The organism is Flavobacterium gilvum (assembly GCF_001761465.1).
GTDB classification, from domain to species: domain Bacteria; phylum Bacteroidota; class Bacteroidia; order Flavobacteriales; family Flavobacteriaceae; genus Flavobacterium; species Flavobacterium gilvum.
This window is the reverse complement of the sequence record NZ_CP017479.1, coordinates 460212-690897: the sequence shown is the minus strand read 5'-3', so window position 1 is coordinate 690897 and position 230686 is coordinate 460212. Positions and strand designations below refer to the sequence as shown.

The 230686-nt window shown below is 35.1% G+C and carries 192 protein-coding genes, 8 tRNA genes and 3 rRNA genes (2 of these 203 only partly in view); 120 read left to right on the top strand and 83 right to left on the bottom strand.

Features of this window, described 5'->3' with window-relative positions:
- Positions 1–92, bottom strand: the start of a protein-coding gene (locus EM308_RS02990; protein ID WP_007137004.1) for an acyl carrier protein. The gene continues 145 nt to the left of window position 1, outside the view; 92 of the gene's 237 nt are visible here — the first part of the coding sequence; it begins with the start codon at positions 90–92; its stop codon lies off the left edge, out of view.
- Between the two features lie 177 nt (positions 93–269).
- Here EM308_RS02990 and purN point away from each other — a divergent pair, with 177 nt between their 5' ends.
- From purN to EM308_RS02970, 4 genes are all read left to right on the top strand, one after another.
- Positions 270–845: a phosphoribosylglycinamide formyltransferase gene (purN, locus tag EM308_RS02985; protein ID WP_035638348.1), complete on the top strand. Its 576-nt coding sequence runs from the start codon at positions 270–272 to the stop codon at positions 843–845.
- Positions 846–861: 16 nt separating this feature from the next.
- On the top strand, positions 862–1341 hold the full coding sequence (gene rnhA / locus EM308_RS02980) for a ribonuclease HI (RefSeq protein ID WP_035638350.1): 480 nt from the start codon (positions 862–864) through the stop codon (positions 1339–1341).
- Positions 1342–1416: 75 nt separating this feature from the next.
- Positions 1417–2340, top strand: coding sequence for a PfkB family carbohydrate kinase (locus tag EM308_RS02975; protein ID WP_035638351.1), 924 nt, complete (start codon positions 1417–1419; stop codon positions 2338–2340).
- 142 nt (positions 2341–2482) lie between these two features.
- Complete coding sequence (locus EM308_RS02970) at positions 2483–4381, top strand: amidophosphoribosyltransferase (RefSeq protein WP_035638353.1); 1899 nt, start codon at positions 2483–2485, stop codon at positions 4379–4381.
- An 856-nt stretch (positions 4382–5237) separates the two neighbouring features.
- On the opposite strand, the gene EM308_RS02965 is transcribed toward EM308_RS02970, so the two are convergent.
- The gene (locus tag EM308_RS02965) at positions 5238–5843 is read right to left on the bottom strand and encodes a superoxide dismutase (protein WP_035638355.1); all 606 of its coding nucleotides are present in this window, start codon (positions 5841–5843) and stop codon (positions 5238–5240) included.
- Between the two features lie 282 nt (positions 5844–6125).
- On the opposite strand from EM308_RS02965, the gene EM308_RS02960 reads away from it, so the two are divergent.
- The 5 genes from EM308_RS02960 to EM308_RS02945 all read left to right on the top strand — a co-directional run bounded on the left by EM308_RS02960 (position 6126) and on the right by EM308_RS02945 (position 14955).
- Complete coding sequence (locus EM308_RS02960) at positions 6126–8267, top strand: UvrD-helicase domain-containing protein (protein ID WP_394332822.1); 2142 nt, start codon at positions 6126–6128, stop codon at positions 8265–8267.
- Entirely contained in the window at positions 8210–9298 is a 1089-nt protein-coding gene (locus EM308_RS18375) for a 3'-5' exonuclease (protein WP_394332821.1), read from the top strand. The genes EM308_RS02960 and EM308_RS18375 overlap by 58 nt, the downstream gene beginning before the upstream one ends.
- A 67-nt stretch (positions 9299–9365) precedes the next feature.
- Positions 9366–10559, top strand: coding sequence for a glycine C-acetyltransferase (kbl, locus tag EM308_RS02955; RefSeq protein ID WP_035638364.1), 1194 nt, complete (start codon positions 9366–9368; stop codon positions 10557–10559).
- Positions 10560–10670: 111 nt separating this feature from the next.
- On the top strand, positions 10671–12125 hold the full coding sequence (locus EM308_RS02950; protein WP_035638367.1) for an OmpA family protein: 1455 nt from the start codon (positions 10671–10673) through the stop codon (positions 12123–12125).
- Between the two features lie 64 nt (positions 12126–12189).
- The gene (locus EM308_RS02945) at positions 12190–14955 is read left to right on the top strand and encodes a PD-(D/E)XK nuclease family protein (protein ID WP_035638369.1); all 2766 of its coding nucleotides are present in this window, start codon (positions 12190–12192) and stop codon (positions 14953–14955) included.
- A gap of 8 nt (positions 14956–14963) precedes the next feature.
- On the opposite strand, the gene EM308_RS02940 is transcribed toward EM308_RS02945, so the two are convergent.
- Positions 14964–15746: an alpha/beta fold hydrolase gene (locus tag EM308_RS02940; protein WP_035638372.1), complete on the bottom strand. Its 783-nt coding sequence runs from the start codon at positions 15744–15746 to the stop codon at positions 14964–14966.
- Between the two features lie 90 nt (positions 15747–15836).
- Between EM308_RS02940 and EM308_RS17855 the strand changes: the two genes are divergently transcribed.
- Positions 15837–17105 (top strand): AbiH family protein, encoded by a 1269-nt coding sequence (locus EM308_RS17855; RefSeq protein ID WP_081907317.1) that lies wholly within the window; start codon positions 15837–15839, stop codon positions 17103–17105.
- Between the two features lie 22 nt (positions 17106–17127).
- Here the strand turns inward: EM308_RS17855 and EM308_RS02930 are convergent, their stop codons facing one another.
- From EM308_RS02930 to EM308_RS02920, 3 genes are all read right to left on the bottom strand, one after another.
- Positions 17128–17931, bottom strand: a complete 804-nt coding sequence (locus tag EM308_RS02930) for a TIGR00266 family protein (protein WP_035638375.1) — start codon at positions 17929–17931, stop codon at positions 17128–17130.
- 285 nt (positions 17932–18216) lie between these two features.
- Positions 18217–19509 carry an aminopeptidase P family protein gene (locus EM308_RS02925; RefSeq protein ID WP_035638376.1) on the bottom strand — a complete coding sequence of 431 codons (1293 nt, stop codon included), beginning with the start codon at positions 19507–19509 and terminating at the stop codon, positions 18217–18219.
- A gap of 441 nt (positions 19510–19950) precedes the next feature.
- Entirely contained in the window at positions 19951–21312 is a 1362-nt protein-coding gene (locus tag EM308_RS02920) for a hydroxymethylglutaryl-CoA synthase family protein (protein ID WP_035638378.1), read from the bottom strand.
- A 427-nt stretch (positions 21313–21739) separates the two neighbouring features.
- Here EM308_RS02920 and EM308_RS02915 point away from each other — a divergent pair, with 427 nt between their 5' ends.
- From EM308_RS02915 to EM308_RS02895, 5 genes are all read left to right on the top strand, one after another.
- Positions 21740–22408 carry a succinate dehydrogenase cytochrome b subunit gene (locus tag EM308_RS02915; RefSeq protein WP_035639864.1) on the top strand — a complete coding sequence of 223 codons (669 nt, stop codon included), beginning with the start codon at positions 21740–21742 and terminating at the stop codon, positions 22406–22408.
- A 95-nt stretch (positions 22409–22503) separates the two neighbouring features.
- Positions 22504–24513, top strand: a complete 2010-nt coding sequence (locus EM308_RS02910) for a fumarate reductase/succinate dehydrogenase flavoprotein subunit (RefSeq protein ID WP_035639861.1) — start codon at positions 22504–22506, stop codon at positions 24511–24513.
- 6 nt (positions 24514–24519) lie between these two features.
- Positions 24520–25104: a hypothetical protein gene (locus EM308_RS02905; RefSeq protein WP_035639859.1), complete on the top strand. Its 585-nt coding sequence runs from the start codon at positions 24520–24522 to the stop codon at positions 25102–25104.
- Between the two features lie 5 nt (positions 25105–25109).
- Entirely contained in the window at positions 25110–25871 is a 762-nt protein-coding gene (locus EM308_RS02900) for a succinate dehydrogenase/fumarate reductase iron-sulfur subunit (RefSeq protein WP_035639856.1), read from the top strand.
- 132 nt (positions 25872–26003) lie between these two features.
- A complete protein-coding gene (locus EM308_RS02895; RefSeq protein ID WP_035639853.1) occupies positions 26004–26771 on the top strand; it encodes an amidohydrolase in 768 nt (255 codons plus the stop codon).
- On the opposite strand, the gene EM308_RS02890 is transcribed toward EM308_RS02895, so the two are convergent.
- Positions 26760–28460: an Ig-like domain-containing protein gene (locus tag EM308_RS02890; RefSeq protein WP_035639850.1), complete on the bottom strand. Its 1701-nt coding sequence runs from the start codon at positions 28458–28460 to the stop codon at positions 26760–26762. The genes EM308_RS02895 and EM308_RS02890 overlap by 12 nt on opposite strands.
- Before the next feature lie 438 nt (positions 28461–28898).
- On the opposite strand from EM308_RS02890, the gene EM308_RS02885 reads away from it, so the two are divergent.
- Positions 28899–29351, top strand: coding sequence for a 6-pyruvoyl trahydropterin synthase family protein (locus EM308_RS02885; protein ID WP_035639847.1), 453 nt, complete (start codon positions 28899–28901; stop codon positions 29349–29351).
- Positions 29352–29365: 14 nt separating this feature from the next.
- Positions 29366–30118, top strand: a complete 753-nt coding sequence (locus EM308_RS02880; protein WP_035639840.1) for a UDP-2,3-diacylglucosamine diphosphatase — start codon at positions 29366–29368, stop codon at positions 30116–30118.
- Here EM308_RS02880 and EM308_RS02875 read toward each other — a convergent pair whose 3' ends face one another.
- The 10 genes from EM308_RS02875 to EM308_RS02830 all read right to left on the bottom strand — a co-directional run bounded on the left by EM308_RS02875 (position 30119) and on the right by EM308_RS02830 (position 39893).
- Positions 30119–30802, bottom strand: a complete 684-nt coding sequence (locus EM308_RS02875; protein ID WP_035639838.1) for a LytR/AlgR family response regulator transcription factor — start codon at positions 30800–30802, stop codon at positions 30119–30121.
- A complete protein-coding gene (locus EM308_RS02870) occupies positions 30799–32085 on the bottom strand; it encodes a sensor histidine kinase (protein ID WP_197056149.1) in 1287 nt (428 codons plus the stop codon). Before EM308_RS02870 ends, EM308_RS02875 begins: the two co-directional genes overlap by 4 nt.
- Positions 32086–32283: 198 nt before the next feature.
- Positions 32284–32985 carry a hypothetical protein gene (locus EM308_RS02865; RefSeq protein WP_035639834.1) on the bottom strand — a complete coding sequence of 234 codons (702 nt, stop codon included), beginning with the start codon at positions 32983–32985 and terminating at the stop codon, positions 32284–32286.
- 16 nt (positions 32986–33001) lie between these two features.
- Positions 33002–34093, bottom strand: coding sequence for a hypothetical protein (locus EM308_RS02860; RefSeq protein ID WP_035639832.1), 1092 nt, complete (start codon positions 34091–34093; stop codon positions 33002–33004).
- A gap of 252 nt (positions 34094–34345) precedes the next feature.
- Positions 34346–34792: a DUF2062 domain-containing protein gene (locus tag EM308_RS02855; protein ID WP_035639828.1), complete on the bottom strand. Its 447-nt coding sequence runs from the start codon at positions 34790–34792 to the stop codon at positions 34346–34348.
- A gap of 17 nt (positions 34793–34809) precedes the next feature.
- On the bottom strand, positions 34810–36078 hold the full coding sequence (locus EM308_RS02850; protein ID WP_035639827.1) for an MFS transporter: 1269 nt from the start codon (positions 36076–36078) through the stop codon (positions 34810–34812).
- A gap of 7 nt (positions 36079–36085) precedes the next feature.
- Complete coding sequence (gene recJ, locus EM308_RS02845; protein WP_035639824.1) at positions 36086–37774, bottom strand: single-stranded-DNA-specific exonuclease RecJ; 1689 nt, start codon at positions 37772–37774, stop codon at positions 36086–36088.
- A 47-nt stretch (positions 37775–37821) separates the two neighbouring features.
- A complete protein-coding gene (locus EM308_RS02840; RefSeq protein ID WP_035639823.1) occupies positions 37822–38166 on the bottom strand; it encodes a HopJ type III effector protein in 345 nt (114 codons plus the stop codon).
- A gap of 10 nt (positions 38167–38176) precedes the next feature.
- Positions 38177–38890, bottom strand: a complete 714-nt coding sequence (rsmI, locus tag EM308_RS02835) for a 16S rRNA (cytidine(1402)-2'-O)-methyltransferase (protein WP_035639821.1) — start codon at positions 38888–38890, stop codon at positions 38177–38179.
- A 40-nt stretch (positions 38891–38930) separates the two neighbouring features.
- The gene (locus EM308_RS02830) at positions 38931–39893 is read right to left on the bottom strand and encodes a hypothetical protein (RefSeq protein WP_035639817.1); all 963 of its coding nucleotides are present in this window, start codon (positions 39891–39893) and stop codon (positions 38931–38933) included.
- A 228-nt stretch (positions 39894–40121) separates the two neighbouring features.
- On the opposite strand from EM308_RS02830, the gene EM308_RS02825 reads away from it, so the two are divergent.
- Positions 40122–40715, top strand: a complete 594-nt coding sequence (locus EM308_RS02825) for a thymidine kinase (RefSeq protein WP_035639816.1) — start codon at positions 40122–40124, stop codon at positions 40713–40715.
- A 48-nt stretch (positions 40716–40763) separates the two neighbouring features.
- Here the strand turns inward: EM308_RS02825 and EM308_RS02820 are convergent, their stop codons facing one another.
- Entirely contained in the window at positions 40764–42260 is a 1497-nt protein-coding gene (locus tag EM308_RS02820) for a S41 family peptidase (RefSeq protein ID WP_051877874.1), read from the bottom strand.
- 53 nt (positions 42261–42313) lie between these two features.
- Here EM308_RS02820 and EM308_RS02815 point away from each other — a divergent pair, with 53 nt between their 5' ends.
- From EM308_RS02815 to EM308_RS02780, 8 genes are all read left to right on the top strand, one after another.
- A complete protein-coding gene (locus EM308_RS02815; protein ID WP_035639815.1) occupies positions 42314–42694 on the top strand; it encodes a hypothetical protein in 381 nt (126 codons plus the stop codon).
- A 310-nt stretch (positions 42695–43004) separates the two neighbouring features.
- On the top strand, positions 43005–43247 hold the full coding sequence (locus tag EM308_RS02810; protein ID WP_035639812.1) for a hypothetical protein: 243 nt from the start codon (positions 43005–43007) through the stop codon (positions 43245–43247).
- Positions 43238–43555, top strand: a complete 318-nt coding sequence (locus EM308_RS02805) for a type II toxin-antitoxin system RelE/ParE family toxin (protein WP_035639804.1) — start codon at positions 43238–43240, stop codon at positions 43553–43555. Before EM308_RS02810 ends, EM308_RS02805 begins: the two co-directional genes overlap by 10 nt.
- 49 nt (positions 43556–43604) lie before the next feature.
- Complete coding sequence (locus EM308_RS02800; protein ID WP_035639800.1) at positions 43605–46079, top strand: bifunctional UDP-N-acetylmuramoyl-tripeptide:D-alanyl-D-alanine ligase/alanine racemase; 2475 nt, start codon at positions 43605–43607, stop codon at positions 46077–46079.
- A gap of 96 nt (positions 46080–46175) precedes the next feature.
- Entirely contained in the window at positions 46176–46604 is a 429-nt protein-coding gene (gene mscL, locus EM308_RS02795; RefSeq protein ID WP_035639798.1) for a large-conductance mechanosensitive channel protein MscL, read from the top strand.
- Positions 46605–47178: 574 nt separating this feature from the next.
- Positions 47179–48168 (top strand): aspartate-semialdehyde dehydrogenase, encoded by a 990-nt coding sequence (locus tag EM308_RS02790; protein ID WP_035639797.1) that lies wholly within the window; start codon positions 47179–47181, stop codon positions 48166–48168.
- Positions 48169–48259: 91 nt separating this feature from the next.
- Positions 48260–48610, top strand: a complete 351-nt coding sequence (locus EM308_RS02785; protein ID WP_035639794.1) for a hypothetical protein — start codon at positions 48260–48262, stop codon at positions 48608–48610.
- Between the two features lie 63 nt (positions 48611–48673).
- Complete coding sequence (locus EM308_RS02780; protein ID WP_035639791.1) at positions 48674–50881, top strand: TonB-dependent receptor; 2208 nt, start codon at positions 48674–48676, stop codon at positions 50879–50881.
- A gap of 77 nt (positions 50882–50958) precedes the next feature.
- Here the strand turns inward: EM308_RS02780 and mtgA are convergent, their stop codons facing one another.
- Together mtgA and EM308_RS02770 are read right to left on the bottom strand one after the other, a co-directional pair.
- Positions 50959–51702, bottom strand: a complete 744-nt coding sequence (gene mtgA, locus EM308_RS02775; protein ID WP_035639789.1) for a monofunctional biosynthetic peptidoglycan transglycosylase — start codon at positions 51700–51702, stop codon at positions 50959–50961.
- Positions 51687–52817: an NAD(P)/FAD-dependent oxidoreductase gene (locus tag EM308_RS02770; protein ID WP_035639786.1), complete on the bottom strand. Its 1131-nt coding sequence runs from the start codon at positions 52815–52817 to the stop codon at positions 51687–51689. The genes mtgA and EM308_RS02770 overlap by 16 nt, the downstream gene beginning before the upstream one ends.
- Positions 52818–53053: 236 nt before the next feature.
- On the opposite strand from EM308_RS02770, the gene EM308_RS02765 reads away from it, so the two are divergent.
- From EM308_RS02765 to EM308_RS02755, 3 genes are all read left to right on the top strand, one after another.
- The gene (locus EM308_RS02765; protein WP_035639784.1) at positions 53054–53467 is read left to right on the top strand and encodes a hypothetical protein; all 414 of its coding nucleotides are present in this window, start codon (positions 53054–53056) and stop codon (positions 53465–53467) included.
- A gap of 136 nt (positions 53468–53603) precedes the next feature.
- Complete coding sequence (locus EM308_RS02760; RefSeq protein WP_035639782.1) at positions 53604–55505, top strand: S9 family peptidase; 1902 nt, start codon at positions 53604–53606, stop codon at positions 55503–55505.
- An 87-nt stretch (positions 55506–55592) separates the two neighbouring features.
- Positions 55593–56789 carry a C1 family peptidase gene (locus EM308_RS02755; RefSeq protein WP_035639780.1) on the top strand — a complete coding sequence of 399 codons (1197 nt, stop codon included), beginning with the start codon at positions 55593–55595 and terminating at the stop codon, positions 56787–56789.
- 556 nt (positions 56790–57345) lie between these two features.
- Here EM308_RS02755 and accC read toward each other — a convergent pair.
- The 6 genes from accC to pdxA all read right to left on the bottom strand — a co-directional run bounded on the left by accC (position 57346) and on the right by pdxA (position 62394).
- Complete coding sequence (gene accC / locus EM308_RS02750; protein ID WP_035639778.1) at positions 57346–58692, bottom strand: acetyl-CoA carboxylase biotin carboxylase subunit; 1347 nt, start codon at positions 58690–58692, stop codon at positions 57346–57348.
- Positions 58693–58833: 141 nt separating this feature from the next.
- Complete coding sequence (accB, locus tag EM308_RS02745) at positions 58834–59319, bottom strand: acetyl-CoA carboxylase biotin carboxyl carrier protein (RefSeq protein WP_035639776.1); 486 nt, start codon at positions 59317–59319, stop codon at positions 58834–58836.
- 22 nt (positions 59320–59341) lie between these two features.
- Positions 59342–60340: a beta-ketoacyl-ACP synthase III gene (locus tag EM308_RS02740; protein WP_035639772.1), complete on the bottom strand. Its 999-nt coding sequence runs from the start codon at positions 60338–60340 to the stop codon at positions 59342–59344.
- A gap of 173 nt (positions 60341–60513) precedes the next feature.
- A complete protein-coding gene (rpmF, locus tag EM308_RS02735) occupies positions 60514–60711 on the bottom strand; it encodes a 50S ribosomal protein L32 (protein WP_035639771.1) in 198 nt (65 codons plus the stop codon).
- A 9-nt stretch (positions 60712–60720) separates the two neighbouring features.
- Entirely contained in the window at positions 60721–61260 is a 540-nt protein-coding gene (locus EM308_RS02730; protein ID WP_035639770.1) for a YceD family protein, read from the bottom strand.
- A gap of 84 nt (positions 61261–61344) precedes the next feature.
- Positions 61345–62394, bottom strand: a complete 1050-nt coding sequence (gene pdxA / locus EM308_RS02725) for a 4-hydroxythreonine-4-phosphate dehydrogenase PdxA (protein ID WP_035639767.1) — start codon at positions 62392–62394, stop codon at positions 61345–61347.
- Between the two features lie 57 nt (positions 62395–62451).
- On the opposite strand from pdxA, the gene EM308_RS02720 reads away from it, so the two are divergent.
- Positions 62452–63039, top strand: a complete 588-nt coding sequence (locus EM308_RS02720) for a riboflavin synthase (RefSeq protein ID WP_035639764.1) — start codon at positions 62452–62454, stop codon at positions 63037–63039.
- Between the two features lie 408 nt (positions 63040–63447).
- Here the strand turns inward: EM308_RS02720 and EM308_RS02710 are convergent.
- Positions 63448–63532: transfer RNA gene (locus EM308_RS02710), tRNA-Leu, on the bottom strand.
- Between the two features lie 156 nt (positions 63533–63688).
- On the opposite strand from EM308_RS02710, the gene EM308_RS02705 reads away from it, so the two are divergent.
- From EM308_RS02705 to EM308_RS02665, 9 genes are all read left to right on the top strand, one after another.
- Entirely contained in the window at positions 63689–65077 is a 1389-nt protein-coding gene (locus EM308_RS02705) for a dipeptidase (RefSeq protein ID WP_035639760.1), read from the top strand.
- Between the two features lie 128 nt (positions 65078–65205).
- The gene (locus tag EM308_RS02700) at positions 65206–65631 is read left to right on the top strand and encodes a WG repeat-containing protein (protein ID WP_035639758.1); all 426 of its coding nucleotides are present in this window, start codon (positions 65206–65208) and stop codon (positions 65629–65631) included.
- A gap of 72 nt (positions 65632–65703) precedes the next feature.
- The gene (locus tag EM308_RS02695) at positions 65704–66123 is read left to right on the top strand and encodes a WG repeat-containing protein (RefSeq protein ID WP_035639756.1); all 420 of its coding nucleotides are present in this window, start codon (positions 65704–65706) and stop codon (positions 66121–66123) included.
- A gap of 50 nt (positions 66124–66173) precedes the next feature.
- Positions 66174–66698 (top strand): RNA polymerase sigma factor, encoded by a 525-nt coding sequence (locus tag EM308_RS02690; RefSeq protein ID WP_035639754.1) that lies wholly within the window; start codon positions 66174–66176, stop codon positions 66696–66698.
- Positions 66699–66841: 143 nt separating this feature from the next.
- Positions 66842–67837 carry an energy transducer TonB gene (locus EM308_RS02685; RefSeq protein ID WP_197056148.1) on the top strand — a complete coding sequence of 332 codons (996 nt, stop codon included), beginning with the start codon at positions 66842–66844 and terminating at the stop codon, positions 67835–67837.
- A 203-nt stretch (positions 67838–68040) separates the two neighbouring features.
- The gene (locus EM308_RS02680) at positions 68041–68481 is read left to right on the top strand and encodes a hypothetical protein (protein ID WP_035639752.1); all 441 of its coding nucleotides are present in this window, start codon (positions 68041–68043) and stop codon (positions 68479–68481) included.
- Between the two features lie 22 nt (positions 68482–68503).
- Entirely contained in the window at positions 68504–68875 is a 372-nt protein-coding gene (locus EM308_RS02675; protein WP_035639749.1) for a BlaI/MecI/CopY family transcriptional regulator, read from the top strand.
- Entirely contained in the window at positions 68872–70599 is a 1728-nt protein-coding gene (locus EM308_RS18210) for a M56 family metallopeptidase (RefSeq protein ID WP_231560038.1), read from the top strand. The genes EM308_RS02675 and EM308_RS18210 overlap by 4 nt, the downstream gene beginning before the upstream one ends.
- Before the next feature lie 21 nt (positions 70600–70620).
- Positions 70621–71055: an energy transducer TonB gene (locus EM308_RS02665; protein WP_051877871.1), complete on the top strand. Its 435-nt coding sequence runs from the start codon at positions 70621–70623 to the stop codon at positions 71053–71055.
- Between the two features lie 70 nt (positions 71056–71125).
- On the opposite strand, the gene EM308_RS02660 is transcribed toward EM308_RS02665, so the two are convergent.
- Positions 71126–72496: a saccharopine dehydrogenase family protein gene (locus tag EM308_RS02660; protein ID WP_035639746.1), complete on the bottom strand. Its 1371-nt coding sequence runs from the start codon at positions 72494–72496 to the stop codon at positions 71126–71128.
- Between the two features lie 313 nt (positions 72497–72809).
- On the opposite strand from EM308_RS02660, the gene EM308_RS02655 reads away from it, so the two are divergent.
- The 4 genes from EM308_RS02655 to EM308_RS02640 all read left to right on the top strand — a co-directional run bounded on the left by EM308_RS02655 (position 72810) and on the right by EM308_RS02640 (position 76536).
- Positions 72810–73205, top strand: coding sequence for a DUF423 domain-containing protein (locus EM308_RS02655; protein ID WP_035639153.1), 396 nt, complete (start codon positions 72810–72812; stop codon positions 73203–73205).
- Positions 73206–73277: 72 nt separating this feature from the next.
- On the top strand, positions 73278–74879 hold the full coding sequence (pckA, locus tag EM308_RS02650; protein ID WP_035639060.1) for a phosphoenolpyruvate carboxykinase (ATP): 1602 nt from the start codon (positions 73278–73280) through the stop codon (positions 74877–74879).
- 152 nt (positions 74880–75031) lie between these two features.
- Complete coding sequence (locus tag EM308_RS02645; protein ID WP_035639063.1) at positions 75032–76132, top strand: DUF4407 domain-containing protein; 1101 nt, start codon at positions 75032–75034, stop codon at positions 76130–76132.
- 164 nt (positions 76133–76296) lie between these two features.
- Complete coding sequence (locus tag EM308_RS02640; protein WP_035639065.1) at positions 76297–76536, top strand: GlsB/YeaQ/YmgE family stress response membrane protein; 240 nt, start codon at positions 76297–76299, stop codon at positions 76534–76536.
- Between the two features lie 384 nt (positions 76537–76920).
- Here the strand turns inward: EM308_RS02640 and EM308_RS02635 are convergent, their stop codons facing one another.
- The 6 genes from EM308_RS02635 to EM308_RS02610 form a co-directional block, all read right to left on the bottom strand.
- On the bottom strand, positions 76921–77634 hold the full coding sequence (locus EM308_RS02635) for a PH domain-containing protein (RefSeq protein ID WP_035639155.1): 714 nt from the start codon (positions 77632–77634) through the stop codon (positions 76921–76923).
- Positions 77635–77743: 109 nt separating this feature from the next.
- Complete coding sequence (locus EM308_RS02630; RefSeq protein WP_035639068.1) at positions 77744–78112, bottom strand: MmcQ/YjbR family DNA-binding protein; 369 nt, start codon at positions 78110–78112, stop codon at positions 77744–77746.
- Positions 78112–78519 carry a GNAT family N-acetyltransferase gene (locus EM308_RS02625; RefSeq protein WP_035639071.1) on the bottom strand — a complete coding sequence of 136 codons (408 nt, stop codon included), beginning with the start codon at positions 78517–78519 and terminating at the stop codon, positions 78112–78114. Before EM308_RS02625 ends, EM308_RS02630 begins: the two co-directional genes overlap by 1 nt.
- A gap of 145 nt (positions 78520–78664) precedes the next feature.
- Positions 78665–79801 (bottom strand): radical SAM family heme chaperone HemW, encoded by a 1137-nt coding sequence (gene hemW, locus EM308_RS02620; protein ID WP_035639072.1) that lies wholly within the window; start codon positions 79799–79801, stop codon positions 78665–78667.
- Between the two features lie 104 nt (positions 79802–79905).
- On the bottom strand, positions 79906–80460 hold the full coding sequence (ruvC, locus tag EM308_RS02615; RefSeq protein ID WP_035639074.1) for a crossover junction endodeoxyribonuclease RuvC: 555 nt from the start codon (positions 80458–80460) through the stop codon (positions 79906–79908).
- Between the two features lie 19 nt (positions 80461–80479).
- A complete protein-coding gene (locus tag EM308_RS02610; RefSeq protein WP_035639077.1) occupies positions 80480–80899 on the bottom strand; it encodes a DUF1003 domain-containing protein in 420 nt (139 codons plus the stop codon).
- Between the two features lie 182 nt (positions 80900–81081).
- On the opposite strand from EM308_RS02610, the gene EM308_RS02605 reads away from it, so the two are divergent.
- Together EM308_RS02605 and EM308_RS02600 are read left to right on the top strand one after the other, a co-directional pair.
- On the top strand, positions 81082–82026 hold the full coding sequence (locus EM308_RS02605; RefSeq protein WP_035639079.1) for a lysylphosphatidylglycerol synthase domain-containing protein: 945 nt from the start codon (positions 81082–81084) through the stop codon (positions 82024–82026).
- A complete protein-coding gene (locus tag EM308_RS02600; protein ID WP_035639082.1) occupies positions 82023–83120 on the top strand; it encodes a glycosyltransferase family 2 protein in 1098 nt (365 codons plus the stop codon). Before EM308_RS02605 ends, EM308_RS02600 begins: the two co-directional genes overlap by 4 nt.
- Positions 83121–83284: 164 nt before the next feature.
- Here EM308_RS02600 and EM308_RS02595 read toward each other — a convergent pair whose 3' ends face one another.
- Positions 83285–83761 carry a hypothetical protein gene (locus tag EM308_RS02595; RefSeq protein ID WP_035639158.1) on the bottom strand — a complete coding sequence of 159 codons (477 nt, stop codon included), beginning with the start codon at positions 83759–83761 and terminating at the stop codon, positions 83285–83287.
- A 111-nt stretch (positions 83762–83872) separates the two neighbouring features.
- Between EM308_RS02595 and EM308_RS02590 the strand changes: the two genes are divergently transcribed.
- Positions 83873–84373 (top strand): DUF456 domain-containing protein, encoded by a 501-nt coding sequence (locus EM308_RS02590; protein ID WP_035639085.1) that lies wholly within the window; start codon positions 83873–83875, stop codon positions 84371–84373.
- Between the two features lie 236 nt (positions 84374–84609).
- Here the strand turns inward: EM308_RS02590 and EM308_RS02585 are convergent, their stop codons facing one another.
- The 4 genes from EM308_RS02585 to mce all read right to left on the bottom strand — a co-directional run bounded on the left by EM308_RS02585 (position 84610) and on the right by mce (position 85815).
- The gene (locus EM308_RS02585; RefSeq protein ID WP_197056143.1) at positions 84610–84879 is read right to left on the bottom strand and encodes a GIY-YIG nuclease family protein; all 270 of its coding nucleotides are present in this window, start codon (positions 84877–84879) and stop codon (positions 84610–84612) included.
- Positions 84880–84921: 42 nt separating this feature from the next.
- A tRNA-Asp gene (locus tag EM308_RS02580) sits at positions 84922–84995 on the bottom strand.
- A 218-nt stretch (positions 84996–85213) separates the two neighbouring features.
- Positions 85214–85287, bottom strand: a tRNA-Ile gene (locus tag EM308_RS02575).
- Between the two features lie 126 nt (positions 85288–85413).
- On the bottom strand, positions 85414–85815 hold the full coding sequence (gene mce / locus EM308_RS02570; protein ID WP_035639088.1) for a methylmalonyl-CoA epimerase: 402 nt from the start codon (positions 85813–85815) through the stop codon (positions 85414–85416).
- Positions 85816–86051: 236 nt separating this feature from the next.
- On the opposite strand from mce, the gene rbfA reads away from it, so the two are divergent.
- Together rbfA and EM308_RS02560 are read left to right on the top strand one after the other, a co-directional pair.
- Positions 86052–86444 carry a 30S ribosome-binding factor RbfA gene (rbfA, locus tag EM308_RS02565; RefSeq protein ID WP_035639091.1) on the top strand — a complete coding sequence of 131 codons (393 nt, stop codon included), beginning with the start codon at positions 86052–86054 and terminating at the stop codon, positions 86442–86444.
- Between the two features lie 3 nt (positions 86445–86447).
- Complete coding sequence (locus EM308_RS02560; protein WP_035639093.1) at positions 86448–87647, top strand: ABC transporter permease; 1200 nt, start codon at positions 86448–86450, stop codon at positions 87645–87647.
- A 219-nt stretch (positions 87648–87866) separates the two neighbouring features.
- Here EM308_RS02560 and dusB read toward each other — a convergent pair whose 3' ends face one another.
- Entirely contained in the window at positions 87867–88859 is a 993-nt protein-coding gene (dusB, locus tag EM308_RS02555) for a tRNA dihydrouridine synthase DusB (protein ID WP_035639095.1), read from the bottom strand.
- 299 nt (positions 88860–89158) lie between these two features.
- Between dusB and lepA the strand changes: the two genes are divergently transcribed.
- The gene (gene lepA / locus EM308_RS02550; protein WP_035639098.1) at positions 89159–90955 is read left to right on the top strand and encodes a translation elongation factor 4; all 1797 of its coding nucleotides are present in this window, start codon (positions 89159–89161) and stop codon (positions 90953–90955) included.
- A gap of 151 nt (positions 90956–91106) precedes the next feature.
- On the opposite strand, the gene EM308_RS02545 is transcribed toward lepA, so the two are convergent.
- Positions 91107–92039 (bottom strand): 1-phosphofructokinase family hexose kinase, encoded by a 933-nt coding sequence (locus EM308_RS02545; protein ID WP_035639163.1) that lies wholly within the window; start codon positions 92037–92039, stop codon positions 91107–91109.
- Between the two features lie 222 nt (positions 92040–92261).
- Between EM308_RS02545 and thiL the strand changes: the two genes are divergently transcribed.
- On the top strand, positions 92262–93308 hold the full coding sequence (gene thiL / locus EM308_RS02540) for a thiamine-phosphate kinase (protein WP_035639101.1): 1047 nt from the start codon (positions 92262–92264) through the stop codon (positions 93306–93308).
- A 51-nt stretch (positions 93309–93359) separates the two neighbouring features.
- On the opposite strand, the gene EM308_RS02535 is transcribed toward thiL, so the two are convergent.
- The 5 genes from EM308_RS02535 to EM308_RS02515 all read right to left on the bottom strand — a co-directional run bounded on the left by EM308_RS02535 (position 93360) and on the right by EM308_RS02515 (position 99421).
- Positions 93360–94055 (bottom strand): response regulator, encoded by a 696-nt coding sequence (locus tag EM308_RS02535; RefSeq protein ID WP_035639104.1) that lies wholly within the window; start codon positions 94053–94055, stop codon positions 93360–93362.
- Positions 94055–96103, bottom strand: coding sequence for a tetratricopeptide repeat-containing sensor histidine kinase (locus EM308_RS02530; protein WP_035639166.1), 2049 nt, complete (start codon positions 96101–96103; stop codon positions 94055–94057). Before EM308_RS02530 ends, EM308_RS02535 begins: the two co-directional genes overlap by 1 nt.
- A 101-nt stretch (positions 96104–96204) precedes the next feature.
- Entirely contained in the window at positions 96205–96483 is a 279-nt protein-coding gene (locus EM308_RS02525; protein ID WP_051877853.1) for a hypothetical protein, read from the bottom strand.
- Positions 96484–96658: 175 nt separating this feature from the next.
- The gene (locus EM308_RS02520; protein WP_035639106.1) at positions 96659–97471 is read right to left on the bottom strand and encodes a LytR/AlgR family response regulator transcription factor; all 813 of its coding nucleotides are present in this window, start codon (positions 97469–97471) and stop codon (positions 96659–96661) included.
- 408 nt (positions 97472–97879) lie between these two features.
- Positions 97880–99421: a glycine--tRNA ligase gene (locus EM308_RS02515; protein WP_035639108.1), complete on the bottom strand. Its 1542-nt coding sequence runs from the start codon at positions 99419–99421 to the stop codon at positions 97880–97882.
- Positions 99422–99517: 96 nt separating this feature from the next.
- Between EM308_RS02515 and EM308_RS02510 the strand changes: the two genes are divergently transcribed.
- The gene (locus EM308_RS02510; RefSeq protein WP_035639110.1) at positions 99518–100201 is read left to right on the top strand and encodes a ComF family protein; all 684 of its coding nucleotides are present in this window, start codon (positions 99518–99520) and stop codon (positions 100199–100201) included.
- Positions 100202–100372: 171 nt separating this feature from the next.
- On the opposite strand, the gene EM308_RS02505 is transcribed toward EM308_RS02510, so the two are convergent.
- The 4 genes from EM308_RS02505 to EM308_RS02495 are packed head-to-tail and all read right to left on the bottom strand — an operon-like array spanning position 100373 to position 104549.
- On the bottom strand, positions 100373–102634 hold the full coding sequence (locus tag EM308_RS02505) for a hypothetical protein (protein WP_035639112.1): 2262 nt from the start codon (positions 102632–102634) through the stop codon (positions 100373–100375).
- Positions 102594–103598: a hypothetical protein gene (locus tag EM308_RS02500; protein ID WP_035639115.1), complete on the bottom strand. Its 1005-nt coding sequence runs from the start codon at positions 103596–103598 to the stop codon at positions 102594–102596. The genes EM308_RS02505 and EM308_RS02500 overlap by 41 nt, the downstream gene beginning before the upstream one ends.
- A gap of 19 nt (positions 103599–103617) precedes the next feature.
- On the bottom strand, positions 103618–103788 hold the full coding sequence (locus EM308_RS18150; RefSeq protein WP_197056144.1) for a hypothetical protein: 171 nt from the start codon (positions 103786–103788) through the stop codon (positions 103618–103620).
- A 2-nt stretch (positions 103789–103790) separates the two neighbouring features.
- Positions 103791–104549 (bottom strand): enoyl-CoA hydratase/isomerase family protein, encoded by a 759-nt coding sequence (locus EM308_RS02495; protein ID WP_035639118.1) that lies wholly within the window; start codon positions 104547–104549, stop codon positions 103791–103793.
- A gap of 127 nt (positions 104550–104676) precedes the next feature.
- Between EM308_RS02495 and EM308_RS02490 the strand changes: the two genes are divergently transcribed.
- The 8 genes from EM308_RS02490 to EM308_RS02455 all read left to right on the top strand — a co-directional run bounded on the left by EM308_RS02490 (position 104677) and on the right by EM308_RS02455 (position 114493).
- Positions 104677–104750, top strand: a tRNA-Ala gene (locus tag EM308_RS02490).
- Between the two features lie 217 nt (positions 104751–104967).
- On the top strand, positions 104968–107097 hold the full coding sequence (locus EM308_RS02485) for a prolyl oligopeptidase family serine peptidase (RefSeq protein ID WP_035639121.1): 2130 nt from the start codon (positions 104968–104970) through the stop codon (positions 107095–107097).
- A 1008-nt stretch (positions 107098–108105) separates the two neighbouring features.
- Positions 108106–108879, top strand: coding sequence for a threonine/serine exporter family protein (locus EM308_RS02480; RefSeq protein ID WP_035639124.1), 774 nt, complete (start codon positions 108106–108108; stop codon positions 108877–108879).
- A gap of 1 nt (position 108880) precedes the next feature.
- A complete protein-coding gene (locus EM308_RS02475) occupies positions 108881–109375 on the top strand; it encodes a threonine/serine exporter family protein (protein WP_035639126.1) in 495 nt (164 codons plus the stop codon).
- 134 nt (positions 109376–109509) lie between these two features.
- Positions 109510–109896 (top strand): (deoxy)nucleoside triphosphate pyrophosphohydrolase, encoded by a 387-nt coding sequence (locus tag EM308_RS02470; protein ID WP_035639128.1) that lies wholly within the window; start codon positions 109510–109512, stop codon positions 109894–109896.
- Positions 109893–113033 carry a DEAD/DEAH box helicase gene (locus EM308_RS02465; protein ID WP_035639131.1) on the top strand — a complete coding sequence of 1047 codons (3141 nt, stop codon included), beginning with the start codon at positions 109893–109895 and terminating at the stop codon, positions 113031–113033. Before EM308_RS02470 ends, EM308_RS02465 begins: the two co-directional genes overlap by 4 nt.
- 123 nt (positions 113034–113156) lie before the next feature.
- A complete protein-coding gene (locus tag EM308_RS02460) occupies positions 113157–113984 on the top strand; it encodes a BRO-N domain-containing protein (protein WP_035639134.1) in 828 nt (275 codons plus the stop codon).
- Between the two features lie 194 nt (positions 113985–114178).
- Positions 114179–114493: an HPF/RaiA family ribosome-associated protein gene (locus EM308_RS02455; protein WP_035639137.1), complete on the top strand. Its 315-nt coding sequence runs from the start codon at positions 114179–114181 to the stop codon at positions 114491–114493.
- A 252-nt stretch (positions 114494–114745) separates the two neighbouring features.
- Here the strand turns inward: EM308_RS02455 and EM308_RS02450 are convergent, their stop codons facing one another.
- On the bottom strand, positions 114746–115282 hold the full coding sequence (locus EM308_RS02450; RefSeq protein ID WP_035639140.1) for a porin family protein: 537 nt from the start codon (positions 115280–115282) through the stop codon (positions 114746–114748).
- A 303-nt stretch (positions 115283–115585) separates the two neighbouring features.
- Here EM308_RS02450 and EM308_RS02445 point away from each other — a divergent pair, with 303 nt between their 5' ends.
- The 8 genes from EM308_RS02445 to EM308_RS02410 all read left to right on the top strand — a co-directional run bounded on the left by EM308_RS02445 (position 115586) and on the right by EM308_RS02410 (position 122761).
- Positions 115586–118057: an AsmA family protein gene (locus EM308_RS02445; protein WP_035639142.1), complete on the top strand. Its 2472-nt coding sequence runs from the start codon at positions 115586–115588 to the stop codon at positions 118055–118057.
- Positions 118058–118332: 275 nt separating this feature from the next.
- A complete protein-coding gene (gene trmB, locus EM308_RS02440; RefSeq protein WP_035639144.1) occupies positions 118333–119007 on the top strand; it encodes a tRNA (guanosine(46)-N7)-methyltransferase TrmB in 675 nt (224 codons plus the stop codon).
- A 57-nt stretch (positions 119008–119064) separates the two neighbouring features.
- Positions 119065–119700: a LysE family transporter gene (locus tag EM308_RS02435; protein WP_035639147.1), complete on the top strand. Its 636-nt coding sequence runs from the start codon at positions 119065–119067 to the stop codon at positions 119698–119700.
- 3 nt (positions 119701–119703) lie between these two features.
- Positions 119704–120036: an MGMT family protein gene (locus EM308_RS02430; RefSeq protein WP_035639149.1), complete on the top strand. Its 333-nt coding sequence runs from the start codon at positions 119704–119706 to the stop codon at positions 120034–120036.
- A gap of 173 nt (positions 120037–120209) precedes the next feature.
- Complete coding sequence (locus tag EM308_RS02425) at positions 120210–121337, top strand: Mrp/NBP35 family ATP-binding protein (protein WP_035639151.1); 1128 nt, start codon at positions 120210–120212, stop codon at positions 121335–121337.
- Positions 121338–121414: 77 nt separating this feature from the next.
- Positions 121415–121654 carry a NifU family protein gene (locus EM308_RS02420; protein WP_070261772.1) on the top strand — a complete coding sequence of 80 codons (240 nt, stop codon included), beginning with the start codon at positions 121415–121417 and terminating at the stop codon, positions 121652–121654.
- A 264-nt stretch (positions 121655–121918) separates the two neighbouring features.
- A complete protein-coding gene (locus EM308_RS02415) occupies positions 121919–122392 on the top strand; it encodes a hypothetical protein (RefSeq protein ID WP_035641493.1) in 474 nt (157 codons plus the stop codon).
- A gap of 51 nt (positions 122393–122443) precedes the next feature.
- On the top strand, positions 122444–122761 hold the full coding sequence (locus tag EM308_RS02410) for a 2Fe-2S iron-sulfur cluster-binding family protein (RefSeq protein ID WP_035641490.1): 318 nt from the start codon (positions 122444–122446) through the stop codon (positions 122759–122761).
- Between the two features lie 135 nt (positions 122762–122896).
- Here the strand turns inward: EM308_RS02410 and EM308_RS02405 are convergent, their stop codons facing one another.
- From EM308_RS02405 to EM308_RS02380, 6 genes are all read right to left on the bottom strand, one after another.
- Positions 122897–124075, bottom strand: coding sequence for an acyl-CoA dehydrogenase family protein (locus tag EM308_RS02405; protein ID WP_035638409.1), 1179 nt, complete (start codon positions 124073–124075; stop codon positions 122897–122899).
- 76 nt (positions 124076–124151) lie between these two features.
- Positions 124152–125555, bottom strand: a complete 1404-nt coding sequence (locus tag EM308_RS02400) for a carbohydrate porin (protein ID WP_035638412.1) — start codon at positions 125553–125555, stop codon at positions 124152–124154.
- A 167-nt stretch (positions 125556–125722) separates the two neighbouring features.
- Positions 125723–126430, bottom strand: coding sequence for a tRNA1(Val) (adenine(37)-N6)-methyltransferase (locus EM308_RS02395; RefSeq protein WP_035638416.1), 708 nt, complete (start codon positions 126428–126430; stop codon positions 125723–125725).
- Between the two features lie 223 nt (positions 126431–126653).
- Positions 126654–127028: a four helix bundle protein gene (locus EM308_RS02390; RefSeq protein WP_035638418.1), complete on the bottom strand. Its 375-nt coding sequence runs from the start codon at positions 127026–127028 to the stop codon at positions 126654–126656.
- A gap of 211 nt (positions 127029–127239) precedes the next feature.
- Entirely contained in the window at positions 127240–127764 is a 525-nt protein-coding gene (rimM, locus tag EM308_RS02385) for a ribosome maturation factor RimM (RefSeq protein WP_035638420.1), read from the bottom strand.
- A 14-nt stretch (positions 127765–127778) separates the two neighbouring features.
- On the bottom strand, positions 127779–128330 hold the full coding sequence (locus EM308_RS02380; protein ID WP_035638422.1) for a 30S ribosomal protein S16: 552 nt from the start codon (positions 128328–128330) through the stop codon (positions 127779–127781).
- Positions 128331–128722: 392 nt separating this feature from the next.
- On the opposite strand from EM308_RS02380, the gene EM308_RS02375 reads away from it, so the two are divergent.
- From EM308_RS02375 to EM308_RS02350, 7 genes are all read left to right on the top strand, one after another.
- A complete protein-coding gene (locus tag EM308_RS02375) occupies positions 128723–129073 on the top strand; it encodes an RNA recognition motif domain-containing protein (protein ID WP_035638424.1) in 351 nt (116 codons plus the stop codon).
- 411 nt (positions 129074–129484) lie between these two features.
- Positions 129485–129646: a hypothetical protein gene (locus EM308_RS17990; protein ID WP_156101366.1), complete on the top strand. Its 162-nt coding sequence runs from the start codon at positions 129485–129487 to the stop codon at positions 129644–129646.
- A complete protein-coding gene (locus tag EM308_RS02370; protein ID WP_035638426.1) occupies positions 129646–129900 on the top strand; it encodes a hypothetical protein in 255 nt (84 codons plus the stop codon). Before EM308_RS17990 ends, EM308_RS02370 begins: the two co-directional genes overlap by 1 nt.
- A 135-nt stretch (positions 129901–130035) precedes the next feature.
- Complete coding sequence (locus EM308_RS02365) at positions 130036–130533, top strand: hypothetical protein (protein ID WP_035638427.1); 498 nt, start codon at positions 130036–130038, stop codon at positions 130531–130533.
- A gap of 123 nt (positions 130534–130656) precedes the next feature.
- On the top strand, positions 130657–130866 hold the full coding sequence (locus EM308_RS02360; protein WP_035638430.1) for a hypothetical protein: 210 nt from the start codon (positions 130657–130659) through the stop codon (positions 130864–130866).
- Between the two features lie 138 nt (positions 130867–131004).
- Positions 131005–131568, top strand: coding sequence for a hypothetical protein (locus EM308_RS02355; protein ID WP_035638432.1), 564 nt, complete (start codon positions 131005–131007; stop codon positions 131566–131568).
- A gap of 265 nt (positions 131569–131833) precedes the next feature.
- On the top strand, positions 131834–132448 hold the full coding sequence (locus EM308_RS02350; RefSeq protein WP_035641478.1) for a recombinase family protein: 615 nt from the start codon (positions 131834–131836) through the stop codon (positions 132446–132448).
- 119 nt (positions 132449–132567) lie between these two features.
- Here the strand turns inward: EM308_RS02350 and EM308_RS02345 are convergent, their stop codons facing one another.
- From EM308_RS02345 to leuC, 6 genes are all read right to left on the bottom strand, one after another.
- Entirely contained in the window at positions 132568–133914 is a 1347-nt protein-coding gene (locus tag EM308_RS02345; protein WP_035633023.1) for a tyrosine-type recombinase/integrase, read from the bottom strand.
- A gap of 265 nt (positions 133915–134179) precedes the next feature.
- On the bottom strand, positions 134180–135235 hold the full coding sequence (gene leuB / locus EM308_RS02340) for a 3-isopropylmalate dehydrogenase (RefSeq protein WP_035633020.1): 1056 nt from the start codon (positions 135233–135235) through the stop codon (positions 134180–134182).
- A gap of 122 nt (positions 135236–135357) precedes the next feature.
- Entirely contained in the window at positions 135358–136878 is a 1521-nt protein-coding gene (locus tag EM308_RS02335) for an alpha-isopropylmalate synthase regulatory domain-containing protein (protein WP_035633017.1), read from the bottom strand.
- Between the two features lie 80 nt (positions 136879–136958).
- Entirely contained in the window at positions 136959–137663 is a 705-nt protein-coding gene (locus EM308_RS02330; RefSeq protein WP_035633014.1) for a class I SAM-dependent methyltransferase, read from the bottom strand.
- A 326-nt stretch (positions 137664–137989) separates the two neighbouring features.
- The gene (leuD, locus tag EM308_RS02325; protein WP_035633011.1) at positions 137990–138586 is read right to left on the bottom strand and encodes a 3-isopropylmalate dehydratase small subunit; all 597 of its coding nucleotides are present in this window, start codon (positions 138584–138586) and stop codon (positions 137990–137992) included.
- Between the two features lie 176 nt (positions 138587–138762).
- Positions 138763–140157, bottom strand: a complete 1395-nt coding sequence (leuC, locus tag EM308_RS02320) for a 3-isopropylmalate dehydratase large subunit (protein ID WP_035633008.1) — start codon at positions 140155–140157, stop codon at positions 138763–138765.
- A gap of 1066 nt (positions 140158–141223) precedes the next feature.
- Between leuC and dnaE the strand changes: the two genes are divergently transcribed.
- From dnaE to rrf, 10 genes are all read left to right on the top strand, one after another.
- Positions 141224–145750 (top strand): DNA polymerase III subunit alpha, encoded by a 4527-nt coding sequence (dnaE, locus tag EM308_RS02310; RefSeq protein WP_035633003.1) that lies wholly within the window; start codon positions 141224–141226, stop codon positions 145748–145750.
- A 179-nt stretch (positions 145751–145929) separates the two neighbouring features.
- Positions 145930–146880 (top strand): outer membrane beta-barrel protein, encoded by a 951-nt coding sequence (locus tag EM308_RS02305; protein WP_035633001.1) that lies wholly within the window; start codon positions 145930–145932, stop codon positions 146878–146880.
- A gap of 300 nt (positions 146881–147180) precedes the next feature.
- Positions 147181–147498, top strand: coding sequence for a thioredoxin (trxA, locus tag EM308_RS02300; RefSeq protein ID WP_025572826.1), 318 nt, complete (start codon positions 147181–147183; stop codon positions 147496–147498).
- Between the two features lie 169 nt (positions 147499–147667).
- Positions 147668–148594, top strand: coding sequence for a DUF58 domain-containing protein (locus EM308_RS02295; RefSeq protein ID WP_035632997.1), 927 nt, complete (start codon positions 147668–147670; stop codon positions 148592–148594).
- Between the two features lie 86 nt (positions 148595–148680).
- Positions 148681–148754: transfer RNA gene (locus EM308_RS02290), tRNA-Asp, on the top strand.
- Positions 148755–149976: 1222 nt separating this feature from the next.
- A 16S ribosomal RNA gene (locus tag EM308_RS02285) occupies positions 149977–151490 on the top strand.
- A 130-nt stretch (positions 151491–151620) separates the two neighbouring features.
- A tRNA-Ile gene (locus tag EM308_RS02280) sits at positions 151621–151694 on the top strand.
- Positions 151695–151832: 138 nt separating this feature from the next.
- Positions 151833–151906: transfer RNA gene (locus EM308_RS02275), tRNA-Ala, on the top strand.
- 205 nt (positions 151907–152111) lie between these two features.
- Positions 152112–154996, top strand: a 23S ribosomal RNA gene (locus EM308_RS02270).
- A gap of 196 nt (positions 154997–155192) precedes the next feature.
- Positions 155193–155302 (top strand): 5S ribosomal RNA (gene rrf / locus EM308_RS02265).
- The 16S, 23S and 5S rRNA genes sit together here with 2 tRNA genes alongside, the layout of an rRNA operon.
- Positions 155303–155760: 458 nt before the next feature.
- Here rrf and EM308_RS02260 read toward each other — a convergent pair.
- The 4 genes from EM308_RS02260 to EM308_RS02245 all read right to left on the bottom strand — a co-directional run bounded on the left by EM308_RS02260 (position 155761) and on the right by EM308_RS02245 (position 164472).
- Positions 155761–158649 carry an alpha-amylase family glycosyl hydrolase gene (locus EM308_RS02260; RefSeq protein ID WP_035639569.1) on the bottom strand — a complete coding sequence of 963 codons (2889 nt, stop codon included), beginning with the start codon at positions 158647–158649 and terminating at the stop codon, positions 155761–155763.
- 72 nt (positions 158650–158721) lie between these two features.
- Positions 158722–159828: a SusE domain-containing protein gene (locus EM308_RS02255; protein WP_035639567.1), complete on the bottom strand. Its 1107-nt coding sequence runs from the start codon at positions 159826–159828 to the stop codon at positions 158722–158724.
- Positions 159829–159853: 25 nt separating this feature from the next.
- Complete coding sequence (locus EM308_RS02250) at positions 159854–161461, bottom strand: RagB/SusD family nutrient uptake outer membrane protein (protein ID WP_035639566.1); 1608 nt, start codon at positions 161459–161461, stop codon at positions 159854–159856.
- A gap of 35 nt (positions 161462–161496) precedes the next feature.
- On the bottom strand, positions 161497–164472 hold the full coding sequence (locus EM308_RS02245) for a SusC/RagA family TonB-linked outer membrane protein (RefSeq protein WP_035639565.1): 2976 nt from the start codon (positions 164470–164472) through the stop codon (positions 161497–161499).
- 246 nt (positions 164473–164718) lie between these two features.
- On the opposite strand from EM308_RS02245, the gene EM308_RS02240 reads away from it, so the two are divergent.
- The 10 genes from EM308_RS02240 to EM308_RS02195 all read left to right on the top strand — a co-directional run bounded on the left by EM308_RS02240 (position 164719) and on the right by EM308_RS02195 (position 180389).
- The gene (locus tag EM308_RS02240; RefSeq protein WP_035639577.1) at positions 164719–165741 is read left to right on the top strand and encodes a LacI family DNA-binding transcriptional regulator; all 1023 of its coding nucleotides are present in this window, start codon (positions 164719–164721) and stop codon (positions 165739–165741) included.
- 702 nt (positions 165742–166443) lie between these two features.
- Positions 166444–167769, top strand: coding sequence for an MFS transporter (locus tag EM308_RS02235; RefSeq protein WP_197056147.1), 1326 nt, complete (start codon positions 166444–166446; stop codon positions 167767–167769).
- Positions 167770–167797: 28 nt separating this feature from the next.
- Entirely contained in the window at positions 167798–168457 is a 660-nt protein-coding gene (gene pgmB, locus EM308_RS02230; protein WP_035639559.1) for a beta-phosphoglucomutase, read from the top strand.
- Positions 168458–168560: 103 nt separating this feature from the next.
- Positions 168561–170855, top strand: coding sequence for a glycoside hydrolase family 65 protein (locus EM308_RS02225; RefSeq protein WP_035639556.1), 2295 nt, complete (start codon positions 168561–168563; stop codon positions 170853–170855).
- A 269-nt stretch (positions 170856–171124) separates the two neighbouring features.
- Positions 171125–172963, top strand: a complete 1839-nt coding sequence (locus EM308_RS02220; RefSeq protein ID WP_035639553.1) for a glycoside hydrolase family 13 protein — start codon at positions 171125–171127, stop codon at positions 172961–172963.
- Between the two features lie 243 nt (positions 172964–173206).
- A complete protein-coding gene (locus EM308_RS02215; RefSeq protein WP_035639550.1) occupies positions 173207–175594 on the top strand; it encodes a glycoside hydrolase family 31 protein in 2388 nt (795 codons plus the stop codon).
- A gap of 1 nt (position 175595) precedes the next feature.
- The gene (locus EM308_RS02210; RefSeq protein ID WP_035639547.1) at positions 175596–177275 is read left to right on the top strand and encodes an alpha-amylase family glycosyl hydrolase; all 1680 of its coding nucleotides are present in this window, start codon (positions 175596–175598) and stop codon (positions 177273–177275) included.
- 164 nt (positions 177276–177439) lie between these two features.
- Complete coding sequence (locus EM308_RS02205) at positions 177440–178126, top strand: glycerophosphodiester phosphodiesterase (protein ID WP_035639545.1); 687 nt, start codon at positions 177440–177442, stop codon at positions 178124–178126.
- Positions 178127–178347: 221 nt separating this feature from the next.
- Positions 178348–179568, top strand: coding sequence for a BaiN/RdsA family NAD(P)/FAD-dependent oxidoreductase (locus EM308_RS02200; RefSeq protein WP_035639540.1), 1221 nt, complete (start codon positions 178348–178350; stop codon positions 179566–179568).
- Between the two features lie 77 nt (positions 179569–179645).
- Positions 179646–180389: a carboxypeptidase-like regulatory domain-containing protein gene (locus EM308_RS02195; protein WP_035639538.1), complete on the top strand. Its 744-nt coding sequence runs from the start codon at positions 179646–179648 to the stop codon at positions 180387–180389.
- Positions 180390–180436: 47 nt separating this feature from the next.
- On the opposite strand, the gene EM308_RS02190 is transcribed toward EM308_RS02195, so the two are convergent.
- On the bottom strand, positions 180437–180913 hold the full coding sequence (locus tag EM308_RS02190; RefSeq protein WP_035639536.1) for a TspO/MBR family protein: 477 nt from the start codon (positions 180911–180913) through the stop codon (positions 180437–180439).
- Between the two features lie 109 nt (positions 180914–181022).
- Here EM308_RS02190 and EM308_RS02185 point away from each other — a divergent pair, with 109 nt between their 5' ends.
- The 8 genes from EM308_RS02185 (at position 181023) to EM308_RS02150 (ending at position 187996) form a co-directional block, all read left to right on the top strand.
- A complete protein-coding gene (locus EM308_RS02185; RefSeq protein WP_035639533.1) occupies positions 181023–182099 on the top strand; it encodes a diphosphomevalonate/mevalonate 3,5-bisphosphate decarboxylase family protein in 1077 nt (358 codons plus the stop codon).
- Positions 182100–182146: 47 nt separating this feature from the next.
- On the top strand, positions 182147–182341 hold the full coding sequence (locus EM308_RS02180; protein ID WP_035639530.1) for a hypothetical protein: 195 nt from the start codon (positions 182147–182149) through the stop codon (positions 182339–182341).
- 36 nt (positions 182342–182377) lie between these two features.
- Entirely contained in the window at positions 182378–182599 is a 222-nt protein-coding gene (locus tag EM308_RS02175) for a hypothetical protein (protein ID WP_035639529.1), read from the top strand.
- 2 nt (positions 182600–182601) lie between these two features.
- A complete protein-coding gene (locus tag EM308_RS02170) occupies positions 182602–182901 on the top strand; it encodes a type II toxin-antitoxin system RelE/ParE family toxin (protein WP_035639528.1) in 300 nt (99 codons plus the stop codon).
- Between the two features lie 8 nt (positions 182902–182909).
- A complete protein-coding gene (locus EM308_RS02165) occupies positions 182910–183848 on the top strand; it encodes a mevalonate kinase family protein (RefSeq protein ID WP_035639525.1) in 939 nt (312 codons plus the stop codon).
- Positions 183849–183909: 61 nt separating this feature from the next.
- Positions 183910–184866 carry a geranylgeranylglycerol-phosphate geranylgeranyltransferase gene (locus tag EM308_RS02160; protein ID WP_035639523.1) on the top strand — a complete coding sequence of 319 codons (957 nt, stop codon included), beginning with the start codon at positions 183910–183912 and terminating at the stop codon, positions 184864–184866.
- A 201-nt stretch (positions 184867–185067) separates the two neighbouring features.
- Positions 185068–185976 (top strand): pseudouridine synthase, encoded by a 909-nt coding sequence (locus tag EM308_RS02155; RefSeq protein ID WP_035639521.1) that lies wholly within the window; start codon positions 185068–185070, stop codon positions 185974–185976.
- Between the two features lie 256 nt (positions 185977–186232).
- Positions 186233–187996: a DUF885 domain-containing protein gene (locus tag EM308_RS02150; protein ID WP_035639520.1), complete on the top strand. Its 1764-nt coding sequence runs from the start codon at positions 186233–186235 to the stop codon at positions 187994–187996.
- Positions 187997–188043: 47 nt separating this feature from the next.
- Here EM308_RS02150 and EM308_RS02145 read toward each other — a convergent pair whose 3' ends face one another.
- From EM308_RS02145 to EM308_RS02130, 4 genes are all read right to left on the bottom strand, one after another.
- A complete protein-coding gene (locus tag EM308_RS02145) occupies positions 188044–188652 on the bottom strand; it encodes a DUF937 domain-containing protein (RefSeq protein ID WP_051877867.1) in 609 nt (202 codons plus the stop codon).
- A gap of 221 nt (positions 188653–188873) precedes the next feature.
- Complete coding sequence (locus EM308_RS02140) at positions 188874–189305, bottom strand: response regulator (protein WP_035639572.1); 432 nt, start codon at positions 189303–189305, stop codon at positions 188874–188876.
- A gap of 37 nt (positions 189306–189342) precedes the next feature.
- Positions 189343–191760, bottom strand: a complete 2418-nt coding sequence (locus EM308_RS02135) for an MASE1 domain-containing protein (protein WP_035639516.1) — start codon at positions 191758–191760, stop codon at positions 189343–189345.
- Between the two features lie 347 nt (positions 191761–192107).
- Positions 192108–192180: transfer RNA gene (locus tag EM308_RS02130), tRNA-Phe, on the bottom strand.
- A 144-nt stretch (positions 192181–192324) separates the two neighbouring features.
- On the opposite strand from EM308_RS02130, the gene EM308_RS02125 reads away from it, so the two are divergent.
- The 6 genes from EM308_RS02125 (at position 192325) to EM308_RS02095 (ending at position 199301) form a co-directional block, all read left to right on the top strand.
- Positions 192325–193056, top strand: coding sequence for a type III pantothenate kinase (locus EM308_RS02125; protein ID WP_035639514.1), 732 nt, complete (start codon positions 192325–192327; stop codon positions 193054–193056).
- The gene (locus tag EM308_RS02120) at positions 193053–194315 is read left to right on the top strand and encodes a hypothetical protein (protein WP_035639512.1); all 1263 of its coding nucleotides are present in this window, start codon (positions 193053–193055) and stop codon (positions 194313–194315) included. The genes EM308_RS02125 and EM308_RS02120 overlap by 4 nt, the downstream gene beginning before the upstream one ends.
- Positions 194316–194395: 80 nt before the next feature.
- On the top strand, positions 194396–194914 hold the full coding sequence (lptC, locus tag EM308_RS02115; protein ID WP_231560036.1) for an LPS export ABC transporter periplasmic protein LptC: 519 nt from the start codon (positions 194396–194398) through the stop codon (positions 194912–194914).
- 212 nt (positions 194915–195126) lie between these two features.
- Positions 195127–196386, top strand: coding sequence for a hemolysin family protein (locus EM308_RS02105; protein ID WP_035639502.1), 1260 nt, complete (start codon positions 195127–195129; stop codon positions 196384–196386).
- Between the two features lie 110 nt (positions 196387–196496).
- On the top strand, positions 196497–198596 hold the full coding sequence (locus EM308_RS02100; RefSeq protein ID WP_035639499.1) for a peptidylprolyl isomerase: 2100 nt from the start codon (positions 196497–196499) through the stop codon (positions 198594–198596).
- A 255-nt stretch (positions 198597–198851) separates the two neighbouring features.
- Positions 198852–199301 carry a hypothetical protein gene (locus EM308_RS02095; RefSeq protein WP_035636439.1) on the top strand — a complete coding sequence of 150 codons (450 nt, stop codon included), beginning with the start codon at positions 198852–198854 and terminating at the stop codon, positions 199299–199301.
- Between the two features lie 43 nt (positions 199302–199344).
- Here the strand turns inward: EM308_RS02095 and EM308_RS02090 are convergent, their stop codons facing one another.
- Both EM308_RS02090 and EM308_RS02085 read right to left on the bottom strand, forming a co-directional pair.
- The gene (locus EM308_RS02090; RefSeq protein ID WP_035636442.1) at positions 199345–200256 is read right to left on the bottom strand and encodes a GYDIA family GHMP kinase; all 912 of its coding nucleotides are present in this window, start codon (positions 200254–200256) and stop codon (positions 199345–199347) included.
- Between the two features lie 197 nt (positions 200257–200453).
- Positions 200454–201779 (bottom strand): hydroxymethylglutaryl-CoA reductase, degradative, encoded by a 1326-nt coding sequence (locus tag EM308_RS02085; protein WP_035636445.1) that lies wholly within the window; start codon positions 201777–201779, stop codon positions 200454–200456.
- Positions 201780–202414: 635 nt separating this feature from the next.
- On the opposite strand from EM308_RS02085, the gene EM308_RS02080 reads away from it, so the two are divergent.
- From EM308_RS02080 to EM308_RS02060, 5 genes are all read left to right on the top strand, one after another.
- On the top strand, positions 202415–204592 hold the full coding sequence (locus tag EM308_RS02080) for a S9 family peptidase (RefSeq protein WP_035636508.1): 2178 nt from the start codon (positions 202415–202417) through the stop codon (positions 204590–204592).
- 28 nt (positions 204593–204620) lie between these two features.
- Positions 204621–206156: a peptide MFS transporter gene (locus EM308_RS02075; RefSeq protein ID WP_035636448.1), complete on the top strand. Its 1536-nt coding sequence runs from the start codon at positions 204621–204623 to the stop codon at positions 206154–206156.
- Positions 206157–206216: 60 nt separating this feature from the next.
- A complete protein-coding gene (locus EM308_RS02070; protein ID WP_035636451.1) occupies positions 206217–207869 on the top strand; it encodes a peptide MFS transporter in 1653 nt (550 codons plus the stop codon).
- 16 nt (positions 207870–207885) lie between these two features.
- Entirely contained in the window at positions 207886–209397 is a 1512-nt protein-coding gene (locus EM308_RS02065; RefSeq protein ID WP_035636454.1) for a peptide MFS transporter, read from the top strand.
- 107 nt (positions 209398–209504) lie between these two features.
- Positions 209505–210014 (top strand): thioredoxin family protein, encoded by a 510-nt coding sequence (locus tag EM308_RS02060; RefSeq protein WP_035636457.1) that lies wholly within the window; start codon positions 209505–209507, stop codon positions 210012–210014.
- Positions 210015–210082: 68 nt separating this feature from the next.
- Here EM308_RS02060 and EM308_RS02055 read toward each other — a convergent pair whose 3' ends face one another.
- Complete coding sequence (locus tag EM308_RS02055; protein ID WP_035636460.1) at positions 210083–212125, bottom strand: ComEC/Rec2 family competence protein; 2043 nt, start codon at positions 212123–212125, stop codon at positions 210083–210085.
- A 325-nt stretch (positions 212126–212450) separates the two neighbouring features.
- Between EM308_RS02055 and EM308_RS02045 the strand changes: the two genes are divergently transcribed.
- A complete protein-coding gene (locus tag EM308_RS02045) occupies positions 212451–213026 on the top strand; it encodes a GNAT family N-acetyltransferase (RefSeq protein WP_197056125.1) in 576 nt (191 codons plus the stop codon).
- A 454-nt stretch (positions 213027–213480) separates the two neighbouring features.
- Here the strand turns inward: EM308_RS02045 and lpxB are convergent, their stop codons facing one another.
- The 3 genes from lpxB to surE all read right to left on the bottom strand — a co-directional run bounded on the left by lpxB (position 213481) and on the right by surE (position 215788).
- Complete coding sequence (lpxB, locus tag EM308_RS02040; RefSeq protein ID WP_035636465.1) at positions 213481–214593, bottom strand: lipid-A-disaccharide synthase; 1113 nt, start codon at positions 214591–214593, stop codon at positions 213481–213483.
- A 126-nt stretch (positions 214594–214719) separates the two neighbouring features.
- Positions 214720–214995 carry a hypothetical protein gene (locus EM308_RS02035; protein WP_035636467.1) on the bottom strand — a complete coding sequence of 92 codons (276 nt, stop codon included), beginning with the start codon at positions 214993–214995 and terminating at the stop codon, positions 214720–214722.
- 13 nt (positions 214996–215008) lie between these two features.
- Positions 215009–215788 carry a 5'/3'-nucleotidase SurE gene (surE, locus tag EM308_RS02030; RefSeq protein WP_035636469.1) on the bottom strand — a complete coding sequence of 260 codons (780 nt, stop codon included), beginning with the start codon at positions 215786–215788 and terminating at the stop codon, positions 215009–215011.
- A gap of 212 nt (positions 215789–216000) precedes the next feature.
- Between surE and EM308_RS02025 the strand changes: the two genes are divergently transcribed.
- The 4 genes from EM308_RS02025 to EM308_RS02010 all read left to right on the top strand — a co-directional run bounded on the left by EM308_RS02025 (position 216001) and on the right by EM308_RS02010 (position 220885).
- Complete coding sequence (locus tag EM308_RS02025) at positions 216001–218247, top strand: carboxy terminal-processing peptidase (RefSeq protein WP_035636470.1); 2247 nt, start codon at positions 216001–216003, stop codon at positions 218245–218247.
- A 246-nt stretch (positions 218248–218493) separates the two neighbouring features.
- Positions 218494–219108 carry a deoxynucleoside kinase gene (locus tag EM308_RS02020; RefSeq protein ID WP_035636473.1) on the top strand — a complete coding sequence of 205 codons (615 nt, stop codon included), beginning with the start codon at positions 218494–218496 and terminating at the stop codon, positions 219106–219108.
- A gap of 169 nt (positions 219109–219277) precedes the next feature.
- On the top strand, positions 219278–219658 hold the full coding sequence (locus tag EM308_RS02015; protein WP_035636475.1) for a hypothetical protein: 381 nt from the start codon (positions 219278–219280) through the stop codon (positions 219656–219658).
- Between the two features lie 375 nt (positions 219659–220033).
- The gene (locus EM308_RS02010; RefSeq protein ID WP_035636477.1) at positions 220034–220885 is read left to right on the top strand and encodes a DUF4382 domain-containing protein; all 852 of its coding nucleotides are present in this window, start codon (positions 220034–220036) and stop codon (positions 220883–220885) included.
- A 100-nt stretch (positions 220886–220985) separates the two neighbouring features.
- Here EM308_RS02010 and EM308_RS02005 read toward each other — a convergent pair whose 3' ends face one another.
- The 5 genes from EM308_RS02005 to EM308_RS01985 form a co-directional block, all read right to left on the bottom strand.
- Complete coding sequence (locus EM308_RS02005; protein ID WP_035636479.1) at positions 220986–223565, bottom strand: sodium-translocating pyrophosphatase; 2580 nt, start codon at positions 223563–223565, stop codon at positions 220986–220988.
- Between the two features lie 114 nt (positions 223566–223679).
- Positions 223680–224207: an inorganic diphosphatase gene (locus EM308_RS02000; protein WP_035636481.1), complete on the bottom strand. Its 528-nt coding sequence runs from the start codon at positions 224205–224207 to the stop codon at positions 223680–223682.
- Between the two features lie 205 nt (positions 224208–224412).
- Positions 224413–225012: a DNA-3-methyladenine glycosylase family protein gene (locus tag EM308_RS01995; protein WP_035636485.1), complete on the bottom strand. Its 600-nt coding sequence runs from the start codon at positions 225010–225012 to the stop codon at positions 224413–224415.
- Positions 225013–225133: 121 nt separating this feature from the next.
- Complete coding sequence (locus EM308_RS01990; RefSeq protein ID WP_035636488.1) at positions 225134–227635, bottom strand: DUF5686 and carboxypeptidase-like regulatory domain-containing protein; 2502 nt, start codon at positions 227633–227635, stop codon at positions 225134–225136.
- A 62-nt stretch (positions 227636–227697) separates the two neighbouring features.
- The gene (locus EM308_RS01985) at positions 227698–228696 is read right to left on the bottom strand and encodes a pyruvate dehydrogenase complex E1 component subunit beta (RefSeq protein WP_262488058.1); all 999 of its coding nucleotides are present in this window, start codon (positions 228694–228696) and stop codon (positions 227698–227700) included.
- A 426-nt stretch (positions 228697–229122) separates the two neighbouring features.
- Between EM308_RS01985 and EM308_RS01980 the strand changes: the two genes are divergently transcribed.
- Positions 229123–229869: an electron transfer flavoprotein subunit beta/FixA family protein gene (locus tag EM308_RS01980; RefSeq protein WP_035636494.1), complete on the top strand. Its 747-nt coding sequence runs from the start codon at positions 229123–229125 to the stop codon at positions 229867–229869.
- A gap of 122 nt (positions 229870–229991) precedes the next feature.
- On the top strand, positions 229992–230686 hold the 5' portion of the coding sequence (locus tag EM308_RS01975; RefSeq protein ID WP_035636496.1) for an electron transfer flavoprotein subunit alpha/FixB family protein. 286 nt of this gene lie beyond the right edge of the window; only the first 695 of its 981 coding nucleotides appear in the window; its start codon is at positions 229992–229994; its stop codon lies off the right edge, out of view.

Genomic DNA, 230686 nt, shown 5'->3' with positions numbered 1-230686 from the left:
TTAGTGAAGCTTGCTTCTGTTACAACTTCGTTTTCGTCAACACCTAATTTGTCTACGATAATCGCTTTTACTCTTGATGCAATGTCTGACATAATCTTTTAATTTTAGAATTTAATTTGTTGGCAAAAATAAAACAACTTTATTTTAAAACAACAATTTAGTGAATAAATGTGTGTACTAATTTATAAAATTTATTTCAACAAAGATTTCTGAAACTTATTTAATTTCGTTTTTTATTCTTTTTTTTGCATTAAAATAAAAAGAGAATTATGAAAAGAATACTGATATTTGCTTCGGGATCGGGGACTAACGCTAAAAATATTATCGAATATTTTGGGACAAATACAACCGGAACCGTAGTGGCGGTTTTTTCAAATAATTCGAAAGCAGGTGTTCTTGAAAAAGCTCAAAAATTGAATGTTCCGACCGAAATTTTTTCAAAAGAAGAATTAAATTCAGGAAAATTATTACAAAAAGTTAGTAAGTTTCAACCTGATTTAATCGTATTAGCAGGATTTTTGTTAAAATGTCCGCAAGATTTGATAGAAAGTTATCCAAATCGTATAATAAATATTCATCCTGCTTTGTTGCCAAAATTTGGCGGAAAAGGAATGTATGGAATGCATGTTCACAATGCCGTAGTTGAAAATAAGGAAAAAGAAACCGGAATAACAATTCATTATGTTAATGAAAACTATGATGAAGGTGCAGTCATTTTTCAAAAAAGTGTTGTTGTTTTATCGACCGATACTCCCGAAGTTGTGGCTGAAAAAATCCATGAATTGGAACAACGTTATTTTCCTTCAGTAATCGAAAATCTTTTGACATCAACGTCGAATCTCTAACTTCTAATTTCATATTTTGAATTACGACGTACATATATATACAGATGGTGCGGCCAAAGGGAATCCGGGAAATGGAGGATATGGAGTCGTTATGGAGTGGGTTGGCAAGCCATATAAAAAAGAATTTTATGAAGGTTTTCGGCATACAACAAATAATCGAATGGAGTTGTTGGCAGTTATTGTTGGTTTGGAAAAGCTTAAAAAAGAGAATACAACTGTTCTGGTTGTTTCAGATTCCAAATATGTTGTGGATGCTGTTGAAAAAAAATGGGTTTTTGGTTGGGAAAAAAAAGGATTTGCCGGAAAAAAAAATCCCGATTTGTGGAAACGTTTTTTGCTTATTTATAGAAAGCATCGAGTTGGTTTTAAATGGATAAAAGGTCATAATAACCATCCTCAAAATGAAAGATGCGATGCGTTAGCAGTTATGGCTTCTATGCAAAAACAGCTTTCAGTTGACGAATTCTACGAAAAAGAAGAGGGAAAACTTTTGTAAAAATATTGCCAATTCAACCCATTGCAATATTGCAACTTATAGACTATCTTTGCGCCCTAATTCGAAACGCACATAATGAATAAATTATTGATTGTTGGAACAGTAGCTTTCGACGCAATTGAAACTCCTTTTGGGAAAACTGATAAAATTTTAGGAGGAGCGGCAACTTATATAGGGATATCGGCTTCTTTTTTCAATTTGCAATCGGCTATAGTTTCTGTGGTTGGTGATGATTTTCCTGAAGAATATTTGAAATTACTGACGGATAGAAATATTGATATTTCGGGTATTGAAATCGTAAAAGGAGGTAAAACTTTTTTCTGGAGCGGATTGTATCACAACGATTTGAATTCAAGAGATACTTTGGTTACCGAACTTAATGTTTTGGCCGATTTTCAGCCAAAGGTTCCTCAGGATTATAAGAATGCAGAAGTTGTGATGTTGGGTAATTTGCATCCATTGGTACAAAGCAGTGTTTTGGATCAAATGGAAACCAAACCAAAATTAGTGGTTCTTGATACCATGAATTTTTGGATGGATTGTGCTTTGCCAGAATTATTGGCAATTATCAAAAGAGTAGATGTTATCACGATAAATGACGAAGAAGCGCGTCAGCTTTCAGGAGAATATTCTTTGGTAAAGGCAGCAGCAAAAATTCACCAAATGGGGCCAAAGTATGTTGTAATCAAAAAAGGGGAACACGGTGCTTTATTGTTCCATGGTGAGGAAGTTTTCTTTGCGCCGGCGTTACCGCTAGAGGAAGTTTTTGATCCAACAGGAGCTGGAGATACTTTTGCCGGTGGTTTTTCGGGATTTATTGCTCAAAGTGAGAATGTTTCTTTTGATAATATGAAAAATGCAATAATCCATGGTTCTAATTTGGCTTCTTTCTGTGTTGAGAAATTTGGAACCGAGCGAATGATTAAATTAGATAAAAAAGAAGTGGTCGAGAGATTGAAACAGTTTAAATCTCTGACTCAGTTTGAAATAGAAATATAATATTTTTAAGCCTCTTTATGAGGCTTTTTTTAATTAGGACAGTCAATATTTATAAGAAAGAGTACGAATTTGCATCGTATTTAAAAGCGATAGACGATTAAAACATTCATAATAAACCAATAACTACAAATCAATACAAACAATGAGCGACGCTTTAAAACACGAATGTGGAATAGCTTTAGTTAGACTTTTAAAACCCCTTGAATACTATAAAGAAAAGTACGGAACAGCTTTTTACGGTATTCAAAAAATGTACCTGATGATGGAGAAACAGCACAATCGAGGTCAGGATGGTGCGGGTTTTGCAAGTATAAAGATGGATGTGGAACCCGGTGAGAGATACATCAGTAGAGTACGTTCCAATCATTCGCAGCCCATTCAGGATGTTTTTAAACAGATAAATGAAAGAATAAACGAAGTGATGGTTGACCATCCGGAGTATGCTGATGATGTTGCCCAATTGAAATCCAATATTCCGTATGTTGGAGAATTATTTTTAGGTCACGTTCGTTATGGGACTTTTGGGAAAAATAGTATCGAAAGCGTACATCCTTTTTTGCGTCAAAGTAACTGGATGCACCGTAACCTTATTTTGGCAGGGAATTTTAATATGACGAATGTTAAAGAACTTTTTCAAAATTTGGTTGAGTTAGGACAACACCCAAAAGAGATGGCTGATACCGTTACCGTAATGGAAAAAATTGGTCACTTCCTTGATAAAGAAGTAATGCAATTATATCAGGATTGTAAAGCTGAGGGGTATTCCAAAAGAGAAGCTTCGCCGGTAATTGCAGAGCGTTTGGATATTGCAAAAATATTGGCGCGTTCTGCCAAAAATCTCGATGGAGGATATGCTATGGCTGGTCTTTTAGGACATGGAGATGCTTTTGTTTTTAGAGATCCAGCCGGAATTCGTCCTGCCTATTTCTATCAGGATGACGAAATGGTAGTTGTGGCTTCGGAGCGACCAGTTATTCAAACGGTATTTAATGTGCCTTTTGAAAGCGTTCAGGAAATTGATCCAGGAAATGCCTTGATTATCAAGAAAAACGGAAAAGTTACCATGAACCAAATTTTGGAACCAACTGTAAAAAAAGCATGTTCTTTTGAACGTATTTATTTTTCACGAGGTAGTGATGCCGAAATTTATCAGGAAAGAAAGAATTTAGGAAAACTTATTTTGCCATCAGTATTGAAATCTATCGATAGTGATACAGACAATACTGTTTTTTCATACATTCCAAATACGGCAGAGACTTCTTTTTACGGATTGGTAGAGGCGGCTCAGGATTTCTTAAACCAAAGAAAGAAAAATTATATCCTTGAAAATAAAGATACTTTAGACGAAGAATCTTTGGAGAAATTACTTTCTGTAAAAATCAGAACCGAAAAAGTAGCCATTAAAGATGCTAAGCTTAGAACATTTATTACCGAAGATAGCAGTAGAGATGACTTGGTGGCACACGTTTATGATGTGACTTATGGTGTAATAAAACCTACAGATAATCTTGTAATTATTGATGATAGTATTGTAAGGGGAACAACTCTTAAAATGAGTATTATCAAAATGATGGATCGTTTGAATCCAAAAAGAATAGTAATTGTTTCCTCTGCGCCACAGATACGTTTTCCTGATTGTTACGGAATTGACATGGCAAAACTCGAAGGACTTGTTGCCTTTAGAGCGGCATTGGAATTGTTGAGAGAAAGAAACTTATATCATATTGTTGATGAAGTTTATACCAAATGTAAAGCCCAGGAAAATTTCATCGATAGCGAAGTGGTAAATTATGTTACTGCTATTTATGAGCCTTTTACAGATCAGGAGATTTCGGATAAAATTGCCGAAATGTTAAGTTCATCTGAAATTAAAGCAGAAGTAAAAATTATTTTCCAGTCTGTTGAAGATTTACATATCGCTTGTCCTAAAAATTTAGGAGATTGGTATTTCACAGGAAATTACCCAACTCATGGAGGAAATAGAGTGGTTAACAGAGCATTTATGAACTTCTATGAAGGAAAAGATGCAAGAGCATATTAACAAAATTACCGTTTAACGGTTTTGTGCGTGTTTTGTCGACTTTATTATAAAAACACGGCAGTTCAATGTATATTTGCTCTACCATAATTTTAGTAGGTTAAGTTTATGGTAGATTTGGGGCAAAAAGGGTGAAAGTAACATTTCACCTTTTTTATTGGAATAAATCGAGATAATTTGCTTATAATAAGGAAATTAACTGTTAAACGAGTATTTACGACATTCATCGAAAATAATAGTATACTACTTAATTTCAAAGTACATTTGACTACCATAATTTTTAGTAGGTTAAATTTATGGTAGATTTGGGGCAAAAAGGGTGAAAGTAACATTTCACCTTTTTTATTGGAATAAATTGGGGTTAATTATCTTATAATCAAAAAATTAACTGTTAAACGAATATTTACGACATTCATCGAAAATAATGGCATACTACTTTATTTCAAAGTACATTTGACTACCATAATTTTTAGTAGGTTAAATTTATGGTAGATTTGGGGCAAAAAGGGTGAAAGTAACATTTCACCTTTTTTATTGGAATAAACTGAGGTTAATTTGTCTATAACCAGGAAATTAACTGTTAAACGAATATTTGAGACATTCATCGAAAATAATGGCATACTACTTTATTTCAAAGTACATTTGAGTACCATAATTTTTAGTAGGTTAAATTTATGGTAGATTTGGGGCAAAAAGGGTGAAAGTAACATTTCACCTTTTTTATTGGCTTAAAGTCAAAAAAAGATGATAGAAAATAGAGCATAGAAAAAAGAGAAAAAGATTGAAGTTGGTTTATAAAAAAATAGACGAACAAACATAAGTTCATCCGTCTATTCTCTATATTCTTTATTCTGTTTTCTTACTTCACTAGCGCAAAACGTCTTGCAACTTCTGCCCAGTTAATCACATTAAAGAAAGCCTCAATATAATCAGGTCTTCTGTTTTGATAGTTCAAGTAGTAAGCGTGTTCCCAAACATCCATTCCAAGAATTGGAGTTCCTCCGCAACCAACTCCTGGCATCAAAGGGTTGTCTTGATTTGGAGTTCCACAAACATCAAGCTTTCCGTCTTTTACACATAACCAAGCCCATCCAGAACCAAATTGTGTAGCACCAGCTTTAGCAAATCTTGCTTTAAATTCATCAAAAGAACCAAATGCACTTTCAATAGCAGCTAGCAATTCGCCAGTTGGAAGTCCACCTGCATTTGGAGCCATAACAGTCCAAAACAAGTTGTGATTGTAAAAACCACCACCATTGTTACGAACAGCAGCGTTATTTTTATCAAGGTTTGTCAAGATATCTTCAATTGATTTACCTTCCAAATCAGTTCCGGTAATAGCCGCATTCAAATTTGTAGTATATGCATTGTGATGCTTTGAATGGTGAATTTCCATTGTACGAGCGTCAATATGAGGTTCTAATGCGTCATACGCATAAGGTAATTGTGGTAATTCAAAAGCCATAATTGTAGTTGTTAAATGATTTATAAATATTTTATTCAAAATTAAACATTTAACTTTGGAATAGAAAATTCTATTTTGTTATAATTTTATCAAATAAAGTTATAGAACAATACAGATTATGTAAATCCTGATGATTAGGAGCTATTTCCCGCTATCCGCTATATCTTTATGTTTTTAAAGAAAAAACATAAAGGATGTCGCTTCTATCGGGGCTAGGGCATTTGAGCTTTGAAGAAGTTTTAGTGCATTATCAATAATCATTAATCAACAATCCAAATCCAAATGGAAAGACCGTCTTTTGCCATATATGATGCCTCTGCAGGTTCCGGAAAAACCTACGCGCTTGTAAAAGAATACCTCAAAATAATTCTGACGGCTAGCAAGAACGACGCTTACCGCAATATATTGGCCATTACATTTACCAACAAAGCGGTGCACGAAATGAAAAGCCGAATTGTAGGCAGCTTATCAGAATTTACCAAAGACGAGCCAAACGCAAAAGCTTCAGATTTGATGCAAGATTTGGCTGTAGATACTGGGCTTTCCATAATTCAGATTAAAACAAAATCCCAGCAAATCATCAAGCATATTATTCATAATTATGCGGCTTTTGACATATCGACTATTGATAAATTTACACATAAAGTAATTCGTGCTTTTGCACACGATTTGGGATTGCCCATGACTTTTGAAGTGACTTTGGACACCGAAAACCTATTAACCGAGGCGGTTGATGCCATCATTGCGCAAGCCGGAGAAGATGAAACCTTGACCAAATTGCTCATCGATTTTACGATGGAAAAAACCGATGATGATAAATCTTGGGATATCTCGCGGGAGATTTTGGAAACGGGAAAATTAGTCCTCAATGAAAACAACCGAAATGAAATTACTCATTTTCAAGATAAATCCATAAGTGATTTTATAGTCGTAAAGGAAAAATTAGATCAGGTTTGCAAAGATTTAGAAAAAGAAAATTCAAATCTCGCCAATGAATCGTTGTCATTAATTGACAAAAATGGCATTGATTTAAAATCATTCTCAAGAGGAACTTTTCCCAACCATCTTCAAAGCATTGTGGATGGAAAATTTAATTCCAAGAATAAAATGTTTCGGGAGTTTGAGGACATAGCCATCAATAAAACAGCAAAAGACCGAGCGGTAATAGAAAATATTATTCCAGTTTTACTGCAGACTCTTTCGGGAATTTACAAGAATTTTGAAAAACGAAATTTTTATAAAGCGTTCCTTAAAAATATCACTCCGTTATCATTATTAAATACGGTAAGCAATGAATTGGCCAAAATTCAAAGCGAGCAAAATGTTCTTTCGATTTCCGAATTCAATGCGATTATTCACAACGAAATACAAAATCAACCCGCTCCTTTTATATATGAACGATTGGGTGAGCGGTATCGTCACTTTTTTATAGACGAATTTCAGGACACTTCCGAAATGCAATGGCAAAACCTGATTCCGCTTATTGATAATGCGCTCGCGGGGCAGGATGATTCGGGTCAAAAAGGAACTTTGATGATTGTTGGCGATCCAAAACAGTCTATTTACCGTTGGCGTGGCGGAAAAGCGGAGCAGTTTATTGAGTTGAGTAAAGACCAAAATCCATTCAGTAATCCTGAGAAAAAATTAGAACATTTAGATAAAAATTATAGAAGTTATTCGGAGGTAATTGAGTTCAATAATGATTTTTTTCAATTATTGTCTAATGAATTCAGTAATCCCGATTATAAAGATTTATACGAAAATCATAGCCATCAAAAGATAAATGATAAAGTAGGCGGTTATGTAAATATTTCTTTTTTGTCCGAAATTGAAAATCCAGAAGAGGACGAAGAGGTTTTGGATAAAGCAGATTTGTATGTTTTGGCAACATTAAATACAATTCAAAAAGTTCTAAAAGAAGGGTTTGAATACAAAGACATTGTGATTCTAACCAGAAAAAGAAGTCAGGGAATTGCAGTTGCCAATTATATGACAGAGCAAGGGATCCCGCTTTTGTCCTCAGAAACATTGATGATTCAGAATGCGACTGAAGTTCGATTGATTATCAATATATTAAAGTATTTGAAGAACAGTTCGGATTTAGAGTCAAAAGCCAACTTTTTGCAATATTTGGCACAAAAAAAGCAAAATGAATTACCCGTTCACGATTTCATTGCCAAAGGGATGGAGTTGAAAGAGGAAAGGGCTTTCGAAAAATGGCTTGAAAACTGTAACGTTGAACTTTCTTTTCAAAATATTAGAAAAAAATCACTGTACGAGGCGGTCGAAATTATTGTTTCAAAATTCCTCCCCCCAACTACCTCCCAAGGAGACGGGGGGAGGGGAATGCTTACGTTCAATATTTTTTGGATATTGTTTTGGAACGGGATGTTCGCAATCAAGCAGGAATTTCAGATTTTTTGAATTATTGGGATAAAAATTCGGAGAAATTTAGTATTCCTTCGCCCGAAGGGACAAATGCGGTTCGAATCATGACAATTCATAAATCAAAAGGGTTGGAATTTCCAGTTGTAATCATGCCTTTTGCCGAAGAAGATTATAACAGAAAACCAAAAGATAAGTTGTGGCTCAATGCGGAAGAAAAAGATTTGGATATGCCAAAGGTACTTGTAGATAATAGTAGTGCTATCGAAGAATTTGGAGAAGAAGCTTCGGCGGTTTATAATTTAAAAAAGCAGGAAGAATTGTTGGATAATATAAATGTGTTATACGTTGCATTAACAAGAGCCGAAGAGCAATTGTATGTTATTTCACAAAATATAAAACCAAAAAAAGATGGAGAATATCCAAGCAATATGGCTTCGTTTTTTATAAAATATTTACACCACAAAGGTCTTTATGATGAAAATAAATTAGAACATGAATTTGGGAGTTCAGTAAAATTGTCTAAAAAGGAGAAACATATCGATACTTCCAAAAATATTCCCGTGGTTTCAGAAATGTTGAATCCCAAAAGTATAAAAATTGCCCAAAAGGAAGCCTTGATGTGGGGAACGCATCAATTGGAAGCAATCGAATTTGGTAATGTGATACACGAAATACTTTCATTTGTGGCAACAAAAAATGATGTGGAATTGGCAATAAATAAAGCCATCGAAAACGGATTGATTACCATACTTCAAAAAGATATCGTTTATAATTCCATTAATGAAATAGTAAATCATCCGAATTTAGCAGATTATTTTGTCGAAGGAAATGAAGTTTTAAATGAAAAAACAATTATTCAAAAAGAGGGAAGTACCGTTAAACCAGACAGAATAGTTATCAATAAAGCAAAAGAAGTTTTTTTATTGGATTATAAAACAGGGCTTCCGAATCAAAAGTATAATTATCAATTGGAAAATTATACAGAGGCGATTGAGAAAATGGGTTTCAAAGTAGTAAAAAAAGCACTTGTGTACATAGGAACCGAAATCGGTGTGGTACATTTGTAAAAAAAAATAAAAATTATCAAATAGAGGTTTTATTCCCTGTTTGGTTTAAGATTAAAACAGTAATAAGATGTACGGTAAAATACAACAACACTTGCAGTCAGAGCTTCATTCTATTGAAGAAAGCGGAATTTTTAAAAAAGAAAGAATTATAACTTCTTCTCAAGGGGCAGAAATTACTGTTTCTACAGGAGAAACAGTTTTGAATTTTTGTGCCAATAATTATTTGGGACTGTCTTCTCACCCAGAAGTGATTCAGGCTGCGAAAGATGCCATGGATACCCATGGTTTTGGAATGTCATCGGTGCGATTTATTTGTGGGACACAGGATATTCATAAAACACTAGAGAAAAAGATAGCAGACTTTTATGGAACCGAAGACACTATATTATATGCGGCTGCTTTTGATGCTAATGGAGGTGTGTTCGAACCATTATTTGGAGAAAATGACGCAATTATTTCGGATAGTCTAAATCATGCTTCTATTATAGATGGAGTTCGTTTGTGTAAAGCGGCTCGTTATCGTTATGAGAATAGCAATATGGAAGATCTGGAGAAACAGTTGATTAAGGCCAATGAAAATGGTGCAAGATTCAAAATAATTGTTACCGATGGTGTTTTTTCAATGGATGGAATTGTGGCGCCATTAGACAAAATATGTGATTTGGCAGACAAATATGATGCTTTGGTCATGGTAGATGAATGTCATGCAGCAGGATTTATCGGAGCTACAGGAAAGGGAACTCTTGAGGCAAAAGGTGTCGTGGGTCGAGTAGATATCATAACAGGAACATTGGGGAAAGCTTTGGGTGGTGCTATGGGAGGCTATACAACCGCCAAAAAAGAAATAATAGAATTACTTCGTCAGCGTTCCAGACCTTATTTGTTTTCAAATTCACTGGCGCCAGCAATTGTTGGAGCATCAATTAAAGTATTTGAATTGCTGGAAAAAGATACTATTTTAAGAGATAAATTAGAATGGAATACCAATTATTTTAAGGGAGGAATGAAAAATGCTGGCTTTGATATAGTAGATGGTGATTCGGCTATCGTTCCAGTAATGTTATATGATGCAAAATTAGCACAGACGATGGCTAATGAATTACTAAAAGAAGGAGTTTATGTTATTGGCTTCTTTTTTCCAGTGGTACCAAGGGATAAAGCTAGGATCAGAGTGCAGTTATCTGCTGCTCATACTAAAGAGCATTTGGATAAAGCAATTGAAGCGTTTGTGGCTGTAGGTAAAAGACTTGCTGTAATATAATTGTTAAAATTTATATCCATGAGACGTTTTATTTAACATTTTATTTTGTTGTTACAGAAAATCGTCCTACTTTTGTTTTAAATTAACTAATTGTAATTAAAAATAACAAGTATGAAACATCTTAACAAACTTTTAGTTGCTGTAACGATGGTGATGGGGTTAAGTTCTCAAGCACAAGACAGTAACAATAAATGGGCGATCAGTTTTGGAGTAAACGCGATTGACTACAGATCTAGTGCTGGTCCAGATTTCGTGGATCATTTTAGCCAACCTTTTAAAGTGAGTGACAACTGGAATATTCTTCCATCTGTTTCTTATATAGGTGTAAATAGATACGTTGGAAGTGGATTTATCGTTGGACTTACAGGGTCTATCAATCAAATTGATAAATTTGTAATTCCTGTTAAAGGGCAAACTCCAGACAAACCAGACTATGCAGCTGTTAATCCTGGAGATTTAATGTACTACGGAATCGATCTTACCGCTAGTTACAGCTTTATGGAATTAATCAAGTCTAAAACTTGGGAGCCTTTGTTAACTGCTGGTGGAGGGTATACTTTCCTAGGAGACGAGAGCTACGGAACTGTTAACCTAGGTGGTGGATTAAACATCTGGTTTACTGAAAACGTAGGTCTTAATTTAGGTACTGCTTACAAAAAATCATTCGGAGACAGAACATATGCTGACGGAAAAACTCCAGATGCACCTTCTTATACTCAATGGACAGCAGGTTTAACTTTCAAGTTTGGAGCTAAAGATACTGACGGAGACGGAGTATATGACAAAGACGATGCTTGTCCAGAAGTTGCTGGTTTAAAACAATTCAACGGATGTCCTGATTCTGATTCTGATGGAATCGAAGATTCAAAAGATAAATGTCCTAATGTTGCTGGAACAGCAGAATACCAAGGTTGTCCTGATACAGACGGTGACGGTGTAGCTGATCCAGATGATGCTTGCCCAGACGTTAAAGGTTTGAAACAATTCAAAGGTTGTCCTGATACTGACGGTGACGGTGTTACTGATGCATCAGACAAATGTCCTAACGAAGCTGGTCCTGCTTCAAACGGTGGTTGTCCAATTAAAGATGCTGATAAAGATGGTGTGCCAGATTTAGATGACGCTTGTCCAACTGTACCTGGTCCAGCAAGCAACAAAGGATGTCCTGAAGTAACTGAGCAAGTTATTCAAGATCTTAAAGTACAAGCTAGAGCTGTTTACTTCGTAACTGGTAAAGCTGTTCTTGAGACTGCAGATAAAGGAGCTACAGATGGTAGATTAGAAGCAATTAAAGAAATTCTTAAAAACTACCCTAACGCTAAATTTGCAATCGAAGGTCACACTGATAACACAGGTAGCGCTAAATTGAACCAAAAACTTTCTGAAGCTAGAGCTAAAGTGGTTATGGATAAATTGATCGAAAAAGGTGTTAATCCAGCTAACTTAACTTCTGCAGGTTATGGTTCATCTAAACCAGTAGCTACTAACAAAACTAAAGAAGGTAGAGCTCTTAACAGAAGAACTGAAATTAGACACATAGGTTCTGTTTACGAAGGTAAATTGTAATCGAATTATCTAAATAATTTTAAAAAGCCATTCTTAATTGAATGGCTTTTTTTATATTTATAAAATGACGAATACACCTTTTTTAGACAAAATTGCAACTGTTTTAAAGACAGAATACTTTAATAAAATCGCTGATACTATTGTTGTTTTGCCCAACAAGAGGGCAAAAATATTTCTTATAGAAGCATTAAAAAAACAAACTGATGAAAATATGTTTTCGCCAGAAATCATCAGTATTGAAGATTTTGTTCAAAACATAGCAGGGATAAGAACTGTTGATCCAATTGAATTGTTGTTTGAGTTTTATGAAGTGTATCTGTCAATTACAGAAAAAAAGCAACAACAGTCTTTTGAGATTTTTGCCAATTGGGCAAAAACCTTGTTACAGGATTTTAATGAAATTGATCGTTATTTATTAGATTCAAATCATGTTTTGTCTTATTTGAAGGATATTGAAGATATTAAAAAGTGGGGTGTTGAGGTAGAAAACAAAACTCAGTTACTGGAAAACTATATTGATTTTTGGAAGTTATTACCCAAATATTACCAGTCACTTTATGATCATCTATTAAAGAAAGGAATCGGTTATCAGGGACTTATTTATAGAGAGGCTGTTAAAAATATAGATAGTTTTTCAAAATCGGTTTTGAGAAAACAATATGTTTTTGCTGGGTTTAATGCTTTGAATGCTTCTGAGGAAAAAATAATTCAACATCTCATTGCATCAGATCAGGCTAAAATATATTGGGATGCTGATCAGGTGTTTCTTAATGACCCATATCATGACGCCGGATTGTTTATACGTCGTTTTAAAGAAAGTTGGAAACATTATAAATTGCACCCTTTTGAATGGATTGTGAATGATTTTTCTCAAACCAAAAACATTCAGGTCATTGGTACTCCTAAGACTATTGGTCAGGCCAAAATCGCAGGAAGTATTATTGAAACAATAAACTTGGAAAATCCAACAGCCGCATTGGACAAAGTGGCAATTGTTTTGGGAGAAGAAAATTTATTGATTCCGCTATTGTATTCGTTGCCGAATTCTGTAGGGGCTTTGAATATCACAATGGGATATTCCAGTAAAAACAATCCAGCTCAAATTTTGATTGCCAAATTGTTTAAGATGCATACCAATGCATTGTCCAGAAGTAATAACAGTTATGTTTTTTATTATAAAGATGTATTGGACATTCTCACTCATCCGTTGATTGAACCTTATGCAAATACGGGTGCTTTGGTCGGAATTATTAATAAAAACAATTACACTTTTATCAGTCATGCTAAATTATTGGAGCTGAATGAAAATGCCAGTGATTTATTTTTACTGTTATTCAAAAGATGGGAAGATGGTTCGATTGCAGTTTTAGAAACAATCTCTAATTTGTTGCTAGAGGTTAAGAATAATTTAAGCAATGAAAATGAAGAAGAAAAAATAGCCAAAACTTTTGTTTATGCCATTTTCAAAGTAATTAACAAGTTGATTAATTATTATTTGTATCATACAGCAATTGATTCAATTGACACTCTATATGTGATTTACAAACAGGTTATTGACTTGGCAGAAGTTTCTTTTGAGGGGGAACCCTTGAGCGGACTCCAAATTATGGGTGTGCTTGAAAGCAGGGTTTTGGATTTTGAAACCGTGATTATCACTTCCATGAACGAAGGAAAATTTCCTGCGGGCAAATCTCAAAATTCTTTCATTCCCTATGATGTGAAACGTGAATTGGGATTGCCAACTTTCAAAGAGAAAGACGCCATTTATACCTATCATTTTTATCATTTGTTGCAGCGCGCCAAAAATATTTATTTGCTTTATAATACAGAAAGCGAAGGTTTGGATGCTGGTGAAAAAAGTAGGTTTATAACCCAATTGGAAGTAGAAAAACAGCCGAATCACACTTTGACTCATGAAATTTACAATTCCGTTTTGCCCGAAACTGCCTATCAACCTATGAAAATTCCAAAATCGGAGATGGTAATGTTACGCTTGAAAGAAATTGCGGAAAAAGGATTTTCACCTTCAGCATTGACGAGTTATATACGAAATCCGATTCAGTTTTATTTTCAAAAGATTTTAAGAATTAGTGAAGTCGAAGAAGTAGAAGAAAATATTGCATTGAATACTTTGGGAACAATTATCCATGAAACTTTGCGGGTTTTGTATGAGCCTTTTGTTGGTAAATTCATTTCAGAAACAGATATTCAAAATTGTATCAACAAAATTGATTCCGAAGTTTTAGTTCAATTCAAATTGGTTTACAAAGAAGGGGAAATAAAAAAAGGTCGTAATTTATTGGCTTTTGAAGTGGCAAAACGTAATGTTTCCAATTTTCTGAAAGTAGAATTGGAAAGCATTAAAAATGGAGATGCTATAAAAATTTTGGAACTTGAAAAGACTTTTGAAAGAAAGCTTGAACATTCTAGTTTGCCATTTCCGGTTTTAATTAAAGGAAATGTAGACAGAATTGAGGAACGAAACGGAATTATCAGAATTATAGATTACAAAACGGGTAAAGTTGAAAAAGCCAATGTTACTCTTAAATCTTGGAAGGGATTGACGGAGGATATAAAGAATGACAAAATCATTCAGGTTTTGGCGTATGCCTATATGTATGAGAAAGAAGCAAACGGGAAACCTATCGAGGCTGGAATTATTTCTTTCAAAAATTTAAGATCTGGATTTTTACCTTTTAATTTTAAAGAAGAAAAAGAAAGCATTGCAATTATTGATAGTGAAATTCAATCTAATTATTTGGAACAAATCGTTTTGTTATTGAATGTAATATTGGATGAAACAAAAGATTTTGAGGAGAAAATAATCTAAGATATTTATTAAATTCTTTTAAAGAAATCTGATAAAACTTTAAGTAATTCCTCTTTGTTTTCTATAGAACTCATATGCCCATCTGGGAAAGTGACTAACTCAACATTGGTGTTTTTTATTTGCTCGAGATTTTCCTCGTAATTAAGAACAGGATCTTTTTTTCCAACAATCAATAATTTTGGGAAGGTTGTTGTGTGCAATAGAAATTCCCGGTCTTTTCTAATTTTCATTCCTTCGAGTGAGGCAACGATACCTTGCAAGGGTGTTTTCAAAGCTTGAATTTTTACCGCTTCGATTTCATTGATTAGGATTTCACGGTTTTCTTCGCTGAACAAATTGGCAATTGACAGTCGGATGAAAGTTTCGTAATCTTTCTTGACTGCTTTGATGGCGCGGTCTCTGTTTTTCTTTCTTTCGGGACTGTCTTCTTTGGAAGTGGAGTTGAGTAATACCAATCCTTTCATTTTTTCCGGATACAATTCGGCGAAAGCCAAAGAAACATAACCGCCCATTGAGTGTCCAACCAAAATCGCTTTTCGAATTCGTAATTTGGACAAAACTTCGTGAACCACATCTGCGTTTTCTTCCATGGTTTGGATATATCCCAAACTTTCGGTTTCGCCATGCCCCAATAAATCGATGGTTATGATTCGGTTCTTTTTACTTAATTCAGAAACATAAAAATCCCACATCGTTTTGTTTTCCAAAAAACCGTGAAGCAGGACTACGGCTGTACCTTTTCCAGTATCAGAATACGAAATTTGGGTGTTTTTGTAGAGAAGTGTTTCCAAAATAGTGCGGATTATGTTGATAGTTTACAAATGCAAAATTAAATTTTTAAATTCCTAAATACTACATTTGAGGAAAGCATTTTATAAAATATGAATAGACTTGTAATTATTGGAAACGGTTTTGATTTGGCTCATGGATTGCCTACATCATATAAACATTTTATTGATGATTATTGGGAAAGTGTAACAGACGAAAGTCACGATGATGAGTTTATTTCGTTTGAAAATATTCATTTTAAATTTAAATTGGATGGGGTTAAAAATTTAGAGGGATTAGCAAATTTTATTATGCAGTATGATGAAGAAATAAAATTTTCTGAAGCTGAAATTTATCGTGAATATGGTAATAATTCTCTGAATGGAAGATATCCTAGAAGGCATATTCTTAATTATAAGAATAGTTTTTTTAGATTAATCAATCAAAAAGCAATTCAAAATTGGGTAGATATTGAAAATGAATATTATAGGCAATTGAAAAGGATTGTTGATTTGAAACCTACAAGTGTTTTGCTAGATAAAGACGAATTTGAAATTTCAAGAAAAGAAAAAATGATCAAACTTAATATTGAGTTTGATCAAGTTAAAGATAGATTAGAAAAATATCTTAAAGAGAAAATAAATTTTGATGGAAAAGGATTAAAGCCAATTTCTGATTTGTTTAAACTTGATAGAAGAACACATGACTATTATTTAGAATTTCCAAGTCAAGATCGTGAAACATTAGAAAAGTTTCAAAAGAAATATGATATGGATTTGGAAAAAGGGAAAAGCATAACTACTTATTTCTTGAATTTTAATTATACAAAAACAATTGATAGATATTTAAATTATGCAAAAGCGGACAGACAAGATCGTTTTTTTGGAATAGTTGAGAATATTCAAATTCACGGAAGATTGAACGATAATAATAATAAAATTAATTTTGGTTTTGGAGATGAAATGGATGATGATTACAAGATAATTGAAAATTTAGATGATAATGAATATTTAAGAAATTTTAAGTCATTTCAGTATTCACAAAATTCAAATTATAAATATCTTTTAGATTTTATAGATAGTGAAAAATTTCAAGTTTATATTATGGGACATTCTTGTGGTTTGTCAGATAGAACTTTGTTGAATACTATTTTTGAACATAATAACTGTCGTTCTATAAAAGTATTTTATCACGAAACAAAAGATGAGAATGGTAAAGTAATTAGAGATAATTATACTGAAATCATTCAGAATATTTCTCGACATTTTAATAAAAAAGCTTTGATGAGAGAAAAAATCGTTAATAAAACTCTTTGTAAAGAATTACCACAAATACAGATTCCATTAAAACAAAAAACGGCTCCCATTCCTGAAAGCCGTTAGTATTATTTATTTCTAAAAAAAATTAAAAACGATTATCACCGTCTAAAAGATTTCCAATTCCGCCAAGCAAGCTTCCTTCGTCACGGCTGTTTCCTCCTGATTTTGGTGCCGATGCAATGATTCTGTCCGCCAATCTAGAGAAAGGCAATGACTGAATGTAAACTGTTCCGGGGCCGCGTAAGGTTGCGTAAAATAATCCTTCGCCTCCAAAAAGAGAGTTTTTAATTCCGCCAATAAATTCAATATCATAATCGACATCTTTGGTAAAACCAATTATGCAACCAGTATCGACTTTCAGTACTTCGCCGTGCGCCAATTCTTTTTTGGCCATAGTTCCTCCCGAATGCACAAAAGCCATTCCGTCGCCTTCAATTTTTTGCATAATAAAACCTTCTCCGCCAAAGAGACCGCGACCCAATTTTTGGGAAAATTCAATACCAACAGAAACACCTTTGGCAGCGCATAAAAATGAACTTTTTTGGCAGATAAATTTACCTTGAAATTGCGTTAAATCAATTGGGAGAATCTTTCCCGGATAGGGAGAAGCAAACGAAACTTTACTTTTGGTATTTCCTTGGTTCAGGAATGCGGTCATAAAAAGACTTTCGCCGGTAAGAACTCTTTTTCCTGCATTCAAAAGTTTGCCAAACAAACCCGAACCCGATTGTTGTGAACCGTCACCAAAAATGGTTTCCATCTGGATGTTATTTTCCATCATCATAAAACTGCCCGCTTCTGCAATCACAATTTCCTGTGGGTCAAGTTCTATTTCGACATACTGCATTTCTTCGCCAAAAATCTGATAATCTATTTCGTGTGCTTGCATGATTTCTAGTGTTTTAAGTTTTTAAATAAGTCGGGTGATGATTTGGAATGTTACAGCCAAGGATTATTTTTTATTTTAAAGGGAATAAAAAAAACGGCTCACATTACCGCAAACCCAATTTCGTTAAGTTAAACGGGAAATAAAAAAGAGCACGCAGATTTCGCAGATTCGGCAGATTTTTACTCTTTTTTTTCTGCGAAAATCTGCGAAATCTGCGTGAAATAATTGACTTAACAACATTACCGCAAGCCGTCTATTATCTTTTATCTATACTCTTTTTCTAAATTAAGAATTCATTAAACTCTCAATTTCATCCACTTCAATCGGAATGTTTCGCATTAAGTTGAAAGGTTCTCCTTTTTCCTGAACAACAACATTGTCTTCAAGACGAATTCCGAAACCTTCGGCAGGGATATAAATTCCAGGCTCAACGGTGAAAACCATATTGGCTTTCATTGGTTCGTGCAATAATCCGTAATCGTGTGTGTCCAAGCCCATGTGATGCGAAGTTCCGTGCATAAAATATTTTTTGTAGGCAGGCCATTCCGGGTTTTCGTTCTGAACATCAGCTTTGTCAATTAGTCCCAAACCAAGCAATTCCGAAGTCATAATTTTACCCACTTCCACATGGTATTGTTTCCATAGCGTTCCTGGCGTAAGCATTTTGGTAGCCTCATTTTTGACTCTCAAAACAGCGTTGTAAACCGCTTTTTGTCTGTCAGAAAAGCGTCCGGAAACAGGAATTGTTCTCGTTAAATCACTGGAATAATTGGCATATTCGGCAGCAACGTCCAATAAAATCAAATCGCCTGCTTTGCATTGTTGGTTGTTTTCAATATAATGCAACACATTCGCATTATTCCCCGAAGCAATAATTGGAGTGTAGGCAAAACCTTTGGATCGGTTACGAATGAATTCGTGAATCAATTCGGCTTCGATTTCGTATTCGGTTACGTTTGGTTTTACAAATGACAGTAATCTTCGGAAACCTTTTTCGGTTATATTACAGGCATTTTGAATTAAATCTATTTCTTCAGATTCTTTGACTGAACGCAAACGCTGTAATATTGGGTTGCTTTTGGCAACTTGATGCGCAGGATATTTAGCTTTCCACCATTTTACAAAACGAGCTTCACGGGTTTCGGTTTCAACGGCAGCGCGATAATGCTCGTTGGTATTGATGTACATAGTGTCTGCATACGTCATCATTTCGTTTAAGACTTTCTCAAAATCCTGTAACCAATATACGGTTCTGATTCCAGAAACTTCAAAAGCACGCTCTTTAGTCAATTTTTCACCTTCCCAAATAGCAATATGTTCGCTGGTTTCTTTCAGGAACAACATTTCTCTTTGGTTCTCGTAAGGAGCATCGGGAAAAAGCAATAATATACTTTCTTCCTGATCAACACCCGATAAATAGAAAATATCTCGATGTTGCGCAAATGGCAAAGTACTGTCGGCAGAAACGGGGTAAATATCATTAGAATTAAATACGGCTACACTATTAGGCTTCATTTGAGCCATGAATTTTGCTCTGTTTTTTATGAAAAGAGTACGGTCAATTTGATGATATTTCATATATGTAAAATTTATTTGTCAGCGGTCATATATGTTATTGCCATTTTTTATTGGATTTCATGTTTTGAAATTGTGGCAATTTCATTTTAATGCTATTTTGAATGTTGAATCCTCAAAAATAGTAACTTTCAAAATGAAATTGGTATTTGTATAGTTTTTTTTAAGAACCGAAGTAGTATTATTTTTTTTGGAGCAGAAAGATTTGGAATTTTCCGAGACATTGTTCCCGCTTTTCGTTGCAATCTTTTTATCTCGTCCCAAAAGACGAGATAAAAAGGATTTTCACTTCAATCGGGGCTAAGGAAGAACATTTTTGCTTTTTAGGAAACATCCAAAAAAAACCATTAAGGAATGAAGTTTCATTAAGCTTAATGAATCTTAATTTCTTAATGGTTTAATGAATAAAGCGCAAAAAACTTTTTGTGCTTTTGGACATATACTTTAATCAATCCATTTATAATATCGTGCACCGATTAAAGTTGGGATTTTAGTTTCAATTCGGTCTAGAATCCATTCGTTTTTAGGATCTTGTATGCTTTGTTTCTGTTCTTTTTTGTGTAGTTTTTCATAAGTTTCAAAATCGATTTCAAAACTTTTTTCCAGTGTTTCAAAAAGAGAAACATTGCTTATCGAAGATTTCCAATCCGGCTGGATGGTTCCTTCAAAAACCTTGGATTTCGATCCACTTCCATAAGCTAGAAAACCGAATTTTTCGTTTGTAATTTCTTTTTTGGAATCATAAAAATGAGCCAAAGTAGACAGCAATCCCATAAAAATGGAGCCGGTATACAAATTACCGATTAAAGAAGAAGCTAATTCAGCAGGCTGTAATTTTTCGGAAACAAATGTTTTGTAATCGTCAGATTTACTGATTTCTTTCAGTTTGTTTTGGTATTCTGCAGCGTTTTCATCGCCAGAAATAATTGGAGTTGCTGCATCCAGAGCATAAATTTCAGACAACATTCTTCGACCCTGGAAAGCATAAGGCAAATGCATTACAATGCTTTTCCAATTGTTGTAAAGGGTTTCTGTTGTATTTTTTTGTTTTTTGAATGAAAAATAAGCCTCACGGGTTCTATCCATATAACATTGATTCGAATATTGACCGTCAAAAACCGGTTGGTCTTTGTGGATTTCAATTTCGGTCTCCAAATTATCAAACCAAGATTCGTTATTTGCGTTTCCGGTGATTTCCTGTTTCGAAATGGTTCTGAACGGTTTAAAGAAATCAAAAACACCTTTTGTACTTACGCCCCATTGATTTTCAAAACTGATTATTTTTGGATTTGATGTAACCAACATAGCGACTGCTCCAGCGCCTTGAGTGTATTCTCCAGTTGAATTCAAATCGTATTTTGCAAAATCGGTGGCGACAACAATTGCTTTTTTTGTTGGGTTAAGTTGAACAAAATCCAAACAGTTTTGAAGAGCGTCAACTGCTCCGATACAAGCAAAAGTGAAATCCACGACATCACATTCAGACAAAACATTCTCGCCAAATTTTTGTTCCATTAAAGAAATAAGGTAGGAACTTATGGGTTTCGAGCTATCGATACCACTTTCGGTTCCTACATATATACGGGCAATTTCACCTAAGTTAATATCGTTGTCTTGGATTAATTTTGTCAAGGCATTGGCACCAAAAACAACAGTATCTTGGTGTGCGTCAGGCAAAGTCATTTTTAATAAACCCAGTCCCTTTTCAAGTTTTTCGGGTTCTATGTTTCTAGCTACAGCCAATGTTTTTATAGGTAAATGTAATTTAGCAACATCAAATGCAATAGCGTCAATTCCAGTTTTCATGAATAAAATTTAAAGTAGCAAAGTTAAAATTGCTTTGGTGTAAATACAATTTTTTGTGAACTATATAATAGTTCTCTTTCAATTTTTAGGGATTAATCTATAAAATTGCTTCTGGGTTAATAAATTGTTAGTTTTTTTTGCCTTTGCCAATTAAATATAAAGCAGTCTGTAGTTTTAATGCTTATTTTATTTAAACTTCCAAGTTTGATTTTCTAAATTTTTGGAATAAAACTTTTTATTATCGCAATCGATTTCAGAATGTTATAAAAAAAACAAAACTACGTATTTTTGTAAGTATTCAATAAGTATCTTTTACGTACTTTAAAATGATTATAAATAGCGCAGTAAAATTCGATATTTGGTTGTTATTCTTTCTTAATTACTATAAATTTGTTCGACTTTTTAAAAATAAATTATTTATATTATTATGGCAAAATCTGCAATATTGAAGTCTTCTATAGCCAAAAAAGTGGCTATGGCACTTTCAGGACTTTTTTTGATTATGTTTCTAGCGCTGCATTTCTTTATTAATTTCGTTTCGGTTTTTAGTAAAGATTCGTTCAATGCTATGTCACATTTTATGGGTTATAACCCTTTAATTCAATTTGTTATGCAGCCTATTTTGGTTGCGGGTGTGGTTTTTCACTTTGTTATGGGATTCGTTCTAGAATTAAAAAACAAAAAAGCGAGACCGGTTGCTTACGTAAAATATGACGGAGCGGCAAATGCTTCATGGGCATCCAGAAACATGATTATTTCCGGATTAGTAGTGTTGGCATTCTTAGGTCTTCATTTTTATGATTTTTGGGTTCATGAAATGGTTTACAAATATGTAGAGTCAAATATAATTGACGAAACAAGATATTATCCTGAATTGGTAGCTAAGTTTGAAAGCCCAGTGCGTACAGGATTGTACAGCGTTGCCTTTATATTATTAGGATTACACCTTTGGCATGGATTTACTTCTTCTTTGCAATCTGTAGGATTTGACAATAAAATTGGGAAGTCATTGCACAAAATCTGTTATGCATTTGCAATAGTAGTTCCTGTTGGATTTATTTTCATTGCGTTATTTCATCATTTTATTAATAATTAATATCAATCTATAATGGAATGAGCATTAACATTGGTTGAATAAAACCAATGACGATGCGAATGACATTTGACCGATAAAAAAATATATATTGACATATGAAACTAGATTCTAAAATACCAGAAGGTCACATTTCACAAAAATGGACTGATTATAAAGACCACTTAAGGCTTGTTGCTCCAAACAACAGACCTAAAATAGATATTATCGTAGTAGGAACAGGATTGGCTGGTGCTTCGGCTGCGGCTTCTTTTGCAGAAATGGGTTATAATGTAAAAGCATTTTGTTACCAAGATTCTCCTCGTCGTGCACACTCAATTGCTGCACAAGGGGGTATCAACGCTGCAAAAAATTATCAAAATGACGGGGATAGTACTTTCCGTTTGTTTTATGATACTATCAAAGGAGGAGATTATAGAGCGCGAGAAGCAAACGTTCACCGTTTAGCAGAAGTTTCCGGAAACATCATTGACCAATGTGTGGCTCAAGGTGTTCCTTTTGCCCGTGATTATGGCGGAATGTTGGACAACCGTTCTTTTGGAGGAACACAAGTACAACGTACTTTTTACGCTGCTGGACAAACAGGACAACAATTATTATTAGGAGCTTATTCAGCTTTATCAAGACAAATTGGTTTGGGTCGTGTAGATATGTACAACCGTCACGAAATGTTGGAATTGGTAAAAGTTAACGGTAAAGCTCGTGGAATCATTGCTCGTAATTTGATTACAGGAGAATTAGAAAGACATTCAGCTCACGCTGTAATTATTGCAACTGGAGGATACGGAAATGTTTATTTCCTTTCTACAAATGCAATGGGATCGAATGTGACTGCTGGTTGGAAAATCCACAAACAAGGGGCTTTGTTCGCAAATCCTTGTTACGTACAAATTCACCCAACTTGTATTCCGGTTCACGGAACGAATCAGTCTAAATTGACATTGATGTCTGAGTCGTTAAGAAACTCTGGACGTATTTGGGTTCCAAAGAAAAAAGAAGATGCTGAAGCAATTCGTGCAGGTAAATTGAAACCAACACAAATTGCTGAAGAAGATAGAGATTACTACTTAGAAAGAAAATATCCTGCATTTGGTAACTTAGTTCCTCGTGATGTGGCTTCAAGAGCTGGAAAAGAAGTTTGTGACGAAGGTCGCGGAATTGAGGCTAATGATACCAATGAAGGAGTTTATTTGGATTTTGCTACAGAGGTTCAATCCAAAGGAAGACAAACAGCTTATGCCAAAGGAAATCATAATCCTTCTCAAGAAGAAATTCTTACATTAGGAAAAAAATGGTTGGAAGAAAAATATGGTAACTTGTTTACTATGTACCAAAAAATCACGGATGAGAATCCTTATGAAACTCCGATGAAAATTTATCCTGCAGTTCACTACACAATGGGTGGAGTTTGGGTTGATTATAACTTACAATCTACTATTCCAGGTTGTTTCGTTGCAGGAGAAGCAAACTTCTCTGATCACGGAGCGAACCGTTTGGGAGCTTCGGCTTTGATGCAAGGTTTGGCCGATGGTTATTTCGTATTGCCTTATACTGTTTCTGATTATTTGGCTGATGATATTCGTACCGGAAAAATCTCTACTGATTTACCTGAATTCGTTGCGGCAGAGAAAAATGTTAAAGATACTATCGATAAATTCTTGTCTAATAATGGATCAAAAACGGTGGATCATTTCCACAAACGTTTAGGTCATATTATGTGGAATAAAGTTGGAATGGGTCGTAATGAGAAAGGATTAACAGAAGCTATCGAAGAAATTGCAGCTTTAAAAGAAGAATTTTTCAAAGATGTTTACGTTCCAGGAAGTTCAGATGAATTGAATCCTGAATTGGAAAAAGCACTTCGTGTTGCCGATTTCATCGAATTAGGACAATTAATGGCTATGGATGCTTTGCAGCGTAAAGAATCTTGTGGTGGTCATTTCCGTGAAGAATATCAAGACGCAGAAGGTGAAACCTTACGTGATGACGAAAACTTCAAATTTGTAGGTGCTTGGGAATACAAAGGATACAACATCAAAGACGAAGTACTTCACAAAGAAGAATTGAAATACGAGTTTATTAAAATAGCGGCTAGAAATTATAAATAAGATAGTATGAAAAAATCAATAGTATTTCTTCTATTATTATTTACTGTTAATCTATTTGCTCAGAATAATTTGAAGTCAGGTGTTCAGCCTTTTCAGAAACCAAATGAAGGCAAATGTCTGGTTTATATTGTAAAATCGGGAGCTGGAGCACTTGTCAATTTTAGAGCGTATTTAGACAATAAATTTTTAGGTGTTCTTACGAGTGACAGTTATGTGTTGACAGAATGCGAACCTGGAGACCATTTGTTTTGGGCAGTTTCTGAAAACAGAGATTATGTAGAGGCGAATTTATTGCCAAACAAAGTTTATGTTTTAAATGCCGAAGGTCAAATGGGAGCTTTTGTTGCTGGAGTTTCATTGAATCAATTAGATCCAAAGGAAAAGAGTCATAAAAATTTATTTGCAAGAAAAATACAAAATAGTAGTGCAACTGTATATGATCCTGCTAATCCTGACGCAGATAACAAAGCAGAAAACATTAGTAAGGGATTAGCTAAATATGAAGATTTGAAAAAAGAAAAATCTTCTAAAATTATTCAATTAAAAAGCGATCTTTGTTTTGAAGATGCTGAAAAATTTCAAAAAAACTAGAAGTAATGAGCGCAGCAAAAAATATCAATATAACCCTTCAAATTTGGCGTCAAAAGAATTCCAAAGAGAAAGGGAAAATGGAAACATACAAATTAAATGATGTTTCTACGGCAAGTTCGTTTTTGGAAATGTTAGACCAATTGAACGAACAATTAGTAAACGAAAGAAAAGAACCAGTTGCTTTTGACCACGATTGTCGCGAAGGAATTTGCGGAATGTGTTCTTTGTACATCAACGGACGTGCACACGGACCAGATACAGGAATCACAACTTGTCAGTTGCACATGAGAATGTTTAATGACGGTGATACAATCGTTATCGAGCCATGGCGTTCTGCCGCTTTTCCTGTAATCAAAGATTTGATTGTAGATAGAACTTCTTTTGACAGAATTCAGCAAGCGGGAGGATTCGTTTCTGTAAATACTTCTGGAAACACTATTGATGCAAATGCAACTCCAGTTCCAAAAGACGATGCAGACAAAGCTTTTGAAGCAGCGGCTTGTATTGGTTGTGGTGCTTGTGTGGCAACTTGTAAAAATGGTTCTGCTATGTTGTTCGTTGGAGCCAAAGTATCGCAATATGCTTTGTTGCCACAAGGAAGAGTAGAAGCTACAGCCCGTGTTTTGAACATGGTTCGTCAAATGGACGAAGAAGGTTTTGGTAACTGTACCAATACCGGAGCTTGCGAAATCGAATGTCCTAAAGGAATTTCCCTTGAAAACATCGCTCGTATGAATAGAGAATATCTGTCTGCAAGTTTGAAATAATAGTTTTTTAGGCATTCGCCAAAAAGCAAAAGTAAAAACGTCCCAAGCAATTGGGACGTTTTTTTGTTTTTATAACCTTTGTGAATCACTTTTTTTCTTTGCGTATCTTTGTAAAACAGCAAATTATTCCAAATGAAAATAGCACTCATCCAATCGTCATTATCTTGGGAAAATCCAGAAAAAAATAGAAAAAAACTCGGAGAAAAAATCAACGCCATTTCTGAGAAGGTTGATTTAATCGTGCTTCCCGAAATGTTTACTTCGGGATTTACTATGAACCCGAATACTGTAGCCGAAACGATGAAAGGAGAAACCATTGCTTGGTTAAAAGATTTGGCAGAAACCAAAAACGCTGCCATTACCGGAAGTTTGGTTATCAGCGAAAACGGTAATTTTTACAATCGGTTGGTGTTTGTTTTTCCGTCAGGCGAAATACAGACGTATGACAAGCGACACACTTTTACGCTTGCCGGAGAAGACAAAGTTTATACTTCGGGAAAAGAAAAATTAATCGTCGAATACAAAGGCTGGAAAATTTGTCCGCTGATTTGTTACGATTTGCGTTTTCCTGTTTTTGCCAGAAATGTTGAAGAATACGATTTGTTGCTTTACGTGGCCAATTGGCCGGAAACAAGAATAAAAGCCTGGGATGCTTTGCTAAAAGCACGTGCCATAGAAAACATGAGTTACGTCATCGGCGTCAATCGGGTTGGAGAGGATGGCAACAAGTTTGAACACAACGGACATTCCCAAGTTGTAAATTTCTTAGGCGATTACGTGATGGAACCAATAGAAACCAAAGGTGTTTTTATTGTCGAATTAAATAAAGCCGAATTACTTTTGACAAGAAAAAAATTCAACTTTTTAAATGATCAGGATTCTTTCGATCTAAAAGGGTGATGTTTTGGTTTTCTTCTTGTCGGTGTCTTTAGGTTTTTTCTTTTTGACAACTTCAGGGTTATATGGAATACTTAGGTCAAAAGTTTCCTTCGGATCCCAATTGGGTCTTATAACATCATCCATTTTGTGGTAAATTATTTCTTCAGATTGTTTTTTTTCTAGATAACTTCCGGTGTCCCATTTTTTGTTTTTATTGTCATCATATATAGCTCTTATCATATAGATGCTCGGCTCGAGGTTATTAAATTCGATAACTGTCTTGCCTTCGGTATATTCACTTGCTTTGACAACATCTCCTTTATCATCCGTCAATTCAATAATAACAGGAAAACGATTTACATTTTCTAGCGTAAGTGTTAGATTCGAATAATCAGAAAAGTTTCGGGTGCTGACTTTAAATGATAAAGTGTCATTTGTTTTTTCAAAAAAATCGGTAACGGCACCCGGCATCATTTTCAGGTGGTATTTTTGGGCTTCGTCTTTTTTAAAATCAACAAATAATTGTTGGTTGAATTCATCATAATCTGTGGTAAACGGCACAGCAACCGAATCCTTATCGATGAGTTTCATTTTTGTTTTGTCAATTTTTACCAAGGGTGTATTGGAATCAAAAGTTAATCGCTCCCTAAAACCTATGCTACCCGACTGAACCGCCTTGATGCTCAAGGTGTCACTTTTTTGGGCTTTAATCTTAAATCCAAAGGTTTTTTTGTATTTGTCTTTTACGATTTCCATCGTAAGAGAATCTGCTTTCACGGCTTTCAAAGGTTTATGCCATATAGACAAAGAGTCTTTCTTACTCATTTTTGTAATTATGATGGGCAAAATCTCGCCAGCTTTATTTTTCAAAGTAATAGTTGGTTTCTCCTCTTGTTTGCTTATTTTGCCTTCGTAGCCTAAAATCAATCGGTTACCAGAAACCTGTACAGGTTTGATAGTTTTCAAAGGCAATATTTCCTTGAATAATTCCAGCTCAAAAACGGTGTCGTTGGGTATCGTCAAAATCCCTTTATTAAAAGCAATTTTATCTGATTTTGGGTTAAATTTATTATTTTTATTATTGTCTTTTAATGCAATCAAATAATATTTACCCGCCTTTAAATTCTCCAATCGCCATGTTTTCAAACTATCGAGAGTGTTGGTAATGTATCGGGGACTTTCTTTATAAATGGTAGAATCGTTGAATTTTTCATTTGCCTCATAAAGCATAATCGAGACAAAAGAAGGAACATCTTTGTCGTAAGAATCTTTCACTCTTCCGCCAATCGCCAGAGAATCAATATAATCTCCCGTAGAAAACACATATTTGAATTGATTGTATGGATTTCCTTCGTTATTATCGGCAATACTTTGACCAAAATTTAGGCTGTAAGTGGTATTGGCCAGTAAAGTATCGTTTATGGTAATGGTCAGTTTTTTTGTGGCCGTTGTCGGAACGATTAACAAATCATTCTTCATTGGCGGCGAAATAATCAGCTGCTTGTTTAGGTCTTTTATTTTGATATTCTCATTAAAAACAAGTTTGATTTTGTTCCCTTTAAATTTAGCCGAATAATTTTCCGGGAAACTCGATACCAATATAGGCGCGATAGTATCTTTTGCACCACCAGTAATGGCGCCTCTTTTGGCACAACTGATAAAAAAAAGCAAGAATAAAAAAGGAATATATTTAAAATGTTTTTGAAACATAATGTACAGAAATTTTATTCTACAAAATAACGATTATATTTACTGTAATCGAAATTTTTAGTGAATTTTTAGGAGCTATTTCCTGCTATTCGTTGCAAGTCCTCATCCCGCTGGCAACATTTTTATGGGGCGGCAAGAGCTTCCTCCGGTCGCTTTCCCGCCCCATAAAATGTAAGCCATCGCGATTCCGGGCTTTCCACTACTATCAGGGCTAGGGACAATGACAATAAGTTACGATGTTTTAGATTTTAGATTAACAATTGCTGATTTCAGATTTGGTGTAGCTAAATGGTGGATTTTCTATTTTGCTAGGTTTTTTACTTCTTAAATCAAAAATCGTTAATCAAAAATCAGCAATCTTTTTATTGTGTAATAATTCCTTAAAAACATTTACCTCACATTTAGATTCATTAAATTTGCAGTCAAAATAGATCTTCGATGAGCAATATTAGAATTACCAAACAATTTAATTTTGAAACCGGTCACGCTTTATACGGTTATGACGGGAAATGCAAAAATGTGCACGGTCATAGTTATAAATTATCGGTTACCGTTATCGGAAAACCAATTACCGATCGTAGTAACGTGAAGTTTGGAATGGTTATCGACTTTTCAGATTTGAAAAAAATTGTCAAAGAAGAGATTGTAGATCAATTCGATCACGCCACTGTTTTTAATCAAACTACGCCACATATAGAGTTGGCTCAAGAATTAAAAGAGCGTGGGCATCACGTAATTTTGGTCGATTATCAGCCAACGAGTGAGAATATGGTAGTCGATTTTTCTCAAAGAATCATCCGTAGATTGCCTCAAAATATTGAACTTTTTTCGCTTAAATTGCAGGAAACCGAGTCTTCGTTTGCCGAATGGTTTGCAAGCGACAATCAATAATTTATACGTAGTTCATGCAATTTTCCAACAATAAAAAAATCTATTTTGCCTCCGATCAGCATTTTGGTGCGCCAACACCGGAGTTAAGTTTCCCAAGGGAACAAAAGTTTGTCGCTTGGTTAAACGAAGTAAAAGAAGATGCCGAAGCAATATTTCTTCTGGGGGATTTATTCGATTTTTGGTTCGAATACAAAACCGTAGTTCCAAAGGGATTTGTGCGCGTTTTAGGAAAATTAGCAGAAATTCGCGACAGCGGAATTCCTATTTATTTCTTTGTGGGAAACCACGATTTATGGATGGACGATTATTTCGAAAAAGAATTAAACATTCCCGTTTACCACGATAATAAAGAATTTACTTTTAACGGGAAAACGTTTCTTATAGGCCATGGCGACGGAAAAGGCCCTGGCGACAAAGGCTACAAACGGATGAAAAAAGTATTCACCAATCCGTTTTCCAAATGGCTGTATCGTTGTCTCCATCCGGATCTGGGAATGAAACTTGCACAATATTTATCGGTTAAAAACAAACTGATTTCCGGCGATGCCGATGTAAAGTTTTTAGGCGATGACAACGAATGGCTCATTCTTTATTCCAAAAGAAAATTGGAAACCAAACATTACAATTACCTTGTTTTTGGTCACCGTCATTTGCCAATGATTAAATCAGTTGGCGAAAACTCAGAATATGTGAATCTAGGAGACTGGATTACGTATTTTACTTATGGCGTTTTCGATGGTGAAACTTTCGAATTGAAAAAGTATTAGTTATTTTACCAAATTTAACCGTTTAAAAAGTAATTCTCGATAGCGGCTACTTATCGGGATTTCATGTTTTTCCATCCAAACATGGTTGTTTTCAATTTTGTCAATAGTGTTAATATTGACAATGTAGGATTGGTGGGTTCTAATAAATTCTGAGGAAGGTAATTTTTCAACGAGTTCCATAAAAGTCATTCTTGGAGAATGTACTTTTTCTTTCATTACAATGTCCAAGTAATTACCAGACCCTTTAATAAATAAAATCTCTTTGAACTGAATTTTAATGTTTTTGAATCCGTCTTTTATAAAAAAGAAAGGATTTTGATTTTTTTGAAACGAAATTCGTCCTTCAACTTTATGCAGCGCCATTTGAAATCGATCAAACTCAAAGGGTTTCAATAAATAATCAACAGCATTATAAGAATAACTCTCAAGCGCAAAATCCGAATAGGCTGTCGTGAAAATAATATTGGGTTTTAGTTTTAATTCTTCTAGCATTTCCAAACCAGACATATTCGGCATATTAATATCCAAAAAAATTAAGTCAACCGGATTTTGTCTCAGAAAAGTTATTGCTTCTTTTGGATTATAAAAATGAGCAATCAAATCCAAATTCTCAATTTTGGATGCGTGAATTTTTATGACTTCAATAGCCTTTGGTTCGTCATCTATTGCAATGGCTGTTATCATTTTTTAGAAGTATTTATAACTATTTTGACTGAAAAGATATTGTTTTCTTTCACGATTTCAAAAGTATGTTTTTTAGGATATACCAATTCCAATCGCTGTTTTGCATTTTCTATTCCTATACCAAATCCTTGTTCCTTGTAATAGGTTTTGTAATCTTCATCGTAACTGTTTACGCATTCAAAAGTTATCCTGTTATCATCACAATATACTGAAACTTCCAGTTTTGAAGCTTTAGATGGGTCTATTCCATATTTAAAAGCATTTTCTACAAAAGGAATTAGCAAGCCAGGGCTGATGGAGTGGTTTTCAAAATTTTCGAAATGCGTTTCAACTTGAGGCTCCACAGCACAGCGCAACTTTTGAATAGCAATATAATCCTGCAGATATTTGATTTCGTTTTCAAGCGGAATAAAATCTTTATTGATGTCTTCTTGCATATACCGAATTAAACTTGCCAATTTAGCTATACTTTCGCCCGTTTTTGGGGCATTTTCGGTCAAAGCCGTGGCGTACAATGTGTTTAAGGAGTTGAATAAGAAATGCGGATTGACTTGTGATTTTAATAAATTTAATTCTGATTCTTTGGCTCCTAATTTTAGGTCGAACGACTTTTCTTTTGCTATTATTTTTAGACGAGAATAGCCGTATATAAACGATAAAAAGAGTGTCATAAATAGAATGCAGGAAATAATAAAAATTAAGGAAAATATATTTTCATAGGATGCGGGGTTTCCTGTCTCTTGATCAAACTTTGGAATCCCAAAGACTTTAATCATAAATACATAATAACTAGCACAGAGTACAATTAATAAAAAACCATATTTTAGCTTCTTTTTTTCTGTTATTAAAACAGGTGTAATTAAAAATGCATGGGTATAAAATACTATCAGTGTAAAAGAAGTTACTAAAATTTCTTTAGTCCTCATTTGAGGCATGAGTACTGAAAAAGTAAAAATACCCAATAGAATGATTGTATGGAAAAGAATTTCTAAATAAGGTAAAAGCTTCTTTTTGCCATAAACAGAAAGTGCATGAAAAAAAGACAAAACTCCTATTATTATTAACGGAATACTTATGGCAGCGAAAACATTGATTAATTGCTTTAGATGAAATAGATTACGAGTGTCTATACCAAATATGTTATGACTAGGATCAGCATGACGAATCATTATAGCAGAAAAAAAACGTAATTCCAGAATTGTAAAAACAAAGATACAACCTAGGGTGTACCATAAGTATTTACCGTTATTTCTTTCTTCCAGTTTTATTGGAATTAGCACCATATTGTGTGTGTAAAAAAGAGCTATAGCGGTTAAAAACTGGTATGTATTGTTTCTAATATCTATATCATAATATGAATGGAAATTTGGAGTTGTTACTATAATAAGACTTGTAAATATTATAAGAAAAAATAGATTGGCTATGATTTTTTTTCTCTTTAAGCTGAAAATTGATGATGTTTCTGTCATGTTCAATTATCTTTACAAATTAGTTTTTAGAGCAGCATCTAGTTCTGGAAATAGTAATTCTTTATCTCTAGGATTTGGAGCATTATAATTTATAATAACTCCTTTTTTATCTACAATCAAATTATGTGGCAAATTGAATTCATTTAGATCGGGAATTTCCTTTTTAAGATTTTCAAATGAATCGTAAGACAGGATAATGTGACATCCTTCTATTTTATGTCTTTTTATTACTGATTTCCACCTTCTGAGTTTGTCTTCCTTCTTTTCAAAATCGGATTTGAAAGCGGTTAAATATACAAATACAATATCTTTGTTTTTATATGTATTAATAAGTGCTGGCTGATAATAAAATTGATCTTCAGGATCATAGTATTTCAGTATCCCTCCGTTTGCGATAAATTCATTAGATTCTTTATCGTTTGTGGTAATATCGTTTTTAAAAAAGCTCTTTTCTCTATTGGTCAATTTTTTTAAATCCTCTTGGGTATATCTAAAAATTTCAGAGGCATCGGGTTCCCATATTTTTATATAAAGCACTTTATTCTTAAATTCATCTCTATGTGTCAATTCTGAAACGGATGAAATATCATGGGAATCTTCAATCAATATGATATCTTTTTCTCCGCTATAGGAAAGTTCATAAGGATAAGTGAGAACGTATCCAATTATGGCAAAAAAGGAAGCTATACCTATAATTTGCAGTGTGGTTTTCATGTTAAAATGCTTTTATTTAGTCAATTTTATATTTCTCTCTCAATTTACTATTTAGCTCTCCATTAGGAAAATGCACTATTATTTTTTTTGCTAGTTTTTTTAATACATTTGAATCATTAATAATAAATTCACTTGCATCATCATCAATAAGCAAACATTGATTGGCTATATAATAATACGCAGACTTTTCCGGTAATTTCGATCCAATAATTTCTACTTTTTTGGGGCTAAAAGGATTAAACTTTTTGTACTCCTTATTTGCAATGTTCGTAAGAAAGTTAGCATACTCTTCTACAAATTCATTGTATTCTTCACTGATTAAAGTGGCATCATTTATTGAATACTTATTGAATGCTAATATTTCAACAAACTTGTCTGGTATTTTGCCTGTAGCAATGATCTCTTTTAGATCATTTACCTTTTCTGACCAAAGATATTGTAAAAAAAATTTTCTCGCACCAAATTCAATTTCAGCTTTAAGATAGTCATAAAAAACAGGGCCAAGTTTATCCTTATCTAATTTTAATTCATCTAGTGAGCTTTGGGTTACATTTTTAAGATCAGAGATTGCCCATTCTATGTTTTCTGAGGATGGTCCTTTCAATGCGTCTTTTTCTTTATCACTTAAATCAAAAGATTTTTGATAGTATTCGTGTTTAAACTTGTTTGGCCCCTTAAAACTTACATCCGTTTTATTCCATCCGTTCCATGTTATATCCATGTCTAACTTCTCATTAGGTTCTATTAAATTAGTGGTTTTTCCATAAGTGTATATTTTAAAACAATTCGACCAATAATGTTCTTCGGCAAGGTTGTCAAACAGTAATCCTTTAGTTTGTTGATCCACTACCTTTTTTTGAGAAGTTATAAAAAAGACAAAAGGTTTATCTGTATTTTCAAATTGAAAATTAAAGGTACTGTCTTTAGAAATCAACTTGTATTTTAAAACACCCGAATAAGGAGAATGAAAAGGTAGCGTGTGTAAATAAATTGTGTCCGTTGGCCACCGATGCACTTTCCCTTTTATTATTGTTTTATTTTTTTGGGCGCTAGCGAATGTAAAAGATCCTGTAATTAAAACCGCTAAAATAATTGGATATAATTTCATGTTAAATTTGTTTAAATGATTATAGCGTAAAACTATAATCACAAAATCATATTTAAAATAAAATGGGATAGTTAGCAGAATCTAAGATGTGAAATAGGGTTTTAAAGGGATTTGTTAGTCAAAATTAGGCAGCGGGATTACCAATGGCGTTTTCGATGGTGAAACTTTAGAATTGAAAAAGTTTGAATAGAATTTAATTTTTTTCACAAATTCAAAAAGAAGAAATCCGTGTTAATCTGTGGCTAAATTTATTTAGTCATTCGTTTTTTTTAAAAACAACCGTAACACCAGATAAATCCCAATAGAAACAGGAACAGTTGTGAGAAACCAACCTCCGAGACCGCACAGTAATTCAAAAGAAAGGTGACCAAGAGTTTGAAAAAAACTGTTTTGAAAAGAGGTGATGATTTCCTCAACAGTATGACGGCTTGGAGGAACAGAAAAAATAAATTCACCTACCCGAATAAATGGAATAATCAATAAAACCTGCACCGGCCACATCAAATAACTGATGGCCATCATGATGGGTAAATTCAGTTTTCTTTTTATTGATAAGGTTGTCAGGATAAAAGTACTAACCCCCAGAATCGGAATTATCGAAAATAAACCCGATACAATAATGCTTTCGCCTAATTGCATCGGACTTAATCCTTGTTTAAAAAGACCTGTAAATTTATCTTTTAAAATGTTCCAATTCATTTTTGATTGAAAGTCTGTTATTTATGATTTTCGTGTTCTTCCAAATCTTTTTGTAAATCCAGTTTTCTAAATCCGGGTAATGAGATGCCTGTGAAAATAACTACCAAAAGTGTCATGCTTCCACCAAAAACAACTGCAGAAACAGTTCCCATTAATTTTGCTGTCAATCCGCTTTCAAAAGCTCCCAATTCGTTTGACGAACCCACAAATATAGAATTAACTGCCGATACCCTGCCTCGCATATGATCTGGAGTTTTAAGTTGCAGAATCGTTTGACGAATTACCACCGAAAATCCATCGGTAACGCCACTCATAAATAAAGCAAAAACGGATAACCAAAACCAAGTGGATAATCCAAACACAATGACGCATATTCCAAAACCAAAAATGGCTGCTAAAAGTTTAATTCCGGCATTTTTGTAAAAAGGAAGGTGTGTAGAAATGAACATCGTCAACAGCGCTCCCACAGCCGGCGCGGCGCGTAAAATTCCAAAACCTTCTGGGCCTACTTTTAAAATATCTTGGGCGAAAATAGGAAGTAAAGCGACTGCACCACCAAAAAGAACCGCAACCATATCTAATGTTAATGCTCCCAAAATGGATTTATTCGTAAAAACGAATTTCACACCTTCTTTCAAACTTTCCATTATTGGTTCCCCAATTTTTGGATTCAAAATGGGTTTCGTAGCAATCTGTGTTAAGGTTAATAATGCTAATATCGAACAGGTAAAAATAGCACACATTGACCAATGTACTCCTATCCAAGTAATTGAAAATCCAGCCACAGCAGGCCCTACAACTGAACCGATTTGCCAAACAGAGCTACTCCAGGTCGCAGCATTTGGATAAGCCTTTTTAGGAACAATCAATGCCAAAAGTGAAAATATTGTTGGCCCGAGAAAAGCCCGAACCAAACCCCCAAGAAAGACCAAAAAATAAATGGAGTATAAAACCATATTGGTTGACCAACCATTCACAATTTTTGGCCAAGTCAATAAAAACAGGCCAAAACTAATTATGGAAAAACCAATAATACATTTTAAAAGCATTCCTTTTTTTTCTTTTTGATCAACAATGTGACCGGCAAATAAAGCCATTCCGATGGCTGGAATCACTTCCATTAAACCTATAACTCCCAACGAAAGTGCACTTTTGGTCAAGCTATATACTTCCCATTCTATGATTATAAATTGCATTGACCAGGCAAATACCATAGCAAATCGCAATAACAAAAACATGTTGAATTCTTTAAATCTCAGAGCCGCGTACGGGTCATTTTTTTTCATTCTAAATTTATTTAATATCTTTTAATCGTAATTGAATGCTCACCTTGTCATTCCACTCGTTTTCATCAATGCAATATACGGCTTCAAATTCTTTTTGATCTGAAGTTAACGTTATTTTATTACCCAATCCAAAACCAATGGCAGCCAATCCTTCGGAACGATTTTGACGCACAAACAATTTTAAATGTTCATTATCGGTTCCTAATTTTTGAGCATAACCAGTATCTTTCACATTTTTGGTCAGGAAAACAGGAGTCATATTTTGCGGGCCAAAAGGTTCGAATTGTTTCAAAATCCGAGATAATTTTGGAGTTATATCAGAAAAATTGATTTCGGAATCAATAGTGATTTCCGGAATCAACAAGTCGGGATGAATGGTTTCTTCAACCACTTTTTCGAAAGCATTTTTAAACGCCAGATAATTTTCTTCCTTCAAAGTCATTCCAGCGGCATACATATGTCCTCCAAATTGTTCCAGATGTTCCGAACAGGCTTCGAGGGCATTGTAAACATCGAATCCTTTTACCGAGCGTGCCGAAGCTGCATATTTATCACCACTTTTGGTAAAAACCAACGTCGGTCTATAATAAGTTTCTATCAGTCGGGAAGCCACAATTCCAATCACGCCTTTGTGCCAGTCTTCCTGAAAAACAACGGTTGTGAAACGTTCTTTTTCATTGTTTTCAGAAATTTGTTCCAAAGCTTCTTTGGTAATTTGTTTGTCCAAATCTTTTCGATCACTATTGTATTGTTCAATTTCGGAAGCAAATTGTTGTGCCTGTTCAAAATTAAATTCGGACAATAATTCTACAGCGTGATTTCCGTGCTTGATGCGTCCGGCGGCGTTAATTCTTGGAGCAATGATAAAAACGACATCAGTAATGTCGAGTGTTTTCTTTTTTATTTGATGAGTCAATGCCTTAATTCCCGGTCTCGGATTGGAATTAATAACTTGCAATCCAAAATAAGCTAAAACTCTGTTTTCACCTGTCATTGGCACAATATCTGCGGCAATTGCCGTAGCGACCAAATCCAGATAAAGAGATAAATCTTCAATGGTTTGGTTCCGATTTTGTCCCAACGCCTGAATCAGTTTAAAACCCACTCCGCAACCGCACAATTCATCATAAGGATAATTACAATCTTCGCGTTTGGGATCTAAAACGGCAACGGCTTCGGGTAAAAATTCTCCCGGTCTGTGGTGATCACAAATGATAAAATCGATGTTTCGTTCTTTTGCGTAAGCGACATGATCGATTGATTTTATACCACAATCCAGAGCAATAATTAAAGAAAAACCGTTGTCATCGGCAAAATCAATTCCTGCGTAAGAAACGCCATAACCTTCGTTATAGCGATCAGGAATATAAGTTGCAATATTGGAATAAAACGTTTTTAAGTAGGAGGAAACCAATGAAACAGCCGTTGTTCCATCGACATCATAATCGCCAAAAACAAGGATATTTTCGCCTTTTTCAATTGCTTTTTCAATACGTTCGACGGCTTTGTCCATATCCTTCATCAGATAAGGATCGTGCAAATCGTTTAAACTTGGCCGAAAAAAAAGTTTGGCCTGTTCAAAAGTTTCAATGCCTCTTTGAATTAACAAAGTGGCGATGAATTCATCTATATTCAGGGCTTGGGCAAGATGTTTTATTTTTTCTTCAGATGGTTTTGGCTTTAGTGTCCAACGCATTTTTGTGGGGATTTTAGAGTGCTGATTTTTAATATTTATGCGATAAACTATTTTAAGGCCAAAGCTTCTCCTTCAAATTGAATTCCGTTCCATCCAGTTTTCATGAAGTTACGGATGTTTTGGTGATTTGTTCCATCGGGATCACCCAAAACTTCATCAAAATAGATTGCTCCAAAACAAGCTAACGTTTCTTCTTGAGATAAATTTTGCAATTGTGCAAAAGCAAATAATTTGCAAGAGCCTGAGTTTTGCCCTGCTTCGTTCTTTTGTTCACCGTTTTTAAAAGCAGTTGGTGTAAAATTGTAATTTTCTTCGATTGTTGCAATTGTCTCTGCAAATGTTATTGTTGTTGGGTTTTGTTTTAGTTTTTCTAAAAAGGTATTCATAGTCATATTTGTGTATTTATTCTTCTTTTTGAAATTTATTCTTTTTGGCTTCTTTTACAATTGTTTTCCCTGCAACGACTACGACAATTTCACCACGAGGGGCAGTTTTTTCAAAATGTGCCAAAACTTCACGAGCTGTTCCGCGTACATTTTCTTCGTGCAGTTTGGACAATTCCCGGCAAACGCAAATTTGTCGGTCTTCGCCAAAATAAGTAATAAATTCGGCCAATGTTTTGACCAGTTTGTGCGGAGAAACATAGAGAATCATTGTTCGGGTTTCCTCTGCAAGTTCTATATATCGAGTTTGTCTTCCTTTTTTTTCGGGCAAAAAACCTTCGAAAATAAATTTATCATTGGGCAAACCGCTGTTCACAAGAGCCGGGACAAAAGCCGTTGCTCCGGGCAGGCATTCTACAGCTATTCCGTTTTCGATACAGGCTCGAGTCAGCAAAAAACCTGGGTCGGAAATCGCCGGTGTTCCCGCGTCTGAAATCAGTGCAATGGTTTCTCCTCCTTTCAATCTCGAAATTAAATTCTCGATTGTTTTGTGCTCGTTATGCATGTGATGACTGTGCATATGCGTGCCAATCTCAAAATGCTTGAGTAATTTGCCGCTCGTTCTGGTGTCTTCGGCAAGGATTAAATCAACTTCTTTAAGAATCCTAATGGCTCGAAAGGTCATGTCTTCGAGATTGCCGATAGGAGTTGGTACGATATATAATTTTGACATTTTTTTTGCTTAAAGAGAGGATTTAAAAATTATAAAAGGATTAAAACGACAGGAATTTTTTCTCGATTATTTCCATAAAACGATGCTCGTAATCTTCTTTTCCTTCCCAATTATTATAATCCGGTTTTACCATTTCGTCAATAAATGCTTTGGTTTCTGGATAGTTGTCAAATGTAATAAGTTGACTTACCACACGATTGTAATCTTCATTGTCGCCAGCAAAAAGATGCTTAACAAAAGCTATTCTGTCGTTGAGTCCTATGTTGATTTCTTTGGCTAATTTATCATTCAGTGTAACCGTTTTTGGTTCTGCTTTTTCTAATGCTTCTTGTGCTGTATTAGCAACAGACTCTTTTGGGATATCAAACGAAGAAGTCGATTTATTAGTATTCGTTTCTGTTTTTTTATCAGAAGAGGAAACTTTTACAAAATCAGGAGCTGTGTAATGACCGCTAAGAAGGTCGTCAAAAGAGATTTGTACCGCTTCTTTTTTCTTTGGAGTTTCCGGTTTTGGAGTTTCAACAGGTTCAGTTTCTATTTTGTCGAGCGTGAATAAAGGCTTTTCAACAACGGTTTCCTCTTTTATTTCTTCTACAGTTTCAACAGTATCCGAAGTTGGGAGTTCTTCGATAGCAGCTGTTATTTCTTCCTGCTCAATAGTATTTTCTTCTTCTTTTATTTCTTCAACAGTAACAGAAGTGATTGCTGCATCCTCTATGATTTCAGCCACAGGTTCTTCTTCTGCTGGAGGAGCAATGGTTGGCGGTTTTTGAAATTCGGGAACGGAAATGGTTTCGAAAAATGCTTTCATTTTCTCCACAACTTCTGCTTGGCCAATTGTTGGTTTTGCATCCGAAAAATGTTCCTCAACAAATCGTAAAATGGCTAATTTTTCATATAATTTTTGAGTCTCCAAAAACAATTGATTGATATCGGATTTATTTTTAAGTTGCAAAATTCTATGAGCAATGCTGATTAAGTCGGCTTCCAATTTTTTTTTCATGGCATCAGGAATTATTGTGAATATGGCTTTATATGAAATTCTTCTTTAGTTGTTAATTGCCGGGGTGGAATAAAATTCTTTTTTATTTTGAAATAAGACCTCTCAAATTTTCGTTTTGATAAAAATTATCTACTTTTGAATCGAGGTAAAACAGATGTTTACCCGAGCAATTTATTACGGTTACAAAGTAATAAAAACTATTCATTTTTTAAGCTAGAAAAAGATAAAATGTTTCTCGAAAACACAGTAAATCATAAAGAGCAGTTTGGTTGGATTGAAGTCATTTGTGGCTCAATGTTTTCGGGAAAAACCGAAGAACTCATTCGTAGGCTGAAAAGAGCGCAATTTGCCAAACAAAAAGTTGAAATTTTCAAACCCGCAATCGATACCCGCTACCACGAGGAAATGGTGGTGTCTCACGACAGTAACGAAATTCGCTCTACGCCTGTTCCCGCAGCGGCCAATATTGCTATTTTGGCGCAAGGCTGTGATGTTGTTGGAATTGATGAAGCGCAGTTTTTTGATGACGAAATAGTAACGGTTTGCAACGACCTTGCCAATCAGGGAATTCGTGTTATTGTTGCCGGTTTGGACATGGATTTCAAAGGGAATCCTTTTGGGCCAATGCCTGCGCTTATGGCTACAGCCGAGTATGTTACCAAAGTGCACGCCGTGTGTACGCGAACCGGAAATTTGGCGAATTACAGTTTTAGAAAAAGCGACAACGATAAACTCGTAATGCTAGGTGAAACTGATGAATATGAGCCATTGAGCCGCGCCGCTTATTATCACGCAATGCGAAAAGATGAAGAATCAAAATAAAACAATAAACCCTCTCAAAACTTATATTTGAAAGGGTTTGTTTGTAATTTATTGTTGTTTCAACCTTTTAAAATCTTCGATATATAAACCTTTTGCAGTATTTGTAGGGTTGAATGCAGTAAGGTTGTCAATTTTTAAAGGCAAAGAGGCGTCGGTGGTTTTTGCTGTAGTTCGCAAAGTTTGGCCCGTAATTAATTCGATGGCTTTCTTTAAACAAGGATCTTTTACGTTCCCAAATTCAACCAGATTTAAGAAAGTGCTATAAGGATTAATTTCGTAATCAGGTGTAATTCTCGCTGGATTTACATCTTTATCTTTGTTATAATATGAAAAGGTAATGGGTTGCAATTGCCATTTGTGTTTGGTGCTTCGATTGGCGTAGGACGTATAACCATAAGCAGGAGAATCGTATAATGTGTTAGAGCCTACAAATTTGCCAACTGTTTGTTCACCTATTGTTATTACGCTAATGTATTTTTTTAGGCATTGTATGGTAAGCTCACTCGCAGAAGCGGTTTGAAAACTTACCAACACATATATTTTTGTCAAAGCAAGGCTGTTTATACTTTCTTCTCTCTGAAAAGTTGGGTGATTATCAACTAAGTTAAAAATATTTACTTTATCGGAAAGATTTTCAAAGCCATCTTCACTATTGTGTTTATCATTGAAGTCTAAGTAAATATAAGGTTTATTGGTAAAACTGCCGTTAATCATTTGTGCCAAAGCAACTGCCGTTTCTAATGAGCCGCCTCCATTATATCTTAAATCTAAAACCAATTCGTTAATTCCATCCGATTGCATTTTGGCGAAAGCCAAATTGAGTTCATCATTATAATCTGATTTGAAACCATTAAAAACCAGATAACCAATGTTCTTTCCTCCATATACTTTCTTTTCATAATAAGCAATTGGATTTTCGTCAATTTCGGTTTTTGTTATGGTCACAGTTCCTGCTTTATCGGTGGTTACCATACTATTGTTTGTAAATTGCACGCTTGCTGCCAAAGTAATTGTGATTTGTGTGTTTTCTAGTTGGTCATAATTACTTGAAGTAAGCGGGCTTCCATTTATTTTTGTAATAACGTCGCCTCTTTTCAATCCCGCCAAAGCAGATGGTGAGCCTGGTACAATGTAGTTAATTAAGGCTACCATATTTGTATTGGATGCATCTTTAGGATAAATTCCATAGCTAAAGCCACCTTTTTTTTCGACTTCAGCAATTTTTGAACCGCTTACTATTTCATTGCTATTTTCAATCCAAGAAAATCTATCAATAGTCCCTCTTTGATATAGGAGTGAATAAAAAAGTGCATCGGGAGTTTTTCCGTTAATAAAATTGGTATATGCTGCAGTAGAGGTGATTTTGCTGTCGGACAAATCGGGAACGTTGGGTTGCCAGTAGTACCAGGAATTCATAGCTTTCCAAACAAAGTCGTTAATCTCGTCTGGCTTGGTAGCTGCGGTTTCATTTGAGTCAGAATCCTTGCTGCAAGCTGTAAAGATCAATCCTAGAAGCAATGTTGTAATAATATATTTTGATTTCATTATTTTTACAATCTTAATTTAAGTTAAATTTGTGGGTGTAAAACGCTAAAAGTATGAAAAATAATATTCCCAAAGTCGTCTTTTTATTGTTTTCTTTCGGAATTTTTTTTCTTTTTTCCTGTTCCAGACAACTTTTAGATATTCAAAATCAAACTTATAAAAGTTATAACAGGAATAGTGAGAAAGGATACGTGGTCAGTTTTAAATTAAATAGCACTACTGTTATTCCTAAATCGGTTGTGATTAATGGTATTGTTCAGGATATATCCGTGGCAAATAAAATTGGAGATACTTACCAAGTAAATGTAATTGCACAAACTACCATAATCCGTAATTATCAGGTAAAATTAGATAAAAATGAAAATGGAATTTATTTTGAGAAAAATTCCATTATATTTTTTCAACCTGTAAAATTTAAATTAATCACCGATTAATTTTCTTAATGCTTGTCCGCTATGTAGCCTAAAAGCCGAAGATGGATCACGGATTGAACGGATAAAACTGATTGGTACAGATTTCTTTGACTGTTGAAATTTCACCATATAAGTCATTTAAGGTCATATAAGCTGACATTAAGTATGTAAAAAATTTGTGAGAATTTGTGTAATTTGTGGCTTAAATCTCAATTAGGTTAAATTACGGACAATCATATAATTTCAAAAGGATTCTTAACTTTTAATAAAACTCTAAAATAAGCACTATTCCGTTGCTATTTTTTATAACTTTGATGTAAAATTAACTGCGATGGACTTACAAACAAGGAAAATAACGTTTATTCAAGAATTTCTTTCTATTCAGAATGAGGAAATCGTAGCTCGTCTTGAAAATTTTCTAAAGAAAGAAAAGAAGAATTACGCAGATAAAGAGTTTCGTCCGATGACTATTGAAGAGTTAAACAGAAGAATTAACCGTTCTGAACAGGATTCAATCAATGGGAGACTTACAGAAATGAATGATTTTTTAGCTGAAATTGAAAAATGGGATTAAAAATCTATTGGACTGATTCAGCTAAAATTGAGGTTAAATCGATTTATGTTTTTTTTAAAAGAGAAACAAGTGCTGTTGTTGCAAAAAAATTCATAAAAGAAATCACGGACCAAGTTAAACTATTAATTGACCAACCTTATCTTGGGAAGGTTGACCAGCAATTAATTGGTAGTTCAAGAGAATTTAGACATTTAATTTACGGTAATTACAAAATTATATATTGGTTAAATATAGATAATGACCAAGTAGAAATTTGGGATGTTTTCGATTGTCGCCAAGAACCTTTAAAAATTAAAAGAACGAAATAATTCTTTCAAATATCCCAAGATTTTTTTAATATCCTACCTTCCAATTCAAATGAATTTATCCCTAAAAAAAATCATTTCAATTCTTAATACCCAAGAAATTGGAACACCAGATGATTTAACAATCGACAACATTTCCATCGACAGCCGTTCTTTGCAAAATAATGACAAAACGCTTTTTTTTGCATTGGTCGGAAACAATAATGACGCCCATATTTACATAAAAGATTTGATGCTCAAAGGAGTTCGTAATTTTGTGGTAACTCATATTCCCGAAGGTCTCGAAGGCAAAGCCAATTTTTTGGTTGTCAAAAACACTTTGGAAGCCTTACAGCAAGTTGCGGCGTATTACCGAAGTCTTTTTGCCTTTCCGATTATTGGAGTAACGGGAAGTAACGGAAAAACAATCGTAAAGGAATGGCTCAATTTCTTGTTGAGTCCCGATTATAATATTATCCGAAGTCCAAAGAGTTATAATTCTCAGGTTGGGGTTCCGTTGTCGGTGCTCGCTATAAATGAACAACATAATCTTGGGATTTTTGAAGCCGGAATTTCGACTGTTTCCGAAATGGATAAATTGGAAAAAATCATTCAACCTACGATTGGGATTTTAACCAATATCGGTTCTGCCCACGATGAAGGTTTTGAAAGCACCGAGGAAAAAATCAAAGAAAAAATGCTGCTTTTCCAACATTCTAAAGTAGTAATTTTTCAAAAAAATGAATTGGTAGATAAATGTTTGGAATCTTTTAGCGGTTATATTCCCCCTTCGGGGGCTAGGGAGATTTTTTCTTGGTCTTTTACGGATAATTCTGCGACAGTTTTTGTTTCCAAAAAAGAGCATACTCACGAAAATATACATATTGAATATACATATAAAGGAAACGTTTCGGACTTGAAAATTCCTTTTGTGGATGATGCTTCAGTCGAAAACGTGATTTCCTGTTTATCAGTTTTACTGTATTTGGAATATGATGAAAAAACGATTCAGAATCGAATTGAATTGTTGTATCCAATGGAAATGCGTTTGAAAGTAAAAAAAGGAATCAACAATTGCAGTTTGATTGATGATAGTTATAGTTCCGATTTTCAGTCTTTGAAAATTGCCTTGGATTTTCTCGAAAGCCAAAAACAGCATCAGAAAAAAACAGTAGTGCTGTCTGATATTTTTCAGAGCGGATTGTCTAACGAAGTATTGTATTCTAAAGTAGCCGAGTTGATTGTTTCCAACGATATCAACCGTGTAATTGGGATTGGAGATACGATTTCTATATTGAAAACAAAACTTCCGAATGCTGTTTTTTTCAAAGACACTAACGAATTTTTAGTGCAATTGGAGCAATTAAATTTTGAAAACGAAACGATTTTGATAAAAGGAGCAAGATCGTTCCAATTTGAAGAAATAGTGTCGGCGCTGACTGAGAAAACTCACGAAACCGTTCTTGAAATCAATCTGAACGCAATTAGTCATAATTATAACTTCTTTAAATCAAAACTAAAACCAACAACCAAAATGATGGCGATGGTCAAAGCGTTTGGTTATGGAAGCGGTGGATTTGAAATTGCAAAATTGCTGGAACATCACAAACTAGATTATCTCGGAGTGGCTTTCGCCGATGAAGGAATTTCGCTGAAAACGGCCGGAATCAAATTGCCAATTATGGTTTTGAATCCTGAAAATACTAGCTTTTCGGCTATCATTCAGCATCAGTTGGAACCGGAAATTTACAGTCTGAAAGGATTGAATGCGTTCCTTAAAATTGCCGAACAAAAGAAATTAAAAGACTTTCCTATTCATATAAAGATGGATACCGGAATGCACCGTCTCGGTTTTGAGGCCAATACGATAGATGATTTAATCGCCACTTTGAAAGGAAATCAAACCGTCAAAGTGAAGAGTATTCTGTCTCATTTGGCGACAAGCGATGACTTGCAACACAAAGATTTCGTATATTATCAAATAAATTTATTCGAAAAATTATCTTCTAAATTAATGACCGAATTGGCGATTAACCCGATTCGCCATATTTTGAACACTTCCGGCATCAGTAATTTTCCCGAGGCGCAATATGATATGGTTCGTTTGGGAATTGGTCTTTATGGCGTTTCCAATGATTCGGAGGAACAAAAATACCTTGAAAACGTAGGAACATTAAAATCAGTTATTTCTCAGATTAGAACGATTCAATCCGGAGAAAGCGTTGGTTACGGCAGACGATTTATGGCAAACAGAGAATCGAGAATTGCCACAATCCCGATAGGTTACGCCGACGGAATTTCGAGACATTGGGGAAATGGCATTGGATTTGTAACCATTAAAAACAAAAAAGCACCTGTTCTTGGAAGTGTTTGCATGGATATGCTAATGGTAGATGTAACCGAAATTGACTGCAAAGAAGGAGACTCGGTTGTTATTTTTGGCGAAAGCCCAACCGTTTCCTATATGGCAGAACAATTGAAAACCATTCCGTATGAAATTTTGACCAGTATATCTCAAAGGGTTAAGAGAGTTTTTTATAGGGAGTAGGTTTTTTTTGGGTTAATTACTAATTACTTTTCCCCTAATAATTCCTAAAAAACCACTATATTCGTTTTATAAATAACTAACCAAAATCAAAATATTATGGGATTTATAAGTGAATTCAAAGCCTTTTTGATGAAAGGCGAAATAGTAAATTTGGCAACCGCCGTAATCGTTGGTGGTGCTTTTGGAAAAATTGTGACCTCTTTTACAAATGACGTTTTGATGCCGCCTATTGGATTATTATTAGGAAAGGTTGATTTCAAAAACCTGAAAATCGTTCTACAGGAAGGGGTTCCCGCAGTAATGGAAAATGGTGCTGAAAAAGCCCCTGCTATTGCCGAAGTAGCTCTTAATTATGGTGCTTTTATTCAAACTGTTTTTGATTTTGTAATCATTGGTTTCTGTATTTTTATTGTATTGAAAGCCTACGAAAAAACTAAAAAACAAGAAGTTGTTGCAGAAGCTCCGCCAGCAGGTCCAACACAAGAAGAATTACTAGCTGAGATTAGGGATTTGTTGAAGAAATAGATTTTTTAAAAGATTCTAAGACTCTAAGTTTCTAAGAGGCTAAGATTTTGCTAAAGAAAGTTATTATAGTCACGGTTTTGACTCTTGGATGTTAAGTAAAAAAAACTTAGAATCTTAGCATCTCAGAAAATCAGCAACTTAAAAAACATGCCGCTCTACACTATATATTCTAACTAAACCACTCTGAAAAGGGGTGGTTCTTTTATTTTATAAGAAAAGATTCTAAGTCTCTAAGAGGCTAAGACAAAAGTTAGAACCTTATAGTTCGGTTATTGAATTTTTCGATTTTTTTTGTAATCGCTAAAAAGCAGAAAAGTTGTAGTTAGCCCAGATGGTAGCGGCATCCTGTGGTCTCGGGGTTCGGGACCACAGATAAAGCGAACAGCTGGAGGATTCTTGAAAGAAAAAACAAATGTTCTGCTACAAAAAAAACTTAGCATCTTAGTATCTCAGCAACTTAAAAAGGTTTGTTTGTTTTATAACAATTTGTTAATTTTTGTGAAGACGCTTGTTATGTTTTGAATAATACATACTTTTGTGCATCAAAAAAATAAAAGAATTTAAAATATATACAATGAAACTAGCAGTTGTAGGGGCTACCGGAATGGTTGGCGAGATAATGTTGAAAGTATTAGAAGAAAGAAATTTTCCATATACAGAATTAATCCTTGTCGCTTCTGAGAAATCAGTAGGGAAAGTAATTGAGTTTAAAGGACAAAAACACACTGTAGTGGGATTGCAAACCGCTGTTGATATGAAAGCCGATATCGCTGTTTTCTCTGCCGGAGGAGGAACTTCATTAGAATGGGCTCCAAAATTTGCTGCTGCAGGAACAACCGTTATCGATAATTCATCGGCTTGGAGAATGGATCCGACCAAAAAATTGATTGTACCGGAAATCAATGCAAACCAATTGACTAAAGAGGATAAAATCATTGCAAACCCAAACTGCTCGACTATTCAAATGGTGTTGACTTTGGCTCCTTTGCATAAAAAATATAATGTAAAACGAGTAATCGTTTCTACTTACCAATCCATCACGGGAACAGGTGTAAAAGCGGTTCAACAATTTGAAAACGAAGTTGCCGGAGTAAAAGGTGATATGGTTTACAAATATGAAATCAACCGTAATTGTATCCCACAATGTGATGTTTTTGAAGATAACGGATACACTAAAGAAGAGATGAAATTGGTTAAAGAAACCAAAAAAATCTTAAGTGATGATTCAATCAAAGTTACTGCTACTGCAGTACGTGTGCCGGTTGTAGGCGGACATAGCGAAGCGGTAAACGTTGAATTCAGTAATGATTTTGATGTAAACGAAGTTAGAACTATTTTGAGCCAAACGGAAGGAATAGTAGTTCAAGACAATTTGGATACTTTTACTTACCCAATGCCAAAATATGCTGAAGGTAAAAATGAAGTTTTCGTAGGACGTATTCGTCGTGATGAAAGTCAGGCAAATACTTTGAACATGTGGATTGTTGCTGATAACCTGAGAAAAGGAGCTGCAACAAATACTATTCAAATTGCTGAATATTTAGTAGCCAATAATTTGGTATAAAACCATTTTAATAATTTCCTAAATCCGATTAACTTTAAATAATTATTAAGTTAATCGGATTTTTTCTTTTGTATAACTACCTTTGCTTTGGATGAAAAAAAGGCAAGTCATACTCAATTCTTTTCTGGCATTGGCAATACTATTTGCAATGCTGTTTCAGTCAGTGCATAGTTACGAGCATTTGGCACAACAACTTTCTGAAAAAAAATGCCATCATACCTATTCATCCAAACATGAAATTACGCATCAACATCATAATTTTGATCATTGTTATGTTTGTGATTTTAAGATAAGTAATTTTATTTCTGCCGAAATTGCTTCTTATGAATTTCAGGAAGTTATTATACCCTTTGGATGTACTTTTTCCAAATCCAAACAAATTACCGAATTTTTTAAAGGAAGTCTTTTTGCTCTGCGGGCGCCTCCTTTTTTTATTGATTAAATTTTTGACATAAGAACTCAATGTTTTTTGTGTATTTGCTATTTAACAATAAAATAAATTTATATGAAAAGATATATAGTTGCCCTATTGGTGGGAATTACCACTTTTTTGCAGGCACAAAATTCAATAACAGGGAAAGTTACCGATTCTAAAAATAATCCTTTAGCAGGAGTTATCGTCGATGCTTCAGAATTGCATAAATCAACAAAAACCGATGTAAATGGTAATTATACTTTGAGAGAACTCCCAAATGGTGGATTAACACTTGTGTTTTCATCGATAGGATTTGAAACTCAAAGTAAAAAGATTGAAAAAGCACAGAACACCCATACACTCGATGTAGTTATGGCAGAATTGGCTTTCCAAATGGATGAGGTTATTGTCTCAACTCCTTTTTCCAAATTACAATCTCAAAACGTGATGAAAATTGACCGAGAAAGTGTCAAAACGATGCAGGAAAAAGGGAGTGCCACTTTGATAGAAGGTTTGGCGACAATTCCTGGCGTTTCGCAGGTTTCTACGGGAACATCAATTGGAAAACCCGTAATCCGGGGGTTGAGCGGAAATCGGGTTTTGGTTTATACTCAGGGAATTCGATTGGAAAATCAACAGTTTGGTGACGAACACGGACTGGGGCTCAACGATTCTGGAGTAGAAAATGTCGAGGTTATAAAAGGTCCCGCGTCCCTTCTTTATGGCTCGGATGCGTTGGGAGGAGTTTTGTTTTTTAATCCCGAAAAATTTGCTTTGGCGAATACGTTTCAGGGAGATTTTGGGCAGCGTTTGTTTTCAAATACGCTTGGAGCGAGTACAACTTTGGGTTTGAAAACATCTACTGATAATTGGAAATATTTGATAAGAGGCGCATATAATACTCAATCCGATTATAAAATTCCCGATGGTGATCGTGTAACCAACACCCGTTTTCAGGAAATGGATTTCAAGGCCGGAATTGGTTATAGTAATGCCAAATTTTCGAGTATTTTAAGATATAACTACAACAATCTAGATGTGGGAATTCCCGAAGACGGAATTGCAGACCAAACTACGAGCAAGAAAACAACTTTTCCCAAACAAGGTGTTTTCAATAATCTGCTTTCGCTGAATAATACTTTGTTTTTCAGTGATTCAAAATTGGATATAAATTTAGGATATATCCGAAATGATCGAAGCGAGTTTGAAGACAGTAATATTGCTGTTTTACACATGATTTTGAACACATTTGATTATAATGTCAAATACTATTTACCAAAATTGGGTAAAGTAGAAACCATTGTTGGTGTTCAGGGAATGTCTCAGGAAAATAAAAATCTGGCTGATGAGTTTTTGATTCCAAACGCAACGACAAATGATTTTGGTGTTTTTGGAACCGGGATTTACAATTGGGATGAAAGCTCGTTACAGGGAGGACTTCGTTTTGATTACCGAAATTTAGTTTCAGAAGAACATGGAGTAGTTGGCACCGAAGGATATTTTTCGGCACTCAATAAAAACTATGACAGTTTCAATGCTTCGTTGGGATACAAAACCAATTTTGCCAAGGATTTGTCTTTCCGATTGAATACAGCAACGGGTTTCAGGGCACCGAATTTGGCTGAATTGTCATCCAATGGCGTTCATGAGGGGACTTTTCGTTATGAAATAGGAAATCCCGATTTGAAAACCGAACAAAACCTGCAAACCGATTTGGATCTGGAATACAAAAGCACCCATTTTGAGTTTAGTGTGAGTGGTTTTTATAATCACATCAACGATTATATTTATTCGTCGCCCACAGGGGAAGAACTTGATGGATTTAAGGTGTATGATTATATTCAGAATAATGCCAATTTGTATGGAGGAGAAGTCGCGTTGCATATTCATCCTCACCCTTTGGATTGGTTGCATTTTGAAACTAGTTTTGAAAATGTTACTGGGAAATTACAGGATGGAGGTTATTTGCCTCAAATTCCGGCCAATAATTGGGATAACACCATAAGAACCAATTTTAAACTAGGTAATTGGATTGAAGACGCTTTTGCCACCCTGAATGTTTCGACAACTTTCGCCCAAAAGAAAGTAAGCGGTTTTGATATTCCATCGGATGGTTATACGCTGCTGAATATGGGTTTTGGAGGCAAAGTAAAATTGGGAAAAATTGCTTTTGACCTAAACCTGAACGGGAACAATTTACTGAACAAAACGTATATTCCGCATTTATCCCGACTGGCAACATCAGGAATACCCAATCTGGGAAGAAATTTTGTTTTGGGAGCGGCTTTTAAATTTTAAAAGGAAATTATTTACCGCAAATTCGCAAATTATAAAACTTCAATTAGTTCTTAATTTGCGAATTTGCGGTCATTCTTTTAATACTCAATCTTGCCGATATGCTTCATAACGCTCACAATCTTGTCTTTTCTTCGGTTGATGTAAGAGGAAGAGCTGGTGGCTTTGTATTTTCTGGGATTGGGCAAAATGGCAGCGATTCCTGCGGCTTGCTGTAAGGTGAGGTTCGATGCGTCTTTTCGATACCAGTGTTCTGTTGCAGCGTAGGCTCCATAAACGCCGTCACCCATTTCGATGCTGTTGAGGTACACTTCCATAATTCTTTTTTTACCCCAAATAACTTCTATTAAAACCGTAAAATAAGCTTCGAGGCCTTTTCGGAGATAGCTTCGGCCTTGCCAAAGAAAAACATTTTTGGCGGTTTGTTGCGAGATTGTGCTTCCGCCTTTTATTTTTCGGCCTCTTTCATTGTTTTTATAGGCTTTTTGCATCGCGATAAAATCAAAGCCATTATGCGTTAGGAAAGTTCCGTCTTCACTGGCAATTACCGCTTTTTGTAAATTCATGGAAATATTTTCGATGGGCTCCCAATCGTGGCTGAAATGAATTTCCTTTCCAGCAGCTTTGTTCTCAAAATAGCGGATTACCATTAAGGGAGTAAGTGGAACAGGTACAAATTTAAAAAGGACTACAAAAGCTATTGAAATAGGAAAAAACCATAAAAAAATTTTTAGTAGAAATGAAAATACTATAGCTATAAAACCTTTCTTGGCTTTCTTGGCGGGTTTTCTAGTTGTTTTTTTGGGAGTTATTTTGGTTGCCATTTTTTAGTTAAATCTGCTAATTCTGTTCCTATTAAACTTCCGATTGCCACTCCCATTCCACCAAGCCGAACGCCAAAATACACGTTTTCAGATAGTTGGGATACAATCGGTTTTTTGCTGTTACCAATGCCCATAATTCCGCTCCAGCGGTGCTCGATTTGGACTTCCTGGTTGGGCAAAATTACTTTTTTTAATAAGTCCTCCAATTTTTTTTGGATAATTTCTGTTTGACCAAATTCGGTCGTAGTTTCGGTGTCAAAATCCAGGTTTCTGCCGCCACCAAGTAGTATTCGATCTCCAACATTTCTGAAATAGTAATAGCCTTTGTCCAAATGAAAAGTTCCTTTTATATCCAGATTAGGAATTGGTTTTGTGATTAAAACCTGAGCCCTTGCTGGTTTTACGGCACCTTTGGTTAGTTCGTCGGCAAAACCATTGGTGGCAAACAATAATTTTTTGGTAGTAAAACTAAAATCACCAAGTGCAACTTCGACATTATTTTCGTTATCCAGAAAAGAAGTAACGGTTTGTTGATTGAGAATTAAAATATCCTGCTCAACCGCTTTTTTCAGAAGTGACTGCATCATATTTCCGGTGTCAATTTGAGCTTCAAAAGGGTTGAAAATCAGATATTCGTTAATGCCGCTAAAATCAAATCGATCTAATTCTTTGGCATAAACATCGGTTTTAAAAATTGGTTTAAGTACTTCATTTATAAAAGGCAATTTATTCGAACATTCCTGAAAACTGCTTTCATCCTCTTTTAAAAAAAGTTCATATCCGCCATAAGGTTTGAAATCGATAGTCGCATCTCCTAAATTTTTTCTCAATATTTGAAGTCCGTTCCATCTTTTTTGAATGAGTTGGACAACATCTTCTTCGGTATGAGTTTTTAAATCTTCGATAATTTCTGAGATACTCCCAAAGCAGGCAAATCCAGCATTCTTAGTGCTTGCTCCTTCCGGTAAGATTCCTTTTTCGAGTATCAGAATTTTGCTGTTTGGGTATATTTCGCGTAAGCGTAATCCCGCGTGCAGGCCTACAATTCCGCTGCCTACGATAGTGAAGTCAATATTTGTGAACCAATTTTTTAATTCCCAATAGCTTAGCTGCATTTGATTTTTTTTTGATAAAATTAAATAAATTTTATAGTTTTTTTTGAATGTTGAGCTTTGAATGTAGTAACGGATATAAATGATTTTTTATGCCCGTAATGTGTTAATGTTTAAAAAAATATTGATTTGGCATCATAATTGCGCTGTAATATTAGACTTAAAAAACAAATCATTGCTTCGGATTGAAAGAATAAACCAAAAGAGTGGTCGGAGCCAATAAAAATAAATAAACGGTTATGTTTGAAAATATTGATGAACTTATTGAAATTAATTTAAAACTGCTTAATATGTCCAAATCACAATTTATGATGAGGATTAATTTTAAGGACGAATTCGGTTTTAATTTAAAAAACTCAAAATTGTTTGCCGAAATTTTAGAGCATAAGGGACTTATTGTGTTAGAAAAAAATCAAGGATTTCGATGTGATTTGACCGAAGCCGGAAGGCAGATTTTCCTGAGCGGAGGATGGATCAAATACAAACAGACAATCGAATCTTTAGCAAAATATAACGATATGGCCACAATGGATTCCCATGTCAAAAAGATGGAAAAATCATTTATAAAAAAGATTACGGTTGCTGGAATTATTGTACTTCTGTTGTGTTTTTTTATTACACTGTTAACGGTTGAAATTTTTATAATTCATTAGTCTCTCAAAAGATTTTAATACTGACTGGATTAAAGAAGAATTCGTTCTTTTTTAATCTTTTTTTATGAACCATAATTTATTCAAATTGAGAATTATAGTATTATATTTGAGATCTGAATATGAATTTTAAATAATTATGAAAAAAACGCTCTTTTTAATGTTAACAATGATGAGTTTGACAGCAAATGCCCAAAATGTAATGACTCCCGAATTACTCTGGAAATTGGGTAGAATTACCCCATTAGGAATTTCAAAAGACGGGAAAAATGTTGTTTACAAAGTATCGATCCCCTCAGTTGAAGAAAATAAATCCAGTTCCAAATATTTTACCGTTGTCATCAATTCCGGTGCTGTAACAGAAATTAAAGATACCAAAGATGTTTTGGTAGATAAAAATGTTTCTCCAGACGGAAAATACATTGTTTACAACGAAGAGGTGAAAATTGATAATGTTTTGGGGAAAGACTTTTATCCTAATCTTGATAAATCTGATGCTCAAATCTATAATGGTCTGGATTATCGCCATTGGGATACCTGGAATGTTGGGAAATACAATCATGTATTTTTTAAAGAAAACAAAGAAGGATCACAAGGAATTGATATTTTGAAAGGTGAACGTTTTGACAGTCCGCAAAAACCTTTCGGAGGTGATGAGGATTACAATTGGTCGCCAGACGGAAAAAGCATCGTATATGTTTGCAAGAAAAAAGCGGGTACAGAATACGCTCTTTCTACAGATACCAATATTTATGAATACAATTTAGAATCAGGAAAAACCATTAACAGAACCGAAGGGAATTTTGGTTATGATACTGCGCCACAATTTTCTCCAACAGGAGATTTGACTTGGCTGCAAATGAAACGCGACGGTTATGAGTCGGATAAAAACGATTTGATTGTTAGTTACAAAGGAACCAAAATTAATCTTACGGCGAATTGGGATGGAACGGTTAGCAGTTTTAAATGGAGCAATGACGGGAAAAAGATTTATTTTATAGCGGCAATTGATGGGACTTTACAAGTTTTTGAGGTTAATTTTCCTGGCTTGACCAAAATTGCTATTACCGTAAAACAAGTTACAAATGGCGATTTTGACGTACATGATTTGGTTGGATTCTCCGGAGATAATTTGGTTGTTACCAGAAACGATATGAATCATGCGGCGGAAATTTTCCTGTATAATTTGAAGAAAAATACTTGGAAACAATTGACAAATGTAAATACAGATGCCTATTCTAAATTAGCATTAAGTAAAACCGAAAGACGTTATGTTACAACAACAGACGGAAAAAAAATGTTGGTTTGGGTAATCTTGCCTCCAAATTTTGATGCTTCCAAAAAATATCCAACGCTTTTATATTGCCAAGGAGGGCCACAATCTCCATTGACACAATCGTATTCTTTCCGTTGGAATTTTCAATTAATGGCTGCCAATGGTTATGTGGTTGTAGCTCCAAATCGTCGCGGAATGCCGGGTCACGGAGTAGCGTGGAATGAGCAAATCAGTAAAGATTGGGGCGGACAGGTTATGGACGATTATCTTTCAGCTATAGATGATGTAGCCAAAGAAAGTTATGTGGATAAAACTCGTTTGGGTTGTGTAGGTGCTAGTTATGGTGGTTATTCTGTGTTTTATTTGGCCGGAATTCATAAAAACAGATTCAAAACTTTTATTGCACACGATGGTGTTTTCAACACACAAAGTATGCTTGGAACTACCGAAGAGGTTTTCTTTAATAATTGGGATTTTGGTGGTCCTTACTGGGAAAAAGATAATGCTGTTGCACAAAAAGCATATACTAAATTCAATCCTATCAATTATGTTCAAAACTGGAATACACCCATTTTGATTATTCAGGGAGGAATTGATTTCAGGGTGCCAATAGGACAAGCACAAGAAGCTTTTCAGGCAGCACAGATGCGTGGAATAAAAAGCCGATTGCTTTATTTCCCTGAAGAAAACCACTGGGTTCTGAAACCTCAAAATGCTCAGGTTTGGCAAAAAGAGTTTTTTAAATGGCTTAAAGAAACTTTGTAATTTGAAGTTGATTATTATTTTTGCAACATTTTCGTAACGATTTGTTATTTGTCGATACTTATTGCAAAACCTTAACTTATTTTAAAGATGTATAAATTACCAATTAAATTGTTTTTTATTGCGACAACCCTTGTTGTAGGTTCTCATTCGATGGAAGCTCAAGACGGATTAGTCAATTCATTGAAAGTAAATGCAAGCGAGAAAAGCGCAGAAAGTTTCAAGTTTACCGATGTAATTAATTTGGCTAATACTTCCGTAAAAAATCAGGGTTCTTCTGGAACTTGCTGGAGTTATTCCACAAATTCTTTTTTGGAATCCGAAATGATTAGAATGGGAAAACAGCCTGTAGAATTATCACAGGTTTTTTCGGCACGAAACGCTTATGTTGAAAAAGGAAAAAATTATGTTCGTATGCATGGTGCCGTAAGTTTGGGAGACGGTGGTGAATTGCATGATGTAATTAATATGTACAGAAAATATGGTGCTGTACCACAATCAGTTTATACGGGTTTGAATTATGGCACTTCGAAAAATAAGTTTGCTGAGATGGCTAGTTTGACAGAAGCAATGCTGGCTGCCATTGTAAAAAATCCTAATGGGGAATTAACGCCAAATTGGGAGAAAGCTTATGCTGCTGTAATTGACTCTTATTTGGGGCAAGTTCCAGAAAATTTTACATACAAAGGGAAAAATTACACACCACAAACTTTTGCCAAAGAAGTAGTAGGAATCAATCCAGATGAGTATGTTGAATTTGCATCGTATGCAAATGTTCCTTATTACACAAAAACAATGATGATGGTTCCAGATAACTGGTCATTTGATTTGGTTTACAATATTAAGATGAACGATATGACAACTATCATTGACAATGCGTTGAAAAACGGTTATACTGTTGCTTGGGCATCGGATGTGAGCGAAAAAAGCTTTAGTTGGAAAAACGGCGTTGCTTATGTTCCTACTAAAAAGTTTGATGATATGACTGCTGTTGAAAAGGAAAATATGTTTAACGGTCCAAAATCAGAATTGGAAATCACCGAAGAATTGCGTCAGAAAGCATTTGATAATTATCAAACCACAGATGATCACGCGATGCATATTGTAGGGATTGCCAAAGATCAAATGGGGAAAGAATATTATATCGTGAAAAATTCATGGGGAGCAACCAATGATTATAAAGGTTATTTGTATGTAAGCAAGAATTTTGTGAAATACAAAACAACTTCGCTGATGGTTAATAAAGGCGGTGTTCCGTCTGATATTATTAAGAAAATAGGGGTGTAAATTATTTTGCTCTCTTTTTGAATAGGAGTGGGATGTTTAATTTTTTTTTTAAAAACATCGTTGTACCACCCCGGCTTTGCTTCACCTGTTCGCTGTCGCTCGGGTCAGCCACCCCTCCAGAGGGGGATTAAAAACCTGTCATGAGTTAATTATGACAGGTTTTTTATTGATTTTTTTGGGTAATATCTTGTTGGTCACAAAAGGTTTTGATTTGCATGCGTGAGGGCAATGTCATTAAGTTAAGCTTTTTTTATGTCATTTCGACGGAGGAGAAATCACTTAAGGTGAGTCTCTAGTGAGATTCCTCGTGCCTCGGAATGACAAAACGATGGTTTTTTATCCTTAACTTAAAGACATTGTGCGTGAGGGATAGGAGCTAGCTACCGAAGTAGCGCGGATAGCCCGACAGCAGCTAGGAAAAAGGGTAATGACGACAAAGTATGTGGCCCTTTTTTCTAGATGGTGGCACGCCCTAAGGAAATAAATTTTTTTGGAAGTAATTTGTGGGTATAAAAAAAACCCATTCGGTTGAGAATGGGTTTTGGTATTGGATTTATTATTCAGGATCATTCATTTTGAAGCTTTCCATGAAAGCCGTGGTGTAATCTCCTTCAATGTATTTTGGGTCATCCATCAATTGTCTGTGGAATGGAATGGTTGTTTTGATACCTTCGATTACGAATTCGTCTAATGCTCTTCTCATTTTACTGATAGCTTCTTCACGAGTTTGGGCTGTAGTAATTAATTTGGCAATCATAGAATCGTAATTTGGCGGAATCGTATAACCTGAGTAAACGTGAGTGTCTAGACGTACTCCGTGACCACCTGGCATATGCAAAGTAGTGATTTTTCCTGGAGACGGTCTGAAGTCGTTGTATGGATCTTCGGCGTTGATACGACATTCGATAGCGTGTAATTGTGGAAGGTAGTTTCTTCCTGAAATTGGCACACCAGCAGCAACTAAGATTTGCTCGCGGATTAAGTCATAATCAACAACTTGTTCTGTGATAGGGTGCTCTACTTGGATACGTGTGTTCATTTCCATGAAGTAGAAGTTTCTGTGTTTGTCTACCAAAAATTCTACAGTTCCCGCACCTTCGTATTTTATGTATTCGGCAGCTTTTACGGCTGCGTCTCCCATTTTTGTACGCAATTCGTCGGTCATAAATGGAGAAGGAGTTTCTTCGGTCAATTTTTGATGACGACGTTGAACGGAGCAGTCTCTTTCTGAAAGGTGACAGGCTTTACCGTAAGCATCACCAACTACTTGAATTTCGATATGGCGAGGCTCTTCGATTAATTTTTCCATGTACATCCCATCGTTTCCAAAAGCTGCAGCGGCTTCCTGGCGGGCACTTTCCCAAGCTTTGGAAAGATCTTCTTCTTTCCAGATAGCTCTCATCCCTTTTCCACCACCACCGGCAGTAGCTTTCATCATTACTGGGTATCCTATTTTTGCAGCGGTTTCTTTAGCATCTTCATACGAATCTAAAATTCCTTCGGAACCTGGTACACATGGGACACCTGCTTCAATCATTGTGGCTTTTGCAGATGCTTTATCACCCATTCTGTCAATCATTTCTGGAGACGCTCCGATGAATTTGATATTGTGTTCCTGACAAATTTTAGAAAATTTTGCGTTTTCGGAAAGGAATCCGTAACCGGGATGAATTGCGTCTGCGTTTGTAATTTCAGCAGCTGCAATTATATTGGACATCTTTAAATAAGACAAGTTACTTGGAGCAGGTCCTATACAAACGGCTTCATCTGCAAATTTCACGTGTAAGCTCTCTGCATCGGCTGTAGAATAAACGGCAACAGTTTTGATGCCCATTTCTCTGCATGTTCGGATAACGCGAAGTGCAATTTCTCCTCTATTTGCAACTAGTATTTTTTTAAACATATTTTTTAAAATTAGATAATTAGACAATTTAGATAATTAGACAAATGGGTATCGGAAATAAATCATGATTGCAGTAAATATTTACTATAAACCACAGAAAAATTAAATCTAACCCTGAAATCTAAAATCTAAAATCTAAAATTAAGACGGATCTACTAAGAATAATGGTTGGTCAAATTCTACTGGAGACATATCGTCAACCAATATTTTTACAATTTTACCAGATATTTCAGATTCAATTTCATTGAATAATTTCATGGCTTCGATAACACAAAGGACGTCACCTTTTGCAACAGCTTTACCAACTTCTACAAACATTGGTTTGTCTGGAGCAGGTTTTCTGTAAAAAGTTCCAATCATAGGTGATTTTATCGTAATGTAATTAGCGTTTTCGGCAGCTGGGGCTTCCGGAGTAGCTGCAACTGGAGCAGCTGCTATTTGTTGTGGTACGACAGCTTGAGGAAGTGCGTTTTGTACAGGCAATTGTTGAACATAGGTTGCTTCTGTAACGTTTCCTTCCAAAGTGGTTCTGATGGTGATTTTAACATCATCCATTTCTAATTTTACTTCTGCAACACCTGAATTTGCTACAAATTTGATTAGATTTTGAATTTCTTTTAAATCCATAATATTTCGGTTTTAGTTTTATTTATTTTTTGTCGTAGGCCCAAGTTAAGTAAATCGATCCCCAAGTGAAGCCACCACCAAAGGCGGCAAAAATGATAGTATCTCCTTTTTTCAAAAGGTGTTCAAAATCGTAAAGCACTAAAGGTAGTGTTGCTGAAGTAGTGTTCCCGTATTTTTCAATATTCATCAATACTTTGGAATCTTCGAGGTTCATTCTGTGTGCTGTCGCATCAATGATACGTTTGTTTGCTTGGTGAGGAACCAACCAATTTACATTTTCATTGGTTAAATTATTTCTTTTTAAAATCAATTCACTTGCATCAGCCATATTGGTAACTGCATATTTGAAAACAGTTTTGCCATCTTGCATTATATTGTGTTGTCTGTTGTTTACAGTCTCTTCCGAAGCGGGTATCAAAGATCCTCCTGCTGGAATTTTAAGAAAATCGCGTCCTACACCATCACTCCTCAAATATTCATCCTGTAAGCCAAGTCCTTCGTAATTTGGTTCAAACAGAACGGCTCCGGCACCATCACCAAAAATAATGCAGGTGGCTCTGTCTGTGTAATCGACAATTGATGACATTTTATCGGCACCAATTAATAATACTTTCTTGTATCTTCCAGATTGAATGTAAGCTGCAGCAGTTGACATTCCGTAAAGAAAGCTCGAGCAAGCAGCTTGTAAATCGTAAGCGAATGCGTTTGTGGCGCCAATTGCAGTTGCTACATATACTCCTGTTGCAGCAACAGGCATGTCTGCAGTTGCAGTTGCCATTAAAATTAAATCTATTTCAAGTGGGTCAATATTTGCTTTTGCTATTAAATCTTCGGCAGCTTTTATAGCAAGAAAAGAAGTTCCTTTATCGGCGTCTTTAAGTATTCTTCTTTCTTTAATTCCGGTGCGAGTGGTTATCCATTCATCATTAGTGTCGACCATTGTTTCCAAAACTTTGTTTGAAAGAACAAAGTCGGGAACGTAACCACCAACTGCGGTAATTGCGGCTGTAATTGTACTCATTTATATGCGATTATTTATTGTCAAATGTTACCATTTGCAAAATTTTTAAAAGGCTTTAAAATTACAAAAAAAAACCAAACTAATGATTTTAGGGTTTCTTATTTGTGGTAAATTATAAACAACAAAAAAAACTCTCACGAAGTGAGAGTTCTAGTATTGTCTACAAAAACGTATTAAGCAAGAGCTACCTCAGATTTGTCGATAACAACTTGTCCTCTGTAGTACATTTTACCTTCATGCCAGTAAGCTCTGTGGTATAAATGTGCTTCTCCAGTGATTGGACATGTAGCGATTTGAGCTACAGTAGCTTTGTAATGTGTTCTTCTTTTGTCTCTTCTAGTTTTAGAGGTTTTTCTCTTTGGATGTGCCATTTTAGTATATTATTTATCCGTTAATAGATCCTTTAATTTGTCCCAACGCGGGTCTGTATTCTCTTCTTTTTCTTCTTTCTTTTGTTCTTCAATTGCTAATTCTTTCAGTTTTGTCAGAGCTTCGGTTTTCAGACTTCCGTCTTTTACTCCTGGATGTACTCTTCTTTGTGGTATCGAAAGGACAATCATCTCATATATATATTGAGCGATGTCAATTTCGAATTCACCAAAAGGCAATATCAGCAATTCTTCATTGTCGTTATTGAACGTGTCGCCAAATCGGACAATTAGTTTTAATTTTCCCTTTATGGGTAGATCAAAATCTTCGCCTGTTAGATCGCAAGGAACATTTATGGTTCCTTTGTGTTTGAAATCAATTTCAAATAGGTTGCTTTTTTTGTCAAAAACTACATTTACTCTGATGTCTGAATTTTGAAATTCATTATAATCAAAGATTTCAAAGAACGCATTATCTATTTGATATTCAAATTTGTGTTTCCCTAGCTTTAATCCTACGAAAGGAATTACATATTCTTTTGACTTGCTCATTTCAACAACAATTTGCCCTAAACTTCGGGAGTGCAAAGATATAAAATAATTAGAAATCCAATAATGTTATTCACCTTTTTTTGTTTATAACTGTTTTTCTTTAGGTTTTAAAGGCTTTTGGCTTATTTCGGCGTATTGATTTCTTGAATTATAAACGTCAATAGCAAGGTAAACTGCCTCTTTGAAGGAGTTATAATCGGCTTTGTTTTTCCCGGCAATGTCATAGGCAGTTCCATGATCCGGCGAAGTTCTTATTTTATTTAGCCCGGCAGTGTAGTTTACTCCGTTTCCAAAAGATAATGTTTTGAAAGGGATTAAGCCTTGGTCATGATAAGTGGCAATAATGGCATCGTATTTTTCATATTGATTGCTTCCAAAGAAACCATCAGCAGCAAATGGACCAAAAACTAAAGTTCCTTTGTCGAATAATTTTTTTAAGGCCGGTTTCAGTACTTTGTCGTCTTCAGTTCCAATAACGCCTCCATCCCCACAGTGCGGATTAAGTCCTAAAACTGCAATTTTAGGTTTGTTGATGCTGAAATCCTGAATTAAAGTTTGATTGATGGTTTCGATTTTCTTAAAGATTAATTCTTCGGTCAAATGAGAAGCCACTTCGTTAATCGGAATGTGATCGGTTAGTAATCCAACCCTCAGGTTGTCTTGTACCATCAGCATTAATGCGTCTCCTTCGAGTTCTTGATTAAGGTAGTCGGTATGTCCGGGGAATTTAAATGATTCCGATTGAATATTGTATTTGTTAATAGGAGCAGTCACCAAAACATCTATATCACCATCTTTTAGGGCTTTGGTGGAGGCAACAAATGATTTTATAGCATATTCGCCGACTTTTTCATCGTTTGTTCCAAAGTTCAAATCGATTCCTTCTCTCCAAAGATTCAATACATTGACTTTGCCGATAACAATTTGGTCCAATTTGTCAATGCCGTGTAAAGCGACAGATGATTCGAAGTTTTTTCGGATAAACGAAAGTATTTTTACGTTGGCAAAAATAACAGGGGTGCATAGTTCAAGCATTCGAGAGTCTTCGAATGTTTTAAGGACAACTTCGCTTCCAATACCGTTTAAATCTCCTATTGAAATTCCTACGATTATATTTTCTGCTTTTTTCATAATGGCACTAGTTATTTATTGCTAATTTTGAAGTGCAAATTTAGTAAAATAAAATAAGAAATGTTTACAGGAATTATTGAAACTCTTGGTGTTGTACAAAGGATTGAGAAAGAACAGGATAATATTCATGTCACGGTAGAATCTGCAATGGCTGATGAATTGAAAATTGACCAAAGTGTTGCTCATAATGGTATATGTCTTACAGTAGTTGCCATAGAGGGGCATCGTTATACGGTTACTGCAATAGGGGAAACGATAAAAAAAACCAATATTTCAAATTGGAAGGTTGGTGATAATGTTAATTTAGAGCGAGCGATGAAGCTTGGAGATCGTTTGGATGGTCATATCGTGCAGGGGCATGTTGATCAGACAGGGACTTGTGTTTCGATTAAGGAAACTAATGGAAGTTGGTTTTGCACATTCGAATATGATTCGGCTCTGCAAAACATTACAATAGAAAAAGGGTCTATTACTGTAAATGGTGTGAGTTTGACAGTTGTAGACTCGGGGTTGAATAATTTTAGTGTGGCAATTATTCCATATACTTATGAGCATACTAATTTTAACTCGTTTGTTGTTGGGAGTAAAGTAAATTTGGAATTTGATGTAATCGGGAAGTATGTTGCCAGATTATATGGTAATAGATAATATGGAGTATATTGAAAGTAAAAAGACCTTTAAGTAGGTCTTTTTTTGTTTGTTTTATGTTTGTGTATGGTGTATATACCTAAAAATGTGCCTGCTAATATTAGTAGAATTATGTTGTCGTTTATAGGGCCAGGTGGGAGATTTGGTGCTCTTGGCGCAGGCGCAGGCAGGGCTGGACCGGCAAACCCTTTTATGCTAGTGAGCATGATAAATAGGAATAAAATAATTTTGTCAGTTAAGAATTTCATGCTCATTTGGGGGAATAAATTGTTTTTAAGAGCAAACCTAAAAAGTGTGTTACAATTTACAAAAGTAATATTATTTTTTTAATAAAAAACAAAAATGGATTCAGCAGAGCCAACAAAGAAAGGGATTGAAACAAAAAAGCTTCTCAAGTTGAGAAGCTTTTGGTGCGGATAATAGGACTCGAACCTACACGCCTTGCGGCACCAGATCCTAAGTCTGGCATGTCTACCAATTTCACCATATCCGCGTAATTACCTCGCTAAATTTTAATTTTTAAGAGGTGTTCGGTGAACTACCGTTTGTGGGTGCAAAGATAATCATATCTTCCAATATTCAAAGATTTTTTTAAAAAAAAATATTCATTCAGTTTTTGTATTTTTGATTTATAAAAAAATTTGATTCAATGGAAGATATAAAATTATATGTCACAAAACACAAAGAACGGTTTATCAGTGAGTTAATAGAATTATTAAAAATCCCATCGGTAAGTGCAGACACTGCTTTCTCCCAAGATGTCCTTGACACCGCCGATGCTGTAAAGACAAGCTTGGAGCATGCAGGCTGCGATTTTGTCGAAATTTGTGATACCGCCGGCTACCCAATTGTATATGGAGAAAAAATAATTGATCCAAAATTGCCTACTGTTTTAGTTTATGGACATTATGACGTACAACCCGCTGATCCATTGGAATTATGGACTTCTCCTCCTTTTGAACCCGTTATCAAAAAAACAGATATTCATCCCGAAGGAGCCATTTTTGCCAGAGGTTCCTGTGATGACAAAGGACAGATGTATATGCACGTAAAAGCTTTCGAATACATGATTCAGAGCAATACTTTACCTTGTAATGTGAAATTTATGATTGAAGGTGAAGAAGAAGTTGGCAGCGTCAACCTGAAAACCTTTGTGGAAAACAACAACGAGAAACTAAAGAATGATGTAATCTTGATTTCGGATACCGGAATGATTTCGAATCAACAACCTTCTATCACGACTGGGCTGCGTGGCTTGAGTTATGTCGAAGTCGAAGTTACAGGTCCGAATCGTGATTTACATTCCGGATTATATGGAGGGGCGGTTGCCAATCCTATTAATGTATTGTCCAAAATGATTGCTTCCCTACATGACGAGAACAATCATATTACCATTCCGGGCTTCTACGACAAAGTTGAAGAATTATCACTGGAGGAAAGAGCCGAAATGGCCAAAGCTCCTTTTAGTCTTGATAATTACAAAAAAGCACTCGACTTAAATGATGTGTATGGCGAGAAAGGATATGTAACCAATGAACGAAACTCGATTCGGCCAACGCTGGATGTAAACGGAATTTGGGGCGGATATACCGGGGAAGGAGCCAAAACGGTTATTGCCAGTAAAGCTTTTGCCAAGATTTCGATGCGTTTAGTACCCAACCAAGACTGGGAAGAAATCACAGCACTTTTTACCAAACACTTCTTGAATATTGCACCGGCGGGAGTTACTGTAAAAGTTACTCCGCATCACGGCGGTCAAGGTTATGTAACTCCAATAGACAGCATAGGTTACAAAGCTGCCAACAAAGCTTATACTGAAACCTTTGGCGTACCGGCAATACCAGTTCGCTCAGGTGGAAGTATTCCTATTGTTGCCTTATTCGAAAAAGAACTAAAAAGCAAAACCATACTTATGGGCTTTGGACTTGACAGTGATGCCATTCATTCGCCAAACGAACATTTTGGGATTTTTAATTTCCTGAAAGGGATTGAAACCATTCCGCTGTTTTACAAATATTTTGTGGAGTTAAGTAAATAAGACTTTTCAGAAAAAATCTAAATCCGTTTATTCAACTAAGAATAAACGGATTTATTTTTTATTATTCCAACCCTTTTTAATTTTTATGCATCTTTATAATAAAAGGCTATTAATTAAAAATATCGAGCATGAAAAAAGTATTCCTCTTATTCGTAATTTCCCTTTTGAGTATAAATTCATTCGGACAAGAAAAAACAACTTTATTAAAAAAATTAGGATGGATATATGTAAGGAATATGGAAGGATTAATTGGTTTTATTGATTCTAAAGGAAAAGAAGTAGTTCCAATGAAATATGCTAATATAGATTCATTTGGAGAATATAAAGATGATTGGGCTAGGGTAGAAAATGAACAAGGTTTGATAGGATTCATAGATTCAAAAGGAAAAGAAATCGTCCCAACTAAGTATTTACGTGTCTACCCATTTGGAGAAGACAAAGAAAATTGGGCCAAAGTAATGATTAAAGATGAATTAGAATTATATGGCTATATAAATTTAGATGGAAAGGAAATAGTCAAACCAATTTATACAAAAATTCTTGTTCCTAAATAAAAAGATAAGTAGAATCACAAATACAATTAATGACACATTTACAACTAAATAAATCAATTATAAACATAGAGCATGAAAAAAATATTCCTCTTATTTGTATTTTCCTTTTTAAGTTTAAATTCATTCGGGCAAGAAAAAAAGACCCAATTAACTGAACAATTAGATTGGATGCCTGTAAAAAATGCCGCAGGATTAATGGGATTCATTAATTCGAAAGGAGAGGAGTTCGTTCCGTGTAAATATACTAAGATTGACAAATTTGTGACATTTGGAGATTCAAAAGAAAAATGGGCAATGGTAACAGATGACCAGGGCCTGGTTGGGATCATTAATTCAATAGGAAAGGAAGTCGTTCCTTGCAAATATGTTTCGATTGAATTATTCGGAGAATTTGAAAAAAATTGGGCCAGAGTAACAAATGATGAAGGATTGATTGGTTTTATCAATTCGAAAGGAGAGGAAATTGTTCCTTGCAAATATGTTAAAGATTGACATTTTTTGAGAAATATAAAAATCATTGAACACACGAATAAAACTACTAAATGACCGAAAACGATTTACTTATTGGCTGTCAAAAAAATGATTCTTCTATTCAAAGTCTTGTTTACAAAACGTATGGACCAAAAGTATTTGGAATTTGTAAACGCTATATGAAAAGCAGGGAATTGGCCGAAGAAATTACAATGAATACATTTCTAACTGTTTTTCAAAAATGCGATCAGTTTAACAATCAAGGCAGTTTTGAAGGCTGGATTCTAAAAATCACCGTCAATTGTTGCTTAATGGAATTACGGAAAAACAATTTACAATTTGATGAAATACCTCATGACAAAATAGCATCGCCTCCTGCAAATGAAATTGAGAACCAAATCGAAAATCAGGATATTGAAAAAATGCTTGAAATTCTTCCAGATAGTGCCCGAATAATTTTCAACTTATATGCTATTGAAGGATATAAGCACAAAGAGATTGCCGAGAAACTGAACATTTCTGACGGCACTTCAAAGTCTCAATTGAATTATGCCCGAGAAAAACTCAAAAAAGTATATTTTAATAGTACAAAATGAAAAATAAAGATTTAGACAATTTTTTCAAATCCAAAAGCAATTCTTTCAACGAAATGCCTTCGGATGATTTATGGAAAAAAATTCAGAATAATTTATCACAGGAACCAAAGCCTAAGTCAAACTTCAAAAAAACTTTTTTTACTATGATACTTCCAACAATAGCTTTATTTTCAGTAATAGCTTTATTCTTAAATAGTGAAAACAGCTCTCAAAAAACAGAGCAACCGATCTTAAATAACGACTCCATAAAAAAGGAAAAATCGGTAGTCATTTTAGATTCTGGTACCAAATTAAAATCGTCTATTCCTATTTTAGATTTAAAAGACAGTACATTAAATCTGAAAAAGCAAGAAAAAACAAATATTGATAATTTAAAGTCCCCAAAAAATGATTTGAAAGCAAATAGTGTTGCAGCTAAACATTTAATGAATGATACGATAAATAGAATTATAACATATACAGTAACATCAAATGTGCAGGAAAAGATTTTCTCAATAAATGAAGTGGAGGTAAAACCTGAATTTCCAAATGGAATTAATAAATTCCATGCATTTATATGGGGAAAATTCAAAAGACCTAAAGACTGTCCCGAAGGCAGAATTGCGGTAACTTTCGTTATAGAAAAAGATGGTTCATTGACCGATATCAAAACCGTAAAAGATATTGGTTTTGGTGTAGGTGAAGAAGTGATTCGAGTGCTCAAAGAATGTCCGAAATGGATACCCGGGAAAAACGACGAAAAAATAGTGCGAGTACAATATACGCTAGCTTTAACGATTCAAGCTGAAGAAGAATTATATAATTACGAACCAGAGCCTGTTTACAGTTTGGCAGGAATAGAACAGAAACCTGAATTTATTGGGGGAATGGAAAAACTCTATGCATTTATAGCCAAAAACTACAAAACCCCTATAGGTTGCCCTAGTGGCAAAGTTTATATGACCTTTATTGTCGAGCAAGATGGATCGCTATCAAATATTAAGTGTGTGAAAGATGTTGGTTTTGGCTCTGGAAAAGAAGCTGTCCGAGTACTTCAAGAATGTCCAAATTGGATACCAGGAGAACAAAATGGTAAAAAAGTGAGAGTATTATATTCAATGCCAATAACGGTAGCACCCACTGAAAAATATAAAGAATAGAAACCATTCCGCTGTTTTACAAATATTTTGTGAAGTTAAGTAAATAACCAAACAGCAGAATAGCCTAAATTCATAATAAAATATTTCTAATCCGTTCATTTTGTTTAATATGAACGGATTTTTTTTGGCAAATAATTTGGTTATGTTATTTTTTATTCTACATTTGTAGAGTTGATTCTATTTTAGTAGAGCAAAATAAATTTATGAAAAACCTACTCGCCCTTTTATGTTTAACATTAAGTCTCATTGGATGCAAAACAGGGACTATCAATCAAAAAGAAAACAAGAAAAGAGTCGGACTATGGATTGAGGATTATTCAATAGACAGCACGCAGTATAAATCGGTGGGAAATTACAAAAATGGTGATCCCATAAAAAAATGGTGTTATTACACCAACAATAAAATTTATAAAAAAGAAATCTATCGCAAAAACAAATCCACTATTACCTATTATTATCCAAATGGGGTGATTCAGTCCAAAGGGAAAACAGAACTAACTGGACTTGGCACTACAATGCATTGGTTTTACAAGGGTGATTGGAAATATTTTGACGAAAAAGGAAAACTAATCTCCATCAGCAAATATGACAATGGAAAATTAGTTTCGGAAGTAAAAACGCCAATTTTACAAGACAAAAAATAAAACACAACTAAAAAACTACAACATGCAACTATCCAACTCCGAAGAACAATTAATGGAACATCTTTGGCAACTCGAGAAAGCTTTTATGAAAGATTTACTTGAAGCGTATCCCGAACCAAAACCGGCAACAACAACAGTTGCAACTCTTCTAAAAAGAATGATTGACAAAAAATTTGTTGCGTATAACGAATTTGGAAACTCACGAGAATATTATCCTTTGGTCAAAAAAACAGATTATTTCTCGAAACACGTAAACGGATTGATTAGCAATTTCTTCAACAATTCGGCATCACAATTTGCTTCTTTCTTTACCAAAGAGACGAATCTCTCTGCATCGGAACTGGAAGAACTCAAAAAAATAATAGACAGTGAAATCCAAAAAAAGAAAAAATGATTGACTTTCTAATTAAATCCGCCATCAGCTTGTTTGCACTTTTACTCTTTTATCATTTGGTATTAGAAAAAGAAAAAATGCACCAATTTAACAGGTTTTACTTGTTGTTCAGCCTTCTGTTTTCATTTGCAATTCCTTTCATAACCATTGAAATCATAGAGGAAACTATCGTGCCAATTCAACAAACCTACTCTTATGTTGCATTGGAAAATCTAAAAGTAGTAGAGGTAAAAGAAACTATCGATTACAAACCGATAATTCTTTGGAGCATTTATGGCTTGATTACTTCGATATTATTATTTCGATACCTCAGAAACATTTTGAGAATAATATCCAATATAAAGTCGAGTACAATCATAGAATACAAAAACTCCAAATTAGTTTTGTTGGAAGAAGAAACACCGCCACATACTTTTTTGAATTGTATCTTTCTCAACAAAACAGATTATGAAAACCGTAAGATTGAAGAAGAATTATACACACATGAATTAATACACGTAACCCAAAAACATACTCTGGATGTGTTGTTTATAGAAGCCCTAAAAACGGTGTTTTGGTTTAATCCTCTTTTCATTTTTTACAAAAAAGCCATCCAACTCAACCACGAATTCCTTGCCGATGAGAAAGTGGTGAATTCTTATGACAATGTACCGTTTTATCAAAATCTGTTGCTTGCTCATGCAAACAAAAAACCAACTTTCGCATTAACCAGTAATTTAAATTATTCTGTAACTAAAAAAAGATTTATTATGATGACAAAAACTGTTTCCAAAACTAAGACGTTTCTGTACAAGATAACTCTTTTACCTTTGTTTTCAGGACTTATTTATTTTATGTGTGTAGAAAGTGTTGCACAAGAAAAACCTATTACTCCTTCTAAAAGCACTACTCAACCCGAAAAAAAAATCACTCAACCCGTTAGCTCTAAAGACAAACTTAGAGATGAATATTATGCTGGTGTTCAAATCATCATCAACGATTGTAATAAAAAAACATTAATCAACAAGAAATATGAAGAACTAACTTTGGAGGAAAAAAACAGATTTTTATTCTATGTCCCTTCTCCGAAGATTAGCAAAAATCCAACTGAAAAAGAATTCAATAGCTGGAAAAACGAAAAGGATTTTGCAATATGGCTTGACGGAAAAAATATTCCAAACTCAGAATTAGATAAATATACAACAAAAGATATTGCGTATTTTGCCGGAAGTTTTGTTTATAAAAACGCTCGAACAAAAAAGCATCCTCAATTACATCAGTATAGTTTATACACAAAAGAATACTTTGATAAAAATTTAAAGGATTCACACCTGAAATTTTATGGGAAAGAACTTAGAATGACGTTAATGGGTAAAAAACAAGATAAGGCTCAACCTGATAAAACAAAAACTATAAATATTCAAGAAAATGAAATCTACAGTTTATCTGCAGTAAATGAAAAGCCTAATTTTTTCGGAGGAATTGAAAAATTCTACGAATTTGTGGGCAAGAATTATAAAGCCCCTTCACAACCTAATTTAAAAGGAAAAGTGTACATCACCTTTGTAGTAGAAAAAGATGGTGGTTTGAGTGATATTCGCGTCGTTAAAGATGCAGGTTATGGAACTGGAGAAGAAGCTGTACGTGTTTTGAAATTATCTCCAAAATGGATTCCTGGAAAAATAAACGGTAATCCAGTTAGAGTATTATACAGCTTACCAATTACTATTCAATCAGCTAATTAATAACTAAAAGATAGAAGTTAAATGAGTTTTAGAATTTGTTCAATTGGAGCTGTTCCTCTTTTATTATTATTGATTTTCAGTACAAAAGCGATAGCTCAGGAAGAGTCTAAAAAAAATGATGTTATAGAAAAAGAAATTTTTCCTACTTGGGATATTGATGCAAGACCCGAATTCCCAGGAAGCATTGAGTCGTTTAATTTATTTGTCGTTTCAAACTTTAAAATGCCCCCTGAAGCTGTGAAAAATAAGGTAAAAGGGAAAATATATATGTCTTTCATTGTAGAAAAAGACGGTAGTTTGTCAGGATTTAAAGTTATAAGAGACATAGGCTATGGTACTGGCGAGGAAGCAATAAGGGTTTTAAAGCTTTCACCGAAATGGATTCCAGGGTCAAATAAAGGTGTTATAGTTCGAACGATATTTTATACGCCAATTCCAACTCAAGTAGTTGAATAAAAAACAAAAATCCGCATTTCACAATGCGGATTTTTCCAAAAAAATTAAAACTAAAAATTAAAAAAAAACATCAAGTAAAAACTTTATCAGGATTATAGCCTACATAAGGCATTTCCTGTTCATTAAATACAACTCCGTATTCTTCCAGTTCTCGCAAAATAGGTTGATATACGTCTTTACGAATTGGCAATTGAACTCCTGGAGTGGTAATTTTTCCGTTCAAAATCAACAAAGTTACCATTGCAACCGGCAAGCCTACAGTTTTGGCCATAGCGGTATAGGTTTGATCTTCTCCCAGACAAACCATTTTGGAATCGATTTGTTTTTCTCCGCCATGAAGGACATACCCAAATTTGTGGTACATAACAATCATATCCTTGTCATGAGGCTGCAAAGTCCAACTTTCGCTGAGTATTTTTTCCAGAATTTGTGCAGGCGTAGCATTTTTTAAACCCACTTTTTTATTGGGATTGAACAAATCCAATTCCAATAATTTATCCCACATGATATCATCTTGATCTATTTTGAGAATCAAACGCATTTTGATTTCAACAGAATCGGTTGGGTGATACGGCAGAAAAGAATTCACAAATTGACGGTAACTCAAGTTTTCTGAATCTTCCATAACATAACTGTCATCTGTCATTCCCAGTTGCACGAACATATTCCACGCTTTGGAAAAACCAACTCGTCTAATGGTTCCTCTATATAAAGTAAGAATATCATCTAGCCCATAAACACTACGATATTTTAGGGAATTGCGATTGGAATACGCTTCAAATTTACCATAACCTTCCACTTCCAAAAACTCGGTTCTGCGAAACAAATTTACATACGGAATGTATTTATAAGTTCCTTCCTGAATAAACTTGGCAGGACCACCTTGTCCGGCAAGCACAACATTTCTGGGAGCCCAGGTAAATTTATAATTCCACAAGTTATCATCAGATTCTGGTGCGACCAGTCCACCGCAAAAAGACTCAAACAAAAGCATTTTACCGCCCTGTTCTCGAATCTCATCAATCACTTTCATGGCACTCATGTGGTCGATTCCGGGGTCAAGTCCAATCTCATTCATAAAAATAAGATTGTTGGCTTTGGTGGCAGCATCCAATTCCTGCATTGCATCACTAATATATGAAGCCGTAACCAAATGTTTTTTATACTTAATACAATCTCTGGCGACTTCTATATGAAGATGTGCCGGCAGCATCGATATAACGATATCTGCTTTTTGAATCCAGTTTTTTCTTTGATTTTCATCAAATATATCTAGGGCTATTGGAGTTGCGTTCGGATGCTTGTTTGTCTTTTTTTCGGCTAAAGCCAAAGACGAATCGCCGATGATAAGATGCAATTCTTCGGATACCGATTTGTTTAAAAGGTATTGTATCAAGGAAGAAGCCGATCTTCCCGCACCTATGATAAGAATTGTTCTCATGTTTTTATATTTTTAAATTCTCTTACAAACAAAATAATTATGTTCTATTTTTTGATAAATTAGGATGTTTTTGTCCTGAATTAAAAAAAATCTTTAGATAAAAATACAACACAAATATAAGTTATTGTTGCATTTATAACAAATTTTTTTTGAGAAAACATTTTCTCCTCCAAACAATTAATGAATTTTAGCTTCAAAATTAAGCCAAATTCTACTCTTTAATTTACAAAAAAATACTCTAAAATTCTAATTGAAATACTTTAATTTTATCATTATTAAAGATACTTTTACCTCAATTATAAAATTCAAAAAAATGAATAAAAAAATAATTTCATCTGCAGCTCTTTTGGGAATGATTGCCATAATTTTAGGTGCTTTTGGCGCACATGCCCTAAAAAAAGTGCTGACGATAGAACAACTTGCCACTTTTGAAACGGGAGTACGCTATCAAATGTATCATGCTTTGTTTTTATTATTCATTGGAACAAACAATTTAATCACTGAAAAAAGAAAAAACAAGATCTACAACCTGACTCTTTTGGGCGTGATATTCTTCTCTGGATCAATTTACCTTTTGGCCACCAATTCTTTATTGCCTTTTGACTTTAAAACATTCGGATTTATTACACCTATCGGCGGAGTATTTCTTATTTCAGCATGGTTTCTGTTGTTTTTTGACTTAATAAAACCCATAAAAAAAGAAAAATAAATTTAATGTGGTTGTAAAAAATAATTATAATTTTGCAGTGAAATAAAAACCACTCTAAATAACTATTTTTTTATGAACAACTACGCCTTGTTTACGAAATCGATTTCGTTAAAAGAAATGGGAATCGAAAATGCAAAAATTCATTACCAGCTACCCCCAGCCGAATTACATGAAATTACCATACAATCCGGACAGGGTTTTGAAAATTCTACCGGAGCATTGGCCGTAAATACGGGAGCTTTTACAGGTCGTTCTCCCCAAGATCGTTTCATTGTAAAAGACAGCATCACCGAGGACAAAGTGTGGTGGGGAAAAATAAATATCCCATTTGAACCGACCGCTTTTGAAGCACTTTATAAAAAAGCTACTGCTTATTTATCCAACAAAGAAATTTTTGTCAGGGATTCTTACGTTTGTGCCGATTCTAATTACAGATTAAATATTCGTGTTGTTACCGAAACCGCTTGGGCTAATTTATTTTGCTACAATATGTTTTTGAAACCGACAAATGAAGACTTGGAAAATTTCACTCCAGAGTGGACTGTAATCTGCGTTCCAGAATTTGCCGCAGATCCATCAACAGATGGAACGCGTCAGGGGAATTTCTCCATTTTGGATTTTACCAGAAAAATAGCTCTGATCGGTGGTACAGGATATACCGGCGAAATGAAAAAAGGAATCTTTTCGGCGTTGAACTTTATTCTACCAGTTTTCAAAAACACGCTTCCTATGCACTGTAGTGCCAATGTCGGTCAAGATGGGGATACTGCCATATTCTTTGGTTTATCCGGAACAGGAAAAACTACTTTGTCTGCAGACCCAAACCGAAAATTAATCGGTGATGACGAACATGGTTGGACCAATGAGAATACCGTTTTTAACTTTGAAGGTGGCTGTTATGCCAAAGTAGTCAACCTCACCGAGGAGAATGAACCGGACATTTTTAAGGCTATCAAAAAAGGAGCAATTCTGGAAAATGTAGTTTTCAAAACCGGAACCAATGAAGTTGATTTTGAAGATATTTCCATCACGCCGAACACAAGAGTAAGTTATCCTATTGAGCACATCAATAATATTCAGCCAGGTTCCATTGGCAAAAACCCAAAAAATATTTTCTTCTTAACAGCAGATTCATTTGGGATTTTACCTCCGATCTCAAAATTGACTCCGGGTCAGGCGGCCTATCATTTTATCTCAGGATATACAGCAAAAGTGGCTGGAACTGAGGCTGGTGTTACTGAGCCTCAACCCAATTTTTCTGCTTGTTTTGGAGCTCCTTTCATGCCTTTGCATCCAACAAAATATGCTGAAATGTTGAGCAAAAAAATGAAAGATGCCAACGTAAAAGTTTGGTTAATCAACACCGGATGGACCGGTGGGCCTTACGGAACAGGAAACAGAATGAAATTAAAATACACACGAGCCATGATTACGGCGGCACTAAATGGGCAATTGGATGATGTAAAATTCATCAATCATGAGGTATTTGGAATCGCTATTCCGCAATCGTGTCCAGAAGTTCCAAATGAAATTTTAAATCCAAGAAACACTTGGGATGACAAAACTTTGTATGACAAAAAAGCTGTTGAACTGGCACAAAAATTCAGAGACAATTTTTCTGAATTTTCAGCATTTGCTAATGCCGAAATTTTGACCGGTGCTCCCATTGCCTGATTAATTATTAATTCAATACTCAAAGAGCTGTTCCTCACGGGCAGCTCTTTTTTTATTATTTGAAACTCTAACCAAAAACAAATCAAGATTTTAAGATATTATTATTTTTTTTGGGGTTAAATTTGCAGAATCAATCAAAAATCAAATCAATCATGCTAAAACAATTCTTTATTCTCTGTTCGGGGGCTGACAAAAAGCTTCTTGACGGTTGTTCCGATGGCGAACAAACCAAATTTGTGGGTATCGGTGCTACCGTTTTTTTTACCGCAGTTATGGCTTTTATTGCCAGCGCCTATGCTCTTTTTACTGTTTTTGACAACATTATTCCCGCATTACTTTTTGGTTTCGTGTGGAGTTTGCTTATTTTCAATCTGGATCGTTTTATTGTTTCTACTATCCGAAAAAGAGACAGTTTTTCTAATGAGTTTCTTCAGGCAACTCCCCGAATCATTTTGGCATTCATAATTGCTATCGTGATTTCAAAACCATTGGAAATCAAAATTTTTGAAAAAGAAATCAACACTGTTTTACTGAAAGAAAAAAATGCAATGGCGCTGAATAACAAAAAGGAAGTCGCCAGTTATTTCAAATCGGATTTGGAAAAAAACAAAAACGAAATCAAGAATCTGATATCCGAAATTGCCAATAAGGAAAAAGAAGTAAACACGCTTTATCAAACCTATATTCAAGAGGCTGAAGGAACGGCAGGAACGAAATTAATGGGTAAAGGCCCTGTTTTTAAAGAAAAAATTGCCAAACATGATTTGGCCAAAAATGAATTGGACACTATTCGGAAAAACAATTTAGAAAAAATCGCAGTCCTTGAAAAAGGTAATAAAACATTGCAAACCGATTTGGACAAAAAAGTAACCGAAACTCAGCCAATCATCGACAGTTTTGATGGTTTGATGGCGCGCATCAACGCATTGAATAAACTGCCATGGCTTCCTTCGGTTTTTATAATGTTACTATTCTTGGCGATTGAAACTTCTCCTATTATTGCTAAATTGCTTTCTCCACGAGGCGAATACGATTATAAACTGGAAGACCTAGAAACCGCTCTCAAAGCTACTATTGAACAGGACAAATACCAAAGAGAATTATTGATTAAAACCAGTGCTACCATGCACGATAAAGTTTATGCAGATATTGCAGAGGACAAAAAATTATATGATTTACAACGAAAAAATACAATCGAATTATTAGAACAGCAGTCCAATAATTTTGTCGAAAAGCAAATGAAAACTTTATAAATTAAATCTTTCTTTACACTGTTCCCAACAACCATTTGATAAACAAAAATAGGATTTATTAAAAAACACAGCTAAAATGGCACATCATAAAAACCTGATTATATGTATTTTATATTGATTTTTTTGTTAATTTTATTAAATTAACTTATTAAAAAAACAAACCTATGGAATTTTTCTATTTTCTTTTAATTGGTGCCATTTCAGGATGGCTTGCCGGGCAGCTATGGAAAGGTAGTGGCTTTGGTTTAATCGGTAATATCGTTGCCGGAATAATAGGTGGAATCTTTGGAGGCTGGCTTGCCAGTAAATTAGGAATTGGCGGTGGCGGTTTGCTATGGCAAATAGTAATTGCTGCTGGTGGTGCCTGGATTTTGCTCTTCATTATTAGTTTATTCAAAAAATAAGAATTCGGAAATAAATAAAAAGGGATTTCAATTATTTTTGAAATCCCTTTTTTTATGATTGAACCTTTATAACCTGAGTTCGGTTATTATTTTTTAAGCAGAACCATTTAACTTTATTATTAGAACAATTACGGTTCCGCACCTACGGAGCTCCGAATCGTAAACTAATTGTTGATTTCTATAAACATTTCGCCACTCTGTGGCTTTATTTTGATAAAATTATCATTATTAAGCTCCGTTAGGAGCGATATGTTTGTAGAAAATAGGATTATTACCAACATTGAGCTCCATAGGAGCGGTCTATTTTTTAATAATCGAATTCAGGTTTATATGCCAAAAATAGAATTCTTTAGACTTTAAAATTTTTGTCTTTTGACTAAAATTCTACATTAAACTCAAAATCTCTTTTTTGAAAGCATCATACTCACCTTGTAAAATCAATCCGTTATCGAGTAGTTTTTTATAATTTTGAAGCTTCGCAAAAAGTTCGTCTTGAGTCAATTCGCTTGTTTTTTTCTCTGTCGAAGCACTTGTGTTTTCTACAACAGATTCTGCAAAATTGGAAACAGCCGGCATTATTTCGGCAAAATTAGTTACTTCTTCGGTTTCCATTTCTTCAACTAATTCGGGTTGCTGTAATTCGGGTTGCTGAATTAATTCTGGAGCAACTTCTTCTGTAATAGGAGAAATCGAGTTAGCTCCATTTTTCAAAATATCCAATTGTTCTTTAGCATAAGTAAAAATTTTACGCGCCTGAATTTTTGGAATATAATCGATTGTAACCTGCAGCTCTGTTTTGGTCGAAAAAGAAAATTCTGAACCCAAAATATTTTCTTTAACAAAAGTACCTTCGATTTCGTCCCAAGTATAATCGATAAAATGCATGGACAATCCTAAGTTTTTGGGCTGGCAGATGATAATTCTTTTATTGGTAACAACAATACTATCTGGAAGCACGGTCAATGCAGGCTTTTTTTGCACCGCAATATACCCAACCTCTTCGTTTTTCATTAAAATATCCTGCAATTTTGAAGTGACTTTCTCAATCGCTTTTGGATCTTGTTCTTCGTTTAAAAACTTTTTAATTTGTTCTTTCATTTTTTTATAAAGTTGCTGAGTCACTAAGTGACTAAGTTGCTGAGTTTTTTTTATTTCCTACAAAAGTAAAGCCTATTTTTCTAATTGCTTCGCCTGTTCGATAAATATTTTATCTCGCGTCGATAATTTCATTTTGAATTTTCTTGGATAAACTTTTAAAAACCAAGTCATACGAATGATCTATCAATTCTTTCAGCAAAACATCGGGCGCATCCTGATTTACTGCAATGGTGTTCCAATGCACTTTACTCATATGATAGCCGGGCTGAATCGCATCGTATTCAGCGCGTAATTCCTGAGCACGTTCCGGGTCACACTTTAGATTTAAGGATGGAGTTCCTTTTTCCCATTGCGATAAGGAAGACAAAGCAAACATTTTTCCGCCCACTTTGAAGACTAAAGTATCTTCGTCAAAGGGAAAATGTTCCGTAACTCCTTTTTTGGAAAAGCAATATTCGTAATACGTTTCTAAGTTCATTATACTATTTTTTCCATCATTCGTTCTGGATATGCCAATTCTTTAAAACCGAATTTCTCATACAAAAAATGAGCATCCCTTGTGGCCAATCTCCATATTTTCACTTCTTTCAATAAAGGTTCTTCCATCATTGCGCCAATCAAAACAGATGAATAACCTTTCTCTCTGTGTTCTTCGGCAATAAAAACATCCATCATATAGGCAAAAACTACATAATCGGTAATGACTCTGGCAAAACCAATTTGCTCATCGTCAAGATAAATCCCAAAACAAACCGAACTGTCAATTGTCTTTTGAACTTCATCTATGGTTCTCCCAGCAGCCCAATAAATGTCTTTTAGAAAATGCTGAATAAAAGGAACATTCAACTTTTCTTTATCTGTAGAAACTTGTATCGTATTTGACATAAAATGATTTTTGATAAATCAACTTCTATTGTTTGGTTGTTAATTAGAATTATTGCTTCCTTAAATTTAAACACTAAGTTCACCAAGAAAACACCAAGTACACAAAGCTTAGAGAACTTTGTGTAAATCTTTGTGCCCTTTGTGGTTAGACTTCCAAATTTAAATAAAATAAATCTGAAGCAATTCCATCAGTCAAAAATTTTCCTTTTGAAGTTGGTTTCAAAATGTCGTTTTCTACAAAAAGAAAATCATCGCTTATGAATTTTTGCGCTTGTTTTTGTAAGTAATCCAAATATTTACTTCCGAATTCGGTTTCAATTCGATGCAACGAAACGCCCCAAATCGTTCGCAGCCCCGTCATAATATATTCATTGTAATGATCGGCAACGGACAAAACTTCTGTTTCATTTGGTAGTTTGTCTTCCTGAATGGATTTTAAATAAAGAGAATTATTCGAAACATTCCAACTTCGGGAAACGCCATCATAACTATGCGCAGAAGGACCGATTCCTAAATATTTTTTTCCCAACCAATAGGCAGAATTGTTTCTTGAAAAATAATTTTCTTTCCCAAAATTAGACAACTCATAATGGATAAAATTATTAGCCTCCAATGTTTCTACCAAAATTGCGAAATGTTCCTGAGCCGATTCATCGCTTGGTTTGGCTATTTTTCCTGTTTGAATGAGTTTGTTCAAAGCTGTTTTGGGTTCGACCGTCAATGCATAACTAGAAATATGTGGTATTCCAAAAGATAAAGCGGTTTCTATATTTTGCCTCCATTTTTCATTGCTCATTCCCGGAATTCCGTAAATCAAATCGAGCGAAATATTGTCGAAATATTTTGTTGCTTCTTCCAGACATTTTTTGGCTTCCGCCGAATTGTGAGCCCGATTCATCATCGCCAAATCATCTTCAAAAAAAGACTGAATTCCGATGCTCAAGCGGTTGATTCCAATTTTTGAAAGTTCAATTAAATATTCTTCCGACAAATCATCCGGATTAGCTTCGAGTGTTATTTCCGGATTTTCAGAAACTGCATAATTTTCATAAATCGTATCCATCTGCAATCTCAAATCTGCAATCTGCAATCTACTAGGCGTTCCTCCGCCGAAATAAATGGTTTCTACAAGTTCATTCTGAAATTCGGGTTTTCGCATTTTCAATTCTTTGGCGATAGCCAAAACCATTTCCTCTTTCTTCTTCATCGAAGTAGAAAAATGAAAATCGCAGTAATGACAAGCCTGCTTGCAAAAGGGGATGTGGATGTAGATTCCGCTCATTTTAATTAATTAGAGAATTTGTCAATTAGATAATTAGATAATTCCTTCGTTGTCTATGAAATTATCTCATTTTCTAATTCTCTAATTGACAAATTAATTTAGGCTTATTTCTTAACTCGTTCCTCATTTTGTTTTACAAAAGCATCCCAACCAGAATAACTCTTACCGGCAACAACTTTACCCGAATTGAAAAAATGGCAAACGGCCGCCGCCAAACCATCAGTAGAATCAAGATTCTTTGGCAATTCTTTCAATCCTAATAATTGCTGAAGCATTTTGGCAACTTGTTCTTTACTAGCATTTCCGTTTCCGGTTATGGCCATTTTTATCTTTTTGGGTTCGTATTCGGTAATGGGAATATCTCTCGAAAGTCCCGCTGCCATGGCCACGCCTTGCGCTCTTCCGAGCTTGAGCATCGATTGTACATTCTTCCCAAAGAAAGGGGCTTCAATCGCGATTTCGTCGGGATTGTGCGTTTCGATTAATTCGATGGTGCGTTCAAAAATGATTCTCAGTTTCTGGTAATGATTGTCGTATTTGGACAATTGCAGTTCGTTGAGCTGCAAAAATTCCATTTTTTTATTGACAACTTTTATCAGTCCAAAACCCATAATTGTGGTTCCGGGATCTATTCCTAATATGATGCGTTCTTTTGTCAAGGTTTATTTTTAAGTGGAGTTATTTTGAGTTGCTTTCTATTTCCTCGAGCATCCTAATTATTTTATCCAATTTTTCGACTTCAATTTTATCCAATCGAATTGCCAAAGCTTCGATTTCCAGCTTTGCGTCAACATTGGTTTGGTAATCGGATTGCGCCTGAACCCGATCTCTTTCGCTTTGTCTGTTTTGCGACATCATGATAATAGGTGCGGCATAAGCAGCTTGTGTTGAAAAAACAAGATTCAGTAATATGAAGGGATACACGTCCCAATGATACGCATAACCTATAAGATTCAATCCCATCCAGGCTATTACAAAAGCAGTTTGAATAATAATGAACCGCCAAGATCCCATCCCATTGGCCACCGAATCGGCCAAACGGCTGCCAAAGCCCAATGTTTCTATGTGCTTTTCGTGCCAAGTTTTGTTATTGCTCATCTCTATATATAGTTAGTTTTGTTTAAATAAATAAGTTATAACACAAAGATACTCGAAGTTGACATCGAGATTCACGAAGTTTAGCTTCTCTAACAAAATAAAAATTTTTGCGCTCCTTAGCAATTTCTTTGTGAGTCTGTGCGAAATAGTATTTTCACAACGATTTTCCTTTACTTTGCGGCATGATTTCAATACCTCACAAAACTAAGCAATTCCTAGTACTTCTGGTCAAACTTTTGATTGTTGGCGGTGCCTTTTATTTTATTTACAACCAATTGGCCAACAACGACAAACTGGACTGGCAAAAATTCCTGATTCAGTTTCATAAAAACAAATCAGTTTTAGGAATCAGTTTTATTCTGCTTTTGAGTGTATTGAATCGGTTATTTGAAATTATGAAATGGAAATATCTAGTTTCCTGCCTTCGTCCCATTTCTTTGGGCGAAGCCACCAAACAGGTTCTGGCCGGTCTTACTGCAGGTTTATTCACCCCAAACGGCGTGGGTGAATATGCAGGAAAAGCATTGTATTTTGACAAAAAAGAAACCAAAAAAGTTGTGTTTTTAAACCTGATTTGCAACGGAATCCAAATGGTACTCACAATCATTTTTGGTGTTTTTGGATTGTTATATTTCAATGCACAATACAATGTAATCACAACCCAAACGGTATTCATACTTTTTGTCGCTTGCTGTTTGCTTTTTACTATTTTGTTTTTTTCTAAAAAAATAAATATCAAAGGCTATTCAATCGAAAAACTGATACATAAAATCAACGAAATCCCGAAATCGATTCATCAAAAAAATTTGCTTTTGGCAATTTTGCGTTATTTAGTTTTTTCGCATCAATACTATTTTTTGTTTTTGGCCTTCGATGTCGATTTACCTTATTTCATTTTGATGTCGGCTATTACGAGCGTTTACTTTCTGGCTTCGGCTTTGCCTACTTTTCAGTTTTTGGATTTTGCCGTAAAAGGCGGTGTAGCCGTGTATTTCTTAGGAATATTGGGCGTTAATGAATGGATAGTTGTCTTCATTAGTACTCTAATGTGGTTCCTGAATGTTGTTTTACCTGTCATTTGGGGAAGTTATTATGTGTTGAATTTCAAAAGCAAAGCGTTGCAATGATTTTGTTTTTATTAGGCATATCGATTATTTATGTGCTGGCTATAAGTTGGCTCATTTATGGTTTTACCAAAATAAATCATTTTGAATTCATTGGCTTAAAGCCAAAAATCAGTTTTAGCATTATTGTTCCTTTTCGGAATGAAGAAGAAAACTTACCTGTTTTATTGGAAAGTTTTTCAAAGTTGAATTACCCAACGGACTTGTTTGAAGTGATTTTGGTTGATGATGCCTCAGATTGCAGATTGCAGATTGCAGATTTCGGATTGCAGATTAGTATCATAGATAATGTTCGAAATTCAAATTCTCCCAAGAAAGATGCAATTTCAACCGCGATGGAAATCGTAAAAAACGATTGGGTCATTACCACCGATGCCGATTGTGTTGTTCCAAAGAACTGGCTGCTGACACTAGATAATTTCGTTCAGCTCAATCACGTTTCGATGATTGCAGGAGCGGTTACCTACGATTGCAACAATTCGTTTTTACACCATTTTCAGCAATTGGATTTGGCCAGTCTACAAGGTGCAACCATAGGCAGTTTTGGAATCCAAAAAGGATTTATGTGCAATGGGGCCAATTTTGCCTACACCAAATCGTTTTTTCAACAACTAAAAGGTTTTGAAGGAAATGATAAAATCGCAAGTGGAGACGATGTTTTTTTGTTGCAAAAAGCAATCAATGAATATCCTGAAAAAGTAGCTTATTTAAAATCTAAAAATACTATTGTAACAACAAAACCAGTAGATGACTGGAAATCGTTGTTTTATCAGCGTGTGCGTTGGGCCTCCAAAACCACTTCTTATCAAAGCCTTTTTGGGAAAAGACTGGGATTGCTTGTTTTTGTGGCTAATTTTGGTTTTGTGTATTGCTTTGTGCTGACCATTTTGGGCATGCTTCCCTATTTTTTTATTGGGTTTTATTTCCTGATTAAATTTGGAATCGATACTCTACTGATACAGCAAACAAGCAAATTCTTAACAAAACATAAAATACGTTATTTGTTTTTAAGCAGTTTGTGGTATCCGTTTTTCAGCACGGCTGTGGTTTTGTATTCTTTGTTTGGAAAATACGAATGGAAAGGAAGAAGGTTTTAAATTGCAGATTGTTGATTGCAGAATTTAGATTTTTAGTAGCTTTTAAATACAAAATGCCCTTTTGAAATCCGATGCCCTAGCCCGGATAGCAGTGGAAATCCTTTATGTTTTTTCTTTAAAAACATAAAGATTGCAACGAATAGCCGGAAATAGCTCCAGAAAAACTATTCCACTTTTAAAATAACAGGAAGTATAAACTGGGTCTTTACAGGTATTCCTCGCTTGATTGCGGGATTAATTTTTGGGAAATCCACCAAACGAGCTCTTAGAATGCTGTCGATTTTTACGGTATCGTAAGCAACGGAATCTTTACGGAATTGCGGTTCAAATTTCATGGTTGCATTTGGGAAAACAGTTACTTTCACTTCGATGGTGTCAAGCTCCGGATACAACATTGCCAATGTGTCTGTGCATAATTTTTCCTGAATTAACTGTGTTAGCACTTCAAAGAAGCATTGTTGGCGTTGTTTTTTGTCCTCTATTTTATCGCAATCTACCACGGATGGGTACTCGTCTACCTCTTTCCAATTGATGGACTTCAATTCCTTTTGCAGTAATTCCTTTTCGGAAGGAACCTGCTTGTCAAAATACTGACAGGAATTAAAAAGTATAAAGGCTAAAAAAAGGGAATACTGCTTCAATGTTTGCTTTTTGAATGGGACTACTATGTTATAAAAATACAAATATTTTTCCCATATTCGTATAGGAATTGAAAATGCATTTTCGGTTTCAAAATTACTAAAAATATTTTTATGGATTTCCTGCTTCTGGTTTTAGGTTTTGTCTGTGTTATCGTGGGTATTTTTGGGAGTTTTCTGCCTGTTTTACCGGGGCCAAGCATCAGTTGGGTCGGAATTGTTTTGTTGTATTTGACCAATGCTGTTCCTACCAATTACTGGATTTTGGGAATTTCTTTACTGATTACTGTTGGACTTACGGTTTTGGATTATATTATTCCCGCAAAAGGGACTAAAAAATTTGGTGGAAGTTCCTATGGCATCTGGGGAACGAATATCGGTTTGATTGTTGGGATTTTTGCGCCGATTCCGTTAGGATTTATTATCGGGCCGTTTGTCGGTGCCTTTGTCGGCGAACTTATTTACGATTACAAAGATCATCAACGCGCTTTGAAAGCTGCTACCGGTTCTTTGTTAGGATTCCTGGCTTCTTCTTTTATGAAATTTGTCGTGTGTATGATGTATCTGGGATTATTTCTCTGGATTGTATGGCAGAATAGGATTGGTTTGTTTTAGGGTTGGTCGCATTTGCCTTTTGCGTTTAGTAGTAGAGATGCACCGCAGTGTATCTCTACGGAATATCATATATTTTCACCTCTGCATAAATATTTACAGAATAAAAAAAAGCCTTCCCGTTAAGAAAGGCTTTAAACAATATTTGTCTCGTTTTTGGAACGAGAGGACTCGAACCTGTCTCGTCCCAAAGACGAGATGACAGGCATGTATTCTGACCAACTTTATATCAAAAAATATTATCGATTTTGAATCAATATTTCAATAGATTTTCTATTTAACTTTTTTAATCGTAACTCTTCAACTAAAGCTTCTCTCTTTGTTTCAAATGATTTTGAATATACTAATTCCCAAATCCCTTTGTTTGATGTATAACGACTTCTATTATCATTAAGATACTGCAATCTTTGAGCAACATTTTCGGTGAAGCCTTTGTAATAGACATTAAAATCTTTAGAATAAATGATATAAACGTAAAACATTGCCGAATTTATAATTTGTATATTCATAAAAAAAGCCTTTCCGTTAAGAAAGGCTTTTAACAATATTTGCGGTCTGGACGGGACTCGAACCCGCGACCCCATGCGTGACAGGCATGTATTCTAACCAACTGAACTACCAAACCCTGTTTTATTGCGCGTGCAAAGATACAATAGATTTTCGTTTACGCAACTATTTTATAACACAAGTATTAAAAAAAAACTTTTGTATATATTTGTATATACCGTTTTATGCTTTTCAGAAAAAAATAAAGCCGAGATTGTTTTACACTTTGTTTTACACCTTACAAAAGAAAAACGCTCTAACTTGTTGTTTTGCAACTCGTTAAAGCGTTTGTTTCTGTGGTCCCACCTGGGCTCGAACCAGGGACCACCTGATTATGAGTCAGGTGCTCTAACCAGCTGAGCTATAGGACCGGTTAAGAGTTTGCAATATTACTACATTTTTTTTATTGTCACAAGTATTTTAATGTAGATTTTGGGATTGTTTTTTGGGTAAGGAAAATCCGTTCTGAAAAAGACTGATTATGAATTGACTAAAATTTATTTTATTTCCTGACAGAGTTCGATCAGTACGCCATTGGTGCCTTTTGGGTGTAAAAAAGCAACTAGTTTATTGTCGGCTCCCTTTTTTGGGGTATCGTTCAGGATGATAAAACCTTCAGATTTGAGGCGTTCGATTTCAGAAAGGATGTCTTCTACATCGAAAGCGATGTGGTGGATGCCTTCTCCTTTTTTCTCGATGAACTTGGCAATGGGGCTTTCGGGATTGGTGGCTTCGAGGAGTTCTATTTTGTTGGGGCCGTTCATGAAGAAGGATGTTTTTACGCCTTCGCTGGTTACTTCTTCCTGTTTGTAGGCCGGTGCGCCAAAGAGTTTCTGAAACAGCAGATTGGATTCTTCAAGGTTTTTGACGGCGATGCCAATGTGTTCTATTTTTTTCATGCTGTGTTATTTTTTTGATTGTTTCCAAAAAAGACAATTGTTTCTCCTTTAGCCCTGATGGTAGTGAAAATCCTTGTCCTCCGGGGTTCGGAGGAAAAGGGTTGTAGCGAACAGCAGGAACTATGCCAACTGAAAATGACTAATCTTTCGCTCCTTATTCATAAAACAAATATAAAAAACTTTAGGAGTTTCTGACTTTGTGAGTTGGTCTCTCAAAAAAATAGTATTTTTGCACTATGGAAACAAATAGACAGAAAAAAATAGGCGGAGTGCTCCAAAAAGATTTGGTTGACATTTTGCAAGGTGAAGTGAGAAAAAACGGAATTACGAATTTGATAATTTCGGTATCCAAGGTTTCGGTTACTACGGATTTGTCTGTGGCGACGGTGTATTTGAGTATTTTTCCTCAGGAGAAAGCGAAGGAAACACTGGAGGGAATTAAAGCCAATTCAAATTTGATTAAGCATGATTTGTCACAAAGAGTACGTTTGCAATTGCGCAAAGTGCCTAATTTGGTTTTCTTTATAGATGATTCGTTGGATTATATCGAGAAGATTGACAATGCTTTGAAAAATCAAGATAATCCTATAGAGAATAGAGATTTGTTGGAAAAACGTAGATTTCAATAAAATTTGAATTTCCCACTTTACATAGCCAAGCGTTATATTTTTAGCAAAAGTAAAAACAATGCTATCAATATTATTAACCGTATTGCCAGTATGGGGGTTATTGTGGGGGCGATGGCGTTATTTGTCGTGCTCTCCGTTTTTTCGGGTTTGAAGGAGTTTAGTCTTTCATTTACCAATGATATTGATCCCGATCTTAAAGTAAGTGCTACACTTGGAAAATCTTTTTTTGTTGTACCAAAACAGGAAAAAGAGATTGAAGGAATTGAAGGTATAGCTTCGTATTCTAAGGTGGTTGAAGAGCGGGTGCTGTTTACTTTTGCTGGAAAACAGGAAGTGACTTATCTAAAAGGGGTTGATTCTACTTATACGGCCGTTAGCCATTTTGACAAAAAAATATATAATGGAGAATGGCTCAAACCTAATACTTTCCAGGTTGTGGTGGGTTATGGTATTGCCCAAAAATTTTCGATGGGATTGCTTGATTATAAAAATGCTTTTGAGGTTTTTGTTCCAAGACCAGGGAAGGGAACGATAGAAAATCCGGAACAGGCTTTTAATTCGACAGATGTTTTTCCGGTGGGAATTTACGCCATAAGCGAAGATTTGGATTCCAAATATGTGTTTGCCGATTTGGGTTTGGCTCAGGAATTATTGGAATATAAAGACAATCAGGTTTCGGCTATTGAAATTAAATTAAAGAATGGTGCCGATGAAAGTGCGATCATTTCGAAACTGAAAACGATTTTCAAAAATAAAATTACCATAAAAAATAAGGAACAACTCAATGAGGCTTTGTACAAAATGCTGAATACCGAAAACATTGCCGTTTATCTGATATTTACGTTGGTGATTGTGGTGGCACTTTTTAATTTGATTGGTGCGCTTATCATGATGATTTTGGACAAAAAAGGAAATCTTAAAACGCTTTTTAATCTAGGTACTGGTATAAAAGATTTGCGAAAAATATTTTTATTACAAGGAACATTGTTGAGTGTTTTTGGTGGAATTATTGGGTTGTTATTGGGCGCCGCTTTTGTGTTTTTGCAGCAACAATATGAGCTGATAATGATAACTCCGACATTGGCTTATCCAGTTGTGTTTACAATGGAAAATGTGTTGATTGTTCTGGCAACCATTGTGACACTTGGTTTTATCTCTTCACTTATTGCAAGCAGCCGAGTGAGTAAAAAATTGTTGGATTAGGTTTCACCGCAAATTCGCAAATTATTTTATAGGCAATTCAGGGTAAACGCATGAGTTAATTTTCCCACGAATGCACGAATAAAATAGCTGCCTGATATGATTTTACTCCGCCTTGGGCGAAATTTCACACCCGAGTGACAGCGAACGGACGAAGTAAATTTAGAATCTTAAAAAAGAACTGTTAAAGACTTGAATTTGCGAATTTGCGGTGAAAAATTTTTACACCAACTCATAATCTAAATAAGCCTCTTTTATTTCGTCCAAATGAGAGAATAATTCTTCAGGATTGTCTAGAGTTACTAATTTCTGTCTATAGGTTTTGAAGGAATGAATTCCTTTGAAATAATTGGTGTAATGCGGACGTGTTTCTACTATTCCGAGGCGTTCTCCTTTCCATTGCATTGCCCAAGTGAGGTGATTGCGCACGGCTTCGACTCTATCTGAGACGGTGGGTTTTGCCAAGTGTTCACCAGTTTTAAAGAAATGTTTGATTTCGTTAAAAATCCAAGGATAACCAATGGCGGCACGACCAATCATTATTCCGTCGATGCCGTATTCGTTTTTATAATGTAATGCTTTTTCGGGGGAATCGATATCTCCGTTTCCAAAAATTGGCATCGTGATTCTAGGATTGTTTTTAACGCGGGCAATATGCGACCAATCAGAATGGCCTTTGTACATTTGGGCGCGTGTTCTGGCGTGAATACTTAGAGCGGCTACGCCAATATCTTGTAAACGCTCGGCAACTTCATCAATATTTATGGAAGAGTCGTCCCAACCCAAACGGGTTTTTACCGTAACAGGTAAATGGGTGCTGTCGATAACGGCTTTGGTTAACCGAACCATTAAATCAACATCTTTCAAAACTCCGGCGCCGGCACCTTTGCAAACTACTTTTTTTACGGGACAGCCAAAATTAATATCTATCAAATCAGGGTTTACGGTTGAAACGATTTTTGATGACAAAGCCATCGCTTCTTCGTCACCGCCAAAAATTTGAATTCCTACAGGACGTTCGTAATCGAAAATATCTAATTTCATTCTGCTTTTGATGGCGTCGCGAATTAATCCTTCGGAAGAAATAAATTCAGAATACATCAAGTCGGCTCCGTGCATTTTACATAATCTGCGAAATGGCGGATCGCTCACGTCCTCCATTGGTGCAAGTAAAAGTGGGAAATCTGGTAATTCTATGTTGCCTATCTTGATCATTTTCCTTGAAATTTTTTGCAAAATTACGTTTTTTCAACGAAAGGATAAAAAACTTAATGATAATAGGTTGTTAATGCTTTGATTTTGAATGTCATGAATGCCAATTGGCGGGTATAAATAGTACAATTTGAGAAGACTTTGGGCAAATGCTTGAGTTTCCTATTTTGAAACTTTGAAACTGTTTAATTTAGACTATATTTGCAGATTAATTGTCGCTAAGGCGTTTGCGTGAGATTTGAGATTAAGAGGAGAACAGCCAGTGGCTGTTCGGAAAAATATAAGTTTAGACATCATTATACATGAAACATATTAGGAATTTTTGCATTATTGCACACATTGACCACGGAAAAAGTACTTTGGCAGATCGATTGTTGGGGGCGACTCAAACGGTGACGGCTCGTGAGGAAAAGGCGCAGTTGCTGGACAACATGGACTTGGAGCGCGAACGTGGGATTACGATTAAGAGTCATGCCATTCAGATGGAATACAAATACAAAGGCGAGGATTATATCCTGAACCTGATTGATACTCCGGGGCACGTAGATTTTTCGTATGAGGTTTCCCGTTCGATTGCGGCTTGCGAAGGGGCGCTTTTGATTGTGGATGCAGCGCAAAGTATTCAGGCTCAAACGATTTCTAACTTATATTTGGCTTTGGAAAATGACTTGGAGATTATTCCGGTATTGAACAAAGTCGATTTGCCAAGCGCAAATCCAGAGGAAGTGAGCGATGATATTATTGATTTACTTGGATGTAAACTGGAAGATATTATTCATGCTTCGGGGAAGACTGGTTTTGGTGTGGAGAATATTTTGGCAGCAATTATTGAAAAAATTCCTGCTCCAAAAGGAGATAAAGAAGAGCCTTTGCAGGCATTGATTTTTGACTCACATTATAATCCGTTCCGAGGAATTGAGGTTATTTTTAGAGTAGTAAACGGAGAAATCAAGAAAGGTCAAAAAATTAAATTTATGGCAACCGGCAATGAATATTTTGCCGATGAAGTGGGGACATTGAAACTGAATCAGGTTCCTAAAAATGTGATTTCGACTGGAGATGTTGGGTATTTGATTTCTGGAATTAAAGAAGCCAAAGAGGTAAAAGTAGGGGATACGATTACCGATGCCAAAACGCCTACGACAAATATGATTACTGGTTTTGAGGATGTAAAACCGATGGTTTTTGCCGGAATTTATCCAGTTGACACTGAGGATTATGAAGATTTGCGTTCTTCGATGGAAAAATTACAGTTGAATGATGCTTCGCTAGTTTTTGTAGCAGAGAGTTCGGCGGCTTTAGGTTTTGGTTTCCGTTGCGGATTCTTGGGAATGTTGCACATGGAGATTATCCAGGAGCGTTTGGAGCGTGAATTTGATATGACTGTAATTACTACGGTTCCGAACGTTTCGTACCACGCTTTTACAAAAAAAGACCCCGAAACCATTTTGATTGTAAATAATCCTTCGGATTTGCCGGAGCCTTCAAGATTAGACCGTGTTGAAGAACCTTATATTAAAGCAACAATCATTACCAAAGCGGATTTCGTGGGTAATGTTATGAGTTTGTGTATTGAAAAACGTGGTCTGATTACCAACCAAACGTATTTGACAACGGAGCGTGTTGAATTGAATTTTGATATGCCATTGGCTGAAATCGTATTTGATTTCTACGATCGATTGAAAACAGTTTCTAAAGGATATGCTTCATTTGATTATTCACCAATTGGAATGCGAACTTCTAAATTGGTAAAATTGGATGTTTTATTGAATGGTCAAAATGTAGATGCTCTTTCGGCTTTGATTCACGAAGACAATGCTTATAACATTGGTAAAAAAATGACTGAAAAATTGCGTGAGTTGATTCCGAGACAACAATTTGATATTCCGATTCAGGCAGCAATCGGGGCTAAAATTATTGCTCGTGAAACGGTTAAAGCCTTGCGTAAAGACGTTACTGCCAAATGTTACGGTGGTGATATTTCCCGTAAACGTAAATTATTGGAAAAACAGAAAAAAGGTAAAAAACGTATGCGTCAGGTAGGAAACGTTGAAATTCCGCAAGAGGCGTTTATGGCTGTTTTGAAATTGAATGATTAATCCCCCTAACCCCCGAAGGGGGAATTGGAAAACATAGAGAAAACCTGATGATGAAAATTGTCAGGTTTTTTGTTTTATGATTTATTTTCATCGTTATACGTTGCAGAGACGTTGCAGTGCAACGTCTCTACGTCGTAACGTGTTTTAACGATTATTTATTCGTCAGCCAATCGAACAACCTTTGTGCATCGCTGCCTTTAAACAATTGCGTTCCTTCATTCATTGTGGCGGCAGAACCGCAGGCAACGCCCCAACGGATGACTTCTTTCAGGCTTTTATTTTGCGAAAGCGCCCAAACCATTCCGCCAACCATGCTGTCGCCGGCACCAACGGTGCTTCTTTTGGCTACATTTGGGGCTGGGACAAATTCATAATTGTCTTTGGTAACCAAAACTGCTCCTTGAGGACCAAGTGATACAACAATAATTTCGGCTCCGCCTTTGGCAATAATCTGTTTGGCGGCATCGTTTACTTCCTCCATTTCCAGTCGTTCAACACCTATTAGTTTTGCTAGTTCTCCCACATTTGGCTTGATGAGGAAAGCACCGGTCTGCAGCACTTTTTCCAAAGCTTCACCCGAGGTGTCCACTATTAATTTCGAATTGGATTTTTTTGCAATTTCGGCTACTTTTTGATAAAAATCCGATGAAATGCCTTCGCTTAGACTGCCGCTACCCACTAAGAATTTTGGCTTTAAGTTGGCTATAGCCTCGAGTACGGTTAGCTCTTCCTCATCTGTTATTTCTCCTCCAGTAAAACCAAAACGGTATTGTGAATTAGTATTATCATCTACGGCTACAAAACTTTCTCTAGTCCAGGATTGAACAGGTACGGCTTGATAAGCGATGGATTCTTTTGCAACCAATTCTTCCAGCATTTTTCCCAACGGACCTCCCGAAGTAAAGACTGCCAAGGATGAACCTCCCAAACGGGAAATCGCTTTGGAAACATTTATACCGCCGCCTCCGGCATCAAATCTAGGTTCGGAGCAACGTATTTTTTGTTCGGCAACCAAACCTTTAAAGTGGGTGCTTTTGTCCAAGGCCGGATTTACAGTCAGGGTTATGATGTCGTATGTGTTCATTTTTTGGAGTTTTAAACAATTAATATGTTTTATTTGGTCCAATACCTTTTTGTGTAATCGATATTGAATATTAAAGATGCGAAAAATATTGATAACCATTATTATAACTGCCAAAAAATCACTGTACTTTTAAATATATTAAGCCAATCAACTTTGTATCTTTGCACTTCAAAATTAATTTAATTAAAGGATGAGGTAGATGCCCCGTTCTTCGCAATAACTATGATTGAAGATAAAAACCCACAACGCACCAGTATAGCTCAATTAGGAGAATTTGGTTTAATTGACCATTTGACAAAAAATTTCGAAATCACACAGGCTTCTACCTTAAAGGGAATTGGTGATGATGCCGCAATTTTGGATTTTAAAGATAAAAAAGTGGTAGTTTCGACCGATTTGTTAATTGAAGGTGTTCATTTTGATTTGGCTTATGTGCCTTTGAAGCATTTGGGTTACAAAGCTGTAGTAGTCAATGTGTCTGATATTTGCGCAATGAATGCCAAACCGACTCAGATAACAGTTTCGATAGCGGTATCGAATCGTTTTCCATTGGAAGCATTGGAGGAATTGTACGAAGGAATTGCTCATGCAGCTCGAGAATATAAAGTGGATTTAATTGGTGGAGACACTACTTCTTCTCAAAAAGGATTAATCATTAGTGTTACGGTTTTAGGCGAAGCTGATGAAAGTGAAATTGTTTATAGAAATGGGGCGAAAAGTACTGATTTGCTAGTGGTTAGTGGTGATATAGGAGCCGCTTACATGGGTTTGCAAGTATTAGAAAGAGAAAAACAGGTTTTTCAGGTGAATCCAAATTCACAACCTGATTTGGATGCGTATGCTTATTTAATTGAGCGCCAACTAAAACCTGAGGCGCGAACAGATATTCGTACTTTGTTACACGCTTTGGAAATCAAACCAACGGCGATGATTGATATTTCCGATGGCTTATCTTCAGAAATTATGCATTTGTGCAAGCAGTCCGGTATTGGTTGTAATTTATATGAGGACAAATTGCCTTTGGATCCGCAGTTAATTAATGTTTGTGAAGAATTTAATATTGACAGTACTACTGTTGCTATTAATGGAGGTGAAGATTATGAATTACTCTTTACAATACCTATCGAAGATTTTGATAAAATAAAAGGAAACCCAAATTTGAGCATTATCGGTCATATGACGCAGGAAAGCGAAGGAGTACATCTGGTAACCCGAGCTAATACTAAAATTCCTTTGAAAGCGAGAGGCTGGGATGCAATAAGCGAGTAATAAACTTTTGATAAAACTAAAAAGCGACACTGAAAACGGTGTCGTTTTTTGTTAGAAAATAATTCCTTTAAGTTTTGCCTCGCGTATTAAATCGATATCACTTCCTTCTTCGATTTTAAATAATTCTTTTAGATTTACTTTTCTGCTTTCAATAGCGTCCAATGAAATGGGAACGTATTGTGGGATGTCTTTGATTTTTGTCCCTTTCGAAATATGGAATAAAATTAATTTGTCGAATTGATCGATTTCTTCACAATCACTATTGATTTGTTTGTCCATCTTAATCACGGAGTGGCTGTAATAGATTTCGTCTCTTAATATAATATCAAAACCAAAAAGCAATTCATCAAAAGTCAGATCATTTTTTATAACAAGTCCAGCGGGGTTTATGGTTTCAATTATGCTTTTTATTTTGAGTAATTCCGTGTACATCGTTAGCAGAATAATTTTGCAATTTGGCATCAAATCCATTAATAGTTTTGCCAAATCTTCTCCAGAAACAATTCCTTTTTCCTCAAAAGGCGGCATACTGATATCTAAAAATGCTATGTCAAAAGGCTTTGTTTCGGGATTTGAAATAATATTATAGCCCGACTCACAGTCTTTGCCTTGTGTAAATGAATAATCATAAACTTCGGGTTTGTAACGTGTAATGGCGTTTTTATACCCGTCGATTATAAAAGGATGGTCGTCTACTATTAAAATATTTTTTTTAATTAAATTTTCGACTTTTGAATCAACTGTCATTATGCTGTAGGTTTTGGTGTTTTTTTAATCGGGATTGTAACTGCAATTGAAGTTCCTTCTTCTTTTTTCGATTTTAGTTCAAGCGTTCCCTCGCATTCTATTGTTCTTGTTTTTATATTTTGGAGCCCAATGCCTTTTTTTGCTTTGCTAATACTGAATCCTTTACCATCATCACTAATCCTTAATTGCAAACTGAAATTATCTAGTTTTTTGAATTCTACTTTTATTTTTGTTGCATTTGCGTATTTATTGCAATTTTGAAGCGACTCCTGAAGAATCCTGTACAGATTAATCTTCACGGTATTGTCAATCATATCCCATTTTATTGAGGGATCAATATAGGCAACAAATTTAGTAGCATAGGTTTTTTTCTGCTCCTCAAACAGATTAGTGACAATTGCTACGAAATTATTAATTAATTCTGATTTTTCACGATTTAGGTTATGAGAAATTTCACGAATATCCTGTTCGATGTTTTTAAGCTCCGTAAGATAATTAAGCCGTCGTTCAATACCAGATTCGTCATTGATTTTATTTAAACTGTCCAGATTGATACGAATACCAAACATTCTGCCAAGAACTCCATCATGTAACTCTCTTGCAACTCTTTTTTTCTCTTCGATATTGTTTATTTCTATAGTGTTTTGCTGATTAATCAATAGATTATAGATTTCGGCATTGGCCTGCTGTTGCTGTTGTTTGAATAGTAGTTCGCGTTGCTTAACTTTTTGCAATTTGATGGTGTATAATAAAATTGCCAAGATTGTAGAAGCTCCAAAAATCAATAAAAGCTTTTTGTTTTGACCTTCTAGATTTGAATTTTCTACTTTTATTTCGTCAGTTTCATATTCTATTCGGGAAAATTTTTCTCCCATTTTTCGTTCCGCTTTTTGCAGGCGGTCATTGATAAGGATGTATTCATTGGAATAAACAGAAGCATTTTTTGGATCAACAGCTTTCATTTGTTTGAGAGGTTCCAAAATGCTTCTTAATCGATTTGTTTTATGAGATAAAACGAGAGCTTGTTTTGCATATTGGATAGCTTTCAAAGTGTCTTTTTGGGAAGCAAAATATTCTGATAATCGAGTTTTACTCAAAATTATTCCAAGTGAAACTTTTAAACTATCCCGGATTTTTAAAGCTTTATAAAATTGATCAGGGAGTCCCTCTGTTTCATTAAGTTTGAATTTTGCATAAGCAAAATTATCCAACAACATGGAGTATAATGCGGGCTTCTCTACAAATAGATTTTCTTGTTTTAACCCTTTTTCAAAATAGTTTTTGGCTTGTTTGTAGTCTTTTAAATTCAAATATACATAGCCTATATTGTTTAAAGAAGTTGCTCTTGATTGAAATTCTTTTGGGATTGATTGATCGTCTATGCTTTTTAATGCTTTGTTATGGAATTCCAGTGCTTTATTGTATTCTTCCCAATCATTATACAAAATGCCCAAAAGATTATAAGAATCATAAAGTAAATCATTGGCTTTTTCTCCTTTTATAGTTCGTAGTGCTTTGAAAACAGCTATTTCACTATTAAAGAAGTTGTTTTCATTGTATTGCAGATTGGCTTTACTAATAAGTGTCTTAGCAAGATTATAATTGTCATTTTTAGCAAGATACAGTTTTTCAGCTTTAAAATAACAGTAAAAGGCACTGTCTGAAATAGATTTCATACTATAATAATCACCTAAATAAGTATAGGCTTTGGCCATGCTGACGGAATCATTACTGTTTTTGGCACGTTCCAAAACCAGTTTGCTAGTTTTAAAATAGCCCTCCCAATCATTCATATTGTAATATCGATTTGCAATTTTAAATAAGTTAACTCTATTTAAAGAATCCTCTTTTTGATTGATGATAATTTCAAAAGCTTTGTGATTGTACTTTTGTTTCTCTTTTTTGGATAAATGAATATCATTGGCTAATGATAGATAGTTCGACAGGCTGTCTTCTGATGATATGGTATTTTGTTCTGATTTTTTTTTATTGGTACAACCAATTAGAAAAATCAAAAAGAATGATAATATGAAGGATTTTATTTTCAATAGTAGTTTTGTTTTCAACCAAAAATACTAAATCTTTTGATATAAAAAAAGGTAGTCAAATAAATGACTACCTTGATATTAGTTTATTTTTATAAGTGCTTTTAGTCCACTTTTCTGTTTCCTCCTGTTGATTGCCCTCCAGCTCCATCAATATATACATCAACTTTTCTGTTTCCTCCGGTTGATTGTCCTCCAGCTCCATCAATATAAACATCAACTTTTCTATTTCCTCCTGTTGATTGCCCTCCAGCTCCATCTATAGGTGAAATTAACATATTGTTCTGAGTTACTTTTATTCCAGTTGTAGTTTCTGGTGTAGTAAAAGAAGTTAATACCATTAATAGGCTAAATAATCCGATAGTTAGGGTCGCTTTTTTCATGATTTTAGTTTTTTTATATAGTTATAAGTTTTTGCAATTTTGGTTCCATTTTGCAGGAATTTCTTTTGTAAAACTACATAGCAAACTTTAATTTTTCTTACATGAAGAAGCTTTTGTGGTAACTGGTGCCCGTTTGTTAGTGAATGAATGTCAAATTATGGTAAATGGTTAGTTTTTAGATTTCTAGGTAATTATCATTGGAAAAATCGCTAATAATGAAATCTATATTTTTTTTGTAAGACTTTGAAAATGGGAGTTTTATGCTGGTATTCTTAATGTAACACAGCGAATTACCCGTGTGAATCCTAGAGATATGGTTGCGATTGATGATGTAGCTGTTGTGGATTCTAATAAAAGGATTTGTAAGAACGGCTTCAAAATGTTTTAAGGTTTTGAAAGCGGTAATTACTTCTCCGTTGCTTAAATGAATATCGGTAGAATTGTTGTCGGCCTGGAAAAAACAGATGTCTTTTGAATCAATATAACGGTGATCTCCATACGATTTAATACACAAAACCAGATTCTTTTTCTTGTTTGTGGTTTCTACAGTTTTGGTTAATGGAGTGCTTTCTTCTGTATTTGAGGATTGAATTAAAACAATTTCTTCATCGCAACGATTCTTTTTTAGTTTTAATGTCAGCTTTATGAAATCGATGTTCTTTAATGGTTTTATCAAATAATCAGTCACTTCGTACTGAATGGCTTCAAAAGCAAAATCTTTTTTGGAAGTTGTTATTATGATTTTCGGAATATGGTCTAAATACCTATATAATGCATTAATCAGGTTTAAGGAAAGGTCGCTTTTTTTGTCGGCCGGATCTATTTCCAGAAAAATTAATTTAGGTGTATGTTCTAAAATCAGGTCAAGTGCATCGGCATAATTATGGGCTGTTCCTATAAAGTGAAGCTCTGAAAAACTGTCAGCGATAGCTTTTGTTTTCAAAACACTTTCTGGATCATCGTCAATTATTATGTACGAATAATTCATTAATAGATTTCCTGTTTGGTTAGTTCATTATGAACTGTTTTTTTGGTAGATTATCGCTTTAGCGAATTATCAGAATTCATTAGGGCAAATGAAAATAATTAGCTAATTGTAATTTTAAAAATGGAAAAGATGCTATATCTCCAAAATAAAATTACATAAATCAATTTTTTTCAAACTTATTTGTTAATATCTATAAAATGAATGTTAATACATTGCGACAAACTGCAAAAAAACACGATGAACTGCATTTTTTTATTAAGGAAAAAGAATACAAACTATTTGAGTATCATTAAAATATGCCCGAATCAATAAAAAGAGACAATGGTTGTTTTATTAGAAAATAAATTATTTTAACAAAAAAAGTGCTCCTCAAAGAGAAGCACTTTCAAATGTATTATGATGTTGTGATTACATTTTCATCAACCAGTTTTTCATAGAAACTTCGTTTTCGATAATTGATTTCAAGTCGGCGATTTTTACTCGATCTTGTTTCATCGTATCTCTATGACGGATGGTTACCGTTTGATCTTCGATAGTTTGGTGGTCAACCGTGATACAGAATGGAGTTCCCAAAGCATCTTGTCTTCGGTAACGTCTTCCTACAGCATCTTTTTCGTCATAAGCCACATTGAAATCCCATTTTAAATCTTCGATGATTTTTCTTGAAATTTCTGGTAAACCGTCTTTTTTAACCAAAGGTAAAACGGCAGCTTTTGTAGGCGCCAAAACAGCTGGTAATTTCAATACTGTTCTTGTTGAGCCATCTTCCAAAGTTTCTTCTTTTAATGAAGTAGCAAAAACTGCCAAGAACATTCTGTCCAATCCTACTGAGGTTTCTACCACATACGGAACATAATTTTCATTTAGTTCAGGATCAAAATATTGTAGTTTTCTACCAGAATATTGTTCGTGTGCTTTTAAGTCAAAGTCTGTTCTGGAGTGGATTCCTTCCAATTCTTTGAAACCAAAAGGGAAGTTGAATTCGATATCGGCGGCAGCATTAGCATAATGAGCCAATTTTTCATGATCGTGAAAACGATAATTTTCTTTTCCTAAACCAAGAGATAAATGCCAGTTCAAACGGGTGGTTTTCCAGTGTTCGTACCATTGCATTTCTTCGCCTGGGCGTACAAAAAACTGCATTTCCATTTGTTCGAATTCACGCATACGGAAGATAAATTGTCTCGCAACGATTTCATTTCTGAACGCTTTTCCAGTTTGCGCAATTCCAAAAGGAACTTTCATTCTTCCCGATTTTTGTACATTCAGGAAGTTCACAAAAATACCTTGAGCCGTTTCTGGACGCAAATACAAATCCATTGCATTTTCTGCTGAAGCACCCAATTTGGTACCAAACATCAAGTTGAATTGTTTTACGTCTGTCCAGTTTCTTGAACCAGATTCCGGACAAGCAATTTCCAATTCTTCGATTAATGCTTTTACATCTTCTAAGTCATTGTTACCCAAAGAACGTCCCATTCTTTCCAGAATTTGTCTTTCTTTGGCTTTGTATTCCATCACTCTTGCATTGGTGGTCACAAATTCCTGTTCGTTAAAAGCATCACCAAAACGGGTACGCGCTTTCTCGATTTCTTTTTGCGCTTTTTGATTTAGCTTTTCAGCATAATCTTCAATCAAAACGTCTGCTCTGTAGCGTTTTTTTGAATCTTTATTGTCAATCAATGGATCGTTGAAGGCATCTACGTGACCTGATGCTTTCCAAGTAGTTGGGTGCATCAATATAGCCGCGTCAAGACCTACGATGTTTTCGTTCATTTGAACCATCGATTTCCACCAATATTCGCGTATGTTCTTTTTTAATTCTACTCCGTTTTGTGCGTAATCATATACCGCACTTAAACCATCGTACACTTCGCTGGACGGAAAAATAAATCCGTATTCTTTTGCATGCGAAACGACATTCTTAAATAAATCTTCTTGTTTTGCCATAGTGGTGCAAAAATATGAAAAGGGAAATAAAAAAAAGAAAAAAAATAAAGTTTAAAGTCGTGCTTTTCTTATTTTTATGGATAAATCAATTTTTTTATGATTAATTCGCTGATTAATTTGTTTTTCCCGAAGGTTTGTGCTGGTTGTAAATCATTTATAGGTACAAATGAATATTTAATTTGTACAGCTTGTAGGCATGAATTGCCGTTGACAAATCATCATTTGGACTCTGAGAATGAAGCATTCAAGAAATTTTATGGGCGAATTCCTGTTGAGCACGTTTCGGCTTTATTGTATTTCCATAAAAAGGGAATGGTTCAGGAAATGATTCACAGCCTAAAATACAAAGGGCATGAAGAAATTGGAAGTTTTTTGGGCGAATGGTATGCCGATTATTTAAAAGATTGTTCTGTTGTGAAACAAGCAGATGTGATTATTCCGGTTCCATTGCATAAAAAACGTTTAAAAGAAAGAGGTTACAATCAAGTTATGAATTTTGGTCTAGCCTTGTCCGAGAATTTTAAAATTCCGTTTGATGACAGTATTCTAATTCGAAAAGTATATTCTAAAACGCAATCTAAGAAAAATCTTTTGGGGAGGACAGAAGGAATTGAAACAGTTTTTGATGTTGCTTTCACAGCAGAAAACACCAATAAGCATTTCCTTTTGATAGACGATGTACTAACAACCGGCGCAACTCTCGAAGCCTGTTCAAGAGCCTTGTTGAAAATTCCCGGAGCCAAGATTAGTATTGTTTGTATGGCGATGGCTCATTCGTGAATATGTAAAATATCTTTTTTTGTACTAAAGGTCTTGATGTCGCGTGAGGGATGGAAGTAAGTTACCGAAGTAACACGGACAGCCCGACCCCGTTGAGGAAAGTGGTCGTATAAGCGGTGCTGTATGTTGGCCACTTTTCTCAACGGGGGGACGCCCAAATGAATTCAGAAATTATTTATTGACGTAGGTTTTGAAATACCCACATTCGTTGATGACTTCCTTATAATATTTTGTTTTGAAATAATTTGCCCTTAAATTTTTGAAACCTTGCCAAGCAACAAAATTATTTTTGTCATCCTGAATGTCCCAGGTGGATAAATTGAGCGAATAGTATTTTTTGTTGTAATAGTCGTTGCGCTCACATTTGGAAAGCATGTATTGGGCTTTGGCTTTTTGCTCATTGTTTTTGGCAGCGGCAAATGCTTTTTGGTAGTAGGCTTTCGCCAAAGTGCAATCGGTAATCATATTGCGAATCGGGTCTCTGAAAAAATCTGGAGTTGAGCCTGAGCCGGCTATTTTACTTTCGTAGAAAATCCTTCCGTTACCAAAATGGGTGATGTTGTAAAAAGCGTTTCCGAGCAAAATACTATTGTTATAGACATCAGTTTTTTTGGCAACATCATTTTGCATTTTTTGGATTGTGGTTAGGAATTCCAGAATCGTGATTTTCTTTTTTTGAGTTGCCTGATGATCGCAATCGTGACAGTCTTTGATGTTTCCTAAAAATGGATTTCCATAAAAAACAGTTTTTTGCATATTATCCGATTGATTCATAAAAGCAATGGCTTCGGGAATTTTGTTTTCAAAAGTGGCTTTAACACCTTGAAAATAATAGATGTCGCGAAGTTTTATTTCATAAGTAGCCGAGCCAATTTCTTCCATTTTGGTTTTGTTTGTTTTTGACAAAAAAGCCTTCATATCGAACAACTGTTTTTCATTGTCAAAGAAACCGGGATCATGGTTGAAAATTTCTGCCATGATGGTATTTTTTTGATTGCGATACAGTGCAGCCAAATAGCTTTTGCTCCACGAAGTAGCATTTTCAGAGCGGAAATTTTCAATGTTTTTTCCTGGTAATTCAAAATAGAGCCAAGATAAATCTACCAAAATGGTCTTTTCATTTTCCGGCGTTAGTTGGTCAATTTTGCTAAGATTGTTTACAAATCGCAACAATCTTACCTGATTGATTGCCAAAGGAGTTTGTGGTATTTTGCTTTCGGCTTTGTCAAAATTTTTGTCGGCTTGTTTGAAATTTCCGTTTAAGGTTTCAAGGTATCCGGCTGCCACATTCCATAAATAGGGTTTTAATGTTTTGTCCGATTCTGCAATTTTGCTAACCAAATTAATGGTTGATTTCGCAATACTGTCTTTGGTTCTTTTTTTGTTTTCGGCTACGGTTTTGTCTTTAAAATCGCGGTCTATTTTGTTTTCCTGATTGTTTATTAATCGGGTCAAAAGATAGTCAAGATGTGGGTTTTTGGGCTGCAGTTTATAGATTTCGGCTATGGCTTTTTCTTCGTCATTATAATAACCTTGAATTGCCCAAAGCGCTGCTTTTTCATCATCGCTTTTTGCCATTGCCAGAGATTGTTTCCAGTCTTTTTGTTCCTGCGGATGAAAACAATAGGCCGAAACTACCCGCATTGTTGGGCATTTATCAAAAACCTGACTGTAGAGATAATTGGATTTGGCATAGTTTTTTTGTTTGTATTCAATTCCTGCGATATAGGCCAAGGCTCTGTAATACAAGGTGTTTTTTGGCGCCGATTTTTGTGTTTGATTAAAGAAAGTGATTGCTCTTTCGGGTTTATTACTATAAAAATTGGATTTGATAACGAGGAACCAATACCTGTTTTTCAGAAAAGGATCTTTGTTGTCATTGTATTTTTTTTCCATTGATTTAATCCAATTGTCATCAGACAGGGTTGCATGTTTGACGGTTTCGTCATAATACCAAGAATCAAATTTTTGGGTAGAATAAGTTTCAATTATTTGTGCATCGTTCAAAAACAGTACAAAATCTTTTATTTTGCTGTCTGATAATTCAATTTTTTTGTTCCATTTTTCAACCAATTTATTTGATTTTCCGTTTTTGTAGTGGAGAACCAGATTTGCTACATCGGCACTGCTTGAATCGGTTAGGAAGAAAGCAAGGTCTTTCTCCTTGATTTTACCTTCCAAATAATCGGACCAGTCTTTGATATTTTCGGAGTTGAATCTTGTGGTATGTTCGGTATCATGACCTATTCCGTAGAAAAAATCTGAAGATAAGAAAAGTGGTGCATACGATTTGTCTACAAAAGTTTCGGGTGCGAAGTTGGAATCAAATGCCCAGCCCCAATCACCATCTGCGCAGGCATAAATAGTCCCGTAAATTAAAAGGGCAAGGGAGCTAAAAGCAATCAATAATTTCTTTAAAAATGCCTTCTTCATAATTGTTTAAATTAAAATCGTCCAAATCATAAAAGATAATTTCTTTTGGATTTTGACTACAGTTTTCATCAATAGTATTTGCCATTTCGAGCAAATCGGTTTTTGATATGTTTTCTGTTTTTATCTGATCGTTTTTTTTATAAAAAATACCGTTGTTAAAACTGGAATTTTTAACGGTAAACCAATTTGGTTTTGTAGGAACAAAATTACTGTTTTTTCTTAAATTATAGATGTTAATTTTACTTCTAAGACCTATTATTTTTCCTTCTCTAATATGAATTCCCCATGAATAAATAGGTAAGGCAATATCAAGAGGTAGCGGATAGTTTTTCAGACTTGCTACATAACGGTTGGCAATATTGTAAACATATATCGAATTTAGGGAATCAGTAGCAATTTTCCCCATATTATAATACATCAAAACACCACGATCTACATTTGGTATATTTGTTTTTTTAAAATATTTTATCTGATGAAGCCTTATGGTTGCTGATAGTTTTTTGTCGGAAACCTTTTTTATGGCTTCGATAAATCGTATATAATTGTCTTTGCTTTCTAGCGTCCAGTCGCAATCGATTTGGATTTCATTAATAGAAATGTTGTTTTTGTTGTTGATTTGCTGAATGAAATTATTTGTTTTTTGTGCCAAATCCAAAACATTCAATTTTTTGTCCAGCATGACTTTATTTTTAATGTACACTACCGGAACAATTTCAAGACCCGAAGTTGTTTCCTCAAAACGGATTGGAGTTCTAGGAAACGGTTTTTGGCTTGTTGGACTCAAATCAATATCAAAATACCTGATGTAAATTCTCTTGACTTGGTTTGTAGTCAGGGTGTTTTTTTCTTTTGGCGAAAGCCTGAAAATGGTCTTCCAATAATAAAATGAAATTTTGGGTTGTTCCTTTTGTTGACAGGAAATAAAAAAGCAGAGAATGGTACCTAGAAGAATTATTTTTTTCAAAAGAGAAGTTTTTTTAAGATTACTCTTTTCTGTTTTTAGCTCGATTGTAGGTCCAATACGCCAACAAAACCAATATGATAAATGGCAGATAAGAACCAATAAGTACACCAATTTGGTAGCCTTCATCAGGAGCATTTTTAATTTTTTCGTCTATGTTTGTTTTTTGAAGAAGTACTATAAAAGAGGTCATTATCATTTGATTAAGGCATTTTTTGTAAAATCAGACAGAACGAGTTTGCCCGAAATGGCTGCTCTTTCCTTTAATAATTTGTCCCAATGTGCTGTTCCTTCCCAAAAAACTTTTTTCATTTCATAAAGCGCATCGGGATTATAATTGGCTAGTTTTTTGGAGAAAGTTGTTATTTCTAAATCTAGTTCTTCCAGAGTATCGAATATTTTGGCATACAATCCTTTTTGGTGTGCCCAGGATGCGGTTTTCCATTCGTGTGCGGCCAAGGTCATTTCTGACATTGCTACTTTACCGATTTTTCTACTTACAGCAGGTTCAATGACAAATGGGCCAATTCCAATAGCCAATTCGGATAATTTTACAGCACTTTCCTGAGTGGCTACTGCGTAATCACAAGCTGCAATAATTCCGACACCGCCGCCAACGGCCTTTCCCTGAATGCGTCCGATGATTATTTTTTTGCAAGAACGCATCGAATTAATCAAATTGGCAAATCCGGAAAAAAAACGAGTGCCTTCATCGAGTGTGCTCACCGCAAGTAATTCGTCAAAGGAAGCGCCAGCGCAAAAGGCTCCGTTGCCTTCACTTTTTAAAACAATTATAGAAATATCCGGATTGTCACTCAAAAAGGTAAGTTCATTGGTTAGTCTATCCAGCAATACTCTAGGAAATGAGTTGCTAGCGGGATGTCCAAACTGTACTGTGGCAATTTTGCCTTCAATGGTTGTCAAGAGAGAACCTGTTTTGTCGGGAGTCAGCATAAGGCTTATTTTGACGTAAAGTTAAAAAAGTAACCGAAGTAAAATGTTATTTTTTGGGATTTAAAGAATAGTCTTTTTGAAATTTGCATATTTCTATAATTAAATGTTATATTTGCGCCATAATATTGGGGGATTAGCTCATTTGGCTAGAGCGCTTGCCTGGCAGGCAAGAGGTGACCGGTTCGAATCCGGTATTCTCCACGATAAAAACCTGCTGGATACAGCGGGTTTTTTTATGTCTTGTACAGAAAAAAAAGGGTGGTTTCCTAATTGATTTTAAATACTGATATTTACGATATTTTCAATAAAGCCATAATATTCTCCATAAACTTAAGTTTATTTCTGTTATGGATCTTCTTTTTGATTTATTTTACGAAAAACTTATCTATTTTTGTGAAGTACTCAAATCAATATCAAAATGAAAAAAATCTTAATTCTGATGGCTGTATCAACTTCAATAGCTTCTTTGGGGCAAAGCCAAAAAGCAACTCCATTAAAGTATCCCAAAACAGCAAAAGGCGAAACCGTTGACGTTTATTTTGATACCAAAGTAAGCGACCCATATCGTTGGCTTGAGGACGACAAATCGGAAGAAACAGCTGCTTGGGTAAAGGAAGAAAACAAAGTAACGTATGATTATTTGGCTCAAATTCCTTTTAGAAATGCCTTAAAATCAAGACTCGAAAAACTTTGGAACTACGAAAAAATAAGTGCGCCATTCAAAGAAGGTAATTTTATTTATTACCATAAAAACAACGGATTGCAAAATCAGTCGGTTTTGTATCGCAAAGATGCCAAAGGCAAGGAAGAAGTTTTCCTGGATCCGAATACCTTTTCAAAATTGGGAACAACTTCTTTGGGTAGTGTAGATTTTTCTGAGGACGGTTCAAAAGTTGCCTATTCCATTTCGGAAGGGGGAAGTGACTGGCGCAAAGTGATTTTGATGGATGTCAACAGTTTCAAGCAATTGGAAGATACTCTGGTTGATATTAAATTCAGTAGCATTGCCTGGAAAGCAAACGAAGGATTTTATTATTCTAGTTACGACAAGCCAAAAGGAAGTCAGCTTTCGGCCAAAACAGATCAGCATAAATTATATTACCATAAATTAGGAACTCCTCAAAAAGAGGACAAAGTTATTTTTGGTGCCGACCAAAAACGACGCTATGTGGGTGGAAGCGTAACCGAAGACAACCGTTATTTGGTAATTACCGCAGCCAATTCTACTTACGGAAACGAATTGTACATTCAGGATTTAACCAAGCCGAATAGTCCAATTGTGACGATAGTCGATAATTTCAAAAGTGATAGCAATATCTTAGATAACGAAGGAAGCAAACTATTTATAGAAACCGACCTGAATGCGCCCAACAAACGCATTGTGAGTGTGGACTTCAGTAACCCAAAACCGGAGAACTGGAAAAATGTCATTCCGGAAACCGAAAACGTTTTGACTCCTACAACCGGTGCAGGATTCATCTTTGCCAATTATATGAAAGATGCCGTTTCGATAGTGAAACAATACGATTATTCAGGTAAATTGCTACGTGAAATTCAGTTGCCGGGACTTGGAACCGCTTCAGGATTTGGAAGCAAGAAAACCGAAAAAACACTTTATTATTCGTTTACCAATTACATTACGCCGGGAACTATTTATTCGTTTGAACCCAAGTCCGGAAAATCGGCGGTATATGCCAAACCAAAAGTAGATTTCAAAAGCGAGGATTTTGTTTCTACACAAGTATTTTATACTTCCAAAGACGGAACAAAAATCCCAATGATAATCACGCATAAAAAAGGATTAAAACTCGACGGAAAAAACCCGACAATACTTTATGGATACGGCGGATTCAACATTAGCTTGACGCCAAGTTTTGCTGTTTCGAATGCTGTTTGGATGGAAAATGGCGGAATTTATGCTGTAGCCAACCTTCGCGGAGGTGGAGAATACGGTAAAAAATGGCACGATGCGGGAACCAAAATGCAAAAACAAAATGTCTTTAATGACTTCATAGCTGCCGCCGAATATTTAATTGCCAAAAAATACACATCTTCTGATTTTCTAGCGATTCGTGGCGGTTCAAACGGTGGATTATTGGTGGGAGCAACCATGACACAACGCCCCGATTTGATGAAAGTTGCCTTGCCGGCGGTGGGTGTGATGGACATGTTGCGCTACCATACTTTTACATCCGGAGCGGGTTGGGCTTTCGATTACGGAACCTCGGCAGACAGCAAGGAAATGTTTGAATACATCAAAGGTTATTCGCCTGTTGCCAATGTAAAATCAGGCACTAAATATCCTGCGACTATGGTCACCACCGGCGATCATGACGACAGGGTAGTTCCGGCGCACAGTTTCAAATTTGCCGCCGAGTTACAGGAAAAACAAGCGGGACCAAATCCGGTTTTAATTAGAATTGACATCAATGCCGGGCACGGAGCAGGAAAATCATTGGCTGCCACCATACAGGAAAACTGCGACATACAGGCTTTCACATTATATAATATGGGATTTACCACGTTGCCAACATTGACTAATCCATAGTTTAATAAGGAGCTTAATCCTGCTGTACGCTTCAAAAGGCTTTTCGCTTCCATCAGGGCTAGGTCATTTGTTTTCATAATAAACATTTCAGCTTTGAAATAGGCTCTTAATTCCCCTCCTCTGGAGGGGTGCCCGAAGGGTGGGGTGGCAAATAGATTAGAAAAAACACCCCGCCCTTCGGGCACCCCTCTTAGAAAGAGGGGAATGGCAAACTATTAGGATAATCCGCTATGGAAATAAATGATCACAAAAAAGCCTAATCTCTCTCTTTAGCCCGGATTGAATCCTACCGTGTGGACACATCTAAAAATAGAACACAGATGACACAGATTTAACGGATTTAAACAGATGAAATTTGATAATCTATTTTCAACAATAAGAATTATTTATTTTTTACTTCTCTCTTTTTGGTATTATGCAAAAAAAAATCTGCGACAATCTGTCTAATCTGTTAAATCTGTGTTCCATTTTAAGTGTAATATATTTGAGCCCACACGGTAGGATAGAAGCGGTTCCTTTTCCTTTTTTCTTTAAAAAGGGAAAGATATAACGAAAAGGAGCGGGAACAATGTCTCTAAGGAATCCTAATCTTTCTGCTCCAAAAAATTAAGCAAAATCGATTTTTTTGCCATGAAAAAAGGTAGTTACTTTTGTCTAAATCTCGCTGGTTAAATTAAAAGACTAAAATATCCTCTTTTTAAACCGATAAAAACAAGAATTCAATAAAAAAGCATCTCAAAAAATGATTTTTTGGCAAACATCAGTCGTTCGGTTGACGTTTTTTTGTTCCATAATTTGAAAAAAGACATTCAAAAAACAAAAAAAAAGATATCAAATATTTTAGAGTGAACTTATATTTGAGGCTTTTTTCGTTCGTTTACATGAACGAAATCGATAGAATTTATTGGTTATTTATTCTCTGAATAAATTAAGGTTTTCGGGTCAAAATCAGTCTTTTTAATCACTAAATCCGTAAATTTGAGTGTAAAATTAATAATCGTATTTAGAATGGAAATAGTTGAAAGACCAAACAAATATGAACTGGGGGAAATGCTCCTGGAAATAGGTTCCCTACTCATGGTTTCTGGAGCCAATACCGAACGTGTCAAAGTTACAATCAGTAGAATCTCAAGCGCTTTTGACTGTAACTCAGATTTAATGATTACCAATCATGCTCTGATGATTACGTTGACTTATAAAGACAATATCAAAACATTTACGAGTGTAAAATGGGTACCCAATATGCATCTCAATTTCAATCTCATTTCGGATATCAGTACCATGAGTTGGAAAATAGTGGAAGAAAAATGGTCTGTTGAGCGAATCAATAAAGAATTATTGCTTTTGGATAAAAAGCCATTGTATTCAAGATCTTTGGTTTTGTTTTTGGTGTCGTTGGCTGGAGCTTCTTTCTGCCGATTGTTTGGTGGTGATTTTGTAGAAATGGGGCTTTGTTTTGCAGGAACTTTTGCAGGGCTTTATGTAAGACAGGAAACAATGAAACTCAAATTCAATTTTTATTTGTGTGTGTTTTTTGCAGCCTTGACTTCTTCATTCTTAATTGCACTCTGTTCTTTTTTGAATCCTGGAAGAGATTTTATTCATGCCTTATCGACTTCTACATTGTTTTTAATACCAGGAGTGCCCATGATTAATTCCTTTTCGGACTTGATTGACGGAAATATATTAAACGGGACAATCAGAGGGGTTAATGTTTTGGTAATTGCTTTTTGTATTGCATTAGGATTGATGGTTTCATTATTAATTTTTAATTTAAACTAAAATGGATTTTGCATTATTAGAAAAAGGAATTTGGCTAGGTTGTGCAGGAGTTGGTTTTGCAGTATTGTTCAATGTGCCTCGCAGGGCTTTGGGAGTTATATACATCATCGCAGCATTGGGCGGATTGATTAAATTTTATTTATTGTCATTCGAAATAGGATTGGTTTCTGCAACATTATGCGGTTCAAGTTTCATTGGTTTTTCAAGTGTATTGGCAGCACATTATCGCAAAGCACCACCGATGACCTTTGCACTTCCGGCGTTGATACCAATGATTCCAGGTTTTTTTGCTTACAAAGCCATGGTCGGAATTATGAAATTAACTGCCGAAAAAGATCCTGATGTTTACACCAAACTTTTTTTTGAAACCGTAAACAATGGACTTTCGGCTTGGCTTATCAGTTTGGCATTGGCTGCAGGAGTTGCCATCCCGTTGCTCATCACCCGAAAAGAAACTGTTAAGCGAATTAAAACAGATAAAGTTCTAGAGAAATAAATCGAAAATTTAGAGTTTAAATTTATATAACCAAAACGCCAGTCGAAAGATTGGCGTTTTTTTTGTTGTGTTTTTGACTCTTGAAAAGATTAAAATATATTTTATCTTTCGTGAAAATAAAATATCTCGATAAAATGCTAAATGTTACATGTGCTATAATAAAAGTTGGGAATGAAATCTTAGTTACTCAAAGAAGTGAAACAATGAAACTTCCTTTGAAATGGGAATTTCCTGGCGGTAAGTTGGAGAAAAATGAGAGTGAAATAGAATGTATTAAAAGAGAAATTAAAGAAGAAATAAATATCGAAATTGAAGTTGTAAAAAAACTATCATCTAGTATTTATGATTATGGAACTTTTAAAATTAATTTAATTCCTTTTATAGTGAATCATATTGCTGGAGAAATTAAATTATCTGAACATAAAGATTACAAATTATTAGATAAGACCCAATTATTTAATCTTGACTGGGCAGAAGCGGATTTACCCATTGTTGAAGAATTTTTAAAACTTGAAATATGAATCAGGGAATATATGAAGAATTAGTTACTAAACTAATCAACTATAAAATAAACGAGTTAGATAAAGAAACCTTTCAAGTAAAGAAAACATCAATAGATAAAGCGGAAGCAGCACAATTATTATCTCAACATATTGGAAAAACTATCAAACATGCTTTCACTTTAATTAAAGGCGAAGATGTTTTAGAAACACAAATAGAAATTGCCAATAAGATTATTTTATTTCTAAAAGAAGAATTAAAAAAGGAAGAATTTGAGGACGATTTGATTGAAACAGAAGGAAAAATTTTAAAAGCTGTTTTTACAAAAGTCGATTCCCATTTCACTGATTTAAATTTACATTTAAAAGAAATTACACCTTATACGAGATTAATTTATAGTGAACTTTTTACTGGTGGAAATTCAGGGACAACTTTAGAAAGTGAGCTAAGAAAAGAAATATTGTCATCAGATAGAATTGATTTGTTGGTTTCTTTCATCAAGTGGAAAGGAATTAGAATTCTTGAACATGAGCTCAGAGAATTTACAGAAAGAGGTGGAAAACTTAGAATAATTACAACAACATATATCGGTGCAACAGATGCAAAAGCTGTTGAATTTTTAGCATCTTTAGAAAATACAGAAATAAAAGTTTCTTATAATACAGGTAATGAAAGATTACATGCAAAAGCTTATTTATTCGAAAGGAACACAGGTTTTCATACTGCTTATATTGGTTCTTCTAATTTTTCTCGTTCAGCATTAACAGACGGTTTAGAATGGAATTTAAAGATAACCACCAAAGAAGTTGGTCACATTATTGATAAATTTAAAAAAACATTTGAAGCGTATTGGCAAAATGCAGACTTTGAATTATATGAACAAAATATTCATTCAGAGAAATTAATAAATGCTCTAAAACAAGGGAAATTTTCAAAAGAATATGTTTTTGCAACATCTTATTTTGATATAAAGCCTTTTCCATATCAAAATGAAATTCTTGAAAAATTAGAAGTAGAAAGAACAGTTCATAATAGATATAGAAATCTTTTGGTTGCTGCCACAGGAACTGGAAAAACTGTTATTTCAGCATTTGATTACAAAAACTTTAGGAACAAGAATAAATCATCAAAATTGCTTTTTGTTGCCCATAGGAAGGAAATTTTACAACAGGCGAAAGTAGCTTTTCAAGGTATTTTAAAAGACAACAATTTTGGAGATTTATGGGTTGATGGAATTGAACCAAATTCTAATGAGTATCTTTTTGTTTCAGTCCAAACTTTAAATAATAGATTGAAAGATTTAATGCTCTCACCGGACTACTACGACTTCATTATTCTTGATGAAGCTCATCATGGGGCAGCTTCAAGCTATAGGCCTTTTCTAAATTACTTTAAACCTAAAATTTTATTAGGCTTAACGGCAACACCTGAAAGAATGGATAATGAAAATATTCTTGATGATTTCTGTAATCGTATTGCTGCTGAAATTAGACTCCCTGAAGCACTAAATAAAAAATTATTATGCCCTTTTCAGTATTTTGGTATAACCGATAGTATAGATTTAACCAATGTAAAATGGGAAAAAGGTAAATACGTTGCGAGTGAATTGACAAATTTATATACTAAAAACAATATTCGAGTTGGTGAGATTATTAGCAATCTTGATAAGTATACAAATGATATAAATGATGTTCGAGCGCTAGGTTTTTGTGTGACTGTTGAACATGCTGTTTTCATGGCTGAGAAATTCAATTTATCAGGATTAAAAGCAGAATATTTGACAAGTAAAAATGCAAACGAAAGAGATAGAATTAGAGAACAATTCAAGAATAAAGAATTTAATTATTTATTTGTTGTTGATATTTTTAATGAAGGAGTTGATATTCCTGAAATTGATACAGTTTTGTTTTTAAGGCCAACAGAAAGTTTGACTGTTTTTCTTCAACAATTAGGACGTGGATTACGTTTAGCAGAAGGGAAAGAATGTTTGACGGTGTTGGATTTTGTTGGAAATTCAAGACCAGAATATGATTTCGAGAGTAAGTTTAGAGCGTTAATAGGAAAAACAACAACATCTGTTCAAAAAGAAATTGAAGATGATTTTCCACATTTGCCACTGGGTTGTTCTATTATTTTAGAAAAAAAGGCAAAAGAAACTATTCTTGAAAACATAAGAAAAGCTACGTCATTAAATGTAAATCAACTGATAACTAAAATCATAAATTTTCAGCATCAAACCACTTTACGTTTAACATTAAATAATTTTATTGTATTAAATCATATTTCAATTGAAACAATATACAAGAAAGGAAGTTGGTCAAGACTATGTCAACGAGCTGGGTTAATTGATGATTTTGAAAATATAAATGAAAAACAGATATATTCAGCTATTAGTAATAAATGGTTATCAACTAACTCTACGAGTTATTTTAATTTTATTTTAAAGATTGCAAAACAAGGTTTTAATATTAGAATAAATGATTTTGATGAAAATCAAAAAACAATGTTATTAATGTTGCATTATGATGTTTGGCAAAATGCTGAAGGATTTGATTCATTGGAGGAGAGTATAATTCAAATAGGTAAGAACAAAATTTTAGTGAATGAAATTATTGAAGTTTTAGAAATATTAATTGATAAAATAGGGTTTAAAGAAATCGATATTCAATTGCCTTATGAGCAGCCATTAAAGTTGCATGCCCGTTATACAAGAGATCAAATTTTAGTTGCTTTTGGATTAAGTACATTTACTAAAAAGTCATCAAACAGAGAAGGTGCTGCTGAAAATAAAAATTTAAATACTGAAATACTTTTTATCAATTTAATTAAATCTGAAGAAGATTTCTCACCAACAACTATGTATGAAGATTATGCAATAAGTGAAACATTATTTCATTGGCAATCGCATAATGCATATGGACCAGAAACAAAAAAGGGATTGTCTTATATAAATCATTTTGAGAATAATAAAAAAATAATGCTTTTTGTTAGAGAAAAGGCAAATGATGAAAATGGAAATACTTTAGGCTATGTTTTTATTGGAGAGGCTAATTTTATAGAAACAGAAGGTTCAAAACCAATGAGTATTAAATGGGAGCTTAATGAACCAATGCCAAATTATTTATGGAAAGAATCTGCTAAAATGTCAATAGGATAATCAAAAAAAGACCAACTTAATTTTCATAATGATTATTAGGAAATAACAGTTATTTATCAGTTTTTACTGTAAATTAGTGTTTTCAAATCTAATTGAAGAAATTTTTTTAATAAGCACAAGTCAATGGAAAATATAAAACTTTTTGAGAGTCAAAAGATAAGGTCTTCTTGGAACAATGAAGAGGAAAAATGGTATTTCTCGATTGTAGATATTATTGAAATACTTACTGATAGCCCCAGACCAAGAAAATATTGGAGCGCTCTGAAAACAAAACTTAAAAATGAGGGAAGTGAGTTGTCCCATAATTTGGGACAACTGAAAATGAAATCGGATGACGGAAAATTTTATGTAACAGATGTTGCTGATACCGAACAATTGTTTCGTTTGATTCAGTCTATTCCATCTCCGAAAGCAGAACCTTTTAAACAATGGTTAGCTAAAACTGGGTATGAGCGTATTGAGGAAAGTCAAGATCCCGAGAAATCGATTGACCGCGCTATGGAAAACTATTTGAAATTAGGGTATAGTACATCATGGATTAATCAAAGGTTAAAAAGTATCGAAGTTCGAAAAGAACTAACTGATGAATGGGAAAATAGAGGCGTGAAAAAAGGTCAGGAGTTTGCCTCGTTAACAGATATTATCACTCAGGCTTGGAGTGGGAATACAGTAAAACAGTACAAAAACTTAAAGGGGTTGAAAAACGAAAATCTGAGGGATAATATGACCAATTTGGAGTTAATATTAAATATGCTGGCAGAAGCTACTACAACAGAAATCAGCAAAGAAAATAATCCAGTTACTTTTGCTGAAAATAAAAATATAGCCAAAAAAGGAGGTGAAATTGCTGGAAATACAAGAAAACAAATTGAAGAACAAACAGGTAAAAAAATCGTGAGTCCACAAAACGCCAAGGTGTTGAAAGAGAAAAATGATAGATTAAAAGAATAATTGTGATTTAGGGCGAGAAATTTTAGATTTTAAAAATATAATTATTGGGATTGTTTTCAGTTTTCAGTTTTATCTTTTTTAATCCAAAAAAAACAACTTTTTTCTTTCATAATGTTTTACTAAAACAACACCATTTCAAGGAATAATTTTTAACTTTGAGAAAAGCCTTAAAAATTAATATTAAAAGCAGGTATATGAAAGTACAAATCAACACAGACAAGAATGTAGAGGGAAGCGATAGACTAGAAGCATATTTTTCTAGTGAAATCTTGAGAGTATTATCCCGTTTTGACGACAAAGTGACTCGCATTGAGGTGCATTTTGGGGATGAAAACAGTGCCAAATCAGGTTTTGGAGACAAACGTTGTCTTATCGAAGCCAGACCTGCCAATATGCAACCGGTAGCAGTCACCGAGCATGCCGATTCTATTGAGAAAGCTTTCAGCGGCGCTTTGGATAAAATCAAAAAAACGCTCACAACTACATTCGACAAACAAAAAGTGCATTAAAAAGTATAAAAACAAAAATAAATGGAGCTGTCTTTCGAGGCAGCTTTTTTTGTTTGCTAAAATTAGCTTTGATATAATAACATTTAGAAATATAAAATAATCCAATCTTTACCCCCTCTCCTTTGGAGAGGGCTGGGGTGAGGTTAAACAAAAAGACTATGTTATATTTCTAATTGATATAAATGCAATAAAAAAGTTGCCTGAAGTACAGAACTTTAAGGCAACTTTTTTTGGAGGTAGGTTGGTGTATTTTTAAAAACGGAAAGCGGCTCCTGCCTGAACTACTTGCCCTTTACTGTCAAAGGAATCAAATGTGTCTGATATCCCTGTAATATAACGGGCATTGATAGAAAGATGCAAAGGCAGATTAATAGACATTCCAAATGCCCAAGATGTAACAAAACTTTCTGTATTATAATTATAGTAACCCTCTGCATTGTCTGAAATTGGAATACCAAATTGTGGCCCTGTTTCAAAACTTAACAATTTAAGCGCATATACTTTGGCCAAAATTGGGAAAGTAAGATAATCGATTTTTACATTTTTTACATCGTGGTCAAATCCTTCTTGCGAGTATTGAATCTCTGGCTGAACAAAAAGCAGGCTTTTTACCAATGGTATTTCTTTGAAAACACCAACATAAAGACCTGTTTTTGCATCTGTATTTAAACCATCGACATTAATGTCTGTAAAGTTGGCTCCGGCTCTTACTCCAAATCCTTGTGCTTTTCCTGTGTTGCTGGCTGCAATAAGAAAAATTCCTAATAATAAAATTTTTAATGATTTCATGTTTCTTTGTTTTAGGTTTAAACCCTCTGGGGGTATTTTAGTTCAAAAATACTACAATTTTTCGATTGTTATATGAAGATGCTTCAAAATGCGTTTAATAAGTATTTAAATTCGATTATAGCACTTCTGCAAACAATTAAGGAAAATGTAATATAATGTTGAAGTTTTTAAGATATAACGTCTGTATTTGTAATATATTATTTTAACTTTGAGACAGGTCGGTTTGTTTTGCCGGTACTCAGATTCTAATAGTTGAAGCCAAAAGAAATATTTTTTATAATGAATAATGTCTAAATAACTGTTATGAAGGGATTTATGGAAAAATTAAAAAAGTTTTTTGAAACTAGCAGAGCTAAAAAAATTTTAAAAAGAATAAGTTTTTTTATTATTGGTTTTTTAGGGATAATAATCATTCTCTTTATCGGGTTACGGATTTATTTCTATCAGAATAAGGAAAGAATAATGACCGAAATCAATCAAAAAATCAATGAAAATATTTCGGGGCAAGCTAGTATTGGTGATCTTGGGTATAAGTTTTTGATAGGTTTCCCAAATTTTACAGTGGTTTTGAATAAAGTGGAATTGCGGGACAGTTTGTATCCCGTACACAAAAGAAGTGTGCTCAAGGCCGAAGAAATAGAAGTGCGATTGAATGTTTTGAGCTTATTGCATAAAAAAGTCGATATCGAACGAGTGGTATTAATCGATACTAAAATAGATTTGTTTAAAGACAAAAACGGTGTTTCAAACTCGAATATTTTCAAGCCAAAACCCAAAACAAATAAGCCTAAAAGCGAAACTGAAACCGAAATCGGAGAGGTCGATTTTAAGGATGTAGTTTTTATTTCCCAAAATTTACAGCGCAATAAATTATTCCATTTTGAAGTAAATTCATTAAAATGTAAAATGAATTACAATGACGATGGATGGGGAACGGATTTGCATCTGGATGTTTTTGCAAAGAGTTTGGCTTTTAATACCCAAAAAGGAAGTTTCATAAAAGACAAAAGGGTAAAAGGGAAACTGGCAGTTCAGTTTTCTAAAAGTAAAAATAAAATTGATATTCTTACCGAAGGACTCGGAATTGGCGATGACGATTTTGATATCAAAGCTAGTTTTGGTTTGGATAAAGACCACCCGATGATGGATATTAATATCAAAACTAATATTCTGTGGCTGAATGCAGCTCATTTGCTGGATCCACATATTTTTAAAATTCTGAATCATTTTAATTTCACAAAACCGTTGGACGCGCAATGCAGTATCAAAGGCGATATGAATGCTGGTGGTGATCCCGAAATTATTGTCGATGCCAAAATCAAGGATAACGTTTTGGTCTCTTCAGAAGGGGAAACCAAAGACTGTAGTTTTGAAGCGAGATATACCAATAATTTCAAGAACGGTTTAGGAAACAATGATATTAACTCGGCGATTATTATCAAAAAATTTACTGGGAACTACATGGGAATCCCAGTTGTTATCCCAAATGCGGCTATCAATAACTTGGAAAAACCGGTTGCGACAGGCGATTTTCGTTCCAAATTTGAGGTAGAAAAATTGGGAAATATTTTTGGAGAAAACTTTATAAAATTTAATAGCGGGACTGCCAATGTTAATTTAAAATTCAATGTTGATATTGTGGCTTTGCGAATTTCAAAGCCACGTTTTACAGGAAAAGTGGACATAGAAAAAGCCAATATGTTTGTTAGGTCGATGAATCTCCCTTTTCAGACCAATATTCTTCTTGATTTTACACAAGAGGCATTATTTATCCGAAATATCAAATATCAAAGGGATAAAAATATTGTTTTTTTGGATGGGAAAATCGACAATTTTCTTAATCTTTATTATGACGATCCAGAGAAAATGGTCGCAGTCCTGAATATCAAAAGCCCTTTTATGGATGTAAAGAAATTTATGACGACTCTTGCTTATAAAGAAAAAGGGGCGGAAGTAAAAGAACCCAAAAAAGTGGAAACCAAAGCGGATGCAAAAAAAAGAATTGCTCTTGTTCAAAAATGTCAGGTGGTCATAAATCTGAATCTTGACAAGATGGTGTATTCTAATTTGACGGCAAAAAATGCTAAGATTATTGTCGTCGCCAAGAACAGACAATTTTTTATCAAACAAGGAGCTATTGAAACCTGTGGCGGTAAAATTACATTTGATTCGCAAATGATTCCGCAACAGAATATATTTGGTGTCAAAACCAATGTAAATATTACATCGGTTGATATCCCTCAGTTTTTGACTTCTTTTAAGAATTTCGGAGTCAAATCTTTTCAGCCACAAAATATCAACGGGAAGCTTTCTGCAAAAGCGGATTTGTCGATTCAAATGACTCAAAGTGGTGATATGGTTGATGATTCTGCCAAAGGGAATTTGCAATACGACATCAAGAATGGATCGCTAACTAATTTTAAGCCAATTATGAAAGTTGGAAAATTTGCTTTTCCAAACCGAAACGTAAGTCATATTGTTTTTAATGATTTGTCGGGACGAGCTTCCATTAATGGTAGTTTGGTCAATGTTGATTATTTTAAAGTAAGTTCCAATGTGTTGAATTTTGATGTCGAAGGGGTTTATTCGTTTAAACAAGGAACCAAATTAGGTTTGGTAATTCCGCTTCGAAACCCAGAAGATGATTATAAAATAAAAGACTTAAAAGAAAGAGAATCCAAACGTTACAAAGGAATTGTGGTGCGTTTGCTTGTTGTGGACGGTAAAAATGGTGAAATGAAAATCAAATTAGGAAGTATTCCGAAGAAAAAATAACATCGCTTTTATTTTAATCATATAAGTAATATAAGGTCATTTAAGAATAAATTAAAATCAAATAGTTTCTGATAAGTTCATAAAAGTTTGAAGAGTAAGAAAGTGTTTTGACTTATATGTCCTTATATGCCTTATATGGTTTTAAAACCAAGTGTAACGAAAATAAAAAAAGCTTAAATGACTTATATGTTAAAAACTGAATTTTTGGTTTTTTGCAGGACTTAGGCTTTCATTCTTATATAATTGCTTAATTTTGCCGAAATTGAAAAAATATCGTGGGAAGTAAAAATAAATTAAAAAGGTTCAAGGAAAACGAAACATTCAATAATGTTTTTCAACCAACAAGAGAAGAGGTAGTCGGAGATTTGTTTCCGTTAAGAGGGAAGTGGAATTCAGAATTTTTTAAAAATGAAAACCCATTGATACTTGAATTGGGTTGCGGAAAAGGAGAATACTCTGTTGGATTGGCCGAAAAATATCCCAATAAAAACTTCATTGGAATCGATATTAAAGGAGCTCGTTTTTGGCGTGGTGCCAAAACTGCTGTTGAAACCGGATTGCATAATGTGGCTTTTGTAAGAACACAAATCGAATTAATCAACCACATTTTTGCAGAAAATGAAGTGGACGAAATCTGGATTACTTTTCCTGATCCCCAAATAAAATACAAGAGAACGAAGCATAGAATGACGAATTCCGAGTTTTTGAAATTGTATAAGAAAATTTTAAAGCAAGATGGAGTTGTCAACCTTAAAACCGATAGTGAGTTCATGCACGGTTATACTCTTGGATTGTTGCATGGGGAAGGGCATGAGGTTTTGTATGCCAATCACAATGTATATGTAAACGAAGGAAGTCCGGAAGAAGTTACTGCTTTTCAGACTTTTTACGAGAAACAATATTTGGAAATTAACAAAGCGATTACTTATATTCGTTTTAAAATCAAATAGTTTGGGTTATCGTTTTCGGTTGTTGACCGAAACTGCAAACCGGATTATGTATAAAATATGAATCTACTGTCGCCTTTTTTTATTGGATTTATTGTAGCAGCAATTGGAATTACGCCTCCAGGCCTGATAAATATGACTGCTGCAAAAGTGAGCTTGAAAGATGGTAGGAATGAGGCCATTTCATTTGCTGTTGGGGCTACAATAATTGTTTTTTTTCAGACATTTTTGGCATTATTGTTTGCCGATTTTATTAATATGCATCCCGAAGTTATCAGTAGTCTTCAGGAAATTGGGTTGTTTATATTTTTTGGCCTGACCGTTTATTTTTTCTGGAAAGCCAAAAAACCAAAAAAACCTAAATCGGAAATGAAGGTTCGCAGTAAAACGAACCGTTTTTTTCTGGGAATGTTGCTGTCGGCATTGAATTTATTTCCTATTCCGTATTATGTTTTTGTGTCCATAACACTCGCAGCTTACGGCTATTTTTATTTCCTGGATTCCTTTATTTATGCTTTTGTGGGCGGAGCGGTAATGGGTTCGTTCCTTGTTTTTTATCTGTATATTGTTTTCTTTAAAAAGAGGGAATCAAAATCTTCTTTTTTAATGGATAACGGAAATTACATTATAGGAACAATTACTGGACTAGTTTCAATAGTTACATTTTTTAAACTATTTAAAGTTTTTTTTAGCTAAAAAATGAAAGCAACAAACGACAATTTCTTTGATAAGGTTTATGCCGTCGTTAAACAAATTCCGTACGGAAAAGTTACTTCCTATGGCGCTATTGCAAAAGTCTTAGGAGCTGCGCGTTCAGCAAGAATGGTGGGTTGGGCTATGAATGCCGCTCATAATCTTGAGGATGTTCCTGCGCATCGGGTAGTGAATAGAAAAGGACTTTTGACCGGAAAACACCATTTTGATGGAACAAATCTAATGCAGCAATTACTCGAAAGTGAAGGCATAATTATTGAGAATAATCAAATTATTAATTTCGAAACTGTTTTTTGGGAGCCACAAGCGGAGCTTTAATACTATTTACTAGCAAAAAAGCGTACTCCTTTCCTAGGCGTATTATACATCGCAATCAATAAATCCAATCCAAATCCTTTATAATAAGAACTTAATCAGTTATCTTTGCAAACTGAAATTAGTTTAAATAAAAATACGCTTTTACAAAGTGTAAATCGATAGAAAAATATAAAATGAAATTAGATAAAAAAGACGTTCTCAAAGCATTAGAAACAATTACTGTTGCTGGAGAAGGTAAAAATATGGTAGAAAGCGGAGCGGTTGCAAACGTGGTTACTTTCGGAAATGAGGTTGTTGTAGATTTGGTATTGCATACGCCTGCGATGCACATCAAAAAAAGAGCCGAAGACGATATTAAAAAAACGATTCACGAGTTGGTTTCTCCCGATGCCCAAATTAAAGTAAACGTAAAGGTTGAAGTGCCCGAAAAGAATGAAGTTAAAGGTAAAGCGATACCGGGAATAAAAAACATTATAGCGGTTGCTTCTGGTAAAGGTGGCGTTGGAAAATCTACTGTTACGGCAAATTTGGCGGTATCATTGGCAAAAATGGGATTTGCCGTTGGAGTGTTGGACGCAGATATTTATGGCCCTTCTATGCCAATCATGTTTGATGTGGAAAGTGCAAAACCAATTTCGGTTGAGGTTAACGGGAAATCAAAAATGAAACCTGTGGAAAGCTACGGAATCAAAATGCTATCAATAGGATTTTTTACCTCACCAAGCCAAGCTGTAATTTGGAGAGGTCCTATGGCGTCTAAGGCCTTGAACCAAATGATTTTTGATGCAGATTGGGGAGAATTAGACTTTATGTTGATTGATTTGCCTCCGGGAACAGGTGATATTCATTTGTCAATTATGCAATCATTGCCTATTACAGGTGCTGTTGTAGTAAGTACTCCACAGGCTGTTGCATTGGCGGATGCCAAAAAAGGAGTTGCGATGTTTATGTCTGAAGCGATAAATGTACCTGTTTTGGGAATTGTTGAAAACATGGCATATTTTACCCCAGAGGAACTACCAAATAATAAATATTATATTTTTGGAAAAGAAGGTGCCAAAGATCTTGCCGAAGATTTGAATGTGGCATTTTTGGGAGAAGTTCCTATTGTTCAGTCCATTCGCGAAGCGGGAGATTACGGTCATCCAGCAGCACTACAAACAGGTACAGTTATTGAAACTGTTTTTGAAGAGATAACACGAAATGTTGTGAGCGAGGTTATCAGCAGAAATGAAAATTTAGAGCCTACTGAGGCAATCAAAATTACTACAATGGCCGGTTGTTCGGCTGTTAAAAAATAAGATTACTGGACTCCTCTATTTTTTGAAAATCGAGCAGTCCAATGATTGAATAATCAAAAATTCGAATATTCTTAAATATGAAAACAGAAGAACTAAAAAATAATGTTTTAAAAGCACTTGACGAAATCAGGCCTTTCCTGAATTCTGATGGAGGCGATATAAAACTTATTTCAATAGATGAAGGGAAACACGTGAAAGTGCGTCTTGAAGGAGCCTGCACCAGTTGCAGTGTAAATCAAATGACTTTGAAAGCGGGTGTTGAAACAACGATTAAAAAGTACGCTCCTCAAATAGAGACAGTTGTTAATGTTCTTTAAAAAATACTGAAATAGATTCTTTTTGTTGGTTAAAGATAATATTGAAAAAAAAGAGAGATCGTTTTGTTCTTATTGAAAAGATGGTTGAGTCTTGTTTAAATGCAATAAAACTCTTTTTTTGCAGGATTATCATTAGCGAATAATCAATATTTTTGTAGTTTATTTTGATATATGTAAAAAATAGTAGTAATAATTCAAGTTCTTTTTATTCGGTTTTTCAAATAAAAATTTACATTTGTAGCATTAACCTACAAAATTTGAATTATGAAAAAGTACTATTTATTAGTTATTCTATTTTTATGTTTCATTAAAAATTACGGACAAGAACCAATTCAGGAAGCTTATGTTTCAAAAACCCACGTAATGGTCGATGAAGAATGGGCCGAAGCTAATTACGGTTCAATGATTAATGTTTCGTCAAACAGACAGGGACAGTTGAAAATTGCAAATGCTGAATTTTTGACCGAACTTAGCGGCGGTAAAGCTAAAATGCTTGATAAAAGTGCCTACACAACGGCAGAATTGTCATCACCCGTGCTGATTAAAACCAAAACAGAAAAAAATGGTTTGGTGAATATGACTTACGAAGGAAAATTTGTTTTTAAAACCATTGAGGGAGCATATACACCAAATGTAAAAGTAATTTTTGTTGTGAACCAAGCAGACGTTATCGGTTTGAAAATTCATAACAAAGACAATAACAAAGATTACGCATTAGATCTTACAATAAAAGATTAATCGAAGTTTTAAACGACTCCGATTTTTTTAATAAAATGATAAAATATATAAATGGACGTTTTAATAAAAATTAAAGATAGAGAAGGAGTTGTTCATGAATTGCAAGCGCCAACAGATATGGCGATGAACATAATGGAATTGTGTAAAGCCTATGAGCTTCCGGTAGAAGGAACTTGCGGTGGGATGGCTATGTGTGCATCTTGCCAGTGTTATGTTCTTAATGATGTATCGCTACCAGAAATGGGTGAAGATGAGGAGGCAATGCTTTCTGAAGCTTTTTACGTAAAATCTAATAGCCGTTTGGGTTGCCAAATTCCAATAACTGAGAGTCTTGAAGGGCTAGAGTTGGAATTAGCTCCGGAAAGTTAAAATAAATATTGAGATGAAAATCCCGGTTTTTAGTTATATTCTGAAAACCGGATTTTTTTTGTAAAAAAAGCTCCTTGTTTTCAAAGAGCTTCAAGTACTTTTTGTAGTTCACTACTAATTACTAAGGGCTAAATTTTATTTGAAAGCCGAAATTCCGGTTATGTCAAATCCTGTGATTAATAAGTGAATATCGTGTGTTCCTTCGTATGTAATTACCGATTCGAGGTTCATCATATGACGCATGATAGAATATTCACCGGTAATTCCCATTCCTCCCAATATTTGTCTTGCTTCGCGGGCAATGTTAAGCGCCATGTCTACATTGTTTCTTTTGGCCATCGATATTTGGGCAGATGTTGCTCGTCCTTCATTTCTTAAAACACCAAGTCGCCAGGTCAGTAATTGCGCTTTGGTGATTTCAGTAATCATTTCGGCCAATTTCTTTTGTTGCAATTGAGTCCCGGCAATAGGTTTCTCGAACTGAATTCTTTCTTTCGCATAGCGCAAAGCAGTATCGTAACAGTCCATGGCCGCACCAATAGCTCCCCAGGCAATTCCGTAACGAGCTGAATCCAAACAGCCCAATGGTGCTCCCAATCCAGATTTATTTGGTAATAAATTCTCTTTGGGAACTTTCACATTATCAAAAATTAGTTCTCCAGTAGAGGAAGCTCTCAATGACCATTTGTTATGGGTTTCGGGTGTTGTAAAACCTTCCATTCCGCGTTCTACAATTAAACCGTGTATTCTTCCTTCTTCATCTTTTGCCCAGACAATGGCAATATCTGCAAATGGAGCATTTGAAATCCACATTTTGGCACCAGTCAAAAGATAATGATTTCCCATGTCTTTGAAATTGGTAATCATACTTCCAGGGTCTGAGCCATGATTGGGTTCGGTCAGGCCAAAACAACCCATTAATTCTCCGGTGGCTAGTTTTGGTAAATATTTCATTCTTTGTTCTTCGTTTCCGTATTTCCAAATTGGATACATTACCAATGATGATTGTACCGATGAAGTGGAACGAACACCAGAGTCACCGCGTTCAATTTCCTGCATTATTAAACCGTAAGAGATTTGGTCTAATCCTGCTCCGCCATATTCGGCAGGGATGTAAGGGCCAAAACCGCCTATTTCGGCAAGTCCTTTTATAATTTGTTTTGGGAATTCTGCTTTTTGGGCATATTCTTCTATAATTGGTGAAACTTCTCGTTTTACCCAAGCTCGGGCAGAATCACGTACAAGTTTGTGTTCTTCGGTTAATAAATCGTCTAGATTGTAATAATCTGGGGCTTGGAATAAATCAGGTTTCATGGTGTCATTATTTTATTGGATACAAATCTACATAAAGAAATATAACAAAACCAATATTGAATGTTATAAAGGTGCTCTACCAAATCCACCATTCGACTTTTGCACCAATATATTGTCCCCATCTTTTGGTTCCACTTTGTGCAAGATAGGATGAATATAGATTGTCGGCAGCAAATTTGTTATAACGCGCCACACTATATACGATTCTAAAATGAGGTCTTTCCCAAACATCTCTCACTGAAGTTGGAACTAATGTTGGAGCTAGGGTAAATTTAGTCATTTGTGCAAAGTCTTGTGTGCCGTCTTTTCGCCAGGCCAAATCGAATTCATGCAATAGATGCAACCAGTTTTTTATATACCAAGTTCCTCTTGCTCCCAACGCGATATCCTGCTTTCGGTTAAACAATAATCTTTTGCCCAAATAATCGGGAGTTTTGTTTATGCTATCGCTGGCTCCTCTGCTTTTGGTATAAACAGCATAGCCATTCAGGGAATAATTTTTGTTGATATTAAGTAAAAAAGTTTCGGTAAGTGCCAATGAATATGCTTTCTTGAAACTATTGGTTTCTAGGTTCGGGCCACCATAGGTGACGTATGTTCGGCTGCTTCCCCCATCTCCTCCATTGGCTATTCCTGTTCCGTATCGGGCACTTAATGCATTAAAAGAACCTGGTAATTTTGTTGAAATTCCCTTGTAATATTTTGCTCCAAATACATATCCGTTATCAGCCGGATAATTATAAAAAGAGTTCTGACCTTGAGCAGTTCCAGAGGGAAGTCTTTGGTATTCACTAAGTAATTTTACATACCCTTTGTTGATGGGGATGCTGTGTTCCAAAATCCAGACATATCTGTTGCGTAGTCCCAGTGTTGGAGTTCCATTGACGATGTTAAGATAAAAATTTGGAGGTAGTGTAGAAGTCGTGTCGATAGAACCCGTAAAAATAGCTGATAATTGAGTGTTTTTATGTTTTACTCCAATGCCTTGGCCAGAATGATCATCAAAATAAAAATGATCAATAATGTGTATATCATCATAGCGATTCAATCTTGCGCCCAACCACACGCTCCATTCGCTTCCCATAATATTATTGGCTTCGGCGTATAATTCTGGTAGCGATGTTGTAATTCCACCTATTGATTTGTTGGAAACATTGCCTATTAATTGACCTTGAGTGGTGTAGAAGGCAAATCTTGACTGGACATTTATTTTGGTTTTTTCAGCACCTGCAATAGTTGGTTCAAAGTGCATGGCGGCAGCTAATTCAAAATAATCATTTTCTTCAAATCGACCTCCGATGGATCCCATTCCGTTTAAGTTCAGAGTTTGTGGGTACTCGCTGTTTGATGAGCCCAAAGAGTAGGCTATTCCGGCTCTTCCATAGCTACCAAGAGAAAATTTTTTGTTCGAAATACTAGGTGTTTGTGCAAATAAAATTAGAGAAAATGAGAAAAGAAATAGTGTTAAGGGGGTTTTCATGGATTTAATTTCTTTAAATTTTGACACAAAAAGTTTTTCTTTTCATGTGCTAGCTCAAACTTACCATTTTTGATAAAATTTTAAGTGTTAAATCGGAAAATTATAAAGAAATTTTTTCCAAAAGAAAAGGACGTTTATAAGGAAAATGATTTTTTTTTAAATCGATTTTACATCTTCAGATAAAAGTCTTTTGTCAATTCGATGTATTCTGGAGTGTAGATGTGTCTCGCGGTTTCGATGGTTAATTCTTCTTCTAGAACAGTGTCATTTTCATTTCGGCAAAAAGCCAATAAACTGCGTTTAATCTCAGAAGTCGGGGTTCCTTTTACGCGTGTAATTTTTATGGGATGTAATTCGTATGCTGCGGCAAGAGCCAAAAAAATTTCTTCTTCCTTGAAAGGGATAATAACAGAGAAAATTCCGTTTTCAGAAAGTAATAAAGCTGCGGCTTCAATCAAATCTTCAAAAGGCATGGCGTCCTGAAAACGCGCCAAATCCCTTTGTTCATTTTCAGTTTTATAATCTTCGCTGTAAAAAGGAGGATTCGAAACGATTAAATCATACTCATCTTCGGGTTCTTCTACAAATTCGTCCAAGCCTGCGTGAAAGCAAAATAATCGGTCACTCCAGGGAGAGTTTTCAAAATTATCTGTCGCTTGTTCGTATGCTTCATCGTCAATTTCCAGAGCATCGATTTGTTCAGCGTGGCTTCTTTGTGCTAGCATCAATGCAATGATTCCCGTTCCCGTTCCAATGTCCAGAATGCTGAAAGGATTATTTTCTATGGGAGTCCAAGCACCGAGTAAAACACCGTCAGTTCCAATTTTCATTGCACAGCGATCTTGTTCAACAACAAATTTTTTGAATGAAAACATAATTTTAATATAAAAATTCCAATATTTTTAAATTCCAAATTCCAATCTTGGAAAGGGAAATTCCAATACTAACATTCCAAATAAAGGAGGAATACTAATTCTGAAATTTTAGGATACAAACTTAATTCTTAATTATAGATTTTGAACCTTGAAATTGAATTAAAGTGTCGAAATTTATTACCTATATTGGGATTTGGAATTTTAAAATATTGGTATTTCCCCTTTATTTGGAATTTGGAATTTTAGTATTGGAATTTATTTTTGTAATTATTGCTGAAAGTATTTTTCTCAACTCTTCAATTTCAAATAGTAATGCTTCTGAGCTTTCTTTATACTCTGGATTTAATTCTTGTAATAATCTTAGCCAATATTTAGATTCTTTTGCTTCTTTTCTCGCTATTTTCAAACGAAAGTTTAAGTCTTTTTCTCCTAGTTTTTCGTTTGCTTCAATGTAGTTAGCACCTACAGAGCCGGAGGATCTTACTAATTGTTTTCCATCTTCAATATTTGAAATTGTTTTTGGAAGTTTTTGAATATAGATCCTACATTGTTTAGCGAATAGAAAAGTTCTTTCTTCTAGATCGTATGGCTTTTCCATAAGTTATTAAATCTCAATTTTAAAAAATTCAAATTACAAAGAGACGAGTGGATTATTTATTTTTCAAAGGTCTTTGTTTTTCAAATTTAAATTAAAAAATCGGATTTTTCTTTCTTTTGGTTAAAATTCTCCTTTAATTAGAGTTTGGAATTTTTTTTTGAATTTCTCTTTTCGAGATTGGAATTTGGAATTTAAAATATTGGAATTTTATTTAAAGGTACATTTCAATAAGGCCTTCTGGTAAATCCATGATGATTTTTTTGTTTTCCCTATCAACTTTAATTAGGAAATGGTCAATCATAGGAATTAGGATTTCGGTACCGTCTTTAAGTACTTCAAAAAGAGGTTGCGCTGTAGTATCGTTAATAGATTGGATATCACCAACATATCCCAGGCGTTTGTCTTCTACTTCGAAGCCGATAACTTCGTGAAAGTAAAATTTGTTACCCGAAAGTTTGGGTAACATTTTTAAAGGAAGATACAAGTCGTTCCCAATTAAGGCATCGGCAGCTTCTTCGGTGTTGATGTCTTCAAAACTGATTCTAAGGAAATCATTTTTGTGTAAAGAACTGTTTTCAATAAAAAAAGGAACCAAGTGTTTGTTGCATTCAACAAACACTGATTCCAAGTTTTCGTATAACTCAGGTTCGTCCGTGTCTAAATAAGCCAAGACTTCTCCTTTGAAACTAAATTTTTTGGCGATTTTGCCCAAATAGAAACAATCTTCTTTACGCATTGTCGCCGACTAAATTATGCTTCAGTTGTTTCGTTATTTTCTTCTGCTGCAGGAGCTTCTTCAGCTTCAGCAACAACTTCTTCTGTAGCAGCGGCAGCAGCTTCGGCTTCTGCTTGAGCAGCAGCAGCATCAGCAATACGTTTTGCGTTTACTTCTTGTTCAGCTTTCAATGCTTTAGCTTTAGCATCAGCTTGTGCTTTAGACAAACCATCTTTTTTGGCGTCAACTTTTCCAGCTTTAGCTTCTAACCAAGCAGCTAATTTTGCATCAGCTTGTTCTTGAGTCAATGCACCTTTACGAATACCTCCATCTAGGTGGTGTTTCAATAAAGCTCCTTTGTAAGAAAGAATAGCTTTAGCTGTATCAGTAGGTTGAGCACCGTTGTGCAACCATTTTACTGCGCTATCCAAGTCCAACTCGATAGTTGCAGGATTTGTGTTTGGATTGTAAGTACCAATTTTTTCAAGGTATCTACCATCTCTTTTTGAGCGTGCATCTGCAGCTACAACCCAGTAAAAAGGTTTTCCTTTTTTTCCGTGTCTTTGTAATCTAATTTTTACTGACATAATCGTATGATTAAATTTTGAGGTACTCGACCTCGATTAATTAAGGGTGCAAAGATACATCTTTTATTGAAACTATCTAAAAAGTTTATTATTTTAATTGATTAACAGTTTGGTAGCTTTTTGATGTGAAAAACTCGTGAAAAACTCTGTTGAATAAGGGGAAATGCGTTATTTGTTTTTTTTTGGAATAAAAAATTTAAAACGCTCTAAAAATAATTATTGTTGATTCTGAAGTTAATAATGACTGTAAAGTTATTTTTTCATTGCAGAAATATAGTTTTGTTTAAAAGGGTAAATGAAAAATAATCATAAATTATATCATAAATAATCTAATTAATAGTAGTTTAGAATAAAATAAGAGTACATTTGTGGCTTATTATAAAAAAGTACTTATGAATATTTTTGTTGGAAGCCTTCCATTCAGTATTGAGGAAGCAGATTTAAGAGAGTCTTTCGAGGCATACGGAGCAGTTGATTCAGTTAAAATCATTACTGATAAGTTTACAGGAAGAAGTAAAGGTTTTGGTTTTGTTGAAATGCCGAATGACGCTGAAGCTCAAAAAGCAATTGACGAATTGAACGGAGCTACTGTTCAAGGGCGTGCAATTGTTGTAAACAAATCTGAGCCGAAACCAGAAGGTGAAAGAAGAAGTTTTAATAACAACCGTGGAGGTGATTCTCGCGGAGGTTACGGAAACAACCGTGGTGGAGATAGCCGTGGTGGTGACAGAGGAAGATATTAATATTTTTTTCAATCATATAAAAAAAGGCATATTTACAACTAATTATAAATTAGTGAGTTAAGTTTAAAAAAATAAAAAGTGTGTTGAAAAGTGTGTTGTTTTAATCAAAAGAAAAACAGCAAAAAACACTCAATCATTTTAATTTATATGTGATTTTTCAAATATGTTTATTAATGATTTACCAAATAATAAGACGAGTAGCGATACTCGTCTTTTTTTATTGTATAAAATCATCTTGTGAAACATTCTCTCCTGTTTCTTTTTAATTGTATGTATTAGTAATTATTTGCCCCTACAAATAATTACAATATTGCCTAATACTCCACATAATCACATCTAATTTTTTTTTCAAAAAATCATAAGGGAGCATAAAGTATATAATATATACTTTATAAAAAATGAAATATAAAGATGAAAACAGAACAAGAGAAACGAGCAACAATAAATGTAAGTAAAACAACAAAGAACCTATTAAGTGAAGCAATTTGTGTCGGACGAAAAAAACTATCATACAATGATTTCCTTATTGAATTATGTGAGAAGTTCTTATTAGAAAAAAAGGAAATGGCATAATGATAAAGAGATTTATAAACTTCAACAATACCCCAACTATTACCTATGATAGTATTAGAAAAGATGGCGAGACATTTGATAAAATCATAGAAGGTATTAGTTATGATAAAATAAAAAAATATGATGATAGGATTATTAAACTCCACTCGGATTTGACAAAACAAACGGACCCAATTAAGAAGCAGATAATAACAAAAGAGATTTCCATACTGAAATTACAAATAGAGATAGAGAATTTGAAAGGTAAAAAATAGAGAATATAAATTATAAAGAGTTATACCATACTCGGATTAAAAATGGAAAAACAAATGAGTTATTTCATTCTCTGATTAAAAATGAAAGAATAAAAATGCAATAGAATGCCCTTGGTTGAACTTTTATAGTTTGCCTTGGTTGAACTATATCTAAAAATTATTAATGAAATAGTGTTATTTACAACAGAAAAAGAGAGACAGCAAGTCATCGCTGATGACATTCAAAATAAAATCCAACGATTAAAAAACTATGATAATACCTATTTGTATTTTATTACAATAACAGATACAAAATATAAAACAACAGGGCAATTTAGATTTGCTTTGACTACATTATTTAATAAAATTCATAAAAATATTTACTTCAATAAGTCTAACTCTTATCTTTTTATCTTGGAATACCCAGAGATAGTATCCCGTGGAAACTTTGAGAATATAAAAAATATAGATATACATTCTCATATAATACTCGCGACAGAGATGAAAGAAGAAGTGTTAAAAAGCATTTTATACAAGGCGTTTATTGGTGCTGATATTGATGTAAAAAACTACTATAAATCCGGTGATGGGTATTTGATAAAGCAAAAGAACATTATTGATAAAACAAATTATCATTATTGTTTAACGAAATAGACCAATTAGTGCCAAAAAATTATTGTAAATAATTTACACTAAATCACATTAAAAGATATTAATTTACATCAAAAGATATTATATTTGAATTCAATCAATTATTAATCATTAAAACAAATTAAAATGGCTGAAAAAATACACAAATTTGGGACTACAACAATTGGTGGTAAAGTGGTTCCGTTAACTAAAAGTGGATTACCTAATAGTGTTTATTTAAGTAAAGAAGCAAGAGAAGTTGTAAAGACTTTTAATGAAAAAGTAAAAAAACAAAAAGTTGCCGCTACTGAAAAAGAATTGGATGCTTTATTGAATGGACTTGGTTTGTTGAAATAAATTATTTAGTTAAAAAAACAGAAACAAACCTTCGCCAATCATTCTAAAAAATGGGTGTAATAAGAAGGTTTGTTTCGCTTATATACAAGTTGTGCGTCATTTTGGCCAAACAAAAACGAAATCAAAAAACGAAAATAAATGAAGAATTTTTTATTAGCCATAGCTTTATGTGGTCTAACTATTACTGTGAAGTCACAAAATGCAAGTGTTGAAAAATCTACATTTGGAATACAAACAGGACTTTTAGGTCTTTGGGTTCATAATGAAACAAAATTAACAAATCAAATTGCTTTAAGAAGTGAACTTGGATTAGATAGTGGAATTTGGGGAGGAGATTTTTATGATAAAACAGGATTTTCAATGACACCTGTAATTACTGCCGAGCCACGTTGGTATTACAACTTAAATAAAAGAGAAAATAAATCAAAGAGAGTTGACGGAAATAGCGGAAATTTCATTTCGCTTAAAACAAGTTATCATCCTGATTGGTTTGTTATTTCAAATTATGATAATGTAAATATTATTAGTGACATATCAATTATTCCAACTTGGGGAATTAGACGTAATATTGGAAAACACTTTAATTACGAAACTGGAATTGGAATTGGATACCAATATATTTTTGCGAAACAAGCAGGTTATTTAGAAAATGAAAGTAACACAATATTGAATTTACATTTACGCATTGGATATAGATTTTAAAATGCAGAAAAGATCAAATGAAAAAACTCTTTTCATCTGACGGTCCTCGCTCTCCTGAAACTCAAAGGAATTGACGGGGGGCCGCACAGGATTGAATAATAAAGAAAAACTCTTTCCGTGTAGATTGATTTTTACAATTCTTATTTTTAGAGTAGAGGTTTTTTTGTGAATGTAATTCTATAAAAAAACATCTAATTTCCTCCTTAATATGGATTATTGCCCATAATTTTAGGATGTCAATAGGACTATCCTAAAATTATGAATTATGAAAGTATTATACGCTCGTGTTTCTTCAATAGATCAAAAAACAGATAGACAACGAATAACTGAAAATGAGTTTAATTTAGTTGTTGAAGATAAATGTTCGGGAGCCATTCCTTTTTTTGAAAGAGAAGGTGGAAAAGAAATAAAAAAACTTCTTGATAATGGAATACTTAAAACTCTGTCTGTATTACAGATTGACCGACTTGGTAGAGATTTAAGAGATATAATAAATACAATCTTTTATTTTAATGAGAGAAAGATTTCAATCAATTTTATTTCGCAAGGATTAACAACACTTGATCCACAAGGTAAAGAAAATCCAATATCCAAAATGATGATTTCAATTCTTGGAATTGTTGGTGAAATGGAAAGAAATCAAATAAAAGAAAGACAACGAGAAGGGATTAGAATTGCTAAAATGAAAGGTTCTTATAACGGAAGAAAAAAGGGAAGTAATGAAGACACTTTAACTTTCTTAAATAAAGAGAAAAACAAAAAAGCAGTGGAGTTAATTAAAAAGAATTATAAAAACACTGAAATATCAAAGATTACTGGACTTCACATAAATACTCTAACTAAAATTAAATCCTATCTAAAACGAATTGAAATTGATTAAATAGTATTGAATGGTATTAAATCATATTAAACTTAATCGTGATTAAGTTTAATATGATTTAATTAAGTTGAACTTATATACTTAACACTTAAAACCTCATCGTGATGAGGTTTTCTATATTAAAATGGTAGATTGTCTGGTTTGTCTTCTCCGGAGTAGTGGTTTTCGTTGTTATCTTTATAAACCTTGTTAGAAACTAAATCACCAATATTTTTCATTCTATCTAATCCGTGGTTTCTTTCAATATAACTTTCGGTAGTTCCTATGTTTTTATGTGTTAATGAACGAGATATATCCAATAAATTAACGCCCTCTATGTTCAGTAATATATTAGTCCAACTATAACGTCCTGTATGACTACTAATCTCAACAATATCCAAGTTGTATAAATCCTTCAATTTAATTAAGTTGTTGTTGTATTTAACTCTCAATCTATTTATAGCGTTAAATTGCTCTGTAGTCATTTCTTTATCTTTATTATAATCATTTAGAACTGGCTCGGTTGAAAGAAAATTAGAAAAAATAAAGTCATTATCGTTTATATTCTTAATGAAATCAAAGAACTCATATTTAAGAGACTTGCTATTGTATTTTAATGTTTTTGAATTGAAATAGCCATAATTATCAAATAATATTTTTAATAATGTTTCATTATAAGGCACTCTTAAATAATCACTCGTCTTTTTTGTGAAAATCTCAATATGAGTTTCTTTCAAATCTCCCTTTCTCATTAGCAATAAGTCGCTAACTCTAATCCCTGAACAAAATATGGAAGTTAATAACATATTTCTTGTTTCAAAAAGAGGGCTTTCTATGGTGTTTTCAAAGTCATGATAAAAAGAGATGTTTAATAATGTTTCTATATCGGATTGCTGTAGGATTTTCTTGTTATTGTGTGTTGGTTTTAAGTTTAAGTCCTCAAAATAATTAAACTTCTCAATATACAAACCCTCTTTTTTAGCGAGATTTAAGATTGTCTTTATTACATTTATGTATTGTTTGGTAGTATTAACCGAAAGAGTTTCTAAAAGATAATTCTTAAAATCTACAACAAATGAGTAATCAAAATCACTAAATAGAATATCCTCTTTATTCTTTTTTACTTTATAATTTTCTAACTTTTTTAAGACTGAATTGTAATTACTTGATGTAGAAGGATTTCTTTGTAAGGCGGTGTAATCTCTAAAATAAACAACAAAAGAGGTTTTGGTGTTTTTCTTATCGTCAAAAATTGAAAAATCATTAATTTTTGATGATATTTTGCTATTTATTTCCCTGTAATTTATAATGGTTGTTTTCTTGAACTGGTTAATGTCATCGTAAAATAAATCTTTGAAGTGATCCTTGTTAATCTTATAATTTAATGAAACAAGTTTCTTTTTGCCTGAACCATTAAAATATCGGATATATAAATATCCTTCATCATCGTCTTTATGTTTTTTCTGGAATATAACACTACTCTTCATATTGATTAATTTTGAGAAACAAATATAACAAATTAGAAGAGGTGTGTTGTTAGTGTGTTGTTTTAATACTGAAAATATTCAAAATATTTTTTATAAATAAATTATAAATACTTGAAAATAAGATATTTATAATTTATAAAAAAATATATCAAGACATATTTTTTTCAATCATATAAAAAAAGGTGTCAATTATGTTGACACCTTTTTTGTTTATAGTGATTGTAGAGACGTTGCACTGCAACGTCTCTACTCACATTATATATGTTTATATATTGGCAGCCAACCAGTCACCAACTTCTTTAGTTCCGTATGCTTTTCCTCCATCAGCTAAATCTTCAGTAACTACTCCAGCTTCTAAAGCTTTGTTTACAGCATCTCTCATTGCTTTTCCTTCTTCCATCAATCCGAAGTTTTCGAACATCATTGCTGCCGATAAAACAGTAGCCATTGGGTTAGCAATGTTCAATCCTGTAGCTTGTGGATATGAACCGTGAATAGGTTCGAATAAAGATACTTCAGCTCCCATAGATGCAGAAGGCATTAATCCCATTGAACCAGAAATTACAGAAGCCTCATCTGTCAAGATATCCCCAAATAAGTTTTCTGTGATTAATACATCATAAGAGTTTGGCCATTGTACCAAACGCATTGCAACCGCATCAACAAATTCATAACTTACTTCAACTTCTGGATAATCTTTTTCCATTGCCTGAACAGTTTCTCTCCATAAACGGGATGTTTCCAAAACATTTGCTTTATCAACACAGCATAATTTTTTAGAACGAGTCATTGCCAATTCGAATCCTTTTTTAGCCAAACGTTGTACTTCGGCTCTTGTGTAAACACAGTTGTCAAAAGCAGTATCTCCGTTGTCTCTTCTTCCTTTTTCACCAAAGTAAATTCCGCCTGTTAATTCTCTTAAGAAAACCAAATCAGTTCCTTCGATTCTTTCTCTTTTTAAAGGAGATTTGTCCAATAATGAAGGGAATGTAAAAGTTGGTCTTACGTTTGCAAACAAACCTAATGCTTTACGCATTTTCAACAAACCTTGTTCTGGTCGTACTGGTGCAGAAGGATCGTTATCGTATTTAGGGTGACCAATTGCTCCAAAAAGAACTGCATCAGCATTTTTACAAACTTCATGTGTTGAGTCTGGATAAGGTTCACCTACTGCATCAATTGCAGCAGCACCAGTTAAAGCCGGTTTCCATGTAATTTCATGTCCAAATTTTTGTGCAATGGCATCTGATACTTTTACTGCTTGATCAATTACTTCTGGTCCGATTCCGTCTCCTGCTAAAAGCGCGATATTTAATTTCATTTTTTAAGTATTTATTATTTTTAAGTTTCTAAGTTTCTGAGATTCTAAGTTTTATTTCTGCTAAAATATAAGCTTGATTAAAAATCTTAGAAGCTTAGCATCTTAGCGGCTTAGTATCTTTTTTAAGGAATTACATTGAGCATTTTTTGAGTAGCAATGATTGCTGCAACGGTTTGGTCAGAGTCTAAACCTCTTGTTTTAAATTCTTTTCCGTTGTGAGTCCAAGTTATGATGGTTTCGCACAATGCATCCGAGCTACTGCCTGGAGGGATGCGAACCGCATAATCGACTAGTTTTGGCAAAACCATTTTTTTGGTTTTATAAATTTTAGAAAGCGCATTCATAAAAGCATCAAATTGTCCGTCTCCCTGAGCGTTTTCTTCAATGATTTCTCCATCTATTTTTAAACAAAGCGTCGTTGAAGGGCGCATTCCTTTGGAGTGAACGAGAACATACGATTGAACTGTGATTTTCTCTTCATAGGTTTGACTGTCTAAGACATCAGAGATGATATAAGGTAGGTCTTCTTTGGTTACGGTTTCCTTTTTATCTCCCAATTCGATGATGCGTTGGGTGACCAATTTTAAATCTTCCTGATTCAGTTTTAAGCCCAATTCCTGAAGATTTTTTTCGATATTGGCTTTTCCAGATGTTTTTCCTAAAGCATATTTACGCTTTCTTCCAAAACGCTCTGGAAGCAAATCGTTAAAATATAAATTGTTTTTATTGTCACCGTCGGCGTGAATACCAGCTGTTTGCGTAAAAACATTGTCTCCAACAATTGGTTTATTTGCCGGAATTCTATATCCGGTAAAAGTTTCTACCAGTTTACTCACGGAGTATAAAGACGATTCTTTGGTGTTGATTTCAACCTCGGGTAAAAAATCATTAATAACGGCAACGGTACTTTCGAGCGGAGCATTTCCTGCGCGTTCTCCCATTCCGTTTACGGTAACGTGTAAACCGCTAATGCCTGCTTTTATGGCTTCCATCACATTGGCAACGCTTAAATCATAATCGTTGTGGGCGTGAAAATCAAAATGAATGTTAGGATATTTTGCGGTGATTTTGGATATAAAATCAAAAGTGTCTGATGGAATAAGAACTCCTAAAGTATCAGGCAACAATATTCTTTTGATGGGTTGTGTAACCAAAAAATCAAGATATTGAAAAACATATTCAGGAGAATTGCGCATGCCGTTGCTCCAATCTTCCAGATAAACGTTGGTTGCAATTCCGTTTTCGTTTGCAAAAGCAATAGTTTTGGCAATTTCCTCAAAATGCTGTTCCGGTGTTTTTTTTAATTGATGGGTTAAATGGTTTAGCGAACCTTTGGTCAATAAGTTTTGAACTTTGGCTCCGGCTTTTTTCATCCATTCGATAGAAATTCCGCCATCAACAAAAGTCAATACTTCGATTCTGTCCGCATAGCCTTTTTCGGCAGCCCACGACATAATGCCGCTTACACCTTGGAATTCACCTTCGCTTACACGAGCCGAAGCGATTTCGATACGGTCAACATGTAATTCTTCCAGCAATAATTGTGCAATGGTTAATTTCTCTGCAGCAGAAAAGGATACTCCCGAGGTTTGTTCGCCATCGCGGAGTGTGGTATCCATTATTTCAATTTTTCTTTTTTCCATATTGCTGTTCTATAAATCCTTTTTGAAAAAAGGGGTATTGTGTATTTTTATTGTTTTTCTATTTTTATTTCAAATAGACTTTATTTTATCCCTCCGAATACAGAGAAATTACTGTTTTTATGTAAAACATCCACGTATGAAAAACCAACTTTTTTCAATACATCTAATTGGTACATTACGGAACGCGGTGTGTCTTCTTTGGCAATATAAGCAAATACATTTTCCTGATAAGCTTTGCCGCCAACACCTTCCAAATAATCAGAATAGCGATTCCACATCAATTGGTCAATAATCGGATGGTCGTGTTTGATTAAATCCGAAATCCAAAAACAACCTCCTTTTTTTAGACTTTTATATATTTTGGAAAAAACTGTTTCCCACTCTTCGTCTCCTCTCAAATGGTGCATTGCTGCTCCGGTTACCACAATATCAAAAGTTTCCTCTGGTAATTCCATATTCAAAAAATCAGTTTGAATAGTGGTGATTTTACCTTCGGAGGCGTTGAAGATTCTTTCTTTTGCTTTGTCCAGCATCGGTTGGCTCAAATCAATCAAAGTGACATCAAAATCAAGGCCAAGATTTAATAATTTTAGAGAAAAATTTCCAGCGCCACAGCCCAAATCCAAAACTTGTTTGGCATCGGGGCAACAAGCACCCGCCACCTGAGTCAATAATTCTAAACTCAAAGTTGCATCAACAGTACTGATTTGGCCAGTTTCCAAATTAGAAAAACGTTCGACTTCATTGTCAAAGCGTTGCTGTATTTCAGATAATGTTGATTTCATATTCTATGTTTACCGAATTCTTTTTAGGCTAAAAAACAATAACTTTAAGCCATTGGGTGAAATTATTTTTAACCACATAGAAACATAGAATTCATAGTATTTAAAAAAAATTAGATAGTCGTTTCACTCTTCACATAGTCAAACTATGTGAGAAATAGTCTTATTTCTATTCTTTCTTTAATGATTTGTTATAAAATCTATGTATCTATGTGGTTTATTTTATTTAAACAGAATTTCACACAACGTGTTAACTCTATTTCATTTATAAACCCGACATATTTAAAAAAATGTGTCGGGTCTCTTAACTAAACGATTGTATTTATTTTTTAGTAAGGCAGTTTGTCTGCAAACCCTGTGATTTCTTCTTTGATGTTTTGCAAGTAATCAATATCATCAAATCCGTTAATCATATTGTTCTTTTTGTAACCATTAATGTCAAAAGATTCTTTTTGACCTGTGGCCAATAAAGTAATAGTTTGCTCAGGCAAATTGATTTCCAATTCTGTTTTTGGATCTGCTTCGATAGCTTTGAAAATAATATCGGCAAATTCTGGGCTTACCTGCACAGGCAAAACTCCAATGTTCAAACAGTTTCCTTTGAAGATGTCTGCAAAGAAAGACGAAACCACAGCACGGAATCCGTAATCGTAAACAGCCCAAGCAGCGTGCTCACGAGAAGAACCAGAACCGAAGTTTTTACCTCCAACAAGAATTTTTCCTGAGTAAGTTGGGTTGTTTAATACGAAATCTGCTTTTGGAGTATCGTCTCCATTGTATCTCCAATCTCTGAAAAGATTGTCTCCAAAACCTTCACGTTTTGTAGCTTTCAAGAAACGAGCCGGGATGATTTGATCGGTATCTACGTTCTCAATAGGTAGTGGCACTGCACTACTGGTAAGGATATTAAATTTATCGTATGCCATTTTATTTTTGATTTTTGATTAACGATTTCTGATTTTAGATTTACCTTGAGGGAAAATGCAATCGTAAGCGTTAATTCTATTTTGTGAATTATAATTGTAAACTGAATGTTTTAAAAAAAATGAGCGGATTATCGAAATCTGCAATCAAAAATCGATAATCTTCAATCTCAAATCTTTTAAAGCAAATCTCTCGGATCTGTCAATTTTCCTGTAACAGCGGCAGCGGCAGCCATAATTGGAGAAGCTAACAAAGTTCTTGAACCAGGACCTTGACGACCTTCAAAGTTTCTGTTTGATGTACTTACTGCATATTTTCCGGCAGGAACTTTATCATCGTTCATTGCCAAACAAGCCGAACAACCTGGCTGACGTAATACGAAACCTGCTTCAGTCAAAATATCTAGAATTCCTTCTTCTTTAATTTGTGCTTCTACAACGTGGGAACCAGGAACTAACCAAGCAGTAACGTTGTCTGCTTTTTTTCTTCCTTTTACAATTTCTGCGAAAGCTCTAAAATCTTCAATACGTCCATTGGTACAACTTCCCAAGAAAACATAGTCGATTTGTTTTCCAATCATTACATCATCTTCGTGGAAGCCCATGTAATTCAAGGATTTTTTATACGTTTCTTCGCCACCTTCCACTTGGTCGGCAGTTGGAATATGTTTTGTGATACCAATTCCCATTCCTGGATTGGTTCCATAAGTAATCATTGGTTCGATGTCTGCCGCGTCAAAGTTTAATTCAGAATCAAATTTAGCGTCAGCATCCGTTTTCAAAGTTTTCCAGTAAGCAACTGCTTTATCCCAAGCTTCGCCTTTTGGAGCGTATAAACGTCCTTCCAAGAAATCAAAAGTAGTTTGGTCAGGAGCAATCATACCTCCACGAGCCCCCATTTCGATACTCAAGTTACAAACCGTCATACGGCCTTCCATAGTCATTTCTTCAAAAACATTACCAGCGTATTCTACAAAATAACCTGTACCTCCAGAAGTTGTCAATTTAGATATAATGTAAAGTGCTACGTCTTTTGGTCCAACACCTTTGCTCAATTTCCCGTTTACGTTGATACGCATTTTCTTTGGCTTAGGCTGCATGATACATTGAGTAGAAAGTACCATTTCTACCTCCGAAGTACCGATACCAAAAGCAATCGCTCCAAACGCACCGTGAGTAGATGTGTGAGAGTCACCACAAACGATAGTTGCACCCGGCAAAGTAATTCCGTTTTCAGGTCCTACTACGTGAACAATACCATTTTTTTGGTGTCCCAATCCCCAGTGTGAAATTCCGTATTCAGTAGCATTGGTTTCCAACGCTTTCAATTGGTTGGCAGACAAAGCATCGGCCACAGGCAAGTGTTGGTTTATAGTTGGTGTGTTATGGTCTGCAGTTGCAAAAGTACGCTCAGGATACAATACCTTAACGCCTCTTTGCTTTAAACCTAAAAAAGCTACAGGACTAGTCACTTCGTGAATAAAATGACGATCAATAAAAAAAACATCTGGTCCGTCTTCTATTTTACGCACCACGTGCGAATCCCATACTTTGTCGAATAATGTAGTACTCATTTTAACTATTTTTTAGTGTATTTCTCTTTTATAACCAGGACAATTAATTCCCTCGCAATTATATCATTGGAAACAAAATTAAAAAAGAAAAGAGAGTCGTCAATTTTGAAAAGTTATTTTATACGATGCCCAAATGACTTTACAACACGATTGAATTTAAGTTCATTGTTTTCGGCAAAAAATAAACGTTCTTTATTTGACTTTGAATTTCTTCTTAAAGTGATTTTGTGACCTTTTGTTTGATTTTTAATAATTTGCAAATTTATTGCAAATAGCGCTATTAAAGTTGGAATTTGATTAAAAAAACACAACAAAAATTTAAAAAATAGTGATTATTGTCAGGGTTTAGATTATGGGGAATTGCTTAAAATGAATTAAAAAGTTAGTTTTCAATCTCATGTATAGCTCAATAATTGCGTTTTTCAAGCCTCTTTTTTTTGCTAAAATACTACGACATCCAAAAAAAGAGAATAGTTGAATATTTGATTCGGAAGTAGGTTTTTGGAAATGAAACCAAGGCAAAAAATCGTTCAAAAATGAGTTGGGCGTGCCCCCGTTGAGAAAAGGGGCTTACTTATGGCAACGTTCATAAAGCCCCTTTCCTCAACGCGGTCGGGCTATCCGCGTTACTTCGGTAACTTGCTTCTATCCCTCACGCGCTCGCAAGAACATTTTGAGGAGTTAAGAAATGTTTTTTTACGATTGGAATTAGTTCTATAGCCTGTTTGATATAATTAGTTTTACGCTCCAATTATCCGCAAACTTGTCATTCCGACGAAGAAGGAATCTCCGCGAGTAATTCCGCAATCAAAATCCCAAATCTTTGTCGAATATCTTACGGAGATTCCTTCTTCGTCGGAATTACAATATTGTGTAAAAAACCTGTTTGGACTTTTAATTTTCATCCCAATTTTTGTTAATAACTTAAGACTTCCATTCCTCATAAAAAACCTAAATTTGGACTTCCGCCATTTTGCATTTGGATGATTTTTATTGTTCCTTAAATCAATGTTTTAAGACTATAAGGATTTGAAATTTGGACTTTTAATTATTGTTATTTAAACGTATGTACTTAATATTCGATACCGAAACCACAGGATTACCCAAGAAATGGGGTGCACCCATTTCTGACACCGACAACTGGCCAAGATGTATTCAAATCGCTTGGCAGTTGCATGACGATATGGGGAAACTCATCGAGCATCAGGATTATTTGGTAAAACCCGAAGGATTTAATATTCCCTATGATGCCGAGCGTATCCACGGAATCTCCACCGAATTGGCAGAAGCCGAGGGAGTTTCCTTGGTCGAAGTTTTGGAGAAATTCAATATTGCTTTAGGCAAAGCCAAATTTATTGTGGGTCAGAATCTTGGTTTTGACGTCAATATTATGGGCTGTGAATTCTACAGAATGGGAGTTGAAAGTCCAATGGGTTTCATGCCGATTCTTGATACCTGTACCGAGGTTACCGCTTCTTTGCTAAAATTACCCGGAGGACGTGGTGGAAAATTCAAATTACCGACTTTAACAGAATTACACGAATATTTATTTGAAGTTCCTTTTGCGGAAGCGCACAACGCCACCGCCGACGTTGAAGCCACAACACGCTGTTTCTTAGAATTAATCCGCAGGGATATTTTTACCAAAGAAGAACTCGATGTTGATTCCGGTTACTTTTTGGATTTCAAAAACAAAAACCCACATGAATTTGAGTTAATCGGTTTAAAACACATTAACTTAAAAGAAGCGTCTGATAAGATTCGTCTTCAATTTGGTGAAAAACAAGCGTTTTCGGTTTCCAAAGAAGAACTTGCGGATAATAAAAAAGTATTGGTAGATGCGGCTTTTGCGCATCTTCATAATCATACCCAGTTTTCGGTTCTGCAATCGACAATCGGGATTGGGAATTTGGTTTCGGCTACAGCCAAAAACAAATTTCCGGCCGTGGCGATGACTGATACGGGAAATATGATGGGGGCTTTTCACTTTGTGAGTGCCGTTATGAATCACAACAAAGCAGCTTCCGGAAAAAATAAGGAATTGGTTGAAAAAGGCGAAGAACCAACAGAGACCGAAATCAAGCCTATTGTGGGTTGCGAATTTAATATCTGTGAAAACCATTTGGATAAATCCAAAAAAGACAATGGATATCAAGTGGTTTTGTTGGCCAAAAACAAAAAAGGCTATCATAATTTGGCAAAAATGGCTTCGATTGCCTACGTTGACGGTTTTTATTATGTGCCAAGAATCGACAGGACAATTGTCGAAAAATATAAAGAAGACATTATGGTTTTGTCTGGGAATTTATACGGAGAGATTCCGAGTAAAATCCTAAACATTGGTGAAAACCAAGCCGAAGAAGCCTTGATTTGGTGGAAAGAACAATTTGGTTCCGATTTGTATCTTGAAATAATGCGCCATAATCAGGAAGATGAAAACAGGGTGAACCAAACTTTGATTTCGTTTTCGCAAAAGCACAATGTTAAGTTGATTGCGACCAACAATACCTATTATGTAAATAAGGAAGATGCCAATGCGCACGATATTTTGTTGTGTGTAAAAGACGGCGAAAAACAGGCGACGCCTATTGGCCGCGGACGTGGTTACCGTTACGGTTTGCCTAATCAGGAATATTATTATAAATCGGAGGAGGAAATGAAAAAACTCTTCGCCGATTTACCCGAAGCGATTACCAATATTCAGGAAATAATAGATAAAGTTGAAGGGTATTCGCTCTATCGCGATGTATTGCTTCCTAAATATGATATTCCAGAGGAGTTTATTGATCCGGAAGATGAAAAAGATAAAGGAGTCCGTGGAGAAAATGCCTATTTAAAGGACCTTACTATGAAAGGGGCCAAAAAAAGATACGGCGAAATTACTCCAGAGATTCAGGAGCGTTTGGATTTTGAATTGCTCACGATTTCCAATTCTGGTTATCCGGGTTACTTCTTGATTGTTCAGGATTTCATTGCCGAAGCTCGAAAAATGGGTGTTTCTGTTGGACCAGGTCGTGGATCGGCTGCGGGATCTGCGGTGGCGTATTGTTTAGGAATTACCAATATTGACCCCATAAAGTATGATTTGCTTTTTGAGCGTTTCCTGAATCCGGATCGTGTGTCGATGCCCGATATTGATATCGATTTTGATGACGAAGGCCGTGGTTTGGTTATGGATTATGTAATCAATAAATACGGTGCCAATCAGGTGGCGCAAATTATTACTTATGGTAAAATGGCAACCAAATCGGCCATTCGTGATACAGCGCGTGTGTTGGATTTGCCATTGTTTGAAGCCGATCGTATTGCAAAATTGATTCCAGCGATGATGCCATCCAAATGGAATTTGGCGCGTTTCATTAGCGAAAGCGAAGATGATGTAAAAAAAGCGCTGAAATCATCAGAAGAATTTGATCGTGTCAAAGAATTGATTGGTATTGCCAATGAAGATGATTTGGCGGGAGAAACCATTCAGCAGGCGAAAGTTTTGGAAGGCTCGCTTCGAAATACAGGGATTCATGCGTGTGGAGTGATTATTACTCCGGATGATATTACCAATTTCGTTCCGGTAACCACAGCAAAAGATTCCGATTTATATGTAACTCAGTTTGACAACTCGGTTGCCGAAAGTGCCGGATTGTTAAAAATGGACTTCTTGGGTCTGAAGACCCTGACTTTGATAAAAGACACGGTAAAATTGGTAAAATACCGAACCGGAATCGATTTGAATCCTGATGATTTTCCGATTGATGACGTCAAAACGTATGAGCTTTTTCAGCGTGGAGAAACCGTTGGGGTGTTCCAGTACGAGTCACCCGGAATGCAAAAATACATGAAGGATTTGAAGCCGACAGTTTTTGCCGATTTGATTGCGATGAATGCCTTGTATCGTCCGGGGCCATTGGAGTATATTCCTTCTTTTGTTCGTCGAAAAAATGGCGAAGAAGAAATTACGTATGACCTTGATGCCTGCGAAGAATATTTATCTGAAACTTATGGAATTACAGTTTACCAAGAACAGGTAATGCTTTTGTCCCAAAAGTTGGCCGGATTCTCAAAAGGTGATGCCGACGTTTTGCGTAAAGCGATGGGAAAAAAGCAAAAGGATGTCTTGGATAAAATGAAAGGGAAATTCATCGATCAGGCCGTTGCAAAAGGCCACGATGATAAGAAACTGGATAAAATATGGACAGACTGGGAAGCTTTTGCGAGTTATGCCTTTAATAAATCACACTCTACCTGTTACGCCTGGGTGGCTTATCAAACAGCGTATTTAAAAGCGCATTATCCAGCCGAATATATGGCGGCGGTGCTTTCTAATAATATGAACGATATTAAACAGGTTTCGTTTTTTATGGAAGAATGTAAGCGTATGGGATTGCAGGTTTTGGGTCCAGATGTTAATGAATCCTTTTATAAATTCACCGTAAACGATGATTATGCAGTCCGTTTTGGGATGGGAGCGATTAAGGGAGTAGGTTCCGGAGCTGTAGAAACAATTGTAGAAAACAGAAAAACAGGAAAATACAAATCTATTTTTGATTTGACCAAGCGTATTGATTTGCGCGCTGCCAATAAAAAAGCAATCGAAAACCTGGCGCTTGCCGGAGGTTTTGATTCGTTTGAAGGAACAACGAGAGCGCAATATTTTCACGATGATGGTGATGGAATTACCTTTTATGAAAAAGCGATGCGGTACGGTTCGAAATTTCAGGAAAATGAGAATTCATCGCAGGTAAGTTTATTTGGTGAAACCAGCGAAGTTCAGATTGCCGAGCCTGTTGTGCCTCCATGTGAAGACTGGAGCACGATGGAAAAATTGGCTAAAGAAAAAGAGGTGGTTGGAATTTATATTTCAGGACATCCGCTTGACGATTACAAATTTGAGATGAAATATTTTTGTAATGCCAAATTGGAGTCTTTGAAAAATCTGGAAGCATTCGTAGGGAAGAATTTAGCATTTGGAGGAATAATTACCAATGTGCAGCACCGTGTGGCAAAGAATGGAAAGGGGTGGGGAACCTTTATGTTGGAGGGTTATGATGAGAGTTATGAATTCAAAATTTTTGGTGAAGAGTACTTGAAGTTCAGGCATTTCTTTATCCAAAATAATTTTACCTTTTTGAAAGTGCTTGTAAAAGAGGGCTGGGTCAATCAGGATACAGGGAAAAGAACAGAGCCAAGAATACAGTTTGCCGAGGTTAAGCAATTACAGGATGTCTTGAGTACTTTTGCTAAAAAACTGATTCTGTTACTCAATATAAGAGATCTTGAGGCGGAGTTTATTCATAAACTAAGCCGTTTGTTTCAGGAACACAAAGGCGATAATACGGTTTCATTTGAAATCATGGAGCTCGAAAAAATAAAACGAATAGTTGAGACCGTTCCTGAATTTACTGAGAATGATGAAGAGGCTTTTGTGGATGAAAGTGAAGAGGCAACTGAAATGGTTGAAACAAAGTCCATCACAGAAGTTGAAGAAATAAAAGTCGTTACCAAATTATCGATGCCGAGCAGAAAGCTGAAAATTCAAATTTCGAATGAATTGTTATTTGAATTAGAAAAAATGCAGATAAATTTTAAACTAAATTGATTTTTTAATAGTTAAACTTTTGATGTGTTTTTACAGTTTTGGTTAAAATTATGCACGCATAATAAAAAAACAAGTCAATCATTGGAAATAATGTTAATTAAGGCGTTCTTGGGCTTAAAGTAATTTTAAAGAATTGTTAAAATTGCTTTAAGTTTGCTTGTATTAATTAACAAAATATCATGAAAAAGACATTATTTTTATTATCATTAATGATTTCTACTGTCACAATGGTAGGGCAAACTTCAAAAACGGCAAGCAGTAAACCAGAAACCTGGTATTTTAAATTAGGAGGTTCTTATTTTATGCAAACTGCCGCTACAGAATTCCCAACTGTTGGGGGACAACCAGCAAACAAAGATGTTTACACAGGAAATTATCCAAACAATAAATTAGCTTCCAGAGAAAGTGTTACAGGTTCTTTTGGTGAAGGTTTCAGATCAGGTGTTACAGCTGGTTACCGTTTTAATGCTCGTTTTGGAGTAGAGTTGGCGGCAAATTATTATTCAAGCCAAAGTAAAACAATGGCTCAAACTACAAATAGACTTTATGCTTATAACCCTAATACAACTGCAGCTACTTATTTAAGTTTTGATGCTGAAGGTAAAATTAAAGCTTTTGATCTTGCACCGGCAATTGTATTGTTTTTAGGTGAATCTCATGGTTTTGAACCTTATACAAAAGTAGGAGTTATTGTTCCTGTTCACGGAACGTTAACGATTGATACTAATAAAGAATTGTTGACTTATGCAGGAGGTAATCTGGTAAACACGACTAAAATTGCGCAAACTGATGTGGTAAAACCAAATCCTACAGTTGGTTTTATGGCTGCTTTAGGTACTTCCTACAAATTAGGAAGTCATATTTCTGCTTTCGCAGAATTAGAATACCGTAATTTTACAGTACACGGAAAAACCAAAGAAACAACTGACTATACAGTAAATGAAGCAGACCAGTTGAGTACACTTTCCGTTTCGGCAATTCACACCAATTATCGTGATAAATTAGATGTAAACTCAAATAATAGTTTGACAAATTCTAATGTTGATACTAATAGACCGATGGACGAACTAAGTTCTTATGTTGGGATTTCTGGTCTTGGTTTGACTTTAGGATTGAAATATAGTTTGTAATCAAAGAATCAAAAAATATAGATTAAAACCTTTTGAAAAGAGAATATTCTTTTTTGCACAAAAGATTTTGAAAGCAGAAAATCCCTAGCCCCGATAGTAGCGAAAATCCTTGTGGGCCGGGGTTCGGCCCACGAGATTGTAGCGGATAGCGGGAAATAGCTCCTAATTCTCTTGAAATAGCAATTAGTAATACTTTTATAATGAAAACTAATATTGGAATGGTCTTTGATTTGGTTTTAATTTCTAAATTTGTACTCTAATTGAAACACATTAGATTTTTAAACATAAAAAAATAACAATATGGCATTAGCAATAACAGATGCTACTTTTGATGAAGTAGTTTTGAAATCAGATAAACCGGTAATGGTAGATTTTTGGGCAGCATGGTGTGGGCCTTGTAGAATGGTTGGACCAATCATTGACGAACTTAGCAGCGAATACGAAGGTAAAGTAGTAGTTGGTAAAGTTGATGTAGATGCAAACCAAGAATTTGCTGCAAAATACGGAGTTAGAAACATTCCGACTGTACTGGTTTTCCATAAAGGAGAAGTAGTTGGTAAACAAGTAGGAGTAGCTCCTAAACAAACGTATGCCGATAGTTTAGACGCATTGTTGTAATCGTAAGATTATAATTTATATAAAAAGGTTTGGCGTTAGTCAAGCCTTTTTTTTATTTTAAAAGATGAAAAGCATTAATTTTATTTGAGGTTAAATCTTTTAATTTTTAAATCATTCAATCTTTTAATACATTTGACTCGAGCCTAAAAGGCGAACAGATGAAATAAATATGAAGATCGAATCGCAAATAGAAAAAATATCCAGTTTTCAGCATTTGGAATTGTTGGCCAATCAAGTGGTGGAAGGCTTTATTTCGGGGATGCACAAAAGTCCATTTCATGGGTTTTCGGCCGAATTTGCCGAGCATAAAGTGTACAACACAGGGGAAAGCACCAAACATATTGATTGGAAATTATTTGCTAAAACAGATCGGTTGTACACCAAATGTTTTGAGGAAGAAACTAATTTGAGGTGTCATATTATTATAGACAATTCCTCGTCAATGCATTATCCGAAATTGAAGAACGGCCAGCAGTTTTATGAAAGCAAAATTGGTTTTTCGGTATTGGCTTCGGCTGTATTGATGAATCTGCTCAAAAAACAGCGTGATGCGGTGGGGTTAAGTGTGTTTTCGGACAGTTATGAATATTATGCTCCAGAGAAAGGTAGTGAACGCCATCATAGAATGATATTAAACAAGCTGGAAGAACTTTTGGATGATTCAAAAGAGAAGAAACAGACAGATACCATTACCTATTTACATCAGATAGCTGAGAAAATACATCGTCGTTCGATGATTATTTTGTTTACCGATATGTTTCAGGGTGGAAATGAGGAAGCGCTTTTTAATGCGTTGCAGCATTTAAAACACGATAAACATAAAGTGGTTTTGTTTCATGTTATTGATAACGAAACAGAACTTAAATTTGATTTTGACAATGCGCCCAGAAAATTTATTGATGTGGAAACCGGGGATGAGGTCGTGATTTTTGCCGATAATGTAAAAGAAGAATACAAAAAACAGGTGGGCGATTACTTTAAAAAGCTTGCAATGACCTGCGCACAAAACAAAATAAAGTATATTCCTGTTGGTGTTGCCGAAAGCTTTGAAAAGATTTTGGTGGCTTACCTTATTGAAAAACAAAAGTTTGGATAATAAACTTGAAATTTTTTTAAAATTCTCTAACAAAAGACTTGCGTAAACAAAAATCTATTGTATCTTTGCCACCGCAATAAAGCAGAGGTTTGGTAGTTCAGTTGGTTAGAATACATGCCTGTCACGCATGGGGTCGCGGGTTCGAGTCCCGTCCAGACCGCAACATTGGGAGAAGCCTCGCTTAAGCGAGGCTTTTTTGCCCAAATAAGGTATCTAAAGCTAGTTGTGTTGTTTCTCGTCCAATAGTTATGACGAGATCGGTTTGTAGTTAGACCAATGAAAAGCTTTCCACTTTGTGGATAGCTTTTTTGATTTTAAAGGAATTGTGATTTCTTCTTATTTAGGGATCAATCCCAAAACCTGGGGAGGAAATGTCAAAATAAAATAAGAAATTTGTAATCTTATAATTTGAGATGACTCCTATAGACCTTTTAAAATTGATGTTGCCTGATCCTTATTTAGATTATCCAATCTTTTTGCTTAATCCCCAACTTTTGCATCTGATCCCTTTTGCTCCTGATCCTTTTTGTTTTTTATTTTATCGAAATAATTAGGAGCTATTTCCCGCTATCCGCTACAATCTTGTGTGTCTCGTCCGAAAAAGACGAGGCCCACAAGGATTTTCGCTTCTATCGGGGCTAGGGCATGGGTTTTCATAAGAGAGAAATCCAAAACGACACCATATTATATATAGGAAGGAATTATTTAAATGTGATATCTGATCAATTCGTCATATTCCTAAAATAATTTAATTGGATAATCTGTGCGTAGAGACGCACTGCAGTGCGTCTCCTTATTGTGTGTTACCCTATCGCAAAAAAAGTTTTGCCTTTGCGTTTTCGCGTCTCTGCTAGAAAAAAGCCCTAATATTATATTCAAAAGGGAAAGCTAAAAACATCCAAAGCGAAGGAAAGGCATCTATAAACTCCTAAATACCGAATAATCCGAATGTGTAAATTTGGGCATATCAGTCAGTTAAAAAATAAATATAAAAAACTTCAAAAAAGCCATTGTCAAAACGAATAAACGCACTACTTTTGCACCCGCAACAGCACAAAAGTTCTTTTAAATATTGGCAAGCATTTGAATTAGAGGAGAAAATAAAATTTTCAAAAAAAGATTCAAAAAAGCTTGTGGGTAAAGAAAAAGCATTGTACTTTTGCACCCGCTTTGAGAGAGATTGAAAAGCGAAAAGTAGAGACAGCGATTTATCGCGTTTCGGGCAAAACAAAAGAAGAACACGTTCCTAGACATATTGAATTGACAGCCGTCTCGTTGCTTGCAACGAGACAAATAAAATAAGAGTAATAGAATCGGAAGATTTGAGAATAACCACTAGAATCGGAGTCGAAAATAAGACAAGCAGTAATGCTTAACAATATACGATGAAGAGTTTGATCCTGGCTCAGGATGAACGCTAGCGGCAGGCTTAACACATGCAAGTCGAGGGGTATAGTTTTTCGGAACTAGAGACCGGCGCACGGGTGCGTAACGCGTATGCAATCTACCTTTTACAGGGGGATAGCCCAGAGAAATTTGGATTAATACCCCATGGTATATGGACTTCGCATGAAGTTTATATTAAAGTTCCAACGGTAAAAGATGAGCATGCGTCCCATTAGCTAGATGGTAAGGTAACGGCTTACCATGGCGACGATGGGTAGGGGTCCTGAGAGGGAGATCCCCCACACTGGTACTGAGACACGGACCAGACTCCTACGGGAGGCAGCAGTGAGGAATATTGGTCAATGGGCGCAAGCCTGAACCAGCCATGCCGCGTGCAGGATGACGGTCCTATGGATTGTAAACTGCTTTTGTACGAGAAGAAACACTCCTTCGTGAAGGAGCTTGACGGTATCGTAAGAATAAGGATCGGCTAACTCCGTGCCAGCAGCCGCGGTAATACGGAGGATCCAAGCGTTATCCGGAATCATTGGGTTTAAAGGGTCCGTAGGCGGTTTAGTAAGTCAGTGGTGAAAGCCCATCGCTCAACGGTGGAACGGCCATTGATACTGCTGAACTTGAATTACTGGGAAGTAACTAGAATATGTAGTGTAGCGGTGAAATGCTTAGAGATTACATGGAATACCAATTGCGAAGGCAGGTTACTACCAGTGGATTGACGCTGATGGACGAAAGCGTGGGTAGCGAACAGGATTAGATACCCTGGTAGTCCACGCCGTAAACGATGGATACTAGCTGTTGGGAGCAATTTCAGTGGCTAAGCGAAAGTGATAAGTATCCCACCTGGGGAGTACGGGCGCAAGCCTGAAACTCAAAGGAATTGACGGGGGCCCGCACAAGCGGTGGAGCATGTGGTTTAATTCGATGATACGCGAGGAACCTTACCAAGGCTTAAATGTAGATTGACCGATTTGGAAACAGATCTTTCGCAAGACAATTTACAAGGTGCTGCATGGTTGTCGTCAGCTCGTGCCGTGAGGTGTCAGGTTAAGTCCTATAACGAGCGCAACCCCTGTTGTTAGTTGCCAGCGAGTCATGTCGGGAACTCTAACGAGACTGCCAGTGCAAACTGTGAGGAAGGTGGGGATGACGTCAAATCATCACGGCCCTTACGCCTTGGGCTACACACGTGCTACAATGGCCGGTACAGAGAGCAGCCACTTCGTGAGGAGGAGCGAATCTATAAAACCGGTCACAGTTCGGATCGGAGTCTGCAACTCGACTCCGTGAAGCTGGAATCGCTAGTAATCGGATATCAGCCATGATCCGGTGAATACGTTCCCGGGCCTTGTACACACCGCCCGTCAAGCCATGGAAGCTGGGGGTGCCTGAAGTCGGTGACCGCAAGGAGCTGCCTAGGGTAAAACTGGTAACTAGGGCTAAGTCGTAACAAGGTAGCCGTACCGGAAGGTGCGGCTGGAACACCTCCTTTCTAGAGCTTTAGTGTTAGCTGCAAGGCACGCTAAAGAGAGAAGACGAAGAGACAATTGGTTTCAAGACCGAAGATTATATTACTCTTGCTGTTAATTTAAAAAAAAGAATTAAAAATAAGTAAAAAACAGAGTCTCGTAGCTCAGCTGGTTAGAGTACTACACTGATAATGTAGGGGTCGGCAGTTCGAGTCTGCCCGGGACTACTTTTTTAGAGTTATAAGTTATGAATTATAAGTTATAAATTAAAAAAGACTGTAGAAAGCTTAAAAAAAGGAAATTCTAGAGTTGAGAGGTTGTGAATAATCATTCATAATTCATAATTCACAATTCATAATTAGATTGGGGGATTAGCTCAGCTGGCTAGAGCGCCTGCCTTGCACGCAGGAGGTCAACGGTTCGACTCCGTTATTCTCCACAGATAGTATCAAGATGATAGTATCAAGAATTAAGACAAAATCTTAATACTTAATACAAGAATCTTAATACATATTAAAGTTCATTGACATATTGAGATAAGAAATAATAAAAAGTAGAAAGAACAAATGCGTTTGTTGTTGATAGTTTTTAGTTTGTAGTTACAAAACGATAAGCGATAAACAAAAAACAATAAACCGTAAGTACAATAAGCAAAATAAGGGCGTATGGGGGATGCCTAGGCTCTCAGAGGCGAAGAAGGACGTGATAAGCTGCGAAAAGCTGCGGGGACGGGCACACACCGATTGATCCGCAGGTATCCGAATGGGGCAACCCACTATGTTGAAGACATAGTACACCGATAGGTGGGCAAACCCGCTGAACTGAAACATCTAAGTAGGCGGAGGAGAAGAAAACAAAAGTGATTCCGTAAGTAGTGGCGAGCGAACGCGGATTAGCCCAAACCAATGTTGTTACGGCAATGTTGGGGTTGTAGGACCACGATATTTTATGCAAACAGAACCGGAAGTTACTGGAAAGTGACGCCATAGAGGGTGATAGCCCCGTATGGGTAATGAATGTAATAGATAGTGGTATCCTGAGTAGGGCGGGGCACGTGAAACCCTGTCTGAATTTGGCGGGACCATCCGCTAAGGCTAAATACTCCTGAGAGACCGATAGTGAACCAGTACCGTGAGGGAAAGGTGAAAAGAACCGTGAATAACGGAGTGAAATAGATCCTGAAACCATACGCTTACAAGCGGTCGGAGCCCATTAGTTGGGTGACGGCGTGCCTTTTGCATAATGAGCCTACGAGTTAACGTTGCTGGCAAGGATAAGTGGTTAAGCCATGGATCCGTAGCGAAAGCGAGTCTGAATAGGGCGCTTTAGTCAGTAGTGTTAGACGCGAAACCGTGTGATCTACCCATGGGCAGGATGAAGCGCTGGTAACACAGTGTGGAGGTCCGAACCGGTTGACGTTGAAAAGTCTTCGGATGACCTGTGGGTAGGGGTGAAAGGCCAATCAAACTCGGAAATAGCTCGTACTCCCCGAAATGCATTTAGGTGCAGCGCATATTATAAGTTATATAGAGGTAGAGCTACTGATTGGATGCGGGGGCTTCACCGCCTACCAATTCCTGACAAACTCCGAATGCTATATAATGTTTTTATGCAGTGAGGGCTTGGGTGCTAAGGTCCAAGTCCGAGAGGGAAAGAACCCAGACCATCAGCTAAGGTCCCCAAATATATGTTAAGTTGAAAGAACGCGGTTTGTCTGCCCAGACAGCTAGGATGTTGGCTTGGAAGCAGCCATTCATTTAAAGAGTGCGTAACAGCTCACTAGTCGAGCGGACGAGCATGGATAATAATCGGGCATAAACATATTACCGAAGCTATGGATTTGCAGGCAACTGCAAGTGGTAGGGGAGCATTCTGTCAGGGTTGAAGGTTTTTCGTAAGGAGAGCTGGACTGGACAGAAAAGAAAATGTAGGCATAAGTAACGATAATGCGGGCGAGAAACCCGCACACCGAAAGACTAAGGTTTCCACAGCTATGCTAATCAGCTGTGGGTTAGTCGGGACCTAAGGCGAACCCGAAAGGGACAGTCGATGGCCAACGGGTTAATATTCCCGTACTACTGATTACTGTGATGGGGTGACGGAGTGATGAAAGCGCCGCGAACTGACGGAATAGTTCGTTGAAGTACCTAGCTATAAGATCTATAGGCAAATCCGTAGATTTTGGTGAAATACGATAGTACTCGGAGTCTTCGGACAAAGAGATAGTGCGCCTAAGGGCTTCCAAGAAAAACCTCTAAACTTCAGGTAATTAGTACCCGTACCGCAAACCGACACAGGTAGTCGAGGAGAGAATCCTAAGGTGCTCGAGAGATTCATGGCTAAGGAATTAGGCAAAATAGACCCGTAACTTCGGGAGAAGGGTCGCCTCGTCGTAAGACGAGGCCGCAGTGAAGAGGTCCAGGCGACTGTTTATCAAAAACACAGGGCTCTGCAAAATCGTAAGATGAAGTATAGGGCCTGACACCTGCCCGGTGCTGGAAGGTTAAGAGGAGATGTTATCTTCGGAGAAGCATTGAATTGAAGCCCCAGTAAACGGCGGCCGTAACTATAACGGTCCTAAGGTAGCGAAATTCCTTGTCGGGTAAGTTCCGACCTGCACGAATGGTGTAACGATCTGGACACTGTCTCAGCCATGAGCTCGGTGAAATTGTAGTAACGGTGAAGATGCCGTTTACCCGCAGTGGGACGAAAAGACCCTGTGCACCTTTACTATAGCTTAGTATTGACCTTGGATAAATGATGTGTAGGATAGGTTGGAGACTGTGAAGTGGCGTCGCCAGGCGTTGTGGAGTCATTGTTGAAATACAACCCTTTGTTTATCTGAGGCCTAACCCCATATTGTGGGGGACATTGCTTGGTGGGTAGTTTGACTGGGGTGGTCGCCTCCAAAAGAGTAACGGAGGCTTCTAAAGGTTCCCTCAGTACGCTTGGTAACCGTGCGAAGAGTGCAATGGCATAAGGGAGCTTGACTGAGAGACATACAGGTCGATCAGGTACGAAAGTAGAGCATAGTGATCCGGTGGTTCCGCATGGAAGGGCCATCGCTCAAAGGATAAAAGGTACGCCGGGGATAACAGGCTGATCTCCCCCAAGAGCTCATATCGACGGGGGGGTTTGGCACCTCGATGTCGGCTCGTCACATCCTGGGGCTGGAGAAGGTCCCAAGGGTTGGGCTGTTCGCCCATTAAAGTGGCACGCGAGCTGGGTTCAGAACGTCGTGAGACAGTTCGGTCTCTATCTACTGTGGGCGTTAGAAATTTGAGTGGATCTGATTCTAGTACGAGAGGACCGAATTGGACAAACCTCTAGTGTATCTGTTGTCCCGCCAGGGGCACCGCAGAGTAGCTACGTTTGGAAGGGATAAGCGCTGAAAGCATATAAGCGCGAAACCCACCACAAGATGAGATTTCTTTTAAGGGTCGTGGAAGATGACCACGTTGATAGGCTATAGGTGTAAAGGCAGTAATGTCATAGCCGAGTAGTACTAATAACCCGTAAGCTTATGTACACCCTTTTCTCTCTCTCGTCTGGTCCTAAACGAGACGAGAGAGAGAAGAAACTTTCTAAAACACTTTTTATATTGTTTATCTCAGTATGTTAAAATATTTACAGCGTAGCTGTATTGAAAGTTTAACGTTTAAAGTTTGAGGTTGTTGGTTAACAACTTTAAACAAAATTAAACCTTAAACCCTCAAGCAAAACCTTAAGGTGGTTATTGCGGCGGGGCTCACCTCTTCCCATCCCGAACAGAGTAGTTAAGCCCGCCTGCGCAGATGGTACTGCAATTTTGTGGGAGAGTATGTCGCTGCCTTTCTTTTAAAAAACCCTTCATCAATAAGATGAAGGGTTTTTTGTTTTACAAAAGATAACGGAATTTTGGATCAGGTGCAAAAGGGATTAATCCTAAAATTGATGTTTGGATGATCAGAAATGAATGCTTTTTTTAGTGACTGTGCTCGCGTGAGTGATGGAAGCAAGTTACCGAAGTAACGCGTACAGCACGACAGTATTAGGAAAAGGGGGCGAATATGCGTTGCAATAAGTTGCCCCCTTTTCCTAATGGTGGCACGCCCAAATACTTTTGAAGTAAATGATCCCGATTTAAGAAACGATATTGTAAGAAGCGGTAGGATAAGAATGGGGATATGATAGGAGTCCTGACCTTTTGGAATTTGCCTGAAATATTTTGATGATTTATTTTTAGTTTAAAGAAAAGCCACCAAATATTAATTCGATGGCTGATGGATTTGAATACAATTTTCTTTATTATAATTATTCTTTGATGAATTTTATCATTTTTACTTGGTTTTCCTCATTGTAGATTTTGACAAAATATATTCCGTTTCGTAAATCGCTTATGCTATATTGCTGGTCTTTGGATCTGCTTTTGTTGAAAGCTTTGATTAGCTGTCCTGTTATTGAATAAATCTGAACTTTGGAGGTGTTCGTGTTTAAAGTAAAATAACTAGATGCAGGATTTGGGTAAATGTAAATACCATCAGAAATTTGAAATTTGGGTTTAGACAAAGTACTCGCTTTATTTCCATAGATTCTAAACTCTCCTGGTTGCAAAGCGATTGTTGCATTGACATCAGTTACATTATAAGGTGTATTATCCATTAGATTGTACCAAGAGCCGGCGTATTGGAATCCTGTGGCGACATTTTTGGCTATAACATCAAAATTGGCAATGATAAGTACATCTTTAAGGGTTGTACCTGGTAAAGTACCATTGGAAATTTTAATGTTTGGTGTCAATGTTGTAGCTGATGCAATTGTAGCTGTTCCAGAGAATACAGCTTCGGTTGTTTTTAGGCCTATCATTCTTGCCCAGTCATAATAGATTTTGTTTCTATTATCATTTGCAAGCCAATTGTTCGTCCACTGTGGCTGTGGTTTGGTGTCTAATTTACAATCTCCGGAAATAGTTGAAGTGTCATCATTTACGGTTCCGTTATTACAGGTAAAAATGGAGAATTCATATCCTAATTCGCCGAAATGCCATATCATTTTAGGTCCAGGAACGAGTAATGAAACAGCTCCGATGGCTGACATTCTAGATAATGCTGTGTTTAATGTTTTGACATTATAAGATCCATTTGAATTTCCATATTGGATATTTTTGTACATAAGGCGCTCTTCATCGTGACTTTCGGTATAGCCCATAACTCGATTTGCTTGAAAACCGGCACGATTTAAGGCATAGATTCTTGAAATGTCGTTATTCGAATTATAACCCATGGATAATTGATTGTAATTGTCGGCCATTTTTCCCCACATCATTACACCTTTGCTGGGCGTTTCTGAAATTCTATAATTTGCCCATTCTTTTTCTTCGTTATCACTACCCAAGTGTTCAAAAATGGTATAGTGAGTTGGATCTAATGCCCAAGAATAATCGGCATAACTCTTTAAAATATCAACTCTGTCCTGTTGGTACGCATTGGTGCAATTTTCATCGCTTGGACTACAGTTTTGTGTAAAACCTTTGGTTAAATCCCAACGCAAACCATCAATTTTATATTCTTCAATCCATTGTTTGATTACCCTTTTTACATAGTTTTTTGTATAAGTTGAAGAATGATTAAAATCTTCACCTACACTGTAACTGTGTTTTGCAGTAGTATTGAAATATGGATTTTCGGCTGTGGGAGAACCAAATCCATCGCCATCAGGATCATTCATCCACATGCGCACCATCGGATTTCGTCCAAAAGCATGATTTAAAGCTACATCAAGAATTACGGCTATTCCATTTTGGTGACATAAATCAATAAATTCTTTTAATTTGTTTGAAGGACCATAAAATTTGTCCAACGCCATGTGGAATGAGGTGTTGTAACCCCAACTTTCATTTCCTTCAAATTCCATAACAGGCATTAATTCGATAGCATTAGCCTTTATAGTTTTAAAGTAATTAATTCGATTAATTAAATCCTGAAAGTTTCTGTTTGCATCAAAATCCCTAACCAAAACTTCGTATACAACTAATTTTTCTTTTTCTGGTTTTACAAAATTTGTTGTAGCAGTGCTCCAAGGATAAGGAGTTTGTCCGGTTTGCAAAACAGTTACTTCTTTATCTTGTCCAGCTGGATATACCGGCATGTTTGGATATGTCGAAGCTGGTATTCCCGGGTCGTCATAAGGTGATAGCACCAAAGTGGAAAATGGATCTGCTGTTTTTACAAGCGCTGGCGAATTGGGAATTGGTGTTGTTTCTCCCACCCAATATTGATAGGTATAATTTGTTCCAGATGTTAAGCCCGTTAATTCCAACCAAAATTTTGTTGAACCAGCGGTTGCATCTTTTTTCATCGCGTAAGCTACTCCGGGCTGCCAATTATTGAAGCTTCCGGCGACATAAACGAAGTCTTTTAATGGAGCATCCAAAACCAAAGTTGCCTTGGTAGCATCGCTTGGATTGTAATTAATACCTTCAACCAAACCGGCCGGAATGGTTTCGGAAACAGTGTTAGGATTAACAAATACAGTAAATTTTTTGACTATAGTAGTAGCTCCTTGTGTCACTTCCAAATTATAGTTCTGATTACTTGTTATATTGGTATGATTGTACGAATAACTCGAAGTGTTAGGATTTGTATTAATGCTTATGCCGTTTGATTTTAGATTGTAACTCGCAACACCATTAGTATTGGTTGCAGCAATCGACAGGCTTCCGCCCGATGCCAAAATGGTGGTGCTGTTTTGTTCTGGTGCTGTCAGGGTAACTTGAAAAGTGCCTACTTCTGCTAATATATCCTGTGATTTTTTATCTCCTGTTCCATCTTTAGCCTTAATAAGAAAACCTATTTTGCCAATTCCATTTCGATTAAAATATGTAGTGGGAACAAGTGTTTTTGTATATGTGTCTGTGCTGGCATTATACGTAAATTTGCTAGCATCGGCTGAAGCAGTCCACAATCCATTGGAGGGAGCGTCTATTTGGTTAGTATCATTTAGATCATACGACCAAGACCACATATAAAGAGAGTTGTCTATAACTCCCCAGGTATTTTCGTTAAAACTATTTCCATTAATGGTGATCGTGATTGAAGTGTTTTCTCCAAATGAAGAAGGAATTATGGAATAAGTAACAGTTTGTTGTTGTGCCGTACCTACCAGCGATACAAAAAACAATAATAAAAGTAAAAGTTTTTTCATGCTATTAAGAGGTTGCTTTGATTAAAAAAGGGCTATCTACAGATAGCCCCTTCATAATTTGTTAAATTTCTTTTATCCTTGATTCGGAATCATCATATAATTTCCATTCAAATCATTGAAATAGATTAGATATTTAGATTTAGCAACAGGAATGTTTGAGCCACTAGGAACTATTCCTGAAAATGGTGTAGTACCACCCCAAGAAACATCCCAAGCATTATTAGCTCTGAATTTGGCTTCACCATCGATTAATGGAGTAACACCTAATATCCATTGATGCTTATCAAAAGCAGAATCCCTAAGTGCCATAGGAGTAGAAGCATCCCAGCCACTTGCTGTTGCACTTCCAATAATACCTACTGTTGTATAAAGAGTTGTAGTTGAACCTGTGTAAGCTACTAATGTATAGGTTAACTTTTGAACATCCATTTTAAAAGTATAATATCCATCGGCAGTAATTTCGATACTTGGAGGATCTGCATCGGCTTCTGTGGCTCTATAAACAAGAGAACCTCCAGAACCGCCATACATTGGTGCCCAACTTCCTAAATGTGAAATTGTTTTGAAATATCCTTTTTTGAAAAATCCTGTGAATGTATATTCGTTAGAATTTGTTGGGTTTCTATATAAAATTTGGTTTCCTTTATTGTTATCCCAACCAGAAACTGTAGCATCACCAACTAAGTACCATTCAACGAAATTATAAGGAACTTTTCCAGAATAAGGAGTTACACTAATGGTAACAGGGGTTTTTGATGTCATTGGTACTCCCCCAGACACACTCGACATAACTTTCACATCAAACAAAGTTGCTACATCGACAGCTGCTCCAAGATCAATTGCGCCCTGATTCATGTCTTTAACCAATACACCAGCTTCCGTAACATTACTGGTTACAGCAATTGTTTTTGCTTTTGTAAAATCACCACCTTTTTTATCCATTAATAAGGTGTATTTAATGACTACATCAGTAGAATATACTCCGGCTGACCATTTGAATGTTTCTGCTACAGTTGATGCATTAGCTTCTTTCAGGATATATTGCTTTCCTGATTGTGGAGCAGTTATTTCGGGAGCAGTAACAGCATCAAGGACGGGTCTGTCGTCTACGGCATCACCATTGCAGGATATTGCCAGAATGCTCATTAATGCGAAAAAGATTTTATAGATATTTTTCATTTTATTGCTTTTTGAGGGTTAATCCTTAATATCCAGGATTTTGTTTTAATGTTGGATTTGCTTGAATAGTCTTAGCAGGAATAGGCATAAGGTCTCTGTATGATGCGGTAGCAGTACCATTAATAACGCCACCTTTCCATTGCCAGATTTTAGCTCCTCCAGTAAATTTTCCAAAACGAATCAAATCGGTTCTTCTGTGACACTCCCAAAATAATTCTCTTCCTCTTTCATCTAAAATGAAATCCAAAGTTAAATTTGCTAGCGCAATTGGAGTTGCATTTGCTCTACTTCTAATTTGGTTTATGTAACCAAGAGCTGTTGTTGTATTTCCTGTGGAAGCTCCTCTAAGAGTTGCTTCTGCATACATCAAATAAACATCAGATAGTCTATACATTGGGAAATCTGTATCTGGCATATCATTCCTTTGGGCAGCAGTTCCATTAGAATTTTTATTAATATACTTAGTAACAGCATAACCATCTGTGAAAGTTCCAATATTATTAATGTCTAATGATTGCCCATCTCTGTAAAACGTTCCTCTTTTATCTCCTGTTGCAGTTTGATCAGGGAAAAGAGCAACAAATTCTCTTCTCGTTCTGGTACCTGCCCATCCACCATCCATTCCTCTTGAAGCCGCGTCCATACTTCCACCAATAGATGCATGAATGATAAAACTCATTCCACCACCAATGGCTCTGATAGCATTTCCATCATGAATAATAGGGAATATAAATTCGTTTTGAGCTCCGTTTCTGTTATTGTCCGCAGAGAATAAATAGTTGTAAGGGACATTTGCAAATGTATAGCCAGAATTTGCAATGATATCGCTACATAGAGTAGCTACGTCGTTATTTCTATCAACACCAGTATATACTTTAGAGTTCAAATATATTTGAGCTAATAAGAATTTTGCTGCTGTTTTATCAACTCTACCATATTCGTTTGTTTTGGAAGCAGCTAAACTATTGTTTAAATCTTTTAATTCAGATTCAACATAAGCAAAAACTTCTGCTCTGGATTTTTGTTCAGGGTAAAAGAAACCAACAGGATCATTTTCTGTTGTAATAGGCACATTACCAAATAAGTCCATTAAATTCACATAAGAAAACGCTCTTAAAAAACGAGCTTCAGCTCTAAATGTTGCTATCTGTGCTTTCAAAGTAGCATCAACCCCTCTTTCAGTTAGTTTGGCATCTGTTGATTGTCTCAAGAACTCATTACAAAGACTTATGTGGTAAAATGCTCTTGAGTAAGTTCCGTACAAAAACTCATTGGCAGGAGCCCAAGTTTGCGTATTCAAAGTTGGCAGTGTACCATCAGCCCAAGCAATAATTGATTCGTCTGTAGGCAATTCCTGAGTTACAAAAAGTAACCTTAAATAACTGCTAAAATCTCCTCCAATACCAGCAATGTCTGGATTTCCGTCTCCATCATTTCCACCAACATAAAGGCCTGCGTAAATTTTGGCCAATACTTGCTTATACGATGTAGGATCCTTAAAAAAGGTATCCGAAAGGAATTCATCATCATCTTTAGGCGTAACATTTAAGTCGTTTGTACACGAAATAAATGTCATATTTACTCCAAGAATGAACAGAAATAAATAAGAAATATATTTAAATGATATTTTCATTTTGTATGTTTTTAAATTTTACTTTCAATGTATTATTAGAAATTTGCATTTACTCCAAACAAGAAAGTTCTGGCTCTTGGGTAAACGGCACCGTCAATCCCGTTGAATTTTTCAGGATCAATACCATCATATTTGGTAAGGGTCAGAACGTTCTGAACACCGAATGAAAGTCTCATAGAAGCAACTTTTAATAATGATTTATCAAAAGTATAACCAACAACTATGTTGTCCAGTTTGATAAAAGAAGCATCTTTCACATAGTAGTTAGACAAATAGCGTTGTGTTCCATTATCTTCAAAAGTGAAACCTGTATTAAGATAATCAGTTGTTACATTAGCTAAATCTGTTTGTCTTCTTAAAGCAGCATCCGAAAATCCGTTGGCAGAATTTACGTTATCAAAAATATAATTTCCTGAACTAGCTCTCCAGTTCATTGAAAAATCAAGTTTTTTGTAGTTTAAGGAAGTAGACAACCCAAAAGTATAATCAGCAGTTGGTTTGTGGAATTTGTAACGATCATCGTCCGTAATTTTACCATCTTTGTTTCTGTCTACATAAGCTCCCTGAATAGGTTTTCCGTTTGCATCATATAATTGTTCGAAAACAAAGAATGAATTTGGTGATTCTCCAACTGAGTTAATCAGGATTTTATTTCCTCCACCGCCATTAATATTATCACCCACCATATATCCTGTAAAACCAGGAACTGTTTCACCTAAGTCGGTAATTTTTTGGTCCAAATGAGTAACATTAAATGCTAAATTCCAAGTTAAATTATCATTTTTGATAATATCTGACTGAATATTAAACTCAATACCTTTTGTTTTTAAGCTACCAATGTTGTTAAAACCTTGGTTTCTTAAATTTGCTCCATCCGGAACAAGTACGTCTGCCAATAAATCAGTAGATTTTTTCTCAAAATAGTTAATAGACCCAGTAACTCTGTCATTGAAGAATCCGTAATCCAAACCTACGTTTGCCTCAGCCAATTCTTCCCATTTGATATTTTCATTATATCCTTCTGGACGAGCCGTTTTATATACAACTCCACCAAAAATATATTGAGTGTTGATAGTTCCCAAAGTTACTCTTCTCAAATAATCATACTGAGCAGAAATATCTTGTTGACCTGTTGTACCATAGCCTAATCTCAGTTTTAAGGATGATAAAGTTTCATTGCCTTTTAGAAATTCTTCTTCAGCGATATTCCAAGCTAATGCAACTCCACCAAAATTACCCCATCTGTTATCTTCAGAAAAACGAGATGTACCGTCTCTTCTGTAATTTAAGGTCAATAAATAACGACTGTCATATCCCAAATTCAAACGGCCAAAGAACGATTGTAAGTTAATGTCTGGATCTGTAATAACATCCTCATTAGGATTTGGTTGTCTTGTTTCGCCTGATTGGTATTTTTCTTTTACAAACATTTGGTAGTTATAACCGGCAGTTGCATCTACTTTAAATTTCCCTAAATCTTTTACGTAATTGAAATAGGTATTTAAGTTTTTATTTTGAAGATGATCTGTATATGAAGAATAATTTCCGTAGTTCACCCAATTTCCAGAAGAATAAGCATTTGGTTGGTATCCCAAAGCACTTTGTGTACTTACTTCAGTATAACCTTGACTATTAAATGAATCAATCCCTGCTTCAGCAATGAATTTTAAATCTTCTAAGAAATGGAATTTATAATCCAATCTAATATTTCCCCATTTTCTTGTCGAAGTAGCTCTACGCTCGTCTTGATTTAACCTCGCAACAGGGTTTCTAGCAGGCAATAAAGGTAAATTTCCATTAGGCTCTAACCATTCAAAGTATCCTCCATATCGTGATTTTGAATCATATACAGGTTGTGTTGGATCAAATGAAATTGCACTTCCGATAACTGCTCCTTCATCCTGAAATCTGTTTTTTCCAAAAGATAAATTCCCATTGATGTCAATTTTTAAGTGATTATCAAAAAATGAAGGATTTAACGATAAAGATGTTGTTGTTCTTTCAAAAGAAGTGTTTTTAAGAACACCTGGATTACTCACATTTCCAACAGATAATCGCACAGGCAATGTTTCAAACAGAGCACCACTGGCCGAGATATTGTTGTTGGCTGTAAGGGCTGTATGGAAAATCTCATCCTGCCAATTTGTGCTGGCTTTTCCCATTAAAGTTTTTTGGGCATCTGTTCCTTTTTCGTTTACAAAAGCACGAAACTGATCTGTACTAAGTACATCTACTGTGTTTTCAACTGTATTTACACCAATTTGAGAGCTAAAATTAACTTTAACACCACCTTTGGTTCCTTTTTTGGTTGTAATTACAATTACACCATTTGCAGCTCTGGATCCATAAATCGCAGCGGCAGAAGCATCTTTTAAAACAGTAAAAGTCTCAATGTCATTTGGGTCAATAGTAGATAAAATACTAGTTGCTCCACTTGGGACAGCATTACTTAAAGGAAGTCCGTCTAATACAATTAACGGTTCGTTTGAAGCACTTAATGAAGAACCTCCACGAATTCTAATATCAGCTTTTGCTCCAGGGGCACCACCACCTGTAACATTTACCCCAGACATGCGTCCGCTTAATAAAGTTTCAGGAGTTACGTTAATCGCTTTGTTAAATTCTTTAGAAGAAATTTGAGAGACAGATCCAGTAGCATCTTTTTTCTTAACAGTACCGTATCCTACTTGTACCACTACTTCTTTTAATTGATTTGAATCTTCTTCAAGTTTTATTGTAAAAGCAGTTTGAGATCCCACTGCAATCGATTTCGTTTTGTAGCCCATATAAGATATGTTTAACTTATCTGAAGACTTCACACCGTTCAATTGAAATTTACCATCAAAATCGGTAGCTGCGCCATTGCTACTCCCTTCTACTTTTACATTTACTCCCGGAATAGGCTGACCTGATACATTATCAAGTACAATTCCTTGCACTTTGTTTTGTGCCAATGCAAAAAACGGGAGCAGGAGTACTAAAAATAACAACTTTTTATAAATTGTTTTCATACTTTTTGTTTAAATTAATTGTTCTTTTTGGTTTAGTTTTGTTTACGTTTTCTTTACTTCGAATTTCAAAATTAGGAATTATTTAACACGCTCAACGTGAACGAATTTTGAGAGCGTTACGAAAACGTGGTAGTGTTGAAAACTTTGCTGTTTTATTTTAAAATAAAGCTAAAATTTACCATAAATAAAAAATTGTCTTACCTTTATTGAGGAATTGATTAGTGAAACACAATAATGCCGAATTTTATGAAAAAAAAAATAACGTTAAAACAAATAGCTAAAGAACTGGATGTCTCCATTTCTACAGTTTCAAAATCCCTGAGAAACAGTCCTGAAATTGGTGAGGAAACTAGATTGAAAGTTCAGGCTTTTGCAAAATTCTATCATTATAAACCAAACAATATTGCACTAAGTCTCAAGAACCGAAAAACCAAAACAATTGGGATTATTATTCCCGAAATTGTTCACCATTTCTTTTCAACTGTCATTAATGGTGTTGAACAAATTGCCAATGAAAATGGATATAGTGTAGTTATTTGTTTGTCCGATGATTCTTTTGATAAAGAAGTCCTCAATATGGAACTTTTGGCCAATGGAAGTATCGACGGTTTCATTATGTCATTGTCCAAAGAAACACAGTTTAAAGGAGATTTTCACCATATTACAGAAGTTATCAATCAGGGAATGCCGGTTGTAATGTTTGATAGGGTTACCAATGAAGTATTGTGTGACAAGGTGATTATTGATGACAAACAGGCTGCCTATGAGGCGGTTCAGACTTTGATTGATAAAGGGAGAAAAAAAATTGCATTGGTCACAACCGTAGATTATGTAAGCGTAGGAAAGTTGCGAACCGATGGATATGTCAAAGCATTATTAGACAATAACCTTCCTTTTGACGAGCACCTGATTATTAAAATTGAAGACGTAGATACCTGCGAAATTATTATTGGAAAATTATTGGAAGAAGAAGCAATCGATGCGGTTTTTGCCGTAAACGAAATTTTTGCCGTGACCTGTATCAAAACGGCCAATAAACTCGGATTGAATGTGCCAAAAGACTTGGCCGTAATTGCATTTACCGATGGAATGATTTCAAAGTATTCGACTCCGACAATTACTACTGTGAGCCAAAGCGGAATAAAAATGGGAAATCGTGCTGCCAAAATTATAATAGACCGATTGGAATCCGAGGATGAATCAGAAGATGAAAATTACACTACTGAAGTTATAGAAACCTTTCTTGTAGAACGAGAATCTACAGCTTAATTTTTTTTAAACAAAAAACCAATCACAAGGTAACACGCTACAATTTTTGATTGTGAAGCAATACTAAAATCGAACCGTTTGAATACTGTTCGATTTTTTTTGTGTTTTGTCAATTTTGAAAAAAAGATGCAAAAAAAATCGTATTTTACTAATTACTACAACCTTGTAGTTTAAAAAAAAGGTTATTTTTTAATTTTGTTGAAAATAATTCAAAAAGAATTTTATACATTTACTTCGCGTTTAAAGCTTTTCTTTTACTTCGAAAAATAAGATGAGTTTTTTTATGACGTTAAATTAATCGTGTTTCATGCATTTTTGCACGGTAAAATCTTACGAAAGAAATTCATAAAATAGTATTATGATTTAATGAATTTTTATGAGCGTATAGTTGACGATTTTTTTATAAAGTTTATCGACAACGATAAATATCTTTAACTATCCCATTACATTATTAAAACCATTTTTTTAAAGAAACAATTCGGTTTAGGAATGACTTTTGCAAGTTGTTTTTTCAAATCGATAAATAATGTTTTTTAAAAACAATATGTTGGTTTGTTTCAAAAGAAAGTTCGTTTGGCAACAATTTGTAGAACTGATTCTTTGGAATTGTTTGTGAATTTTCATTGTCAATTTCAGTTGATACAATCAAAAAGCTATAAGGAAAACAGTGTGCTTATCAGGTAAATATGTAAATTTTTAGTGATGGAAAAACCCAAATTAAGTTTTTGGCAAATATGGAATTTAAGTTTTGGATTCTTAGGAGTTCAAATAGGTTACTCTTTGCAAAATGGAAACACGAGTAGAATATTAGAAGCATTAGGAGCAGATGTTCACAGTATAGGATATTTTTGGCTGGCTGCACCATTGGCCGGTTTGGTCGTTCAACCTATTATTGGTTTATCGAGTGATAAAACTTGGACAAAATTAGGACGACGTATTCCTTTCATCTTTTTTGGAGCAATCGTTTCTGCCTTGGCAATGTTCTTTATGCCAAACGCAGAGTACTTTACTTATCTATTACCTCCATTGATTTTTGGTGCTGTAATGTTGTTGCTGATGGACACTTCATTCAACGTGACCATGCAACCTTTTAGAGCACTTGTGGGAGATATGGTAAATGACGAACAACGCAATCTTGGGTATTCACTTCAAAGTGCTTTAATTAATTTTGGCGCCGTTTTCGGGTCATTATTGCCTTGGCTTTTGGTAAAAATAGGATTATCTAATGTGCCGGCTGCGGGTGAAAAAGTTGCCGAATCTGTGATTTGGTCATTTTATATAGGTGGAGGAATTCTGTTGGCAACTGTACTTTGGACTGTTTTCCGAACTAAAGAATATGGACCAAAAGAACACGCGGAGTACAATAAAATTGATTTGAATGTTCCTGAGAATAAGGAAAAAACAAGCATTTTGACCTTAATCGGGGATGCTCCAAAAATCTTTTGGCAATTAGGAATCGTTCAGTTTTTCTCATGGTTTGCTTTGTTTTTAATGTGGGTTTACACTACAAGAGCCATTGCTAACCAAGTTTGGGGCCCCGAGGCGCTAGATGCGAAATCAATAGGTTTTAATGAAGCGGGAGATTGGACAGGTGTAATGTTTGCTTTCTATAGCGGAGTTGCGGCAGTATATTCTTTCCTTATTCCTTCTATTGCAAAGGCTATTGGAAGAAAAAAGACCTACAGTTTCTCTTTAATCATGGGAGGTTTGGGGTTGATTTCTATGTTTTTTGTAGAAGACAAAAATATGTTATTGCTTTCCATTTCAGGAGTAGGATTGGCTTGGGCTGCCATTTTGGCGATGCCTTATGCGATGCTTTCAGGGTCTTTGCCTGCCGAGAAAATGGGAGTTTATATGGGACTTTTTAATGCTACCATTACCACGCCACAAATCGCAGCCGGACTTTTAGGAAGCACTTTGATATTGCTTTTTGGAGGAAATCCGATAACGATAATTGTAATCGCTGGGGTTTCTATGTTGATTGCTGGTTTGGCAGTATTTTTTGTAAAAGAAAAAATGCAACAATAAAAAAAATAACCATTAAAGGAGAATTATAATGAAAAAGAGAAAAGGATTTATTTTTGATTTAGACGGTGTAATTGTTGACACTGCCAAATATCATTTTTTGGCGTGGAAAAAAATTGCGAATGGATTAGGAATTGATTTTACATTGGAACACAATGAATTATTAAAAGGAGTAAGCCGTGTGCGTTCCTTGGATATAATCCTTGAATTGGGAAAAGTAGAAGTCTCACAGGAAGAGAAAGATAAATGGTTAATTCAAAAGAATGAAGATTATCTTTCGTATTTGGTTGATATGAATGAGACTGAGATTCTCCCTGGGGTGATGAAAGTTTTAAAGTTTTTAAAGGCAAATAATCAATTAATTGCATTGGGTTCTGCCAGTAAAAATGCCAGACCTATTCTAGAAAAAACCGGAGTTTTAAGCTATTTTGATGCTGTTGTTGATGGGAATGACGTTGTCAATGCCAAGCCAGATCCAGAAGTATTTGTTCATGCCGCCCGACTTCTTAATGTAACGAATGAAGATTCTATTGTTTTTGAAGATTCTGTTGCGGGCGTACAAGCTGCCAATATTGCAAAAATGATGAGCATTGGTATTGGAGAAGAGAAAACATTGCATGAAGCGGAATACATTTTCAAAGATTTCACCGAAATAAATTCCACTTTTTTAGAATTATTAATCAATAAATAATTAGATAATAAGTCAATTAGGAAATTAGATAATTTTCAAAGGGTTCAATTATCTAATTATCACATTATCTAATTGACCAATTATCACATTAATACATTAAAAAATGAATCAAGATTATATAAAACCGGACAATTGGTCTATCATTGAAGAAGGCTTTGATAGAGAGCGCGTGAAATCATCTGAAAGTCTTTTCAGTATTGGAAATGGAGCGATGGGACAAAGAGCCAATTTTGAAGAAAATTATTCAGCTGAAACTTTCCAAGGAAGTTATATTGCCGGAATTTATTATCCGGACAAAACCAAAGTGGGCTGGTGGAAAAATGGTTATCCAAAATATTTTGCCAAAGTATTGAACGCTCCAAACTGGATTGGTATCAACGTAGAAATAAACGGTGAAGATTTTGACTTGAACAATTGTACTCAGGTTTCAAATTTCCGTCGTGAATTGAATATGAAAGAAGGCTGGTACCAACGTTCTTTTGAGGCCACTTTGAAAAACGGAACCGAAATTGCAGTTGATATCAAACGCTTTTTGTCTCTTGATTTGGATGAAGTTGGAGTGATTTATTATGAAATCACGCCCTTGAACAAAGATGCAAAAATCATCTACAAACCATACATCGATGCGGGTGTAACCAATGAAGATGCGAACTGGGAGGAAAAATTCTGGGAACCATTAGACGTAAAAAAATCAGGGAATGAAGCTTTTGTTACGGCTCAAACCTTCAAAACGCATTTTAAAGTAACAACCTTCATGCAAAACACGATTTGGTCAAGAGGTGAAAAACAAAATATGTCTCCAATTTCTGTTGACACCAAGGCTGATAAAATTGTATTTCATTATGATGCCATTGTGGGTAAAGGCGAAAAATCGGCTATTCAAAAAATTGGAGGATATACCGTTTCGCTAAATCATACGGATACCGTTTCGGCAGCCGAAAAAGTGATTCAGGCCGCATTGGCAAAAGGATACAAACAATTATTGCAAGACCAAATTGATGCTTGGGCAAAAATTTGGGAAATGTCAGACATCACTATTGAAGGTGATGTGAAAGCACAACAGGGAATTCGTTTCAATATTTTTCAACTGAATCAAACCTATTTAGGAAAAGATTCCCGTTTGAATATTGGTCCAAAAGGATTTACCGGAGAAAAATACGGCGGATCGACCTATTGGGATACCGAGGCATATTGTATTCCATTTTATATGGCGACCAAAGACCAGCAAGTGGCTCGTAATTTGTTGACTTACCGTTACAATCAATTGGACAAAGCCATCGAAAATGCTAAAGATAATTTAGGTTTTAAAAACGGTGCTGCTTTGTACCCAATGGTGACTATGAATGGCGAAGAATGTCATAACGAATGGGAAATCACTCACGAAGAAATTCACAGAAACGGAGCTATTGCTTTTGCAATTTACAATTACCACCGTTTTACAGGCGATTACTCTTATATTCCAGAGAAAGGATTGGAAGTTTTAATAGGTATTGCCCGTTTTTGGCACCAAAGAGCTTCTTTCTCCAAAAACAAAAATCAATATATGATTTTGGGAGTGACTGGACCAAACGAATACGAAAACAACATCAACAATAATTTCTATACCAATTATATTGCCAAATGGTGCATTGATTATGCTACAGCTCAAATTCAAAAAGTATCATTGGAATACCCTTCAGACCACAAACGCATTATCGAAAAAGTAAAACTTTCGGATGCTGAATTGCAGGAATGGAACAAAGTGGCTGGTAATATGTATTTCCCAAGATCCGAAGAAATGGGTATTTACTTGCAACAGGATGGTTTCTTGGATAAAGACTTGGTACGCGTAAAAGATTTGGATCGTTCACAAAGGCCAATTAACCAAAAATGGTCTTGGGATCGTGTATTGCGTTCGCCTTATATCAAACAAGCCGATGTATTACAGTGTTTTTACTTCTTCGAAGATCATTTCTCGAAAGAAGAATTGGAACGTAATTTCGATTTCTACGAATCATTTACGGTGCATGAAAGTTCGCTTTCTCCTTGCGTACACTCGATTCAGGCCGCTTTATTGGACAAAATGGATATGGCGTATGCCTTTTATTTGAGAACTTCCCGTTTGGATCTTGACGATTACAACAAAGAAGTTGAAGAAGGTTGTCACATTACATCAATGGCTGGAACTTGGATGAGTATTGTCGAAGGTTTTGGCGGAATGAGAGTGAAAAATGATGCGCTTCATTTCTCTCCAAAAATCCCAAAAGAATGGGGTGGCTATTCGTTTAAAATCAATTTCAGAAACCAAATTCTGAAAATCGCAGTGGATCATAAGGAAACCAAATTCACTTTGGAAGGAACTCATGAATTGACTGTTTATGTAAACGGCAAAGCAGTTTTGGTTCAGCCAAAAAATTAAAAATCAATAACAACAAACCCTTTCGAAGTATTGCTAAGAAAGGGTTTTAAATTTTTAAACACATAGACATAGATATATAGAAAATGTTAAAAGACAGAATAAAAAACCTGTTTTTACACATAGCCTATGTAACCTATCTAAAACGAAGTGTCTTTTTTAGTCTAAAAAATTCTATGTCTCTATGTGTTAAAAAATAGGCATTCCAAATTTACATCTCAAAATAAAGGTGTTTTGTTTGAATTTTAAACTATAAATTTTAATGGTACAATATGAAAAAAGTAGTTAGTCTATTACTTCTCATTTCAACTTCAGTTTTTGCCCAGATTGATAGAATTGAACCTCCATTTTGGTATGCAGGAATGCACAATCCAGAATTGCAGATTATGTTTTATGGTAAAAACATTTCTGAAAACGAGGTAACAGTATCCAATAGTATTGCAATAAAAGACGTCAAAAAAACTGAAAATCCGAATTATCTTTTTGTTACAATTGATACAAAAAATGTAACCGCACAAGATTTTGTCTTTTCATTTTCTAAAAACAAAAAAGTTGTTTTTACCAAAAAATATAGTTTGAAACAAAGAAGAGAAAATTCGGCTTCAAGAAAAAGTTACGACGCCTCCGATTTGATTTACTTGGTAATGTCTGATCGTTTCGCCAATGGAAATCCTAAGAATGATAGCGACAAATCGGTTACTGAAAAAGGAAATCGCTCACTTCCCGGCGGAAGACACGGCGGCGATATTGCCGGAATGATTCAGCACTTGGATTACATAAAAGAATTGGGAGCAACGGCACTTTGGCCTACACCGCTTTGTGAAGACAATGACAAAGTGTATTCTTATCATACTTATGGGCAATCTGATGTTTATAAAATAGACCCACGTTTTGGAACCAATGAGGAATATGTTCAGCTTTCTGCCGAATTGCACAAGCGCGACATGAAACTTATTATGGATTATGTGACAAACCATTGGGGAGCCGAACATTGGATGATGAAAGATTTGCCAACTTATGACTGGTTGCATCAATTTCCGGGTTATGCCCAAACCAATTACAGAATGACCACACAGTTTGACCCAAATGCTTCTCAAATTGATGCCAAAATGTGTATGGACGGCTGGTTTGTAAAATCAATGCCTGATCTGAATCAGTCCAATCCTTTGGTGAATACTTATTTGAAACAAAACGCTATTTGGTGGATAGAATACGCCAATTTGGATGGTTTCCGTGTAGATACATATTCCTATTGCGACAAAAAAGGCATCGCCGAATGGACAAAAGCCATTACTGATGAATACCCGAATTTCAACATCGTGGGCGAAGTATGGATGCACGACCAAGCGCAAATGGCATATTGGCAAAAAGACAGTAAAATTGCCGCGATACAAAATTATAATTCGTATTTGCCGTCTGTTATGGATTTTACATTGACCGAAACTCTTGCCAAAGTTTTTAATGAAGATAATGGAAAGTGGAATGAAGGATTGGTAAATGTTTACGAGAATTTCGCTAATGACTTTTTGTATCCGAACATCAACAGTATCATGGTTTTTGCAGAGAATCACGACACAAATCGTTTCAACGAAATTTACCAAAAAGACTTTTCGAAATACAAAATGGCGATGACTTTGTTGGCTACCGTTCGCGGAATACCACAGATTTATTATGGTTCCGAGATTGGAATGGCAGGAAGTAAGGACAAAGACGGTGATGCTGCCATTCGTCAGGATTTCCCGGGTGGATGGGTTGGAGATGCTAATAACGCTTTCGCGAAAGCAGGAAGAACTCCAGAGCAAGAACAATTTTTCGATTTTTCGGCAAAATTATTCAATTGGAGAAAAACCAATGAAGCAGTGCATTTCGGAAAAATGAAACACTACATCCCGGAGAATAATGTATATGTTTATTTCAGATATACAGATTCCAAATCGGTTATGGTGATCATCAATAACAGTAAAGAATCAAAAACTTTTCCAACGAATCGTTTTCAGGAAAGTATTGCCAATTATAAAACAGGAAACGATGTCCTTTCCGGAAAATCCCTTGATTTAAAAAAAGATATTACGATTGCCGGAAAATCGGTTCTGATTTTAGAATTGAAGTAAGCAAAAAAATTAACCATATAAGCCATATAAGTTCATTTAAGAAATTTTGGCTTCTGTTTACACGGTTTTAGCAGAACATAAATAACCACCCCGCCCGTTGGGCACCCCTCCAAAGGAGGGGAAGTCGTACACGTTCCCCTCCTTTGGAGGGGTGGCTGAAAGCCGGGGTGGTTTCAATTTAATTAAAACGTACAACCTTAAATGAACTTATATGACTTATATGGTTCAAAAATTAAATTAGTCATGAAAAAAATAATTCTATTCCTTTTAATTTCAAGTTTTTCATTTGCCCAAAACGCAAACCGAAAATTTGAAAGCTATAAAGTCTCCCAAAACACTTTGGAAATTAAAACCTCTGATGGGCAATATTTCATCAAACCCTATTCGGATAAAATAATTGAAACCACATTTTTGCCTACGGGGGAAAAATTAAATTCCAATTCACACGCGGTTGTTTTAAGTCCTGAAAAAGTTACTTTCAAAATAAAACAAACTCAAAACGAATTGGTATATTCTTCTAACGGAATTGCCGTTTCCATCACCAAAAGTCCTTTTCAAATCAAATATTTGTATAAAAATAATTTGTTGATTTCAGAGAAAAACGGGTTTGTAAAAAGAGCAACAAACAGCAAAGAACAGCCACAAGAAACTCTGGAATTTAATTTGGATGGAACCGAAGCGCTTTACGGAGCCGGAGCCCGAGCTTTGGGAATGAACCGTCGCGGGAATCGTTTGGAATTGTATAACCAAGCCGATTATGGTTACGGAACACATTCCAAAAAAATGAATTTCTCCATTCCATTGGTAATGTCGTCCAAAATTTATGCAGTGCATTTTGATAACGGAGCCATCGGCTGGTTGGATTTAGACAGCAAAAAAGACAATACTTTGGTTTATGAAACCATTTCAGGCAGAAAAACATATCAGGTAATTGCGGGTGATTCCTGGACCGATTTGACTTCGAATTATACTTCATTGACGGGAAGACAACCACTTGTTCCGCGTTGGGTTTTGGGGAATTTCTCAAGCAGATTCGGTTATCATTCACAAGATGAAGTGACCAAAACCATTGACAAATACATCAAAGACGAAATCCCTGTAGACGCAATCATCTTAGATTTATATTGGTTTGGAAAAACGGTTACGGGAACGATGGGAAATTTGGATTGGGACAAAGACAATTTTTCGAATCCAACAAAAATGATAACTGATTTGAACAGCAAAGGAGTCAAAACCGTATTGATTACTGAGCCTTTTATTCTGACCACTTCAAGCAAATGGAATGATGCAGTTGATAAAAAAGTTTTGGCGACAGATAATGCAGGGAATCCATTCAAATATGATTTCTTTTTCGGGAATACCGGACTTGTCGATGTATTCAAACCCGAAGGAAAAACTTGGTTTTGGAACATTTACAAAGGTTTAATCAACCAAGGTGTTGGCGGTTGGTGGGGTGATTTAGGAGAACCCGAAGTATTTCCGTCAGCTTCATTAACAGCTCAAGGAAAAGCTGATGAAGTACATAATGTTTACGGACATACTTGGGCCAAAATGATTAACGATGGTTATGCAAAAGATTTTCCAAATGTGCGTCCGTTTATCTTAATGCGTGCCGGATATTCGGGTTCACAGCATTACGGAATGATTCCGTGGTCGGGCGATGTGGGGCGTTCTTGGGAAGGATTGCAATCACAACCCGAAATTGCTTTGCAGATGGGAATACAGGGAATGGCCTATATGCACTCGGATTTGGGAGGATTTGCGGGGGATTATTTTGATAACGAATTATATGTTCGTTGGTTGCAGTATGGCGTTTTTCAGCCGGTTTATCGTCCGCACGCGCAGGAAGATGTAGCTTCAGAACCTGTTAACAAAGACATTCTGACCAAGGCCAAAGTCAAAAAACAAATCGAATTGCGTTACCAAATGTTGCCGTACAATTACACCTTGGCTTTTGAAAATAACAACAAAGGTTTGCCATTGATGCGTCCCTTATTTTTTGAAGAACCAACTAATGAAAAGTTACTGAATTCCTGTGATTCCTATTTATGGGGGAATGATTTTTTGGTAAAACCAATTACCAAAGCAGGAGTTACCAATACGACTGTTTATTTTCCAAAAAACAACAATTGGTATGACTTTTATACGGGTGTCAAACATGAAGGAGGAGCGACAGAAAACTTAGCCGTTTCGGCTGATAACATCCCTGTTTTTGTTCGCGGAGGCGCTTTTATCCCGATGATAAAAACGATTCAAAACACGACAAAATATTCGTTGGCGAATTTTGATTTGCATTTTTATTTTGATGAAAAAACAACATCAAGTGTTGGGAAATTATACAATGATGACGGTCTAACGCCAAATGCTTTCGAAAAAGGCGTTTATGAAATTTTGAATTTTTCAAGTAATGTATCGGCAAAAGAAATTAGCTTAAAAATAAAAACTTCTGTTGGAAAAATATTTGCAAGTGCTGACAAAAACGTTACTTTATTGGTTCACAACATCAGTTCAAAACCAGCGAAGATTACCGTTAATGGGGCAAATGTGGATTTTAAAACAAATGCCAAAACACTTGAAATTCCGGTGGTATTGAAAAAAGGATTGAATTACGAAATCAAAATACAGTTATAATATGATAAATAAAAAAGTAATAGTATCGCTGTTTGTTTTATTGGCAATACCTTTTGCGAATGCACAAATAAAAGTAAAATCAAATTTGAAGCCGAAAGCCAAAACAGAAAAAGCTCCTTTTGTTTGGGAAGGGGCCAATTTGTATTTTTTGATGACCGACCGTTTTTATAATGGAGATAAATCAAATGATGTGAATTTTAACAGAACCAAAACTCCCGGAAAACTTCGCGGTTTTGAGGGGGGAGATCTTAGAGGAATAATTCAGAAAATAGACGAGGGATATTTTACAAAACTAGGAATCAATGTCATTTGGTTCACACCTATTGTCGAGCAAATTCATGATGGTGTAGATGAAGGAACAGGCTTCAGTTATGGGTTTCATGGTTATTGGACAAGAGATTGGACGGCATTAGACCCAAATTTCGGAACCAAAAAAGATTTGGCCGAATTGGTAAAAAAAGCCCATGCCAAAGGAATCCGAATCATGCTTGACGGTGTAATCAATCATACCGGGCCGGTGACTCCGGTGGATACCGTTTGGCCAGAAGGATGGGTTCGAACAGAACCAAAGTGTCAATACAGTAATTTTGATAACACCACAGCTTGTACTTTGGTAGCCAATCTACCGGATGTGAAAACTGAAAGTAAAGTTGCTGTTGCCTTGCCTCCTTTTTTGGTTGAAAAATGGAAAGCCGAAGGGAGATATGAAAAAGAAGTAACTTCATTAGACGCTTTTTTCAAAAGAACGGGCTATCCAAGAACGCCTAAATATTATATCATAAAATGGCTGACCGATTATATTACCGAGTTTGGAATTGATGGTTACAGAGCCGATACAGTAAAACATACAGATGAAAGTGTTTGGGCGGATTTCAAGACACAATGTGATTATGCGTTTGCACAATGGAAAAAAAATAATCCAACCAAAGTTTTGGACAACAATCCGTTTTACACCATAGCCGAAGTGTATAATTACAACATCAGTAATGGAAAATTATTTGATTTTGGAGACAAAAAAGTCAATTATTACGAGAATGGATTTACGGCTATGATCAATTTTGAATTCAAAAGCGATGCCCAAAAAGACTATACTTCTTTGTTTTCAAAATATTCCAATTTACTGAACGGAGAATTGAAAGGAAACAGCGTTTTGAACTATTTGTCTTCGCACGACGATGGCGGCCCATTTGACGCCAAACGTACCAAAAGTATCGAAAGTGGAACGAAATTATTATTGTCTCCGGGTATTGCCCAAGTATATTATGGTGACGAATCGGCTCGTTCTCTAGTTGTTGAAGGAACTGTGGGAGATGCCACATTACGTTCTTTTATGAATTGGGACGCGGTAAACAAAAATCCTGACACACAGAAAATTCTTTTGCATTGGCAAAAATTAGGACAATTCAGAAAAAATCATCCGGCTGTCGGAGCAGGTGTCAATACCGAAATTTCATCAAAACCTTATCTGTGTTCTAGAAATTTCACCAATGGGAAATATTCAGACACAGTCGTAATCGGTTTGGATTTAGCCAAAGGCAAAAAAGAAATTTCTGTGGGCTCTTCTTTCAAAGAAGGAGCCAAAGTGAGAGACGCTTATTCGGGTAAAACGGCAACTGTTTTAAACGGAAAAGTTTCTGTTGATAGTGAGTTTGATATTGTTTTGTTGGAATTACATAAATAATTTTTTTGAATTGCCTCTAGCTTTAGCTAGAGGAATTTAATTGATAGTAGTTAAGGCTTTAGCCAAAAGAATATTTTGGCTAAAGCCAATTTTGGCATTTATTTATTACCTCCAGCTAAAGCTGGAGGCAATTTAAATTAGCATTGGATTTATAGAGAAAAGCTATGAAAAAAATTCTAAAAATAGGACACCGCGGAGCCAATGGATACAAACCCGAAAACACATTGGTTTCCTTTGAAAAAGCTATTGCAATGGGAGCAGACGGAATTGAATTGGATGTGCATCTAAGCCTGGAAGGCCATTTGATTGTAATCCACGACGAAACCATTGACAGGACGACTAATGGGAAAGGTGTTGTAAACCAATTGACACTTCAGGAATTAAAATCTTTTCGAATCGATGATAAGTACGAAATTCCAACTTTAGGAGAAGTTTTGGATTTGGTCAATAAACGATGTTTTGTAAATATTGAATTAAAAAATCAAGATACAGCCGAGAAAGTTGTCGAGCTAATTGAACACTATATTTCTGAAAAAAAATGGAATAAAGAACATTTTATTGTGTCCAGTTTTGATTGGAATGCCCTTCAGCAAGTTCGTTTTTTAAATGAAAATATCCGAATCGGAGTTTTGACCGAAACCGATTTGGATCTAGCTATTTCTTTCGCCCGATTTATGAAAGCTGAAGCACTGCATCCGGATTTTCAATTATTGACAGATGAATACACATCTAAAATTCAAGAGAAAGGAATCTTGGTTTTTCCTTGGACAGTAAATAAAGCGGAAGACATTCAAAGAATAAAATTATTCAATGTGGATGGCATTATTACCGATTTTTTGGATAGGGTTTAAAGAGATTATATATTTAGCGTTTGATAATAACCGATGATTCATCTTTGGTAACGTTGATTGTCTCCAACGGTTGAAACCGTTGGCCATGGTTTCAAACATGGGAACGTTGATAATTTTAATAATTAAGATGAGACCCATAATCAAAATGCAATCTGCGAATCAGCGGTTATCCTTTTAAATAACGAATGCTTACCTTTGTATTCCAATTCTATTTCATAATCATGAATCAAAATTTTGACATACTTGTTGTTGGTGGTGGAGCTGCCGGTTTTTTTACGGCAATTAATATTGTGGAGAAAAATCCAAAAACCAAAGTAGCCATTCTTGAAAGAGGCGCCGAAGTTTTGTCAAAAGTTCGTGTTTCCGGAGGAGGACGCTGCAATGTGACGCATGCCTGTTTTGAACCCAATGAGTTGGTAAAATTTTATCCTCGTGGCGAAAAGGAATTGCGTGGCCCATTTCATCAATTTTGCTCGGGCGATACGGTAGAATGGTTTGAAAAACATGGAGTGGAACTGAAAATTGAGGAAGACGGGCGTATGTTTCCAGTTTCAAATTCGTCGCAAACCATAATTGATTGTTTTGTAAAAGCAACCCAAAAACTTGGAATTAAAATTTTTACAGGACAAAGTGTACAGTCCATTTTCAAAAAAGACAATTTCTGGAAAGTGGGAACACAGAATGAAAATTATGTTGCCGCTAAATTGGTTCTTGCCACAGGAAGCAATCCGAAAATTTGGGAAATGCTTCAAAAACAAGGGCACGCGATTGTGAACCCAGTTCCATCGTTATTTACTTTCAATATAAAAGACCCGAGAATCAAGGAATTGCCTGGCGTTGCGGCGCAGGTTACCGTAAAAGTCAAAGACACAAAACTGACTTCGACAGGGCCATTGTTAATCACGCATTGGGGAATGAGCGGTCCAGCGATTTTAAAATTATCAGCTTGGGGAGCCCGGATTTTACATGACAAAAACTATCAATTTACCATTTATGTGAATTGGCTCAACGATTTGGATGCCGAAGATGCCGAGAAAACTTTAAAGGCAAACAAACAAGAGCACGCCAAAAAAGCAGTTTCCAAAAAATCTCTTTTTGGGCTAACGAATCGTTTGTGGGAAAGTTTAGTATTGGCTTCAGGAATTCCTGCCGAAACCAAATGGGCGGATTTGTCCAAAAATCAATTGCAGAATTTAGTGAACCAATTGACAAATTGTACTTTTCAGGTCAATGGCAAAAGTACTTTTAAGGAAGAATTCGTAACTGCCGGCGGAATTGATTTAAAAGAAATTAACTTCAAAACGATGGAAAGCAAACTGCATGAGAATCTCTTTTTCGCCGGAGAAATTGTAAATATCGATGCGATTACAGGAGGTTTTAATTTTCAAAATGCTTGGACAAGCGGGTTTATTGTGGCGAATGCAATTCTTGTAAATGATTAATTAACAAAAATTTACAGAAATTCTAAGTTTTCTTTAGGGAATATTAGGATAGATTTACTTTCAATAAAGTCTTATTTATGAAGGTAAAATTACTCCCAGTCTTTTTTTTGCTCACCAGTCAGTTTAGTATTTCGCAAACAGAAAAGGCTGTAAAAGGAAAAGTTACATGCGAGAATATTTTGCTGCAAAATGTGAATGTTATCAATAAAACATCCAAAAAGAGTACTCTTACAGACGAAAATGGAGAATTTGTTATTGATGTCAAAGCCAATGACAGTCTTGTTTTTTATGCTAAAGACTATCATTTGAAAAAAATAAAACTCAGTTTGGCTCAAATCGAACAAAACAATCTCGAAATAATCATCTTCAAAAAACCAGAAGAATTAAATGAAGTTATAGTTACCACACTACCTTCTATTAAATGGAAAGAGGATGAAAAATGGAAGCAAGAAATGCGGGATAGAGTAAAATTAGATAAAGCAGCAAATAGTCCAAAAACTGGGGTTTATGATGGAGCCATTGTGAATGGAATGGATTTTGTGGCAATAGGAAAGATGATTGTTGACTTGTTTGCAAAAGAAAAAGAAAAGAAAAAAGAAACTGTTCCGAAAATTGAGTTTGCAGTATTGGCAAAAAGCATTTGCGATGAAAATTTTTATTTTAAAACTTTGAAATTAAAACCTGAAGAAATCGATCTTTTTCTTCAATTTTGTGATACCGATCCCAAATCCAAAAAATTAATTTCCAACCACAACAAACTAAGTATGATGGATTTTTTAATGGCAAAAAACATTGAATTTCAAAAACAAAAAAGGCTATAAAATATTTTTACAAAAAAACCTAAACTGATTTCTCCAAAGAGTTACATTTACCTATTCAACCACCAAATACTTCCGGTCAAAACGGCCTCAAAACTTACCCAAACCAAATAAGGGACAAATAAATATCCCGATATTTTGTTGATTTTGGAAAATTGGGCATAGGTTTCATAAATCATCAGCCAAAGGATAATTATTTCCAAACCGGCTAACATAGGGTTTTTTAATCCAAAAAACAGATAAGACCACAAGGCATTTAGAGCCAATTGAATGGCGAATAATTGCAATGCTTTTTTTACGGTTTCTTTTTCAAAATCGATTCTGTTCCAAACCAAACCAGCGGCAATTCCCATCATAATATAAAGCGTATTCCAAACAGGTTCGAAAATCCAATTGGTTGGAGCAAAACCAGGTTTGATAATAAGCGGGTACCAATTCATTAGTGCTAGTTTTGTTATCATTCCGGTAAAATATCCTACTGCAAGACAAGTGGCAACGATGGCCAATATTCTGGTAATTTTATTCATTTCTTTTGTTTTTGAGGGACCAAAAATACTTAAAACTTTTCAAGCATTATTGAAATAAAGAAATATACGATTTAATCAAAAAAAGTATCTTTGCCGAAAATTATTTTTTATGTTTGAAGCCAACGATTTTATCCCATCAAAATACAGCCATTCTATAGGCGAGGGAAGTTTTTCCTGGAGTGCACCCAGTAATATTGCCTTGGTAAAATATTGGGGTAAAAAAGATAAACAGATTCCTGCCAATCCATCCGTTAGTTTTACGTTGAACAATTGTAAAACGATTACGGCTTTGGCTTTTGCCAAAAAAGAAAACAATGGCAATTTTTCTTTTGATTTGTTATTTGAAGGAAAACCCAAGGAAGACTTCAAACCAAAAATCCAAAAATTTCTGGAGCGTGTTGCCGTTTATTTGCCGTTCCTGAAAGATTATCATTTTACGATTGACACCCAAAATACGTTTCCGCACAGTTCTGGAATCGCATCTTCGGCTTCGGGTATGGCGGCTTTGGCGATGAATTTTATGAGTTTGGAAAAAGTCTTAAATCCATCAATGACTGATGATTATTTTTACGCCAAAGCTTCCTTTTTGGCCCGATTGGGTTCGGGAAGTGCATGCCGAAGTGTAAAAGGACAAGTCGTTGTTTGGGGAAATCAGGCAAATATAAAAGGCAGTACCGATTTGTATGGAGTGGAATATCCGTACAAGATTCATGATGTTTTTAAAAACTTTCAGGATACTATTTTACTCGTTGACAAAGGCGAAAAGCAAGTTTCCAGTACTGTTGGTCATGATTTGATGCACGGCCATCCATTTGCCGAAAGGCGATTTGCCCAAGCTCATGAAAATCTGGACAAACTAATTCCTGTTTTTGAAAACGGAAACTTGGAGGAATTCATTCAAATTGTTGAAAGCGAAGCCTTGACTTTGCATGCAATGATGATGACTTCACTACCTTATTTTATTTTGATGAAACCAAACACGTTGCAAATAATTAACGCAATTTGGAAATTTAGAAGCGAAACCAAAACACCTGTTTGCTTTACGTTAGATGCGGGTGCAAATGTGCATGTTTTGTATCCTGAAAATGTTAAAGAAAAAGTGTTACAATTTATTAAGAAAGAATTAGTTGGCTATTGCCAAAATGGTCAGTATCTTTGCGACGAAGTTGGAAATGGTGCGGTATAATATTGATGCTTTTTTTTCGTATCTTTAGTTCTTAATCGATTGTAGTTATGGACTTGAATACTGAAAAACTGGAATTAATCAGAAAGATAGCAAAAACAAACGATGTTAAGCTTCTGAAAAAACTAAGAGCCGTTTTTGATGCCAAAGAAAAAGAGGTTTGGGACAAGTTAACGCCTGAACAGCAGGAAGAGATTAATTTGGGAATACAAAATGAGAATCGTGGAGATGAAATCGATTTTTGAAAAAGAGATTTCTAAATGATATAATTTAAAGTAATCATGGATATACAATTAGAAAAATCAAAATTGATGAAAAAATTGGAAGAAACCAATGATTTATCCATAATTGAAGCCATAAAAAATATTTTCAAATCTGAAAGAAAAGATTTTTGGGATGAGCTGACTCAAGAACAGAAGGATGAAATCGAAGAGGGAGACCGACAAATTGAAAGAGGTGAATTTGTAGATTTTGAAGAATTTATTCAGAAGTATAGGTGTTAAAAATGAGAGAAATTAAAATTTCAATTAATGCTCAAAAAAAGACAAAAGTACTTTTAGAATATCTTGAAACAAAATGGTCAGAAAGAATTAGAATTAAATTTGCAAAGAAATTGTATGATTCTTTACAAATAATTAGAGTTAATCCGGAGATTTTTCCTAAGTCAGAAACAAATAAGAAATATCATAAATGTGTTGTTACTAGACAAACGACATTGTTTTATACTTTTACAAGTAAACGAATATATATAGTTGCACTTTTCGACACCCGACAAAACCCCAAAAAAATTAAGAATATACAATAAGCATCCATATGAAAGGACCTTTGTTTTACTCAAAAATATTACTCTTTGGAGAATACGGAATTATTCGTGACTCCAAGGGATTATCGATTCCTTATAATTTTTATAATGGTGCATTGAAGAAAGATGAAAATCCTTCGGAAGAAGCCGTGAAATCGAATGGTCATTTGAAACGTTTTGTTGCTTATTTGGAGCAATTGCAAAAGGACAATCCCAATTTGGTAACTTTTGATTTGGAAGCTTTAAGTAATGATGTGCAAACCGGGATGTATTTTGATTCCAGTATTCCGCAAGGATATGGAGTAGGAAGCAGTGGCGCTTTGGTTGCTGCTATTTATGATAAATATGCCCAACATAAAATTACTGTTTTGGAGAATCTGACTCGTGAAAAGTTATTGACTCTTAAAACCATTTTTTCTCAAATGGAGAGTTTTTTCCACGGAAAAAGTTCAGGGCTTGATCCGTTGAACAGTTATTTGAGCATTCCGATTTTGATTAATTCAAAAGATAATATTGAAGCTACGGGAATTCCGACTCAAAGTTTTGACGGAAAAGGAGCGGTGTTCCTATTGGATTCTGGAATTGTTGGTGAAACGGCTCCGATGGTTAATATTTTTATGGAAAACCTCAAAGACAAAGGATTCCGTGCGATGTTAAAGAACCAGTTTGTAAAATATACGGATGCCTGTGTGGAGAATTTTTTGGGTGGAGACGTGAAGTCATTATTTGAAAATACCAAAAAATTATCAAAAGTAGTCCTCAATAATTTCAAACCGATGATTCCGGAGCAATTCCATGGAATTTGGCAGCAAGGAATAGAATCGAATGATTATTATCTGAAACTCTGCGGTTCTGGCGGTGGGGGTTACATATTAGGATTTACACAAGATTTGGAAAAAGCAAAAGAGTCGCTGAAAGATTATAAATTGGAAGTTGTTTATCAATTTTAATTAATATTTGAAAACCTCCCCCAAAAAATTAAATATTAATAATAACCTATAACCCAGCTCCATGTTAAGCAGACAGCAAAAACTATTTGTGTTAAAGATTGTGAGTCTGTTCTCAGTAGTTCGAGGTTACAATATTCCTATTATAGCTTTAGCTCAATATCTATCGGCAATTTTTATTTTGGCTCCTGAGACAAGAGCCTTGTCAATATTGTTGGATTTTCATCTTTTTATCATTGTTTTGGCATCCAGTTTGGCAATTGCTTCTGGGTACATTATCAATAGTTTTTATGACAGTAAAAAAGATTTGATAAACAAGCCCAACAAGTCGCAGTTGGATCGGTTGGTGAGTCAAAAGACCAAATTATATGTTTATTTTGGGCTTAATTTTTTTGTGGCTTTAATCGCTTTATTTGTTTCTTTGAGAGCTGTTTTATTCTTTTCGTGCTATATTTTCCTTATATGGTTTTATTCCCATAAAATTAAAAAGTATCCGATAATAGGAAACTTGATGGCCGCTTTCCTTGCGGTAATGCCTTTTTTTGGAATTTTATTGTATTATTATTTAAAAATGCCATTGTATGAAATCGAAAGCAACAGTGGTAAACTTGCTGTTATACTTTCTCACGGTGCTTTTTTATTTTTGCTAATCCTGATTCGGGAAATGATTAAGGATCTTGAGAACCTAAAAGGAGATTTTGTTAGCAATTACAAGACCATTCCAATTATTTATGGCGAACAGGTTTCCAAAAAAATCATAACTGGATTGACAGTATTGACAATTATTCCGGTTTATTTTTTAATCAATGTGTATGATGTTGGTTATATGGACATTTACTTTTATTTTGGTTTCATAATCATGATTTTCTTTTTGCTCTATTTGTGGAAATGGGAGTCCAAGCAACAATATGTTTTGTTACACAATGTTTTGAAATTTCTTATTGTTGCCGGAGTATTTTGTATTGTCCTGATTAATCCAAGCGTTTTGTGGCACGGAAAAAAATTATTGTTAGCTATCTAGTTATGATAAGGAATTGAAATGGGTTGCTTTTTTGTTTTCGAAAATTTCATGTTTTTCAAAGTCAATAATTATTACTGATTAATAGACTAATCACCAGTCACTAATAACTAATTACTTATTTTACATAGTTGACTTTTTATAATTCCCAAAAATAGTTTCCCAATATATAAATAGTATCTTTGCATCAAATTATAGAATATTATGGAGAATAGAGGAGGCAATAATAAAAGAAGCGGTTCTAGACCAACGGGTTCTAGACCTAGTTCTAATAAGCCCAAACCTGCGATGCCAAAAAGGGCACAAGGACCTAAAAAAGCAAAACCAAACACCAAAGTTCCAGATACTGCCACAAATAAAGTGGAGAAAAAACCGAATCAAGCTCCAAAAAGAGCAAAGGAAAAAGATGAAATCCGATTGAATAAATACATCGCAAACTCTGGGATTTGCTCTCGCCGTGATGCTGATATTTACATTCAGTCTGGAAATGTAAAAGTGAATGGTATTCCCGTTATCGAAATGGGTTATTTAGTAAAACCAAGTGATGTCGTTAATTTTGACGGAACAGTTATTACACCTGAAAAGAAAGTGTACATTCTTTTGAACAAGCCTAAGAATTTCACGACTGCTTTGGACGAAGGGCAGGAGTATAGAAACGTATTGGAATTGGTAAAAGGTTCGACAACTTCAAAAATTGCTCCTATCGGAAGAATGGACAAAAATACGACTGGATTGTTGGTATTTACAAATGACACAGATATGATTCGTAAGTTTTCGCTGCCGAATCAAAAATCGCCAAAAATATATCAGGTTTCCTTAGATAAAAATTTAAAATTTGAGGATTTGGAAAAAATAGGCAAAGGTTTAATGTTGGAAGGACACCGAGTTCATGTTGAGGAAGTAAGTTATATTGAGGGTGAATCTAAAAATGAAATCGGAATCAAAATAAAATCGTCCAATATAAAAGTGGTTCGTTCAATATTTGAAAACTTCAATTATAATGTTCTTAGAGTTGATCGCGTTGCATTTGCCGGATTGACTAAGAAAAATTTGCCTAGAGGAAATTGGAGAGTACTCACAGACCAAGAAATTATCAATCTGAAGAACGCATAAATTTTTTTAAAATATTTTCAGAATCCCTTTCATAGCAATATGTAAAGGGATTTTTTATTTTAAAACAAGTAGAATGACACTAGAAAAATTGCAATATTGATATAATTTTAATAAAAAAGCAATATTTATTAATAATTAGTCCTATATTTCCCGAAAAAACAATAAATATTAAATAAGTATGACCTAAAATTGGTAGCAAATACCAATCAAGATAGGCGAATTACATTTAACTAGTATAAACTATAACTATCCACACATGAACAGAATTACATTTTTTATAGCCTCATTGGCTATTTCATTAACATTAGTGAATTGTAAATCTAATGAGGAAAAACAGGATTTTTCTTTGTTTACCAAAAATTATTTTGATGACAAAAACACTTTAGATCCTTTGTCTGCAACACAGAATGGTCAAAATGAATATAATGATCAATTACAGTTTGAAATGACAGATAGCTTTATTAAAAAGCAACTTGAGTTTTTTGATAAATATGAGACTGGACTAAAGGCATTTGATGAAAAACAACTTTCAGAAGAAGAAAAAAATAGCTTTGAAATTATAAAGTGGGAAGTTGCAGTTGGGAAAAAACTGGCGGAACAACCTGCAAATCTCATGCCTATTCATCAGTTTTGGGGTACACATATAACAATGGGGCAATTTGCTGGAGGTAAAAGTGGACAACCTTTTAAAACAGAAAAGGATTATAGAAATTTTTTAAAGAGGATGGATAAATATTGTTTTTGGATTGATTCTGCTTTAGTTTATATGAAGAAAGGAATTGAAAAAGGAATTGTTTTGCCAAAAGCATTAACAATAAAAGTTATTCCGCAATTTGCTGAAATGCCGACCGCAAATATTGAAGACAATTTGTTTTATTCTTCTATAAAGTTGATGCCAGCAGCATTTTCTGATGAAGTAAAAAAAGATTTAAAAGATAAGTATACGTCTGTGATTAATGATAAGCTGATACCTAGATATAAAAAAATGGCTAGTTTTCTTAAAAATGAATACTTGCCAGCATCAAGATCTACAAGCGGAATTGGGAGTTTGCCTTTTGGGAAGGAATTATATTTGGCTTACGTAAAACAGTGTACGACTACGGAGATGACTCCAGAAGAGATTCATCAATTAGGATTAAAAGAGGTAGCCCGTCTAAATACTGAAATGGAAAAAGTAAAAAACCAACTTGGATTTAAAGGGACACTTATTGATTTTTTTGAGTACGTAAGAAACAAACCTGAATTAAAACCATTCAAAAAACCAGAAGAAGTAATTGCCAATTTTGAAAGAATTTATAGTGTTATAAAACCAAATGTCGATAAATTATTTTCATTGCAGCCTAAGACAAAATTTGAGATAAGAAGAACAGAAGCTTTCCGAGAAAAAACATCAAGTGCAGAGTATAATCAAGGAACAGTTGATGGTTCTCGTCCCGGTATTTTTTATGTGCCCATTCCAGATGTAAAGGAATATAATGTGTTTGGGGATGAAGATTTGTTTTTGCATGAAGCCATTCCGGGGCATCATTTTCAAGTTTCATTGCAGCAAGAGAATACTGCTTTACCTGATTTTAGAAAGTTCAATTGGTTTGGTGCTTACGGTGAGGGTTGGGCATTATATACAGAGAGTTTAGGAAAAGAATTAGGTTTATATCAAGATCCTTATCAATATTTTGGGATGTTGAGTAATGAAATGCATAGAGCAGTTCGCTTAGTGGTTGATACAGGATTGCACAGCAAAGGTTGGACAAGAGAGCAAGCTATCAAATATTCTATGCAGAATGAGGCCGAAAGTGAAGCAGGAATTACCGTTGAAATAGAGCGTTATATGGCTATTCCTGGACAAGCCTTATCGTATAAAATAGGGCAACTCAAAATTTTGGAACTTCGAAAAAGAGCACAAGATAAACTCGGATCTAAATTTGATATTAAAAAATTCCATGAAAAAGTATTAGAATCTGGTGCAATGCCATTAGCTTTATTGGAAAAGAAAATTGATTCTTGGATTGATGAAAAGTAGCTAAAAACCATGCCAACGATTTCAAAATTGTTGGCATTTTTTTTAAATCATATTTTAAAGATTTTATAGAAAAAATGAGGTTTTGGTTTCGTTTTTACCAATGTATTAGAATCAGCATAAGCATCTTCACATTCAAAATCCGAGTAGCCCAAAAGTACGCGAATTCCTTCGGGAACATTGTTTAGGATTAATTTTTTCTGCGAATTCAAATCGTTTTGAGAGATGCCTGTCTTTTGTTTTTCATTTGCTAAATGCAATAAAATGAGCATCGCCGCAAAATTTAGGATTGCACAGGCCGTTCCACTTTTAATGCCTACTTCATTGGATATCATTTCTGATATTCGTTCTTTTTTAGTAGAAAAAAGAGTGTTAAGAGGAATACCTCCTTCTTGTTCAAAAGAGTAATTTATCGAAGAAATTTTCCCGTTTTCGAATTTTGTGCTCTTATAAAATTCAGTAAAAGTTATCGATTCTAGGATTCTGTCATACAATAAGGAGTTGTCCATAATTTTTTCGAGACCAACAAGAACGGTGCAAATACTAGCATCGATTGATTTTCTCAAATGAAGTTCGTTTTCCTCAAATTTTTTGCAAAATATTGAGATTAAGGGCGAAGTGATTACGTTTCGAAGTTGATGAAGCAGAATGGGGGTCATAATTTATCTTTTTTCAAATAAACTTTATTTATGTAGGTTCTAAATAATCGATTAAACGCTAAATTTTCTCGTTTATTGGATAAATATAGAAAAAATTTAACAATCCCTAGTAAAAAGTGTCCATTTGTTAAAAAGATATCACAAAATTATGAAAGAATTTCTTATTTCGCTTTTATGTATGATACTATTGAAAAAGTTTTTTTTGATTTATCAAATGTTTTTTATTCCTTTTGTTCTGAAAAAAAGGTATCAATAATTGAAGTAAGCCTCTCCGTTGTAAGCGGCTTGTTCTGAAAACTTGAAATTGCAGGAAGACTTGAAGCTCTTTCCTTGTCATCGGGATTTAGTGAACTAGAAAGCATTACAACAACAGTTCCTTCTTTTTGATTTTCATTCAGCTTTGAGTAGGCTTCGGCAAATTCCCAACCGTCCATTATAGGCATGTTTATGTCCAACAAAATAAGCATAGGTTTAGGGTAAATGCTATCCAGTCTTTCATAGTCGCCAGTATTTGTCAAATATTCCAGAGCTTGTTTTCCATTCAATACCGTTTCGATATGGTCTGTAATTCCAGCTTTTTTTATTAGCATTTTGCTAATAAAATTGGTCGCTGCATCATCGTCAATTAGCAATACAGAATTTAATTTTTTCATTTTTTTGAGATTTAGGGTCTTTGCATTTTTTTTAAAATTATCTTTTTTTAGGTACTGTAAAATGTACAGTTGTGCCGGATCCCAAAGTAGATTCAATCCAGATGTTACCTTCATGCAGGGCAATTATTTTTTTACAAATAGCAAGTCCGATACCAATTCCCGGATAGTCTTCCCGGTTGTGGAGTCGCTTAAAAATGATAAATGCTTTTTCTTGGTTTTGTTCTTCAATACCTATTCCGTTGTCTTCAACTGTGAAGTGCCAATTGTTTTCAATTAGCTTTGCTTTAATCCTGACAATTAAGGGGATGTCTTTTTTTCTAAATTTTATTGCATTGGAAATTAAATGCTGAAAAAGTTGAATTAATTCTACAGAATAGCCATTTAGTTTTGGTAAATTTTCAGTTTCAATTTTGCAATTTGATTCGCGGATGTTATCGGATAATGAAGAAATAGTCTCGTTTACAATCTCATTGCAGTCAATTTCATGTTGGTTAATTTGGTTTCCTATTCTGGAGTAGTCCAATAATCCTTTGATTAATTTTTGCATTCTGTCTGAGGATATCAAAATGAAATCGAGATATTGTTTGATGTCTTCGTTAAGATCTTTTGGGAATTCTGTTTTGAGAAGTTCCGAAAAAAACTTCAGTGTAATCAAAGGTTCCTGTAAATCATGCGATGTGATATAGGCAAATTGTTCTAGTTCTTTGTTCTGAATCTGTAGTTTTTGGTTTTGAAAAGCAATTTCTTTTTCATTTTCTTTTCTTTGGGTAATATCTCTTGCGATAGCGTTTATGTGAAGTTTGTTTCCTTCATTGTCAAAAATCATTTTGGCACTCAGGGAAATGTGTTTTAAGGCGCCTGATTTTGTTTTAATCAGTCTTTCGTAATAGTCCAAAACTGATTGTTCGTTCACAAGTTTAATTACTATGTTGCTTTTTTCATCATCCGGTTGCAAAAAATTCATCGGTTTGCCAATTAATTCTTCGGCGGTATATCCGCAAAATTCTTTTACAGATGGGCTTAAATCTATAAAAATACCGTTAATGTCCGTTTGAAAAATGACATCTTGAATATTTTCAAATATGTTTCGGTATTTTTCTTCGCTTTTTTTCAGAGCCTCTTCATCTTTTATTTTTTTTGTGATATTGGTTGAAATTACCGTAGCTCCAATGATTTCATCGTTTTGATTTTCGATGGGGCTGGTTCTGAATTCCCAATAAGAGTGGTTGATATCAAAATAGTTGACAGTTGTGTTGCTCTCACCCAAAAAAGCTTTGCTTATTATTTCCAAGGATTTGTTCAGTTGTTCTTTGTTAGAGATACAATTCTGTAATTTCATCCCTAAGGCAATATCTGCACCGTACATAGTTTTCATAATAAGACTGTGCTGACTGTTAAAACTTAGATATTCATAATTTAGACCTATGGAAAAAATGCTGAAATTTTTTGGACTTTCCAGAGTAGATTCTAGCAAAATTTGATTTTTCCGAAGATTATTTTCACTGGTTTTAATTGAATCTTCGGCTTTTTTACGTTCTGTTATGATTCCTGATAAAAAAAGGCTGCAAATGCTTATTGTACTGAGGAATAAATCCAGAAATAAAATCGAATCGTTTATATGTTCTTCATTAAACGGACCAATTCCCTGAGTAGTAGTTACAATTGCAAAAAATGAAATTACAATGATGACAAGTGTCGTGATCTGAACGGGAAAACGATAAGCAGACCAAAACAGGAGTGGTAGAATGAGGTATTTTAATTCTGTGTACTGAAAAAAAACACCAAAGCAAACCAAAATCGTTATTACTCCATAGAGGATCAATTCAAAGAAATTAAATTTTTTCCTGGCGAAAGCATCTTTTAAAGACCAGGATAAAATCAAAGGCGTGAACAAAATTATTCCGATTGCATCACCAAACCACCATGTTTTATAGGTGTACCAAAACTGTTCTGGGGAGATAGATCCGTTAAGGTAGAAATTGGCAACGCCAATCAATGAAGTTATAGTAGAAAAAATGATAGGTCCCAATATAAGCAAGCTTAATACGTTTAATCCTTTGTCTAATAACTGTTCTTTTTTGCATAAACGTTTTAGAATAATTGAGGCGCTCGAAGAAGCTATTATGGAACCCAAAGCAATGTAGAAACCTGTGGAAAGGGTAGATAATGAAAGAACTTCGTTGTAATGTGTAAAACCTAAGTTTAGAAATGTATTTGAATAAAAGGACCCAATACCTATTCCGATTAAAGCTTTTCTTCCAAAAATTAATATTGATGCCAAAGCAAGTCCTGCAGGTAGGAATATTGGGCTGACTGTGCCGGGGTCAATTGTTGTTAAAAAGCTGATTTTGGCAAATAGAATATATGATATAGCAACTACAAGAACCGTGATGGGACGATATCTTAACACGCGAGGTATGGAAAATGGGTGGACTAATGAATTTTCTGCTTTCATTATTAATTGTCGGTTCTATCGGTGATAACTACTCAAAACACATATTATTCGTTGTAACCTGATAATATTCTCTTTTTTGTTTAATAAAAAAAGAATTCTTTTTTAAGAGATGTAAGTTTCCAAATATGAAATTATGAAATTAAAATTAAAATTTCGTGAATCGGGAGTGTTTTTTGTAAGAGTTTTTATGGCGGACAGTCCTACTTTGGGATTGTTGAAAAGTGTAATTGTGTAGAATGGCCAATTCCCTTTGTTTTGATTATCAAATGCTTCTGGTAAAATCAAAATTTTGAAAAGATTAGGGTAAAGAAATGAAACAAAAAACCCACTCGGTTGAGTGGGTTTAGTGGTACCTCCAGGGATCGAACCAGGGACACATGGATTTTCAGTCCATTGCTCTACCATCTGAGCTAAGGTACCGTGCTCATTACCTCACTTCGCTATTATTTTCATAAGAGTTCGGTGAACTTGTTTGCGGGTGCAAATATAGAATCTTTTTTAATTTAAACAATACATTTTTTAAAAAAAATCTATTCGTACCTTAGCATTTTTAAAAAAGAAACCATGGTTTTAGCAATTGATGTTGGGAATACAAGAATTAAAGGTGCTGTTTTTGAGAATGATAACACTTTAGGTTTTTTTGTTTTTCCTAAAGAGAAAATTCAAAAAGAAATTGAAAATATTTTAAAAAAATACCCAAGTGTAAAGCATTTGATTGTGGCTTCTGTTGGAAAAGCGGATAAAGATTTGTTTTTGAATTTCAAAAATGTGCTTGATTTATGGTTTATTTCACATGAAGATTTTTTCCCATTTACTAATAATTATGCTACTCCCAAGACTTTGGGAATAGACAGAATGGTTTTGGCGGCAGGCGCAACTTTAAAGTTTCCTAGGCAAAATCGCCTAATCATCGATGCCGGTACATGTGTTACTTATGATTTTGTTGATCAAAACGATGTGTATCATGGAGGTGCTATTTCGCCAGGTTTACGTTTGCGATATGAGTCTTTGCACAATTTCACCGAAAAGTTACCTTTGCTTACTGTAGATAATCCGAAACATTTTATCGGCGATTCAACAGCAGAGGCTATTCATTCTGGAATTGTTAACGGATTGGTGTATGAAATCAACGGTTTTGTCGATGAATATCTGTCCAAATTTCCAAACTTTATAATAATTTTAACGGGTGGAGATGCTAATTTTTTGGCGATGCGATTAAAAAATACCATATTTGCCAATTCAAATTTTCTTTTAGAGAGTTTGAATCAAATTTTTCAATATAAAATAGGAAAATGATTAAGAAAATAAGTGTTGTTGCATGTTTCTTTTTTTCACTGATGTCTAATGCTCAAAGTGGATCTGCTTCTCCGTATTCTTTTTTTGGACTTGGTGAATCGAGATTTAAAGGAAATATTGAAAATCGTTCTATGGGAGGTGTAAATGTTGAGCAGGACAGCCTTCATATTAATATTTTGAACCCTGCCAGTTTTGCCAGTGTGCGGTTTACCACTTTTACAATGGGTGGAAATTATGCAGCTACCAATTTGAAGACAGATTCCGGTAGTGAAAACGCACAAAGAACAACTCTCGATTATTTGGCAGTTTCCTTGCCTTTAGGAAAAATGAGTGTTGGATTTGGATTGTTGCCTTATACTTCGGTTGGGTATCATATTCATTCAACTACTACAGATCCTGACGGAGAAAACAATGTAATGAAAGGAAGCGGAGGGTTAAACAAAGCTTTTTTGTCATTGGGATATACCGTTATTCCGAATTTAGTGATTGGAGCCGATGTACAATATAATTTTGGAAGAATCAATAATTCAAATCTGGGCTATATTTCGGGCGTGCCAATAGGAACTTATGAGGAAAATAAAGCAGATTTGAATGGTTTTGCAACAAACTTTGGGATAATGTATAAACACAAACTATACAAAAAAGTGAATCTGTATAGTGGATTTACTTATGCGCCTCAAAGTAAATTATCTTCATCAAATACAAAAACGATTGCAACGGTTACTTATAATTCTGATTTTAATACAGCCGTTATTGACGCTAAAGATTCAAAAGAGATAAGACATGATATGACAATTCCAGATAGAGTGTCTTTTGGATTTGGTGCCGGACAAACCAAAAAATGGATGGTAGGTACTCAAATGACTTTCCAAAATGTAGGGGATTTGGCAAATGATTACAATATGTCAGACAAAGCGACTTATGGAAAATATTCAAGTTATAGTTTGGGAGGGTATTATGTTCCAAACTTTAATGTTTTTTCCAAATATTATCAAAAAGTGGTTTACAGAGGCGGTTTGAGATATACAAAGACAGGAACAATTGTCAATTCTGAAGAAATCGATGATAAGGCATTGACGTTAGGTTTTGGATTGCCTATTCCACCTAGTATGGGTAGTTTTACCAGTGGTATTAATATAGGTTTAGAATTTGGACAAAAAGGAACTACGGCAAAAGGATTGGTTCAGGAAAATTATTTTAATTTTTCAATGAGTTTCTCTCTTAATGATAGATGGTTCGGACAAAGAAAAATTGAGTAATCACTAGTCAAATAAAACCTCCTTATTAATTGACTTTTCGAATTATGGCTTTCTTCAAAAAAAATCTACGATCATTTTCAATGCTAATTATTATTGTTAGCATGATTTTGGGCTGTGAAAGTAATTTTAAGGAAGTCCAAAAAAATGATTATTCAGAATTTGTGCCAAGCGGTGACGCCGACAACGTGAATTTGAAATACACCGATTCCGGGAAAATAAAATCCATATTGATAAGTCCCAAAATGTATGATTATGCCAATGTCGAATTTCCATTTACCGAATTTCCCAAAGGGGTCGATGTGACAATTTATGACAATAAAGGCAAAAAAACTTTTATCAGGTCGAATTATGCAATTTCGTACAAGCAGACCAATATCATTGATTTACAGGGAAAAGTAAAAATCACTTCAGAAGCAGGTCAGATGCTCGAGACAGAGCAGTTGTATTTTGATCAGCAAAATCAATGGTTTTATACCGAAAAAAAGTTTAAATTGACCGATGCTAAAGGAGGTTCGACGGGACAAGGAATTGATTTTAGCAAAGATTTCAATACAGTGAATTCACAACGAATAGAAGGAGAAGTTGAATCTTCGGAATAATTAAAAAATAACAACATGAATTTCTTAAAATATACCTCATATCTTTACTTGGCTTTTGGAATCTTTTTTATATACGATGGATATACAAAATGCAATACCAGCGAAAGTCCTTTGTTAAGTTTCATAATAGCCGGTCTTGCTATTTTTATGTTTTTCTTCAGAAGAAAATTTTCAAAGAAATTTGAAGACAGAAATAAACAATCCTAAATATCATGGAAATAAGTGTCATAATATTGTGTTTAATACTATGTGCTTTTTTTTCAGGAATGGAGATAGCTTTTATCTCTTCGAATAAAATCTATTTGGAATTAGAAAAAAAACAAGACAGTTTTACTTCCAGAATTCTAACCAAACTTACCGAGAAACCCTCAAAATTTATTGCAGCAATGCTTATAGGCAACAGTGTTGCGCTTGTTGTTTATGGTTTTTTTATGGGCGAATTGTTAATGGATTGGCTCTTGCGTTTTAATCTTCATTTTTCCGATTTTACGAGCCTTATAATTCAAACAGTAATTTCGACATTTATTGTTTTAATAACAGCTGAATTTCTTCCGAAAGTTTTTTTTCAGATTTATGCCAATTCGCTGATTAAGTTTTTTGCGATTCCCGCTTATTTCTTTTACAAAATATTCTATTTTATATCTACTTTTTTAATTTGGATTTCCGATTTTGTTTTGAAACGATTTTTTAAAACAGAAGGGGATCAGGTGCAACTTTATTTTAGTAAAGTAGAATTGGGAAATTACATCAACGAGCAAATGAGCAACGTAGATGAACAAGAAGAAATGGATTCTGAAATACAGATATTCAGAAATGCATTGGATTTTTCGGGGACAAAGGCTCGAGATGTAATGACACCACGAACCGAAATTGCAGCAATTGAAGTTTGCGAATCTTTGGAGGATTTGAAAATGTTATTTATTGAAACAGGTTATTCAAAAATTGTGATTTATCAAAATTCAATCGACGATATAATTGGGTACGTTCATTCGTTTGATTTGTTCAAAAAACCTTCTTCTATAAAGGAAATTGTTATTTCGGTTGAGTTTATCCCAGAAGCTATCTATGTAAAAGATGCTATGAGTTTGTTGACTAAAAAAAGAAAGAGCGTGGCGGTTGTTCTCGATGAATATGGTGGAACATCTGGGATTTTGACGATTGAGGATATTGTGGAGGAGCTTTTTGGTGAAATTGAAGATGAACATGATTCAGACGAAGAATTAATCGAACGAGAGCTTGATGAAAAAACCTTTTTGTTTTCAGCACGTTTTGATGTTGAGTATTTAAACCAGACCTATAAACTGTCAATTCCCGAAAGTGAATCTTATGGAACACTTGGAGGGTTTATAGTAAATTTTACCAAAGAAATTCCTCAAAAAGGAGACGAATTTAACATCGAAAATTATCATTTTGTCATAGAAGAAGCCACAAATAAGAAGATTGAATTGGTTAAAATGACCATCAAAGACTGATATTATTTTGCAAAGCCAAAAAAAAACAAAAAAAAAAGACTAGTTCTATAATTATTAATTAGATAATTGTATTTTCGCAAACAAAATTTTAAAATAAACAATAATAGACAATGGCAGTTTTATCAAAAATTAGACAACATTCAGCTATAATGATTGGAGTTATTGCTCTGGCATTATTCTCATTTATAATACAAGACCTTTTTACCAAAGGGAATTTTGGGAAGAGCTCTAAGGATGTTGGGAGTATCAATGGAAAGGATATATCATTTGAGGACTTTAGAGTAAAAGTCAGCAATTTAGAAAAAAGTGGGCAAGGAATCTCCGCAACCGAAGCATCTAGACAAGTATGGGAACAAGAAGTTACTATCGCTTTGCTTACTGCCGAATTTGATAAATTAGGATTAAGAGTAGGAGAGAAACATATTTTGGATGTACTTAAAGCAGATCCAAATATTGGAAAAAACCCAATGTTTTTGAATGCGGCAGGTATGTTTGATGTTGCAAAATTCAAAGAATATTTCAAATCAAATCCAGAGCAGGCACAATTTTTAAAAGACAGAGAAAAAAGTGCTGAATTGAATGCTAAATTCCAAATGTATAATACTTTGATTAAAGCAGGTATTTATACAACAGATAGCGAAGGAGAATTTAATTACCATGCAGGAACAGACAAAGTTAACTTTGCTTATGTTGCAGGTTTGTTTTCTACTATCAAAGACAGCGAAGTAAAAATTTCAGATGCTGATATTTTGGAATACATGAAAGCAAGTCCAAAAAAATTCAAATCTGAAGAAACTCGTAAAATAGAATATGTTTTAATTGAAGATAAAGCTTCGCCAGAAGATATCAATGAAATTAAAACTAAAGTGTCATCATTATTGTCAGGAAGTGTAGTTTACAATCAGGCAACTGGTAAAAACGATACTTTGGCAGGTTTTAAAAACACCAAAAATGTAGTTGAATTTGTAAACTCAAATTCAGATGTACCATACGACTCTACTTATGTGCCTAAAAATAATTTACCTGCTGTAGATGCTGATAAATTGTACAACTTGGCTCCAGGTGAAATTTACGGACCTTATGTTTTTGGAAAATACTACTGTATTTCAAAATCTTTAGGAAGAAAAGCTGGGGTTAATGCAAAAGCAAGTCATATCCTTATTAGTTATGAAGGAACACAAGTTCCTAACAAAAGAGAGGAAAGAACTAAAGAAGAGGCCAAAGCCAAAGCGGAAGAGATTTTAGCACAAGTAAATGCAAATCCGGATAGTTTCATGATGTTGGCTTTCACCAACTCAGATGATTCTTCTGCGCAACAAGGTGGAGATTTGGGTTATTTTACTCAAGGACAAATGGTGAAACCTTTCAATGATTTCGTATTCAATAACGGAATTGGAAAAGTTGGATTGGTAGAAACTCCATTTGGATTCCACATTATCAAAATCACTGATAAACAAGACGGAATTCGTTTGGCAACCGTAGCTCAAAAAATAGAAGCTTCTGAAGCTACTTCTGACAAAGTGTTTACGCAAGCAACTAAATTTGAGATGGATGTTGCTGACAAAGATTTTAATAAAGTAGCCAAAGAAATGGCTCTTACAGTAGCTCCAGCCGTTTCAGTTAGAGCGATGGACGAGAATTTTGGTCCATTAGGAAACCAAAGAACTATCGTAAGATGGGCTTTTGAAAAAGACACTAAAGAAGGTGCTACAAAAAGATTTGAAGTGGCTAATTTAGGTCACGTAATTGCAAAAGTTACTGCTATTGATAATTCAGGATTAGTTCCGGTTGATCAAGCAAGACCATATGTAGAGCAAATTCTTAAAAACAAGAAAAAAGCTGAGATTTTAAAAGCTAAAATGACTGGAAATTCATTGGAAGCAATTGCAAAAGCGACAGGTTCTACAGTACAACAAGCTACTAATGTTACTTTGGAAAACCCTGTTTTGACAGGAGGTGTTGGTCAAGAGCCAAAAGTAGTTGGTAATGCATTTGCATTGGCAGCAAACAAATTGTCTTCTCCAATTGAAGGTGTAACTGGAGTATATGTTGTAAAAAACATCAGTACTGTAAAAGCGCCAGCTTTGAAAACGTATGCTGATAATGTTGCTAAGTTAAAAGCGCAAACTGCCGGTGATGTTAACAGAGTATTGCCTGCTTTAAGAGTTGATGCTGACATCAAAGACAACCGAAAAGATTTTAATTACTAAGAAGTAATTTTTATAAATAAAACGCCCAATACTTTTAACTGCAAGTATTGGGCGTTTTTTTATGCTTAAATTTCGATTAATATTTTCAGTATTAACGATTAAGGTTTTTTGAAATAAAAAAAAACGTGTATATTTATATGTTTTTAATTCTTAAATCAATATAAAGAATTTTAAGCTCGCCCACCCCAACTTTACCCGATTACAGCTTACTGAAATAAAGGATTCACGGATATTTTTAACTTAAATATATTTATTATGTTTAGTATTATTAAAAAAAATCCCAAGGTGTATTCCAATATAGAAAACCATATCTATGGGATAATTACTGAGTTATTGAAACTTAGTGCTACAGATATAAATTGTGATGAATTAGGTGGTAAATATTATTTAAGTAATGAGGAACATCATTTCAGCGTTACTGTATTTAATAATGAATCTGTAATCAGACTGACAAATACCCGAGATTCAGTTGCAGAGAAATACGATAAGGCTTTTGTCGAAGATGTTTTAAAGGCCATAAAGGAAGAAAAGCATCATAGGATGGAATTGGTGTGTGACTCTATCACCAGCAGCATCGAAAAGATGGCTGAGCGCTTGCATAATACACTTATAGAATCTACCGCAAAAGAAAACAACGTAAAAGAAAATAAAACGATTCGTTTGGTAGAAATAGACAAATTCACTAATGACAAAAAAGCTAATTAGATAAACATTTTCCGATGAAGTAGATTTACTTTAATTGATTTAATCAGAGAATCATATCGTTATATTCTAAAATTGTTTCATACCCTTTGCGTTGGAAATAATCGCGAGGGTTTTCTTTTGAAATAACCAGAATAAAATCACCTCCCCAGGCGCCGAGGCTTTTTGTGGTTCCGTTAAAATCAGGGAACAAAGATTCTTTTATGGTGTTTGTTTCGAGAACAGCACTTAACTCTTTCTCGTGTTTTTCCAGCACTTGCGCAAAAGTGCCTACATCTTTTGCATCCAAAACGGATTGCGTAAGTTGATTGATGATTTTTTTAGCGGTTTCCAAATCACTTCTTTTCTCTTTGTAGGCAGCAATGGCTGTTTTGCTGTTTTGTTTTTGATTGAGATAAACAAAGTATAGATTTTCTGTAAATACCGGTTGGAAATTTGTTTTTTCTATAATCGGTTTTCCTTGTTCGAGCTTATAAAGAATAGGGCAGTCATTTTGTGCACAAGCAATATCGTAGCCACTTCCGCCAAAACTATTTTTTAAAAGTGTAAAAGCATCAACCTCGAACCATTGCCCAATATTGTTTATTAAAGTTGATGAAGTTCCCAATCCCCATTTTTTTGGAAAAGTCAACTGAGTTGTAACAATGTATCCTTCGGAATTTTCAAGGATTCCTTTGTTTAGTAGATTGGCTTCTCTCAGAATGTTGATTAAAGTATTTTTGATAGATTCTTTTTCAAAAGAGAAATTGGAAACAATTTCCGAAAACAAAATTGTTTCTTCAAACCAAATACTTCCGTCAGCATCGTAACTTTTCCATCTGATTTCTTGGTTGTAGCCTTTTTCTACAATAAGGTGTTGTCCGAATTTTGTAGGCAAAGCCAATGCTTTAGCCCCATCAAGAACCAAATATTCTCCTGTAATCAAAAGTTTTCCGTTGCTGTAAAATGTTTTTTTCATCTTTTAATATCAAAGCTGTCTGGGTTTGAAACCATAAGTTTTCGGAAGGGTTCAATAAGAATTTTCTTTCATTTAAACCGTCTTGTTTTGTCATTCCTCCTACGTCGGAATGACAATATTGTGCAAAAAAATTATTGTTTAATCTTAATTGCACTTTTCCGAATTATAGTTTAAAATCCTAGAAAGGTCAGTTTCACTTAATTTTTTACTTTTCTTAAATTTTCAATATAATCAACTACAGCACTGTGAGAAACAACGTGGTGTTTGAAATGTTTTTTAATCAAATGTCGTTCTTCGTCTGTTGCTTCAAACTGATTTAGGATATTGTTCAAATGCATTTTCATGTGCCCTTCCTGAATTCCGGTTGTGGTCAGGGAACGTAACGCTGCAAAGTTTTGTGCCAATCCGGCAACGGCAACAATTTCCATTAATTCCTTAGCCGAAGGTTTTTCGAGCATATCCAAAGAGAATTTTACCAAAGGATGTAATGAAGTCAATCCTCCCACAGTTCCAAGTGCTAATGGGACTTCCAACCAAAAGCTGAAAATTCCGTTTTCAATTTTGGCATGAGATAAACTGGAATACTGTCCATCTTTTGAAGCGTAGGCATGAATACCGGCCTCTACAGCCCTAAAGTCGTTTCCTGTTGCAAGGACAACGGCATCAATTCCGTTCATGATTCCTTTATTATGAGTCACGGCGCGGAAAGGTTCTACTTCTGCAATTTGAACGGCTTGAACAAATTTGGCGGCAAATTCGTGTGGGCTTTCAATATGTTTTTCGGCTAATTCTTCTATAGGGCAGGAAACCTCGGCTCGAACGACACAATTTGGAACATAATTAGAAAGAATACTCATTACTATTTTTAAGTTTTTTTCTTCTTCCGAAAACAATTCAAAATCCTGAGCTTCTTCCTGCAATGTTTGAGCAAATTGTTCCAGGCAGGAATTGATAAAATTCGCGCCCATACTGTCAACCGTTTCAAAAGTAATATGAAGCTGATGGTAATTTGGGAGTAAGTCGGTTTTGTCTTTTAGGATGATATCGAGAATGCCACCACCTCTTTTTTGCATATTCTTGGTCAAGTGCTCGGTGGTTGCAAATAATTTCGGTTTTAATTGCTCAAAAAAAGTTGTCAATTTGGACTTGTCCCCATTATAAATAAAATGTACCTGACCAATTTTTTCTGTGCTGATGACAGTTGCTTTGAATCCTCCGCGGGTCGACCAAAATTTAGCCGCTTTGGAGGCTGCTGCCACAACTGAACTTTCTTCAATAGTCATCGGGATGGTGACGTGTTTTCCATTAATCAGGAAATTGGGGGCGACACCCAATGGAATGTAAAAATTTGAAATCGTATTTTCAATGAATTCATCGTGAAGTTTTTGAATTTTTTCGTCCGAATTCCAGTAATTCTTAAGTAGTGCTATGGCTTCACTTGGAGTTGAAAAATAGTGATTGGCAATCCAGTTTATTTTTTCTTCTTTGGATAATTTCGAAAATCCAGCAACAGCGTTGTTCATAGGTGTAAATTATTGCTTAATGATGACAAATATACACATTCCGCGTTATTGTTTTTTTTAAAATAAAAGCACATTCGGAACAGGGTAAACGCATGGTTTTTAAAACAACCTCAAATTCACAGGTTTATTCCCTGCAAACTTGAATTTTGTAATTTTAGAAAAACTAATTTGATTAAATTCCGCTGAAAGCGACTGATTTATAGTAAGAATTTTTATAAAAATTTGCGAATCTCCGGTAAAACAACTCATGCTTTTGCCCCCTGACATTCGGAATTCGATTTATTTTATTCGAGGAATCTGATTTTTTGGTACTTATGATTTTATTGCCAGTCCGCGGTAAGAATTTTTATTTTGATAACAGAAACTTAATACTGCAAAATTCATGTAAAGAATGTTTGTACTTTGTTTGGTTGACAAATAAATATTTAGAATAATTGTTAAAATTGTTTTTTTATAACATTTGTTAGGGCAAAAGTGTTTTATTTATAAAATTTTCACTAAAATTGTCGGTTTAAACTCAGCCTCCATTATTTGAAAGCAACAGCTTTAAAGGGCGTAAATACCTGTAAATTGTTACAATTTGGATGATGATTGAAAAGTGCAACAAAACCTATTTAAAAAAATATTACCTTTTTATGAATTCGAATAAAATTACTGTATTACTATTCTTTTTGTGTTTTTCGGTCTTTGGACAACAAAAAATAACTGTCGATGAGATTTATACAGGAGCTTTCAGAGCCAAAGGAATGGACGAATTGCAGTCGATGAAGAATAACAATCAATATACAGTATTGAATTCAGATAGAGCTACAGGAAGCAATCAAATCGATCTATATGATTTTGCAACATTAAAAAAAGTCTCCAACCTTATTGATACTAAAAATTTTAGGGAGTTGGCTGATGGAATCGATAGTTATACTTTTGATGATTCTGAAAAACAAATTTTAATTGCTTGTAATTCAAAGCAAATTTTTCGCCACTCCTTCACAGCCGATTATTTTTTATACGATATCGCTTCAAAAAAACTGACTAAGCTTTTCGATTTTCAGGTTCAAGAGCCTACTTTTTCTCCAGACGGAACTAAAATTGCCTATGCCAGAGAAAACAATCTATATGTTTATGATGTAGCTTCAAAAAAATCTACTGCCGTTACTACAGATGGGAAAAAGAATGCCGTGATTAACGGAATTACGGATTGGGTTTATGAAGAGGAATTTGCTTTTGTTCGTGCTTTTGACTGGAGCAAAGACAGTAAAAAACTGGCATACATCCGTTTTGACGAAAGTCAGGTACCAGAATTTTCAATGTCAATTTTCCAAAAAAGTTTGTATCCAACGGTTGAAACTTTCAAATATCCCAAAGCAGGTGAAAAAAACTCATTGGTTTCATTACACTTATATAATGTAGATTCTAAGGCTTTAAAGAATATAGATTTAGGAAAATATAATGACTTTTACATTCCTAGAATAGAATGGACAAATGATGCTAATATTTTATCTGCCAAAATAGTGAATCGTCATCAGGACAATTTGGATTTGTTGTTTGTTGACGGAACTACTGGAGCTGCCAAAGTTGTTTTTAATGAAATCGAAAAAGGGTATATTGATTTTATTGACACCGATAATTTAACTTTCCTGAATGACAACAGTTTTATCTGGACAAGTGAAAAAGACGGTTACAACCATATTTATCTGTATGATAAAAACGGAAAACTGAAAACTCAAATTACAAAAGGAAACTGGGAGGTTACTTCTTACTATGGTTTCGACGAAAAAACCAAAACCATTTTTTACCAATCTACAGAAAATGGTTCTATCAACAGAGATATCTACCGCATAGGACTTGACGGAAAAAACAAAGTTCGTTTGTCTAAAAATACAGGGACGAATGCAGCGACTTTTAGTCCAAATTTTCAATTCTACATTAATACTTTCTCAAGTGCTTCTCAGCCTATGACTTATACTTTGAACGAGTCAAAATCGGGTAAAGAAATTCAGGTTATCGAAAATAATCAAGCGCTTACTACAAAATTAAAAGGATACAATTTACCATCAAAAGAATTTTTTGTTTTAAAAACAGAAAGAGGAAACGAATTGAATGCGTGGATTATGAAACCAAAAGATTTTGATGCTTCAAAAAGATATCCTGTTTTTATGTACCAATATTCAGGGCCAGGATCACAACAGGTAAATAATGACTGGAATTCGGCCGATGATTACTGGTTTATGTCGCTTACTCAGCAAGGTTATATTGTTGCTTGTGTTGATGGAAGAGGAACTGGTTTTAAAGGTGCTGATTTCAAGAAGGTAACACAATTGCAATTAGGGAAATATGAAGTCGAAGATCAAATCGATGCTGCCAAAGTAATAGGAAATTACCCTTATGTGGACAAATCTAGAATCGGAATTTTTGGTTGGTCATACGGTGGATTTATGGCGTCAAACTGTATTTTCCAAGGAGCCGATGTTTTCAAAATGGCAATAGCGGTAGCTCCGGTAACCAACTGGCGTTTTTATGACAGTATCTACACAGAAAGATACATGCAGACTCCACAAGAGAACGCAAGCGGGTATGATAATAACTCCCCAATTAACCATGTCAATAAATTAAAAGGAAAGTTCCTTTTGATTCACGGTTCGGGTGACGATAATGTGCATGTACAGAATTCTATGCAAATGATGGAGGCTTTGATTCAGGCCAATAAACAATTCGATTCTCAAATATATCCAGATAAAAATCACGGGATATATGGAGGTAAAACCAGAATTCAATTGTTTACCAAAATGACAAACTTTATTAAAGAAAATTTATAAACCAAACACAAATACCAAAAAAACAAAAATGGCAGAAACTCAAACAAAATCAGGACATCCAAAAGGATTGTACTTTTTATTCTTCACAGAAATGTGGGAAAGATTCAGTTATTATGGAATGAGAGCTATTTTCATTCTGTTTATGACTAAAATATTATTAATGAAGGATGCTGATGCTTCTCAGATTTATGGTAGTTATACGGGATTAGTTTATTTGACGCCACTTTTGGGGGGCTATCTTTGTGATAAGTTTTTAGGGAACAGAAGAAGTATTATTATAGGTGGGATTTTAATGGCCATAGGTCAGTTATTCATGTTTTTAAGTGCTTCAGCTGGTGCAAACGGAGGTGTTTCAATAATGTGGATGGGACTTACGGCAATTATTATTGGAAATGGATTTTTTAAACCAAATATTTCTACAATGGTAGGTCAATTATATCCTGCAAATGATAGAAGAATTGACAGTGCTTTTACTATTTTCTATATGGGAATCAACTTAGGAGCTTTCTTTTCTCCTTTGGTATGCGGATCTATGGATTTTAAATGGGGTTTCCTAGCAGCCTGTTTGGGTATGGTTGCGTCGTTGATTAGTTTTATACTTTTTCAGAAAAAATATTTAATTTCAGAAGAAGGTAAAGAAATTGGATTACCTGTAAAGAAATTGGACTTAAAGAGCATATTGATGATCGTAGGTTCAATTGGAATTGTGTTTTTTATGCTTAATTTCAAGCAATTATTTAATAGCGAAACAGATATTATAAGTTATTTCATTTATGGGTCAATGATTTTGATGCCAATTTTAATACTTTCGGACAGAAGTTTGACAAAAGTTGAGAGAAATAGAATTATTGTAATTTTCATATTAGCTTTCTTTGTTATCTTTTTTTGGGGAGCTTTTGAACAAGCAGGTGCTTCATTAACGTTATTTGCTGACAGACAAACTGAAAGGGGAATATTTGGATGGGAAATGCCAGCGTCGTATTTTCAATCTGTAAATCCTTTGGCAGTAATTGTTTTAGCTCCAGTAGTATCAATGATTTGGGGGTATTTGTATAAAAAAAGATTAGAGCCAACTTCACCTTATAAAATGGCCATTGGTCTTGCTTTGGTAGCACTAGGTTATGTAATTATTGCTATTGCTGTAAAAGGCTTGGGACTTGGTGAAAAAGTGTCTATGTGGTGGTTAATCGGGTTGTATATTGTTCACTCTTTGGGTGAATTGTGTTTGTCTCCAATTGGTTTGTCTATGGTTTCCAAATTAGCGCCTTTGCGATTATCTTCTTTACTAATGGGTACTTGGTTTTTGGCAAATGCTGCTGCAAATAAATTTGCAGGAACATTGAGTTCTTTAATTCCGCCATCTGGAGAAGCAGATCCAAATGTTCCAGTGGTTTATCCTTCAATTGTTGGATTTCAGATTACAAATTTATACGAATTTTTTATGCTATTTATTATAATGACAGGAGTTGCAGCAGGTATTTTATTCGTGTTAAGTTCTTGGTTGCAAAAAATGATGAATGAAAAACATGAAGAAGGAATTCCTCATGTTGAGCATCAACTATAATTTAAAAATTTATATCATTAAGCCCACATGAATCATTGTGGGCTTTTTTAATAGAATACTATGAAAAGCAAACACCCTAAAGGATTAGCATTCCTGTTTTTTACAGAAATGTGGGAACGATTTGGTTATTATCTCATAATTGGAATTTTCGTTCTTTATATGATTGATCCTGCGGCTACCGGCGGATTGGCTTTTTCGGATAAACATGCCGATGATATTTTTGGAACTTATATTGCCTTAACATACTTGACTCCTTTTTTGGGAGGTTATCTTGCCGATAGATTTTTGGGATATTTCAAGGCAATTTATCTGGGAGGGTTTTTAATGGCCATGGGTTACATCGGGTTGAGTTTTCATGATGTGACATTTTTTTATATTTCAATGGCACTTATTATTATTGGTAATGGATTCTTCAAGCCTAGTATTTCTACACTTGTAGGGAATTTATATTCGACAGAAGAGTATAAAGCTAATAAAGATGCGGGGTATAATATTTTCTATATGGGAATTAATATTGGTGCATTTGCCTGCAATATTATAGCAGCATTTATGCGAAACCAATACGGTTGGGGTGCTGCTTTCTTTACTGCCGGAATTGGAATGTTACTTGGATTGATTATTTTTTCCATTGGCCGTAAACATTTAGAAAGTGCCAATGTGATGAAACCGGTTCAAGAGGGAGATATTTCCTTGGGCAGAATTTTAGGAGTAGTGTTTTTTCCAGCAATTGTTTGTGGAATTATTGGGTGGCTAATTCCTGGAAATATTTTCAAAAGCGATTCCACTGATGCTTTTATTTTTGCTTGTGTCCCTGTGATAATTTTTTACATCAGCTTGTATGTAAAAGCCAATAAAGAAGATAAACGACCACTCGGTGCTTTGCTTGCAATTTTTGCAGTGGGAATGTTATTTTGGGCGGTTTTTAAGCAAAACGGAACTGCATTGACCCGTTGGGCAAATTATTACACAGACAGACATGTTACTGGAACTACCGAAAAAGTCTTGGCTTCTGCCTATTTAGTGGAGCAAAAAGATTTTGCTACAAAAGAAGTTCAAAAATATGACAATCAATTTCAAGCTGTAAAAGATGCCGATAACGAGCCAGTAAAAGTTCAAGGAAAAGATGTTTATTTCAGTAATATTTCTGCAGAAAAGAAAGCTGATTTTGAAAAGAATCCGAATCAAAAAGTATTTCTGATTAATACAGAACTGTTTCAATCCATTAACCCGGGTTGGATTATTGTGTTGACACCATTTGTGGTAGGTTTTTTTGCTTTTATGCGAAAAAAAGGAAAAGAACCTAGTACGCCTTCCAAAATAATTCTAGGGTTATTCATATCTTCCTTATCATGTTTAGTTATGGTAATTGCGGTTTACTTTGGAAGTAACGGAGCTGTCAAAGTTTCGCCGTGGTGGTTAGTGGGGACTTATGGTGTAATTACTATCGGAGAACTATGTTTGTCACCAATGGGACTTTCCATTGTGTCCAAATTAAGTCCTCCTCGTTTGACCGCTTTGATGATGGGAGGTTTCTTTTTGTCGATTTCTATTGGTAATAAACTTTCTGGAGTTTTGGCAAGTATGTGGTATGATTATGAAAATAAAGCTAATTTTTTCTTAGTAAATGCTTTCTTGCTGCTTTTTGCAACCGCTTTGGGATTATTGATTTTGAAACGCTTGAATGCAGTGATGAAAGAAAAAGGAATAAATTAATTCAATTATAAATAAAATGACAGAGAATTTATCAATAGAACAAATACAAAGCTTTAAAGGGAAATATCCAAAACAGTTGTGGTATTTGTTTTTCAGTGAGATGTGGGAGCGTTTTTCTTTCTATGGAATGCGCGGGATGTTGTACGTTTTTATGACCAGTCAGCTATTGATGAAAGATACAGATGCCAATTTGCAGTATGGCGCTACTCAAGCGTGGGTGTATGCTTTTACATTTATTGGAGGTTTATTTGCCGATAAAATTTTTGGTTTCCGAAAATCACTTTTTTGGGGTGGTTTGTTGATGATTATTGGAAGTGTTATTTTAGCGATACATCCTAAAGAGTTTTTTTTCATAGGAGTGAGTTTTACTATTGTTGGGACAGGTTTTTTTAAACCCAATATATCTTCGATGGTTGGAAAATTATACAAAGACGACGATAATCGAAGAGATGCGGGATTCTCACTGTTTTATGCGGGTGTGAACCTTGGGGCATTAATAGGTGGTTATATTTGTATTGCTGTGGCAAATGGTAATCTTTGGACATCTTTTGTTCCGGTTAACCTGAGATGGAATTACGCTTTTGGATTTGCATCGATAGTAATGATTATTAGTCTGCTTACTTTTATTCAAACTCAAAAAAGTATGGGAGATATTGGACTTTCTCCGCTATTGCATTTAGATAATGCAAAAAGAAAAATTCTTGAAATAAGTACTTATGTAGGTTCAATTTTGATTATTCCTGTCATTATGATTATGGTTTCAAATACTATATATACTGATTATTTTATGTATTTGATTGGACCAATATCAATTGTTTATTTGATTTATGAGATGAGAAGTTTTACATCGTCTCAAAATAAAAAATTAATAGCGGCTGTGATTTTTATGCTGTTTTCTGTTGTTTTTTGGGCTTTCTTTGAACAAAGTGGAGGTTCATTAAGTGCTTTCGCGGTAAATAATTTAAACAATACCATTTTTGGAGTGCGACTAGATCCAAATGGAGTAAATAATTCAGCCAATTCATTATTTGTGATTGCTTTTGCAGCTCTAGTGGGAATAGTTTGGTTGTGGATGCACAAAAGAAAAATTGAGCCAAACACAGTTGTGAAATTCGGTTTGGCGTTTTTATTTTTGGCAGGCGGTTTCTGGATATTTTATTATACTAAATTCTTTGCAGATGCCAATGGAAGAACTTCTTTGGGATTGTTTAGTTTCGGTTGGTTTATCATCACTTTTGGTGAACTTTGCTTATCACCAATTGGTATGTCGGCAATGACAAAACTTTCACCACTGAAAACTCAGGCGGTTATCATGGGAATGTGGTTTTTAGCAAGTGCTTACGGGCAGTACTTTGCGGGGATTTTGGGAGCCAATATTGCTGAAGCTTCTGAGAATTCCTCTAATCTTGAAAAATTAAAAGTCTATGCAGATGGTTACCAACAATTGGCCATTTATGCTTTGGTTGCCGGAATAGTTTTGATTGTTATTTCTCCATTGGTAAAAAAATTAATGCAAGAAGTAAAGTAACGGACATTTTGGTGTTATTTTTGTATAAATTTGTAAATACGAAATCCGTTCAGGATTAAGAAAAAGAAGTTTTAAGATTTTATTTGAAAAAATAATATAAACAAAAGATGAAAAAAATAATTTTAGTTGCGTTCTTTTTGATTGGTGTAAGTGTTTCTCAAGCTCAGGAGCTAAAATGGTACACAGATGTAAAAGAAGCCGTCAAAGTTTCGAATAAAGAGAAAAAACCATTGATGCTGTTTTTTACCGGAAGCGATTGGTGCGGATGGTGTATTCGTTTGCAAAATGAAGTGCTCAAAACTCCAGAATTTGGTAAATGGGCCAATGATAATGTTGTATTAGTTGAATTGGATTATCCTAGAAGAGTAGAACAATCAGAAGAACTTAAAAAACAAAATAACGAGTTGCAGCACGCCTTTGGAATCCAAGGATTTCCAACTGTGTTTTTTGCCAAAGGAACGATTAGTAAAGAAGGAAAAGTGAATTTTGAAGGTTTAGGAAATACAGGTTATGTAGCTGGTGGACCATCAGCTTGGTTGGCGGTTGCAGATCCTTTTGTGAAAAACGCGGGTATGACCGAAACGAAAAAAACAAAGTCAAAATCTAAAAAAGCTTAATTTAGTGAATAGTGATTAGGTTTTGGATTGATTATTTTAAGAAAATTTATATCAGGCATTTAAACTATTTACTTAGGACTAACCACATAGAATCCCTTTTCGCGAGTTGCGTGAAAAGGGATTTTTTGTTGGGAACAAGTTGCTTTCCATTTTTTTTGAAAGGATTTGTAATTGGAAGCATCGACGATAACCATTTTGGGTTTCAGAGCTTGTAACAGCCGATCAAAATTGATTTTTGGCGATTGCGTTAGAATTAAAATGTTGGGGTGAGCATTTTTAGGAAATACTGTAGAACTGTCAATCAGCAGGATTTTGTTTCCTTTATAGAAAATCAGATTTGTCAATTTAGCTTTTTCTTTCAAAGTGCAGAAGTTGACCGTGAGATAAGAAGCCAATAGTTTGTTGCTTTCTGAGTTTTTCAGAATGCTGTCATTAGCATACAGTTTTACATTATTGCCGCTTCGTTCCAAAAGTTGAGTGTTTTTTGAAGAGTTTAGAACAATAAATTCTGTTTGATTTTGAATTTCCCATTTGGTGTAAAAAGCGGATAGTTGAAGAGTGATAATGGCGATTAATGCACAAATCAGACTTTTAAAATTCTTGTATTGAAAAGCAATAATTACAGTGATAATTACTAAATAACTGCTGATTAATAGTGAGGTGTTCAAAGGAATATCCTTGATTATAAATTGTTGCAAAGAAGCAATGTAACCAATTATTTTATCCATATAATAAATACTTATTTCCAGAATTTTTGCCGGATAAAACGGAACCCAGTTAAAAGAAGCGAATATCATAACCAAACATCCCAGCCCCATAATAATACTTAGGAACGGAATCACGATGATATTGGTAACAAAGAAGAGTCCCGGAAATTGATGAAAATAATAGATGCTTAGAGGTAAAGTACCAATTTGCGCCGCAAACGAAATGGTCAATATGTCCCAAAAATAATTGATGATTTTGTTTTTTGGTTGCCAAAGATTTGCCATCAAAGGCTGTAACCAAACAATAAAAAATAGCGCAATATAACTCAACTGAAAACCAACATCGAATAAAAAAGAAGGTTCGAAAAGCAAAATAAGTAATATGGATACCAATAAAGTGTGATAAATATTGACACTTCTTTTTAGAAATTGCCCTATTGCCACAAACGAAAACATCGTTACTGAACGAACCACCGATGGCGCCAATCCTGCCAGAACGCCAAAAAGAAACAAAGAAACAAGTATTATTAAAAGTTTGATGAAAGCCCCTTTTCTAGTGTTTGGAAATGGTTTTAGCAGATAAGTAATAAACAGCAATATACATCCTATGTGCAATCCCGAAACCGACAGAATATGTACAGCTCCCGCATATTGATAATCCTGAATAATATCGTTGTCAATGTCCTGTTGCTGTCCCATTATTAAGGCTACAGCAACGTTCAATTCTTTATTGTTGAATTTGCTTTTTTGTAAATTTTGGATAATTCGGGTTCTAAATTCTGCGGTGTAATACCATATGTCTTTTGAGATTTCGGGACTTACTTGTATGTCGTTTGGTTCCGCATAGAGTTGGGCATAGATTTGTTTGTTTTCAAGGTATTTTTGATAATCAAATTGGTTTGGATTTTTTTGAGGCGTGTTTTTGTTCAAAATCGCATTGACCTTTATTTGGTTGCTAATTATAAAAGAATGCTTTAAGCTGTCTTTATTGATATTGAGCAGAATTCGACCAGTTGCTTTTTGATTATCAATCGAGTTGATTATGGCAATATAACGGTCATTATAAATAGTACTTTTTAATTTTTCCCTTAATGTGAGTGTGAAGCTGTGTTTTTTATCAAAAATATTTTTGTAATGAGTGTAGTTGTTTTTTCGATTGGAATCGGTGTGGAGGGTTTGTGTGGTAACCCCGACGGAAAAGGCCAAAAGAAATGCCGTCACCCCGAATAGTAATTGGTATTTTCTGTTTGCTTTACTTAAATAAAAACTCGTTAGAAAAACTATTGCTATAACAAAAAGAACAATCAGCACAATCGGTAAGATTGGTTTTAGGAAATAGGCTAATAATATACCTGCGATAAATACTAATGTGATTCGAGCTAGTGGAAATTGAAATACTTTCATATTGCAAAATACAAATATTTTGTAAGAAATAAGTTCTTTTTATTTGATTTATTTAATCAAAGTTCAGTTAACACAGTGAAAATCATTTTGAAGAAAGTAACAATATGTTATGAAAATGCTATTAAGAATCTGAAGTATAGTTCAGATTTTTCGAAGTATGTTTCAGGCACTCAGAAGATTGAATCCGGATTTCCGAAGCTCACATTAGGGAATTGCTTTTATTTCGAATGCCCAATTTTACTGGGTGTAGCGCAAGAAATAGTGAGACAAAAAAAACTCGTTAGAGGACGAATCAATGTTTTCTATATTTGGAAAAAGATGTATATTGGCTTTTGAAAGATCGATCCATCCTAGTAAGAAGGATAGGAATGATTTTATCAGGCCCCAAAACTGTAATCAAAAACATACCAAACCTGACAGGAAAGTATCTACGAAATTTATTATGGATATTGAGATAAAAAAAATTAATTCTTCAGAAAATGAAATAGTGACTGAGCTATTTGACAAGTATCGGACATTTTATAAGCAATCAAATATTGAACTTGCAAAAACATATACCAAAGAGCGTCTGGAGAAAAACGAGGCACAAATATATGGAGCATTCAAAAAGGAAAACCCCAAACCTATAGGATTTACGCTGCTGTATCCAAAACCTTCTTTTGTTTCCACTAATAAGAATTGGCATATTGGATATTTATTTGTTGAGATTGACCAACGCAAAAAAGGTATTGGACAGAGATTAGTTAATACAGCTTTAAATTTTGCCAAAAAGGAAGGAGCAAAATTCATTTCATTAAATACAGAAAATGACAATTATCCTGCCCAGAAGCTATATGAAAACTTAGGTTTTGTTAGGGAAGGTTTTTTTTCTGGCTATTTCTATTATCAATATAATCTCTAAAATTAGGGTGGAATATCTTTGTTTGTTGTCCTCGTTTGTGCAAAGGCAATGTCAATAAGTTAAATTTTGTCTTTTCTCAAAAAGGCGCGAAGTCGCAAAGTCGCAAAGATTTGAAATTTTTAGAAAAGCTTAGCGAAAATTGTTTATTGATTTTTGAAATTGATGTTGTAAAGCAGTTTGTTCGCGTGAGGGCAATGTCATTAAGTTAAGCGTTTTTTATGTCATTTCGACGAAGGAGAAATCACATAACGTGAGTCACTAGTGAGATTCCTCGTGCCTCGGAATGACAAAACGATGGTTTTATATCCTTAACTTAATGACATTGCGCGTGAGGGATAGGAGCAAGCTACCAAAGTAGCGCGGATAGCCCGACAGCATAAAGGAAAGGAGCCGACTCACCGTTGTGATGAGTTGGCTCCTTTTCTTTATGGTGGCACGCCCAAATGATATTAAACTACTTTATGGCATCAACAATCAATTGCGCTGTTTTTTTGCTGGCACCGATTCCGCCTAGTTTTTCTTCGAGTAAATCGTAGTTTTCAAGCAGTGCTTTGCGGTAATTGGGTTCGAGGATTTTGGTTAATTCTTCACGGATACGTGTGGTTGAACAATCGTCCTGAATTAATTCGGTTACGACTTCACGATCCATTATTAGGTTGACGAGCGAAATGTACTTTAGGGTGATGATTCGCTTGGCGATTTGATAGGACGCCCAACTGCCTTTGTAGCATACAACTTCGGGCACTTTGAAAAGGGCGGTTTCGAGTGTGGCCGTTCCAGAGGTTACCAGTGCTGCGGTGGCGTTGCGCAATAAAGCATAGGTTTTATTGGAGACAAATTTTATGTTTTCGCCAGAAATGAATTGTTGGTAAAAGGATAATTCCTGACTTGGTGCTCCAGCAATTACAAATTGATAATTGGGGAAATCCTTGACAACGCTTAGCATGACCGACAGCATTTTGCTGATTTCCTGTTTTCGGCTTCCGGGTAAAATGGCGATAATGGGTTTTTCGGACAAATGATTTTCGGTTCTGAAAGCATTGGCGTCAATACTCGCTTGGTTGTGGATGGCATCAATCAATGGGTGGCCAACAAATTCAACCAGAAATTTGTGTTTGATTTCGTAAAAATCTTTTTCGAAGGGCAAAATCACATACATTTTGTCAATATCGTGCTTGATAGCTGTGATTCGGTTTTCTTTCCACGCCCAAATTTGAGGGGAAATATAGTAGTGATTTTTGTATCCAACCTGTTTCGCCCATTTGGCAATTCGCATGTTGAAACCGGGATAATCAATGTAAATAATTACATCTGGATTGAATTGCGTGATATCGTTTTTGCAAATTTTAATATTGTTTAAAATGGTTTTTAGGTTGGATAGCACTTCGATAAAACCCATAAAAGCTAAATCACGATAGTGTTTTACCAAAGTTCCGCCTACATTTTGCATCAAATCGCCACCCCAAAAACGGATGTTGGCATTTGGGTCTTCTTGATAGATTGCTTTCATTAAATTGGAACCGTGCAAATCCCCCGAAGCTTCTCCTGCAATAATATAGTATTTCATTTTTGTGAATTTTTGAAAGAACAAAGATAGATTAAAGTTTCTAAGAGACTAAGATTCTGAGATTCTAAGCTTAAATCAATAAAAAAAAACTTAGAATCTTAGCTTCTTAGCAACTCAGTAACTTTTTTAAATAAACAAAGTAATGATTGTCAGTATGATAACAGATAAAACAACACCTCTCGCTATGAGTTCCTTATTCATTTTTAATAAAATTCCAAAGGCGATTAAATCGAGTATGGAGCCAAGAGCAACAATTTTCCCGAGATGGCCTTCGCTTTTCATTATTTGAATACCTTTTAAGAAATCGGTATGCATTGCGATGGTTATGTAAAGAAACATTCCCAAGAAACAAGCAATAATCCCGATTATAAATCCTATTAGTAAGTCTGTTTTTTTAATCATTTTAATTTCTTTTTTATTGATTCCAATTTCTGTTGGTTAAGTTTTGTATGGCGTGATGTGCGGTAAGGTCAAATTGCACAGGAACAATAGAAATGAATCCGTTTTTTAGCGCCCATTCGTCTGTGTCTTCGCCTTTGTCCTGATTGATAAATTCGCCGGTAAGCCAATAATAATCCTTTCCTTGCGGGGTTTTTCGTTTGTCAAATTTTTCGCTCCAAAGCGCATTAGCCTGACGGCAAATTTTGATTCCTTTGATTTCGTTTTCTTTTAATTTTGGAAAATTCACGTTCAAAATCACGCCTTCGGGAAGCTTGTTTTTCAGAACTTCGAGCGTGATGGTTTTGATATATGATTTGACAGGTTCAAAATCGGCATTCCAGTCATAGTCGAGCAAGGAGAAACCGATGGCTTGGATGCCTTCAATTCCAGCTTCTACGGCGGCACTCATGGTTCCAGAATAAATAACATTTATCGACGAGTTAGATCCATGGTTGATACCCGAAACACAAAGGTCGGGTTTGCGTTTCAGAATTTCGTGCACGGCTATTTTTACACAATCCACTGGGGTTCCGGAGCAACTGTATTCCATGATTGCATCTGAGTCTTTGGAAATTTTATTGAGATATAAGGTGTCGTTTATCGTGATAGCATGACCCATCGCGCTTTGCGGTTTATCTGGTGCTACGACAACAACATTGCCAATTGTCGCCATTACTTCGATTAAAGTTCTTATGCCGGGAGCCGATACGCCATCGTCATTTGTAATTAGTATTAAAGGCCTTTCACTTTTCATTAGATAATTGTTAAAAAAGATATATTTATTTAAAAAAATCAAGTTTTCGAACAAATGTAGTAACACAAAATCTTATATTGCGAACAAATAAAATATATTTTTTGGATTTATTTTTTGAAAGTTAAAAAATCTATTTTATACCTTTAACAAAAAATTATGCAGGACTTTAGGGGGGTGGCATAGTTTTTAATGTAATTTAGATATAAAAATTGATGAAACCTATTATTAGATTTATGAAAAGGAATTACAAAATACTCATAGCGGTGGTATGCCTTTCGGCGACCTTGTTTGCGTTTAATATAAAATCAAAAAGTGCCGTAGATCCTGAGAAAGACAAATTGCTTTTGGAGTTATTAACGTTTGTAATTGAGAAAGGACATTATAATCCTGCAGTTATTGATGATAATTTTTCAAAAGGAGTTTACAAAGACTATATTGCTGCTTTGGATCCTTCAAAACGTTTTTTCCTGCAGTCAGATATCAATGAGTTTTCTAAATTCGAATTGGACCTGGACGATCAGTTGAAAGCGAGGGATTTAACTTTCTTTAATCTTACTTACGATCGTTTGATGCTTCGTATGGAAGAAAGTAAAAAAATATACAAAGATATTTTGTCAAAACCGTTTGACTACACTGTTGAGGAGGATTTTAATGTTGATTACGACAAAGCTCCTTATGTCAAAAACAGCGCAGAATTGAGAGAAAGATGGAGAAAGCAAATAAAGCTATCTACATTGTCTTCATTTACGGACAGACAAAAAAACGAACTAGATAAAAAAGAAGGAAAAGAAGTTACAACTCCTGCAACATCATCAATTACTGACAAGCAAAAAACAGAAGAAGACAAAAAGGTCAAAAATTCTGATTATGTTGTTAAATCTGATGAAGTTCTAGAGAAAGAAACCAGAGAGAGTTCTTTGAATTCACTAAACGAGTCGTTCGGATTTATGAACGATTTGAAAAGGGATGATTGGTTTACTTTGTATATTAATTCCATTATGTCTCGTTTTGACCCGCACACCACTTATTTTGCTCCCGAAGAAAAAGAGAGATTTGATGTGAGTATGAGCGGTAAACTTGAAGGAATTGGCGCGAGATTGCAAAAGAAAAACGATTACACCGAAATTTCAGAGTTGATTTCTGGAGGTCCAGCTTGGAGAGGAAAACAATTGGAAGCAGGGGATTTGGTGATGAAAGTGGCACAAGGAAATGGAGTTCCTGTTGATGTTGTTGGAATGCGTTTAGACGACGTGGTTAAAAAAATCAAGGGACCAAAAGGGTCTGAGGTTCGATTAACCGTAAAAAAAGTAGACGGAACCATTCAGGTGATTTCTATTATTCGTGATATCGTTGAGATTGAAGAGACCTACGCAAAATCAAGTGTGGTTGAAAAAAACGGTGTGAAATATGGGGTTATTTATTTGCCTAAATTTTATATTGATTTTGAAAATAAAGATGGAAGAGATGCCGGCAAAGATATTGCCTTGGAAGTGGATCGTTTGAAAAAAGCAGGAGTAAAAGGTATTGCTCTTGATGTACGTGATGACGGAGGTGGATCTTTGTCAACTGTTGTGGATATTGCCGGATTATTTATTGAGCAAGGACCAATCGTTCAGATAAAATCTGCAGGTAGAAAAAAAGAAATCCTCTACGATACTGATAAAAAAATTGAATGGGATGGGCCATTGGTTATTATGGTAAATGAATTTTCGGCTTCTGCATCAGAGATTTTGGCAGCCGCAATTCAAGATTATAAGAGAGGGATTATCATTGGAAGCAAACAAACTTATGGTAAAGGTACTGTTCAAAATGTAATCGATTTGAATCAATTTGTTCGTAATAATTCTGCAGGAGATTTAGGAGCGTTGAAAACAACCACTCAAAAATTTTATAGAATCAACGGCGGGTCTACTCAACTAGAAGGAGTAAGTAGTGATGTGGTTATGCCAGATCGTTATTCTTACTTAAAAATGGGAGAGCGTGATGAAGAAAATGCAATGCCATGGGACAAAATCGATGCGGCTCCTTATGCAACTTGGACAAATACTTCAAAATTTGATCAGGCTATTGCCAACAGTAAAAAAAGAATTGAAAATAATATTCAATTCAAATTGATTGAAGAAAATGCTAAGTGGATTGACAGCAGAAGTAAAGAAAACACATATAGTTTAAATTTGAATAAATTTAAAGTTGCTCAAAATCAAATTGAGCAAACTGCTAAAAAATATAAACCAATTGTGGATTATAAAAACAATTTGAAATTTACCTCATTGCCTTACGAAATGGAAGGATTTGTTAAAGATCCCGTCTTAAAGGAAAAGAGAGACAGATGGCATGAAAGCTTGGCTAAAGATATTTATGTAGAAGAGGCTTTAAATATTTTGGAAGATTTACAGTCAAAATCAATTGCAAAAACGGGTATTGTCGCCGGGGATAAAAAAAAGTTGGTTAAGTCTTAAGGCTTGTTAGTTAAAAAAAAAATTAAGGAAGAGGTTGTCCAATTACGGATGGCCTCTTTTTTTGTGATTGATTTTGATGAAAGCAAGGCTGTTTTGCTTCTTTGGGTAATGATTTTACAGGAATTGTGTTAAGTTAAAACAATATACTATGTTTAAAAATGGAACGTTAAATACTATTGAAAAAAGTAAATTTTATCTATTTTTACACTTTTGGAAATATATCAATTTTAAACTCGTAATACCGTAATGCATATAGCTATAGCAGGAAACATAGGTTCAGGAAAAACAACATTAACCCGTTTATTGTCGAAGCATTTTAAATGGGAACCTCATTTTGAAGAAGTAGTAGACAATCCTTATCTTGACGACTTTTACCATCAAATGGAGCGTTGGTCCTTTAATTTGCAAATTTATTTCCTGAACAGTCGTTTTCGCCAGATCATGCAAATTCGTGAAAGTGGTAAAAAAATTATTCAGGACAGAACTATTTATGAAGATGCCCATATTTTTGCGCCCAATCTTTATGCTATGGGATTAATGACGCAGCGAGATTTTGAAAATTATACTTCTCTTTTTGAATTGATGGAGTCCTTTGTCAAAGCACCTGACTTGTTGATTTATTTAAGAAGTTCTATTCCAAACTTGGTTGGACAAATTCATAAGCGAGGGCGTGATTACGAAAACACAATCTCGATTGATTATTTAAGTCGTCTTAACGAGCGTTACGAAGCTTGGGTACATACCTACAACAAGGGAAAAATAATGATTATTGATGTAGATAATATCAATTTTGTAGATAATCCAGAAGATTTAGGAAATATTATCAACCGTATCGATGCCGAATTGAACGGTTTGTTTTAAAAAATATCCCCACCTGAAAAAATACTCATAGGATTTATTTCATAACTTTGTATGTCAATGCTTTATGTTTTGAAATGAATTGTTTTTTTGTGTCCAAAATTTATCATAACGATTGATTGCTACACTGATTTATTGGTTTTTCTTAATTATTAACTAAAGATAGAAAGCCATGAAAATTGATTGTTTTAAAGCCAAAGTTACTAGTTTACTCTTAGTTTTTTTGATTCTTCTTCAGAGCTGTGTGGTTTATAAAGACGTTTCTTCAACTTTTGATGAAGCCGTGGTGTCAAATTGCAAAGTTTTAATCGTTATGGCTGATGGTAAAGAATTTAAATTTACCAAAGTTGAAAAAATAGGGAATGTTTATTACGGAATTTTAAAAACTAAAAAAGGAGTTGAAAAAATACTTTTAATAGAAAAGGATATAAAAGAAGTAAAAGTTTTGGACAAAAGATTATCGACTTGGGGAAATGTCGGAATTATAGTGGGATCCCTTGGAATTATTTCCGTGATAGTTGGAAGCCTTGTTGGGGGCACAGATTCTGATTGATCATTTAAGAAAGTGACTTCCGTCAGTCCAAATAATAAATATCATATTAATTTTTTGATCGATATATGAGCACCGAATTTTCGGTGCTTTTTTATTAACCTCATTCGGCTAATTGCTAAGGACTTTTGATTTTATTTTTGTTATTTCTAAAACGGAACCAGAAATGTAATGAGTTGATAATGTAATTATTTATTTAAAAAAAATAATAATATATGTCGCTGTGTGTTAGTTGGTTGGGAGGTGTTTTGATTAATAAAAATGATGGAAATCTTTTTTTGGATTTTGTTAAATTTTGACCAAATAGAAAATAAAATCGGTAGTTATCACGTTCAAATTAATTATAAAACCCCAATCTCTAATTAAAACACAGAAATTATGAAAAAATTTAAATTGCAAATTCTAGGAATTTTCACAATGATATTAATGAGTTTGACTCTTTTTAGTTGTGATCAGACTGATAGCTCAGATAGTAATCAAGCAACATCAAGATTTATGGTGAAAATGACAGATGCTCCCGGCGATTATGATCAGGTAAATGTAGAAGTGCTTGATGTGATGATTAAAGGAAATTCGGATTCTGGTGAGAATGGCTGGATAAGTGTTGGCGATAAAACCCAAGTAGGGGAAGGTAAAATTTATGATTTATTAAAATTGACAGGAGGGACCAACATTATGTTGACAGATAGTTTAATTCCTTCGGGCAAATTGGGCCAAATTCGATTGGTTCTTGGAGATGAGAACACAGTTGTTGTAGGTGGAAAATCTTTTAATCTAACAACTCCTAGTGCACAACAGTCTGGACTGAAATTACTCGTAAATCAAACGCTGATGGCTGGTTCTACCTATGAATTCCTTTTGGATTTTGATGTGAATAAATCTATTGTTACAACAGGGAATACAGGTTTTATCTTAAAACCGGTTATTCGTGCCTCAACAATGGAAGCATCGGGTGTAATTAAAGGAGTTGTCAGCCCCGCGGTCGATTATCAGGTTTTGGCATCTGTTCAAAAAGGCGAGAATATTTTCTCTGCTTTTGTGAAAATTGATGACAAAGACGGCGATACAACTGATGGTGATGGTACTTTCCAAATTAACGGAATTCCACCCGGAACCTATACGTTGACATTAACTCCTAATCCAACTTCGGGAAAAACACCAATAACAGTTGCTAATGTTATTGTAGTCAATGGACAAACAACAGATGTTGGGAATGTCACTTTTCCGTAATATCTTAAATCTTAAAATAAGTTTTCTGTTTAAGAAAATTTAGACACAAAAAAATGCCCCGAATTTTCGGGGCATTTAATATTACAATCAAATCTGAATATTATTTTAAAGCATCAACTTTTGCTTTTACTTCATCAAGCGTACCTTCAAAAACCTGAACATTTTCTTTTCCATTTTCAGAAGTGGTCACTGTTGCTTTTGCTTTACCGTTAAGGTGAACTAAATGAACTTTTACTTCTTTTTGCACCTCTCCTTTAAGCTCACAACATGTTTTTCCTTTTTGTTCAATAAATTTTCCATCTTTATCATAATGAGATAAGCACATTTCTTTTTGCTCGGGAGTGCATTTTAGGCTATCACACATTTTGGCACATTCTTCTTTGGTCATTTTTGCAATTTTAGACATGTCGCACTTACCCATCATCATTTTTGCTTCACCCATGATGCAATGTTTCATCATGATTTCTTTCTTTTCGCAAGAACCGTGAGCGTCCATGTGGCTGTTTCCGTTTCCTAAAATTGGAGCCATAACCAAACCAATTAAACAAGTTAATTTAATCAGGATGTTCATTGATGGTCCCGAGGTATCTTTGAATGGATCACCAATAGTATCTCCTGTAACCGCTGCCTTATGAGCATCAGATCCTTTATAAGTCATTTCTCCGTTAATCATAACACCTGCTTCAAAAGATTTTTTGGCATTATCCCAAGCACCTCCGGCATTGTTTTGGAAAACTGCCCAAAGTACCCCAGATACTGTAACTCCAGCCATGTAACCTCCTAACATTTCAGCAATTAGCTGGTTGTTGCCTCCGTAAACCAATTTACCAAGAAGTACAATCGCAATTGGAAAACCAATTGTCAAAACTCCAGGTAACATCATTTCTCTCAAAGCAGCTTTAGTCGAAATATCAACACATTTTGCATATTCTGGCTTGCCGGTTCCTTCCATAATTCCTGGAATTTCCTTGAACTGACGACGTACTTCGTACACCATATCCATTGCTGCTCTACCTACAGAGTTCATTGCCAAAGCCGAAAAAACAACGGGTATCATTCCTCCAATAAATAACATTGCTAAAACTGGCGCTTTGAAAATATTGATTCCGTCAATTCCGGTAAAAGTTACATAAGCTGCGAACAAAGCCAAAGAAGTCAATGCAGCCGAAGCAATCGCAAACCCTTTACCTGTTGCAGCAGTTGTATTTCCAACAGAATCCAAAATATCGGTTCTGGTACGAACTTCTTTCGGTAATTCACTCATTTCGGCAATTCCACCGGCATTATCGGATATTGGACCAAAAGCATCGATTGCTAATTGCATAGCGGTTGTTGCCATCATTGCTGATGCTGCCAAAGCCACCCCGTAGAATCCTGCCAAAGCATAAGATGACCAAATAGCTGCCCCAAACAATAAAACTGTTGGGAAAGTAGAAATCATTCCAGTTGCCAATCCTGCAATTACGTTTGTTGCTGCACCGGTACTCGATTTTTGAACAATCGCCATTACTGGTTTTGTTCCTAAACCTGTATAATATTCGGTTACCGATGAAATGGCTCCACCGACAATTAAACCAATTAGTGTGGCATAGAATACATATATAGATGAAATTTCTTTTGAGCCTTCGCCAAAGAAAGTCATTTTCATCGTGTGAGGCAACATATATTGTGTTAAGAAATAACAAGAGATAGCTGTTAAAACAATTGCAACCCAGTTTCCGATATTTAATGCTTTTTGAACTTGTGCTTCTTTGGCGTTTTCATCTGTTATTTTAACGAGCATCGTTCCAATTATAGAGAACAATATTCCAAAACCGGCAATAGCCATTGGTAATAAAATGGGGCCAATTCCTCCGAATACATCTTCGATTTTTCCACCCATGTCTTTTATTACATAATTTCCAAGAACCATTGCGGCTAAAACGGTTGCAACATACGAGCCAAACAAATCGGCTCCCATTCCAGCAACATCACCCACATTGTCACCCACATTATCAGCAATTGTTGCCGGATTACGAGGGTCGTCTTCTGGGATACCAGCCTCTACTTTTCCAACTAAATCGGCACCTACGTCGGCTGCTTTGGTGTAAATTCCACCCCCTACACGGGCAAACAATGCAATGGATTCTGCTCCCAAAGAAAAACCTGCCAATGTTTCCAGAACCACCGTCATGTCTTCTGTAGAAGTCCATTGTCCGTTCATGAATATTTGGAAGAAAATAATAAAGAAAGCTGTTAGTCCTAAAACGGCCAATCCAGCAACGCCTAATCCCATTACTGTTCCTCCGCCAAAAGAAACTTTTAGGGCTTGTGGTAAGCTGCTACGTGCTGCCTGAGTTGTTCTTACATTGGTTTTTGTTGCGATTTTCATTCCCATATTTCCTGCCAATGCAGAGAAAAACGCTCCAAATATGAAAGCAACTACGATTAATAAATGTGTTTTAACTCCTGGAATAAAAGTGATTCCAGCCAATACTGCACTTGCTATCAGTACAAAAACAGCCAGCAATCGATATTCGGCTTTTAGAAAGGCTAAAGCGCCTTCGTATATGTGATCTGAAATCTCTTTCATTTTACCGTCACCGGGATTTTGTTTTAACACCCACGCTCTTTTGACGGCCATAAAAAGTAGCCCAATAATTGCCATTATAATTGGCACATAAATCATAATTGAATTCATAAAAATATCCTCATTATATTATTAGAAAAAAATATTGTAATCGAAAGCAATTTAAACAAAAAAAGCAATACATGTAAAAAGTATTGCTTTTTTTGTAAAAATTTGGCATAAACATTATTTAATGCTAAATAATCCTTCTGGTTTGTTTTCTATTTGGTCGAAACGTTCTGTACATTCTTTAATGATTTCATAGGCTTCGTCTAAGTTTCCCCAGCCTCCTACATCCACTTTTTTGTTTTCAAGGTCTTTGTAAACCTGAAAAAAGTGCTCGATTTCTTTTAAAAGGTGCGGGTTTACATCAGATAGGTTTTCTAATGAATTCCAAATTGGATCAGAAACTGGTACACAGATTATTTTTTCGTCTGGACCTTTATCGTCGGCCATGTGGAAAACGCCGATAGGTTTTACTTGCATTACGCAACCAGGAAAAGTTGGCTCGTTTATCAGTACCAAAACATCCAAAGGATCTCCATCCAAAGCCAAAGTTTCGGGAATGAAACCATAATCTGCAGGGTACATCATCGAAGAGAATAACATTCTGTCAAAACGCATTCTTTTTATAGAAAAATCATATTCATATTTATTTCTGCTTCCTCTTGGTATCTCAATTAATACATCAAAAGTTTTTAATTTGTCTGTCATTATTGTTTTTGTTTGTTTTTTTGTTTTTTGTTTGATTTCTTATCTTATTAGCGGTACAAATGTAATGAAACTATGTTTTTTTGCAATAAAAAATGCAACTTAATCCAAATGTGTTTTAAGGAATTAACCTTAAAAGATAATTCTGTCCAAAATAGGATTTTGGGTAAGGCTGAAATGTTTTTCCGAAATCAGTTATGTAGTACATTTAATACACAATTGTTCGGTTTCGTTTTTTTAGATAATAGTGCCAAAGCAAATATGTGGCATAGGAACGATAAGGACTCCATTGTTGTGTATGGGTTTCCATTTCCTGCTTGTCATGGATGTTGAGTAATTCTTTGATGGTGTTTATGATAGCGATATCTCCTAGTGGAATTAAATCGGGTTCCTGAAGGCAAAACATTAGGTAAATGTCAATAGTCCAATTTCCGATTCCTTTTAATCTGATTAATTCCTCCCGAACCTGTTGTGCTGTTTTTGAGGCTAGACTTTCAATGTCAAGTTCTTTGTTTAGGATAGTTTGGGCTAATATTTTTATGTAATTGGTTTTTTGCCGACTTACGCCTAATGCCCTAAATTCTTCTTCGGGTAAAATCGATAGTGTTTCAGGTGTACAACTTGTATGTGCTTTGATTTTTAAAAATGTGGCTTTGGCTGAATCTATGGAAACCTGCTGTTCCAAAATCAGTAATACCAATGTCTCAAATCCTTGTGGTCTTTTTGGAATTGTCGGTGTTCCATAAGTATCAACAATCTCTTTGAATATGGAATCTTTTTTGAAAAGATAATCGAAGGCCTTTTGCATTTTTTTTAGTTCAAATTTAATGAATTGGCTTATGGACTAGCCCTGATGTAGTGAGAATTTTGACGAAAAATTGCAACAAAAACAGGGCACGAGTGAAACGAACTGACGAAGTAACTAGCTCCTAAAAATAAAACCCAAAAGATCCTTTTATGGCAAATCTATTGATGTCAGGCATATTGAGATAACTTCCTCTCCATGAAAAATCAAGTCGGAACACCTTGAAGATGTTTCCTATTCCTGCATTGTATTCCCAGTAAATATTTTCTGGTGCGACATAGTTTAAGCCGGAAGCATTTATGGCCCTGTTGGCATCCGAAACGGTTCCATAGGCAGCTTTTACTCCGATTAATTCTCTCCAGTTCAGTTTTCGCATAAAGGGTATTCTAGCAAATAGTCTTCCATTAAAATCGTGATTCCATTGCAGGGTTGCATATTTATCGGTAACAAATTCGTAATAATTAAGATTACTGAAAGAGTTTTCAATCGTGAATAGCGTTTGGTTTCCTGGAACAACACTCAATAATCCCAAAGGAACTGTTCCAAAAGTTTTTCCGAGTTCCAAAATCAAATTAGTCCTGCCCAGAGGTCCTATAATGATAGGCTGCTTGTAATAAAACTCCAGTTTTTTGTAATTAAAATCACTGTTGAAAACACCTTTGTATCCCTGGCTGTAATTTACAAAAAGGGTAGTGTAAGGGCTATTGGCAATGCTTCTTTCAACTCCATAGGCTATGGTTCTTCGTTTAGGAGTGTACTCAGCCTGGATATTAAATTCAGATTGGGTGGTCTTGTTTTTTATGACACCTTCGGGATTTTCGGCAGAAGGCAAAGTGGTATAGTAATCCAGACTGAAAACAGGTGAGGCTGATTCTAGTGTTTTGTAGGTTACTCCAGTTTGAAAAGTCAGGTTTTTGACGGGTTCTATTGCAATGTAGGCGTTCGTCAGTTCTATGTTGGTTAATTTTCCATTGGAACCTGTGGTGATAAATGCTGATGAACCATAATTTCTTGCCAAAACATCATTGGAAGTCGTCAGACTTGCTCCCAACTGTTCGATGTCATGCCGGTTTCCTCCCGAAATAATGATTCGGTTTTTTTTATCAATCATCCATTTGCCAGCAAAACCATATTTGAATTTTTGGTCTTCAAAGCCATAAGCGGTATAAGCCTGTACTCGCCAAGGGTCATTAGGACCAAAATAAGTTCGCCCTCCGAGCTGAACTCTTAAACCCTCAACTTCGTTGTATCCGAAAGTGGAGAAAATAGGGCCAAAATCAAAATTTTCAAAATTTATGTAGCCGCTTGCCAGTATGGTTACCAAATTAGCAAGTCTTTTAAAGGCGGGAACAGTTTTAAGGGTGTCGAGCATTTTGTACACGCCTTGCTCATCTTTGTTTAATTTTTCAAAACGATTTTCTTCCCAGTATTCGTCATTTTTTTTATAGACTTCATTGTCGACAAAATTGACTTCTTCTTTGAAGAATTTCTCGGGTTTTGGAATATTAAATTGATGATTTTGATAAAAAGTCGTTCGCTTGCCGTAAACTCCTTTGGATTTCTCTTTTTTATTTACAGCAAAATCAGACATTAGATAATCCTTTGTCAAAATGAAAACAGAATCGTTTAAAACTTCGAATTCTTGTTCTACATAAATGTCTTTTACCCAGTTTATATTGGCACTTTTGGTAACGGCCATATTGATTTTTTTTATGGCAAAAGTGGTATCATTTACCCAAAAATCACCTTTGAAGGTCAATTCGTTTTTTCGTCTTGGATAAAAAACAATATTGTAACACCATTTTTTATCGATAAAAGCACTGTCTTTTAGTACATAATTATAGGTGTCAATCCCAGTTGTAGAAAGTGGACTCGTAAAACTTTTGTCAAATAATAAGATGTGATTATTGTAGATATCATAATCAGAATACAAATCTTTTATAAAGGACAAAATTTGTTGATTGCCTTCGTAACCTGACGTTTTATTGGCTTTAATAATTTCTTTTACCTTAGCGATTTTATTGTCTCCATATACGTCCGACAAGGCTTCGTTGATAAAAACAGGAAGATAGGTTTTTCCGGTAATTTTTGATGTGTCGACATGGTCAAATATAAATTCCATTCCTTTGAAAAGCTTATTTTTTTTGTAAGCGCTATCAATGGAGTTAATGTCAAACTCTACTTTTTCATATTTCTCCATTTGATATTGATCAAACAGATGCAGACCGTTTTTCCTTTTTCTTTCCCAGATTTTACGTAGGATTGCTAGTGCCGGATTGTCTTTTTTCGAAGTTTTCCCGGTATAGATGACTACTTCTTTGAGAGATTCCTGATCGTTTAATTCAACTGTAAAATTATAGTTGACGGATTTGGTAAGGGTAATTTCTTTTTCAGAAAAACCAACAGAACTTACTACTAATGTTTGTTGGGTAGTTGGAGATTCAATATAAAAACGTCCGTCTTCATTGGTTACCGTACTGATGCTAGTATTTTTGAAAACGATGTTGGCAAAAGGGACAGGTTGTTTGGTTTTGTCAACAACAATACCACTCACTTTTGTCTGTGCAAAAATTTGAGTTATTGGCACAATTAGAAACAGGACAATTATGAGTAGGTTCTTTTTCATGACGGATAAAAAAAAGCTTCATCAAAGGAGGATTGATGAAGCTTTTTAAAGAGTTGTATCAATTATTTGTATAGTACTTTTTTAACTGCTTTTACAACATCTGCAGCATTCGGTAACCATTCTTTCAATAGTACCGGAGAGTATGGTGCAGGGGTGTCGGCAGTTGTTATACGTTGAATTGGTGCATCTAAGAAGTCAAAAGCTTGTTCTTGAACAATATAAGTGATTTCTGAAGAAATGCTTGCAAATGGCCAAGCCTCTTCAAGAATTACCAATCTGTTTGTTTTTTTAACCGAAGCTAAAATGGCATCTTTATCCATTGGGCGAACAGTTCTTAAGTCGATAATTTCGCATGAGATACCTTCTTTTTCCAATTGATCAGCAGCAATATAAGCTTCTTTGATTATTTTTCCGAAAGAAACAATCGTTACATCAGTACCTTCACGTTTAATGTCGGCAACTCCAAGTGGAATAGTATATTCACCATCTGGCACTTCACCTTTGTCACCATACATTTGTTCTGATTCCATGAAAATAACAGGGTCATTGTCACGGATAGCCGATTTTAATAGACCTTTGGCATCATAAACATTAGAAGGAACCACAACTTTAAGTCCCGGAGTGTTGGCAAACCAGTTTTCGATAGCTTGTGAGTGAGTAGCTCCCAATTGTCCTGCCGAAGCAGTTGGCCCACGGAAAACGATTGGCACGTTGAATTGCCCACCGGTCATTTGACGCATTTTGGCAGCATTATTTATAATTTGGTCAATTCCAACCAAACAAAAGTTGAAAGTCATATACTCTACTATCGGACGACATCCGTTCATTGCAGATCCAACAGCAATTCCGGTAAAACCAAGTTCGGCAATTGGAGTGTCAATTACTCTTTTTTCACCAAATTCGGCAAGCATTCCTTTAGATGCTTTGTAGGCACCATTGTACTCTGCTACCTCTTCACCCATTAAGTATATGGACTCATCACGGCGCATTTCTTCGCTCATCGCTTCGCAAATGGCCTCTCTAAATTGTATCGTTCTCATATTATATTGTCTGTGTGTAATTTTTTGATTGGCAAAAATAATTATTTTAAATTACTTAAAAGCATAAATTCCCTTAAAATAACAAGGTTTTGTTCTATTGTATTTTTCTGAAGCCATTTTAGGCTTTTCGCTGAATCTTTCTGTGGACTGTTCAGAAAAAATCGTGATAATAAGAAGGATTTAGCTATTATCCTTGCCAGGACATGAGTTTGAGATTGATGTTTTGTGATACCAAAATTGGTTGTTTTATTGTTTATTGAATGATATAACGGATTAAATCACAAATTAGTCTTTGTTGTTTAAAATAATTTTGTTTAAAGGTTATATTGCTATTTTATAGTTTACGAAATCGTAATAGTTGTTGATAATATTATGCATGCATACTATATAATTCGATTTATTATTTTACATTTGTCAGTGAAAAAAATAGAATTTAAACATATAAGTATGAAAATATTAGTTTGCATCAGCCACGTTCCTGATACTACTTCAAAAATTAATTTCACCAACGGAGATGCTGATTTTGATACCAGTGGAGTTCAATATGTAATTAACCCAAATGATGAATTTGGACTAACCCGCGCACTTTGGTTTCAAGAGCAGCAGGGGGCTACAGTTACTGTAGTGAATGTTGGAGGGCCAGACACGGAGCCTACTTTGAGAAAAGCGTTGGCAATAGGTGCCAATGAAGCGATTCGTGTAAATGCTAATCCTGCAGATGGTTTTTTTGTGGCCAAACAATTAGCCGAAGTGGTTAAAAATGGTGGTTATGATGTTGTAATTGCGGGGAAAGAATCCTTGGATTACAATGGAGGAATGGTTCCTGGAATGATTGCAGGTATTTTGGGATATAATTTTATAAATTCATGTATAGGTGTCACTGTTGATGGTTCGAATGTGACTGCTGTTCGCGAGATGGACGGAGGGAAAGAAACTGTGAATACTTCATTACCAATCGTCATTGGAACACAAAAAGGAATTGTTGAGGAAAAAGATTTGCGCATCCCAAATATGAGAGGAATTATGACTGCAAGAACAAAAGCATTAACAATCCTTGAATCGGTAGATGCAGCTGTAAATACAAAAGTTGTAAAATATGAAAAACCGGCTCCAAAATCGGCAGTAAAAATGATTGCGGCAGATAATTTGGATGAATTAATTAATTTGTTGCACAACGAAGCGAAAGTGATTTAAGAATTGGATTGCCGATTGAAGATTAATGATTTTTGATTGCTGATGGCAAAAAAAATCTAAAATCTTTAGTTTGGTTCTAAAATCTAAAATTACAAGTCTAAAATCTAAAATCTAAAATCATCATGTCAATATTAATATATGCAGAATCTGCAGAGGGAAAATTAAAAAAAGTAGCATTGGAATTGGCTTCCTATGCCAAAAAAGTAGCCGAATCATTAGGAACAACCGTTACCGCGGTAACTGTAAATGCAGGAAATGTTTCTGAATTGTCGAAATATGGTGTCGATAAAGTTTTAAAAGTAAACAATGATAAATTAAATAGTTTTACTGCCAAAGCTTATGCCGATGTAATAAAACAAGCGGCTCAGAAAGAAGCAGCCAAATTGGTTTTATTGTCGTCTACAACAGATAGCATCTATTTGGCTCCACTGGTAGCAGTTGCGTTGGAGGCTGGTTTCACTTCAAATGTTGTTGGTTTGCCGGTTAGCACTTCTCCTTTTCAAGTAAAAAGAACGGCTTTTTCAAACAAAGCTTTTAATATAACAGAAATTAATACCGATGTAAAGGTATTGGCTCTTGCCAAAAACACGTACGGTATTTTTGAAAGTACAGACGCGATTAATCGCGTCTCTACGGAAGAAGATTTTAATCCAACAATTGGTGATGCTGATTTTGGGGTAAAAGTGGCTTCTGTCGAAAAAAGTTCTGGCAAAGTGTCTATTGCCGATGCCGATATTGTAGTTTCTGGTGGTCGTGGTCTAAAAGGACCGGAGAACTGGGGAATGCTCGAGGAATTGGCTGGAGTTCTTGGAGCTGC

Excerpts from the sequence above, each read along its gene's own strand:
- EM308_RS02760 (WP_035639782.1), top strand. The coding sequence starts at position 53,604 with ATGAAAAAAACGCTCTTTTTAATGTTAACAATGATGAGTTTGACAGCA.
- dnaE (WP_035633003.1), top strand. The coding sequence starts at position 141,224 with ATGTACTTAATATTCGATACCGAAACCACAGGATTACCCAAGAAATGG.
- EM308_RS02105 (WP_035639502.1), top strand. The coding sequence starts at position 195,127 with ATGGAAATAAGTGTCATAATATTGTGTTTAATACTATGTGCTTTTTTT.
- EM308_RS02125 (WP_035639514.1), top strand. The coding sequence starts at position 192,325 with ATGGTTTTAGCAATTGATGTTGGGAATACAAGAATTAAAGGTGCTGTT.
- EM308_RS02085 (WP_035636445.1), bottom strand. The coding sequence starts at position 201,779 with ATGAACAACGCTGTTGCTGGATTTTCGAAATTATCCAAAGAAGAAAAA.
- EM308_RS02295 (WP_035632997.1), top strand. The coding sequence starts at position 147,668 with ATGAAGATCGAATCGCAAATAGAAAAAATATCCAGTTTTCAGCATTTG.
- leuC (WP_035633008.1), bottom strand. The coding sequence starts at position 140,157 with ATGAGTACTACATTATTCGACAAAGTATGGGATTCGCACGTGGTGCGT.
- EM308_RS02640 (WP_035639065.1), top strand. The coding sequence starts at position 76,297 with ATGGAATTTTTCTATTTTCTTTTAATTGGTGCCATTTCAGGATGGCTT.
- EM308_RS02405 (WP_035638409.1), bottom strand. The coding sequence starts at position 124,075 with ATGAAACCTGATTTATTCCAAGCCCCAGATTATTACAATCTAGACGAT.
- pckA (WP_035639060.1), top strand. The coding sequence starts at position 73,278 with ATGAACAACTACGCCTTGTTTACGAAATCGATTTCGTTAAAAGAAATG.
- EM308_RS02190 (WP_035639536.1), bottom strand. The coding sequence starts at position 180,913 with ATGAATAAAATTACCAGAATATTGGCCATCGTTGCCACTTGTCTTGCA.
- EM308_RS02895 (WP_035639853.1), top strand. The coding sequence starts at position 26,004 with ATGAAAATAGCACTCATCCAATCGTCATTATCTTGGGAAAATCCAGAA.
- EM308_RS02145 (WP_051877867.1), bottom strand. The coding sequence starts at position 188,652 with ATGACCCCCATTCTGCTTCATCAACTTCGAAACGTAATCACTTCGCCC.
- EM308_RS02840 (WP_035639823.1), bottom strand. The coding sequence starts at position 38,166 with ATGACTATGAATACCTTTTTAGAAAAACTAAAACAAAACCCAACAACA.
- accC (WP_035639778.1), bottom strand. The coding sequence starts at position 58,692 with ATGTTTAAAAAAATACTAGTTGCAAATAGAGGAGAAATTGCACTTCGC.
- EM308_RS02720 (WP_035639764.1), top strand. The coding sequence starts at position 62,452 with ATGTTTACAGGAATTATTGAAACTCTTGGTGTTGTACAAAGGATTGAG.
- EM308_RS02180 (WP_035639530.1), top strand. The coding sequence starts at position 182,147 with ATGGACTTGAATACTGAAAAACTGGAATTAATCAGAAAGATAGCAAAA.
- EM308_RS02975 (WP_035638351.1), top strand. The coding sequence starts at position 1,417 with ATGAATAAATTATTGATTGTTGGAACAGTAGCTTTCGACGCAATTGAA.
- mce (WP_035639088.1), bottom strand. The coding sequence starts at position 85,815 with ATGAAAAAAATAGAACACATTGGCATCGCCGTCAAAAACCTTGAAGAA.
- EM308_RS02605 (WP_035639079.1), top strand. The coding sequence starts at position 81,082 with ATGATTTCAATACCTCACAAAACTAAGCAATTCCTAGTACTTCTGGTC.
- EM308_RS02185 (WP_035639533.1), top strand. The coding sequence starts at position 181,023 with ATGTTTGAAGCCAACGATTTTATCCCATCAAAATACAGCCATTCTATA.
- EM308_RS02905 (WP_035639859.1), top strand. The coding sequence starts at position 24,520 with ATGAAAAAATCAATAGTATTTCTTCTATTATTATTTACTGTTAATCTA.
- EM308_RS02970 (WP_035638353.1), top strand. The coding sequence starts at position 2,483 with ATGAGCGACGCTTTAAAACACGAATGTGGAATAGCTTTAGTTAGACTT.
- EM308_RS02600 (WP_035639082.1), top strand. The coding sequence starts at position 82,023 with ATGATTTTGTTTTTATTAGGCATATCGATTATTTATGTGCTGGCTATA.
- EM308_RS02505 (WP_035639112.1), bottom strand. The coding sequence starts at position 102,634 with ATGAAGAAGGCATTTTTAAAGAAATTATTGATTGCTTTTAGCTCCCTT.
- EM308_RS02780 (WP_035639791.1), top strand. The coding sequence starts at position 48,674 with ATGAAAAGATATATAGTTGCCCTATTGGTGGGAATTACCACTTTTTTG.
- dusB (WP_035639095.1), bottom strand. The coding sequence starts at position 88,859 with ATGATCAAGATAGGCAACATAGAATTACCAGATTTCCCACTTTTACTT.
- EM308_RS02510 (WP_035639110.1), top strand. The coding sequence starts at position 99,518 with ATGATTAATTCGCTGATTAATTTGTTTTTCCCGAAGGTTTGTGCTGGT.
- EM308_RS01995 (WP_035636485.1), bottom strand. The coding sequence starts at position 225,012 with ATGCAAAAGGCCTTCGATTATCTTTTCAAAAAAGATTCCATATTCAAA.
- EM308_RS02855 (WP_035639828.1), bottom strand. The coding sequence starts at position 34,792 with ATGAATTGGAACATTTTAAAAGATAAATTTACAGGTCTTTTTAAACAA.
- EM308_RS02770 (WP_035639786.1), bottom strand. The coding sequence starts at position 52,817 with ATGCAGCTAAGCTATTGGGAATTAAAAAATTGGTTCACAAATATTGAC.
- EM308_RS02160 (WP_035639523.1), top strand. The coding sequence starts at position 183,910 with ATGTTAAGCAGACAGCAAAAACTATTTGTGTTAAAGATTGTGAGTCTG.
- EM308_RS02785 (WP_035639794.1), top strand. The coding sequence starts at position 48,260 with ATGAAAAAAAGGCAAGTCATACTCAATTCTTTTCTGGCATTGGCAATA.
- EM308_RS02120 (WP_035639512.1), top strand. The coding sequence starts at position 193,053 with ATGATTAAGAAAATAAGTGTTGTTGCATGTTTCTTTTTTTCACTGATG.
- lptC (WP_231560036.1), top strand. The coding sequence starts at position 194,396 with ATGCTAATTATTATTGTTAGCATGATTTTGGGCTGTGAAAGTAATTTT.
- EM308_RS02915 (WP_035639864.1), top strand. The coding sequence starts at position 21,740 with ATGGCAAAATCTGCAATATTGAAGTCTTCTATAGCCAAAAAAGTGGCT.
- EM308_RS17855 (WP_081907317.1), top strand. The coding sequence starts at position 15,837 with ATGAATAGACTTGTAATTATTGGAAACGGTTTTGATTTGGCTCATGGA.
- EM308_RS02420 (WP_070261772.1), top strand. The coding sequence starts at position 121,415 with ATGAAAACAGAAGAACTAAAAAATAATGTTTTAAAAGCACTTGACGAA.
- rpmF (WP_035639771.1), bottom strand. The coding sequence starts at position 60,711 with ATGGCACATCCAAAGAGAAAAACCTCTAAAACTAGAAGAGACAAAAGA.
- EM308_RS02020 (WP_035636473.1), top strand. The coding sequence starts at position 218,494 with ATGCATATAGCTATAGCAGGAAACATAGGTTCAGGAAAAACAACATTA.
- EM308_RS02470 (WP_035639128.1), top strand. The coding sequence starts at position 109,510 with ATGCTAAATGTTACATGTGCTATAATAAAAGTTGGGAATGAAATCTTA.
- EM308_RS02610 (WP_035639077.1), bottom strand. The coding sequence starts at position 80,899 with ATGAGCAATAACAAAACTTGGCACGAAAAGCACATAGAAACATTGGGC.
- EM308_RS02070 (WP_035636451.1), top strand. The coding sequence starts at position 206,217 with ATGAAAAGCAAACACCCTAAAGGATTAGCATTCCTGTTTTTTACAGAA.
- EM308_RS02925 (WP_035638376.1), bottom strand. The coding sequence starts at position 19,509 with ATGAAATATCATCAAATTGACCGTACTCTTTTCATAAAAAACAGAGCA.
- EM308_RS02460 (WP_035639134.1), top strand. The coding sequence starts at position 113,157 with ATGGAAAATATAAAACTTTTTGAGAGTCAAAAGATAAGGTCTTCTTGG.
- EM308_RS02075 (WP_035636448.1), top strand. The coding sequence starts at position 204,621 with ATGGCAGAAACTCAAACAAAATCAGGACATCCAAAAGGATTGTACTTT.
- EM308_RS02455 (WP_035639137.1), top strand. The coding sequence starts at position 114,179 with ATGAAAGTACAAATCAACACAGACAAGAATGTAGAGGGAAGCGATAGA.
- EM308_RS01990 (WP_035636488.1), bottom strand. The coding sequence starts at position 227,635 with ATGAAAAAGAACCTACTCATAATTGTCCTGTTTCTAATTGTGCCAATA.
- EM308_RS02170 (WP_035639528.1), top strand. The coding sequence starts at position 182,602 with ATGAGAGAAATTAAAATTTCAATTAATGCTCAAAAAAAGACAAAAGTA.
- EM308_RS02355 (WP_035638432.1), top strand. The coding sequence starts at position 131,005 with ATGAAGAATTTTTTATTAGCCATAGCTTTATGTGGTCTAACTATTACT.
- EM308_RS02870 (WP_197056149.1), bottom strand. The coding sequence starts at position 32,085 with ATGGTGCTAATTCCAATAAAACTGGAAGAAAGAAATAACGGTAAATAC.
- EM308_RS02630 (WP_035639068.1), bottom strand. The coding sequence starts at position 78,112 with ATGAACTTAGAAACGTATTACGAATATTGCTTTTCCAAAAAAGGAGTT.
- EM308_RS02525 (WP_051877853.1), bottom strand. The coding sequence starts at position 96,483 with ATGAAAAAAGCGACCCTAACTATCGGATTATTTAGCCTATTAATGGTA.
- EM308_RS02195 (WP_035639538.1), top strand. The coding sequence starts at position 179,646 with ATGAAGGTAAAATTACTCCCAGTCTTTTTTTTGCTCACCAGTCAGTTT.
- EM308_RS02515 (WP_035639108.1), bottom strand. The coding sequence starts at position 99,421 with ATGGCAAAACAAGAAGATTTATTTAAGAATGTCGTTTCGCATGCAAAA.
- EM308_RS02680 (WP_035639752.1), top strand. The coding sequence starts at position 68,041 with ATGAAAAACCTACTCGCCCTTTTATGTTTAACATTAAGTCTCATTGGA.
- purN (WP_035638348.1), top strand. The coding sequence starts at position 270 with ATGAAAAGAATACTGATATTTGCTTCGGGATCGGGGACTAACGCTAAA.
- EM308_RS02880 (WP_035639840.1), top strand. The coding sequence starts at position 29,366 with ATGCAATTTTCCAACAATAAAAAAATCTATTTTGCCTCCGATCAGCAT.
- kbl (WP_035638364.1), top strand. The coding sequence starts at position 9,366 with ATGTACGGTAAAATACAACAACACTTGCAGTCAGAGCTTCATTCTATT.
- EM308_RS02345 (WP_035633023.1), bottom strand. The coding sequence starts at position 133,914 with ATGAAGAGTAGTGTTATATTCCAGAAAAAACATAAAGACGATGATGAA.
- recJ (WP_035639824.1), bottom strand. The coding sequence starts at position 37,774 with ATGCGTTGGACACTAAAGCCAAAACCATCTGAAGAAAAAATAAAACAT.
- EM308_RS02220 (WP_035639553.1), top strand. The coding sequence starts at position 171,125 with ATGAAAAAAGTAGTTAGTCTATTACTTCTCATTTCAACTTCAGTTTTT.
- EM308_RS02890 (WP_035639850.1), bottom strand. The coding sequence starts at position 28,460 with ATGTTTCAAAAACATTTTAAATATATTCCTTTTTTATTCTTGCTTTTT.
- EM308_RS02930 (WP_035638375.1), bottom strand. The coding sequence starts at position 17,931 with ATGCAAGCACACGAAATAGATTATCAGATTTTTGGCGAAGAAATGCAG.
- EM308_RS02375 (WP_035638424.1), top strand. The coding sequence starts at position 128,723 with ATGAATATTTTTGTTGGAAGCCTTCCATTCAGTATTGAGGAAGCAGAT.
- EM308_RS02250 (WP_035639566.1), bottom strand. The coding sequence starts at position 161,461 with ATGAAAATATCATTTAAATATATTTCTTATTTATTTCTGTTCATTCTT.
- EM308_RS02485 (WP_035639121.1), top strand. The coding sequence starts at position 104,968 with ATGAAAAAAATCTTAATTCTGATGGCTGTATCAACTTCAATAGCTTCT.
- leuB (WP_035633020.1), bottom strand. The coding sequence starts at position 135,235 with ATGAAATTAAATATCGCGCTTTTAGCAGGAGACGGAATCGGACCAGAA.
- EM308_RS02900 (WP_035639856.1), top strand. The coding sequence starts at position 25,110 with ATGAGCGCAGCAAAAAATATCAATATAACCCTTCAAATTTGGCGTCAA.
- EM308_RS02755 (WP_035639780.1), top strand. The coding sequence starts at position 55,593 with ATGTATAAATTACCAATTAAATTGTTTTTTATTGCGACAACCCTTGTT.
- EM308_RS02685 (WP_197056148.1), top strand. The coding sequence starts at position 66,842 with ATGATACTTCCAACAATAGCTTTATTTTCAGTAATAGCTTTATTCTTA.
- EM308_RS02655 (WP_035639153.1), top strand. The coding sequence starts at position 72,810 with ATGAATAAAAAAATAATTTCATCTGCAGCTCTTTTGGGAATGATTGCC.
- EM308_RS18210 (WP_231560038.1), top strand. The coding sequence starts at position 68,872 with ATGATTGACTTTCTAATTAAATCCGCCATCAGCTTGTTTGCACTTTTA.
- EM308_RS02015 (WP_035636475.1), top strand. The coding sequence starts at position 219,278 with ATGAAAATTGATTGTTTTAAAGCCAAAGTTACTAGTTTACTCTTAGTT.
- EM308_RS02100 (WP_035639499.1), top strand. The coding sequence starts at position 196,497 with ATGGCAGTTTTATCAAAAATTAGACAACATTCAGCTATAATGATTGGA.
- EM308_RS02705 (WP_035639760.1), top strand. The coding sequence starts at position 63,689 with ATGGAAGATATAAAATTATATGTCACAAAACACAAAGAACGGTTTATC.
- EM308_RS02645 (WP_035639063.1), top strand. The coding sequence starts at position 75,032 with ATGCTAAAACAATTCTTTATTCTCTGTTCGGGGGCTGACAAAAAGCTT.
- surE (WP_035636469.1), bottom strand. The coding sequence starts at position 215,788 with ATGAAAAGTGAAAGGCCTTTAATACTAATTACAAATGACGATGGCGTA.
- EM308_RS02175 (WP_035639529.1), top strand. The coding sequence starts at position 182,378 with ATGGATATACAATTAGAAAAATCAAAATTGATGAAAAAATTGGAAGAA.
- EM308_RS02465 (WP_035639131.1), top strand. The coding sequence starts at position 109,893 with ATGAATCAGGGAATATATGAAGAATTAGTTACTAAACTAATCAACTAT.
- EM308_RS01980 (WP_035636494.1), top strand. The coding sequence starts at position 229,123 with ATGAAAATATTAGTTTGCATCAGCCACGTTCCTGATACTACTTCAAAA.
- pgmB (WP_035639559.1), top strand. The coding sequence starts at position 167,798 with ATGAAAAAGAGAAAAGGATTTATTTTTGATTTAGACGGTGTAATTGTT.
- trxA (WP_025572826.1), top strand. The coding sequence starts at position 147,181 with ATGGCATTAGCAATAACAGATGCTACTTTTGATGAAGTAGTTTTGAAA.
- EM308_RS02825 (WP_035639816.1), top strand. The coding sequence starts at position 40,122 with ATGTTTCTCGAAAACACAGTAAATCATAAAGAGCAGTTTGGTTGGATT.
- EM308_RS02625 (WP_035639071.1), bottom strand. The coding sequence starts at position 78,519 with ATGTCAAATACGATACAAGTTTCTACAGATAAAGAAAAGTTGAATGTT.
- rimM (WP_035638420.1), bottom strand. The coding sequence starts at position 127,764 with ATGCGTAAAGAAGATTGTTTCTATTTGGGCAAAATCGCCAAAAAATTT.
- hemW (WP_035639072.1), bottom strand. The coding sequence starts at position 79,801 with ATGAGCGGAATCTACATCCACATCCCCTTTTGCAAGCAGGCTTGTCAT.
- EM308_RS02450 (WP_035639140.1), bottom strand. The coding sequence starts at position 115,282 with ATGAAATCATTAAAAATTTTATTATTAGGAATTTTTCTTATTGCAGCC.
- EM308_RS02260 (WP_035639569.1), bottom strand. The coding sequence starts at position 158,649 with ATGAAAAAACTTTTACTTTTATTATTGTTTTTTGTATCGCTGGTAGGT.
- rbfA (WP_035639091.1), top strand. The coding sequence starts at position 86,052 with ATGGAAACAAATAGACAGAAAAAAATAGGCGGAGTGCTCCAAAAAGAT.
- EM308_RS02445 (WP_035639142.1), top strand. The coding sequence starts at position 115,586 with ATGAAGGGATTTATGGAAAAATTAAAAAAGTTTTTTGAAACTAGCAGA.
- EM308_RS02865 (WP_035639834.1), bottom strand. The coding sequence starts at position 32,985 with ATGAAAACCACACTGCAAATTATAGGTATAGCTTCCTTTTTTGCCATA.
- EM308_RS02425 (WP_035639151.1), top strand. The coding sequence starts at position 120,210 with ATGAAATTAGATAAAAAAGACGTTCTCAAAGCATTAGAAACAATTACT.
- EM308_RS02390 (WP_035638418.1), bottom strand. The coding sequence starts at position 127,028 with ATGGAAAAGCCATACGATCTAGAAGAAAGAACTTTTCTATTCGCTAAA.
- EM308_RS02165 (WP_035639525.1), top strand. The coding sequence starts at position 182,910 with ATGAAAGGACCTTTGTTTTACTCAAAAATATTACTCTTTGGAGAATAC.
- EM308_RS02690 (WP_035639754.1), top strand. The coding sequence starts at position 66,174 with ATGACCGAAAACGATTTACTTATTGGCTGTCAAAAAAATGATTCTTCT.
- EM308_RS02740 (WP_035639772.1), bottom strand. The coding sequence starts at position 60,340 with ATGAGTACAATTACAGCCGCAATTACCGCAGTTGGTGGTTACGTTCCC.
- EM308_RS18150 (WP_197056144.1), bottom strand. The coding sequence starts at position 103,788 with ATGACCTCTTTTATAGTACTTCTTCAAAAAACAAACATAGACGAAAAA.
- EM308_RS02090 (WP_035636442.1), bottom strand. The coding sequence starts at position 200,256 with ATGAAAAAAACATTTTACAGCAACGGAAAACTTTTGATTACAGGAGAA.
- EM308_RS02415 (WP_035641493.1), top strand. The coding sequence starts at position 121,919 with ATGAAAAAGTACTATTTATTAGTTATTCTATTTTTATGTTTCATTAAA.
- EM308_RS02430 (WP_035639149.1), top strand. The coding sequence starts at position 119,704 with ATGAAAGCAACAAACGACAATTTCTTTGATAAGGTTTATGCCGTCGTT.
- EM308_RS02545 (WP_035639163.1), bottom strand. The coding sequence starts at position 92,039 with ATGAACACATACGACATCATAACCCTGACTGTAAATCCGGCCTTGGAC.
- EM308_RS02695 (WP_035639756.1), top strand. The coding sequence starts at position 65,704 with ATGAAAAAAATATTCCTCTTATTTGTATTTTCCTTTTTAAGTTTAAAT.
- EM308_RS02815 (WP_035639815.1), top strand. The coding sequence starts at position 42,314 with ATGAAAAATAATATTCCCAAAGTCGTCTTTTTATTGTTTTCTTTCGGA.
- rsmI (WP_035639821.1), bottom strand. The coding sequence starts at position 38,890 with ATGTCAAAATTATATATCGTACCAACTCCTATCGGCAATCTCGAAGAC.
- EM308_RS02000 (WP_035636481.1), bottom strand. The coding sequence starts at position 224,207 with ATGACAGACAAATTAAAAACTTTTGATGTATTAATTGAGATACCAAGA.
- EM308_RS02060 (WP_035636457.1), top strand. The coding sequence starts at position 209,505 with ATGAAAAAAATAATTTTAGTTGCGTTCTTTTTGATTGGTGTAAGTGTT.
- EM308_RS02805 (WP_035639804.1), top strand. The coding sequence starts at position 43,238 with ATGGGATTAAAAATCTATTGGACTGATTCAGCTAAAATTGAGGTTAAA.
- EM308_RS02255 (WP_035639567.1), bottom strand. The coding sequence starts at position 159,828 with ATGAAAAATATCTATAAAATCTTTTTCGCATTAATGAGCATTCTGGCA.
- EM308_RS02155 (WP_035639521.1), top strand. The coding sequence starts at position 185,068 with ATGGAGAATAGAGGAGGCAATAATAAAAGAAGCGGTTCTAGACCAACG.
- mtgA (WP_035639789.1), bottom strand. The coding sequence starts at position 51,702 with ATGGCAACCAAAATAACTCCCAAAAAAACAACTAGAAAACCCGCCAAG.
- EM308_RS02910 (WP_035639861.1), top strand. The coding sequence starts at position 22,504 with ATGAAACTAGATTCTAAAATACCAGAAGGTCACATTTCACAAAAATGG.
- EM308_RS02095 (WP_035636439.1), top strand. The coding sequence starts at position 198,852 with ATGTTTAGTATTATTAAAAAAAATCCCAAGGTGTATTCCAATATAGAA.
- mscL (WP_035639798.1), top strand. The coding sequence starts at position 46,176 with ATGGGATTTATAAGTGAATTCAAAGCCTTTTTGATGAAAGGCGAAATA.
- EM308_RS02400 (WP_035638412.1), bottom strand. The coding sequence starts at position 125,555 with ATGAAAACCCCCTTAACACTATTTCTTTTCTCATTTTCTCTAATTTTA.
- EM308_RS02330 (WP_035633014.1), bottom strand. The coding sequence starts at position 137,663 with ATGAAATCAACATTATCTGAAATACAGCAACGCTTTGACAATGAAGTC.
- EM308_RS02860 (WP_035639832.1), bottom strand. The coding sequence starts at position 34,093 with ATGAAATTATATCCAATTATTTTAGCGGTTTTAATTACAGGATCTTTT.
- EM308_RS02150 (WP_035639520.1), top strand. The coding sequence starts at position 186,233 with ATGAACAGAATTACATTTTTTATAGCCTCATTGGCTATTTCATTAACA.
- EM308_RS02055 (WP_035636460.1), bottom strand. The coding sequence starts at position 212,125 with ATGAAAGTATTTCAATTTCCACTAGCTCGAATCACATTAGTATTTATC.
- EM308_RS02395 (WP_035638416.1), bottom strand. The coding sequence starts at position 126,430 with ATGTTTTCATTCAAAAAATTTGTTGTTGAACAAGATCGCTGTGCAATG.
- EM308_RS02205 (WP_035639545.1), top strand. The coding sequence starts at position 177,440 with ATGAAAAAAATTCTAAAAATAGGACACCGCGGAGCCAATGGATACAAA.
- EM308_RS02820 (WP_051877874.1), bottom strand. The coding sequence starts at position 42,260 with ATGAAATCAAAATATATTATTACAACATTGCTTCTAGGATTGATCTTT.
- EM308_RS02135 (WP_035639516.1), bottom strand. The coding sequence starts at position 191,760 with ATGAAAGCAGAAAATTCATTAGTCCACCCATTTTCCATACCTCGCGTG.
- EM308_RS02200 (WP_035639540.1), top strand. The coding sequence starts at position 178,348 with ATGAATCAAAATTTTGACATACTTGTTGTTGGTGGTGGAGCTGCCGGT.
- EM308_RS02140 (WP_035639572.1), bottom strand. The coding sequence starts at position 189,305 with ATGAAAAAATTAAATTCTGTATTGCTAATTGACGATGATGCAGCGACC.
- EM308_RS02010 (WP_035636477.1), top strand. The coding sequence starts at position 220,034 with ATGAAAAAATTTAAATTGCAAATTCTAGGAATTTTCACAATGATATTA.
- EM308_RS02335 (WP_035633017.1), bottom strand. The coding sequence starts at position 136,878 with ATGGAAAAAAGAAAAATTGAAATAATGGATACCACACTCCGCGATGGC.
- EM308_RS02590 (WP_035639085.1), top strand. The coding sequence starts at position 83,873 with ATGGATTTCCTGCTTCTGGTTTTAGGTTTTGTCTGTGTTATCGTGGGT.
- EM308_RS02245 (WP_035639565.1), bottom strand. The coding sequence starts at position 164,472 with ATGAAAACAATTTATAAAAAGTTGTTATTTTTAGTACTCCTGCTCCCG.
- EM308_RS02635 (WP_035639155.1), bottom strand. The coding sequence starts at position 77,634 with ATGAAAGAACAAATTAAAAAGTTTTTAAACGAAGAACAAGATCCAAAA.
- EM308_RS02495 (WP_035639118.1), bottom strand. The coding sequence starts at position 104,549 with ATGCTGACTCCCGACAAAACAGGTTCTCTCTTGACAACCATTGAAGGC.
- thiL (WP_035639101.1), top strand. The coding sequence starts at position 92,262 with ATGATTGAAGATAAAAACCCACAACGCACCAGTATAGCTCAATTAGGA.
- EM308_RS02960 (WP_394332822.1), top strand. The coding sequence starts at position 6,126 with ATGGAAAGACCGTCTTTTGCCATATATGATGCCTCTGCAGGTTCCGGA.
- EM308_RS02790 (WP_035639797.1), top strand. The coding sequence starts at position 47,179 with ATGAAACTAGCAGTTGTAGGGGCTACCGGAATGGTTGGCGAGATAATG.
- EM308_RS02410 (WP_035641490.1), top strand. The coding sequence starts at position 122,444 with ATGGACGTTTTAATAAAAATTAAAGATAGAGAAGGAGTTGTTCATGAA.
- EM308_RS17990 (WP_156101366.1), top strand. The coding sequence starts at position 129,485 with ATGAAAACAGAACAAGAGAAACGAGCAACAATAAATGTAAGTAAAACA.
- EM308_RS02435 (WP_035639147.1), top strand. The coding sequence starts at position 119,065 with ATGAATCTACTGTCGCCTTTTTTTATTGGATTTATTGTAGCAGCAATT.
- EM308_RS02700 (WP_035639758.1), top strand. The coding sequence starts at position 65,206 with ATGAAAAAAGTATTCCTCTTATTCGTAATTTCCCTTTTGAGTATAAAT.
- EM308_RS02885 (WP_035639847.1), top strand. The coding sequence starts at position 28,899 with ATGAGCAATATTAGAATTACCAAACAATTTAATTTTGAAACCGGTCAC.
- EM308_RS02065 (WP_035636454.1), top strand. The coding sequence starts at position 207,886 with ATGACAGAGAATTTATCAATAGAACAAATACAAAGCTTTAAAGGGAAA.
- EM308_RS02585 (WP_197056143.1), bottom strand. The coding sequence starts at position 84,879 with ATGAATATACAAATTATAAATTCGGCAATGTTTTACGTTTATATCATT.
- EM308_RS02945 (WP_035638369.1), top strand. The coding sequence starts at position 12,190 with ATGACGAATACACCTTTTTTAGACAAAATTGCAACTGTTTTAAAGACA.
- EM308_RS02475 (WP_035639126.1), top strand. The coding sequence starts at position 108,881 with ATGGATTTTGCATTATTAGAAAAAGGAATTTGGCTAGGTTGTGCAGGA.
- EM308_RS02535 (WP_035639104.1), bottom strand. The coding sequence starts at position 94,055 with ATGACAGTTGATTCAAAAGTCGAAAATTTAATTAAAAAAAATATTTTA.
- EM308_RS02660 (WP_035639746.1), bottom strand. The coding sequence starts at position 72,496 with ATGAGAACAATTCTTATCATAGGTGCGGGAAGATCGGCTTCTTCCTTG.
- EM308_RS02665 (WP_051877871.1), top strand. The coding sequence starts at position 70,621 with ATGAGTTTTAGAATTTGTTCAATTGGAGCTGTTCCTCTTTTATTATTA.
- EM308_RS02210 (WP_035639547.1), top strand. The coding sequence starts at position 175,596 with ATGATAAATAAAAAAGTAATAGTATCGCTGTTTGTTTTATTGGCAATA.
- EM308_RS02920 (WP_035638378.1), bottom strand. The coding sequence starts at position 21,312 with ATGAAAACTGGAATTGACGCTATTGCATTTGATGTTGCTAAATTACAT.
- EM308_RS02875 (WP_035639838.1), bottom strand. The coding sequence starts at position 30,802 with ATGATAACAGCCATTGCAATAGATGACGAACCAAAGGCTATTGAAGTC.
- EM308_RS02240 (WP_035639577.1), top strand. The coding sequence starts at position 164,719 with ATGAAAAAAAAAATAACGTTAAAACAAATAGCTAAAGAACTGGATGTC.
- EM308_RS02765 (WP_035639784.1), top strand. The coding sequence starts at position 53,054 with ATGTTTGAAAATATTGATGAACTTATTGAAATTAATTTAAAACTGCTT.
- EM308_RS02830 (WP_035639817.1), bottom strand. The coding sequence starts at position 39,893 with ATGAAAAAAAAATTGGAAGCCGACTTAATCAGCATTGCTCATAGAATT.
- EM308_RS02235 (WP_197056147.1), top strand. The coding sequence starts at position 166,444 with ATGGAAAAACCCAAATTAAGTTTTTGGCAAATATGGAATTTAAGTTTT.
- EM308_RS02380 (WP_035638422.1), bottom strand. The coding sequence starts at position 128,330 with ATGTCAGTAAAAATTAGATTACAAAGACACGGAAAAAAAGGAAAACCT.
- EM308_RS02810 (WP_035639812.1), top strand. The coding sequence starts at position 43,005 with ATGGACTTACAAACAAGGAAAATAACGTTTATTCAAGAATTTCTTTCT.
- EM308_RS02800 (WP_035639800.1), top strand. The coding sequence starts at position 43,605 with ATGAATTTATCCCTAAAAAAAATCATTTCAATTCTTAATACCCAAGAA.
- lepA (WP_035639098.1), top strand. The coding sequence starts at position 89,159 with ATGAAACATATTAGGAATTTTTGCATTATTGCACACATTGACCACGGA.
- EM308_RS02350 (WP_035641478.1), top strand. The coding sequence starts at position 131,834 with ATGAAAGTATTATACGCTCGTGTTTCTTCAATAGATCAAAAAACAGAT.
- EM308_RS02965 (WP_035638355.1), bottom strand. The coding sequence starts at position 5,843 with ATGGCTTTTGAATTACCACAATTACCTTATGCGTATGACGCATTAGAA.
- EM308_RS02950 (WP_035638367.1), top strand. The coding sequence starts at position 10,671 with ATGAAACATCTTAACAAACTTTTAGTTGCTGTAACGATGGTGATGGGG.
- EM308_RS02005 (WP_035636479.1), bottom strand. The coding sequence starts at position 223,565 with ATGAATTCAATTATGATTTATGTGCCAATTATAATGGCAATTATTGGG.
- accB (WP_035639776.1), bottom strand. The coding sequence starts at position 59,319 with ATGGATTTAAAAGAAATTCAAAATCTAATCAAATTTGTAGCAAATTCA.
- EM308_RS02360 (WP_035638430.1), top strand. The coding sequence starts at position 130,657 with ATGGCTGAAAAAATACACAAATTTGGGACTACAACAATTGGTGGTAAA.
- lpxB (WP_035636465.1), bottom strand. The coding sequence starts at position 214,593 with ATGAAATACTATATTATTGCAGGAGAAGCTTCGGGGGATTTGCACGGT.
- EM308_RS02730 (WP_035639770.1), bottom strand. The coding sequence starts at position 61,260 with ATGAGCAAGTCAAAAGAATATGTAATTCCTTTCGTAGGATTAAAGCTA.
- EM308_RS02520 (WP_035639106.1), bottom strand. The coding sequence starts at position 97,471 with ATGAATTATTCGTACATAATAATTGACGATGATCCAGAAAGTGTTTTG.
- leuD (WP_035633011.1), bottom strand. The coding sequence starts at position 138,586 with ATGGCATACGATAAATTTAATATCCTTACCAGTAGTGCAGTGCCACTA.
- EM308_RS02215 (WP_035639550.1), top strand. The coding sequence starts at position 173,207 with ATGAAAAAAATAATTCTATTCCTTTTAATTTCAAGTTTTTCATTTGCC.
- EM308_RS02305 (WP_035633001.1), top strand. The coding sequence starts at position 145,930 with ATGAAAAAGACATTATTTTTATTATCATTAATGATTTCTACTGTCACA.
- EM308_RS02225 (WP_035639556.1), top strand. The coding sequence starts at position 168,561 with ATGAATCAAGATTATATAAAACCGGACAATTGGTCTATCATTGAAGAA.
- EM308_RS02035 (WP_035636467.1), bottom strand. The coding sequence starts at position 214,995 with ATGATTAAAAAAACAGACTTACTAATAGGATTTATAATCGGGATTATT.
- EM308_RS02675 (WP_035639749.1), top strand. The coding sequence starts at position 68,504 with ATGCAACTATCCAACTCCGAAGAACAATTAATGGAACATCTTTGGCAA.
- EM308_RS02080 (WP_035636508.1), top strand. The coding sequence starts at position 202,415 with ATGAATTCGAATAAAATTACTGTATTACTATTCTTTTTGTGTTTTTCG.
- EM308_RS02850 (WP_035639827.1), bottom strand. The coding sequence starts at position 36,078 with ATGAAAAAAAATGACCCGTACGCGGCTCTGAGATTTAAAGAATTCAAC.
- EM308_RS02480 (WP_035639124.1), top strand. The coding sequence starts at position 108,106 with ATGGAAATAGTTGAAAGACCAAACAAATATGAACTGGGGGAAATGCTC.
- EM308_RS02025 (WP_035636470.1), top strand. The coding sequence starts at position 216,001 with ATGAAACCTATTATTAGATTTATGAAAAGGAATTACAAAATACTCATA.
- EM308_RS02370 (WP_035638426.1), top strand. The coding sequence starts at position 129,646 with ATGATAAAGAGATTTATAAACTTCAACAATACCCCAACTATTACCTAT.